Origin of the sequence: Marinomonas pollencensis (assembly GCF_003387375.1) — a bacterium.
Classification (GTDB): domain Bacteria; phylum Pseudomonadota; class Gammaproteobacteria; order Pseudomonadales; family Marinomonadaceae; genus Marinomonas; species Marinomonas pollencensis.
Genome location: NZ_QUNG01000002.1, coordinates 115,343 through 292,005, shown reverse-complemented (window position 1 = coordinate 292,005; position 176,663 = coordinate 115,343). Strand labels below are relative to the sequence as shown.

At 43.9% G+C, this 176,663-nt stretch carries 163 protein-coding genes, 3 tRNA genes and 1 pseudogene (1 of these 167 cut by a window edge); 75 read left to right on the top strand and 92 right to left on the bottom strand.

Annotated elements, in window-relative coordinates; translation table 11 throughout:
* The first annotated feature begins 15 nt into the window (after positions 1–15).
* From DFP81_RS04290 to DFP81_RS04250, 9 genes are all read left to right on the top strand, one after another.
* A tRNA-Glu gene (locus DFP81_RS04290) sits at positions 16–91 on the top strand.
* Between the two features lie 71 nt (positions 92–162).
* Positions 163–238: transfer RNA gene (locus DFP81_RS04285), tRNA-Glu, on the top strand.
* A 71-nt stretch (positions 239–309) separates the two neighbouring features.
* Positions 310–385: transfer RNA gene (locus tag DFP81_RS04280), tRNA-Glu, on the top strand.
* A gap of 207 nt (positions 386–592) precedes the next feature.
* Positions 593–1,483, top strand: a complete 891-nt coding sequence (gene pabC, locus DFP81_RS04275; protein ID WP_245959078.1) for an aminodeoxychorismate lyase — start codon at positions 593–595, stop codon at positions 1,481–1,483.
* On the top strand, positions 1,470–2,519 hold the full coding sequence (gene mltG / locus DFP81_RS04270) for an endolytic transglycosylase MltG (protein ID WP_115896525.1): 1,050 nt from the start codon (positions 1,470–1,472) through the stop codon (positions 2,517–2,519). The genes pabC and mltG overlap by 14 nt, the downstream gene beginning before the upstream one ends.
* Complete coding sequence (gene tmk / locus DFP81_RS04265) at positions 2,516–3,142, top strand: dTMP kinase (RefSeq protein ID WP_115896524.1); 627 nt, start codon at positions 2,516–2,518, stop codon at positions 3,140–3,142. The genes mltG and tmk overlap by 4 nt, the downstream gene beginning before the upstream one ends.
* A gap of 12 nt (positions 3,143–3,154) precedes the next feature.
* Complete coding sequence (holB, locus tag DFP81_RS04260; RefSeq protein WP_115896523.1) at positions 3,155–4,096, top strand: DNA polymerase III subunit delta'; 942 nt, start codon at positions 3,155–3,157, stop codon at positions 4,094–4,096.
* Positions 4,097–4,103: 7 nt separating this feature from the next.
* Positions 4,104–4,913, top strand: coding sequence for a TatD family hydrolase (locus DFP81_RS04255; protein WP_115896522.1), 810 nt, complete (start codon positions 4,104–4,106; stop codon positions 4,911–4,913).
* A 195-nt stretch (positions 4,914–5,108) separates the two neighbouring features.
* Positions 5,109–7,550, top strand: coding sequence for a Lon protease family protein (locus DFP81_RS04250; protein WP_115896521.1), 2,442 nt, complete (start codon positions 5,109–5,111; stop codon positions 7,548–7,550).
* 115 nt (positions 7,551–7,665) lie between these two features.
* Here the strand turns inward: DFP81_RS04250 and DFP81_RS04245 are convergent, their stop codons facing one another.
* Positions 7,666–7,959: a hypothetical protein gene (locus DFP81_RS04245; protein ID WP_115896520.1), complete on the bottom strand. Its 294-nt coding sequence runs from the start codon at positions 7,957–7,959 to the stop codon at positions 7,666–7,668.
* 117 nt (positions 7,960–8,076) lie between these two features.
* Here DFP81_RS04245 and DFP81_RS04240 point away from each other — a divergent pair, with 117 nt between their 5' ends.
* The 13 genes from DFP81_RS04240 (at position 8,077) to DFP81_RS04180 (ending at position 25,354) form a co-directional block, all read left to right on the top strand.
* Positions 8,077–9,945, top strand: a complete 1,869-nt coding sequence (locus tag DFP81_RS04240) for a methyl-accepting chemotaxis protein (protein ID WP_115896519.1) — start codon at positions 8,077–8,079, stop codon at positions 9,943–9,945.
* Positions 9,946–10,072: 127 nt separating this feature from the next.
* The gene (locus DFP81_RS04235) at positions 10,073–10,504 is read left to right on the top strand and encodes a cytochrome b562 (RefSeq protein ID WP_115896518.1); all 432 of its coding nucleotides are present in this window, start codon (positions 10,073–10,075) and stop codon (positions 10,502–10,504) included.
* 65 nt (positions 10,505–10,569) lie between these two features.
* Positions 10,570–10,923 carry a hypothetical protein gene (locus DFP81_RS04230; protein WP_115896517.1) on the top strand — a complete coding sequence of 118 codons (354 nt, stop codon included), beginning with the start codon at positions 10,570–10,572 and terminating at the stop codon, positions 10,921–10,923.
* A gap of 102 nt (positions 10,924–11,025) precedes the next feature.
* The gene (locus DFP81_RS04225) at positions 11,026–12,093 is read left to right on the top strand and encodes an AraC family transcriptional regulator (RefSeq protein WP_115896516.1); all 1,068 of its coding nucleotides are present in this window, start codon (positions 11,026–11,028) and stop codon (positions 12,091–12,093) included.
* Between the two features lie 140 nt (positions 12,094–12,233).
* Positions 12,234–14,006 (top strand): acyl-CoA dehydrogenase family protein, encoded by a 1,773-nt coding sequence (locus tag DFP81_RS04220; RefSeq protein WP_115896515.1) that lies wholly within the window; start codon positions 12,234–12,236, stop codon positions 14,004–14,006.
* Positions 14,007–14,105: 99 nt separating this feature from the next.
* On the top strand, positions 14,106–15,755 hold the full coding sequence (locus DFP81_RS04215) for an electron transfer flavoprotein-ubiquinone oxidoreductase (protein WP_115896514.1): 1,650 nt from the start codon (positions 14,106–14,108) through the stop codon (positions 15,753–15,755).
* A 157-nt stretch (positions 15,756–15,912) separates the two neighbouring features.
* On the top strand, positions 15,913–16,362 hold the full coding sequence (locus DFP81_RS04210) for a YaiI/YqxD family protein (RefSeq protein WP_115896513.1): 450 nt from the start codon (positions 15,913–15,915) through the stop codon (positions 16,360–16,362).
* Between the two features lie 86 nt (positions 16,363–16,448).
* Complete coding sequence (locus DFP81_RS04205) at positions 16,449–17,741, top strand: NAD(P)/FAD-dependent oxidoreductase (protein WP_115896512.1); 1,293 nt, start codon at positions 16,449–16,451, stop codon at positions 17,739–17,741.
* A 256-nt stretch (positions 17,742–17,997) separates the two neighbouring features.
* Positions 17,998–18,426, top strand: a complete 429-nt coding sequence (locus DFP81_RS04200; protein ID WP_115896511.1) for a MerR family DNA-binding protein — start codon at positions 17,998–18,000, stop codon at positions 18,424–18,426.
* 9 nt (positions 18,427–18,435) lie between these two features.
* The gene (locus DFP81_RS04195; RefSeq protein ID WP_115896510.1) at positions 18,436–21,276 is read left to right on the top strand and encodes a heavy metal translocating P-type ATPase; all 2,841 of its coding nucleotides are present in this window, start codon (positions 18,436–18,438) and stop codon (positions 21,274–21,276) included.
* A gap of 105 nt (positions 21,277–21,381) precedes the next feature.
* Positions 21,382–21,732: a hypothetical protein gene (locus tag DFP81_RS04190; RefSeq protein ID WP_115896509.1), complete on the top strand. Its 351-nt coding sequence runs from the start codon at positions 21,382–21,384 to the stop codon at positions 21,730–21,732.
* A gap of 147 nt (positions 21,733–21,879) precedes the next feature.
* Positions 21,880–23,052, top strand: coding sequence for an MFS transporter (locus DFP81_RS04185; protein ID WP_115896508.1), 1,173 nt, complete (start codon positions 21,880–21,882; stop codon positions 23,050–23,052).
* A 409-nt stretch (positions 23,053–23,461) separates the two neighbouring features.
* Positions 23,462–25,354 (top strand): methyl-accepting chemotaxis protein, encoded by a 1,893-nt coding sequence (locus tag DFP81_RS04180; RefSeq protein ID WP_115896507.1) that lies wholly within the window; start codon positions 23,462–23,464, stop codon positions 25,352–25,354.
* A 78-nt stretch (positions 25,355–25,432) separates the two neighbouring features.
* Here DFP81_RS04180 and DFP81_RS04175 read toward each other — a convergent pair whose 3' ends face one another.
* Positions 25,433–26,929 (bottom strand): methyl-accepting chemotaxis protein, encoded by a 1,497-nt coding sequence (locus DFP81_RS04175; RefSeq protein WP_115896506.1) that lies wholly within the window; start codon positions 26,927–26,929, stop codon positions 25,433–25,435.
* A gap of 420 nt (positions 26,930–27,349) precedes the next feature.
* Between DFP81_RS04175 and DFP81_RS04170 the strand changes: the two genes are divergently transcribed.
* The gene (locus DFP81_RS04170) at positions 27,350–28,042 is read left to right on the top strand and encodes a cupin domain-containing protein (protein ID WP_115896505.1); all 693 of its coding nucleotides are present in this window, start codon (positions 27,350–27,352) and stop codon (positions 28,040–28,042) included.
* A 933-nt stretch (positions 28,043–28,975) separates the two neighbouring features.
* Positions 28,976–29,191, top strand: coding sequence for a hypothetical protein (locus tag DFP81_RS04155; protein WP_115896502.1), 216 nt, complete (start codon positions 28,976–28,978; stop codon positions 29,189–29,191).
* A gap of 275 nt (positions 29,192–29,466) precedes the next feature.
* Here the strand turns inward: DFP81_RS04155 and yjjG are convergent, their stop codons facing one another.
* The 7 genes from yjjG to DFP81_RS04120 all read right to left on the bottom strand — a co-directional run bounded on the left by yjjG (position 29,467) and on the right by DFP81_RS04120 (position 35,422).
* The gene (gene yjjG, locus DFP81_RS04150; protein ID WP_115896501.1) at positions 29,467–30,156 is read right to left on the bottom strand and encodes a pyrimidine 5'-nucleotidase; all 690 of its coding nucleotides are present in this window, start codon (positions 30,154–30,156) and stop codon (positions 29,467–29,469) included.
* A 15-nt stretch (positions 30,157–30,171) separates the two neighbouring features.
* Positions 30,172–30,723 (bottom strand): inosine/xanthosine triphosphatase, encoded by a 552-nt coding sequence (yjjX, locus tag DFP81_RS04145; RefSeq protein WP_115896500.1) that lies wholly within the window; start codon positions 30,721–30,723, stop codon positions 30,172–30,174.
* 70 nt (positions 30,724–30,793) lie between these two features.
* The gene (gene aroC, locus DFP81_RS04140; RefSeq protein WP_115896499.1) at positions 30,794–31,891 is read right to left on the bottom strand and encodes a chorismate synthase; all 1,098 of its coding nucleotides are present in this window, start codon (positions 31,889–31,891) and stop codon (positions 30,794–30,796) included.
* A gap of 4 nt (positions 31,892–31,895) precedes the next feature.
* Positions 31,896–32,810: a 50S ribosomal protein L3 N(5)-glutamine methyltransferase gene (prmB, locus tag DFP81_RS04135; RefSeq protein ID WP_115896498.1), complete on the bottom strand. Its 915-nt coding sequence runs from the start codon at positions 32,808–32,810 to the stop codon at positions 31,896–31,898.
* A gap of 52 nt (positions 32,811–32,862) precedes the next feature.
* On the bottom strand, positions 32,863–33,621 hold the full coding sequence (locus DFP81_RS04130; protein ID WP_115896497.1) for a hypothetical protein: 759 nt from the start codon (positions 33,619–33,621) through the stop codon (positions 32,863–32,865).
* 137 nt (positions 33,622–33,758) lie between these two features.
* Entirely contained in the window at positions 33,759–34,772 is a 1,014-nt protein-coding gene (locus tag DFP81_RS04125; protein ID WP_115896496.1) for a S49 family peptidase, read from the bottom strand.
* Complete coding sequence (locus tag DFP81_RS04120) at positions 34,769–35,422, bottom strand: HAD family hydrolase (RefSeq protein ID WP_115896495.1); 654 nt, start codon at positions 35,420–35,422, stop codon at positions 34,769–34,771. The genes DFP81_RS04125 and DFP81_RS04120 overlap by 4 nt, the downstream gene beginning before the upstream one ends.
* A gap of 68 nt (positions 35,423–35,490) precedes the next feature.
* On the opposite strand from DFP81_RS04120, the gene DFP81_RS04115 reads away from it, so the two are divergent.
* The 3 genes from DFP81_RS04115 (at position 35,491) to DFP81_RS04105 (ending at position 37,126) form a co-directional block, all read left to right on the top strand.
* Positions 35,491–35,913 (top strand): MaoC family dehydratase, encoded by a 423-nt coding sequence (locus DFP81_RS04115; RefSeq protein WP_115896494.1) that lies wholly within the window; start codon positions 35,491–35,493, stop codon positions 35,911–35,913.
* A 271-nt stretch (positions 35,914–36,184) separates the two neighbouring features.
* Positions 36,185–36,490 carry a hypothetical protein gene (locus DFP81_RS04110; protein WP_115896493.1) on the top strand — a complete coding sequence of 102 codons (306 nt, stop codon included), beginning with the start codon at positions 36,185–36,187 and terminating at the stop codon, positions 36,488–36,490.
* A 42-nt stretch (positions 36,491–36,532) separates the two neighbouring features.
* Positions 36,533–37,126 carry a CBS domain-containing protein gene (locus tag DFP81_RS04105; protein WP_115896492.1) on the top strand — a complete coding sequence of 198 codons (594 nt, stop codon included), beginning with the start codon at positions 36,533–36,535 and terminating at the stop codon, positions 37,124–37,126.
* 62 nt (positions 37,127–37,188) lie between these two features.
* On the opposite strand, the gene tusA is transcribed toward DFP81_RS04105, so the two are convergent.
* Together tusA and DFP81_RS04095 are read right to left on the bottom strand one after the other, a co-directional pair.
* A complete protein-coding gene (gene tusA, locus DFP81_RS04100; protein WP_115896491.1) occupies positions 37,189–37,422 on the bottom strand; it encodes a sulfurtransferase TusA in 234 nt (77 codons plus the stop codon).
* Positions 37,423–37,475: 53 nt separating this feature from the next.
* Positions 37,476–38,072 (bottom strand): alpha/beta family hydrolase, encoded by a 597-nt coding sequence (locus DFP81_RS04095; protein ID WP_115896490.1) that lies wholly within the window; start codon positions 38,070–38,072, stop codon positions 37,476–37,478.
* A gap of 170 nt (positions 38,073–38,242) precedes the next feature.
* Between DFP81_RS04095 and hemN the strand changes: the two genes are divergently transcribed.
* From hemN to DFP81_RS04080, 3 genes are read left to right on the top strand one after another with little or no spacing between them, the layout of a single operon-like run.
* A complete protein-coding gene (gene hemN, locus DFP81_RS04090; RefSeq protein WP_115896489.1) occupies positions 38,243–39,613 on the top strand; it encodes an oxygen-independent coproporphyrinogen III oxidase in 1,371 nt (456 codons plus the stop codon).
* A gap of 22 nt (positions 39,614–39,635) precedes the next feature.
* Positions 39,636–40,397, top strand: a complete 762-nt coding sequence (gene fnr / locus DFP81_RS04085) for a fumarate/nitrate reduction transcriptional regulator Fnr (RefSeq protein ID WP_115896488.1) — start codon at positions 39,636–39,638, stop codon at positions 40,395–40,397.
* A gap of 27 nt (positions 40,398–40,424) precedes the next feature.
* Positions 40,425–40,967, top strand: a complete 543-nt coding sequence (locus tag DFP81_RS04080) for an adenine phosphoribosyltransferase (RefSeq protein ID WP_115896487.1) — start codon at positions 40,425–40,427, stop codon at positions 40,965–40,967.
* 99 nt (positions 40,968–41,066) lie between these two features.
* Here the strand turns inward: DFP81_RS04080 and DFP81_RS04075 are convergent, their stop codons facing one another.
* The 4 genes from DFP81_RS04075 to DFP81_RS04060 all read right to left on the bottom strand — a co-directional run bounded on the left by DFP81_RS04075 (position 41,067) and on the right by DFP81_RS04060 (position 44,875).
* A complete protein-coding gene (locus DFP81_RS04075; RefSeq protein WP_115896486.1) occupies positions 41,067–41,633 on the bottom strand; it encodes a YfaZ family outer membrane protein in 567 nt (188 codons plus the stop codon).
* 11 nt (positions 41,634–41,644) lie between these two features.
* Positions 41,645–42,481: a tRNA 2-thiocytidine(32) synthetase TtcA gene (ttcA, locus tag DFP81_RS04070; protein ID WP_115896485.1), complete on the bottom strand. Its 837-nt coding sequence runs from the start codon at positions 42,479–42,481 to the stop codon at positions 41,645–41,647.
* Positions 42,482–42,585: 104 nt separating this feature from the next.
* The gene (locus DFP81_RS04065; protein ID WP_115896484.1) at positions 42,586–43,119 is read right to left on the bottom strand and encodes a SprT family zinc-dependent metalloprotease; all 534 of its coding nucleotides are present in this window, start codon (positions 43,117–43,119) and stop codon (positions 42,586–42,588) included.
* Positions 43,109–44,875 (bottom strand): RecQ family ATP-dependent DNA helicase, encoded by a 1,767-nt coding sequence (locus tag DFP81_RS04060; RefSeq protein ID WP_115896483.1) that lies wholly within the window; start codon positions 44,873–44,875, stop codon positions 43,109–43,111. Before DFP81_RS04060 ends, DFP81_RS04065 begins: the two co-directional genes overlap by 11 nt.
* 94 nt (positions 44,876–44,969) lie before the next feature.
* Here DFP81_RS04060 and DFP81_RS04055 point away from each other — a divergent pair, with 94 nt between their 5' ends.
* A complete protein-coding gene (locus DFP81_RS04055) occupies positions 44,970–45,614 on the top strand; it encodes a YecA/YgfB family protein (protein ID WP_115896482.1) in 645 nt (214 codons plus the stop codon).
* A 119-nt stretch (positions 45,615–45,733) separates the two neighbouring features.
* On the opposite strand, the gene DFP81_RS04050 is transcribed toward DFP81_RS04055, so the two are convergent.
* The 7 genes from DFP81_RS04050 to DFP81_RS04020 are packed head-to-tail and all read right to left on the bottom strand — an operon-like array spanning position 45,734 to position 53,405.
* Positions 45,734–46,876: a SpoIIE family protein phosphatase gene (locus DFP81_RS04050; RefSeq protein WP_115896481.1), complete on the bottom strand. Its 1,143-nt coding sequence runs from the start codon at positions 46,874–46,876 to the stop codon at positions 45,734–45,736.
* A gap of 12 nt (positions 46,877–46,888) precedes the next feature.
* Entirely contained in the window at positions 46,889–47,191 is a 303-nt protein-coding gene (locus DFP81_RS04045; protein ID WP_115896480.1) for an STAS domain-containing protein, read from the bottom strand.
* Positions 47,192–47,215: 24 nt separating this feature from the next.
* Complete coding sequence (locus DFP81_RS04040) at positions 47,216–47,521, bottom strand: BolA/IbaG family iron-sulfur metabolism protein (RefSeq protein WP_115896479.1); 306 nt, start codon at positions 47,519–47,521, stop codon at positions 47,216–47,218.
* Positions 47,522–47,531: 10 nt separating this feature from the next.
* Positions 47,532–50,948, bottom strand: a complete 3,417-nt coding sequence (locus DFP81_RS04035; protein WP_115896478.1) for an SbcC/MukB-like Walker B domain-containing protein — start codon at positions 50,946–50,948, stop codon at positions 47,532–47,534.
* An 11-nt stretch (positions 50,949–50,959) separates the two neighbouring features.
* Positions 50,960–51,598 (bottom strand): DUF4194 domain-containing protein, encoded by a 639-nt coding sequence (locus DFP81_RS04030; protein ID WP_115896477.1) that lies wholly within the window; start codon positions 51,596–51,598, stop codon positions 50,960–50,962.
* On the bottom strand, positions 51,598–52,989 hold the full coding sequence (locus tag DFP81_RS04025) for a Wadjet anti-phage system protein JetA family protein (RefSeq protein ID WP_115896476.1): 1,392 nt from the start codon (positions 52,987–52,989) through the stop codon (positions 51,598–51,600). The genes DFP81_RS04030 and DFP81_RS04025 overlap by 1 nt, the downstream gene beginning before the upstream one ends.
* A 35-nt stretch (positions 52,990–53,024) precedes the next feature.
* Positions 53,025–53,405 (bottom strand): sirohydrochlorin chelatase, encoded by a 381-nt coding sequence (locus tag DFP81_RS04020; protein ID WP_115896475.1) that lies wholly within the window; start codon positions 53,403–53,405, stop codon positions 53,025–53,027.
* A 196-nt stretch (positions 53,406–53,601) separates the two neighbouring features.
* Here DFP81_RS04020 and DFP81_RS04015 point away from each other — a divergent pair, with 196 nt between their 5' ends.
* Positions 53,602–54,486: a TIGR01777 family oxidoreductase gene (locus DFP81_RS04015; RefSeq protein ID WP_115896474.1), complete on the top strand. Its 885-nt coding sequence runs from the start codon at positions 53,602–53,604 to the stop codon at positions 54,484–54,486.
* 5 nt (positions 54,487–54,491) lie between these two features.
* On the opposite strand, the gene DFP81_RS04010 is transcribed toward DFP81_RS04015, so the two are convergent.
* From DFP81_RS04010 to DFP81_RS03985, 6 genes are all read right to left on the bottom strand, one after another.
* Positions 54,492–55,001 carry a DNA topoisomerase family protein gene (locus tag DFP81_RS04010; RefSeq protein WP_115896473.1) on the bottom strand — a complete coding sequence of 170 codons (510 nt, stop codon included), beginning with the start codon at positions 54,999–55,001 and terminating at the stop codon, positions 54,492–54,494.
* Between the two features lie 87 nt (positions 55,002–55,088).
* Positions 55,089–55,436 (bottom strand): hypothetical protein, encoded by a 348-nt coding sequence (locus tag DFP81_RS04005; protein WP_115896472.1) that lies wholly within the window; start codon positions 55,434–55,436, stop codon positions 55,089–55,091.
* Positions 55,437–55,448: 12 nt separating this feature from the next.
* Positions 55,449–56,165, bottom strand: a complete 717-nt coding sequence (locus DFP81_RS04000; RefSeq protein ID WP_115896471.1) for an HAD family hydrolase — start codon at positions 56,163–56,165, stop codon at positions 55,449–55,451.
* A 7-nt stretch (positions 56,166–56,172) separates the two neighbouring features.
* Entirely contained in the window at positions 56,173–57,165 is a 993-nt protein-coding gene (gene hemH, locus DFP81_RS03995; protein WP_115896470.1) for a ferrochelatase, read from the bottom strand.
* Positions 57,166–57,307: 142 nt separating this feature from the next.
* Entirely contained in the window at positions 57,308–58,132 is an 825-nt protein-coding gene (locus DFP81_RS03990; RefSeq protein WP_115896469.1) for a TSUP family transporter, read from the bottom strand.
* A gap of 82 nt (positions 58,133–58,214) precedes the next feature.
* Entirely contained in the window at positions 58,215–59,150 is a 936-nt protein-coding gene (locus DFP81_RS03985; RefSeq protein WP_115896468.1) for a chemotaxis protein CheV, read from the bottom strand.
* A 114-nt stretch (positions 59,151–59,264) separates the two neighbouring features.
* Between DFP81_RS03985 and DFP81_RS03980 the strand changes: the two genes are divergently transcribed.
* Together DFP81_RS03980 and DFP81_RS03975 are read left to right on the top strand one after the other, a co-directional pair.
* Entirely contained in the window at positions 59,265–60,455 is a 1,191-nt protein-coding gene (locus tag DFP81_RS03980) for an EAL and HDOD domain-containing protein (RefSeq protein WP_115896467.1), read from the top strand.
* Positions 60,455–61,225, top strand: a complete 771-nt coding sequence (locus DFP81_RS03975) for a TatD family hydrolase (RefSeq protein WP_115896466.1) — start codon at positions 60,455–60,457, stop codon at positions 61,223–61,225. The genes DFP81_RS03980 and DFP81_RS03975 overlap by 1 nt, the downstream gene beginning before the upstream one ends.
* A gap of 109 nt (positions 61,226–61,334) precedes the next feature.
* On the opposite strand, the gene DFP81_RS03970 is transcribed toward DFP81_RS03975, so the two are convergent.
* From DFP81_RS03970 to DFP81_RS03960, 3 genes are read right to left on the bottom strand one after another with little or no spacing between them, the layout of a single operon-like run.
* Positions 61,335–63,701, bottom strand: coding sequence for a DNA polymerase II (locus DFP81_RS03970; protein WP_115896465.1), 2,367 nt, complete (start codon positions 63,699–63,701; stop codon positions 61,335–61,337).
* A gap of 30 nt (positions 63,702–63,731) precedes the next feature.
* On the bottom strand, positions 63,732–66,191 hold the full coding sequence (locus tag DFP81_RS03965) for an ABC transporter permease (protein ID WP_115896464.1): 2,460 nt from the start codon (positions 66,189–66,191) through the stop codon (positions 63,732–63,734).
* Positions 66,188–66,871, bottom strand: a complete 684-nt coding sequence (locus DFP81_RS03960; RefSeq protein ID WP_115896463.1) for an ABC transporter ATP-binding protein — start codon at positions 66,869–66,871, stop codon at positions 66,188–66,190. Before DFP81_RS03960 ends, DFP81_RS03965 begins: the two co-directional genes overlap by 4 nt.
* 28 nt (positions 66,872–66,899) lie before the next feature.
* Between DFP81_RS03960 and DFP81_RS03955 the strand changes: the two genes are divergently transcribed.
* The 3 genes from DFP81_RS03955 (at position 66,900) to DFP81_RS03945 (ending at position 69,269) form a co-directional block, all read left to right on the top strand.
* Positions 66,900–67,529, top strand: coding sequence for an arylesterase (locus DFP81_RS03955; RefSeq protein ID WP_245959077.1), 630 nt, complete (start codon positions 66,900–66,902; stop codon positions 67,527–67,529).
* A complete protein-coding gene (locus DFP81_RS03950) occupies positions 67,526–68,464 on the top strand; it encodes a D-2-hydroxyacid dehydrogenase (protein ID WP_115896462.1) in 939 nt (312 codons plus the stop codon). Before DFP81_RS03955 ends, DFP81_RS03950 begins: the two co-directional genes overlap by 4 nt.
* A gap of 76 nt (positions 68,465–68,540) precedes the next feature.
* The gene (locus tag DFP81_RS03945; RefSeq protein ID WP_115896461.1) at positions 68,541–69,269 is read left to right on the top strand and encodes a pseudouridine synthase; all 729 of its coding nucleotides are present in this window, start codon (positions 68,541–68,543) and stop codon (positions 69,267–69,269) included.
* On the opposite strand, the gene DFP81_RS03940 is transcribed toward DFP81_RS03945, so the two are convergent.
* Positions 69,266–69,790, bottom strand: a complete 525-nt coding sequence (locus DFP81_RS03940; RefSeq protein WP_181903037.1) for a GNAT family N-acetyltransferase — start codon at positions 69,788–69,790, stop codon at positions 69,266–69,268. The genes DFP81_RS03945 and DFP81_RS03940 overlap by 4 nt on opposite strands.
* Before the next feature lie 132 nt (positions 69,791–69,922).
* Here DFP81_RS03940 and yciH point away from each other — a divergent pair, with 132 nt between their 5' ends.
* The 3 genes from yciH to DFP81_RS03925 all read left to right on the top strand — a co-directional run bounded on the left by yciH (position 69,923) and on the right by DFP81_RS03925 (position 71,899).
* Positions 69,923–70,279: a stress response translation initiation inhibitor YciH gene (gene yciH / locus DFP81_RS03935; protein ID WP_115896459.1), complete on the top strand. Its 357-nt coding sequence runs from the start codon at positions 69,923–69,925 to the stop codon at positions 70,277–70,279.
* 190 nt (positions 70,280–70,469) lie between these two features.
* Positions 70,470–71,477: a GGDEF domain-containing protein gene (locus DFP81_RS03930; RefSeq protein ID WP_115896458.1), complete on the top strand. Its 1,008-nt coding sequence runs from the start codon at positions 70,470–70,472 to the stop codon at positions 71,475–71,477.
* Between the two features lie 17 nt (positions 71,478–71,494).
* A complete protein-coding gene (locus DFP81_RS03925; RefSeq protein WP_115896457.1) occupies positions 71,495–71,899 on the top strand; it encodes an acyl-CoA thioesterase in 405 nt (134 codons plus the stop codon).
* 40 nt (positions 71,900–71,939) lie between these two features.
* Here DFP81_RS03925 and DFP81_RS03920 read toward each other — a convergent pair whose 3' ends face one another.
* Complete coding sequence (locus DFP81_RS03920; RefSeq protein WP_115896456.1) at positions 71,940–72,836, bottom strand: AraC family transcriptional regulator; 897 nt, start codon at positions 72,834–72,836, stop codon at positions 71,940–71,942.
* A 227-nt stretch (positions 72,837–73,063) separates the two neighbouring features.
* On the opposite strand from DFP81_RS03920, the gene DFP81_RS03915 reads away from it, so the two are divergent.
* From DFP81_RS03915 to DFP81_RS03900, 4 genes are all read left to right on the top strand, one after another.
* Positions 73,064–74,224, top strand: a complete 1,161-nt coding sequence (locus DFP81_RS03915; RefSeq protein ID WP_115896455.1) for an iron-containing alcohol dehydrogenase — start codon at positions 73,064–73,066, stop codon at positions 74,222–74,224.
* Positions 74,225–74,528: 304 nt separating this feature from the next.
* Positions 74,529–75,329 (top strand): SDR family NAD(P)-dependent oxidoreductase, encoded by an 801-nt coding sequence (locus tag DFP81_RS03910; protein ID WP_115896454.1) that lies wholly within the window; start codon positions 74,529–74,531, stop codon positions 75,327–75,329.
* Positions 75,330–75,451: 122 nt separating this feature from the next.
* On the top strand, positions 75,452–75,688 hold the full coding sequence (locus DFP81_RS03905) for an HP1242/YdcH family protein (protein ID WP_115896453.1): 237 nt from the start codon (positions 75,452–75,454) through the stop codon (positions 75,686–75,688).
* A gap of 587 nt (positions 75,689–76,275) precedes the next feature.
* A complete protein-coding gene (locus tag DFP81_RS03900; RefSeq protein ID WP_115896452.1) occupies positions 76,276–77,265 on the top strand; it encodes a zinc-dependent alcohol dehydrogenase family protein in 990 nt (329 codons plus the stop codon).
* A 131-nt stretch (positions 77,266–77,396) separates the two neighbouring features.
* Here DFP81_RS03900 and DFP81_RS03895 read toward each other — a convergent pair whose 3' ends face one another.
* A complete protein-coding gene (locus DFP81_RS03895) occupies positions 77,397–77,843 on the bottom strand; it encodes an RbsD/FucU family protein (protein ID WP_115896451.1) in 447 nt (148 codons plus the stop codon).
* A 291-nt stretch (positions 77,844–78,134) separates the two neighbouring features.
* Between DFP81_RS03895 and DFP81_RS03890 the strand changes: the two genes are divergently transcribed.
* The 9 genes from DFP81_RS03890 to DFP81_RS03850 all read left to right on the top strand — a co-directional run bounded on the left by DFP81_RS03890 (position 78,135) and on the right by DFP81_RS03850 (position 86,900).
* Positions 78,135–79,145 (top strand): YeiH family protein, encoded by a 1,011-nt coding sequence (locus DFP81_RS03890; RefSeq protein WP_115896450.1) that lies wholly within the window; start codon positions 78,135–78,137, stop codon positions 79,143–79,145.
* A gap of 10 nt (positions 79,146–79,155) precedes the next feature.
* Complete coding sequence (locus tag DFP81_RS03885; RefSeq protein WP_115896449.1) at positions 79,156–79,578, top strand: universal stress protein; 423 nt, start codon at positions 79,156–79,158, stop codon at positions 79,576–79,578.
* 377 nt (positions 79,579–79,955) lie between these two features.
* Positions 79,956–80,621 carry a GntR family transcriptional regulator gene (locus DFP81_RS03880; protein ID WP_115896448.1) on the top strand — a complete coding sequence of 222 codons (666 nt, stop codon included), beginning with the start codon at positions 79,956–79,958 and terminating at the stop codon, positions 80,619–80,621.
* Between the two features lie 72 nt (positions 80,622–80,693).
* Entirely contained in the window at positions 80,694–82,133 is a 1,440-nt protein-coding gene (locus DFP81_RS03875) for an MmgE/PrpD family protein (RefSeq protein WP_115896447.1), read from the top strand.
* 69 nt (positions 82,134–82,202) lie between these two features.
* Positions 82,203–83,123, top strand: coding sequence for a tripartite tricarboxylate transporter substrate binding protein (locus DFP81_RS03870; protein WP_115896446.1), 921 nt, complete (start codon positions 82,203–82,205; stop codon positions 83,121–83,123).
* A 60-nt stretch (positions 83,124–83,183) separates the two neighbouring features.
* On the top strand, positions 83,184–83,639 hold the full coding sequence (locus DFP81_RS03865; RefSeq protein WP_115896445.1) for a tripartite tricarboxylate transporter TctB family protein: 456 nt from the start codon (positions 83,184–83,186) through the stop codon (positions 83,637–83,639).
* A 4-nt stretch (positions 83,640–83,643) separates the two neighbouring features.
* A complete protein-coding gene (locus DFP81_RS03860) occupies positions 83,644–85,122 on the top strand; it encodes a tripartite tricarboxylate transporter permease (RefSeq protein ID WP_115896444.1) in 1,479 nt (492 codons plus the stop codon).
* A 201-nt stretch (positions 85,123–85,323) separates the two neighbouring features.
* Positions 85,324–86,319: an ABC transporter substrate-binding protein gene (locus tag DFP81_RS03855; RefSeq protein WP_220342810.1), complete on the top strand. Its 996-nt coding sequence runs from the start codon at positions 85,324–85,326 to the stop codon at positions 86,317–86,319.
* Between the two features lie 164 nt (positions 86,320–86,483).
* Complete coding sequence (locus tag DFP81_RS03850; protein ID WP_115896443.1) at positions 86,484–86,900, top strand: thermonuclease family protein; 417 nt, start codon at positions 86,484–86,486, stop codon at positions 86,898–86,900.
* 83 nt (positions 86,901–86,983) lie between these two features.
* Here DFP81_RS03850 and DFP81_RS03845 read toward each other — a convergent pair whose 3' ends face one another.
* Together DFP81_RS03845 and DFP81_RS03840 are read right to left on the bottom strand one after the other, a co-directional pair.
* Positions 86,984–87,838, bottom strand: coding sequence for an SDR family oxidoreductase (locus DFP81_RS03845; RefSeq protein ID WP_115896442.1), 855 nt, complete (start codon positions 87,836–87,838; stop codon positions 86,984–86,986).
* 129 nt (positions 87,839–87,967) lie between these two features.
* Entirely contained in the window at positions 87,968–88,459 is a 492-nt protein-coding gene (locus DFP81_RS03840; protein WP_220342808.1) for a DUF2798 domain-containing protein, read from the bottom strand.
* Positions 88,460–88,559: 100 nt separating this feature from the next.
* Between DFP81_RS03840 and DFP81_RS03835 the strand changes: the two genes are divergently transcribed.
* Positions 88,560–88,985, top strand: coding sequence for a MarR family winged helix-turn-helix transcriptional regulator (locus tag DFP81_RS03835; protein WP_115896440.1), 426 nt, complete (start codon positions 88,560–88,562; stop codon positions 88,983–88,985).
* 204 nt (positions 88,986–89,189) lie between these two features.
* Here the strand turns inward: DFP81_RS03835 and DFP81_RS03830 are convergent, their stop codons facing one another.
* Complete coding sequence (locus tag DFP81_RS03830) at positions 89,190–92,114, bottom strand: HD domain-containing phosphohydrolase (RefSeq protein WP_115896439.1); 2,925 nt, start codon at positions 92,112–92,114, stop codon at positions 89,190–89,192.
* A 163-nt stretch (positions 92,115–92,277) separates the two neighbouring features.
* On the opposite strand from DFP81_RS03830, the gene DFP81_RS03825 reads away from it, so the two are divergent.
* The gene (locus DFP81_RS03825; protein ID WP_181903036.1) at positions 92,278–93,087 is read left to right on the top strand and encodes a substrate-binding periplasmic protein; all 810 of its coding nucleotides are present in this window, start codon (positions 92,278–92,280) and stop codon (positions 93,085–93,087) included.
* A gap of 379 nt (positions 93,088–93,466) precedes the next feature.
* On the opposite strand, the gene DFP81_RS03820 is transcribed toward DFP81_RS03825, so the two are convergent.
* Entirely contained in the window at positions 93,467–94,297 is an 831-nt protein-coding gene (locus DFP81_RS03820; RefSeq protein ID WP_115896437.1) for a DUF4437 domain-containing protein, read from the bottom strand.
* Between the two features lie 159 nt (positions 94,298–94,456).
* A complete protein-coding gene (locus DFP81_RS03815) occupies positions 94,457–95,068 on the bottom strand; it encodes a TetR/AcrR family transcriptional regulator (protein ID WP_115896436.1) in 612 nt (203 codons plus the stop codon).
* A gap of 178 nt (positions 95,069–95,246) precedes the next feature.
* Between DFP81_RS03815 and DFP81_RS03810 the strand changes: the two genes are divergently transcribed.
* Positions 95,247–96,488 carry a hypothetical protein gene (locus DFP81_RS03810; protein ID WP_115896435.1) on the top strand — a complete coding sequence of 414 codons (1,242 nt, stop codon included), beginning with the start codon at positions 95,247–95,249 and terminating at the stop codon, positions 96,486–96,488.
* A 1-nt stretch (position 96,489) separates the two neighbouring features.
* Positions 96,490–97,635: a hypothetical protein gene (locus DFP81_RS03805; RefSeq protein ID WP_115896434.1), complete on the top strand. Its 1,146-nt coding sequence runs from the start codon at positions 96,490–96,492 to the stop codon at positions 97,633–97,635.
* 145 nt (positions 97,636–97,780) lie between these two features.
* On the opposite strand, the gene DFP81_RS03800 is transcribed toward DFP81_RS03805, so the two are convergent.
* The 3 genes from DFP81_RS03800 to DFP81_RS03790 form a co-directional block, all read right to left on the bottom strand.
* The gene (locus DFP81_RS03800) at positions 97,781–99,568 is read right to left on the bottom strand and encodes a SulP family inorganic anion transporter (protein WP_115896433.1); all 1,788 of its coding nucleotides are present in this window, start codon (positions 99,566–99,568) and stop codon (positions 97,781–97,783) included.
* Positions 99,569–99,968: 400 nt separating this feature from the next.
* On the bottom strand, positions 99,969–100,691 hold the full coding sequence (locus tag DFP81_RS03795; RefSeq protein ID WP_220342806.1) for an SDR family oxidoreductase: 723 nt from the start codon (positions 100,689–100,691) through the stop codon (positions 99,969–99,971).
* A 123-nt stretch (positions 100,692–100,814) separates the two neighbouring features.
* Positions 100,815–101,717, bottom strand: coding sequence for a LysR family transcriptional regulator (locus DFP81_RS03790; protein ID WP_115896682.1), 903 nt, complete (start codon positions 101,715–101,717; stop codon positions 100,815–100,817).
* Positions 101,718–101,920: 203 nt separating this feature from the next.
* Here DFP81_RS03790 and DFP81_RS03785 point away from each other — a divergent pair, with 203 nt between their 5' ends.
* Positions 101,921–102,832, top strand: coding sequence for a 2OG-Fe(II) oxygenase (locus DFP81_RS03785; protein ID WP_115896431.1), 912 nt, complete (start codon positions 101,921–101,923; stop codon positions 102,830–102,832).
* A 617-nt stretch (positions 102,833–103,449) separates the two neighbouring features.
* On the opposite strand, the gene DFP81_RS03780 is transcribed toward DFP81_RS03785, so the two are convergent.
* Complete coding sequence (locus DFP81_RS03780; protein WP_115896430.1) at positions 103,450–104,796, bottom strand: MATE family efflux transporter; 1,347 nt, start codon at positions 104,794–104,796, stop codon at positions 103,450–103,452.
* 235 nt (positions 104,797–105,031) lie between these two features.
* On the opposite strand from DFP81_RS03780, the gene DFP81_RS03775 reads away from it, so the two are divergent.
* Positions 105,032–105,928, top strand: a complete 897-nt coding sequence (locus tag DFP81_RS03775) for a LysR family transcriptional regulator (RefSeq protein ID WP_115896429.1) — start codon at positions 105,032–105,034, stop codon at positions 105,926–105,928.
* Positions 105,929–105,997: 69 nt separating this feature from the next.
* Here DFP81_RS03775 and DFP81_RS03770 read toward each other — a convergent pair whose 3' ends face one another.
* The 3 genes from DFP81_RS03770 to DFP81_RS03760 form a co-directional block, all read right to left on the bottom strand.
* Positions 105,998–107,848: a monovalent cation:proton antiporter-2 (CPA2) family protein gene (locus DFP81_RS03770; RefSeq protein ID WP_115896428.1), complete on the bottom strand. Its 1,851-nt coding sequence runs from the start codon at positions 107,846–107,848 to the stop codon at positions 105,998–106,000.
* Position 107,849: 1 nt separating this feature from the next.
* Positions 107,850–108,458, bottom strand: coding sequence for an NAD(P)H-dependent oxidoreductase (locus DFP81_RS03765; RefSeq protein ID WP_115896427.1), 609 nt, complete (start codon positions 108,456–108,458; stop codon positions 107,850–107,852).
* A gap of 161 nt (positions 108,459–108,619) precedes the next feature.
* Positions 108,620–109,504, bottom strand: coding sequence for an enoyl-CoA hydratase/isomerase family protein (locus tag DFP81_RS03760; protein WP_245959076.1), 885 nt, complete (start codon positions 109,502–109,504; stop codon positions 108,620–108,622).
* Positions 109,505–109,775: 271 nt separating this feature from the next.
* Here DFP81_RS03760 and DFP81_RS03755 point away from each other — a divergent pair, with 271 nt between their 5' ends.
* The 4 genes from DFP81_RS03755 (at position 109,776) to DFP81_RS03740 (ending at position 114,471) form a co-directional block, all read left to right on the top strand.
* Positions 109,776–110,726: a LysR family transcriptional regulator gene (locus tag DFP81_RS03755; RefSeq protein ID WP_115896426.1), complete on the top strand. Its 951-nt coding sequence runs from the start codon at positions 109,776–109,778 to the stop codon at positions 110,724–110,726.
* Positions 110,727–111,594: 868 nt separating this feature from the next.
* Complete coding sequence (locus DFP81_RS03750) at positions 111,595–112,593, top strand: TRAP transporter substrate-binding protein (RefSeq protein WP_115896425.1); 999 nt, start codon at positions 111,595–111,597, stop codon at positions 112,591–112,593.
* Positions 112,594–112,658: 65 nt separating this feature from the next.
* Positions 112,659–113,183, top strand: coding sequence for a TRAP transporter small permease (locus DFP81_RS03745; protein ID WP_181903034.1), 525 nt, complete (start codon positions 112,659–112,661; stop codon positions 113,181–113,183).
* A gap of 10 nt (positions 113,184–113,193) precedes the next feature.
* Positions 113,194–114,471, top strand: coding sequence for a TRAP transporter large permease (locus DFP81_RS03740; protein ID WP_115896423.1), 1,278 nt, complete (start codon positions 113,194–113,196; stop codon positions 114,469–114,471).
* Between the two features lie 95 nt (positions 114,472–114,566).
* On the opposite strand, the gene DFP81_RS03735 is transcribed toward DFP81_RS03740, so the two are convergent.
* The 3 genes from DFP81_RS03735 to DFP81_RS03725 all read right to left on the bottom strand — a co-directional run bounded on the left by DFP81_RS03735 (position 114,567) and on the right by DFP81_RS03725 (position 117,391).
* Entirely contained in the window at positions 114,567–115,514 is a 948-nt protein-coding gene (locus DFP81_RS03735) for an alcohol dehydrogenase catalytic domain-containing protein (protein ID WP_115896422.1), read from the bottom strand.
* A 110-nt stretch (positions 115,515–115,624) separates the two neighbouring features.
* Positions 115,625–116,452 (bottom strand): 2,5-didehydrogluconate reductase DkgB, encoded by an 828-nt coding sequence (gene dkgB / locus DFP81_RS03730; protein WP_115896421.1) that lies wholly within the window; start codon positions 116,450–116,452, stop codon positions 115,625–115,627.
* A 9-nt stretch (positions 116,453–116,461) separates the two neighbouring features.
* A complete protein-coding gene (locus tag DFP81_RS03725; protein ID WP_115896420.1) occupies positions 116,462–117,391 on the bottom strand; it encodes a TIGR03571 family LLM class oxidoreductase in 930 nt (309 codons plus the stop codon).
* Positions 117,392–118,196: 805 nt separating this feature from the next.
* Here DFP81_RS03725 and DFP81_RS03715 point away from each other — a divergent pair.
* Complete coding sequence (locus DFP81_RS03715; RefSeq protein ID WP_220342804.1) at positions 118,197–118,493, top strand: hypothetical protein; 297 nt, start codon at positions 118,197–118,199, stop codon at positions 118,491–118,493.
* Positions 118,494–118,594: 101 nt separating this feature from the next.
* Here the strand turns inward: DFP81_RS03715 and DFP81_RS18185 are convergent, their stop codons facing one another.
* The 10 genes from DFP81_RS18185 to DFP81_RS03665 form a co-directional block, all read right to left on the bottom strand.
* Positions 118,595–118,756, bottom strand: a complete 162-nt coding sequence (locus DFP81_RS18185; RefSeq protein ID WP_181903033.1) for a hypothetical protein — start codon at positions 118,754–118,756, stop codon at positions 118,595–118,597.
* Between the two features lie 89 nt (positions 118,757–118,845).
* Entirely contained in the window at positions 118,846–119,958 is a 1,113-nt protein-coding gene (locus DFP81_RS03710) for a Fic family protein (RefSeq protein ID WP_115896419.1), read from the bottom strand.
* Between the two features lie 450 nt (positions 119,959–120,408).
* Complete coding sequence (locus tag DFP81_RS03705; RefSeq protein ID WP_115896418.1) at positions 120,409–121,374, bottom strand: ornithine cyclodeaminase family protein; 966 nt, start codon at positions 121,372–121,374, stop codon at positions 120,409–120,411.
* A 6-nt stretch (positions 121,375–121,380) separates the two neighbouring features.
* Entirely contained in the window at positions 121,381–122,556 is a 1,176-nt protein-coding gene (locus DFP81_RS03700) for an aminotransferase class I/II-fold pyridoxal phosphate-dependent enzyme (protein WP_245959075.1), read from the bottom strand.
* A 1,079-nt stretch (positions 122,557–123,635) separates the two neighbouring features.
* Positions 123,636–126,044 (bottom strand): DNA/RNA helicase domain-containing protein, encoded by a 2,409-nt coding sequence (locus tag DFP81_RS03690; RefSeq protein ID WP_115896416.1) that lies wholly within the window; start codon positions 126,042–126,044, stop codon positions 123,636–123,638.
* Positions 126,041–126,436: a nucleotide pyrophosphohydrolase gene (locus DFP81_RS03685; protein ID WP_115896415.1), complete on the bottom strand. Its 396-nt coding sequence runs from the start codon at positions 126,434–126,436 to the stop codon at positions 126,041–126,043. The genes DFP81_RS03690 and DFP81_RS03685 overlap by 4 nt, the downstream gene beginning before the upstream one ends.
* A gap of 268 nt (positions 126,437–126,704) precedes the next feature.
* Positions 126,705–127,988, bottom strand: coding sequence for a translesion error-prone DNA polymerase V subunit UmuC (gene umuC, locus DFP81_RS03680; RefSeq protein ID WP_115896414.1), 1,284 nt, complete (start codon positions 127,986–127,988; stop codon positions 126,705–126,707).
* On the bottom strand, positions 127,975–128,421 hold the full coding sequence (gene umuD / locus DFP81_RS03675) for a translesion error-prone DNA polymerase V autoproteolytic subunit (protein ID WP_115896413.1): 447 nt from the start codon (positions 128,419–128,421) through the stop codon (positions 127,975–127,977). Before umuD ends, umuC begins: the two co-directional genes overlap by 14 nt.
* 257 nt (positions 128,422–128,678) lie before the next feature.
* The gene (locus DFP81_RS03670) at positions 128,679–130,052 is read right to left on the bottom strand and encodes an aminotransferase family protein (protein WP_115896412.1); all 1,374 of its coding nucleotides are present in this window, start codon (positions 130,050–130,052) and stop codon (positions 128,679–128,681) included.
* Positions 130,053–130,622: 570 nt separating this feature from the next.
* Positions 130,623–131,267, bottom strand: coding sequence for a LexA family protein (locus DFP81_RS03665; RefSeq protein WP_115896411.1), 645 nt, complete (start codon positions 131,265–131,267; stop codon positions 130,623–130,625).
* 121 nt (positions 131,268–131,388) lie between these two features.
* On the opposite strand from DFP81_RS03665, the gene DFP81_RS03660 reads away from it, so the two are divergent.
* From DFP81_RS03660 to eexS, 7 genes and pseudogenes are all read left to right on the top strand, one after another.
* A complete protein-coding gene (locus DFP81_RS03660) occupies positions 131,389–131,631 on the top strand; it encodes a transcriptional regulator (protein WP_115896410.1) in 243 nt (80 codons plus the stop codon).
* A gap of 55 nt (positions 131,632–131,686) precedes the next feature.
* A complete protein-coding gene (locus DFP81_RS03655; protein WP_115896409.1) occupies positions 131,687–132,556 on the top strand; it encodes a hypothetical protein in 870 nt (289 codons plus the stop codon).
* Entirely contained in the window at positions 132,543–133,205 is a 663-nt protein-coding gene (locus tag DFP81_RS03650; protein WP_115896408.1) for a DUF6475 domain-containing protein, read from the top strand. Before DFP81_RS03655 ends, DFP81_RS03650 begins: the two co-directional genes overlap by 14 nt.
* On the top strand, positions 133,192–133,740 hold the full coding sequence (locus tag DFP81_RS03645) for a lytic transglycosylase domain-containing protein (protein WP_115896407.1): 549 nt from the start codon (positions 133,192–133,194) through the stop codon (positions 133,738–133,740). Before DFP81_RS03650 ends, DFP81_RS03645 begins: the two co-directional genes overlap by 14 nt.
* Entirely contained in the window at positions 133,737–134,036 is a 300-nt protein-coding gene (locus tag DFP81_RS03640; RefSeq protein ID WP_115896406.1) for a flagellar transcriptional regulator FlhD, read from the top strand. The genes DFP81_RS03645 and DFP81_RS03640 overlap by 4 nt, the downstream gene beginning before the upstream one ends.
* A complete protein-coding gene (locus DFP81_RS03635) occupies positions 134,033–134,566 on the top strand; it encodes a FlhC family transcriptional regulator (protein WP_115896405.1) in 534 nt (177 codons plus the stop codon). Before DFP81_RS03640 ends, DFP81_RS03635 begins: the two co-directional genes overlap by 4 nt.
* 54 nt (positions 134,567–134,620) lie before the next feature.
* Positions 134,621–135,046, top strand: a pseudogene (eexS, locus tag DFP81_RS03630) (entry exclusion protein EexS); the annotation flags it as partial.
* Between the two features lie 37 nt (positions 135,047–135,083).
* On the opposite strand, the gene DFP81_RS03625 reads toward eexS, so the two are convergent.
* The 19 genes from DFP81_RS03625 to DFP81_RS03540 all read right to left on the bottom strand — a co-directional run bounded on the left by DFP81_RS03625 (position 135,084) and on the right by DFP81_RS03540 (position 158,249).
* Positions 135,084–138,653: a conjugal transfer protein TraG N-terminal domain-containing protein gene (locus DFP81_RS03625; RefSeq protein ID WP_115896404.1), complete on the bottom strand. Its 3,570-nt coding sequence runs from the start codon at positions 138,651–138,653 to the stop codon at positions 135,084–135,086.
* A gap of 3 nt (positions 138,654–138,656) precedes the next feature.
* Positions 138,657–140,045: a conjugal transfer protein TraH gene (locus DFP81_RS03620; protein ID WP_115896403.1), complete on the bottom strand. Its 1,389-nt coding sequence runs from the start codon at positions 140,043–140,045 to the stop codon at positions 138,657–138,659.
* Positions 140,042–140,992, bottom strand: coding sequence for a thioredoxin family protein (locus DFP81_RS03615; protein WP_115896402.1), 951 nt, complete (start codon positions 140,990–140,992; stop codon positions 140,042–140,044). The genes DFP81_RS03620 and DFP81_RS03615 overlap by 4 nt, the downstream gene beginning before the upstream one ends.
* A 362-nt stretch (positions 140,993–141,354) precedes the next feature.
* On the bottom strand, positions 141,355–142,932 hold the full coding sequence (locus tag DFP81_RS03610) for a Cdc6/Cdc18 family protein (RefSeq protein WP_115896679.1): 1,578 nt from the start codon (positions 142,930–142,932) through the stop codon (positions 141,355–141,357).
* Positions 142,922–146,836 (bottom strand): N-6 DNA methylase, encoded by a 3,915-nt coding sequence (locus tag DFP81_RS03605; RefSeq protein WP_115896401.1) that lies wholly within the window; start codon positions 146,834–146,836, stop codon positions 142,922–142,924. The genes DFP81_RS03610 and DFP81_RS03605 overlap by 11 nt, the downstream gene beginning before the upstream one ends.
* A gap of 359 nt (positions 146,837–147,195) precedes the next feature.
* Positions 147,196–147,903: a hypothetical protein gene (locus DFP81_RS03600; RefSeq protein ID WP_115896400.1), complete on the bottom strand. Its 708-nt coding sequence runs from the start codon at positions 147,901–147,903 to the stop codon at positions 147,196–147,198.
* Positions 147,904–147,992: 89 nt separating this feature from the next.
* Complete coding sequence (locus DFP81_RS03595; RefSeq protein ID WP_115896399.1) at positions 147,993–149,060, bottom strand: DUF7146 domain-containing protein; 1,068 nt, start codon at positions 149,058–149,060, stop codon at positions 147,993–147,995.
* 90 nt (positions 149,061–149,150) lie between these two features.
* On the bottom strand, positions 149,151–149,492 hold the full coding sequence (locus DFP81_RS03590; protein WP_115896398.1) for a plasmid-related protein: 342 nt from the start codon (positions 149,490–149,492) through the stop codon (positions 149,151–149,153).
* Positions 149,492–149,989, bottom strand: a complete 498-nt coding sequence (gene radC, locus DFP81_RS03585; RefSeq protein ID WP_115896397.1) for a RadC family protein — start codon at positions 149,987–149,989, stop codon at positions 149,492–149,494. The genes DFP81_RS03590 and radC overlap by 1 nt, the downstream gene beginning before the upstream one ends.
* Positions 149,990–150,071: 82 nt before the next feature.
* The gene (locus DFP81_RS03580) at positions 150,072–151,727 is read right to left on the bottom strand and encodes a VWA domain-containing protein (protein ID WP_115896396.1); all 1,656 of its coding nucleotides are present in this window, start codon (positions 151,725–151,727) and stop codon (positions 150,072–150,074) included.
* 69 nt (positions 151,728–151,796) lie between these two features.
* Positions 151,797–152,237 (bottom strand): hypothetical protein, encoded by a 441-nt coding sequence (locus DFP81_RS03575; RefSeq protein WP_115896395.1) that lies wholly within the window; start codon positions 152,235–152,237, stop codon positions 151,797–151,799.
* A gap of 61 nt (positions 152,238–152,298) precedes the next feature.
* Entirely contained in the window at positions 152,299–153,252 is a 954-nt protein-coding gene (locus DFP81_RS03570; RefSeq protein ID WP_115896394.1) for a DUF3150 domain-containing protein, read from the bottom strand.
* Positions 153,253–153,351: 99 nt separating this feature from the next.
* Entirely contained in the window at positions 153,352–154,119 is a 768-nt protein-coding gene (locus DFP81_RS03565; RefSeq protein WP_115896393.1) for a hypothetical protein, read from the bottom strand.
* On the bottom strand, positions 154,119–155,078 hold the full coding sequence (locus DFP81_RS03560; protein ID WP_115896392.1) for an AAA family ATPase: 960 nt from the start codon (positions 155,076–155,078) through the stop codon (positions 154,119–154,121). Before DFP81_RS03560 ends, DFP81_RS03565 begins: the two co-directional genes overlap by 1 nt.
* Before the next feature lie 209 nt (positions 155,079–155,287).
* Positions 155,288–156,304 carry a YqaJ viral recombinase family nuclease gene (locus DFP81_RS03555; RefSeq protein ID WP_115896391.1) on the bottom strand — a complete coding sequence of 339 codons (1,017 nt, stop codon included), beginning with the start codon at positions 156,302–156,304 and terminating at the stop codon, positions 155,288–155,290.
* A 60-nt stretch (positions 156,305–156,364) separates the two neighbouring features.
* A complete protein-coding gene (locus DFP81_RS18180; protein ID WP_000167275.1) occupies positions 156,365–156,508 on the bottom strand; it encodes a hypothetical protein in 144 nt (47 codons plus the stop codon).
* 81 nt (positions 156,509–156,589) lie between these two features.
* Positions 156,590–157,408, bottom strand: a complete 819-nt coding sequence (bet, locus tag DFP81_RS03550; protein WP_014703121.1) for a phage recombination protein Bet — start codon at positions 157,406–157,408, stop codon at positions 156,590–156,592.
* A 79-nt stretch (positions 157,409–157,487) separates the two neighbouring features.
* Positions 157,488–157,907 (bottom strand): single-stranded DNA-binding protein, encoded by a 420-nt coding sequence (locus tag DFP81_RS03545; protein WP_115896390.1) that lies wholly within the window; start codon positions 157,905–157,907, stop codon positions 157,488–157,490.
* 15 nt (positions 157,908–157,922) lie between these two features.
* Positions 157,923–158,249, bottom strand: a complete 327-nt coding sequence (locus DFP81_RS03540; protein WP_115896389.1) for a plasmid-related protein — start codon at positions 158,247–158,249, stop codon at positions 157,923–157,925.
* Between the two features lie 367 nt (positions 158,250–158,616).
* Between DFP81_RS03540 and DFP81_RS03535 the strand changes: the two genes are divergently transcribed.
* Complete coding sequence (locus tag DFP81_RS03535) at positions 158,617–159,219, top strand: hypothetical protein (protein ID WP_004249374.1); 603 nt, start codon at positions 158,617–158,619, stop codon at positions 159,217–159,219.
* A 275-nt stretch (positions 159,220–159,494) separates the two neighbouring features.
* On the opposite strand, the gene DFP81_RS03530 is transcribed toward DFP81_RS03535, so the two are convergent.
* Both DFP81_RS03530 and DFP81_RS03525 read right to left on the bottom strand, forming a co-directional pair.
* Positions 159,495–159,998 carry a hypothetical protein gene (locus DFP81_RS03530; protein WP_059021375.1) on the bottom strand — a complete coding sequence of 168 codons (504 nt, stop codon included), beginning with the start codon at positions 159,996–159,998 and terminating at the stop codon, positions 159,495–159,497.
* Positions 159,999–160,037: 39 nt separating this feature from the next.
* Complete coding sequence (locus DFP81_RS03525) at positions 160,038–160,280, bottom strand: DUF2798 domain-containing protein (RefSeq protein WP_115896388.1); 243 nt, start codon at positions 160,278–160,280, stop codon at positions 160,038–160,040.
* A gap of 138 nt (positions 160,281–160,418) precedes the next feature.
* On the opposite strand from DFP81_RS03525, the gene DFP81_RS03520 reads away from it, so the two are divergent.
* Positions 160,419–161,336, top strand: a complete 918-nt coding sequence (locus tag DFP81_RS03520) for a LysR family transcriptional regulator (protein ID WP_115896387.1) — start codon at positions 160,419–160,421, stop codon at positions 161,334–161,336.
* Here the strand turns inward: DFP81_RS03520 and DFP81_RS03515 are convergent.
* Genes DFP81_RS03515 through DFP81_RS03500 form a run of 4 tightly spaced genes read right to left on the bottom strand, consistent with a single transcriptional unit; the run spans position 161,333 to position 164,270 of the window.
* A complete protein-coding gene (locus DFP81_RS03515; protein WP_181903032.1) occupies positions 161,333–162,142 on the bottom strand; it encodes a peroxiredoxin family protein in 810 nt (269 codons plus the stop codon). The two genes, DFP81_RS03520 and DFP81_RS03515, sit on opposite strands and share 4 nt — an antisense overlap.
* Positions 162,135–162,800 (bottom strand): DsbA family oxidoreductase, encoded by a 666-nt coding sequence (locus DFP81_RS03510; protein ID WP_220342802.1) that lies wholly within the window; start codon positions 162,798–162,800, stop codon positions 162,135–162,137. Before DFP81_RS03510 ends, DFP81_RS03515 begins: the two co-directional genes overlap by 8 nt.
* Before the next feature lie 60 nt (positions 162,801–162,860).
* Positions 162,861–163,661 (bottom strand): SDR family NAD(P)-dependent oxidoreductase, encoded by an 801-nt coding sequence (locus tag DFP81_RS03505; protein ID WP_059021367.1) that lies wholly within the window; start codon positions 163,659–163,661, stop codon positions 162,861–162,863.
* Between the two features lie 54 nt (positions 163,662–163,715).
* A complete protein-coding gene (locus DFP81_RS03500; RefSeq protein WP_059021365.1) occupies positions 163,716–164,270 on the bottom strand; it encodes a carboxymuconolactone decarboxylase family protein in 555 nt (184 codons plus the stop codon).
* 293 nt (positions 164,271–164,563) lie between these two features.
* Here DFP81_RS03500 and DFP81_RS03495 point away from each other — a divergent pair, with 293 nt between their 5' ends.
* The gene (locus DFP81_RS03495) at positions 164,564–165,151 is read left to right on the top strand and encodes a TetR/AcrR family transcriptional regulator (protein WP_115896384.1); all 588 of its coding nucleotides are present in this window, start codon (positions 164,564–164,566) and stop codon (positions 165,149–165,151) included.
* A gap of 61 nt (positions 165,152–165,212) precedes the next feature.
* A complete protein-coding gene (locus tag DFP81_RS03490; protein WP_059021362.1) occupies positions 165,213–165,896 on the top strand; it encodes a haloacid dehalogenase type II in 684 nt (227 codons plus the stop codon).
* 258 nt (positions 165,897–166,154) lie between these two features.
* On the opposite strand, the gene traN is transcribed toward DFP81_RS03490, so the two are convergent.
* The 8 genes from traN to DFP81_RS03450 form a co-directional block, all read right to left on the bottom strand.
* Positions 166,155–169,847: a conjugal transfer protein TraN gene (gene traN / locus DFP81_RS03485; RefSeq protein WP_115896383.1), complete on the bottom strand. Its 3,693-nt coding sequence runs from the start codon at positions 169,845–169,847 to the stop codon at positions 166,155–166,157.
* A gap of 2 nt (positions 169,848–169,849) precedes the next feature.
* Entirely contained in the window at positions 169,850–170,878 is a 1,029-nt protein-coding gene (locus tag DFP81_RS03480; protein WP_024008827.1) for a TraU family protein, read from the bottom strand.
* Entirely contained in the window at positions 170,862–171,989 is a 1,128-nt protein-coding gene (locus tag DFP81_RS03475; RefSeq protein ID WP_245959074.1) for a TrbC family F-type conjugative pilus assembly protein, read from the bottom strand. Before DFP81_RS03475 ends, DFP81_RS03480 begins: the two co-directional genes overlap by 17 nt.
* 7 nt (positions 171,990–171,996) lie before the next feature.
* The gene (locus DFP81_RS03470; RefSeq protein WP_181903031.1) at positions 171,997–172,509 is read right to left on the bottom strand and encodes a S26 family signal peptidase; all 513 of its coding nucleotides are present in this window, start codon (positions 172,507–172,509) and stop codon (positions 171,997–171,999) included.
* A complete protein-coding gene (locus DFP81_RS03465) occupies positions 172,493–172,840 on the bottom strand; it encodes a plasmid-related protein (protein ID WP_115896381.1) in 348 nt (115 codons plus the stop codon). The genes DFP81_RS03470 and DFP81_RS03465 overlap by 17 nt, the downstream gene beginning before the upstream one ends.
* Positions 172,833–175,232, bottom strand: coding sequence for a type IV secretion system protein TraC (gene traC / locus DFP81_RS03460; protein ID WP_115896380.1), 2,400 nt, complete (start codon positions 175,230–175,232; stop codon positions 172,833–172,835). The genes DFP81_RS03465 and traC overlap by 8 nt, the downstream gene beginning before the upstream one ends.
* Positions 175,232–175,924: a DsbC family protein gene (locus tag DFP81_RS03455; RefSeq protein WP_115896379.1), complete on the bottom strand. Its 693-nt coding sequence runs from the start codon at positions 175,922–175,924 to the stop codon at positions 175,232–175,234. The genes traC and DFP81_RS03455 overlap by 1 nt, the downstream gene beginning before the upstream one ends.
* Positions 175,925–176,068: 144 nt before the next feature.
* Positions 176,069–176,663 carry the final stretch of a sigma-54-dependent transcriptional regulator gene (locus DFP81_RS03450; protein ID WP_115896378.1) on the bottom strand. The gene runs 851 nt beyond the window's last position, so only the last 595 of its 1,446 coding nucleotides appear in the window; its start codon lies beyond the right edge, outside the window — the gene reads right to left on this strand; its stop codon occupies positions 176,069–176,071.

The following is a 176,663-nucleotide window of genomic DNA, read 5'->3' as shown; positions in this document are numbered from 1 at the left end:
CTAAAAGCTTATTGTGTCCCGTTCGTCTAGAGGCCTAGGACACCGCCCTTTCACGGCGGTAACAGGGGTTCGAACCCCCTACGGGACGCCACTTTATTCTTTAATAGGGTAAGGTGAAAAGAAAATATCGTGAAGTTATAAAGCTATAAAAAAGCTTATTGTGTCCCGTTCGTCTAGAGGCCTAGGACACCGCCCTTTCACGGCGGTAACAGGGGTTCGAACCCCCTACGGGACGCCACTTTATTCTTTAATAGGGTAAGGTGAAAAGAAAATATCGTGAAGTTATAAAGCTATAAAAAAGCTTGTTGTGTCCCGTTCGTCTAGAGGCCTAGGACACCGCCCTTTCACGGCGGTAACAGGGGTTCGAACCCCCTACGGGACGCCATTTAACTATTTCAGTTCTATTCGTATACGGCCAGATTTTTGCCAATCTATGATATGCGTTTACCTCCCTTTATTGCCGTTCAGGCCAGTATTTCCCTTATTTTATTTTTGATCTAAGCATTATTTCTGTGTCTTGTCCTTCGCGTTTTTGATACTTGCAGGCTTTCATTTTACTGCTTGATAATCTTTGCTTTCAGGCGAAAGCTCTATGGGAGCCTTGTTACTTTTGCGCTATCATAGCGCCCTTCATTTAATTCTGAGTTTATCTGCTTTCATGCAATGGTTTATTAATTATCAACAAGACCGTATTTCTCCCTCTGATCGGGGATTGGCTTATGGTGATGGGCTTTTTGAGACGATTAAAGCATCGCCGAAAGGCTTTGAATATCTAAATGATCACTTACTTCGACTGGAGCGTGGCTTGGCTAAATTGTCGATGCCTTTTCCCACTGAAAAAATCACTGAATTACGACTCTTTTTATTCAATACGATCTTGCCGTTGATCAAACATGAGATGGTAGTGAAAATTATTGTTACTAGAGGTGAGGGTGGTCGTGGTTATTTACCAGCCGAAAACGCCCAACATACTGTGTTAGTAGGTATCGGCGAAGCACCAGATTACCAGAGAGAGCAGCAATCCGGCGTGCACTTAGGGGTTTCGGATGTTCCTGTAAACAGCAACCCGTACTTGTCTGGCATAAAACACCTAAATCGGCTTGAGAATGTACTCGCTAAGCAAAAACTCAATCTAGCGCACTTCGAAGATGTGATGCTCAACCATCAAGGTCACGTGATTGAATGCATTCAAAGTAATATTTTTTGGTTTAAAGATGGCACGCTACATACGCCATCCCTAAGCCAGTCAGGTGTTCAAGGGGTTTTTCGCCACCATGTATTGGCGACCCAAGCAGACCGTCTGATCAATATAGGGCATTTTTCGCTCAATGCTTTAAAGCAAGCGGATGAAATATTTATTACTAATAGTTTGATGGGAATTGTACCTGTTATTTCTTTATTGGGAGACTCAATGCCGATTGGTCTTCATACCCAAGGTTTACAACGCCTGATGAAAAATAAGGATGTGCATGACACTTTTTAAATGGTTGATAAGCGCTTTTGTTTTGGCTGCCAGTTTGGTAGCAGTGCTGGCCGCAACGCTTTATTACTTATTAACAAGCCCGATGAGTCTTGAAAACACCTCGCGTTTTTATATTCACTCCGGTGACACTTCATATCAAATCGCTCATCAACTGAGTGACAATGGTTGGATAGCAGACCCTATATTGATGCGCGCAGTGACTAGGTTGCACCCAGAATGGGTGCCCAAAGTAGGCGAATACGAAGTTAAGCCTGGTATGACATTGTTAGATCTGATGGCGCTGTTTGATTCAGGTCGCTCTGTTGCCTACTCAGTAACCCTGCTAGAAGGTAAAACCTTACAATATTATTTATCCACCATGGCTGCGAAAGGGAATATTAAAATGACCTTACAAGGCTTAAGCAATGAGCAAATAGCAAAACGTTTCTCATTGGATATTAGCAACCCTGAAGGGCAATTCTTCGCGAACACGTATCAGTACCACGAAGGGGATACAGACCTTAGTATTTTGCAGCAATCTCACCGCTTATTAGAAGAAAAACTAGCCAGCTTGTGGGACGAAAGGCAAAAAAACTTACCTTACAAAAATGCCTACGAAGCTTTAGTCATGGCCTCAATTATTGAAAAAGAAACCGGCGCGGCGTTTGAGCGGCCATTGATTGCCCGCGTTTTTGTAAGTCGTTTAGAAAAAGGAATGCGTTTACAAACAGACCCGACGGTTATTTATGGATTAGGAACAGACTTTAATGGCAATTTAACCAGAAAAGATCTGCGCTCGAACTCGCCTTACAATACCTATAAACATTTTGGGCTGCCGCCTACACCGATTGCCAACGTAGGATCAGAAGCAATAGAAGCTGCGTTGAATCCAGGAAAAACAAAGGCATTGTATTTTGTCGCAAAAGGAGATGGCACCCATGCTTTTTCAGAAACCTTGAAAGCTCATAATAATGCGGTCGCCAAATATCAAAAATACCATAGACGTTCGGACTACAAGTCTGCGCCTGAATCTGCGGTTAAGGAAAGCATAAAATGACCGGTAAATTTATTTCTTTAGAAGGCGGTGAAGGCAGTGGTAAATCCACCGCTATTGCGACGATCAAAGCTTGGTTAGAATCGCAAAAAATTGATTACATCATGACCCGTGAACCAGGTGGGACTGAATTAGCAGAACAAATTCGACAGCTGATTTTAGCCGCTCGGGATGAGCCTGTGGATGATATGACGGAGTTGTTGCTAATGTTTGCTGCTCGTGCTCAGCACATGACACAAACAATCCGACCCGCTTTAGCCCAAGGTATTTGGGTAATCAGTGATCGCTTTATCGATTCCTCTTTTGTCTATCAAGGCAAGGCTCGAGGAGGCGACACTGAGAAACTAAAGGTGTTGACTGAATGGGTAGTGGGCAATGATAAGCCTGATGCGACTTTATTATTGGATGTGCCTGTTGAAATCGGTTTACAGCGAGTCGCTCAACGAAAAGACGCAGATCGCTTGGATCAAGAGTCCTCTTGTTTCCATGAAAAAGTCCGTCAGGGTTTTTTGGCTCAGGCCGCATTAGAGCCAGATCGGATTAAAGTAATCGATGCGAGTCAATCACTGGATCAGGTAAACGAACAAATCATCAATCAGTTAAATGGCTTAAAGTCCGCGTGGTAAAGGGGAATGCAAATGTCTAATATTGCGCCTTGGTTAGAAGCCTCCTTGAGCCAAGTACAAGCATTAAAAAAGCAAAACAAACTTTCCCACGCTTTGCTTGTTACAGGGGCGGATGGTGTTGGCCAAGAAGAGCTTGCTCGAGCAATAGGCAAAAACTTGATGTGCGAACAGTTTGAACAAGCCAAAGCTTGTGGTTACTGTCATTCATGTCAACTTATGGTCGCTAATACACACCCTGATTATCGAGTATTAGAAGGTGAGGAGGGGGCAATAAAAGTCGACCAAATTCGCCAACTAACACAGAAAATCAGTCAGAAACCGCAAGTTGGTAGAAATAAGGTGGTATTAATAACCCACGCTCAAGCGATGAACGTAAATGCTGCTAATGCTGTATTAAAAGCATTGGAAGAGCCCGCTGAGCGTACTTATTTCGTATTAACCAGCTCTCAATCGAGTCATTTACTGGCCACTATCCGCAGCCGTTGTTTGTTAGTGAATGTGCCAACGCCCAATCTAAATCAAGTGACCGAGTGGTTGCAGCAGCAACCAGAAGGCGATGAGCTTAGCTCATTGTTTTGGCTAACTAGCCAACCGTATCGTTTATTGGCGATTGAAAAACAGCAGAAAACGGCACTTTATACCGCCTTGCCAAGCGCGCTGAGCGCCATGTTACTTGGTGAGCAAACAGTTGATCAGATTTTAAAAGGGGTTAATAACACGACCCTAGAAGATTATTGCAATGGCCTTGCTGCGATTTTACATCAGTGCATTAATCATTCTGCGGGGGCGAATTTGCCGCCTGCTTTAACCGATATTTATCCTTTGCTGATGCGCCGTATGTCGATTCAGCAAATGATGTTGCGTTATCAGAGCTTACAGAAGTTGAAGTCGGACCTACTAAAAACCAACCTTAATCCGCTAATGCAACTTACCTATGAATTGAACCAATGGTGAAAACTTTATGTTAATTGACTCTCACTGTCATTTAGACAAACTGGATTTGACGCCCTACGATGGCAATATTAACGGTGCGATTGATGCTGCTGCTCTAAAAGGGGTGAAGCAGATGCTTAGTATTGCAGTGAACTTAGAAGATATGGACACCATACTTGGCTTTACTGAGCGCCAAGGTGTGTTTGCGAGCTGTGGTGTGCACCCATTGCATAAAGAAGGGCTGATTCGTTCACCAGATGCTCTTATTGAGCTTGCTCAGCATGACAAGGTGATCGCGATCGGTGAAACCGGTTTGGATTATTTTTATGAGAAAGATCAAGCCGTTCATGAGCAGCAGAAGATCAGTTTTGCTCATCATTTGAAGGCTGCCGGTCAGCTCGGCTTGCCCGTTATTATTCATACTCGCGATGCCAAAGAAGATACCCTGTCTCTGATACGCCAGCATGGCAACCCAGACAGCGCGGGAGTGTTGCACTGTTTTACCGAAGAGTATGCCATGGCAAAGGCGGCGATCGATGAAAATTACCTGATTTCTATTTCAGGTATTGTCACCTTTAAAACGGCGCAAGAATTGAAAGACACAGTAAAAAAACTGCCATTATCTTCTCTGATTGTTGAAACAGACGCGCCATATTTGGCTCCTGTTCCCCATCGTGGTAAGAAAAACGAACCACAATATGTGGCTGATGTTGCGCAATTTGTAGCGGACATTAAGGGTATTCGTTATGAAGCGCTATTAGAAGCCACTGCAGAAAACTTCCATCGGGTGTTTTCCAAAGCCACAGCGGCTCAGCAAATTCTTCTGCCTGGCCAATAAAGTCGCTCATTTTTTGCACTAAGCAATTTGATTTCTTTAGAAAAATTCCTTGTTTTGCTGTTAATGAGGTAGGCGTTTGGCAAACAAGGATGTTAATCTGAGATGATATATTTAAACATAACTGAAAGAAGAGGTTCTTCTTTCCCAAGCCTGATGAAATGATAGATGGCTTGTTTTATTTAAGGATGCCCATTGATGTCCAATATGGTTTCACCACTTCCATATCAAGCTTTGTCGGCGAAAGTTCCAGCTGACCACCTTCCATTCAAAACCTTAAAAGATATTGATGCGCTAAGCGGTATTTTGGGTCAAGAACGCGCTGTAGAGGCGATTCAATTTGGCGTGGCTATGCAGCGTCCAGGTTATAATATTTTTGCTATGGGCGATTCAGGTACAGGTCGCTCATCTTATGTTTTGAATTACCTTAGAAGTGAAGCAAAACGCCGCACCCCACCAAATGAGTGGGCATACATTAATAATTTCACCGAAAGCCATCGTCCAAAAGCGCTTGAATTTGCGCCAGGAGAAGCGGCTCAATTCGCGAAACAAATCAGAGTCCTGATTGATGGCTTAATGGCCACCTTTCCAGTGGCGTTTGAAAACCCTACTTATCAGCAACAAAAAGGTGCTATTGATCGTGCTTTCAATGAACAATATGAAGCAGCGATAAATAAAGTAGAGCGAGTGGCCGTGAAAATTGGTGTTGCCATGTTTCGTGATGCGTCATCGGTCAGCTTTGCCCCAATGAAAGACGGTAAGGCGATTGAAGAAAATGACTTCGCAGGTCTAAGCGATGAAGACAGAGATGCTTTTCAAGACTCTGTCTCTCAACTGGAGAGCTTACTTAATGAAGAGTTATTGAGTTTGCCTCTTTGGAAACGCGCCTCCTATGAGCAATTACGCCAGCTGAATCTAGACACAGTAAACGAAGCGCTAGACCCTCTTATGGCGCCATTGTTTACGCAATACGCTGATCATGAGGCGGTGATTGCCTATTTAAAAGCGTTAAGAGAAGACCTGGATAAAACCATCATCGATCAAATGGCAGACGATAAAGTAGCCGAGAATCGAGATGAAATTGGTCGTCGTCAATTATACGAAGAGTTGTACTTACCTAATATTGCGGTAACGCATGAGCCTGATGGTGGTATGCCTGTTGTTTATGAGCCGCATCCTACTTACCGTAACTTATTTGGTCAGGTTGAATACAGCAGCGACCAAGGGATGTTGATCCCAAGTTACCGCTTAATACGCTCTGGTAGTTTGCATGCCGCCAACGGCGGTTATCTGATTCTTGACGCAGAAAAGCTGTTAACGGATCACTACTTATGGGAAGCACTAAAGCGCGCATTAAAAAGCAAGTCTCTAAAAATAGAGCATCCTTATGCGGATATGGGGTTGATGAATACCACTACTTTGGCGCCTCAAGACTTACCCTTACAAGTTAAAGTAGTCTTAATTGGTTCAAGAGACATATATTATTTATTGCAAGATGCGGACCCAGACTTCCAAGAGATGTTCCGTGTACTTGTGGATTTTGATGACACGTTAAAGCGAACTAAAGAGTCTGAGTATGCATTTGCCCGTTTGATGAAAGATCGCATCGATAAAGAAGAATACGCCAATGTAACTCGCAATGGCGTAGCGGCATTAATCGAATACAGCAGCCGTTTAGCAGAGCACCAAAAAGAAATGGCGGCAAAAATTGGTGACGTTTTTGAGTTGCTTGGTGAAGCCGATTTCGTACGTGAGATGGCGCGGGATGAAAATATAACCGAAGACCATATTGCGCGTGCGTTAAAAGCAAAAAAACACCGTACTGGCAGAGTCAGTGAGAAAATCATTGAAGAAATCATTGAAGGTACCGTATTACTAGAAAGTGACGGTCATGCGGTGGGTAAAATTAATGGTCTGACTGTGATGCAGATAGGTGACAGCAGCTTTGGTGCACCTGCGCGCATATCAACCACGGTGCATCCGGGTGGTAAAGGCATTATTGATATCGAGCGAGAGTCTAACCTAGGACAAAATATTCACTCTAAAGGTGTGCTTATTCTTTCTGGGTATCTGGGTAACAAATACGCACAACGTTTCCCATTGGATATTTCGGCGTCGATTGCGATGGAGCAAAGCTATGGTTATGTGGATGGTGACAGCGCTTCAACTGCAGAGCTGTGTTGTTTATTATCAGCCTTGATACAAATTCCATTACGCCAAGATTTAGCGATAACTGGCTCACTAAATCAATACGGTGAAATCCAAGCAATTGGTGGCGTTAATGAAAAAATCGAAGGTTTCTTCAATGTGTGTCATGCCCGTGGGCTTACCGGCACCCAGGGCGTTATTATTCCTAAATCCAATGCCAATAACCTTATGTTAAACGACGATATTATAGACGCAGTAAAAGCAGGGAAATTCCATGTTTATGCAGTGTCTAGTGCCGATGAGGCTCTGCATTTGTTAACCGGTATGGAAGCGGGCGTAGCAAATGAAGAAGGTGAGTACCCAGAAGGCAGCATTTCCGCTCGTGTCATTGAGCGCTTAGAAGAAATCTCTAAGCTTGGTGAAGAGGAGGATGAAGAAGAACAGAACGACGACGCGCAAGAAGGCAAAGAGAACGCTAAGAAGACCGATTGATCAAAGTATATGAAACGGTCGCATTGTCAGTTGCTGAGTGTTTTTGCAGCTTAAAGCGTATTTAAGATGCGTTAGGCGAAGGTTTGAATAGGTTCTTGCTTATTCACCTTCTGTCCTAATGTTTGCCTTGGGTTCGCTTGATGATTTGCACTTTGCATTGACTGTTCACAAGACTGAAAATCGTATAATAAAGTGCGTCTGATTTAACATAACTGGCAATTTCTTTTCGTTTACTTGGACTATGTACCTTTAATACTTCTGCGCGCTGGAATATTTTGCCTTTAAGGTATTTTTCAGCCACTTTATCAGCCGCCTTAGTGGCCTCAAAATCGCTGCATTCAGCCCATGAGGCAGAGCTCATAAATAAGATAAAAAAGAGCGCTAATATCTGCTGTACGATGTTACTCATAAGTGTTTATGACCTATTCTAAATTGAACGAACACAGAATTGCGCCTGCTATGAATATAGTAATGCAGCGCCAATCCTATTGTAGTAAATGATATAAAATATTTCGGAGATCCTATTATGACGTTGCAGCGTAAATTTTCGCTTGTAGTGTTCACATCCGCCATTGTTGTCGCCATTATTGTTGGTTCATTTGGCTACTTTAAGCTGAAAGATAGCTTGGTTAACAGTTTAAACGCTCAAGTATCGTCTATTGCTGAAGGCCAGTCACGCACTATATCTGAATGGGTTCATGCAAAAACAGCCTCTATCCATAGTCTGAGTCATCATTTTATCGAGCATGACGTGACGGTGGGGGCGCTTTTACAAGCTGAAAAATCCGGTGATTTTGATTTGGCTTACATTGGCACAAAAGAAGGCGAGATGATTTTAAGTCATCAGGCTTCTTTGCCTGCTGACTATGATCCACGGATACGCCCATGGTACAAAAAAGCGCTTAGTTCTAATCAGGTGGAATACACTGAACCCTATATTGATGCGAGCACCAATCAATTAATAATTTCTGCTGCAGAAAAAGTGGTCAGCGGCTCTGGGGTGACTGGGGTTGTTGGTGCAGATATGAACTTGAGTGGTTTGGTTAAGGGGATTTTGCATGTCAATATGATGGCTAAGAGTCGCGTTTTTCTAACCAATAAGGAAGGAGTAATCATTGCGCACCCTGATCAGCAATTTTTATTGAAGAAAATGAATGCCTCTTTGGGATACGACATGGATCTTGTTGCTAACGCACAAGGGAAACTGGTTGAAACTCACTCTAAAGAAGGGGTTGTACTTGTAGCAGGGATTGCTGTTCCTGATACGGACTGGGTTATTTTCTTTCAATTAGACAAAGCGACCGCCATGTCGCCATTAACCAGTTTATTAATTTCGCTCTTGATCGCCATGGTGATTGCCGCGCTTTTGGTGAGCTTTGTGATGGGGCTTGTTAGCCGTAAATTGCTGGCTGGCATAGGCCAAGTAAATACGATGTTGGCTGAAATGAATAATGGTCAAGGTGACCTAACCACGCGTATTCCCGAGACCAGCCAGGATGAAATAGGCGATTTAGCGCGCCATTTTAATGGTTTCTTGCAAACCTTAGCTGGCATTATTACTGAGATTAAAGTGCTGTCGTCTAGCCTTAACAATTTGGCTCAAGACTCCCATCGTTTAACTTCTCAGTCATCGTTGGAGCTCAGTACACAATTGGATGAGATTACCGCGGTAGCAACGGCGGTAGGGCAAATGTCGGCGGCGACTCATGAGATTGCGTCAAATGCAGAAAACACGGCGAATGCCTCGCGCGAAGCGTATCAAAATAGCCAGCAAGGCAGTGACCAAGTGGTGAAAAGCAAGGATTCGATTAGTGATTTGGCTTCTCAAGTTACCGATGCGTCGAACATTATCGGTAACCTCGATCATCAAGTGCAAAGCATTAGTAGTATTTTGACGACGATCCAAAACATCGCAGAACAAACTAATTTGTTGGCGTTAAACGCGGCGATTGAAGCAGCTCGTGCTGGGGAACATGGTCGTGGTTTTGCCGTTGTCGCTGATGAGGTTCGTGTGTTGTCGCAACGTACACACAATTCAACAGAAGAAATCAAAGAAATGATCGACGGCCTGAACAGCACCACACAAAAAGCGGTGGATATTATGCATTCTGGTCAAGCTGTCGCCAATAACTCTGTTGAAGATGCGATAGCGGCGGCAGAAAGTCTGGTCGCCATTCAAAATTCAGTACAGAGAATTAGTGATATGTCATTGCAAATTGCTAGTGCTGCAGAAGAGCAAAATATCGTGACCAGTGATATTTCCAATAACAGCTTGTCAATTAAAGATATTGCTAATAAATTGGCGGTTGAGTCCCATGAAAGTGCTAAAGGGGCTGAATCATTAGCGGAATTAGCACAAAGGCTCGAACAACAAATTGCAAGATTTCGCGTTTAAAGGGTCATAAAATCACATTTTAATCACTCTTTTCAGTTTGTGTTGATGGATTGAAAAGGGTAGATTTTTTATTCCTTCACAGCAATTAATAATCGTTTAAATCAACCTTGGGCAGAGGAAACACACAATGTACAAACGTCTTTTTATTGGCGCATTAGCCACTTTCGCTATATCAACTAATGTTATGGCACATGGTGCATGCGAAGCTCGTCCCTTGCACGATGACATGGTAGGCATTCAAAAGAAACTAAAAGCCATGTCTGGCAGTCTTAAATCAGGAGACAATGAGCAAGCGGCAATAAATGTCGAACAAGTGATTACTTTGTTCAAAAATGCGCGTGAACAAACACCTTACTTATTTGTTGAGAAAAAGCTCTCAGGGGATGAGTTAGCGAAAGAGATGGCGGAATATCAAAGCGTGATAGATGACACTATTGTGGTCTTTACTTCCTTAGAAACTGCCTTAGAAAACAACGACTCAGCTAAGATAAAATCACTAATGGGGCAAATTGGTAAGCAAAAACACATCGGCCATAGTAATTTTAAAGCAGATTGTTAATCGTCTAAATGATGACCTTGCTCGAATTGGCTGTTACAATGCGCGCGCGATAAAGAGAGGAAATTATGGCTCGTATTAAAAAATCGCGCAGCATGCGTGGCAAACTTGGAAAAACTGGTTCAAAGGAAATGATGAAAGAGCAAAATAAAGCTCGTAAATCATCGTCTACTCGCCGTTTTAAGATAAAGAAATCCAAGGAGCGCAAAGAGCAAGCGCACAAAAAGCTTGATAGACTGGGGTTACTTCCTGAAAAAGAAGTGGCACAGCCAGCAGCACGTCCACGTCGTTTTGTGTTCGTGAAGCCTAAAGAAGAGAAAGAAGCAGAATCTACTAAGCCGACATTGGTCGCTGGGATAAATCAAGAAACTGAAGATTTATCTGTTGACGAACTTTTGTCTGCTTTCTCTGAAGAGAATTAAGCAAAGATCTGTAAAACATAAAAAAAGGCTGCTTTTGCAGTCTTTTTTTATGTCTGAACAATCCATTATAATAAAAATCATCTACACGGAATGAGTTGTAAAATGAATGTAAAAGCCTCTGTGCCTATGTCGAGTGTTCGTTATTTGTTGAAAGCCGTTGAAGATCAAGGCTTAGACAGTGATGCATTATTAGAGAGCTTGGACATTGTGCGTTCCGATATAGAACAAAACAGTCATTTTCCCGCCTATCAATATGGCATGTTGTATCAAAAAATAATGTGGCTGGTTCAGGATGAATCATTTGGTATGTTAAGCGGTGGTAAAGTGCCCAATGGTACTTTTCGGATGATGTGCCTATGCATTATTCACGCTCGTAGCTTAGCCCATGCCATGTACCGCTGCAGTGATTTTTACGATATCTGCCGCGGCCCTAAAATCAAACCTGTGTTGATCAAAAAAGGCCGTTTTGCAATGGTGACTTTTGCTCCTATCGAAGCCGAAGATTCTAACGTACGAGATTTTGTTACGCCAGAATCTAAAGAGCAACTACGTACCACCTTGTCTATGTGGCATCATTTTATATGCTGGTTAATAGGCCGTCGATTAAACCTCAAGGCTGCGTATTTTACGAGTGAGCGCCCGGACGATGTTGAATATTATAAAACCCTGTTTCAATCTGAAGTGCGCTTTAATCAACATGCAAACGCGTTGGTTTTCCCTGCGAGCTATCTGGACATGCCTATCGTTCAAACAGAAGACAGTTTGCGAGGCTTTTTGAAAACCGCGCCTTATCAGCTATTAGTAATGGTAGAAAACGACAATAGCTTGAAATCTCAAGTCATGGCAATGCTTGGTAAAGACTTCTCAAGGGAAATGCCCAGCGCCGACGAAGTGGCAAGCGGTTTGAACATGAGTGTATCAACCTTAAGACGTCGGCTTAACGAAGAAAACACCTCTTATCAGCATATTAAAGATGAATGCCGTAAAGAAGCTGCCATTACTTATATGAACGCGCCACAATTGAGCATTAATGATATCGCGGCCTTAATGGGCTTTGATGAACCCAGTGCTTTTTTCAGGTCTTTTAAAAAATGGACGGGGATGACGCCTGGTGAGTATCGAAAAAGTGATGAATTTTTGAAGTTTGGTCGCTCTATGAAAAGCTTATAAATCCGTACCTTGTGATCTTTTGCACCTTATTTTGATTGTATTTGTCAGAAATAACGGCCTGATATGTTATTGTGAGAATCGCTCATATTTATCATCCTATAGTTATACATCCGCTCGGATAAATAACCGGAGAATAAAAAATGAGCGATTTTCTGTACCCTCTAAACGATATTCTTTTTAGCCTCCAGCAGGTAGCCCAATTTAATCGCCTTGAACCTTACCTTGAAGAAGGGGTAGACGAAGATTTATTAGCTGCCATTCTAGCCGAAGCTGGCAAATTAACAGAACAGGTTATTGCCCCATTAAACTGGTCTGGTGACCAGCAGGGCTCCCGTGTGGAAGACGGTGAAGTCATTGAAGCAAAAGGGTTTAAAGAGATTTATCAAAGCTATTGCGAAGGTGGCTGGGGCAGTTTGTCCGGTGCGCCTGAATACGGCGGACAAGGCTTACCTGCGAGTATTGCCACCGCCGTCAACGAAGGCGTCCAGTCGGCAAATTTAGCCTTTTCCTTGTGTCCCTTGTTAAGCCAAGGTGCCATTGAGGCGATCAGCTCTCATGCAAGTGAAGCACTTAAAAACACCTACCTACCTAAAATGATAAGCGGTGAGTGGACAGGGACCATGAACCTAACTGAACCATCCGCAGGTTCGGACCTGGCCGCTATCGCCTGTAAAGCCACCCCTGATGGGGATCAATACCGTATAAAAGGGCAGAAAATATTTATTACTTGGGGAGACCATCAAATGAGTGACAATATCATTCATCTGGTGCTTGCCAGACTGCCTGATGCTCCACCAGGGGTAAAAGGTATTTCTCTGTTTATTGTGCCTAAATTCATCCTTGATCAAGAATCCAATCCAGGTCAACGAAATGATGTGCAAGTGGTGTCTGTTGAGCACAAAATGGGGATTCACGCTTCACCAACTTGTGTCATGAGCTTTGGGGAAAATGACGGTGCCATCGGTTACTTAGTGGGGGCCCCGAACGAAGGCATTAAAGCCATGTTTACCATGATGAACAACGCGCGTCAGGGCGTCGGTTTGCAAGGCTTGGCGATTGCTGAGAGAGCGTATCAACAGGCACTTGAATACGCTAAAGAGCGTAAGCAAGGTATGAAGGCTGATCGCTCAGGTAAAGCGGCGATTATTGAGCACCCAGATGTACTGCGGATGCTGATGATGATGAAGTCGCAGATTGATGCAATGCGCTCACTTGTTTATGTGGCGGCGGTGGAAAACGATGTTTCGCATTTGGCCGCGGGTGAAACACAGAAAAAAGCCATGTCGCGTACTGCGTTATTGACACCGATCGTCAAAGGCTGGATCACTGAGCAAGCTCAAGAAATTACATCCCTTGCTATTCAAGTCCATGGTGGCGTCGGTTTTATTGAAGAAACAGGCGTTGCTCAGCATGCCAGAGATGCCCGTATTCTGCCGATTTATGAGGGCACAAATGGTATCCAAGCGATTGATCTGATTGGTCGTAAATTGCATTCCGATCACGGCGCGGCAATGGCCGAATTATTAGCGGAAATGAAAGCTGAGATAGATCAATTAGCCAGCCAGCAAGAGACTCAGAGAAATGCAGAAAAAGTACAACAAGCTATTTTACTCGCTGAGCATGCAACATCTGCCTGTTTAGCCAGCATGAAGCAAGACCCGTTACTAGCAACAGGTTCCGCTTATGGCTACATGATGCTAATGGGCAATGTGATTGGCGGTTGGTTAGAAGTGCGTGCACAACACTTAAGTGTTAATCATGACAGCTTCACGGAGCAGCAAAAAGACTCCTGGAAGCAGTCTGCAGACTTCTATTGTGACCATGTCCTAGCCCGTTGTCGTTATTATGCTGAAACTGTGATCACAGGCCAATCGTCGATTAGTGGTTTGAGCGATGCAAGTTTTGTTCGGTAGCTATGAACAGGCCGTTTGGTCATTGGCAGCAAAATTAATAATAAATCCAGTCAATAGGCATGGTGAAGAAGCCATGTCCTGCCTGCTGTAGGAGGCATTATGACAGACAGAGAAGTAATGGAATTTGATGTGGTTATAGTAGGTGGAGGCCCGGCAGGGCTTTCTACTGCATGTCGTTTGATGCAAAAAGCACAAGAAAATAATCAAGAATTAAGTGTGTGTTTGGTTGAAAAAGGCTCCGAAATTGGAGCCCATATTTTGTCAGGAGCGGTAGTCGACCCTAAAGCGTTAACTGAGCTTTTTCCTGACTGGCAAGCCATGGGGGCGCCTTTGCTGTCTGAAGTGAAAGTGGATGAATTACACTGGCTACATTCAGCAACGAAGAGCCGTAAATTGAGCCATTGGATGATCCCTAAAACCATGCATAATGAAGGCAATTATGTGATTAGTTTGGGCAACCTGTCACGATGGTTAGCGGAGCAAGCAGAAAACTTAGGTGTTGAAGTATTTCCAGGTTTTGCTGCCGCTCAAGTTGCGTATGATGATGACGGCAGTGTTGCTGGGATTATCACGGGTGATATGGGGGTCGCAGAAGATGGTTCAGAAAAAGATGGTTACATGCCTGGAATGATTTTAAAGGCTAAATACACCATTTTTTCAGAAGGCTGTCGTGGTCATTTAGGCAAAGAGCTGATTGAACGCTTTGCCTTGGATCAAGGAAAAGCACCTCAGCATTTTGGTCTGGGCATTAAAGAGCTTTGGGATGTCCCTGCCGAGCAAAGTAAGCCTGGTACGGTTATCCATACGGCAGGTTGGCCTTTGGGCCAAGAGGCTGGCGGTGGTGGTTTCCTTTACCACTTAGAGAATAACCAAGTGGTGGTTGGTTTAATCACGGATTTAAATTATAAGAACCCACATTTAAGCCCTTACGATGAGTTTCAACGATATAAGCATCACCCACTTATCGCCGCCCATCTTGAAGGCGCTAAACGCGTGTCTTATGGCGCACGAGCCATTGCCAAAGGAGGCTGGGACTCTCTGCCTAAAATGAGCTTTCCTGGCGGCTTGCTATTGGGCTGTGACGCAGGCACTTTGAACCCAGCTAAAATAAAGGGAACTCATACGGCGATGAAAAGTGGCATGTTGGCTGCGGAGCTGATTTGTGAAGCATTGCAAACACAAAACCCAGTCAGTGAGCTAGCTCACTATGATCAACAAATGCGCAGCTCCTGGTTAGGCAAGGAATTAGAGCAGGCGCGAAATTTCGTCCCTGTGATGCATACATTAGGCACATTTTGGGGTGGTGCTTATAACTGGTTAGATCAAAATCTGTTTGCAGGTCGCTTGCCATTCAATTTTAAAGATACGACGCCCGATTACGCTTGCTTAGAGCTAGCGTCCAAACATCAACAACCAGATTACCCTAAACCAGACGGTAAGCTTAGCTTTGATAAACTTTCTTCTGTATTTTTATCTAACACCAATCATGAAGAAGACCAACCTTGTCACTTGCGACTAAAAGACCCTTCAATACCTGTGGCGGAAAATCTACCTAAATTTAATGAGCCTGCTCAGCGCTATTGCCCCGCTGGGGTTTACGAAATTGTCGATGATGGACAAGAGACGCGCTTCCAAATCAATTCACAAAACTGCGTACATTGTAAAACATGTGATATAAAAGACCCGGCACAAAACATTCGTTGGGTTACTCCAGAAGGGGCTGGCGGCCCTAATTATCCCAATATGTAATGATTAAGTAAGCCCCAGTTGAATAGATTTGCATTTCTTCCTTTCTAGCGAAAAAAAGGCATACAGATCAGTATTTTCTGACCTGTATGTCCTCATTCAACACTGGATTTCATGACCTCTGTAGTCGATAATAGGTGCTTCTAACGAGGGGACAATTATGCGAATCTGGGTTGATGCGGATGCCTGTCCGAATGTCATTAAAACCATTCTATTTCGTGCTGCTGAGCGCGTTAAAATACCTTGTATTCTTGTTGCTAACCAAGCGATTTCTATTCCACCTTCTAAGTGGGTTGAAAGAAAAGTGGTTAGCTCTGGTTTTGATGTGGCCGATAATTATATTGTAGAGCACGCAACCTCGGCGGACCTGGTGGTTACTGCCGATATTCCGTTAGCTTCTGAGGTGATTGATAAAGGCGCATTAGCGATTAACCCTCGTGGTGAACTTTATACTCGAGAAAACATCAAGCAACGCCTTGCAATGCGTGATTTTATGGAGCAGATGCGTTCCACTGGCGAGCATACAGGTGGCCCTGCTACATTTAACCAGCAAGATAGAATGGCGTTTGCTAATACCCTGGACAAATTATTAGCCCAGCGAGCTCCTTAGTACTGTCCATTAACTGCCCGTTAATAGAGAAATCAGGAAAGCGTTTATTGAATGTTTTCCTGATTATTCAATTATAGGTGAAGCACATGAAAAGAATTGTTGTTGTTGGCGGCGGAGCAGGCGGCTTAGAACTGGTTACTCGACTAGGCCACGCGCTCGGTAAGGGTAAAAACAAGACAGAAATTGTCTTAGTCGACCGAAGCCGAACACATATCTGGAAACCTCTTCTTCATGAAGTTGCCACAGGCTCAATCGACATTAATAATGACGGTGTCAATTATCGTGCCCATGCAGCAAAACATCATTACCAATTTCAGCTTGGCAATGTAACCAAGGTAAATCCACACGCAAAGACTATCACACTCGATTCATTGAGTGATGACAAAGGGCATTCAATTTTGCCTGAGCGTGACCTTTCTTACGATACCCTTATCATGGCAGTAGGTAGCATCAGTAATGATTTTGGTACGCCAGGAGTGGCTGATCATTGTTATTTCTTGGACTCCCATAAACAGGCGGAGCGCTTTCAGCAAGCTTTGCTGAACCATTTCTTACGAGTTCATCAAGAAGGCCCCGATGCCAAGCTAAAAATCGCCATTGTCGGTGGTGGAGCGACCGGTGTTGAACTGTCTGCAGAACTGTTTCACGTGGCGGAGTTGATGAAAGCATATGGTATGCCTGAGATGTCCGGCAAACGTATCCACGTTGAGTTGGTGGAAGCGAGTGGTCGTATTCTAAGTGCTTTACCTGAACGTATTGCCAATTCGGCTGCCAAAGAGCTTACTCGTTTAGGGGTTAAAATCAGTGAGAATACCCGTGTTGTACGCGCCGATTCAAATGGTTTTCAAACCGCAGATGATAAGCTAATTGAAGCGGATTTGATGATTTGGGCAGCGGGCGTAAAAGCACCTGATTTTATTAAAGACATTGAAGGTTTTGAAACCAATCGCAACAATCAGATCGTGGTTCGAGGAACGCTTCAAACAGAAGCTTTTGACGATGTGTATGTGATAGGTGATTGCTGTGCTTGTGTGCAGCCAGATGGTTCTTTTGTACCGCCACGGGCTCAGTCAGCACACCAAATGGCGTCTTTGGTGTATGACAATATCAAAGGGTCTTTGAAAGGAAAGCCTCTTAAAGAATACATCTATAAAGATTATGGCTCGCTGGTAAATTTAAGTAACTACAGCACGGTGGGTAACTTGATGGGTAACCTAATGGGTGGATCTATGTTTATTGAGGGGCGTATTGCTCGCTTCGTTTACATCTCACTCTATCGTTTACACCTCATTGCGATACACGGCTGGTTTAAAGCCACCATCGTTATGGCGGCACAAAAAATTGGTAAAGTCGTGAAGCCAAAACTTAAGCTTCATTAATAATTAGTGCGCTAGCAAGCCATTCACTTTTAAAAAGTTAATCATGGTGTAAAAGCCGCCGTAGCAAAGACCTCAGTATAGGGAGGTTTTCTACGGCGGCTTTTTTTTGCCTGAGGTGGCGGATTGCCGCGTCAATGTTTCAGTAAATGTGAAGCAACTAATGAGATCTATTTGATTAAACCTCAATCCTTGACCTATGTGTTACCAGTAGGTTTTACAATAATGGTTATTAGATCAAATGTATGAAGGAGTGCTTATGCGTGTTATCGACCTAGCTAAGAAAGCCAATGTAACCAGTGAAACCGTGCGCCACTATACGCGCTTAGGGTTAATTCATGCAGAACGCGATCCCAATAACGGCTATCAAATTTATGATAATACCGCCTTCACTCGAATGCAGTTTATTCAGCAATCCCGTACCTTAGGGTTTAGCTTAAAGCAGATCGAAGCCATTCTACAGCAAGCCGATAGCGGTGACTCACCGTGCCCTATGGTACGTGAATTACTGGAAAAGAAAGTCCCTGAAACCAAGGCGAAAATTGCCCAGTTGCAAGCCCATTTAAAAACCATGGAAGCGGCGCTGATGAGCTGGGAAAGCATGCCAAATGGCACTCCCAATGGTCATTCTATTTGTTGTTTGATAGAAGAGTGGGAAGACAACAAAGATGATCATAGCGAGCAATAGGGGGGCCATATGTTAGATAATAATGAAACAATAGCGAGCCCTGACACAATCACCTTGGATTTGGCCGTAGGCGGCATGTCTTGCCAAGGTTGTGTCTCGAAAGTTAGACAGAAAGTTCAACACCAAGATGCCAATGCTCAAGTGCTTGGCACACCTGCTGACAATCGTCTTGAAGTGAAAACAAGGCTTTCTAAAGAGCAGGTGGAGTCATGTGTTCGTGACGCAGGTTACCAGACATTAGGGGATTTCGAGACCCAAGTGAGTGTGGTAAATACGGAACAAGAAACCTTACAGCAAGCCCATTATCAACTGGCCGTGGAAGGCATGTCGTGCCAGAAATGTGTCACTAAAATACGCCAAAGCATTAAGTCATTAGACGCAGAGGCCCAAGTAGACGGGCAGCCTAAAGCGAATCGCCTTGAGGTGACTACGGCGCTTTCTCAGCAACGCATTGGTGATGCCATTATCGATGCAGGCTATGAGTATTTTGGGGATTATATCGAGGTGGCTCAATCATTAGAATCCGCAGTGGAGCCAGACAGCACCCCAATACCGCCCGCAGTGGAAAAAGAACGCTCTACAAAAGATCAAAAAGCAGGCAATGAGCACGCTCATCAATATCAGTTTTCTTTGACTGGTATTACCTGTGCAGGCTGTGTGAATACCATTCAAAAAGCATTGGATCGTGTTTCCGGTGTTGAAAAAGCCGAAGTGAATTTTGCCAGTCGTACCGCGCAAGTATCGTCTTTGACAGATGCAGAGACCTTGATCAAAGCGGTGGAATCTTCAGGCTATGGCGCGTCTTTGATTGAAGATGCGGATAAAGCGGATGAAGATCGCCAGCAAAATGAACGAAAAGAATTTCATGACAAACGAAATTATGCAGTGCTAGGGCTCCTCGTGGGGGTGCCCTTGATGCTTTACGGTTTGCTGGGTGGCAACATGATGGTTGAAACCGGAGGGCAACGATTAGCCTGGGGCCTCGTTGGCGCGTTAACCTTATTGGTTATGTCGGTATCAGGTAAGCATTACTACCGTAGCGCATGGCGGGCTTTTAAATCTCGTCAATCGAATATGGATACCCTGATCACGATAGGTACCATTAGCGCGTGGTTATATTCTATGGCGATCATTATTTCCCCCTATGTGTTTCCTGAAAACGCGCGTCATTTGTATTTTGAAGCCAGTGTGATGATTCTTGGCTTAATCAATTTAGGCCAAGCGCTTGAAGTGCGAGCGCGTGGTAAAACCAGTGCTGCGTTACGCCGTTTATTGGACCTTCGCCCAAAATTTGCCATGGTGGTACGCGAAGGCTCAGAAATATCCTTAGCCGTTGAACAGATTCAGATTGACGATGTGGTTCGCGTTCGCTCTGGCGAAAAATTTCCTGTGGATGGGCTAGTGAGTGACGGTCAATCAAGTGTGGATGAATCCATGTTAACTGGCGAACCTGTGCCTATCGAGAAACACCCAGGAGACAAGGTATCGGCAGGAACAATCAATGGTAAAGGCTCGTTAACCTATCGTGCCACAGGCATAGGGTCTGACACCTTGCTGGCGCAAATTATTGACATGGTTGGAACGGCACAAAATTCAAAACCGCCCATTAGCCGTCTGGCCGACCAAGTGTCATCGGTGTTTGTTCCCAGCGTTATGATATTGGCGACGCTTGCTGCATTGGCTTGGTTCAACTTTGGGCCAGCTCCTGTGATGGTTCATATGATGGTTGCTGCTGTGTCGGTATTGATCATAGCCTGTCCTTGTGCATTAGGCTTAGCCACGCCCATTTCAACCATGATAGGCGTAGGGAAAGCGGCAGAGTACGGGGGGTTAATTCGCAATGGTGAGTCGTTGCAACGAGCGAGTGAATTAACCACGATAGTGTTGGATAAAACTGGCACCATTACAGAAGGCAAACCTAAGGTAGTACATCAAGTGCTTGCTTCAGGCGAGGATGAAACCCATCTCGCGACCTTGGTGTCTTCGCTGGAAAAAGGGGCCAATCATCCATTGGCCAACGCCTTGATAGATCACGCTGAAGTAACCAGTCAAGACACCTATGAAACGTCTCATTTTGAGTCCATCGTGGGTCGTGGTTTACAAGCTGAGATTCAGGGAGAGACCTTTTTTTTGGGTAACGAGGCCTTAATAAAAGAGCAAAACATTGATCTTTCTAGTTTGGCGTTGGTGAACGAAAAATACGCAGCGAGTACAAAAGTATATCTTGCGAATCGTCGTCAAGCGCTGGCAGTTTTCTGTATTGAAGACCCGATAAAAGCAAGCTCAGAAAGCGGCATTAAAACGCTCCAGAAGGCGGGACTAAAAGTCATCATGCTGACTGGAGACAATAAAAATAGTGCCGCATTGGTGGCCAATAAGCTAAACATTGATGAGTTCCATGCAGAGCTAATGCCCAATGACAAACTCAATTGGGTGCGCACATTGCAAGCCAAAGGTGAAGTGGTTGGCATGATAGGTGATGGCATTAACGATGCGCCTGCCTTGGCGCAAGCGGACGTTGGATTTGCCATGGGCGCGGGCACAGATGTCGCGATGGAAAGTGCCGACATTACGTTAATTCGAAGTGATCTGACAAGCGTGGCGCAAGTTATCGAGGTGAGTCAGGCAACGTTAGGCAACATTAAACAAAATCTCTGGGGTGCATTTGCTTATAACAGCTTAGGTATTCCTTTGGCCGCCGGGGTGTTATTCCCATTTACTGGATGGTTGCTGAGTCCAATCATCGCAGGAGCTGCTATGTCTTTGTCCTCTATTACTGTGGTGGCGAACGCCAATCGTCTACGCCGCTTTGTGTCTCGTCTTACTGACAACAGCAATCAAGATAGATAGGAGAGGCTATGAGTGTATTAGTAAATATTTTAGGTGTGTTATTAATCGTTTTGATTGCGTGGTGGTTTTGGGCACCCAGTAAAGAGGATTAAACAGGAGGTTGGTATGGCAAATTCGAACACAGCGGCACTGGCAAAAGTCTCATTGCGTGTTGTTGATTGCTCGAAGCAAAAAGCCAATGAATTTTTTCAGTGTTGGCAACAGCAACAAGGCATTAAATTTCTTCAAGTAGAGTGGAAGAAACAACGTATCTTGGTGCATTATGATGCATTGCTAGTTTCTCTGTCAGACATTATAGCTGGGCTTGAAGCCGTCAAAATGCAGCTTAAAGGTGGCATGTTTTGCCGCTGGCGTTTGCATTTGGCTCGCCAAGTTGAACAGAATATTCGTGATAACTTAAATCATGTGCCCCATTGTTGTGGCAAAGCACCACGCCCAATACAAGGGAATAAATAATGATATGGCTATTTCGCTAGTAAAGAAGCTGAAAGCTTATCGACTTTATTGATAAGATATCGTCATACATCGATTTAACGAAAAGGAAACCATCATCTGGTTTCCTTTTTTTATTGTCCGTCTCACAACAGGGAAATTTAACAGTTTATGCAAGCTTACCAATGGGGAATTTTTGCCATCGCTCTTGGAGCTTTTGGTATTGGTACAACTGAATTTATGCCAATGGGGTTGTTACCCGTCATTGCTGAAGGGGTTGATGTTTCTATACCAACTGCTGGGTTACTTATTAGTGCTTATGCCGTAGGTGTTATGATTGGCGCGCCAATTATCACCTTGTATCTCACTCGCTTTAGCCGCAAAAATGCATTGATCGCGCTGATGGGGGTTTTTGTGCTTGGTAACACTTTAGCGGCACTCGCGACTAACTATGAAATCTTAATGTTAGCGCGAGTGGTTACGAGCCTTTCCCATGGTGCCTTTTTTGGTATTGGTGCACTGGTAGCCATGAGCTTAGCACCAAAGGGCAAACAAGGTTCTGCGGTTGCCTCCATGTTATTAGGCTTAACCATTGCCAATATCATTGGCGTTCCAATCACCACTTGGCTTGGCCAAAATATTGAGTGGCGAGTGGCGTTTGCTGTAACCGCTGTGTTGGGGCTAATTGCCATTATTGGCTTAGTGCGTAGTTTGCCTGCAATGCCGGTGAGCGAAAAACCCGATGTGCGCAAAGAACTTAAGTCGATCGCTCAGCCTGCGGCGTTACGTGCGTTTGCGTTAACCATCCTATTGGCTGGGTCCATGTTTACCTTATACACTTATATAGCGCCTATCTTGCATATGCTTGCGGGAGCATCTGAAAATACCATTGCGATTATGTTGTCATTAGCGGGAGTGGGCTTTACTTGCGGTAATTACATAGGTGGCAAACTTGCGGATAAATCGCCTGATTATGCTTTGTTTATTACCTTTATTGCGCAAATTATTATGGCGTTTTTATTTAGCGTCGTGGCAAGCGGCACTATCAGCGCGGCAATCATGGTGTTCTTATGGAGTGTGGTGATATTTGGTAGCGGTTCTGCAGTGCAAATGAAAGTGATGCAAATTGCTGATGAAGCACCAGGCTTGGCTTCTTCCATTAATATTGGTGCATTTAACTTAGGCAATGCTCTCGGGGCTGTGTTAGGTGGCGCAGTTATTACGCTTGGCTTTAGTTACGCTTGGATCCCTAGTGCGGCGGCCTTATTATCAGTGGCGGCGTTATTATTGCTTTTGCTCAATAGAAAGCTGGAAAAAACGCAATTGCAAGCGGCATCAGCCTAGTTCGTCTTGTTGCCAACGGTTGACGGGCTTGGATGTGGTCATCCGTTGGTTGCGTAGACGCTAACTTTATCGGGCAACTGACGTTGCGTTATCCTTCATATTGAATTCACGCATCATAGTTAACTGCTTGGAGGCAACTTCCTTGCACCTATGATCACTTTTTAGCGCCTCTTATATTGGCTCTACTCGTCTTCTTTTTTTTCGTGCTTGCTTCTCTCTTTTAGTCTGTCTTTAGCCTCCATCATAGCTCGTATATTGGAAGGTGCTATGCCAAATATCAGCAGGATTCTATTAAAAATCCTAGGATATGGTGCATCATTTTAAGCCATATTTTATTAAAATACTCGATGCTGACTTTTTGGTCAGAATCGAGTATTGCTCGCATATTTTTTGTAAAAGGATTCACATAGTGTCATTAAAATTACGTCTCATTTATGCATTCGTCATCGTGGTATTGATCACCACTATTTCCATGGGGATTCTCAGCTTTTATCAAGCAAGAGACGCCATGTTAAAGCGTACTACACAGACCGAACTTCCGGCACAAATCGCGCAGATTAAAAATGAAGTAGAAAATCAGATAGAGCGCTTAGCAACAAATGCTAAATTATTAGCGAATAACCCAATGATCCTAGCTTGGGCAAAACAGGGCCACCCAAAATCGAGCGAATCAGAGGTGGTGGAATTATTAAACAATACTAAACAGCAACTCGGGTTAGATACCGCTTCTTGGGCTGATCGATCTAGCGCACAGTATTGGAACCAAGACGGTTTTCTGCGTACCTTGACACCCGCACAAGACAGTTGGTTTTTTGACTTTACAGATTCATCTAAAACAGAAGACGTCAGTGTTTATCGCAATGCGAATACCGGTGAAATAAAGCTCTTTGTTAATTATCAAAACCCTAATGGGCTAGGTTTGGCTGCCTTTGGTCTGAATCTCAACAAAATGTCCGATTACTTAAATAACTTCACCTTTAATGGGGGCGGTTTTGTCTATTTGGTGTCTGCTGATGGCACCTTAAAAGTACATCGTAATGAAGACTTATTGGAAAACACCAAGGTCACTGACTTATACGGTCAAAAAGTAGGTCAAGCTTTACTTAAACAAGGCGGACTGAACATTGTCATGGGTAAAAATTCGGTACTGGCAAGCCAATATATTCCTGCCATGGACTGGATTCTAGTCGCTGAGATTCCTAACAAAATTGTTTTTGGTGGTGTCACCTCGATGGGTAATTCTTTACTTCTAATGGGGATTTTACTCAGCATAGTAAGCGTCTTAGTAGCCTTTTTTATTGGCTCTAAGTTGGTGAAACAGCTTCAAGTAGTGGCCAATAATTTACAAGACATAGGCGAAGGAGAGGGCGACCTTAGTCATCGCTTAGACAGCCATGGCCCGGTCGAGCTTGCCAGTATCGGTAATGGTTTTAACCGCTTTGTCAGTGTGATACAAAACATGGTGAAACAAGTTATGCAGACCAGCAAGGCACTTAATGACGCGTCTCACAGTGTACTGTCTTCTTCCGATTTATTGCTAAAAGATGCTAAATCGCAAAGTGATAGAACCGCTATGGTGGCATCAGCCATTCATGAAGTAGAGGCTTCTGTTCGCGACGTTTCTAGCAATGCGGCGATGGCTGCCCAAACTGCAAAGCAAGTGGATACCGAGTTAGAAAAAGGCTTAAGCCTTGTTACCGCGGCGAAACAAACAGTCGAAAACTTAGCACTAGAGAGTGAAAAAACAGCACTTATTGTTACTGAATTGGCCAATAACTCAGAACAAATTGGCGGTATTTTAGAGGTCATCCGCAATATTTCCGAACAAACGAATTTATTGGCATTAAATGCTGCGATTGAATCGGCGCGGGCCGGAGAACAAGGGCGAGGCTTTGCTGTCGTCGCTGATGAAGTTCGTAATCTTGCAAAAAGAACATCTCAATCAACGGACGAAATTCAGTTGATGATTGACCAATTGCAGTCAGAGTCAAGAAAAGCATTAGCAGCAACCAATGCGGGTCAACAGGGAGCCCATAATGCCGTGACTTCCATGCAAACAGCGGCTTCATCATTAACTGTGGTAGACCAACAAGTTAATAATATGAATGCGTTAAATCAACAAGTGGCTTTCGCCACGGAGCAGCAACTTACAGCCATCGAAGACGTGGCCCAAAATGTCACAGGTATTCAAAATGCCGTCGTCACCAGCGTGGCTGGCGCCAATGCATTGGCAGAGAAAAGTAAAGAGCTAAGCCATTTGTCTAGCGGCTTAGATAATCTAGTCGCGCGTTTTAAAATCTAACTATCTCAGGACAATCTAGTAACAAGGCGCTGACTTAAGTGCGATTTTATCTCGCCTCAAGGCTCAGCGTTTTTGTTATTAGCGGGTTTTAAATAGATTCGCTTTAGCTTCGTACTCTGTTGTGATGGTATTAATGTCTGAGCTGCTTTGTTGTAGCTTAGACATTAACTTGGTTAATGATTGCATAGATTGAGCGTTTGCCAGTACTTCCTCATTGACGCGAGAAGCGGTTTGCTCTTGTTGTACGGAGTGTTCCGCAATCGATTGGCTGGATAAGACCGCGTTATGCACGACTTGGGCTCGTTCTAATAAAGCATTGGATATTTTATCAACGTGCTCAACGCTGATTGCGGTTTGTTCTCTACCTGATGCCATTGAAGTAAGCGCTGTATTAACGCTGCTATTTAGATTAGCCAGCACCTTTTCAATATCATCTGTAGAGTGACTAGAGCGAATCGCTAAGGATCTTACTTCATCCGCAACAACCGCAAAACCACGGCCTGTTTCGCCTGCTCTTGCTGCTTCAATCGCAGCATTTAATGCAAGTAAGTTGGTTTGTTCTGAAATACTACGAATAGAATCTAATAGGGTATTTATCGCTTCCACATCAGAATGTAATGAGGTTAGGGCAGCAGAGATTGATGCGCTATTTTGCGACAAAAGTTGCATGTCTTCCCGGATTTCTCGTGTTTTTTGGCTGTCGCCCAAAATCCCTTTTTCTAGCTCATTGATTAATTGAGCCGATTGAGTACTACTTTCGGCGATGGATGTCATGGCTTGTGCTGTGTCATTAGAGGAACTGGAGATAAATTCCGAACGCTTATTGCCGATCACAACATGCTCTTTGACGCCTTCACTAATCTGCTGGATTTGCTTGCTATTATGTACCAATTCATGAGCAATACGCTGATAGTCATTAAACAAACTGACCATTTTATCAAGCAGCTGGTTTAAAGTTATTTCAGCATGGGAAACCGGGTTGGTTAGGCGGACGGACAAATCATTATTATCGGAAATAGTCTCTATGGCATTGGCAATATTAATGTTAGATAAAGACTCTTTTTTCATCAGGTGAGCCATATAAATCAATATAAAGGCTTCAGAGCTAGCAAACACGCAGTGCACTATCATTACCCAGGTATTGTGAGAGCCAGCAAACACCATAATCGGCATGTCATACACACTGGCCCCGCTCATTTGTATAAACATGAAACTAACATGATAAATCGCAGTAGTAGCCAGTGCTGCAATAATTGGCTTCCAGCTTTGATAAATTAAAAAAACAGCCATAGCAGCAAAAATATGAAAGTGCATTTCAACCATGCCTAGCTGGCTTTGAATTAAAGCAGAGGAAGTCAGCATCGCCAAAATACCAGAACCAATGGAAAAAGCGGTTTTGCCTTTATAGAAACTGTATAGACATTGAGTCAGTACAAACAACAGCAGTGCACTGATGAAAGTAAAGAGTAAAAGCTGACTACCAACTAAGCCACTCACTAACAAAATTGGGATTTGAACGAGTAAAAACCGATAAACAAATAAATCATTCTTTGCTGACTTTTCTGATGCAACCATATTTGCTAGCCCTTTTTATGCGTAGTTATCAGTATTTTTAGAGGAATTGAAGGCAGTTAAAGTCCCTGTCATTAGATTGTTTTTATATTAAAGAGAAAAAGGACAATCAATTGTAATTACAATGAGTGAAATACTAAACAGGCTTTACAATTATTGACCAATCGGTATAAATGTGCAGAAAAATAGCATTCTCAACGAGATAGAAACTACGACTAAGGTGCACGCAATAGCTCATTTTTCAGCAGAATTCTTGTTTCGTTATTATTAAAGTTATAGGGTTTGTCAGTTAGGGTGAAGCCGTTGATAATTCCCTATGTTGTTAGTTAGACGCTAACTCGTAAGCAAGGTTAATTTTGCCACTTATTCATGTGGCACTTATAGTCAAAGCACCTTAGTTTGGCGTTTGTTGGAGTAACATATATGCGCATTAATGCTAATTTTTCTCAATTTTGTGCTGTTAAAGCTGAAAAATACCAATGGGTTAAGTCCCCTCAAAATGGAGTAGAAAGGGTCATGTTGGACCGAGTTGGGGCAGAAAAAGCGCGAGCAACGAGTATTGTTCGGTACGCTGCAAACTCTTATTTTCCCAGTCATACTCACCCTGGAGGTGAAGAAATTCTTGTATTGTCGGGGACTTTTTCTGAGCAGACTAGCGACGGCATAAAACACGATTATCCAGCGGGTTACTACCTTCGCAGTCCATCAGGCTCTGAGCACACGCCTTACAGCAAAGAAGGCGCTGTTATCTTTGTAAAACTTTGGCAAATGTCACCCAGTGATGATCAGTTGATTCGATTAAATACAGCTGATCCTTCATTATGGCGTCAGGAGAAAGATCGAGAAAATTGCCTTTTGTTCAAAAACGACCATGAGCAAGTGAGCCTTGAACGTTTAAAACCAGGTGCAAGCTTGTTTAATAGTAAGTTTTCTGGTGCTGAAATATTGTTGCTCTCGGGAGCGTTAACTTCAGAAAAAACGCGTTACAAAGCAGACTCTTGGTTACGATTACCTAGCGGTTACCCTGAGAATTTTTATGCCGGCGAAGAAGGTGCTCTGTGCTATTTAAAATTAGGCGCTTTAGGGAATACGACGCTCAGTAGTATTGATGAATAACACATCATTAAGACTGGTTATTGACAGCCAGAAACAAGCTCGCTGCTAATAACGAATGTGTGATATGAAATAAGCGATTAACCGCTAAATAGAAAAGCATTAGCACTTTTAGTGTATTAGTTAGTGGGGCGAATAGCTCACCATATAAAGAAAGATTGTAGTATTTTCATCTCTTTTAATGAATTTTAGCATCACTTTAGCCTAAAAATAAGAGCAGACAAAATGAAAAAGGGGGCCTGTTTGCATTTTTTATAATGGTCTTAAGAAAAAAACACCAACAGTAAACATGCATTAAAGGAAGAAATTGCTGGAGTATTAATACTTTTTATCAATGATTTCGCGCTGATGAGTTTGATCAAAGGAAGGTGTTTAGTCATGGATAAAATGTAAACTTTGTCATTCTTTTCAATCAGTTTAATAGGGTGGCGAGGCGTAAACATGGATACAAAGCTTGAATATTTTACTGTGAATATTCAAGCTTTGTATGATGAAAACATTCAGCAGAACAAAAAAACTGAATGGAGGGCGCTTACATTATTATGCCAGACATCATATGTAGGAGCTTATAAGCACAGCAATGATGTTCATTCATTGCTAGCCGGCATAAACATCACACTGATATTGATTAAGTAAGTGCTACATGTCTGAGTTTCGGGTATCAATTTATCCGTTTTAGTAAGGTTAAATTGATGTGCACTAAATTGGGAAAGCGTATCCAACAAAGTGAACTGGCTTTTTAGAAATTAGGTGAAATAGATCTGGTTCAGAATAGATGCGCAATGAACTGTGGGATATTTACCTTATTTAATTAGAAAGTGAACTTAACACGGATGATTAACACAAGCCGTACTAGCTGATTTTAGGCCATCGGCGGTTAGTGACAAAATGCGTTAATCTCGTTGAAGCCTTTAAAGAGTTTGAGTATTTGAATAAATGACGAAGCACAAAGCCGCATCAGGATTAAAATGCACAGATTGGTTTCGCCATACCATCAGCCAAACAGCCAAACAGCCAAACAGCCAAACAGCCAAACAGCCAATGATTTTTCTCTTCCACGCATCCGTTGCTATCCCTCAGGAATTGTTCACCAGGATATTGTGGTGGGTTTTCTTGCCAACGAAGTCACTCGTTGTTGATGAGGGTGTTTAGATAAAACCTAGAAACCATCAAAGGAATGGAAGAGTCAGATAGTCCAGAGAGACACAGTCAGGGAAATAAATTAAAGCATCTAATATAAGCGATTTGAACTGAACAAGGTTAATTTAGCCATAATTACCAGCAGAAGTACTAATATACACTATTTCCGATAATAACATTTATCGGAAATAACAGAGATAAAAACACCTGTTCAATTGTTGTATTTCATCTTTATTGATTAAGTTATGTTATGGCGTTACCAGCTAATGGATAACGCCACCGTTTTCTCAATTCACACGACTCTGTTTAAGTTTTGCCAACAACTCATGCAGTGAATTCACTTGGTATGTGGGTTTGATATGTTCTGGATGCGTTTTATTGTGATGATTTAACCAACATGTATCTAGCTTGGCATTTATACCGCCTAAGATATCCGACTCAAGCGTGTCACCAACCATCAATACTTTTTTACGGTCTGGATTGCCTATTTTATTAAGTGCATGATCAAAAATAGCCAAATGTGGCTTGGCCACACCAACTTCTTCAGAAATAATCACATGGGGAAAATATTGATCAAACCTTGTCCGTTCCAAGCGCACTTTTTGTAACTGGGTAAATCCGTTGGTGATAATGATGCTTTTAATAGATTCTTCACTTAAATGCGTCATTAATGCCTTTGCACCAGGTAAAGGTTCACAGATCTCGCCCATGGATTCCAGAAATTGATGGTTAAGCTGTTCTGACGATGTGTTTAAGCGCTTAGACCATGATTCAAAACGGCGTGTTTGGAGCTGTTTCGCTGAAATAGCGCCATTCTGATACTCTACCCACAAGGGTTTATTAATGGCTTGGTATTCTTCAAAGTCATTTTCATTAAAGTCTACGCCGTATTTTGCCAGCATGTGCTTTAAGCCAGAGAAATTGTCAAAGCGAAATAGCGTTTCATCCGCATCAAAGATAATCCAATCGTAATTCATTTATCAATTTTATCCTTAAACATACAAATCAGGGTGAAGTATGGGGGCCATTGCTAGTATGAGTGCTTGGGTGTATGTGCTTTCTCGGGTTGCTAGGTTGTTGGTTAACACCCCTATTGCTCCCCCTTTCTGTTTGATGTTTTCCATTTTAAAGACATCATCCATTACCTGCCCGAGTTCATCACCACAAACCAAACGCTGATAAACTGAGTTAGGCAGTGGAAGATTAGCAGAGCGGCCAGTATGAATTGTTTTATCGCGACCAGAAATACAAACATACGCGAAAGTGGCGGCACCCTCCTCAAACTGATCAACACCTCCTTCCATAGCGACAAAATAATCTTCTTTTGTATCCGTGTCCATATCGATGCAGTTGCGTACCCGTGTTTGTGCCCCTAAGCGAGTTTCAGATTCTGTCATTGGCTGATCGGCAACACCGGAGTCAACATTAACGCCTTCACAATGAATGGTGTGATTTGGAAAAACTTGACTAAAGGCCTGGTGCGCAGCGGTTACTTTTACAGGATTTTTTGAAGCTACTAAAATTCGTATTACTGTGTGAGACATAGAATGAGGCACTCCTTTAAAAAACAAAAGCCGCAGTCAATGGCTGCGGCTTTGGTAAGTCTGACTAAATTTAGGCTTGCGAGTTAATGATTGGCGTTGGGCAACTGACACCGGCGTTTTGGGCTCTGTGTCTTAATAGATGATCCATAATAGTTAATGCAATCATTGCCTCTGCGATAGGTGTTGCACGGATTCCAACACAAGGGTCATGGCGACCTTTGGTAATCACATCAATAGCTTCGCCAGCGCGGTTGATGCTTTTTCCTGGAATCGTAATGCTAGAAGTAGGCTTTAATGCCATATGAACAATAATATCTTGTCCAGAAGAAATACCACCTAAAACACCACCTGCGTGATTACTTAGAAATCCCTCAGGGGTCATTTCATCACGATGTTGACTGCCTTTTTGTTCAATAACATCAAAACCATCACCGATCTCAACGCCTTTTACAGCATTTATACTCATGATGGCTTTGGCAATATCAGCGTCCAATCGATCAAATACTGGTGCGCCAAGCCCTGGCATGACGTTTTTTGCGATAACAGATATTTTCGCGCCAACAGAATCGCCTTCGCGGCGCAACGCGGTCATGTACTGTTCAAGTTCAGGAATGGCATCAGGGTCAGGGCTGAAAAAACTGTTTTCGTATACTTGGCTTAAATCTTTCACTTCCAACTTGATTGGACCAAGTTGCGACAAGAAGCCCTGAATTTCGATACCAAATTCTTGTTTTAGGTATTTTTTAGCGATCGCACCTGCAGCAACACGCATTGCGGTTTCGCGTGCAGACGAACGTCCACCACCGCGATAATCACGAAAGCCATATTTTTGATCGTAAGTGTAATCGGCGTGGGCTGGGCGGAAGGTATCTTGAATATTACCGTAATCTCGAGAGCGCTGATCCGTGTTCTCAATGATTAAACCTATCGGTGTGCCGGTGGTTTTGCCTTCGAAAACGCCAGACATAATTTTGACTTCATCTGCTTCGCGGCGTTGTGTGGTGTGTTTTGACGTGCCAGGCTTGCGTAAATCTAAATCGCGCTGTAAATCTGCTTCAGATATTTCAATGCCTGGAGGGCAGCCATCTACGATAGCGCCCAATGCAAGGCCGTGACTTTCACCAAAGGTGGTGACTTTAAAAAGTGTTCCAAATGTATTACCAGACATAATGCTACTGTTGCTCGTGTAATAGTTGGTTAAGTTGTTCTTTCGTAAGGATAAAAACCCCGTTTCCGCCCTGCTCTAATTCAACCCACATAAAAGGAGTATCTGGGTAGGCAGCTTGTAATGCAACCTCAGTATTACCTACTTCGTACACCAATATAGCGTCATCGTTCATATAGTCTGCAACTTGTGCGAGAAACTGATGAGTAAAGTGTAGACCGTCTTCGCCTGAGGTGAGGGCCAGCTGGGGTTCATTATGAAACTCGGCAGGCGCTTGTTGAAAGTCTTGTTGATCCACATAGGGAGGATTGCAAATAATAAGGTCGTATTTTTTGCCTGTTAATGCTGCAAACATATCAGAGTGAATCGTTTGGACACGCTCTTCAACCTGGTGAAGCGCAATGTTTTCATTGGCCACTTTTAGCGCTGCGTCACTAATGTCAGTGAGATCAACCATGGCGTCATCAAACACCAATGCAGCAGCAATACCTAAACAGCCACTGCCAGTACACATATCTAGGATGCTAGCAGGATATTGATTTAGCCATGGGGAAAATTCACTTTCAAGCAACGAGATAATGGGTGATCTTGGGATCAAGGTGTCTTTTGTTACTTTAAATGGAAGTCCCATAAACCAGGCTTCGCCCAACAAATAAGGCAATGGCTCACGTTTTTTGATGCGTGTATCGATAAGCTTGAGCAGGCGTTTTTTTTCGTTGTAGGTGATCGCGCAATCTAACATGTCACGGTCGAAATCAAGCGGTAAACTTAAGCCACCCATAACCAAATGAACGGCCTCGTCCCAAGGGTTATCCGTGCCATGACCATAAAAAAGATCCGCTTGTTGGAAGCGGCTGTAGCTGTAGCGAATAAAGTCTTTAATGGTGTTTAAGTCGCGAACTGCGGATTGTCTACTGCTCATTAGGATTTGGCCATGTCTAGGGTAAAACGAAGCGGCATTATAGCCTTTATTGCTATTGGTCTCTATCCTTGAGCTGGATCTGAGCAATGGATAAAGCGAATTCTTCCATTTGTCGGGTTAATTTTTCCAGCTGGTTTCGATCTTGTCTTTCAGATTCAGCGCTCTGCTTTTTAAGCTGCTCTTTAAGTTGTGTATTCTCTTCAACTAAACTGGTAATTTTATTGTCAAGCTTGGCTAGGTCTACGGATTTTTGCGATAAATTTAGAGTAAGCTCATCTCTTTCTTTTTGCGCTTGCTTGCTCTGCGCTTCAATCACTTTATTTTGCGCAACCAAGTCTTCGTTGCGTTGCTCAAGGGCTTGCTGTTTGGTAATAAGACTTTGCAGCTTCATTTCCAGCTGCTGCTTTTCTTCAGTTACCGATTCTAAGGCATTTTGAGTTTCACAAAGTTCATTGCTTAATGAGAGATAACCTTGGTGAGTGGCATTTTCTTTGAGCGCTTGCTGTTGCTCTAAATCGACCTGTTTTTCGTCCAGTAGTGTTCCCAAAGTTTGTGTGATTTCACGGGAAAAATGATTAAAAGCAGGTTGAAGAGCGTCGCTTAACTCTTTTAATTGATGCTGCTGGTACTCTTTGTAGGTCTCTTCCCATTCACTAATGGCATTCAATAGCGTGGTGTTTGATGCATGACGGCCATCTTTGTTAAGAAAATACTCAGCAATACGTGGAATATTAGGAAAATGATTCTGCTCCAATAAATCCCAGCATGCTTGATGAATCTCTTCTCTTGCGATGTTTGCTTTACGAGCCATGATGAATCACCTACTTGTTTAATAATCAATTAAGTCATTATATTATCTTTTTTATCATTTAAATAGTTTTCTCTGTTAAAAAGCCCCCAAGCTGCACGTCCATGGTTGAGGGCTTTATATACTTGCTATCGATTAGACTAGTGCAAGGAAAAACTCGTTAAAATCTTAGTTGCAAATTGCACACCAAATTCTTTAGCCACTTTTTCCCATGGATCATGTTCAGGGGCGAAAACAATTGGAGTGGCATTTGCAAAGCGTGTTTTTAGTAGATTGTGCGCACTGCTCAAACCATCAATTAACCCGATCTGTTCTGCTTGCGCGCCAGTGAATACCATTCCAGAGAAAACATCATCTGTGATGGTTAAGCGCTCGCCTCGGCCGACTTTCACCGCATGAATAAATTGCTGATGGGTTTCATCCAATACAGCCTGCCATTTTTCTTTACCCTCTTTGCTCATAGGCACAAAAGGATCCAGAAAATCCTTATTACGACCTGCGGTAAAGGTGCGTCGCTCTACGCCAATTTTATCCAGTAACTCACTGGCATCCCAGCCAGCTGAGATCACTCCGATGGATCCTACTAAACTGGCTTTATCTGCGTATATTTCATTTGCCGCGGAGGCGATGTAATACCCCCCAGACGCGGCTAAGTCTTCAACCACAACAATCACAGGAATATTAGGATATAAGCTTTCTTTTTGACGAATGGCATCATAAATAATACCGGCATGCACAGGGCTGCCACCTGGGCTATTCATTTCGATGACAACACCGGTTAAATTATGACGTCGATACGCTTCATCTAACAGCTGGAGATAATCTGACGCTTCAATATCTGCCCCACTGCCAATAACACCGCGCATGGGAATAATAGCGACCGTGTCTTTGTCTAACCCCGCTGTGCTTGGCGTCATTTGAACTGTCGCAACGCCAATAACCGCGGCAATGAAAAATAATGTGGTAAAGCGAAAGAAAATTTTCCAACGTCTCGCACGACGTTTTTCAACCACAGTATCACTAAGCGTTTTTTCCAATAACTGCCAAAGTTTAGCGTCCGTATTGTCTACCGGCTTGTGTTCTTCTGCTTGCAGGGAGGATGATGACACCGCCTGCGATTCTTTCTTATCTTGCTCTTCTTCGGTCCAGCTCATGGGGTTGTTAATCCTAAAATTGACGTTAGTTGTCTAATATCACTGATGATAGCGTGTGGGTTACACGCTTTAAGGCGATCTTGGTGATGGGCTCCGTATGTCACCCCAACACTGCGCATGCCTGCATTGGCTGCCATTTTCAAATCGTATTCTGTATCGCCGATCATAATGGCTTCATCTGGGCTGAGGTTTAATTCTGCTAAAATTTGCTCTAGCATTAATGGATGCGGCTTCGAGACCGCCTCATCAGCACAACGGGAAGTAACAAAAAAGCCCTCTGTGTTGGTTAAGCCCATAACACGATTAAGTCCACGGCGACTTTTTCCCGTTGCTACGGCCAATTGAATGCCGGACGCTTGCAAACTTGTCAGCAGCTCCAAAACCCCTTCATATGCATTAGGTGGTGTTTGATCCTGACTGACATAAATGTGTTTATAGTGTTCGGTTAGCTCGGCCCGATGTGCATCGTCCAGCTCAGGCCAAACCGTTTCGATGGCCGTATCAAGTGATAAGCCGATGATATTTTTAATGTCGTCATACTCTCTTTTCGGGGCGCCAGCGCGAACACCTGCTTCAAGCATACTATTACAAATACCTGCAATAGAATCATAAAGGGTGCCGTCCCAATCAAAAATCACTAACTTAACCATGCATTACCTCTTAAGAATGGAGCGCCAAGAGTGTAACATAGCGAAAAACTGTAAGATAAGGATTAGCAATGACTTCTGGTTTCACTTTAGAGCAATTATCGATCGACCAAAGTGTTGAGTACAACAAGATAGTGACTGAGGATGATGTACACACCTTTGCCGCTGTCACTGGGGATTCCAACCCAGTTCACCTCGATGCTGAATACGCTGCAACCACCTCGTTTGGCAAACAAATTGCTCATGGCATGCTTTCTGCCGGCTTTATTTCTGCAGCCATTGGCACCCGCCTCCCTGGGCCTGGCTGCATTTACCTAGAGCAAAATCTAAAATTCCGCGCTCCAGTGTTCATTGGGCAAGAAGTAATAACGCGAATCACGGTAACCGACATTAATGAACGCCGCCGTCGAGTGACACTGAAGACGGTTTGTGAATGTGAAGGCAAAGCAGTAGTGACTGGTGAAGCGACCGTGATGATACCAGCAGCGGAATAATCTGTTGCGTTAACAGACTCAACCGGTTATTTAGCATCAGCGCCGTTCTTATTTAGCTCGAATAAGAACGGCGTTTTTGTATTAGTAATAAATCTTTTATCTATCATTACCCTTTTATAGTAAACAAACATGATCCTTTTGTCCTTATAGTGAACGACATCCTAAGAAAAGATATTGGATAGTGTAAATACGTGACATGTATCAAAAAAGGCTGGATTTATTTTCGCAGAAGAATATATTTAACCATATAAATCATGAGTTAAGGCTTTATATGAACTTCCATCTACTGATCATTCTTGTCGTTATTGCGTCGTCTTTATTGACGTTATCGCAACGCGCAAACGCACAAGAGGAAAGTAAGCAGCGCTGGGTACCAGTAGCTAGCCAGATGGTCTGTGAAGCTGCCATCCCCGATTTAGACGTTGACCCTGTTGATGATAGCTATATTGCTTTATACCTTTCTTTAAACACCTTAACTAAAAAACAGCAAAAGCTATTATCTTTTTACCGTCATCCCATTACAAGCTCCCCAGCCGACCGGATTAAACCAAGGGCTCCTCCTGTTTTCTTGATATAACTCACCAATTTACTTTTTTAAATTATTTTTTGGAGAACTATCATGAAAACACTTACTTACGTATCTACTAAAAGCATTGAAGCATTAACTTGGCCTGTTACTATTGAGAATACCAACCTGTATTCTCCCGCTTTAAGCGTGTTCACAGACTTTAAAACCGCGGCCCCTCGTGTTATCGAAGCCAGCACTCGCGCTGATGAGTTGGTTCGTCTAATGAGAAAAGAACACGTTCGCCTAAAAATCGTCGTGGATGCTAACAATGGCTTTGTTGGTGTCATTTCCCTAGAAGATCTATCTGAAGAAGCGTTTATTAAACAAGTTGCTAAAGGCTACACGCGTTCTGAACTTTTGGTGACAGATTTGATGCGCAATAAAGAAGACATATTGGCTTTGTCTTATGCCTCTTTAAAAAACGCAGACATTGAATCTTTACTTTATAGCCAAAAAAATAATGAATTAAAACACCTTCTTGTTATCGACCAAGACAGCATGAAAGTGCGCGGTGTGATTTCTGCAAGTGATATTGCGCGTCAGTTAAAATTAGACATCGACGTTACTTTCTCAAGCTTCCACAACATTTATAAACTTGCTTTACTTGGCGAAGCACATGGCGACAGCAAACTGCAAGTAGCTTAATTGTCTCCTGTATAATGAAAAAAAGCTCATTTCCTAATGTTGGGAAATGAGCTTTTTTATGACTAACTGTCTTTCTTTTCAATCCAATAATAGTAACACTCGCCTTCTTGTAGTTGCTCCAGCAAAGTGTGACCTAAAAAGTTACAAAATTTTGGAATATCTCTTGTGGTTGACGGGTCTGTTGCCGTTACCTTTAAAATCTCTTTCGCGCCTAACTTGCGCATTTCTACATGCAGCATCATCACAGGTTCAGGACACAAGAGTCCGCTTGCATCGAGTTCAGCTTGGTGTTCCATTAGTTTTGTTACTCACTTTATTAATTCATTGCCCCTATTATAGGGAGTGCTAACTAGCAGTCCAATCCATGGGATGCTAGCCAAGTTTCAATCAAATGTGAAAGATCATCAATAACCTGTTGTTGGGTTAAATTTTGCTTTTTTAAGGTTTTAAAATCATGGTCAGCCCCTTGGTACCAGCGAATCTCAATATGGTCATTAAAAACCTGTTCATTTACCCAGTCAGGTTTTCCAAGTGCATCTCTCGTACCTTGAATAATAAGGCAAGGTACGCTGACCTCGGCTAAGAAAGACAGACGATTTTTTTCCTGCTTACCGGGTGGATAAAAGGGAAACCCTAAGCAGACAATCGCCTTCACATTGCTTTGTTGGCTCAGTTGGGAAGCCACTCGCCCCCCCATAGATTTACCGGCCACAATCACCTTCTCTTCTGAGGAAATCTGCTCAATAAACTCAGGCACAAGACTGGCGAATTTTGAAGGTGGTCGTTTTTTTCCTGTTTGCTCTTGCTGTTTCATGTAATCAAATGTGACAGGAATAACTGGTCGTGCATGCTGCTTTATTAAGGTAGACGCAAACAACTGAAGAAAATCACTGGATTGGTGACCTGCGCCAGCACCATGGGCGAAATAAATAGGAAGTCTCGACATAAAATAGAACACCAGTGGAAAAAGCCAATTAAAACAGATTCATATCGAGCTTTGAAGCGCTCATCTAAAGTGTTGCTAAACACCACATAGGAAAAACCTTGATCTATATCAGGAAGCTGAATGCCAGCAAGGAGTAAACTTCTTATTAGAAAATTTAATAGGAAGACATCATGCTTTGGGACCAATCTCTCATCACCAAATACAATCTGTCTGGGCCACGTTACACCTCTTACCCAACGGCGCCCCAATTTGATAACCAGATTAGTAAAATAGCGCTCATCGACAAAATGCTATTACCTAGCCAAGACCCTATTAGTTTGTATTTTCACATCCCTTTTTGTGCACATCTTTGCTACTACTGCGCTTGCAATAAGGTGGTTACCAAGCAATACGACAAAGGCACAGAATACGTCGAGCTACTCGAAGAAGAAATGCGCCTTAGAAGCTTAATGATCGACAATAGCCGAGCCGTTACTCAATTGCATTTTGGTGGTGGCACCCCTACTTTTCTTTCTGAACAACAATTAGAGCGGCTTTTTGTCGCCATTAAGCAGCACTTCAACCTAGTACAAGACGGCACTCAAGATTACAGTATTGAAATTGACCCACGAGAAATCAGTCTCGCTAAAATGGCTCTATTGGTAAAGCATGGCATTAACCGGATCAGTATAGGTGTGCAAGACTTTGATCAGCAAGTACAACAAGCTATTCACCGAGTCCAACCTTTAGAGATGGTGCAGAATCTGGTACAAGACGCCAGGAAGTTGGGCATTAATTCCATTAATTTCGATTTAATATACGGCCTACCAAAACAAACCCTAAGTGGGTTTAAAGATACCCTCAATAAGGTAATAGAGCTTAATCCAGAACGTATATCTGTGTTTAATTACGCGCATTTACCAGATCGGTTTCGCTCGCAACGGCGCATACAAGAGCAAGACTTACCTTCACCAGACACCAAGCTAAAACTGTTAAAGCTGAGCATAGAAGCATTGACCCAAGCAGGCTATGAATACATTGGCATGGATCATTTTGCAAAGCCAAACGATCATTTAAAAATCGCGCAATTAAATGGCCAATTACAACGTAATTTTCAAGGTTATACCACGCACGCAGATACCGACCTGATTGCTTTTGGCGTATCCGCGATTAGCCAATTAAAAGGGGTTTATATTCAGAATCATACCGATCTCTCTCTGTACCAAAACAGTATAGAAAATGGTCAACTAGCCATCATGAAAGGTTATATAAGTGACCCTGATGACTGTATCCGTCATCAGGTTATTATGACCTTAATCAGTCAATTTGAATTAGATAGCCAGGCTATTGAGAGCAAATATAAGGTCTTGTTTGCTGATTATTTTCAGCAAGAGTTAGAGCAATTAGCTCATTTAGAGAAAGATGGCATTGTTGAACTTTCATATCGAGAAGAACATACTTGTATTAGAGTAACAGAGCGAGGACGCCTCTTGATTCGTTGTGTTTGTATGGTATTCGATAAATATCTGACCAACGCCATCAAGTATTCTAAAGTTATATAATAATTTACATCAGGGAAAAATCATGTCTATAAGCAGCGCACCTTCGAGATTCAGTAGTAAATTGACGTCACAATGCCAAAACTGCAGTCTGAGCGCTTTGTGTCTTCCTATTGCCCTTGCGGATGAGGATATAAACAAGCTTGATCAAATTATTGAGAGAAAGCGACCGCTTAAAAAAGGCGATATTCTGTTTCACCAAGGACAAACATTTGACTCTGTTTTTGCGGTTCGAAGCGGCACGCTTAAAACCTTCAATATTACCGCTTCTGGTGAAGAGCAAATTACCGGATTCTATTGCCCAAGTGAGCTCGTTGGCCTCAGTGGGATTGATAACAATGCATATCCTATAACCGCAAAAGCATTGGAAACAACCACAGTATGCGAGATACCTTTTAGTCACCTTGAAAACCTCAGCTCTCAAATCCCATCTCTGAAGCATCAGTTATTTCGCGTTATGAGTCGCAAAATCAGTGATGATCAGCAAATGATGGTATTGCTTGGCAAGAAAAACGCGGATGAAAAAGTCGCTTCTTTTTTATTAAATCTGTCGACTCGTTTCAAAAAACGTGGCTACTCCGCTACTTCATTTCGTTTGGCGATGTCTCGAGGCGAAGTGGGGAATTATTTAGGGCTTGCGGTGGAAACCGTCAGTCGTGTGATGACGCGTTTTCAAAAAAACGCGCTGATAGAAGTCGATGGTAAAGAGATTACCATTATCAACCTAGCGCAAATGCAAAAGTTGGTTGGGATAGCAGACGATTGTGGTAGAATAGCCGACATTTGATCCAATAATTTAAGGCAATCTTTCCTTATGCTGTACGACGACTTTTATGTTAAATCACTGATTCAAACGGTTGAAGACTGGCCAAAAGAAGGCATTAGCTTTCGTGATATAACGCCAATTTTTAGTGACCCGAAAGGTATGCGAATGGTAGTGGATGCGTATGTTCATCGCTATATTGCCACTGATATCACGCACATTGCTTGTATTGATGCCCGTGGCTTTTTGATCGCCGCGGTGTTGGCCTACGAGCTGCAGAAGCCGCTTATTTTGATTCGCAAAAAAGGCAAGTTGCCAGGCAAAACCATTTCTCAAAGTTACGACCTAGAATACGGTTCTGCCGAGCTAGAAATTCAACAAGGTGCGGTTAAAGAAGGCGATCACGTACTGCTTTTTGATGATTTAATTGCTACCGGCGGCACCCTATTTGCTGCCATTGAGCTGCTAACGGGTCAAGGTGCTGAGATAAAAGAAGTATCGGCGATTATCGATTTGCCTGATCTTGGTGGTAGCCAGAAGCTACAAGAAAACAATGTACCAGTATTCAGTCTTTGTGCCTTTGCAGGCGAATAATCTTTGATCGTTATTCGCTTCTACTGGCGATGCTTTCATTGAAAATAAAAAAGGTGGCCAATTTGGCCACCCTTTTTATTTACGTATAATGATTAGTGCTTAAAAAGCAACAGAAGCACCAATGCTCAAACCATCACTCGTCTCACGACGCTCGTCATTTGTGTAGACAGACACAGTGCTACCATAACCAATGTAAGCACGGGTGTTTTGTGTGGTCATGTATTCACCACGAATGTCGTAAGTGTACATGTGATCTAGACGAGAGACCGACAAGACTTCAGGAGAGTAATAGCCTGATGCATAAATACTTAAGCGGTTTGCCATTGGGAAGGTATAACGGTACCAACCACCTAACGCCGCCGCTACGGCCACATCATCATTTTTACCATTTAGATTATTGTCTAAAGCATAAAGACGAACACCTAGACCAATTTGCAATGGGCCACTTGTGTCTGTGTCTTGTATGTTCAAGCCAACATATCCTGAAGAAGTATCATCGTCAGAATCGTGCGTACCGCCTGCAGTAAGGGCAAAAGGTCCCATATCCATGCTGACATCCGCTTTTGCCATGTCGTTGGTTAAACTCACGCCTGCACTTGAAGCGAAAACCATGGATGAACTTAAAATACCCGCTGTTAGCAGTAAAGCCTTATTCGTTAGATTCATTTCCATTAATCCTATATTGAGATGATGTTTAACTTGTTAAAAGCATCTTCTGATTGCTTTAATTCTTTAAAGTCGAATAATTCAGTATCAGCAAGGTGGGAAGGCACGACATTTTGCATCGCGGTAAACATAATATCCGTACGCCCCGGATAGTCCTTATCCCACTGCTGAAGCATATCTTTGACCACTTGCCGTTGAAGATTTTGCTGGGAGCCACACAGATTACAAGGAATAATAGGGTAAGACTTCGCTGTTGCAAACGCTTCAATGTCCTTCTCTTTGCAATATGCCAAAGGACGGATAACCACATGCTTGCCATCATCGCTAAGCAATTTTGGCGGCATAGATTTTAACTTACCACCAAAAAACATATTTAAAAAGAGGGTTTCTAATATGTCGTCCCTGTGGTGACCCAATGCGATTTTCGTCGCACCAATTTCTTCAGCAAATCCGTATAGAGACCCCCTTCTTAAACGTGAACATAAGCCACAGGTGGTTTTACCTTCCGGTACAATTTCTTTTACTATGCTGTAGGTATCACGTTCAAGAATGTGGAAATCCACCCCAACTTCTTCTAAATAAGCCGGTAATATATGCTCAGGGAAGCCTGGTTGTTTCTGATCTAAATTGACCGCAACAATATCAAAATGTATCGGTGCACTGGCTTGTAAATTTCTTAAAATCTCAAGCATGGTGTATGAGTCTTTGCCGCCAGATAAACACACCATCACCTTATCACCCTCTTCAATCATATTGAAATCGGCAATGGCTTGACCTGTTTGTCTGCGTAGGCGTTTTTGGAGCTTGTTTAGCTCGGCTTTTTCTTTAGGCTTGTTAGTAAAATCCATGATCCACACGTGTATAAAACGAAATGCGACTATCTTACTATACTGACTCTGTGCTCGCATTAAAAAACATCCCGTCAGCTAAGATGAAAGCGCGAAAGCTTAATTCAGTCCGCTAAATACAGCAGCGGTGCACGGCAGAGTTTACACATGTATTCGGTGCCCTTGAGTGCTCGATTATGGCGACGAGCAGTAAAAGTGTGTACTTGACACTGGCATTGGTAGCGAAACGCTTTCTTGGGAAGGGGGATATCAAAACTGTGAGTGCGGCTGGGTTCAAGTTGATAGACTTTTCTCATAACCGCCTGCCACTCTTTTCCGTGGGGGCGCACACTGTTGCCATAAATTTGATAAACAATGATATGTGCCACTTCATGGGGAACAACCGTTTCTAAAAACAGTGTTGGATCTTGTTGCAACATAAAAAGATTAAAGCGCACTTCATTTTTATGCAAATGAGCCGTGCCAGCCGCCCTTCCCCTTTGTTTTAAATTACAGCTAGGAAGCTGAAACTGATTGCCAAAAAAAGCATTGGCTTGTTGAATACAAAAGGCCACTTTTTGCTGCACTTGCAACGCGAGAGAAGCATCACTTCTTATCTCCAATTCAAGGCAATCTTGTGGTTGGCGATTAGCAGACATAATTCGACTCCTCTTGCACTTCGTTGTCTTCTAATAAAGACAGCAATGACGCTGCGAATGTCGCCACTGTCTCTTTTGACAAACCCGTAAGGCGGCTGAGTGAGGCAATGGAATTAGGCTTATACTGATAAACCTTACGCAGTTGGTTGTCACTTAAAGTGTGATTAACTTGCGATAATTTCCAGCTCATAAGCTTATGCCAAGTGGCGGTTTCATTTAGATCTTCTTCACTGCCTAAAAGTGGGTAATAGCGTTCTTGTGGCAGCAAAATTTGTGCCTGAGACCTCAAAATACCACGGGCTTTTTCTTTTAAATGGACGCAAAATACAGGCATTTGATGAACCTCAATGTAATCAAAGGCAATAAGATGACGCACCACGGCCTTCCACTGGGCTTCATTAAGCTCTTTTCCTTTGCCAAACAAGGACAAGCGCTCTCCTTGAATGGCACTAACGCCTTTTGTTCTTTTCCCAAGTAATAGCTGAATTAACACAGAAAAGGGCTGAATCCCTCTAGTATGATAGATCAAGGAAAGTAATTTTTGGCTTGCGATGGTGCTGTTTTGCTCCGCAGAAGGGGCTAAGCAACGGTCACAATTGCCACAATCTTGTGCGCTTTCATCAAAATGCTTAAGTAGGTTCTTGCGCCGACAGCCGCGCCCTTCGAGTACTTGCAAAAAAGCGCTTAGCCGCTCTTTTCTATCATCATCGAGTTGATCTTGCAGCCCATTGAAGCGCTGCGCGTTCAGCATGTCTTGTAAACCGTAAAGCAACAGTGCTTTAGAAGGTTTACCGTCTCGCCCAGCCCGCCCTATTTCTTGAAAATATGCTTCAGGGCTATCGGGCAAGTCCACATGGATGACAAATCGAATATGCGCGATGTCTATGCCCATGCCGTACGCGGTTGTTGCCACCATAATCAACCCAGGCTGAGTAGAAAAACGTTGGTGATTTTCTTGTCTGGCTCTGTCATTCATCGCCGCATGATAAGGCAAACTTGGAAGACCAAGCTGGGTTAACCATGAGGCCAATTGTTCGGTTTTTTTACGTGAACGGCAATAGATAATGCCACTTTCCCCCGCCATCTCATGGTGCAAAAAGTACAATATCTGTCGTTTCGATTTACGTTTTTGAGCAATTTGAATTTCAATGTTTTTTCTATCAAAGCTGCTTTTAAGTACCAAGGCATGCTGCATTTTTAAGGAAGCTTGGATTGCTTTTACCGTCGAGCCATCCACGGTACCGGTAAGCGCAATGATAGGGACATCGGGGAAATTTTGTCGCAATTGTCCAAGCTGACTGTATTCTGGGCGAAAAGAGCTACCCCACTGGGTGATACAATGGGCTTCATCAACAGCAAACAGGGAAATAGACAAGCTATTGAGAAAACTCATCACCGATGGTTGCATCAACTTTTCTGGCGATAAAAACAGCAGATCAATGTGATTATTACGCAGCGCCCAAACCAGGTCATCATGCTCGTCTGGTTGCAAATTTGAATTCAGAAAATGGGCGTTCACCCCTTTGTCTTTTAGGCTCTCGACTTGTTGTGCCATGAGCGCAATGAGTGGACTAATAATAACGCCAACGCCATCTCTAATAAGGCCGGCGGATTGGTACACTAAAGACTTTCCTCCACCGGTAGGCGCAGCAAGCAAGACATCTGTGCCAGCGCACAAAGCATCGATGGCTTCTTCCTGTAATGGGCGGTACTGAAGGTAGCCTAATTTTGACAGAATGGTGTTCTTTTGAATCATTCGTGAATTATCTCTTAACCATAGAGATTGTGCATCGATTTTTGATGCTCTTTTCGCTAAAATCCCACACTTATTTAGTATTAGGAATTGTAAAATGGCACACCAACCTCTTGATGATCTTGAGTTAGACACACTGGAAACGTTTTTGGAGTCAGATCGGGTTCATGAAGAATGTCAGAATTTCGTTATGGCACATGGCTTTTTAACTGCGCTGGCAATTTGCCCTGTTACTATTTCTGAAGCACAGTGGCTGCCAGTTATTTTTGAAGACACGCCTGAATTTGAAAGCGAAAAACAGCAGAAACAAATCTTACAATTGCTAAGCCGTTTGTCGTTAGACATCCAAAAAGAGCTGGAGTCTGAAGATGAATTCATCATTCCTTGTGAAATAGAAATGGGAACCTCTGCCGAAGAGCTAAGTGAGCTTCAGGAGTGGGCAACCGGCTTTATGGAAGGCGTCTTCATGACTGAGCAACACTGGTTCGAGTCTGAGAAAGAAGAAGTCATTGCCGAACTTTTGCTTCCGATTATGGTGGCTTCAGACCTATTCGACGACGAAGAAGTCGTGCAAATCCGCCAAAGTGATAAGCTGACACAATCTTGTATCGAGCAAATTCCAGAAGTAGTTACGGATCTATTCCTTGTGCTAAGAACAGAGCCTGAAAAGCGCGGCCCAGCACCAGCAAGATCTAAGCATGCCGGTAACAAACAAGGTAAAAATAAAAAGAAGAAGCGCTAACAGAACAATTGACTAACAGGTCAATAAAACGGCCAGTTGAATGAAGCCCTTTTCAAATAGGAAACTTCACGACACTGGCCGTTTTTGTCGGTGTTAGAAGATTTTGTTTGGCCAGCGCCTTAAGTGTTTCGGATGGCCACTAAGGTAATATCATCGAGTTGCTCAGATTTACCTTGAAACCTGGTTAGGTGCGCCTCCATAGCGCTCTGCGCCTGATTGAGGTCTTGCTCAATGTAAGACGACATAACCAGCGCTTCCATTGCCTTTTCTCCCAACATTTGATGGTCTGAATTTTTCAACTCCACAATACCATCTGATGCCACAACCAGAGTGTCCTTAGCGCCAAGAAACGCCTTTTCACAATCCGCTTCAAACTCTTTCACGCTAAGAATGCCCAATGGCATATGATGAGAGCAAATATAATCTACGCTATCATCACCTCGTCGAATATAGCCACGGGGCATGCCTCCCCCCCAATATTCTATCTCGCCAGAAGGCTGAATCTGTATCATGTAGGCGGCACAAAACATGTAATCGGGTAAAATATTAAGCAGTATTTTATTTAATTGGGTTGCCAGTTCCGACAGTCCGATCTGATTATCCATACCATCAAAAAAAGCTTGCGCTACTGGTAAGGCGCCAATCGATGCGGATAAGCCATGGCCAGTAAAATCGCCTACAAACACAACTCTGGTTCCATCAGGCTGGGTGTAGGCCAATGCCAAATCACCATTAAAGTTGGTCGCTGAAAGGCGTGTGATAGCAAGGTGTTGGCTGGAACGTTCGCTGCGCGTTAAAATATGATCCAGCACTTGATGGGCCATTTTATGTTCGCGCTCAATCATAGATTGATAAAACGTCAGCTCACGGTTCTTGCGATACATCTCTTGGATCAGGTGGATTTGTCGTTTATGTGTGCTCACCCGAGTGCTAAACAGCATTTCATTAAATGGTTTAGGGATAAAGTCATCTGCGCCGGCTTTAAAGCAGGAGTTCATTACCGAATCAGAAATGTGAGAGGTGAGAAAAATAATCGGTACAAAGCGACCTGGGTCCATTCTTTTAAGAGCGCTCGCCAGCTGAACCCCGCTGCCACCTTGTATCACGACTTCTAGGGTAACCAAATCGGGTTTATGCACTTCATAGCATTGGATCGCTTCTTCATAGGAGGAAGCCGTAACGACTTCCATCCCCTCTTTTTGAGCGCACAAAGAAATAATTTCTTGATAAACCGGTTCGCCGTCAACGCATAATAGTTTCATAGAATCCGTTGTTTACCGTATTTCAAAGCGTTTATCGAAGCGTGAAATCATCAAAATATTTTTAATAAAATCATTCGCACCTTTGAGCTCTATGGTCACCCCTTCACCGAGGGCGTTTTTCATGCTCAACAACATGCCTAACGCCGCACTGTCTAGGTATTCTACTTGGCTTAAGTCGACACAGAAGCGATGCTGCTCACCAATAAAGTCGGCATAAGCTTCACGAAAATCATGGAAAAGTGAAAAATCAAAGCTGCCTAGCACTGATATTTCAATGGTGTTAGTTGCACTGTCGGCCGTAACTGAAATACTCATATTATTATCGAGCTGCTATCGCTCTCACTCGCCTCCATGGCATTTAGGTGAAAAAGGCGCATTTTGTTCACGCTCTTGCCACTCATCAAATGTATATAAATGCAGAGCCAAAGCGTGAATTTTTTGCATTTGAGCCTGTAAAACACCATATACCAGCTGGTGACGTTGCACCAGCCTTTTACCCAAAAAGGCATCGCTGACCAGCACCAGCTTGAAGTGAGATTCACTTCCCGCTGGCACATTGTGCATATGGCTTTCATTCTCAAGCACTAAATGCTTAACCTCGAATGCACCACGAATGGTTTCTTCTATTTCGTTCTGAATTTTCATTTTTGTCTCGTTATACTGGAGTCAGCTCAGCGTCGGCAGTGCCGTTTAATAAGGTTTTACCCTTTTCTTTAGGGTAAGCAACGTCGATGGAAACAGCCCCACCTTCACGCCAGACACTAATAATGGTGTCCATATTAGCAGCCATAACCGCACGTTTATCATCCGGAGCCGCCGCAATAACCTGCAAGCCAATGTCTTTCATAAAGCCCATACAAGTCGAGGTTTTAACCATATCAATTTTGTTGAAGGCTTCGTCGAACATGGCCAATGAGAAACCACCCACAATTTCACCTTCTGGGGTTTCATGAAGGCGATAGGTGGTGGACAACGCAGCAGCAATGGCCAGATAGAAAGGAATCTGGTGTTCACCACCGGAACCGGTTTGAATACGCTGGCTTAATGTTGTTTTCTTATTGCCTTCTTCATCAAGAATGTCGACTTCAAAATTATAGAACTTGCGGTAATCGGCCAGATCTTGCTGTTTTTCATCGTCTGTAATCAATTCCTGAATGGCCGTAATCGCACGTATGTGCTCAGGATCACCTGTGGCTTCAGGGTCAAACAAACCGCCTACATTGGCTTGGTCTTGAGCGCTAAAACGTTCCACTAGGTCTAAGATATCCTTCATATCACCATTAGGGTAATAACGGAATTGATAGGTTTCTTGGTTGAATGGACGGCGTTTTAGACTGTGATTTAATTCACGAATAATATGCGCAACTTGATCAAGAGAATCTTTCAACTTAGACACATAATCAGAGCGGAACGTCTCTTCTGCTTCGCGACGCGCCAATTCGGCTCGTTTCGCGTACTTCGCCAGCTCAGTTTCGCTCAATACATCAATTTGATATGACACATAATGCTGGAACTCTTCAAACTTAGACTCTAGGTAATCCAGCTGGATGTCATTATCAAGGTTAGCTTGATGGTATTTTGCATAATGGTCAGCGACTTCTTTTCGTACCTTCTGATCAAAGCTACGAACCTTGTCTTCGGCTTTTTCTGCACGACTAATGGCTTCTTTGTAAATCGCGGCACCATTGACCATGCTGTTTTCCAATAAGGAATAGCGCTCACTGGCAAACTCGGCATTATAAAGCGGGTTTGAGGTAAGGCGATTACGTTCTTCATCAAGTGCTGCAAGTGCTGAACTAAGTTGATTTTTCTGGGTGTTCAAGGCGCCATATTGCTCAGCAATTTGCTGACGCTCACGATCAAGCTTTTTCTGGTCTAGCTCAACGTTGGCAATGCGCGTTTTTAACGCCTCAATTTTTTCTTGCAGGTCTTTATCATCGTGCTGTTGTAATTGCGCAATTTCCGCTTCTACATGACTCAACTCTTGAGCGATACGGGTGACCGCATGACTTGAATTATTGAGCGATTCCACATCAAACTGATTGCTGGCCATGACTCGACCCAGCAAATTGTCTGCTTGCTCTAAACGTTGATCGACTTTCAAGTGATTCATCAGCTCACCGCTTAGGGCTGCCAATTGTTGCTCACGAGATTCACGCATGCCTTCTGTGTTGATGCCAACCATCATATGGGAGGTAAAGCGAATCGTCGAAATAGTCCCCGACAATTTCAACATACCATCTGCCGTCATAGCACTGTCTTCGCGCAATAGTTCGCGCTCAGTTTCAACCGGTAAAATCCCCCCCAAACGGCGGTTCAAATAGGCTTGTGCATGATCATTGTTACAGCGAATGAACTTCAGAGCGGATTTGTGATTACCACGATTCAACCACAACCGAGTTTGTGTTGTATCAATGACTCGACAACCCATTAATTGACGACGGTGCGCGCGAAAAATACGAATCGCTTCCTCAGCATCATCAGGGTCGACAATTAACGCTTCCCGTTGCGCACCTAAGTAGCCCTCGATCGCATCTTGCCACTTGCGGTCAGTCACTTCGGCCAAATGGCTTAATGGTGTTGCGGTAATATTGGCATCGCTTAACAAGCTTATTAAACGACGGGTATTCTGAGAAAGTGGGCTCACCCCTCCTTTCAAAGAAGACACATCCGATTCAAGCTGTTTACATTCATCTTTCAAATTTAAAATCGTGCGATTCAGTTCAGATCGCTGTCTAAAAACGAGAGATTTTTCTGTATCCAGGGTTTGATTAAGCGTCGCTAGAATGTGTGTTAGCGGTTTTAAATTACCTTCGATCTTACCGTCAGCGCTGATTAAACCACTGTGCTTTTCTACCTCAGCGATCACCGCATTGGTTTCGGCCGACAGAAAATCTGCAAAGCCCTTAAGAGAAGACAATAGCAGGGTTAACTGGTGCGCCTGCATGATGTTCTTTTGATCTTGTTGACCTTGCAGGGTAAGAAACTTCTTATTTTGCTCTAATTGCTGAAGCTTCAATCCGACATCGGAATGCTCGTATTGTTGCTCAAGGCGAATCAGTTGACCTTGAAGCTGCTTTAACAAGCTGCTTTGGGTGGTTAACTGCTCATCAATCTCGTCTTCACGCTCTTTATGCAACTCATACTGATCTTGGATATCATCTTGCTTGGTGCCAAGCTCATCAAAGCGCGCTTCGGTGGCAATCCAGTGATAATTGACAGCCGATTGCTCCTGTTGCAGTTTTTTCTCACAGTCCTGCTGAATTAACTTCAGATCGTCAATTCGCTTTGCCACTTCGAGGGTTTTACTTTCTAATTGGCGATACTCATGGAGCGATTTTTGGTAAGCACCAACTTGCAGTGGCGCTTCAGCCAAAACAAAGTCTTGTACAAATCGGGTTGGCGAAGCAATAGGCACAAATTTAAGTGCATTTTTAAAGTTCTTTAGAAAACCATCCAAGGTAATCAGATGATCGGCACTGGGGCTTAATTCTTCTAAATAACGGTTGATATACTGGGTTGCAGAAGCGCTGCCTGATTTGATATAAGGGTCAAAACAGATTTTCTTCATGGCTTCACGAACTTCAATCCAAGGCTTGGCTTTGTAGCTTTTGCCTTCCATTGCTTCGATAAAATCTTCTCTTCGGACACCATAATTAGGCAGCACGAAACGCCCTAATATGTCTTCTTCAGGCGATGCCAATGAAGCACTTAAACACAGGCCAACCGTAGACTCGTTGCCCGTGTTGCTGTCTTCAAAAACCAAGCCCAAGTAACTGATCGCATCTTGCCGTGGTTGTGTGCCACCCACTTTTTGATTGGCTTGTCCCGCATCAATCATACCGAGAATATAAGAGCGGATGCTACGTCCACTGGCCTTACCATCGTTGGCACTGGCATTGTAGTTAAGATGACGTTTACTGGCACCGGTTAATACCGTTTGAATCGCATCCAACAAAGAGGATTTACCGGAGCCGGTGGGCCCGATAATAGCGGTGTTACCGCGGATATTGATTTCTTCTGCCCCTAATAGGTACCAGTTAACCAATACAATTCGATTTAACTTTTTCATGTCTTGGTCCTTTATTCCTGGTTTTCTAGCGCTGAAGTTTGTTCGTCATCATCAAGGTCATCTTCGTCCGGATCGGCTCCATTAAAAGACTCTAACTGTCTTAAATAAGCCTCTGTGACAATTAACCTAACCACTGGCGTGATGTTGATAATGACGTTTTTGCTGTCTTCTTCATAAGCTTTGCCGCGAATAATGACACCATGTCGACTCAATAAAGACAGAATATCTTTGAACCGCGTTTCAGTGGGTATTTCGCGCTTTACTAACTGCACATAGCGCTCGAGAATGGTGTGAGTATTTGTGGCAACAAAGCCATTATCTACTTCAAAGTTTTCGATTTTTTCTTCATAAATCTGGCGCAACACCAACAAAAATAAGGTTTCATCGGTTTTTAGGCGAACAAAGGCTTCCCGTTGAACGGGTAATACCCCCGCTAAACGCTCATTCTCATTAAGATAGAGTTTCATGCCTAACGCATCAAAAATTTTACCAAAATAGTCTTGGTAAGCTTCTAATAATAAGTAATGTTTACGCTGGCCATGCTTGTACGCGCTGGCAAATTGGTTCGCAAGAACGAAGTTGGCCGTTTGCTGAAACTCTTGAGCGTCTTTCCCTGACTCTTCGACGACTTTCTTTAATTCTCTAAGCATTACGCTTCGCTCCTACGGACCACATTAAATTCTCTGCATTCAACAAAATCATGTACATCTAAAAATTGCTCAGTAAATCGGACTTCAAACGCTTTTTCAATTTTCTTCGCCGTCACCCCTAATGAGCCCACATAACGCAGATGATCAAAGCACACAAAATCTTCAACAGACTCGATAGTGAAATCCAAAATATGCTTGTTTGGCTGGTTCTGCATTTGGCGCTCTAGATAGGACTGTAACTTGACCACAGTGACTTGGCGTGCCTCATGGAAACGGCGTTGTTGTTCACGCAACTGAATGGCATTAACCGACACTTCCGCTGGGGTCATCACCCTAGGTGGTGGTGGTTCACGACGGCGCATTGGTTGAGCAGCAGATTCCATTCCGACAAATTTAGAGCTAACCACATTCTTCAGCACAGGAAGCTCGTCAAACTTGGCCGCGTCGGTGATTAAGCCGGCAATCTTATTGGCCATACCAGGACGCGAACTGTCCATGTATCTGGCTGTATCCGCTGCGCGTTTTTCCAGTCGGTAGCGATATTCATCAATACGGTCAAGACGCTGGTCGATGTTGCTGAAAGTCTGAATAATGTCACGACAATCTTTTTCGACCATAGCAAGGGCAGCGTCATAGCTGATTAGCTGTTGGTCGACATAACATTGTGTCACACTTTTCAGCAAATCAGGGTTAGCTAAAAACTCTTGGGCGTGCTCTAAAATCTGGCGACGAAACCGAAACGGGTTATTACTGGTTTTAATGGTTTTGTAATCAGCAATCAAAATGCCTTCAACAAACAAATCAAAAAAACCGGCCACAATAGCCTTAGGGTCCCGACTAGAGAACAACTCTCGCTGTAAACTGCGGATACCCAACAAAATTTGGTTGAGATGTGCCGAAAACTCACGACTCGCCTCGGCGGATTGGCTAAGTGTTACACCACGTTCTTTTGGGTATTTAGCGACCGACTCAAGGTTGCTTAAAATACTCAGCACGGTTGCACCATAATTACGTTTACCGTGACGGCTTATTTCTACCAAGGAGCGTAATAGCATGGAAATTTGTGGCGTCATTAGTACACTAATTCGATACAACTCCTGCTCTTCTACCAACCAGCCGGTGTTTACCAAGCGATGGTAAATGCGTAACGCAAAGTCGTGGATGGTTTTCGGCGATTCAAACGATTCTTTTTGATCGTCATGCCACGCTAAGGTTTCCAGCTTATGTAGGGTATCTTCGATGGATTCTATAATCGCCGACTTTTCTTTAATCGGGTCTTCTGCGTGATCATAAAAAACATCTGCAAGGTCGTATAATACGGCCTCAATTAAGGCACGATTTGAGCCGGATAGCGCCTGGAATATTTCGTCCGGTAAATGTTTAAACAGCATTCATCGTGCTCCAGTGCTCAGCAATAAAGATGGCATCATTGTTCTCTTCCTAAGTGGCGTGCAATGGCTGTATACATAGCTTTTTTGACCAGTTCGTCGTCACCAATCGGAGGCAACAGATCAATCTGTAAATGCTCATTTTGCAGGGCGTCAATTTGCGCAGGAACATCCTGTCTTAGGTGGCGACCAACAGCAAAAAACAAAGGCAAAACAGCGACTTTTGTTATCTTTTCGTCAAGCTGTCCCACCACATCTTCTAATGTCGGCGTGGTTAATTCCATATAAGCCAAACTGGAATGGTCGGAACCATAAAATTCTACCGCTTGCTCATATAAGGCTTCAAATGGCTTTTTCCATAATGGGTCTGGACTGCCATGAGCAAGAAGGATGATGTGATCGTATTCTTTGTGTTGCATTTTGATACCTAATGTTTCAGCTTCCCCATTTTAGCCATCCTACCTGAGAAAAAGAAGGCGTTATAAGAAAAAGCTTAGCTGGCTTTTAAATATTGCAGTGAAAACTTAATATTTGATAAAAAAATCCGAAGTGATTGATCCCTCTTCTGATTTTTTGCGTAACTATTTGATTAACGATTAAACAAAAGGCGCAAAAATGAAAATACTAATTTCCGGAGCAACAGGATTTATTGGCAGCGCCTTGGTTGCTTTGCTGCAAAAGTCTGAACACCAACTGTACGCACTGGTACGACAAGTAGACACGCGACTGCCTCCGAATATCAGCCAATACACCCTAGCCACTTTAGCGGAATTAGATCAACCGCTCGATGCTTTCATAAATCTGGCAGGCGAAGGAATTGCGGACCGACCTTGGAGCAAAAAGCGTAAAGCCAAACTATACGAAAGTCGTGTCACTCTGACCAAGCAAGTAAAAGAACAACTAAAAACACCTCCTAAGATGGTCTTGTCCATGTCAGCAATAGGCTATTACGGCAGTTTTTCGGATGCCGAAGTTGATGAAAACAGTCCCGCCGGAGAGGGCTTTGCCCATGAACTTTGCCAAGCGTGGGAAGCCAGCGCCCTAGCCTTTAATGAACAAGGTACAAGAACCGTCATTTATCGCCTTGGCGTCGTGCTATCAGAACAAGGAGGCGCGCTAACAAAAATGCGGCCTTCCTATCTATGTGGTTTAGGGGGAAAAATCGGCAGTGGTAGGCAGGGCTTTTCTTGGGTGCATTTAGACGATGTGCTGAAGGCCATTGAAGCCGCGTTAGACAACCCAACTTTTACCGGCATATACAACCTTACCTCGCCCCATATGGTTGAACAAAAAGACTTTGCCAAGGTGTATGCAAAAGTACTTAAACGGCCGACTTTTATTACTGTTCCTAAGTCAATATTACGCTTAACCCTAGGTGAAATGAGTTCATTACTTACCCATGGCGTTAAAGCGTATCCTAAGCGACTGATCGAACAAAAATTTTCTTTTGATTACGCCAATTTAGCAGAAGCCTTGTTGCAATTAGAAACAAAAACTTAATGCTGTCAACGTTTGCGACGCAACACTGGCAAGCCCTTATCATCATTAAGAGTGTGGTTACATTTTGGGTATTCTATACAACCCCAAAAATAGCCATTTTTGCTTTTTTTACGAACTAAATAGTGACCACATTCGCGACACGGGTACTTTTTAGTGGTGGTAGGCACGCCATTGTCGTCTTCCACTGTCACTTTGCACTCTGGATAACGACTGCAGCCCCAAAAAGCATTATCTTGAAAGCTTTTACGGCGTAATGGGGATTGGCAGGCAGGACACAGATAGCGCTTGGCTCGTACTGGCTTACCCTGCTCGTCGCTCGCCGTATAATCGCAGTTAGGGTAAGACTCACAGCCCCAAAAGACACCATTCTTGCCTTCTTTTTGCAGCAACAGACTTTCGCATTTAGGACATCGATAACGAACCTTAGGGGCGACTAAGTGAGCATCGTCTTGCGCAATAAACTCTTGCTCCCAATAACGGGAAGGTAACGGATTATGCTCGTCCTTTTGTTTCATTGTCACACATGCTCATTCGCGGTTGTTTTCGCTTTATCAAATTAGATGAATAGACTGCCAGTCGTTGTACAATGCCCAGGAGGAATATTATGGATCGGAGGGGGCACGTAATTTTTCAACCCCTTCACGACTTTTATCCGCCACATCAGAACCCAACTGTTTCATTTTATCCCAAACTTCGGAGCCGGTTTCTTTGCTTTTATCCGCAGCGATTGCGCCATACTCCTTGCTTTTATCCAGTGCAATGCTGCCGTATTCCTTACCTTTCTCAACGGCAATACCACCGTATTCGGTGGCCTTTTGTTTGGTTGTTTGCCACATTTGCGATGCTTTTTCCTTCGCCTTATCTAGGTTGTCCTCATCTGTCTGCTCTTGGGCAAAAGCCACAGAAGAGGTGAAGATCAAAGCGGATAATAACCATGGTAAAAAACGCATATGTAATACCTTCTATTTGTGTTGTGACAACCATTCAGGCAGCAATGAAATCGACTCTAAAGTCACCAATTGAGGGTATTTCTCTAATGTCATAGCAGACACTTCTTCATGGGCCCAGGTCGTATGATAAGGCACATGAATCGCCTGCGCACCAATATCAAATACCGGCAACACATCGGATTTCAAGGAGTTACCAACCATTAAAAACTGGTCATGAGAAATCTTATGTTTACTGAGTATGCTGTTATACGCGGCGGGGTTCTTGTCGCTGGTTACTTCAATAATATCGAAATATTTAGCCAATCCAGAACGTGCAACCTTGCTTTCTTGGTCTAACAAATCGCCCTTGGTAATAATCATCAAGGTATGTTCTTTTTGCAATGTTTTCAACACGGATTTGATATTTGGCAGTAACTCAATTGGGGCTGCTAACATACGCCGAGCCAGCTCAATAATACTATGGATTTGCTGCCCAGTAACCCGCCCTTCTGTCAGCTCTATTGCGGTTTCTATCATTGAAAGCGTAAAGCCTTTAATGCCGTAACCAAAGTGCTTTAGGTTTCTAATTTGCACATCGCCTAGATGAGAGCGAATGAATTCCTGATCATGATATTGTGCTAACAATGCCATAAATTCACCCTGCGCAGACATGAAGATGTCTTCATTTCGCCATAATGTATCGTCTGCATCAAAGGCAATCACCGGGAATCGGGGTTGAGATTCTTGCATCACTTAGTTATTTCCACTGTTGGGTATTTTGTTCGATTAACGCGAGATACAAAGCCAGCTGGTCATCACTGTCATTTAGCGCTGGAATGTAATCAAAGGCTAGACCGCCATGCTGTTTAAACTCATCACCTAATTCTAAAGTCACTTCCTCTAGCGTTTCGATGCAATCGATAGAAAAGGCTGGGCTTATCACATTGATGCGCTTAATGCCTTTTTCAGGCATCGCCTTCAAGGTTGCATCCGCATAAGGCGTTAACCACTCTTCTCGACCAAAGCGTGATTGATAAACATGCGTCCATTCATCATCACTTAGACCTAAGGCTTGCGCAACCAGTCGGCTGGTAAGTTCACAGCGCCGAGCGTAAGGGTCTCCATTATTTACATAACGTTTAGGGATGCCATGATAGGACAGCACCAAATGCCGTTGTTCGCCTTGTTTCTCCCACTGAGCCTGCACGGAGTTTGCGAGCGCTTTGATATACAAAGGATGGTCTGCATAATCTTGTATCAAGTGCAAAGCGGGCCAATGAGGGCACTTTTTGAGCGAGCTCATTAAACGGTCATAGCCTGCCGCCGTTGTGGTAGAAGAAAATTGCGGGTACATAGGCACCACAATGATTTTCTCAGCGCCAGCCGAGCGCAGTTTATTGGCCGCGGTTTCCATACTTGGATTACCGTATGTCATCGCCATTTCAACCGGAATGGGTTGCTCTGAGTTTTGCACTAGCGCGTGCTTAACACGCTCTTTCAAGCGCTCCCCTAAAACCAACAAAGGTGAGCCCTCATCCATCCATACCTGCTGATAAACTTTGGCCACCTTGGCTGGACGTATGGTCAAAATAATTAGGTTTAAAATGGGTTTCCAGAGCAATGGGTTCAAGTCCACCACCCGCTTATCGGATAGAAATTCCCGCAAAAATTTACGCACTTGCGGCGTTTCTGGGGCATCTGGTGTACCCAAATTAATCATTAGTACGCCGTATTTTGGTGAGCTATTCATGATAAACCTTTTCTTCATGTTTAGGCGGTTATTATATCGTGAAAACACGCAATAAAAATTGTTATCGCCAGTCAATTTGTAATCGCTGTTATAGATTTTTGCTATCTTGCAGCATGCGAATAAGAACTTGCTCGCCCCTTATTTATAGAGGCATTAGCCATATTCTTGACAGCGCAATCGCGATAAATACTAATAAGGCAATCCTGATTACAGAATGATCTAGAGAATTGCCTTTACCCTGGCAAAGCAAATAAAAAAGCATTTGGCTGATCGCAAGGGTTAGGCAACATAGCCATTGAATTCCGCCAATAAAGCCATCTGCTTGAGGGTAGCTTAATGGCAGCGCAGGGAACGAAAAACCCACCATAGCAGCAATCGACACAAATAAGGCGACCCCCGCTGCCGTAGCATGGCGGTGGGCTTGAATAACAGAGGTTTTAGTTAACACTGTTTCAGCTAACACTTTCCCCACGCCACCAGCCATAATACTGACTACGCCGATCAGCAAGCCAACAGGAATACGTAGAGAGCGGACATTCAGATTCATTAACTGCGCTTTTTTTGAGGTGAGACTGACAGAGCGTCGCTGCATGATAACTTGGTACAGCAGCAAAGCAGCCACTAAACTTAGTGCCAGTTTAAAAAACAGCGGCGACATAAATGAAACCACTTGAGCACCAATCACACCGCCCATGGCGGCACCTGGTGACAAGGCAATAAGCACCGAAGAATCTAAAGTTGCTGCTTTCATATCTTTGATCCATTGCAGCAACAAAATAGGAATAAAAGAGACCACAGACGTCGCGATCAAAGGCAATAAAACCCCTGAATATTCATACCCTAGCGCTGGCAAAAACAACAACACGACACAAACGACAAATAAAGGCGCAACGATTTGAGTGAAGGTATACAAGGCCCCCGCCACGCCACCAGCAACAAACAATAAAATTAACAGCTGCAGTTCCACAAATACGACCTAATCAAACAAACCAACCAGAGCAATAAAAAAACAGGCACTCGGCCTGTCTTTTAACTGCGTATTTAAGACGCTACTCCCGCCCCATCACATCACGAATACGTTCTTGGATCACTTCTGCCAGCCGATCTGGTTGAAACTTAGACAAGAAATCATCGCAGCCTACTTTTTGCACCATGGCTTTGTTAAAGCTGCCACTTAAAGAGGTGTGAAGCACGATATGCAGATCTTTTAGCCTTGGGTCTTCACGGATTTCACGAGTCAGGCGATAGCCGTCCATTTCTGGCATTTCTGCATCAGTAATCAACATCAGCAGTTTTTGCGGCACTATCTCGCCGTTATCTGCCCAGGCTTTCAGTTTTTCTAAGCCTTTCTTACCGTCGGTCGCGGTATGTACCTTGATCCCCATAAAGTCGAGGGTAGATTGACATTGGGCTAAACCAACGGAAGAGTCATCAACCACCAGCACTTCCAAATCGTTTGCTTGGCTTAAGAGTTGCTCATCAATCACGTCCGCACTGACACTGGTATCATAAGGCGAAATCACCGCCAGTACTTTTTCTACATCAATAATTTCTACTAAGCGCTCATTAATACGGGTAATCGCTGTCAGGAAATGCTGTCTGCCGGCACCTTCTGGCGGTGGCAAGATCTCATTCCAATTCATGTTAATAATGCGATCAACGTCACCCACCATGAAGCCTTGCACCGTGTTGTTGTATTCAGTAACAATCAGATTGCAAGGTTGAGTCCGATCAATGGGTCTCATGCCGATCGATTGTGATAAATCAATCACCGGAATGGTACGATTTCTAAAATGAGTCACACCAGATACTGACGGGTGTCTATGGGGCATCAAATTTAGTCTAGGAAGCTGGACAACTTCCTGCACTTTAAACACATTGATGGCAAAGGTTTGCATACCACCTAAACGGAACATGAGCAGTTCTAAACGATTTTCACCGACCAATTTTGTTCTTTGATCTACGGCGTCCAACATGCCGGCCATACGCTACTCCAATAGTTTTCTTATATGGGATCTATTTAATGGCATCCATGATATTGTATTCGGCTATTCGTTACAGTAAATTTTTCTACAAACTGCACTAACAGAGACAATTTAATGATCAGTAACAATTATCTATTTAGCCGCCAAGCTGTCGTTGACAGTAAAATGACGGCCAAAGCGAATAATTTGTTTCATCTCAATAACATGGAGCAAGAAAAAAAGGATTCTTTCTTAAGTTTATTATTTACTGACTTGAGTATTGTTGATGCCATCAAACATCAACCCATTTTTATTGCTGTCTCCATCCATGAGGTAGAACATCTTCCCACGCCCCCCTCTTCAATGCGTTTCGTGTTGTTTTTTGATGCGGCTGAACTAAGACCAGAGCGCGACAATGACCGCCTCTCAGAGCTGCGCCTTGATGGTTATCAGTTAGGGTTAACCAACTTCTCATTGAAGTTTTTCGGAACGCCTTTTTTTGATTACTTCTCTTTTGTAGAACTCAGCTTAAATAAGTTCGACATGAGCCAAGTATTGAATGTAGACCGTCATCAAGGACTTGCCCATAAAGAAGTGTGGGTTAGTCATATTCAGTCACAAGAGCAACATCAAGAAATCGATGCCAAAACGCATGCAAGCTGGTTTAGTGGTGATTTTTTATCGGCAAGCGTCCCTGTTAAAGGCAATAACGTTCCTGGTTATCGCTTAATATTAATCGATCTTCTTAAGCGACTCCAAGATGGGCGTTCTTCTATTCGTGATATTTCAGCGACCATAGAGAAAGACGTCACCTTAGCCTATCGCGTTTTAAAACTGACGAAAAGTGTCATGTATCACCGTCAGTTTAATGTCCACAATGTTCAACGAGCGATTGAAATTATTGGCATTAAAGATCTGATCAAATGGGTAACACTGGCTATGTTCAGTAGCATTGACGGTAAGCCGGACTGTTTGTTTTCCATGGCGGTAAATCGAGCGGCTTTCTGCAACGGCATTGCTAAGGCCATGTACCCTAAGTTAGAAGGGGCATTTCTAGTTGGCTTATTTTCTTATTTGCCGAGCTTTTTTGACGCTTCAATGGATGAGATCCTGCACGATTTACCTTTGGATGAAAGCTTGGTTAGCGCATTAAAGTATCACCAAGGCCACTTAGGCAGCGTTTTGTCAGTGGCTAAACATTACGAAGCAGGACATTGGGAAAAAATCCCGTTTGATGAATTAGCCGAACAGGACTTATCCAGTAACCAACTTCGACAAATTTACATAGACAGCCTTAAAGCGGCGAAAGAGATTTACCAAATATAATGATTGATATTGGCGTTAATATTCAACACGAGACGTTTCTGAAAGATCTCACCGACACCATAGCACAAAGCCAAGCCGCGGGCGTTGAAGCAATGATATGCATTGCTTCTGATTTAGAAGAAAGTGCTTTTTTACAAAACTTGTGTAAAACGCAGCCCAGCTTGTGGCCCACTCTAGGCTGTCATCCCCATCAAGCTAGTAGCTGGAACACAAACAGCCTAGATGAAATAGAGCAGATGATAAGCACCCGTCGCCCCGTCGCGATAGGAGAAACTGGGCTGGATTTTAATCGCAACTATTCTACGCCAGATGAACAACGCTATGCCTTTAGGGAACAGATAGAACTGTCTTTGCGCCATAATTTGCCGCTTTATTTACATGAACGCGATGCTCATGAGGAAATGATAGACACACTAAAATCCATTGCGGGCCAACAAATAAAGGGAGTGATTCATTGCTTTACAGGGGACCAACAGCAGCTAGAAAACTATTTAGCGCTAGGCTTACATATTGGTGTGACCGGTTGGGTATGTGACGAACGCAGAGGCCAAGCATTACAACAAGCCGTGCCAGACATTCCTCTTGATCGTTTGCTATTGGAAACCGATGCGCCTTATTTGCTGCCCAGAACCATTCGACCTAGGCCGAAAAAAAACCACCCGAAATATTTACCCTGGGTGGCTGAAGAAGTTGCAAAACTAAAAGGTATTTCAACTCAAGCGCTTATCAAACAGACAGACATCAACACCCATAACTTGTTTACTCGCTAACCTAAGCGGGCGCTGAGGACGTATTTACAGCAAAAGCCCAATACTGTACAAATATACAGCAGTGAGCTTTTGCTAAAAATAGGTTTTTTGCGACATTCACCTTGCTACATTAAATCAATGATATCTGCTTGCTTAAAATGGCTTCCATACTCGACTTATAGTGACCAAGAATACTGTCAGCTATAGGCTCTATCTGCTTGCTAATATAGTGTTCGTAATCTAAATCCACCAAGTCAGCAGCACTTTCATAAGGCACCACACCACGTCGTTGATAGAGATAACTAACGCGCTTTCTACCTTTGTCGTATTCTAATGGTTGGCCCAGCTCAGCCCGCTTAGCATCGATCATGGCCGCCGCTCGAACATGTGGTGGGATATTTTTCTTATAGGAAGACAGCGGACGACTTAGCTGTTTGCTGTAAACCAGCATGTCATCAAATTCACCGGCCTGTAGTCGATTTACTGTGTCTTGGATGTATTCTATTGGATCTTCATCGTTAAAGATTTTTTTGAACAGCTCACGTTGAAATTCCCGCGCCAGTTTTGTCCAGTCAGTACGCGCTGCTTCAAGCCCTTTAAAGACCAGCTCACCATTAGACAATCCCGCATAACGCTTTTTACTGCCCTCTTCTTGGCCACGAATAGTTGGCATAAAAAAACGCTGGTAAACACGTTCAAATTCAAGCTCTAAATAAGAATCCAGATGAGCGTATTCTTGACACCATTGAGTAAGAAAAGCATTCATATCATCGCAAAGACGTTGCCCCAAAACTTTCGGGTCTGTTTCTTTGTCATCAAGGGTGATGAAAATCGAATCTGTGTCACCATAAATTACCTTAGCACCACGTTCTTCCATCCATTGTTGGGTACGCCCTAAAAGCTCATGACCACGCATGGTAATCGAACTGGCCAGCTCTGCATGGTAAAAGCGACAAACATTAGACCCTAGTACGCCGTAAAAGGAGTTCATAATAATTTTAATCGCATAGCTTAAAATGTCGTTGCCTTCTTGCTTGGCCTTTTCTCTGGCTTGAGCAAGCTCAGTCACTAACTCAGGGAGTATCGCTTCTTTACGGTCAAAGTGTGCGCCAAGGTAACCTGGTACTAACGAGGTCGTGTTTTCAGCTGTTTCTGGCAACTCTTGATTGGCTTGCGTTTGCTTCTGCTGTCCCGCGGTAATACGAGCCAAGGGATCAATGTAAAAGGTACGAATGATACTGGGGTACAGACTCTTAAAATCAAACACCAAGACATTCTTATACAAACCAGGAATGGACGACATAACAAAGCCCCCAGGGCTGGGAACAAAAACGTCATCGCGCCATGCTGGCGCTACCCAGCCTGCTTTGTGAAGCCGAGGCAGGTATAAGTTTTCAAACGCTGCCACCGAACCACCGGTTTGCTCAAAGGGAATCCCTGTTAGGTCAACGCGGGTTTGCTGTAATTCAATTAATTTTAATTTCTCGAAAATCTTTAAAACCAAATCACAGTCTTGCAAGTTGTAATCGACGAAAGCTTGCAGGTCTTCCCTGTGCAAACGCTCAATTTCCTGCCAGCGGTCGCCCCCATGCAGTAATTTCTGATCTTGCAAGATCTCTTTACTGACATTGTTTAAGCTGTAAGACTCAAAATGATAGCCGCCAACTTTAAGTAAAGTAATGCCATCTAGCGCGATACGACCTGGAATGCTAGCAAAGTACTTTCCCTGGTTATCCGATGATTGGATGCGCCACGTTTCGCCATTGACCCCAAAGGCGGGACGTATTCCTAAGCGCTCACATCGCTGGTTAATAAAATTAAGATCAAAACCAATCAAATTCCAACCAATAAAAATATCTGGCGAATATTTTTTAACGTAACGAATGAAATCCAACAGCAGATCTTTTTCACTCTGGTAACTTTTAATGATATCAGTGTTAACCGCTTGATCCGTCACCACGAATGCAATGCGCTGCTGGTTGGAGGTAATGCCAATGGAGAGTAAGCAGTTATTGCTCACTGAGGTCTCAATATCCAATGACCACACATTCCAATCAGGACGCCAATTGCCGGGGATTACTTTGGCCTTGGTGTAGCGCAAACCACTACTATCAGGGATACCAATAAAGCGCACGCTGCCACGTATGTTGCGCTCCATGAGGTAGCGGTTATGGGCTTTAATGTCCTCTTCATAAACAGAAAAGCCGCTTTTTTTCGCCAATGCGACCATTTGCTGGTGCAAAACCAGACTTTTACTTTGTATTAAGGTGACATATTGATCGTTAAAAGCCCGAAAATTCGGCTCACTTACACGAACACCAGCTAGGCTGTCAGGAAAACAGTGACGTGGCGCATCACTGAAAAAGGTACTAAATTGGCGGTCAGGTAACACCTGTACCGTACCTTCTGGTGTTTTGACGAACAGGCTCATTTCAAGCTGTCCATTCACTTCTTTGGTATGGCGACTAATGATATAGCCATTTTTTTCTACAAACATCGATAAACCAAATTGTCTTATTAAAACTCGTTAAAATTCACGCAACAGATGCATAGGCGGCACTTTTAACACAGTTCGACTTGCGAAGACACCAATGCTGGTAATCAATACCACACCAATAACCGGCCCAAGCCCCCAAAGTAGAGGGTGCCAACTGGCGGCGGACTTAAACACAAAGGTTTGCACCGCATACAATGACGCCTCTGCCCCGAGCGCAGCAATGAGACCAGAAAACAATCCCAGAAAGCCAAATTCAACGATTAGGGCCTGTCTTACCAAACTGGCTTTGGCTCCCAATACTCGCAATAAAGCACCTTCTTCGCGGCGCTCTTCTAGTGTCGATCCAATGCTGGCGACCAGCACTAACGCACCAGCGGCCAAAATGCACAGTAAGACCAACTGTATGGCTTGCGACAGTTGCGCAATAATGTTTTGAATCTGCTTAAGCAAATCGCCGACATTTAAAATAGACACGGTTGGATAGCGTGACATGGCGTGGTAAAAATCTTGCGCTTGATCCGCTTTTACAAAAAAGCTGCTGACAAAATTGGCAGGATAATCCGCTAGGGTTTGTTTTGGCACAATGACATAGAAATTAGGCCGCATACTGCTCCAATCCACACTGCGGATCGAAGTCACAGGTAAGGTGTAATGGATACCACCAATACTGATCGTCAGTTTATCCCCTAAAGTAATGCCAGCTTCCTCTGCGGTTTTTTGCTCTAAAGAAATGCCTTCGGCGTGAAAGTCCCCTGCTACCACTTGATTGCCATCGCCGACTTCATTAGCCCAGGTTAAGTTCATTTCACGCTCGAACAGTTCTGGCTCTGGTGTACCCTCTGGGTACAAGTCTTCCACCAGATCCTCATTCACTTGTGTAATGCGACCACGCACCATAGGAAACCAGCTTGAAGAAGTAAGGTCCAGCTGCTGGCTAATGCTGTTGATGCCCTCAACTTGATTGGCTTGCACATTAAATAAATAGTGATTGGGTGCATCCTCAGGAAGCTGAGCTTGCCAATCAGAAACTAAGCTGGTTTTAATGCCCACTAAGATAAGGCCCAACATAATAATGAGAGTAAACACCAATAATTGAAATAAGTTTGGGGTTAGGCGTCGATACAAAGAAGCCAAGCCAATTTGCCAGCCGCTAGTCGCACCTGATGTTGCTAATCGCCCTAACTTAAACATTACCCAGCCAAGCACAGAAACCACCAAACCGACTCCAGCAATCGCCAGAGTCATAATAGTGGGGAGAATAAAGCCTTGTGTATAAAGACACATCAAACCGTATAAACCCACAAAACCGATGGCATAAATAGCTAAGGCGTTTTTCTCAATTCTTGCAGACGGCTGTAGCACAGACAAAGGTGAGATCTGAATCAGACGAATAATCAAGGGTAAGCAAAAAGCAAGCAGTGAAATAAAACCAGTCGCTATTCCAAGCCACAGTTTACCTATTGAAGGCTCTGGTAACGCTGTGGTCATTAAACTGGAGAGCAAAGAGGCAATCCCGGCTTGAATAAACCAACCACTGATTAAACCACCACCAGCACCGATCAAAAACAGCATAAAGAGCTGCAATGAAAAAAGTTTGCTCAGAATACGTGGCGTAGCACCGAGGGTTTTCAGAACAGCTACCTGCATAAGGTGGCGTTTAACAAAGCGTGCCGACGCCAATGCCATAGCAACACCAGACAGCACCACCGCTAAGGTGCCTGATAAGAGAAGAAACGACTCCGCTTTATTAATGGTTTGGCCTATGCTTTGGCCCTTTTGTTTCGGTGTTTGCCAGCGTTGGCCGTCTTTCAACTGTGGTTTAATCCAAGACTCGTATTGGCCTAATGTGTTTCGTTCACCCGCCAGCAACAAGGAATAACGTACACGGCTACCGGGAATAATTACATGGGTCGCGGCCAAATCCGCGGCATTCATCACCGCTCTTGGTGACACCGCAAAGGCAGAGGTACTTGAACCTGGGTCGATTACCAGATACCGGGCAATCTGTAAGACTTTATCGCCGACTTCAACGCTCTGGCCTATTTTCACATCAAGCAAACTGGCTAACCGTGAAGACAGCCATATTTCGCCTTCCGCTGGCCCTTGTTTGGCTGGCCCACCTTGCGCAAATAACTGATCATCCACTAAGAATTCGCCTCTAAGTGGATAAGCTTCAGTAACCGCACTGATCTGTGACAACTGCAATTTATCATTGGCAAAAATCATAGTCGCAAAGGAAGTGCGCTGAGCGTGCTCAAGACCTAATGTCTGTGCATGTTGCTGCCAGTTTTCCGGAAACGGCTCATCGGAGCGAACGACACGATCGGCGGCCAGCAAGTTAGCTGATTCTTGTTCAAAAGAAAGCTGTAAGCGGTCAACAAACAAACTAATCGAAGTCACTGTGCCCACTGAAATGATCAGCGCAATGATTAACGTAATGACTTCACTACTTCGCATTTCCTTAAGAATAAAGCGCAGAGCAAAACTCATAGATTGCCTTCCTTTAACTGGCCTGCTGACATGATTAACTGACGATCACACATGCTTGCCAAGGCGTTATCATGGGTAACCATGATCAGCGTTGTTCCTTGGGAGCGGTTTAAATCAAACAATAACTGAATCACGGTTTTGCCATTTTCTTCGTCAAGATTTCCGGTTGGCTCATCAGCAAATAATATTTTGGGCTCAGAGGCAAACGCTCGAGCAATGGCGACCCTTTGCTGCTCTCCGCCCGATAACTGGCGTGGATAATGGGTTAAACGATGAGAAAGACCAACTTGTTCAAGTAAATGCTCGGCTTTCTGACGGGCTTGTTTATCCCCTTTTAGCTCAGAAGGCAGCATCACATTTTCAATGGCTTCTAAGCTGGGTAATAAATGAAAAGACTGGAAAATAAAACCAACGTATTGACCCCGTAACAAGGCGCGTTTTTCTTCACTTAACGAGGTTAATGAATGGTTATATAGGGTGATTTCGCCAGATGTGTTGCGGTCTAATCCCGCAAGCAATCCTAATAAGGTGGATTTACCAGACCCTGATGCACCGACAATAGCAACCGACTCTCCCTCCTTGATTTCTATATCGATTCCTTTCAATATGGTTAAATCTCCGGTTTTAGACGTTACCGTATGTGTTAAATTATGTGTTTGCAGTGCGGTAATTTTATCCATAAAACAGTATTCTCACTTAAGGTTTTTTATGCCATTTAAAATACGGCTTTTGATCAATTCAATCGTCTTAATGTTATCACTGGGTATCGCCCACGCCTCTTCATTACTGGTCATGGGCGACAGCCTAAGTGCCGCTCACAATTTACGACAACAAGATGGCTGGGTTAGTTTATTAAAAACGTCACTTGCACATTCTTACCCTAATTTGATCATCAATAATGCCAGCGTGAGTGGCGAAACAAGCCAAGGAGGTTTGGCTCGTTTTCCAGCCTTGCTAAAAGAGTATTCACCGAACTGGGTGATTCTAGAGCTGGGCGCAAATGACGCTTTGCGTGGCTACCCTCTAGACCAAACTCAAGCAAACCTAGGGGCTATGATTGAGCAAGCTCATAATGCCAACGCAGAAGTGCTATTGCTGGGTAACCGTATTCCTCAAAACTATGGCAAACGTTATACCGAGATGTTTTTTGGTCTATATAAAACGCTGGCCGATCAATACAACCTTGCGTACCTTCCATTCATGCTCAAAGATGTCGCCACCGATAAAGCCTTAATGCAACAAGACGGACTTCACCCTACGGCAGAAGGCCAAAAACAAGTATTAAAGAATATTCAACCCTACATTATTCCCTTATTAGATAAAGAGAAAAAACAATGAAAGCCGTATTTCTAGACCGTGGCTCTTTTCCTAAAAGCGTCATTATTGATTACCCCGATTGCGTTACTCAAATCGTGGAGTTTGACAACACTCAGCCGCAAGATGTGATACCTAGAATCCACGACGCGGACATAGTACTAAGCAACAAGGTGGTATTGGACAGAGCAGCCATTGAGTCCGCTAAACAACTAAAGTTGGTGCAAGTCATGGCAACGGGCACCAACAACCTAGATAAGCTGGCCTGCGAAGAAAACTCCGTGCGCGTACAGAATGTTGACGGCTATTCAGCCATTAGCGTTCCGGAGCATACTTTTTCATTGCTACTCGCACTGCGCCGTAACCTAACGTCATACCTTGAAGATGTTAAGCAAGGACGTTGGGCTGAGGCTGAGTTTTTTTGCTTTCTCGATTACCCTATACAAGATTTAGCGAACAGCACTATGGCCATTATCGGCCAGGGTAACTTAGGGGCAAAAGTGGCGCAGATTGCCAAGGCTTTTTCTATGGAAGTGATTTTTGTTGAACACAAAAACGCCAGCCAAATACGCCCAGGTTATACACCATTTGAACAAGCGCTAGAGATGGCAGACGTGGTCAGCTTACATTGCCCACTAACAGAAAATACCGCCAATTTACTGTCTTATGATGAATTTGAACGAATGAAACCGAGCGCGGTATTACTAAATACCAGCCGTGGAGGCTTGGTGGACGAAGACGCCTTGGTTGATGCATTAACTTCCCATAAAATTGCCGCCGCCGGTTTTGATGTTGCCAGCCAAGAACCAATGCCTGCTGATCACCCATTACAAGCGCTAACCCAATTGCCTAATTTTTTATTAACGCCTCATATCGCTTGGGCAAGCAATGAAGCGATGCAATCTTTGGTCAATATTGGCATGGCCAAAATCCAACAATTTTCAGAACAGCAACAATGAGCCGGTTAATTTTGTTCTGCCCATGGCTGACCCCTGCGCCGATGTCCATCACTCACCCTTTGTCCGATGTATTTTAATGAACCTAGAAATTTTGTATCAAGACCAATACTTGGTAGCGGTAAATAAGCCTTCAGGCTTACTGGTTCACCGTACTGAGTTAGATAAAACCGAAGAAGACGCTGTGGTGCAACGCTTAAGAGATCAAACTGGGCAATGGGTTTTTCCTGTGCATCGGCTTGATCGTGGCACCTCTGGGGTCCTGCTAATGGCTTTTTCACCGCAAACTGCTCGCGCCTTGGCGGAACAATTTGCCAATGCCAGCACTGCGAAAACCTACCATTGCTTAGTTCGTGGTTTTTGCCAAGATAATGGGGTAATTGATTACCCTTTAGCCAAGCTTAATGAACAGAAAGGCATGTCACGCTTTAAAATCGAAGGCACAGAAAAAGAAGCACAAACTGAATTTGCTTGTTTGCAACACTACCAGCTACCTGAGCCAGTCAGTCGTTATGACTCGATGCGGTTAAGCTGGGTAGAAGTCACACCAAAGCAAGGTCGTAAGCACCAAATTAGACGCCACTTTAAACACCTATTTCACCCTTTAGTAGGAGACACTTGTTATGGCTGCCGGCATATTAATAAAGTGGTTCGCCGCCTTTGGCCCAACCAACAAAGACTGATGCTTCACGCCTCTTCACTGACTTTTGTTCACCCTGAGAAACAAACAGAAATGACCCTAAAAGCGCCTTTTGATGACGCCTTGAAAGCAGTATTGGAACAACTGGAACAATACAAGCTAAATTAGTCTAGCAATACGGGATTGACCCACTTAAAGCTTAGCCTGTCCTGAATGCCTGTCGATAAATTTATCGAATGGGCATCTGTGTCAATATGGGCAAAACCACAAGACACCAACAAGCGGATCGAGGCTTTATTGCCCTCACCAACATAAGCGTATACCGAGTTTACGCCATAGCATGAAATAATAGCTAATAAGCGCCGTAGTACGTAACGCCCAACGCCTTTTTGGGTGTATTTTTTCTCTATTCGATAACTGATTTCCACGGATTTTTCTGCATCGTTTAAACGCTGCACACAAAACCGCCCGATGATTTTCTCTGACCGATAGTAGACAAGATATTGCAGTGATTGATGGGTATCAGACAACTGCTTCTGGAAGTAGTTTTTATCTTGTTTAAGCAGTGTTTTACGCGGTAAGAATTCAGCAAACCACTGTTGATTTTGAGCTTCAAACTGAAGAATATCATTGATATGCGCAAGGGTTGCTCGCTGCATGATCAAACAATTACCTATATCGCTTTTCATAATGGCACGCATGCTGACACTTGATTAATTTAGTTTAGGCTATTTGCTTCAAATATGTTGATTTCTAGTATGATCTATATTTTTATAAATGGTAAAATAATCTCAGATTAAGACGGATTAAGTGAAGCCTGAATGAAAAAACACAACCTAGTATATTCCACCGATCAAGGTCGTTTATGTCCGCAGTGCGAAGCGCCAGTAGACAATTGCTGTTGCCAGGATAATGCCATTGTTGGCGATGGTAATGTCAAAATCTCCCTCGATACAAAAGGTCGAAAAGGCAAAGGGGTCAGTCTCATTTCAGGGCTTGCCATGACACCAGATGAATTAAAAAAACTCGGTAAAAAACTGAAAGCTCAATGTGGTACTGGTGGTGCGGTCAAAGATGGTCAAATCGAGATTCAAGGTGATCATCGTCTAAAACTCAAAACACTGTTAGAGAAAGACGGCATTAAAAGTAAGTTTGCTGGTGGACAGCCGCCACAATGATAAAAGCTTGTAAAGAAATGCTACAAGCTGCCGATACACTAGCGTGTCAATCATACGGTTATTGCTTTCCCCTGAGCAAATAACACATACGCTTTTCAATAGCAGCGTGAACAATTGCTTGTATCACGCCCATATTCTTACCATTTGAGAATGGATTTTGAGGTAAGTTGTTCTCTGTATAGAGGTAGTAATGCAGAACGAAAGCCCTACAAAAGCCACTGAGCTAATGCAAAAAGCAGTCCCCATGATGCTAAAGCTTGATGTTGCCCCAACACCTTATAACTATGGAATATGGTATGAGTATGTTTCTAATAGAAACCAAAAACTCAATCAAATTATGGATGGAACGTTACGTAAGCTAGGCCACTTACCCGGCTTTCTTGCACGTGAGCTGTTCCATGAATTTCTGTTGCCTGAAGAGTTTCAACAAGGCAATGGGCAAAAAGAAAAATTAGCCAACATTGTCGATCAAGCGGCCACCTCGTCGAAAGCAATGGGCAAAGGCTTAGACGAGCTTAATCTTGTCCTCACCAAAAGCCGTAAAATCCTCAATCGCGCCGATAAAGCAGAACACATAGACAATGTGATCAATTATCTGGAAAAAGGCGCATTGGCTGCCACCCACAAAGCCAACCAGTTTAATCAATCCCTTGACCAGGTTCATTCAGAGCTCGCTAAATTAAAAGCTGAGCTGGATGATATGAAAAAACAAAATGATGTGGATGAGTTGACTCAACTGGTCAATCAAAAAGGCTTTGAACGACGTCTGTACGAATGGTTACCACAGGCAGAAGATGACATTAGCATTATTTTACTCGACATAGACAACCTTGCCACCATCAACAAACAATTTGGTAAGCGCGCCGGTACTGCGTTGATCCGCTATATAGCCGAAATCATAAAGTCACTGGCTGTTGAGAAAAGCGTACTCGCCCGATTTGAAGGCGGTACCTACGGGATATTGCTCAATGAAGCCACTCTCGATTTCACACATCGTTTGGCGGAGCTATTAAGGCTGCAAATTTCTGAGCAAAAAATTCGTTACAAACAAAGTAAAGTACACATGCCGCAAGTCACTGTCTCTATCGGCATCGCCACCCTTTTAGGTCAAGAAGGACCTGAAGACTTCTTAAAAAGAGCACGAAAAAACCTACTGCGAGCTAAGCAGTCAGGCAAAAACTGCACATCCGACCGATAAAATATTTAGGATAATTTATGTCTACCAGCCTCACCGCCCCCCATTCTATTGCTTTTAGCGTGAGAGATTATGAGTGTGATTTACAAGGCATCGTTAATAACTCTGTGTATCAGAATTATTTGGAGCATGCTCGTCATACATTTATTAAGTCCAAGGGATTAGACTTTGCTGAAATCACCAAAAAAGGCATTCATCTGGTCTTAATGAAGGCCGAACTAGATTATAAGCGATCACTAAAAAGTGGTGACGACTTCTACGTGGAAACATTGGTAGAAAGAACCTCTCGCTTTAAGTTTGTCTTCAATCAAACCATTATCGATGCGCAAGGCTATAAGTATTTATCAGCAAAAATGACCATTGCGTCCATCACAGAAGATGGCAAACCCATTGTCTTTGAAGAAGCAACGGTACTGCTTTCCTAAAAATTAGCGCAATAAGGCTAAGCTAAATAAAAGCTTAGCCTTAACTTGCTTCTGTCTGAGAAGGCGGGAAGCCAAAAAAGCGCTTATATTCTCGGCTGAATTGAGAAAAGCTGTTATAACCCACTTGATAACTGGCTTCATTCGCCTGTATACCCTGAATTAACAGTGCTTGTGCTTTTTGCAGCTTAATGGATTTAATATACTGCATTGGCGATACGTGCATCAGCTTTTTAAAGGCATTAAAAAAAGACGTTTTACTCATGTTGGCAATCGAAGCCAACTCATCGACTTTAATCACCTTGTTTATATTACTGTGAATATGATTCACCGCTTTTGAGACTGGCTGTATATTACCATATTGATGCAGCAGCTTACGCAAAGCATAGCCATGCTCTCCAGTGAGCAAGCGATAGTAAATTTCGTCAATTACCGCCTCCCCTAATATAGCGGATTCTAAAGGATCAGAGGCGATACGCAGTAAACGTGAAAACAACTCAATCAAATTATCATTGGCTTGACCAACCACGATACAAGAAGAAGGCTCTGGCAAACTTTTTAGCGCGTCTTTTTCCTGTTGCTCGATGCGCATTACCATATCTGCCAATTTAATCAGGTTAATGCTCATCACAGCAGACTGAAACGGCTCATCGAGGGACGCGGCAATAACTTCGGCATATACTGGTATCGGCAAGAAATTAATGAAAAAATCCCCTCCCTGATAAGTAAAAGATGCCTCACCTACTCGACATATTTTAGCGCCTTGCCCCATCATACAAATAATAGGGTCGTACAAAAACGGCGTCATCACTTGCGCCTTGTGCCATTGCACAACACCAACACCTTCTATCAAGAGTGGTGTGAAACCTTCTTGCTTAACATTTTGCTTAATCAACCGATTAAACGCGTTCATTTCTTCTGAACGTACTGCTTTTGTCATAATTTACGTGTTACCAATGCCGGCTAAAAGGCGAAAACGAACGCCTATTCTGCAAATAATAGGCACCTTTTATGGAGCAAAAAAGAAAGGCTGTTCATTCTCAGGACTGAAAGAAATTTTGTACGATTATGCATGTTTTTAACCAATTTGTGGATATGAAAATCAATGATTAAACACTATAGTGCATGACATAAATTACTTAACAACATTCCATACAAGGAAACTCAATGTTAGATTTTGATTATTACAACCCAACTCGTATTGTCTTCGGACAGAACCGTATGGCTGAACTGGACAACTTAATCCCTGCAAACGCTAAAGTCATGATTACCTTTGGCGGCCAAAGCGCTAAAAAATACGGCACTATTGATGCTGTTCGTAGCGCGCTAGCATCACGCGAAATCATTGAATTTGGTGGCATCGAAGCAAACCCTGAATTTGAAACCTTGATTAAAGCGGCCAATATTGCCAAACAAGAAAATGTCGATTTTCTTTTGGCTGTTGGTGGTGGCTCAGTAATGGATGGCACTAAATTCATTGGCTTGGCCGCTAAAGCAGAACCTGAAGACTACGCTAGCTTGCTTTCACACGGTTTCACACCAGTGCCTGTTAATGAAATCTTGCCGCTTGGTTGTGTTGCCACATTGCCAGCGACTGGGTCTGAGATGAACATGGGTGGCGTGATTACGCTTGAAGGTCAAAAACGTCCTTTCATGTCTCCTTTGGCATTCCCAACCTTTTCGCTACTTGACCCTGAGCTAACGAAAACACTACCAAAAGAACAAATTGCGAATGGTGTGGCGGATGCTTTCATTCACGTACTTGAGCAATACTTGACAGTACCAGTAGACGCGCGCATTCAAGATCGTACCAGTGAAGGCATTTTGAAAACCTTGATCGAAGTAGGCCCTGTGACTTACCGCGACAACGATGACCTAGAAGCGCGTAAAAACTTTATCTGGTCTGCGACCAATGCACTGAACGGCGCAATTGGTGTTGGCGTACCACAAGACTGGTCAACTCACATGATTGGTCACGAACTGACTGCCCTATTTGGCATTGCTCACGGCCGTACACTCACTATCGTTCTGCCATCACTACTGCGTGAGCGTAAAGAGAAGAAACACGCGAAATTAGTACAATTCGCAGAGCGTGTTTGGGACATTACTGAAGGCACTGATGATGAGAAAATCGAAGCGGCGATCAGCAAAACAGAAGCTTTCTTTAACTCATTAGACATTGTGACTAACTTGACCCATTACGGTATTGATGACGACGGTATCGACAAAGTAATTGCAAACCTTGAAAACGTCGGCATGACAGCATTGTCTGAAAGTGGCGATTTGACTCTGGATATTGTGCGCAAAATCTTAGTCGCCGCTAAGTAATTTGCCAGAAAAGAAAACCGTCAGATTAAAATCAAAGGCCAGCGTACGCTGGCCTTTTTTTGGTTTGAAGGGGCCATAGGTGCGCTAGACTATTAATTCTTCCATAAATCTGAGCCACTAAATCAAGCATTATAAAGAAAAGCTTAAAACACCTTTCGATTTAACGACTATTATCAAAACCACTCCATGCTATTACTATACTAATTATTGAGACACTGTTTGAAGGCAAACTGGACAGTCGCATTTGTTGTCCACGGCCTTCTAAAATCAGAGTCATCGCTGGATCACTTTTAGGGGCATTACCATGAAAAAAACCATATTGATTACCGGCTCTACCGATGGCATCGGCTTTGCGACCGCTAAATCCTTACTAGCACAAGGCCACAAGGTACTACTTCACGGCCGCAGTGCCGGTAAGCTGGATTCCGCCAAGGCGCATTTATCGGACCCCAATGTTGAGACTTATCAAGCGGATTTATCACGCTTAGAAGATGTTTATTCCTTGGCTGCTCAGATAGCTCAGAACCATACAACATTGGATGTTATTATTAACAATGCTGGTGTTTATATGGTGCCCGTCGCAATCTCTGAAGATAATTTAGATGTTCGCTATATGGTGAACACGATTGCCCCTTACTTATTAACTCAGCAATTATTGCCATTGCTAACCTCACAAAGCCGTGTGGTAAATTTATCATCGGCGGCACAAGCGCCTGTGATGGCGACTGAACTATCCATGCCAAGCAAGCTAGCAGACGGCATGGTATACGCGAAAAGCAAACTGGCTTTAACCATGTGGTCGCGTCATATGGCTGATACCTTAGGCGCAGAAGGACCTGTTATTGTTGCAGTAAACCCTAAATCTTTCTTGGGCAGCAAAATGGTAAAAGAGGCTTATGGAGTTAGTGGCGGGAACCTACAAGACGGCGCTGACATCCTTATAAGAGCCGCATTGTCAGACGAGTTTAGTAACGCTTCTGGGCTTTACTTTGATAATGATATTGGCCAGTTCAGTGACCCTCACCCAGATGCATTAAATGCTCAAAAGAATGCAGAAATCAGTCAGGCAATTGAACGTATTCTTGCTGAAAAACGCGTTGCATAAAAAGCCAATCAAACAGGGCTTTATACATCGCCCTGCTTGAGGATAATTCGCAATTTTTCACGTCACGAGCTATGGTAAAAGTGATTTGAATTGCTACCTATAGAGCATAAAAGGAGAAGAGCATGTTAGGTGAAGATCACGCTATTGTCATCGAGTTTCCAGAACACAAAGAGAAAATATCCGAGCTCAATAAAACAGATTCTGCATTTGCCGAAAGTGCTCGTCGCTACCACGCTTTAGACCAAGAAATACGCACTCTTGAGTTAGATAATGCACCTATCGACGATGATGCTATGCATCAACTAAAGCATGATAGAGCGGTGCTTAAAGATGCGATTTATCAGCGCTTACAAGGCTAATTAAAGCGTGTAAAAAACGACAAGAGCAAACTAAAAGAGTAAAGATGAGATGATCATGTTTGCTCTTTTTTATTTCTGATTGGTTCAGATGTCGCTAGTTCACCCTCTTTTGCCAATAGGGTGCGCCACCAAACCGCTGGGTAAAATAATCTATTAACACACCAAATTTAACGACAAGTAAGTGTGCATTAAGTTAGAGGCAAGCTAAATATTGGTGGCGAGTAGTCTTGTACTATTTGCACCACTGGCCCTTCTAAACGCCAACCCCGATGACATTGACTGCATCACTAAACTGCAAACATCTTTAGTATGCGGAAAAACCCTACCCTCTTCCGTTGAAGATATTTTGTGCTTGTGCAATGGCTGAACGTTACTCCTAAACCTGTTCCCGCTTAATGATATAAGTGTCAGAAACCACAGCAGCGAAACTTTAATCTTCACCGCCAGACTGATATACGCACAAATAATTTCAAATGATCTATATTCATTATCAACAGAATCTTAAAAGTGATTGCATGGAATGCCATATTATCAAGAATGTTTTTTATAAATATACTTTAACGACAAATTAACGAGAGGTATTTACGATGAAAGCAATGACAATCAAGGAATTTGGCGATAGCAGCGTTTTTCAGACAGCAGACCTAGCAAAACCAGAAGTGACGGACGGGCACCTTGTGGTTAAAGTTGTCGCTACCAGCGTAAATACTGTCGACATGATGATTCGCCAAATGGGAACAGATCTTGGCCCATTAGCACCACAATTACCTGGTGTATTAGGAATGGATTTTGCTGGCACAGTTGAGTCGGTAGGCAAAGATGTAACTGGCTTTGCCGTTGGAGACCAAGTATTTGGTTGCGCCGGCGGCCTTGGTGAACTACAAGGCGCACTAGCAGAATATATTCTAGCCGATGCGAAACTCGTAGCACACAAGCCAAAAAGTATTTCAATGCGCGAAGCAGCGGCTCTACCTTTGGTTGGCATCACCGCCTATGAAGGATTAATCCGAGCTGGCATCCAGCCAGGTCAAAAAGTATTGGTACACGGCGGTGTTGGTGGTGTTGGCCACATAGCAGTTCAACTTGCACATTATTTTGGCGCGGAAGTATTCGCCACCATCAGCGATGATGCACAAGCAGAAATTATTGAAAAACTGGGTGGTACAGCCATTAATTACAAGCAAGAAAGCGTATCTGATTATGTTGAAAAACACACAGATGGCGCAGGCTTTGAATTAGTATACGACTCCGTTGGCGGTGAAAACCTTAACGCTTCTTTTGAAGCCGCGGCTCTTAACGCCAATATTGCCACTACCGTTTCCCTGCTTAACCTTGACCTCACGGTTGCGCACTTTAAAGGCTTGTCGTTACACGTAGTCTTTATGTTGATACCTATGCTGCACAACCATAAACGTGAACAGCATCATCAAATTCTGACACAATTGGCTAAAATTGTAGACGAAGGCAAACTAACCCCAATTCTTGATACTGAAACTTTTTCATTAGAAGAAGTGGGTAAAGCCCATGATCGTCTTGCTAGCCGCAGTGTGATTGGCAAAGTCGTGATCGACATTTGATAGCTCAAAGAAAGTACTAAGGTGCTTTATTGTTAATAAGCAAAAAGCCAAAATCCATTTCAAGGGTTTTGGCTTTTTGAATTTTGAATTTCTCGCTCAACTGTAGAATCCAGAGCAATACCAAGAATAAGCTAAGAAAAAATCACCCCTTTCTTCAGCAAAAAGCACCCATACCCCCTTGCCTCACCTGTCACCACGACAGCAAATGCCTGCTTTGCTGCTTGGTAAAACGCAAAACGCTCTAATGATTCCATTTTTGCACTGTCGTTATCGCCTTCTAGGGTTTTCAGTAAGTCGGCCATCTCTTGTTGTACTTCCGGCATGAAGGAGGAATCTTCCCCAACGACTTCCATGCGCTTTATTGGGTGCGCTACAAATGAGTCTAAAGGAAGCACAGATAGAATCGCGGCGGACGCGTCATTAACACTGCTGCCATCCAAGCGAATAACCGGTTTACCATTCGCTATGGAGGTTGCTGGAAAATTACGATCCACCAAGGCAATGTCATCCCCATGCCCCATGGTTCGTAATACATTGAGCAATTGGCCATTTAACAACGGCTTAATATTCTTCAACATAACTTCCTTCTAGTCACTGTTTGGCAGCCAGTCTGTCGCAACAAAACATGCCTATTGAGTCGATAAAACACTCTAGAGCAAGGAAAGGTACACATGAGCCCTAGATTTGTATCTGGCTCAAACTTTGCGATCCACTGCGAGCATCAATGGTAAATAGTAGACCTTTTGAGTGCCTGCTGCGTCCTAGGTATCAAACGTTTAATTAAACCAAACACCTGTTAATAATTATAAGATATTTGCATATAGCGATTCGCTTTAACATTCATGCATAACCTATTAAAAGGAGTTGTTATGAAGTATTTAAGCGGTTTAGTCATTGTGCTCATAATGAGTTTAGCGTCTTTCCAAATTGCCAGTCTAGACATGGTTAAGCACTACCAAATCAGCTCATTGGTGATCTGTATTTTGATGGGCATGGTGTTGGGCAATCTCTTCCAAAAACGCATCCCTAAAAGCGCGCTTCCTGGTATCAAATTTAGTCAGCAAAAGCTGCTTAGATTGGGCATTATTTTTTATGGTTTTTTTATCAGTTTCCAACAAATTGTTGCCGTGGGCTTACCAGGCTTAGTCACCGATATCATTATTATTGCCACGACCTTTGTCGGTGGCACTTTCATTGGTGTGAAGGTGCTCGGATTAGACAGGGAAATCAGCATGCTAACGGCAACGGGCTCTTCCATTTGTGGCGCCGCAGCCATTTTAGCGGCGGAGCCGGTTGTTAAGGCGAAACCTCATCAGACTGCGGTGGCAGTGGCGACTGTAGTGATTTTCGGTACCTTAGCCATGTTCGTTTACCCCGCCATTTATCATGTTTTCAACATAGACCCAAAACTGATGGGAATATACACAGGCGCAACCATCCATGAAGTCGCTCAAGTAGTGGCTGCAGGTAATGCGATGAACAGCGATATTGCAGTGACCTCTGTGATTGTAAAATTAACCCGTGTCATGATGCTGGCGCCATTTTTGATCTTACTCAGTGTCTATTTAACCAAAAAATCGACAAGCGTCGAGGGCTTGAATAGCAAAGCAAAAATTAGCATCCCTTGGTTTGCAGTTTTTTTTGTAGTGGCTGCAGGCATTAACTCATGCAATATCATCCCACCACACCTTGTCCATTGGATAACTCAAAGCTCTGTTTTTTTACTCACTATGGCCATGGGAGCACTAGGCATTGATACCAATATTTCTAAGATTCGTGGTGTCGGCATAAAGCCCATTATCTTGGCAGTTATTCTGTTTACTTGGTTGATATTCGGTGGCTACGGAATTAGCTCTGCCATCACCAACCTGTTCCAATAAGGAGATTATTATGTATCAGAAAATACTGGTCGCAATCGACCTTACACAAGCATCTCAACAGCTGCTTAAAAAAGCGTATCAATTAGCAAAGATTCACCAAGCAGAATTGCAAGTCATCCATGTAGATCAAAGTTTTCTGGGTACTTATGATGGCATTCTTGATATTAATGAAACGGATTTTGAAGAACGCTTACAACACGAATCGATACGCAAAATGCGCACACTGTTTGATAATAGCCAGTTTGTTGTCGATAAATACTATGTGACCGCAGGGAACATTGATGATGAAATCCTGCAGATCATTAAGCGGGAAAACATTGACCTTGTGGTACTTGGTCATCATAAGTCATCGCTTTTACGGCAAACATTTATGTCAATTTCAGAGCCCATCATTCGCCACATGCCTTGTGATGTAAACTTACTGAGAACCTGAACTCCATGAGTAGCTCCTAGCAGATATGAGATCAGTCCTCGTTTTCACAGATTAGGGCTGATTCTAGCTAAGCCTCTTTCTCGCACGCCAATAACAGATCATCTCGCTTTGATCCACACCACTATAAATAACACCAAACAAATGACGACCTAAAAGATAATAAATAAAATATATTTATCTTTTTTATTTAATTTGTGACATCTACTCGAGACAAAGGCTAAAAATAACAAACAGGCACAAGACTTTTATCTAAATTCCAGCCCGACCCAAATCGTTTTTGAAAATTAAAAAGCCGACAATAAGGAAAAAATAGGGTTTACAAATAAAATTAACAGATATAACCTGTCGACAGACGACTAACGGTAGATACAAAACATATGAACGATAATTCATTTACAGACGAGCTAAACAACCTTAAGAAACAATCATTGAGTAAGACGGTTGAAGAGCAACTTGAAAAAATGATTCTTTCAGGTCAAATTGCTCCTGGAGAGAGAATAAACGAAAGCGCTTTATCTGCGTCACTTAACATCAGTAGAGCGCCTATCCGTGAAGCCTGCCGCCATATGGCCCAATATGGCATGGTTGAAAACCGTGTCGGTAAAGGGACTTTTGTTTGTCAGGTTGATTATGGTGAAGCTGTGGACCTTTACGAAGTACGAGGCATGTTAGACGCCCTCGCCGCGGAAAAAGCCGCTGTGTTAGCAAGCGACGATGAAATAGAACAACTTCAACAACTAGTGACGAGAATGGAAACGCTCTCGCACAATGGCGATGCGCCAGAATACTTTGCAGCGAACTTAGATTTTCATCAAACCATCATTGCAGCTTCACAAAACAAATCTCTGTTTAACATGTACCAAGTGATTTATAAAAAGTTGTCTTTGTTTCGTAGAAAAAACTTAGCGGAGCCTGAACGTTTACAAGCATCATTTGCAGAACACGAGAAAATATTCCAAGCAATCAAAGCAAAAGACCCTCAACAAGCTGCGCTTCTGTCACGCCAGCATGTAGAAGAAGCCAAGAAAAACCTACAGCACTAATGAGCGATAAAATAAAAAAATTTTTGATTTATTAGCCTGTCGACAGGCGACAGGCGACTAAAGGAGAAGAAAATGACTATTCAGCAAAACCCATTTGTTGACGTACCAAGTGACTCAACTATCACCAAGGCCGCGGCTAATTTCATTGAACAAGTAACTTATGATCAGATACCAGAAGAAGCGATCCGCATTGGTACTCGCTGTGTTCTAGATGGTTTAGGTTTGTATGTAGCAGGAAGTGATCATGAAACCGCGACTATCCAAGCCGCGTTAGCGGATGAAACCGGTGGCATTTCGGATGCTCTACTACTCGGTTATGGCAATAAAGCAGTGCCAGCACCTCTTGCTGCTCGCGTATTAGGAACCGCAGGCCACGCACACGATTGGGATGATTCTCAAGTCAGTCTTGACCCAGACCATGTCTATGGTTTGCTCACTCACCCGACTATTCCACCACTTACGTCAGCAATGGTCATGTCTCAAAAGCTTGGCAATATTTCAGGCAAAGAGTTTATCTTGGCATTCCTTACAGGCTTTGAGGTTGAATCAAAACTGTCAGAATGGATGTTCTCACAACATTACAAACGCGGCTTTCATTCAAGCGGTACAGTGGGCACTTTTGGGGCTTTTGCTACCGCCGCAAAACTGTTGAATTTAAGCGATGATAAGTTACTGCATGGTTTAGGTTTGGCTGCTAGTTTTGCCGCCGGCATCCGTTGTAATTTCGGCACCATGACCAAACCCTTACATGTGGGTCGAGCGGCTGAAAACGGTATTACTGCCGCATTAATGGCAGAAAAAGGTTTCACCGCAGACAAGTCTGCACTAGATGGTCCATGGGGATTTTTTGCTGTGCTTGGCGGCGGCGTAAGCATGGATAAAGTCGCGAATGAAACCTTTGGCAAACCCTGGTCTATTGCTGAGCCAGGCATTAGCATCAAACCCTACCCATGCGGCGTTTTAACCCATCCGACCATTGATTTAATGGTGAAGCTTGTCAAAGAAAACCAGCTAAGCGCAGAAAAAATTGAAAAAGTTACTGTTTACGCTGGCTCGAATATCCTCAACCCAATCCGTTACCCGATTGCTAGTAATCACCTTGAAGCAAAATTCTCATTACCAGCGGTACTCGCTATGGTCGCGATTAACGGCAAAGCAGGCAAAATCGAATTTGAAGATGATTTTGTACAAAGTGATGCAATGCAGGCTATGCAACGGGCTATCGAAACACGTTTTGACGCAGAAATAGAGGCGAAAGGCTTCGATAAGATGCGCTCTAGAATCGAAATCCAGCTTAAAGATGGCACTACAATCAGCGAAATAGCGGACGAGCGCTACCGTGGCGGACCTGAAAACCCACTTACTGATGCAGAATTAGAAGATAAAGTCCGCAGCTGTTGTGAAGGTGTTTTGGATAGCAGCGCAACGAGCAAGATAATTTCAAGCGCATGGAATCTACTGGAGTTAGAAGATGTATCAACACTCGCTAAGTCCATTCAGACTGGATACTAATGACTTAGATTAAATAATTAAAATTTATAAAACATCTAAAACTAAAATAAATATAAGAGGTATAAAACGATGTTACTTAAAAAAATGATAGCCGTCTGTACTTTTGCTGTTTCAGCTTTAACCATAACGCCAGCAATGGCTGCTTACCCAGAAAAACCAATTACATTAGTCTGTTGGTCTAGCCCGGGGTCTGGCCATGATTTAATGGCCCGCTATATTGCAAAACTGGGTGAAAAACATATTGGCCAGCCTATTGTAGTGGTTAATAAAAAGGGCGGTAAAGGTAAGGTTGCAATGAGTTATGTACTTAATCAAAAATCCGATGGTTATGTCATCATGACAAACACTCGAAGCATGACTAAGCGCTTAAAACCAACAGGCGGATCAATCGCGATTGATAGCTTTAAGTATATTAGCCGTGTGGTACAAGACCCCTTTGTTATTGTTGTAAAAGAAGACAGTCCTTTTAATACAATGTCAGACTTAGTCACCTACGCTAAAAACAACCCAAACAAAATTAAAGTTGGAGGATATAGTACTCAGTCAGTAGATGAAGGATTAGTTCATGACATAGAAAAGATTTCTAAAATCAATCTTAACTATATTCCTTATAAAGGCGGAAAAGAGCCTGTAGTGGCGGTATTAGGCGGGCACATTGATGTGGCCATCGCGAACCCAAGCGAAATGATGACCAGTTTTCAGGCGGGAAAACTTAAAGCATTAGCAGTCACAACAGAAGATAGATTCAGCCCATTTGATGATACCCCTACGTTGAAAGAGCAAGATATCAACAACGTGACGGTTCATTGGCGTGGTGTCATGGCTTCTAAAGATGTACCCGATGAAGCAATTCAAAAGCTTGATAATATGATCCAAAAAGTATTAGAAGAACCAGAATTTAAGAAGTTTCTTAATAGTTCAAACATGCTTTCCGGTTATATTAGCAATGATAAATTCGGTGAATACGTAACAAAACAAACAAAAAAATAACTTTTGTTCTGTAAGGAAGAGGTCTTCCTCTTCCTTTGTTATTCTACCGAGGAGAACACCATGAATAATAAAATAAAAATATTGCATCATGATCGTATTTTTACATTACTACTTGTCGCTATCGCAGTCATATTTTTCTATATGATCGGAAAAATATCCGACACCCCAGGAATAGGTGAGTTAGCAACGGCGACTTACCCAAGAGTTATATTGGGCGCCTTTATTTTTATTGCCATACTGCAATTTTTCTTTCCTAAAAAAGGCGATGAAAAGCCAGTTTCCTTTCCAGTTAAAGGGTTACTTTCCATCTTATTAATTGCCGTATACATTTACCTTCTTGATAAGGTCGGTTATTTTTTACTCACGCCATTAGTGCTTTTTATCCTCCCACTTCTTGCTGGTTATCGTCAGTATCTAGCCATTGCCATCAGCGTTATTTTTGTTACCGCAGTATTGTATGGGATTTTCAAATTGGTACTTAACATCCCATTACCCGCTGGCTTTTTAGGAGCATAAGACAATGATTGATAATTTACTGTTAGGCTTTTCAACCATTGCCACCTTCCCTGCCCTTTTCGCCATCGTCGCTGGTGTCTTAATCGGTATTATTTGCGGTGTGTTACCCGGTTTAAGTGCATCAACCGCGGTAGCATTAATGGTACCGTTTACCTTTGGCATGGACCCTGTGGTTAGTATTGTGCTGCTCGTTTCTGTTTATTTAGCAGGTGAATACGGTGGATCTATTACCGCCATTGCGATTGGTGTACCTGGCACGCCTGCGGCCGCGGCGACCATGCTCGATGGTTACGAGCTAACCAAACAAGGCAAGCCTGGCCTTGCCCTGACCACATCTGTGGTCGCTTCCAGTATTGGAGGCATGATAGGCGCTATTATTCTGTTTTGTTTTTCCGAACCATTGGCCAATGTCGCCTTATCGTTTGGCGCGCCAGAATACTTCGCATTAGCCGTTTTTGGCCTCGCTATTATTTCAAGTCTTGCCAGTGACAACCTGAAAAAAGGCTTTATTGTCATGTTTATTGGCCTCTTTTTAAAGACCATTGGCTTAGACCCTTTTAGCGGCGAAGAGCGCTTCACTTTTGGTGTGCCTAAGCTAATGGATGGGCTTGGTTTTATTCCAGCACTGATTGGTTTATTCGCAATGGCTTCGGTATTTACTGATATTGATAAAGCCACGGCCAAAAGCAGAACCATTGCATTATCTTTTGCGATGCCAAAAATCCGTCAACTATTAAGCATGTGGAAAGTTTATTTACACTCCTCTATTCTAGGCTCCATCATTGGAGTATTGCCAGGTGCGGGAGCCACCATTGCGTCTTTTATTTGCTACAACGAAGTAAAACGTTTTTCCAAGAAAAAAGATCAATTTGGTAAAGGCTGCTTAGAAGGCGTCGCCGCTCCAGAATCCGGTAATAACGCCGTGGTCGGCGGCTCTTTAGTACCCCTTCTTACCTTGGGTATTCCGGGTTCAGGAACGGCCGCAGTGCTTATTGGGGCACTCATGTTACATGACATTCAGCCTGGCCCTTTATTGTTCCAGACCAATGGCAACATAGTGTACGGAATTTTCGCAGGGTTATTTGTTGCCTGTTTAGCACAGTTGTTTTTCGGATTAATTGGGGTACCAGTTTGGATAAAAGTGATTTCAGCGCCAAAAGCATTATTGCTGCCAGTCATCGCTTCTATCTCAGTTGTTGGTTCTTACAGCTATAACAATAGCATTGTTGACGTTTGGGTAATGCTAGGCTTTGGCTTATTAGGTTATTTGCTGAAGAAGTTTAACTACCCTGTTTCGCCAATCATATTGGCTTTGGTTCTGGGTGGTATATTAGAAGAAAACTTCCGTCGCTCATTGATGATTTCAGAAGGTGATTTCTCCATCTTTGTGACTCATCCTATTAGCGCAGTCTTGCTTTTATTTGCTGTACTCTCTTTGCTGAGCCCAATTTTATTCAATCGCCTTGCCAAGGTAAAAAGCTAATGTTGGACATGACATGCTACCAACGAATCGTCTGGCCTAGGTAAACACCTTCCTCCTGAAAGTATCCTTGCTCTTTCTTCTGTCACCCATAAACAGAAGAAAGAGCAAGGATAGCCGCAACTAAATTGCACAGATTGTATTCCTTCTTATTCTTGCTTTTGTATATACTTAACTTTTTTAACCATTAAGGAATCCAGCCTTATGAAGATTCTGACTCCTCTCGTGCCAGCTATGCTGGTATCCGCTTTTTCCGCTCAAGCAAGTGCTGCGGCTTGTGGCTCATTCACTATCGCGGATATGAACTGGAATTCCGCCAGCTTGATTGCTCATGTCGATCAATTTATTTTAAATAATGGTTATCAATGTGATGCCGAGCTCATTCCTGGCGACAGCGTACCTACCGGCATTTCAATGATTGAAAAAGGTCAACCTGATGTGGCGCCTGAGCTTTGGACTAACAGTGTCAAAGAAGCGTTAGACAAAGGGGTAGCCGACAAACGCTTACGCTATGCTGGAAATGCATTGGTTAATGGCGGTGAAGAGGGCTTTTGGGTTCCTGCTTATTTGGTAAAAGAATACCCAGAGATGGCCACTATCGAAGGGGTGATTAAGCACGCAGATCTGTTCAAGCATCCGGAGAGCAATACTAAGCACGCATTCTATAGCTGCCCAGCAGGCTGGACGTGCCAAATCACAGCCGAGCATTTATTTAATGCTTTAAAGCTGGCTGATGACGGTTTCGAAATAATCGACCCAGGTTCTGGTGCAGGTCTCGCCGGTAGTATTTCCAGAGCGTATGAACGCAAACAACCTTGGTTTGGCTATTACTGGTCGCCAACGCCGGTACTGGGAAAATACGAGATGGTAAAAGTGGACTTTGGCAGCGGTACCGATGTGGATGAGTACCGAAACTGTACCACACAACCCAATTGCCAATCACCAAAAGTGACTATGTACCCCCCTTCTCCAGTGCACACTATCACCACAGAATCCTTCGCTCAAAATGAGCCAGAGGCTTATGGGTATTTTGAGAAACGTGGCTTTACCAACCCTCAAATGAGCAAGTTATTAGCTTGGATGGAAGACAATCAAGCAGATGAAGAAACCGCCATGTACTACTTTTTAGAAACCTACCCAGACATCTGGCAATCATGGGTATCTACTGATGTAGCGAAAAAAGTAGAAAGCGCGCTATAACCCGTAACAAAACAAATTAATAAAGCCTGAGTCGCCGACAAAGCCACTCAGGCTTTTTATTATCACAACCCCATCAAATACGTTAAAATACCCGAGATATTAAGGTGTTAACCCGAAAATAAGCTCAGCACAGGACGTGCTAATACTCTTTGAGGTAACAAGAGATGACCCGCGTTTTGATCTTATTTGGGCTGCTTTGTACACCATTCGTGTATGCCCAATCGATCGTAGTAGATCGCATTATATCTGTGTATGACGCAGACACATTTCGAGTCGATATAGACAGCTGGCCACAAATTATCGGTAAAAATATGTCGATACGAGTAAATGGCGTGGATGCCGCTGAAATCCGAGGAAAATGCGCCAGTGAAAAACAACAAGCTAAAGCCGCTAGAGATTTTACTAGAGCATTTTTAAAAAAAGGTCATTTGATAGAGCTGAGAGGCATGAAGCGAGGCAAATATTTTCGTGTAATCGCTGATGTTTATGTAGATGGCAAGTCTTTATCCGAAGAGCTTATTCGATCTGGCTATGCTCGCCCCTATGACGGCGGCCATAGAGATGGATGGTGTTCTTTATAAGCTAGATTCACGCTTATGGCCAGCACTGTAACCCTTGTGGAGTGTCAGTGCTGGCCTAATAAGGCTAATTAGATTCTGTTTAATTAGCTATTTTGTGCCTTTAGTTGTGCAAAATAGTCATCCCAACTAATGTGTTCACGACCCGCCGCAGCGGCATAGTCACTTGGGTTATCCGATTTTCCTTCAAGAATACCCTGATAAATCCCTGCGATCACAGTACCAATAAAGTCACCAAGCTCTGCAACTCTATTTTGCTTGTACTCTTCAACCGACATGGTTTGATAAACCAAATTCGCATCAAACGCCTGGTTCATGTACTCAGTTAATTGCGCTTGAGTAATTGACTCACCATTAAGGTTGTAAGTGTGTCCGTTGTGCTTATCTTCTACCAACATTTTCGCGTAGGCATACGCTAGTTCTTCACGAGTTGTGTAGCCACACTTTCCATCGCCAGCGCAGTTAAAGATGCTTCCTGCTTTTTTATAGCTTTCAATGTATTCAATATCCGGTTCGATATAAATACCATTGCGACCAATAACCCAATCTAGGCCACTATCTCGTACATCTTGCTCTGTTTGACGATTGCTCTGAATAACCGGAGAAAATGCCGTATTTTCTTCCGCCCCTTGTACGCTGGTGTAGACAATTTTTTTAACGCCCGCCAGCTTCGCCGCATTAATCACATTTCTATGTTGATCAACTCGTTTCTCAGGAGCATCCATACCCGATACTAACAGCAGCACATCAACGTTTTGCAAAGATGCCTCAAGTTGTATTGGGTCATTATAATCACCTGGTCTCACCTCAACACCTAAATGCTCTGCTTTTTTAGGTGTTCTAGCCAAGGCAATGACATCGTCTTTTGATGTCAGAGATGCTATCGCACCAGTGATGGCACTGCCTAACTGTCCACTCGCTGCTGTAATTGCAATTTTCATTATCTTTCCTCTGTCATTAAGTTTTTATAAAGTGATTTAACCAAGCATAAATAATTTTCTACATGCTAGCCTAAAAGCTCGACACCACAGTCTATTCCTATTATGTAGCAAATTTCTTACAAGCCATTATTAACTGCGTAAAAAACGCTCCATTTTAGGTTTAACCGTCATTGACATAATGGTTGATATTAGCAATGAAACGGGTAAAGCGGCAATCAGAGCATGCAACCAAGCACTGTAAAACACATCAAAATTACTCAGCCCGATATTGTTCATAGCAGTACTAAATGCCATGAAAGACTCCATAACAGACGCCATACCAATACCAACAATAAGATTTCGTTTTTGTTCTCCCATTGTTGGAAATAATTTCTCAACCAACTTAGTAACGAGTGCCATCAAAATAAAGCCTGCTGGCATTACTGTAACAAGCGCGGTCAAAAATGAGCTCATCCAACTGTAAAAAAATCCATCCGTGTAACCTAAATTCATATAGGTCATTATTCCCGTTAAGGAGCCACCGATGACAAACATAATGCCTAACACCACAGTGATCTTATGCCATAAAGGCGTTTTCTTTTTGTCTGCTTCAGTCGCTAAAGAGGCGGTTTGTGTATTCACTTTTTGATCCAACTTGATTGTAATTGATATTTGATTGATAATATCAACCATAATATATATTGATTGATAAAGTCAACTAAAATCACAAAGGAATATCAAGTTGTCAAACCACAACTCACTAGAAACTCTGTTTCACCTAGTACATGCCCTGAAGCAACAAATGCATAAACAGATAGAAGCTTTAAATCTCACAGTGACACCAATGCACGTTCGAGCCATCACTATAATTGCCGAACAAACACCCTGCACCGCCAGTGATGTGGCAAAATTTTTAAATCGAGATAAAGCCCAAATTACTCGCTTACTGAGCGCGCTCATTAGTGAAAATTTAATTCTAAAAGCCGCCAATGAAAAGGACAAACGTAGCCAATGTCTACTTCTTACGGAGCAAGGGGAATGCCTACTAAAACAAGTAAAAGAGGTGGAGAAAAATATCTTTAACAAGATGTCGAAAGATATTTCAGAGGAAAAATTAGCAGAATTTCAACAAATGACCCGACTGCTTACCGGCAATCTAATGGAATAATAACGCCTCCGTCAGCGTTTATCTAACTGATAGAGTGAAAACACATCACACCAAAGGTCATGCCTCATGCTCTATCAACACAGCAAAAGAAACTGAATATTTATAAAGAACTCATCCTATAGTCAAGACAGTCATACCTATTAGCGGATGCAAACCGCCAACTTAGGCTTATCAATGCCTCAGCGATTATGCCGTTTGAGATTGTCATGATAGATACTCAGAAATCTGTACCTCGTCAATTTGATCAGGGTTCATGTACTCATGAGCATATTCAAGGTAAACCTTAGACTCTAAAAACAAGCGGAAGATGTCTGGGTCAATATGTTGATTAGCGACCATGAACGACATGATTTTAATCGCTTCCGAGAGCTTCTTTCCTTTTTTATAAGGTCTGTCTACCGCTGTCAGCGCTTCAAATATGTCGGCTACGGCCATCATTCGAGAAACAGGTGACATCTCATCACGGCGCAACCTTTTTGGATACCCTGTTCCATCCATTTTCTCATGATGACCACCAGCCAACTCAGGAACCTGCTTTAGATGATTTGGAAATGGTAGTTTATCAAGCATTTTTATCGTTTGAACAATGTGTTCATTTATTTTGTAGCGATCTTCAGGGGTAAGTGTTCCGCGCTGTATCGACAAGTTATGCAGTTCACCTCGATTATACAGCAGCTCTGGCACTTCCATTTTAAATCCCCAAGGATTACCTTCGGGCAATTTCTCTGACTCCGGACGCTCAAAAAGGTGTTCAGGTCGATCAGCAAGCAATGGCTCTTTGATCGGCAATTTAGGGGCTGCTGTTCTATTTTTCCTTTCTAGTTCTTCATGGGAAATGCCAATACGATCGTCGATGGTTCGCGTCCAGGTTTTTTGCGCTATGCAATCCATCCGTTCTTGCTTACTGTCATCCAAATACTCCCCACCTTGATTGAGTTTGGCGACAAATGCAAAGTCATCATCCAATTGTGTCAATGCTTCAGACAATGCAGCTTCATCAATACTAGCCCCTTGCTCTTCAAGGGCGTTACGTAACAAGCGGATTTCAGTTTCACGCTTAATCACTTCTACACGCATACGAATTTCATGTATGCGATCATAAATGGTTTCCAGTTTCGTTGCTTTATCGATCACAAATTCAGGAGTGGTTATCTTGCCGCAGTCATGCAGCCATGCGGCCACATGAATCGCTTCCCAGTTATCTTGCGATAAACAAAAATCTGCAAAGGGTTCCTTGTTGCTGTCATTGGCCGCTTTTGCCAATAATTTGGTTAATTCAGGAACCCGTGCACAATGCCCTCCCGTATAGGGACTTTTCGCATCAATAGCACCAGCTATTAGCTGTATAAAGCTTTCAAAAAGCTCTCGTTGAGCCGCAATAAGCCGCCGCGCCTCGACAGAAATGGCTGCCGAACCTGACAATGCTTCAGTAAAGCGCATTAACGCAGGGTCAATCGCTTCTTGTTCAAACAGCAGAATGACACCAACAAGCTCATTTGTTCTGTTAAACAGAGGCGTTACTAATAAGTACGAAGGCACTACATCCAAAACAGCCACTAGTTTTCCTAGGCCGATACGCTCAAGCGCTTCGCTTGAGACCTTCATGTTTTCCGTTGTTTTCTCTGTGACTGCGCGGCGAATTAAAGGGTCGGCTACAGACAATGTCACAGGAGGTTCATTTACCTCAGGGCCTTGTTGATTTTCAGTTCGAGCTGCAAATGACAGCAAGCTCTCACCTTCGCTGTCGGATAAATACAGCACACCAGCTTGGGTTTCTGTGGCGGCGATGATTTCATCCAACAACTTAACGAGCAGCGTATTGAAATCTTTTTCTCCTGCAATGGTCTTATTTATCTCTAAAAAACGCGCAACGGTGAGCCTTAATCGGTCGACTGTATCAGCCAGTTCCGATGCCTCTTTTACTCGTGACGTCACAGCAATAGGATGAGCAAAATCAAAAGAAGCCAGCTTTTGTACATCTTTTGATAGTTGACTTAGCGGTTTAGTAATTTGTCGAATAATCAGAATGCCGAAAGGTATAAACAAACAGACAATAATCAAAATCACTATCCCCTGATCTTGAATAATCTTACGGGTCGTAGCAAATAAATTGTCTGCTGGCACCGCGAGCAATAGGCGCACTTCTTTATCGCCGCCAAAATCTAACGATCTACTGGATACTACCCAGTCTCTCCCTGACGATTCCACCATGCCATGGCGATACGGCCCAGATAAGCCAATTTCTTGTGCCGCAACACTTAAAATCGGCGACGACAAACTTGAAATATTGTTGCGCACAATATTGCCAGACGAGTCTTGCCGGATTAATTGAGATAAATCAGAGTAGGCAATGAGAGTGCCATCTCTTTCTGTGATGGCTATTTCAGAATCAGGAGTTAGTCGTAGGCTCTGCACCTCCGATGCCAACTGGTCTACGGTTGCATCAAAACCGATAACCGATGAAGCACTTACAGAACGCTGGGATATCGTAACACCGATTTCCCCTGTGGTGAAAAAACTGTATGGCGCACTCGTTACTGAGTTTGCATTACCTTCACTAGACTGAAACCAAGGTCGTTCGCGCGGGTCATAAATATACTCTGGCTTTAATTGCACGGCTTGCAGGCGAAGGTTCGCATCATACAATCGATATTCACCTACCTTATTACCCTTCACATCCAATGTAATCGTTTGAACAAGATACGCAGTGCTGCGATCTAAGTTAAATAAGGAGCGAACCTTCTCATTGTCTATTTTCCTGACAAGAAAGAATTCTCCATTTGCATAGCCTACATAGATATTTCGAATGGTCGCATTGCTTTTAAGGGCTTCCGATAAAACAGGCAATCTAGACAATCGAGTACTTAAATCTGTCGCTGTGGTTATTTGATCGTGGGTTAATATGCTGAGTTGAGATTGAACTGGCTCGGTTAAGCGACGAATACGCTCACGAACCATTACCCCAATGGTGCCAAATTGTTCTTCTAGCGCTGCGGTCAGGGCGTGATTCATCCCGTTATAACCCAGCACCGAAACCGTACTGGCAATCGCAACCCCCAGAGTAATACTCGCAGCAATTAATAATGTTTGCACCGATACGAGAAACTTCTTTGGTTTACGGTATGGCATGAGAAAGCAATTCCTTTGATTTTCGAGCTCGAGAAACGTACGATCATAAACCTTATGTATTAAGTCATCTTTTTGCTTTAAATGCACAAATTAATCAAATGTTTCTGACATTTTGTTAAAAATATGCAAAACCATAATGTGTGATATGGATTTTGGAGGCGCCATGAAGTCAAAGATTCTGACTTTTATGTTTTTGTGGGGATTTTTTTCGATTGCGTCTGCAGTGAACGCAACCCCATTCGGATGTGAGGGCAAAAGCATTCGTGTGGGCATCACCAATGCCGGTGTTATGTACCACAATGGGGTGGGAATAGACCCAGATTTACTGCACCTACTTAGCGCTATTACCCACTGCCAATTTCAGCTGATCCCTATTGCTCGCGCGGACGCTTTTGAACTCGTAAAACAAGGAAAAATTGATCTTGTGCCGAGTGTCACTCGAGAGCCGTCGCGTGAAGCTTATGCTTGGTTTATCCCCTATTTTGAAGTCAGGTTCGTACTATTAACTAATGCCACCAAGCTTCCCGCCATCACCCATATAGAGCAATTAAAAAGTTTTCAAAACATCCGCATCGGACGTGCGGCTGGCAGTGGCTATGGTTCCTATTTTAATTATCATTTATCTGAAATGTCTTCCCTAGGTATGGTGAAAAGCTATTCAGATTATGGGGAGTCAGTTAAAGGTCTACTAAACAAAGAAGTCGATGCCGTGCTTAGTATGCCGCAACTTTATCGCGCTTTCTTAGCTGAAGGCGAGGCCCCATTACCATTAAGGATTGCCGATATTTCACCAGCGCCAGCCATTCAGGTTTCATTGATGCTTGGAAAACACCAGTTTTCAAGCCCGCAAGCGGCAAACTGGTTGCGTGTTATTGAAATGCTTCGCTTAGACGGCAGACTAAAAGCCATCATGGAACAATACGTATCTTCTGATGAAGCTCATGTAATGCTAGGAAATGCTGCGCCACTATAAGCCATCGGCTTGTTTCACCTTAAGTATTAAGGCAATTGGCGCTCATCGGCTTGTTATCTATCACAGAAATATAAGACGGTTTTTGTAGGAATAAAAGAATAGTTAAGCCGCTCTAAATGAGCAAAAAATGCGGGAGAGAAAGCGTTATTGTCGAGCATCAAGCTAGCAGTTCGCTAGTGGAAGTATACAGGCTATGGAAGTTTTGCTGATAATCAAGAAAGTGTGATGGCTATTTCTCTGTATTTGCCACAAACAAGCAGTAACGAAAATAAAGCCTAGGGCGCACGAAGAACAGACTAGATCGAGACTTGCTGGATCTAGTCTGACTCACTACAAATGGCGCCCTATGCCGAAAAGTCAATAATCCACTTAACGAAGATTATTTAGAATTCACTTCAAATTTACCATTGGTGCGAATGTAAATAGTCGCGCCCTCTTTTGATACCGAAATACCGTGCTTAAATTCACCCGTTGAACCGAAGTAGCTTCCTGGTGCCAACGCTTTATCTTGCTTGGTTTCAACAGAATGGTAGCTAACATTACCTTTGATCACGACGCCACGAAATTCCTTAGCATTAACATCAATTGAGCCTTTGTAGCCAGCAGGCAATTTCACCATAGAGCCGCCCATTTTACCGATCTGATTGCTGCCCCATAATGAGCTGATTTGCGCGTTTTCACCATGAATGGATTTAACGTCAGATTTATCCAACCAAACAATGTTTGATTCCGCTAGGTTCAATGGCTTTTCACCATTATCGAAATGCTCATCAGCAGGTTGCACTAGGTAAGGACCACTGTCGATCTCTAAATAGATCATGTTATCTTGGCCGTCTGCTGCGGTTACGTGTGTTTCACCGGCTGGCTGCGTCCAAAAAGACCCTGCTGGCATCCACATCTCTTCTGCATTTGGATCATCGTTATGCATCAAGCCTTTAATGACTATCCCACGGTAAGTAATGTTATGAATGTGCGGTGGTGAAGTGAAACCTTTATTGAATTTCACCAACATGCCAGTTTCCATATCTTTGGTACGATCTCCCCAAAGGTCAGTCGCGCCTGGGCTTTGATCACCACGTAGAGGGTTCAAGTATCCCCAATTCAAATTATTTGCCTCAACAACTTGAGATTGTGACCCAGTGTCTGCAGCATAGACGTTTGAAAAAATACCCATCAAAGCGACGGCAAGTGTAGCTTTAGCTAGTTTCATGAAGTGTGACCCTCTATCGATTAAGAACTGTAAGATGGGCCCATATTAATCTGTTTAGAAAATGGAAAAAGGGCCAAACACTAAAGAGATTGTTAAGCGTTTTTTGACAATAACAGGGGAACTTTTTGAAACACTAGCGGCACTTCGCTCAAAGCCCTTTCACAGGCCCTCTTTACGAAACACAGCTAAACCTAATTCAATCACCTGCTGTAGCGATTCAGCACTGTGATGATTTTTTGCCATCACCGCTAGACCAAATTGCAAGCTTTGCACATAGTTCGCGTATGATTCAGCAGACCTTGTATTATCTAGGTTGCCATTGTGTATTTCAGTATTAAAAAAGTTCGTAAGCATCTTAATGCTGGTTTGATTCAATACCTCTACAGCGACAACAGCCTCTTTCGGCAAGCTTCTGTCATTCACTTCACAGGTACTGTTGGCGATAAAACAGCCACCTGGATAGCGACTATTTGTAATTCGGTCGACAATATTTAATAAATATGGCTGTAGCTTGCCTGCAGTATTACTGGCCTTCGCGTTTAATAAGCTTTCCCTATTTGGCTGTCCATAAATAAAGGCATAGTGATTCACCGCTTCTATAAATAACGATTCTTTGCTTTTAAATGAGCCATAGAGGCTAGATTTGTTGATCCCCATTGACTTAGTCAAATCACTAAGCGAGGTCCCATGAAAACCTTGGCGCCAAAATGTAAACATTGCAGCTTCGACTGCGCGACTTAGGTCAAAGCCTCGATTTCTTCCTACGCTCATTGTTTCCTCGAATACAACTTTTCTAACATTGACATTTTGAAACTCACAATACAGAATGTCAATTCTGAACTGATCGGTCCAGAATAGTTTAACATGTTTAACGAGCAAAAAAACGGCCTAAAAATATAGCCCACCCCCTCGTTGACTTACTCCCTCATTCGTTGAAAAAGGTCTCATTATGAATTTTCGAAAAACACTCCCACTGACACTTGCATTGTTAGGCGCTGTGGGTAGCTCGGCGAGCATAGGCAAAGCCATGGACTTAAAATTTGCTGGGGCTCTTGAGTTTTCAGATCAGGGTACTCTCTTTGTCGGCGACAATATCAACGGCGCGATTTATGCCTTTGACCTTGAGAATAAAACTGCAGTAAAAGACGTCCACCCTATCAAAATAGATGATATCGACGTACGCATTGCTAACTTGTTAGGTGTTGGAAAGAACGCCATTGAAATAAACGACATGGCTGTTCATCCTGTGACACATGATGTGTATATTTCTGTGTCTCGAATTGGCAACCAGATTTCTAAACCTGCCATTATCAAGGTAGCGCAAGACGATAGCATTCAATTAGTTGACCTTAACCAGCTGAAATTTTCAGAGCAAAAGCTTGCCAACTATCCTGATCAAACAACCACTTTTAAAGTACGCGGCCTAATGGGAATGCCCCCAACTGCTAAAGACATTGCCAAGGGTGATGTAAAACTAAGTTCGCTGGCTATTATGGACATCTTGTATCACGACCATCAGCTGTATGTTTCTGGTGTGGCTTATGACAACTTCTTGTCAACACTGCGCAAAATGCCTTATCCATTCACTGGCTCACAAAATACAACCAGCGTCGAAATGTATCATATCGCCCACGATCAATATGAAACTCGCGCACCGATTCGCTCTATGTCTATTCAAAAAGTAGATGGTGTTGACCAAATGGTCGCAGCCTATACCTGTAGTCCGATCGTGTTAATTCCTTTGACAGACATTAAAGATGGAGCAAAAATCGCGGCGCACACGATTGGTGACATGGGCAACGGTCAGCCTATTGATATGATTCCATACACTTTACAAGGGAAAAAAATGTTGTTTGTCACAAACAACAGCCGCTCCCCTCAAGTAATCCCTGTCGATGGCTTAAACAATGCTCGCACCGTCACAGACAAAGACTTTACTCGCGGTCCTAAACTGGACTTAGGCCCTGTTTTACCTTACGGACCAGTTGGTGAAATGGTCATGTTTGAAGGCGTATCCATGCACATGGATCTGTTAAGTGATAAGTACTTTGTTTCCATTACACGTGACACTCAAACTGGTGGCTTAAACTTGGATTCGAATTTAACTTTCTTCCCCAATCGCGTACATAACTTGGTAGCCGAGTACGATTTCCCTCAGTATCAACAAGAGCATAAAGAACAGGCTAAATAAAATGATCTACGCTAGACCATCTAGCATAGTGGGCATGGCAAACGCCATGTCAACTATGCTTTTCATCGTAATATTATATGTCTATTCCTCTTTTGCTCACGCGCAAGCAGGCACGGTGTCCCTACCTTCAGCGGAAGGTCAGCCTATTTCTATTGCCCTAAATGCGCTACCAGATGATGCAATAACAGGTAATCTTGCGGATTATTTGAGCGTATTTGTTGGTATAAAAAACCAATGTTGCGAGCAATTAACCCCAATTGCAGGGCACTATTACCATGATGAGACGCGCGCTTACTTCAAGCCTTACTTTGAATTTGTTAAAGGCCAATCTTACGTCGTAAAGACAAAAGAAATAACGCCTGCACAAAAGCTAAAAACCCATTTAAATGAATTTATGCTGACAGCGGCGACACCCAAAGCCGTAAAAGTCATGAAGATACAGCCCAATTCAGCTCTTATTCCTGAAAACACCTTACGCTTTTATCTATACTTCACCCAGCCGATGAAACCAAATGTCGCTTTTAACTACATTAAACTGGTGAATGCTGAAGGCGTCGAAGACAACGCCGCTTTTATGAAGTTTAAACAAGAACTTTGGAGTGCAGATAGAAAGCGATTAACCCTATTAATGGACCCAGGTAGGATCAAGCGTGGCGTCGAAACCAACCTAGAATTGGGTCCTGCTTTAGAGGCAGGGAAAGCGTATAAAATCATCGTAAAAGCGGGATGGCCGACGGCGAATGGCAACCAGACATTGGCTGGTTTTTCCCATTCATATCAGATAAACAATGCGTTAAGGACACTACCAGACGTCAATAAGTGGAAAATTACGCCTCCCAAAATAGGCTCATTACAGCCACTTCGTATTCAGTTTGATCGTCTGTTTGATTATCAATTGTTGCAATCTGAAATTTCTTTATTTAGCTCTGATGGCAATGAGATTTCAGGCAAAATCAGCAACGATGAAGAGCACCAAATATGGCAGTTTACGCCTAAAAAACAGTGGCGAAACAAACACATCGTTTTGTCCGTCAATGCGAAGCTTGAAGATGTGGCTGGCAATAATTTCAAAGATGTTATGGACCACCCAGTGGGTGATAAAATGCATAAAATTGATTCCGTTGAACGCCACATTGCCCTTGATTAAATTGTCAGGCCACATAGAGCTTAATGAAATAAGCCCTCACCCATCTATTAAAACCAGACGGGTGAGGACTTTAGCGCTTAGCTACTTTGACAGTATTGACGTTTTGCTCTAGTTCACGCTATTTGTGAAGCGCGGTATTTGCCCATTAGGCAGAATGTGCCACTGGGGCATACTGACCTTCAACAATATTTACTTCCACTAAATCACCGGCTTTTTGCAACAATTTAGCCGATTCTGGGCTCAAATGGCGCAAATACAAGGTTTTATTCAGGGCCTTGTAACGCTCACCCAAAGCATGAACAGCCTCAATACCCGACTGATCACAAATACGCGCGTGACTGAAATCAATATAGGTCTTAACTGGGTCTTGATGAGGTGCAAAACCTTCTTTGAATGACGTAATAGAGCCAAAGAACAGATTGCCTTTAAGGTGATAGATCTTAGCATCTGCCTCTTCTTCACTGGTAACACGAATTTCTTTGGCGGAATTCCATGCGTATACCAAAGCGGAGATCACCATACCTATGCCGACAGCAACCGCAAGATCCAACAATACGGTCACAGCAGATACAACCACTATAATAAAGATTTCAGACTTAGGAACTCGGCCAAATAAACGCAAAGACGACCATTCAAATGTCGCAATCACGACCATAAACATCACCCCGATTAATGAAGCGACAGGAATCATTTCGATCAACCCAGGGAAGAACAAAATAAACATTAGCATGAAAATAGCCGTCGCCACGCCGGATGCTCGACCGCGCCCGCCAGAGTTCAAACACACCATACTTTGGCCTATCATGGCGCAACCACACATGCCGCCAAATAACCCACTTAAGATATTACCCGACCCTTGCGCGATGGATTCACGATTACCTTGTCCACGGGTTTGCGTGATTTCATCAATCAATGACAAGGTCATTAGGGTTTCTATTAAACCAACAGAAGACAAAATAAGAGCAAGCAAAAATACCGTTACAAGCGCATCTAAAGCCTTTGAGTTGGTTAGATCCCAGCTAATCTCTGGAAAATGCAGGCTGGGCAAGGTGCCTTTCAAGCTGCCATCTAGCGGCTCAACTTTTTCTTTTTCGCCATTGGCTACCATGCGCTCTTGATCTGCGGCCCATTTTGCCTTGATTTCAGCCAATGTAGGGCGATCTGCCGCGGTTGCTTGCGCTTGCTGAGCATAGTCACCGTATGGAATCTGGTCTTTAATCGCGTCGAAACGCTCATTAATGATCTCTTTCTCCACCATAGATACTCGCTGATCGAGCACCACTTGGCTAACCAACTTAGAGTCCAAAGGAGTGAAGGTGACCAATAAGGTACATACCACGATAGCCGCTAAAGGGGCTGGAATCGCTTTGGTAAAACGCGGCAAAAAGTAAACAATCGACATGGTTAACGCGATTAATCCCATCATGGTTAACATAGCTGGACTGGTAAGTTGCATCCAATCCCCTGCGTAGGTAAACATGTCATGTGTTTGATCGTAGATGACATGGGTATTTTCTTTAAACTGCCTGAACTGAGCCATACCGATCACAATCGCCAAACCGTTAACAAAGCCAAGCATCACAGGGTGTGGCAACAAACGGATAAACTTACCCATTTTGAAAGCACCAAACAGCACTTGCAGGATACCGGTTAACACCACGGCGGCTAACAAATATTCTAGACCGAACATAATGATAAAGGCCGTGGTCACGACCGCCATCGAGCCTGCCGCGCCAGAAATCATACCTGGTCGACCACCAAAAACAGCCGTGATAAAGCCAATAAAAAACGAACCATATAACCCCATCATAGGGTCAATGCCTGCCACAAAGGTAAAGGCTACCGCTTCTGGAATCAGCGTTAGTACTGCGGTTAAGCCAGCGAGCACATCATTTTTCAAATTGGCACGCCGCCTAGTAATTAAATCAAACATAGATTTCCTCAATGAACTAATCCACACCAATAGGCACAAGATGCGTGTCTAGGTGTACGGATTTAAAAATAAAGAATAAATGACCTGTGAATGACAGGTGTTAAAAGATAAGTCGGCGGATAGCATTGCTTTAGGTTACTTAAGCCATTGCAGCAAAAGAAAAACAATACAAGGTAGAACCGCTTAAAATGAGAGACAGTGCTTTTACGCGGCGTATTCTAAGGGGGTTTTGCGAAGGAAATTAGCCAATGGATAGGTAAAACACTTTATATTTTTTATTAATAATAAAGCCTTTACAGCCATATTTATCAGAATTTAATAATAACTATATAGTCGCCCGAGTGAACGCAAAATGTTTAGCGCTTCTCATGAAGCGCTAAACATTATTAGGATATTGCTATTATGCTGGCTGGCGCGTTGCACAGATCACGATTTCGCGGATACAAACGCCTTGTGGCTGCTGGTAAGCGTATTCCACTGAACGGGCCACATCATCCGCTGCTAATGCACCACCCATGCTTTCTTTCCAGTCTTCGTAACCGTTAATAATCTCATCTGAACTGGTATGGGAAAGTAATTCTGTTTCTACTGCGCCTGGGGCAATTGTCGTTACTCGAACATTAGCGCTCGCCACTTCTTCTCGAACGTTTTCTGAAATCGCATGCACTGCAAATTTCGTCCCGCAATAAGCCGCATGGCTAGGAAAGGTTTTACGGCCCGCAATAGAGCTGATGTTAATAATAGTCCCTGTGTTACGGGCTTTCATTGGTGCTAAGACGGCTTGCATGCCATTCATCAAACCAATGACATTTACATCGAACATGGTTTTCCATTCTGCTGGATCTTGCACGTCCAACTCACTTAATAGCATCACACCTGCATTGTTGACGATGCAGTCAGTAGGACCAAACTGGTCTTCTGCTTTCGCAATGGCGGCCTCAAATGAGACTTGGTCAGTGACATCAACTTTTTCACATAGGGTATTGGGTAAATTAAGCGCCACCAGACGCTCAAGGCGACGTGCTAACAATAACAGCGGGTGCCCTGCGTCACTCAAGCGCTTCGCAATAGCTTCGCCAATACCAGAACTTGCACCTGTGATTACCACTAATTTTTTCATCATGACCTCTATCATTAAAGTGAATACAGCAACCTAATGTGTTGCGATAGAGGTATGGTAAAAGACGTGAGACTGTTGATATATATCCATTAAGTTGAAACACTGTTTCTATACTGCAACAATCTATTAAAAGAATTCCGCGCGAAAGCGCTCCTTAACAAACTTAATAAACACTCTTAAGCGTTTAGGTTGATATTTGTCTTTATGGTAAATGGCTGAAAACAAGACGCTTGGCACCTTCCATTTAGGCAATATCTCGATGAGCTTTCCGGCTTTTATCTCTTCATCGCAATAAAGTCGCGGAACTCGAATAATGCCATTGCCCAATAATGCGTTAGTCATTAAAGCTCGACCGTTCTTACTTATCAGTTGCCCTTCTATGTCGATATCAAGGTGCTCGTGGGGAGACTCAATCGACTCAAAGGACCAGCGTTTAACACTGCCGATCAAGCAACGATGTTGTTTAAGTTCTGTAGGATGCAAAGGCGTACCTTGACGCTTTAAATAGCACGGACTGGCTAAGGTAACTATCTCTATGTCCATAAGGGATTTGGCAACAAAGCCTGCGTCATCTAACTTCCCCATCCGAAATGCAATATCGAAATCGTCTTGAATTAAATCGATTCGATGACTACTGAAATCTAAATCCACCTTTATATCAGGATACGCCAACATAAATTCAGCCACATAATCACTGACTATATTTTCACCTAGGTAGCCTCCGACACAGTTAACTCGAATGAAACCACGCACTTCATCCGTATCATCAACGGCTGCAATCAAGGCTTGATCAATTTCATTGATGGCTTTCTCGCATTGTAAGAAAAAACGCTCGCCAGCCTGGGTTAGCCTTAAACTCCGCGTGGTTCTGGTAAACAAAGTCACCTTCATTTGCTGCTCGAGAGCACTAATTTGTCGTGATACATGGGAGCGAGACACGGATAAAGCGTCTGCGGCTTTCGTGAAAGTACCGAGTTTTGCTATCAGTACAAAGGATCGAATATCCGCTAGATTGATGTCATTGATCATGCATGGCTCCAAAATATAACGGCCTGTTAAGACCATTCATAACGCTCTCTTATTATTACTAAAAAGAATTCATAAACACACTGCGATTATATTACAAAAATTAAAACTGTTTTGCTAACAGCCTCGTTTATTAAGAATAAGAAAAGGAATAAATTAACCCTATTAAGACGGTAACCCATATTTAATTAGAGGAGCGTTACACCATGTCTATGAATTCATTACAACTTGCTCGAAGCTTGGAACTTCCTTCTCGTGAAGCCATGCTACAAAGGGCACCATCCGTACAAATGTTTTGGAATAACAACAAAACATTACTAGAAGCAGCCTGGGCGCAATGGGAAACGAGCGAACAAGAACGCCTTACCAAGATCGATGATTCCCTTTTGGATAGCGCGTTGCGTGATGCAGTGACTGAGTCTTGGAATGACCCATTGCAAGAAACAAAAGTAGCTAACTTAATGCATGAGATTGCACCCGATGTTTTCCAGTTTCAATTGTTTGACCCTGAACGTCTAGCAGACTTGCGCCATTACCTTGATGCCGTTGCAGACGCAGAGATCCCATTGCGTCCACCGTATGGCATTGCTTTAAATCGTGGCGGCGCAATGCTGGATGCACGCTCTGAAGGCTATCTCGCTGCGCCAAGTTTTCAGAATTTGTATCAAGAGTTATTGGACAAATACATGCGACCAATTGCCCGTTTATTGTTCCCTGAAACCATGGGATACGATGGACAAACATTTGGCTTCTCGATCCAGTATCAAGCCAATACAGATACCTCATTGCGCCTTCATACGGATGCATCAAGCGTCACATTAAATGTAAACCTTAACCTACCAGGGGAAACGTTTACTGGCTCTGAAGTGGACTTTTATGACTCCATGTCAGGTAAAATGAATCGTTATGTATTTGAACCAGGCGTTGCCGTCATCCACCGTGGTAATGTGGCGCATGCAGCCCACCCTATCACCTCAGGCAAACGCACCAATTTTGTACTCTGGCTGTATGGCAAACATGGTCAAACACCCTCTTTCCATGTTCCACAAACATTAGCAGACGCACACCAGCGCTGGACAACACCCGACCAAACCCCAGACAGCATGGCGCCTTTTTAAGGCGCCATCGCACTACCAACTCTTAACAAGACACCCACACTTAAAAGCCCGCCGTTACTAACTCTTAATAGTAACCCTTAACAGGACACCCACTCTTAAAAGCCCGTGGTTACTGGCCCACCTGCAAAATAGTTAACAAGACACCCACTTTTAAAAGCCCGCAGTTAACAACAGTTTAACAACAGTTTAACAAGACACCCATGTTAAGAAGCCCGTTGTTACCCTGCTTTCTAAGTCTGCTTAACAAGACACCCACCCTAAAAGCAACTCTTAACAGGACACCCACACTTAAAAGCCCGCCGTTACTGGCCCACCTGCCAAAATTAGTTAACAAGACACCCATGATAATAGTTAACACGACACCCATGTTTAGACACGACTTAAACGACTGTTAGTTTCTTTGGCTGGTTATTCATGTGGAAGTAATAGCTGAATGTAGCTAGCTGGCGAAGTGAAATGAGTAAAAGGAGAAACACGACAACAGTGGAGGCCATGAATTTGATAGGCAAACTTACTACGACGTCACGATTAGACTGTTTTCGATACCTCTACCGTGTTTTTTTACGGATATAAGAGTGGCGTTCGATAATGATATACAGTGGCTAGAATGAGCCTCACTAGTTGGTTTGATTTGAAGTAAAGCAAGCAACATCGGGGGCGGTCAATTTATTGTATTGGCCGATGAACATTTTCCAGCCCACCACACCTGAGAAGATATTCCCCAATGATGCGCCAATAAATAACCCCATTAGCCCATACATTTCTGAGCCCAGCCATACCAGTGGTAAGTAGCAAACAAATAACCGCAATAAAGAGGCATGCAATGCCGCACTAGGTACCCCAATAGCATTACAAGCAGACACGCTAATCATACAAACACCAAGGCCCGCATAACTGATTGGAATCAGAAAAAAGTATTGCATTAGCAAACTTTTAACTTCTTCCTCGCCACTTAGCAGGCTTGTGATCGGACTGACAAATATCATCATTAAAATGGCCAAAGCCAATTGAAAGGCAACAATGCTAAAAATGGCAGTTTTGATCAGTTTTAGAATCTCTGTGTAGCTCTGCTCGCCTTTAAGCTTTCCTATCATAGGAGGCAATGCCATGGTGACGGCCAAAACCAAGACGATCAAAACATATTCTATTCGACTCACCATGCCCCATACACCAACGGCCAAAATGCCATATGAAGCAACAATAATGGTCACAAAGAAGGCTGAAATCGGCGGGATAAATTGGCTTAATAACGCGGGCGCGGTAAATTTTGCAATGGCGCTGGTTCCAGCTCTTATTACCCTAGAATTTTTCGGTAAGGCCATATAGCCTTGCTTAAAAATGGATTTGAAAATGACCACCAAGCCAATAAAAAACGCAATACAGGTCGCCCAAGCGGCCCCAGCAAGCCCCATCTTAAAAGTAAAAATAAACACCGGATCGAGTACCACGTTAATGACACTCGTCAGTATCATGACCTTTCCAGGAATGAGAGTTTGTCCAAAAGCCCGACAAATACTGTAGCCAAAATACAAAAAAGCACCTAGCCAACAGCTTAATAACCAAGGTGCCCAAAAGCTGGGCAATAAACTAATAACATTCTGCTTGGCCCCTAATGCAGAAAAAATCCCTTGTTGATAAAACCAAAGTAAAAAAATCAGCAGACTAACCACAAGACCGCCAAGCCCTAGCACGATCGCACTCAAGTACTTGGCATAGCTATCTCTTCTTTCGCCAATAGCAATCGATATACAGGCAGTAGCGGCGATGCCGACTCCTACTTGAATACCGACAATGAGTTGATAGATGGGCACAGAAAAACCAAGCGCAGCAAGGGGCTGAGGACCTAATTGGGCAATAAAAACACTGTCTATAAACTGACTTCCCATGATCGCAAATAAGCCGACCAACATAGGCAAGGTTTGGCGATAGAGCGATTTAAATGGTGAGGAAGTTACGTATGCCATTATTTAGGCCTTTATGAAGTCAATAATTTATAAAACTGGATAAGAACTCAACTCTCTCGCTATACAGCACAATGAGTAAGGCATACGAGAGACGAGTAAAATGAAGGAAGAATTAACAATCCGTGTTAGTCGTAGCTCTTTAATACCCATGATTCCTGATATAGGGAGTATATTTACAAAGCTTTTTTTTGATAATACAATAATCAGTACATTCAGTTTTAAGAATTTCTAAACAATGAATAATGACCATCTACAACTTTTTGTACGCGTTGCCTCAACCCAGAATATCAGTCTGGCAGGCAGTGAATTGGGGTTATCACCACCGGTTGCCAGCATGCACCTAAATAAGTTGGAAGAATCACTCGGGGTCAAGCTTATTCATCGAACGACACGAAAAGTGTCATTGACAGAAGAAGGTCGTGAGTTTTTGCCTCATGCAGAGGAAGTACTCAGTGCTGTCGATAGGGCCAAAGCATCGGTTGGTGCTGGCAGCTTTACTCCCCGTGGTACCATTCGCGTCACGGCGCCCTCTTCTTTTGGACGAATGCACATAGTGCCTGCGTTAAAGGGGTTTGTTAGCGAGTACCCTCACTTAAAAGTGGACCTTAGACAAAGCGACAATATCGTTGACATGGTTGAAGGTGGCTTTGATATCGCGATTCGAAATGCAGCACTCAATGATTCCAGCCTAGTGGCTAGAAAGCTCGCTTCCGATACACGTATTATTTGCGCATCTCCTGACTACATTAAGCAATTTGGCGAGCCTAAGACCCCTCAAGAGCTTCAGCAACATAGCTGTATTAACTTGATTGGTATCGAGCACTGGGAATTTGAAAGTGATGACGGCATTCAACGAATTAAGCCAAATAGTACAATCCGAATAGACAATGGCGAATCCACACGCGATGCCTGTGTGGATGGCGCAGGTATTACCATCTCCTCTATTTGGTGTTGCGATAAAGAACTACGAGAAGGCAAGCTGGTACAGGTATTAAAAGACTACAAGCTGGTTAACAATTCGGCGATCTGGGCGGTTTATCCTAGCTCGCGGCTGATCGCGCCAAAAGTACGGGCTTTTATTGATTACTTTGTTAAACGCTTTGGTGACACTCCTTACTGGGAACGCTCATAACTTTATAAGAGGGTTAACCAAAGCATTGGTTAACCCTCTTTGCGTTCATTTTCGCTTTTTGCCAAATAATCAATGATCCGGGTTCTTTACTGCCCAGGCTTTGCTGGCCGCCGCGAGTCCCTCATTACTCCCCAGTTTCATTAACGCTTCCAACTGGGCATGGTGTTGCTTATATAAAGAAATATAACTTTCTTCTTCACAGCGTTGTTTATAGAGCTCAGGCATCATCTGCATGTCTTTCTTTCTAAAAATTTGCTTCAACCTATGGGCTTCATAAGGGTCAACGCCCAACTGCATCATTGCTGACTGACCAATACTCAGTGCACTGTCAAAAGTCTCACGATAAATATTATCAGCTCCGATATCCATCAGTTCAAAAGCCGCTTCCCTGTCTTTCGCATTCACCACTATTTTCAGCTGAGGATAATGTTTAGCTGCCAACTCAATCAAATGTTTAGCAGATTCCGTATTACTAAAAGTGACGACTAACAACTCGGCGTCAGCCGCTCCGGCAGACTCCAGCAGGTCGAGGCGCGTAGCATCGCCATAGTATACTTCTATACCGAGTTTGCGCAGCACAGCGACATTATTCGAATCATAATCCAGTATCACGGGTTTAATGCCCGCCGACAAAAGAAAACGGCCAATATCCACACCCAGCTGACCAAACCCTGCCACGATCACTTTATGGTCTCCTTTTTGAATCACATCCTCATCCTGTGACGCTTCCTCCTCAAAAGTAGATCGCGTTAGTTTATCGTGTAATACAAACATCAAAGGCGCGAGAAACATCGAAATAGCCACCGCAGAAATCAGGGGTTCGATAATACTAACGGGCAATACACCCGTGTTTTTGGTCAGTTGAAACAAGACAAATGCGAACTCTCCACCTTGTGCTAAAGCAACGGCAAACAAGGAACGCTCTTTACTGCTAATACTGAAAACCTTGCCGATGAGTATCAGCACTAAACCTTTTATGGCAATCAAACCGACCGTCATTCCAATAATGAGCGTCACGTTCTCGCCAATCAGAGGAAAATTCAAACTGGCACCAATGGAAATAAAAAAGATGCCTAGTAATAAGCCTTTAAATGGCTCTATATCGCTTTCCAGTTCATGCCTGAATTCACTGTCCGCCAACACGACTCCGGCTAAAAAAGCGCCTAGCGCAGGCGATAAACCGACCGCCAACATCAACAATGAGCTGCCTATCACTAAGGCTAAGGCGGCAGCAACAAAAATCTCTCTTACCCCGGTACGTGCAATAATACGAAACATCGGCTGACCCGCGTATTTACCAATTGCCAATACCAGAACAACCGCTCCTACTGTGCACATAAACTGTAGATATTCAGGCAGCGCATGCAGGTCGAAAACACCACTATCATGATGATCAAGGGACACGCTCGGTAACGTGGCTAACAATGGAATAATCGCCAACATCGGAATAACCGCCAGATCTTGAAACAGCAAGACAGCAAACACGGACTGACCAGCTTCCGTTTTCATCTGACCTTTTTCCTGTAAGGTTTGCAGTACAATGGCAGTCGAAGATAAAGACAGAATTAGCCCTATTGCTAAGGCTTGTTGCCATGGTAAATAAGCGGCCGCAATGGCGGTTATGATCAAGCTGGTGACAATCACCTGGGAGCCACCAAAACCAATAATGGACGTTTTCAATTGCCATAGCAGCGATGGCTTTAGCTCTAAACCGACCAGAAACAACATCATTACCACGCCAAACTCGGTGAAATGCATGATGGCTTCGACATCGTGTATCAAGGACGCACCAAATGGCCCAATCACAATCCCCGCCATTAAATAACCCAGCACTGAACCCAGCCCCAGTTTTTTTGCGAATGGCACAGCCACCGCTGCGGCCACTAGAAAAATAAAAAACTGCAATAAAAAAGCGTCCATATTATTCGCTCCCAATTAACTGATTAAGATCTATATTGAGCAACTCAAGTCGTTTGGCTTGCTCTATGTCTACTCGTTCATCGCGAAGAGCAATAATGGTTCTTTGATAATTTTCTCCATGTCGCAGAATTTCCGCGCTAGGAAGTCCTCCATGCACACCGGTTATGGCAAAGGGTGGCAACCAAACCAGTTTGCATAACTTTGCGGTTGCTCGAAACGGTGCACTTAACTCGGTTAAGGTAAACTCATTAAACCCCTCTTTTTGATAGCTATCTCCATCCGCTCCAGTGCTGATCACTTGAAAAAAAAGTTTACCCTCTAATGCTGTTCCCTTAGAGCCATAAGCCCAATCGTGCTCCAGCACCAAATCAAACCATTCTTTAACGATAGAAGGTGTCGAATACCAATAAAGCGGGTGCTGAAAAATAATGACATCGTGTTCTTCGCATAGCTTTTTCTCTCGCTCTACATCGATCATAAAATCAGGATAGGTTTGATAAAGGTCATTCACGGTAACGCCTTCTAGCCCTACCACCGCGTTACGCAGCGCTTTATTGACACTAGAACGGGACTTCGCGGGATGAGCGAAATTAATCAGGATTTTTTTCATTGCTATGATTACCTAGTTAGCCCTGTCGGTTAAGCTGCAGATTAAAGGTCAGATATAGAAAATCGTCTTCTATATCTTTGGCCTTATTAAAATGTTGCATTTAAAAACAAACCGCTTAGCGGATTAACAAGCGTAAGCGGTTCACACAGCGAGCAGACAGATTAATTAATCTCTTGCACCTTCATAACCAAGTCATTCCAGTTACGTTGATTCTCAATGTCATCTTCAAGACGCTGCTCATCGGCGATAGCAAAACGTTTAATGGCTGGCGTTTTGCTGGTGGCTTGGTAGAGCCAATACGCCTCAGCTTTTAATGCCTCTTCGATCGGCTTATCAATTGATTCATACACGGCACGCTTACAAGCATTAATAGATTCAGCAGGAAATTGAGCAATTCGTTTTGCCAAGGTATCAACGTATTCCCCTATTTGATCTGGCTCTAACGCCTTATTGATGGTGCCAAACGCTTCTGCTTCATCCGCATCAAAATCACGAGCACTCAAAATGATTTCAAGTGCACGCCCCAAGCCAGTCTGACGAGCCATGCGTGAGGCCCCACCACCACATGGCAAAATGCCCATGCCTACTTCCATTTGCATGAATTTGTATTTGCCACGCGCGGCAAAACGCATGTCCATCGCCAAGGCCAATTCATGGCCGCCACCACGAGCAAAACCTTCCAGCTTCGCAATCGTTGCTTGGGGAACCTTACTGATACGCTCACAAACTTCTTGTAAATCGAGTAATTGAGCGTCTTCTCTAGATACCGCAACAGTCGACATATCTTTTAGTAATTCGGTGTCATAATGACAAACCCAAATTTCTGGATTTGCAGATTGGAAAACCACCACCTTAGTGCTTCGGTCACGCTCTAGTCGCATCGCTAAACTATTAAGGTCCGCCAACATTTCTTGGCCTTGAACATTGACGCTACCAAAATCGAAAGTCACCGTTAGGATGCCGCTGTCCTGTTCTGTCGTGAAAGTCTGAAAGCCTTCGTATTTCATGATAAATTCTCCACCATTGTCATTAAGTGACAAAAACATGCTGCTTTTGCCTTAAAAAGATCACCAAATGTGTAAGGCAAATACTATATAGTTTTGATTTGTTTTATTATTCCCCAATTTAAACATTAAGTTTTAAGTTATAATTAATAATAGTCTGGTCATGATGAGTCTATGCTTAACAAATCCCTCTGCTTGAGATTGACCCTAGACAACAAACAGCCACAAACAAGTTGGCCACTGTTACCCATTTATTCATGCAGAATTAAATTAGAGCCTCTTTGGTTTTCTATCACTGCTTTTTGAGGACGTTATGAAAATTGCTGATTTACAAGTACTGATTAAGATTGCAGAAATGCAATCCATTACCGCTGCAGCAAACCAATTGGATATGAGCACCGCCAGTGCCAGCATGGCACTAAAACGTATAGAACAATGCCTAGGAACCCAACTCTTTGTGCGCACCACACGCAGTATTCGTTTGACCCTAGAAGGAGAGCGCTATTTGCCAATCTGTCAGCAAGCAGTAGACCTACTGCAGCATGGGCAAGTGGTGATAAATGAAGAACAAAAAAGCATTAATGGCGAAGTGAAGATCGCGGTATCGTCAGAAATGGGCCGCAACCTAATGCGTATTTTATTAAATCAGCTAATGGATGAGCATAAAGACGTTACTTTGCGCCTGCATGTGAGTGATAGTCGGGTGGATTTCTACCGAGATGGGGTGGACGTTGCATTGCGAGCAATGACCAAAAACGCAGTACAAGATTTAAATTTATACGGCTTTCAAATCTGTAATATTCCTCATTTTTTATGTGCTTCCCCTGACTATATTGCTCGACATGGCTCGCCTGAATCCCCAGAACAACTGTCAAAACACAACACGCTTTTGTATAAATTGTATGAAGTGATGCACGATAATTGGGAGCTTTATCAAGGCGATACTAGGCACAAAGTCAAAGTCATGAGCAATCGCGCTGTTAACGATGGTGATATTGTCCGCCGCTGGTGTGTAGACGGTGTCGGCATTGCCAAGAAGTCTGTGATTGATGTTGCTGAAGATTTATTAGCTGGACGGTTGCAAAGAGTGATGAGCGACTACCAGATTCCGGTCACAGAAATGTGGTTAGTATTGCCTAGCCGCCAGATGATCTCCCCTGCCATTCGACTCATTCGGGATGAGCTGAAAGCTAAGATCCAATCTCTTAGAGAAAGGCTTATAGCGGCAAAACTGGTGACCAAAGAGGAATGGCCGGAGCTGTAGTGACTGCGCTCACTGAAAGCCGACTAAGCATCTCACAACAACCAGGCACCACCTCACTCAAAAAAATCACATGGCTGACTAACGGTTTCTAAACAAGGAACAAGTTGGCTAGCCCCCCTTTCTGCCCTTTGCCCTACTTCTGCTAGGGCATCAAAAGGACACGCGTTTTTTGCTCAACATCCACAGTAGAAAAAAAACAGTAGGACAGGCCTCAAGAAACGCTTAAATACTGATCAAGCCTGACACAACATCCTCCCCATTCGCTGCTTATCTCAGAACCCTGAGAGGGGCAAGTTCTGGCAAAACTCGTTGCTGGTCAAATTCCACATCACTTGATGCGCAAGACAAAGCAAATATTGCCCAGCCTGTGAAAACAGCGAGTATCCCCGTATCGACCTCGAACCTTAATAGCCAAACGCTGCGCAAACTTTGCCATCGTGTGGCTGACGACACCTTGTCTCACGCTGAACCTAGGTGAGAAGCAAATATTAAACGAGTGCTGACTCCGTACACTGTTACGAACTCTTTGTCTTTTATTCCACCAGCAGAGAACTTCAATAATAACTGAGTAACGCCATCCCGCGAGCCCCTAAAGCAGGCTTTGTAGCGCCAGACCCAACATACCCAATAATTTTCTTCGATTAGATGCAGAATATAATGCGGACAAATAAATCATGCAGGATCAACAAGAAAGCCCTGATTTTGTGAAATATCTTGACGCTTTATTTATTTTGTCTGGACATATAAAAAACCAACTGATAATTTGTGTGGACAATAACATAAAATAACAAACCGACATTACGCGCAAAGCAAACAGTGTCGCTCTGTTGTGACCAGTGAACCCTATCCATTTAGGAGAATAATAAAAATGAACAAAAAGATAGCGAAATTCACCCAAAAAGCCGCCATTGCGGTAGCAACCAGCTGCGCAATACCATCCATTGCCCTTGCCTCTGACTACTCCATCAAAATTGGCCTTATTGCTCCAGTTGGTCATCCTGTTGAAGTGGCTACAAAGAGCTTTGCTGAACAGGTTAAGCAGCGTAGCGATGGCAAAGTGACCGTAAAAGTATTTCCCAGCGGCCAGTTAGGCGGCGAAATCGAGCTTCAAGACCAAGTTGCCTTAGGCACTATTCAGGCAGCCAATATTGGCACTCCCGTGATGAGTGGCAAACTTAAAAAGCTCGATATTCTTAATATGTATTATCTCTGGAAAGACAGAGATCATATGAATAAGGTACTGACAGGCCCAGTTGGACAGACACTGTGGGATGCTTATCAAAACAATACTGGTGTTCGAGTTATTGCATCAAATTGGCAACAAGGTACCCGCCACACATTAACCAAGAAATCCGCGACCACACCGCAGCAAATGAGCGGCATCAAAATCCGCGTTCCAGCGGGTGTCCCTCTTTATAACGATCTATGGAAAAGCATGGGGGCAAGCCCAGTACCGCTGGCTTTTCCTGAAGCCAACGCCGCTATGAAAACAGGGGTTGTAGATGCCGTAGAGCTTCCTTTTAACTGGATGACAAAAGGTGGCTTCGTGGAACTTGGCAGCCATGTTTTGTTAACTCAACATTATATGTACACCAATGTAGTGATTATTAATAATCGCTGGTTGAGTCGCCTACCTGATGATTTACAAAAGATTGTCGTAGAGGCAGCCCAAGACGCTGGGAAACTGAATACCCAACTGATTCTTGATGGTGAAAAAGCCTTACGTGATGAAATTCAAAGTAAAGGCATTGAGTTTGTCGATGTTGACGTTGCCGCCTTTGAAGAATCTGTTCAGCCTGTTTATAAAGCCAAGATGGGCATCTGGGGACAAGCGCTTTTCGACCAGATCCAAGCCGCTGCAAATTAAACCTCTCTTTGCTCAGAAGGCCCAGCTAACACTTGCTGGGCCGACACCTAATGGAGTGCATCACTATGCGCCAAACCTCTAAGATATTCACACTATTGTATAAACATGGGGTCGAAACCTTAGCAGGTTCTATGTTTATCGTTATATTGAGTCTGTCATGGCTGCAAGTATTTCGACGCTACGCCCTTGATAACTCATCCACCTGGACAGAAGAAGTGGCAAGATTGCTGCTCGTCTGGTTGACCTTTCTAGCGGCGGCCGCGGCGACCCGAGATGAAAGTCACCTCGCGGTCGACATACTCATTAATCGACTGCCAAATACATTAAAACATGCATTTCGCTGCGTGGTTAACCTATTAATCGCCTCTGTCGGCGTGGTGCTTTGTTGGAAAGGCGTCATTATTGTTGAGCTCGCCATGCCTGATCACTCTACCAGTTTAGGTTTTTCACGGGCTCTGTTTTATTTACCCGCCGTTGCTGGTGGGGCATTAATCATTTTCTATTCGCTGGTCAACGCCTTTCAGCATTGTCGTGCATTACAACACGCGCTAACCAACACGCCGCCAGCGGCTAACGACGATTCAAGATAAGGAATCCAATATGCTTTTTTTAATGATTATTGCCGTGATTGTGCTCATGTTGATCGACGTACCCGTCGCCTTTGCGCTCGCCATCACTTCTGCGATTTTCTTTATCGTAGAAGAAGTGCCCCTCGCAAGTTACGTACAAATGGCAACCAAAGGAGTCGACTCCTACACTCTGCTCGCCCTACCTTTCTTCATTCTTACTGGCAAACTGATGAATGCCAGTGGCGCAACTGACCGAATTATGGAACTAGGCAAAGCTATTGTTGGTTGGATGTACGGCGGTTTAGGCCACGCCAATATCATGGCGTCTTTTTTGTTTGCAGGAATTTCTGGCTCTGCCGTTGCAGACGCTGGTGGACTTGGTGCCGTTGAAGTTAAAGCGATGGAAAAAGCAGGTTACAGCAAACGCTTTGCCATCGGTGTGACGGCGGCCTCTGCTACCGTTGGCCCTATTATTCCACCCAGCATTATCATGATCGTTTATGGCATTGCATCCGGCACCTCTATTGGGGCACTGTTTTTAGGCGGGATTGTGCCAGGGATTTTAATGGCTGTTGCCATGATGGGGTTGGTTTCCTTTCTTGCTAGAAGAGAACATAAAGTAGAACGCATTCCCTTTCGTCTAGCAAATGTTAGAACTGCTTTATGGCATGCTTTGCCGGCTTTGATCACCCCATTTTTGATAGTCATGGGCATACTCACTGGGGTGTTTACGGCAACAGAATCTGGTGCTGTGGCGGCCTTTTATGCTTTGATTGTCGCTCTTGTATCAAAGCAAGGGTTAAGCTTGGTTAGCAGCTGGAAATTGATTGTTGAAACCGTGGTTGAATCTGCTGGTATTCTATTGATCATGGCCATGGCGTCGGTTTTTTCATGGACGCTAGCCTATCAACAAGCCCCACAGACAGCCGTAAGTGTTCTCACTGAGTTAACCTCAAATCCAATGGCTTTGCTGCTATTACTGGGCATACTTTATTTGATCTTAGGTTGCTTTATTGAAGCCATTGCCATTGTCACTATGACGATCCCTGTTGTTATCCCGATACTCCAAAACTTTGGCATTGACCCTGTGCACTTTGGCGTGGTTCTCGCACTGATAATGTCAATTGGTACTATCACGCCCCCTCTTGGCATTGTCATGTTTACCCTTTGTCGGGTCACCAAGGTGTCCGTGCCTATGTTTGCCTCGCTGATTATGCCATGGCTTGCATTATTAATTGGTGTCGTCGCACTGGTGATGAGCTTCCCTGAGCTGGTTCTTTTTATCCCTAAGTTAGCGGGCGCCTATTAGCGTCAGCGAACCCTAAATCATGAACACAATAGGCCCACTAAAGGCAGCGGCAATAGCACTGCTTTTAGTGGGCCGTCCCGACAAACTCACAGACCTTATTCAGCCCCATCAGTTAAATCAACAATCGCCTTGCGCTTTTCTGTTTTTGAGAAGTCCAGTGCCTCGTTTACATCATTAAAAGCAAAGCTGTGCGGCGCTTCTACCACCACGTCCTGGTGACTAATTTGAGCCAAAAACCGTTCACCATCTTGAATCAGTCGCTGCCACTGAGCATAGTCACCAAAATCATGCAGCGCCCCTAACGCCACTTCATGGTATGAAATGGTTCGAGTAAAAGGTGCGTCTATGGGGGTATCGATACGACCTAAAATACACACCATATGTCCATTTGCTTCAATTAACGGCACCAGTCTCTTAGCGGCATCTGAGCCATTGGCATCGAATACTGCGTAAAAGCGGCCTTCGCTGGGCTCAGTACGATAAATACGTTCGACTTTTATGGCTTTTGCTTGCTGTTGCGTCAAGCTACTTGAAACCACATGCACGATAAAACCTGCTTGCGCTAGCATTTGAACAAGCAGTTTATTGACCGCCCCCATACCGTTCACTAATACTTTGGCGCCGCTTCTTACGGGCACCTTGCTGAAGGCTTGCCAGGCTGTCAGCATAGGACAAGGTAACGCCGCGGCTAAAGCAAAATCGAAACCTTCAGGCAAGGTCATCACACGATTGGCATAGACTTGAGTATGGTCGGCAAAGCTCCCTTGCTGCATTAAACTATGATGATACGCCACTCGCTTTCCCAACCAACGCTCTTCAACCCCTTCGCCAACGGCAACCACAACACCGGCACCATCTACCCCAGGAATATGGCCTTGCTGCCAGTTAAGGGGGTTGCTTTCAATAAACTTCCAATCAACAGGGTTTATGCCGATGGCTTCATTACGCACGGTTATCTTGCCGGCGCCCGGCGCCGCTAAGCGCGCTGATGAACGCACCAAAGGCGCGCCGGCTTTATCGAACTGCCATACATTTACTTGCATCTTCGCTTCCAATATTTTGTAAAATCCAACCAAAAAGCCCGCACTTATTAGCACAATAAGGCGGGCACAGTATTAGCACAATAAGGCGGGCACAGTATTAGATAAAAGAATTAGGCATCCCAAGCTGGGGCAAAATCAGGATCGGCTTGACGATCACCGCAATCTAATCCATCAATTTTTGCCATGTCCTCAGCATCCAGCGTTAAATCAAGCGCTTTCAAATTGGTCTCAAGATTTTTACGCTTAGTAGAAGACGGAATGGTAACCAAACCATGGGCTAATTCCCAAGCGATGACCACTTCTGCCGCACTCACCTTATGCTTCTCTGCGATCGCCAAAATAGTGTCATCATTCAGCACTTTACCAACAGCAAAAGGCATGTAACCTGTCACCTTAATATTATGCTTTGCACAGGCTTGGCGCACTTTTATATTGTTAAGATAAGGGTGTACCTCAACCTGATTTGTGGCGATGACCCCCTCTCCTAAAATACTCACTGCCTGCTCTGTTTGAGCAACCGTAAAGTTTGAAATGCCAATCGCTTTCGTCAGCCCCATTTCTTTTACTCGTAACAGCTCAGCCAAATACTCAGCCATGGTTTCGCCGTTTTCAGGGCATGGCCAGTGGATCAATAGCAGATCGACATAATCCAGCTGAAGCTTTGTTAAGCTTTCCTTCACGCTAGTCACGAACTTCTCTTGATTGAGGTTTTCGTTCCATACCTTGGTTGTTACAAAAAGCGCATCACGGGCCACGCCACTGTCTTTTATGGCACGCCCCACCGCCGCTTCATTATCGTAAATTTGTGCCGTGTCTATGTGACGAAACCCCACCTCTAACGCCATGGATACGCTCTTGTATGCATCGTCGTCCTTTAAACGAAATGTGCCAGCACCCAGTAGTGGAATGGTATTAATTACTTGCTTTCGCTCTGCCATATGGCCTCCTTATTGATGAAAATGTGGTAATACTTTGTCGGCAATTCGCTGCATGGTCTCTTCAACAGACAAGCTGTTGCGGCGAAAATGCAAGCCAATGTGATCAACACCGGCCTCACGCATCGCGTTAAGCTCACTGATCAGACCTTTCACGCCGGTTTCAACACCAAAGCGATGGCGTGTTATCGGAGCATCATCGTTTGCTAATAAATTAAGGTGGATAAAACTAACATAAGGTTTATCGCCAGCAATATTGCGCCACAGCTGAACACGCTGAACATGGTCTCTTGGTGTGCCTGGATACGCCAACCAACCGTCCATATGCTCACCTACCCACTCGGGGCTTTGCTGAGCCAGACCCGCCACATAAAGGGGTGGCTGAGGAGACGCAGGCAATAAATCCATACCATGAGATAAACTGGCTTCCCCCTCTTGCAAAATGCTTAGGGATTGGCGAAATTTCTCGCCTCGGGTTTCATAGTCCACATCAAACAAAGGATATTCAACCGGTCTATCGCCACTGGCCACCCCAAGAATAAGACGATTGTTGCTCAACTTTTGCACCGTGGCCGCGGCCTTTTTAACCAACCAGGGTTGACGCAATGGCAGCACCACGGCGGCAGTACCTAGCAAAATATTTTTCGTTATTGCCGCTAAGTAGCCTAAATAACTAAAGGTCTCAAAAACTTGCGCCGCGTCACCGAAATTAGGGTCATAAATAGGAACATCTCTTACCCATGCGGCTTTAAAGCCAAGCTGATCTGCCAGCTGTATTCTCTCGTGGTGTTTGCTCATATCTGGCACCCCAAATGGTGCCCCCTGTGCGCTATCATAGCGTGCCCAATCGTTATCAAGTGGTAACTCTACACCGATTGAAAATGCCCCCTGGGCCAATTTATCAAACACATTGGCTGCCTTTTCAGAAATTCGCGTTGTCATACAAAAATACCTTATACCTTCTCTGTTGTGGTGAGCGATCGGTTATCTAAATGACCGCTCTAGCGTGTGACGATAAGTGCAATTAAAGTAATCAAAGCCCCTATCCACGCGGTATCTGACAGCTCATACCATCAACAATGGTGCCGCCAATAATGGAACCTAACGCAATCCCTATGTTAAATGCCGCAATATTCAACCCTGGACCACATCAACCGCATTTGGCGTAAATTTCTCTGCCATTCAAAGTTAATGCTAATAACGCAATAGTCATTAGATTATCCTCTCAACTGAATACGTTAATGCGCTCTATCACTGCTTCAGTGCGCTAACCTAGAGTTGGTTCATTCGATGATCAGAGTATTGCGTTATTTTTAATTGCAAAAAATAGCCTTAATCACAAAATACCTTTGCTAAAAATGATAAAATAGAAAGCGGTTACAAAATGCCATTGCGACACTCTGATGCTGATAAAGCGTCAACTGGCTATCACTCATAGAGTTCTCGGACACGAAAAGCTTTTGACCCCTAATGACCTCACCACAGGGCGATAAATGTGACTTTGCCCGAGAGACACCTCGAGTCTCGATCAGGCCTTTGGAAGGTCTATTGCTCTGAACTTGTTGAATTAGCAACAATAAATGCCTTTAAAATCTGGCTTTGTGGTGGGCTAAGCCAAGACAGTTCGCGAGAAACGCTTGCTCTCCTCGCGGCCACGAACTTCTCGCTTGTTGGTATCGCCTACTCTGATTAGACTGGTTACATCAAACCATGGCCTACGGGCTTTATCACATACAAGGAAGTAAGCGTGAACACTAACCATCTTACCTCTGAGCAAGCGCCCGAAACCTTTGATCAGCACCTTAAGACATCGAATTTATGGCGTTTGGTGTTAGCGCAAGCGCTTTCTGGGGCGAACAATGTGGTGCTTTATGCCACTGGCGCTATTGTTGGCAGCATGCTTTCTCCATCTCCTTTACTGGCGACATTACCAATTACCATTTTTGTTCTAGGAATGGCCGTGTGTATTTTGCCAGTCGGCGAGCTAGCGCGCAGACGTGGCCGTCAAGCCGCCTTTATGGTTGGCACAGGTGCGGGGGGGTAATAACCGGGCTGCTCTTCGTGCTTGCTTTACTAATTCGTCGATAAGTGTATGAAAACGCGAAAAAATAAGTGTATGAAAACGCGAAAAAGCATCGCTCTTAACTAGTACAACCGAGAAACTAAACGAGCTATCAAGAATTTCAGTTGGCAACCTAACCTTTCTAGATCCACAAGATAAGCAAAGTCCAAAATAAACGGAATAAAACTACTCGTCATGAATGCTAACCAAAGCGCAAAGTTGACTTGGCGAAAATCCACTTTCATAGTACAGCTCCTTTGTCGTCTACTTTCTGCGCAACACTAACTAATGAGGTAGAAGGGTTAAACAAATAATTCAGTGAGTAACTCAACACCTATTGTAACTTGAAGTGTGCCAGTTTATACCTCGTACTCCGCCCTCCAGCGTCACTTTTTACCAAGCAACCTAGCGCCACTAAAGTCGCTAAATGGCGAGAAGCTGTTGGCTTACTCACTTTCGCCACTTTATGATATTGCGAAGTATTAATACCTTGGTCAAAATCCCCATCAAGCATTCGATTGAGCACTTTTACTTGTTCTAAAGACAATTGAGTTTGATCGATATTTAGCCAAAAGTTGTTTTTTAAAATCGTTTGGCCAATCTCTTCCAGCACGCTTGTAAAGGTTTCACCTAAGGTATTTAAAAACCACATAAGCCAGGCGGTAATATCAAGATCACCTTTCTGTGATTGCTCTAATATTTCGTAATAGCGGTTACGATTCGCAAGTATCGCCACTGACATCGCATAAAAACGGACAGATTGACGCTCGGCCTGTGCCAGCGCTAAATCAGTGACTAACCGAGTGATCCTACCATTGCCATCATCCAAAGGATGGAGAGTCACAAACCAAAGGTGTGTTATTGCAGCTCTAAGTAAAGGGTCTAAAGCTGGGTCTTCACGAGAATCATTGAACCAGCGGATAAACACCTCTAGTTCAGTCTCAAGTACATCCCTGCTCGGCGCTTCAAAATGTACCCTTGGTTTGTCAATCCTACCTGACACGACCTGCATAGGCTCATCCCCGCGCAACTGTCCTCCCATCACAGGATTGAACAAGGTATAACCTTCAGGAAACAGTCGTTTATGCCAATTCAATATTCTTTCAAGTGTGAGTGGCGCGTCTAAATTCTCCACTGCGTCTAGCATCATTTCTGCTAGGCCATCTGTGCGTTCACTGGTTGGAGATGGCTTTTCTTCAGAAACACCAAGCTTATTAGCCAACGACGAACGAACTGAAAAAGCATTCAGTTTTTCACCTTCAATGGCACTCGAATGAATAATGTTCGCCAATAGCGTGTCTAACATACTTTGCTTTTGGTCTTTAGGCTGGCCCGACATCTTGCCCAACAAGATTCCTTGACGAAAACGAATGTCTCTTAACTTAGGTTCAATGACGTTTTTATCCCAAACAAAGTTAGGCCAATTCTCTTGCTCCCAGATCCACATATAGTCGCCTTTGATTTAAATAACTGCATATTCAAATCGTATCATGATGTGAATACAACACCTAATCGCATCAACTAGCGATTCGAATAAGACAGACTTTCGCATCACTCAAAATCGAAGCTGCCATGCCTGCCCTAGCTCATTACTAGTAACGCGCTCACATCTTCTTCTGTAAGTGACTTAGCGCAGCCCCATCAACAATGCCAAACCTATGCTCTTCGCGCTTCGCACTGTCCAAGGAACATGTCATCTCAAAAACACGTTTGGACGAGCGAAATGAAGGCAACGTGGATAGGAAAAGATTGGATTGTTTGGTAGCGCTGAAAAACAAAAAAGCCGCAAGCTCCCCGCAGCCATCATCTTAATACTTGCGAAACGTAAGGCTTAAAGGAAAGAGCGCTTTTGCGTTAATCCGCTAAAGCGCCGCCCCGTTAATCTTGATAATCGAGGTTACAAAGTAAGGTTATCGACCACTAAACTGGCGATGGCTAAGTCCTGAGCCCCCATGCCGGTCAAATCGACAAGCGTCCATTTCGCAGTGCTAAAATCCATCTCTGAATGTTTGCCTGCTAATACGTCAGGCAAGCTAATGTCTGCGTCTTTTGCCACCATACCAGCACGAACCGCCACGCCAAAATCACCATGGGCAAGGCACTGTTCGTGATTGTCTGTGACCATAATATCGGCATTTTTGAAGATTTCTGAGGCTATTTCATTCTTACCAGGGCTGTCTGCTCCGACCGCCACGATATGTATCTCATCGGGTAGATCTTCTGGTTTTATCAAAGGCTCGGACGAAGGGGTTACTGTTACTAAAATGTTACTCGCTTGGCAAACCTCATAAGCGGATGACATGGGCGTCGCAGTTAAGCCAAACTCCTGATGTAAAGTGTCACATAATGCCACACTTGCTGAGTGGTCACGGCCAAACACCGCAACCTTAGTCAGCCCAAGATGTTGGGTTATCAGTGCCGCTTGCCAATATGCCTGACTCCCCGTACCAATGATGCCCAAACAAGCATCAGGCGCGACAGGTTTCAGAGCCGCTGCCAGCGCTCCTGCGGCTGCAGTACGTATTTGAGTTAACCAACCTTCGTCTTTTAATAGAGCAACGGGGTGCCCTGTTTCACTCGACATAACCAATAACAAGCCATTGTTTGCAGGCAAACCTATTGCTGTGTTTCGGTAAAAACCAGCCGCTACCTTAATAACAAAATAAGGGTGGTCCTTCTGTTGCGCAGCTTTCACATGGCAGTCGCCAAAGAGCTGACCATCGTCTTCCTTAAACAGCATCTGCATTGGCTCTGGTTGATCAATTAAGCCCTCAGAAAAAGCCATAAATGCGTCTTTAACCACGCTAATTGCCATTGGTATTGAGACTAATGGAACTATCTCTTCTCGTGTAATAATCTGCATTTATTACTACCTTGAAAATTCAGCAAAGTGGGTTTCAAAATACTCACGCATAGCCGCTAGACCTTGCTTGAAAATGACATCGCGACCAAAGCCAATGCGAAAACGATCTAACGGCACATCGGTGAGATCAGAACCATAGATAGAAGAAGGTAACAGCAGAACCCCATTTTCATCGAGCAGCGATCGGCAAAATGACTCAACATCACCAGGCCCTGTGTACTTAGGAAAAGCCACACAACCACCTAGCGGTCGTTGCCATTGAATTATCCCTGGGAAATCATCAAACAAAGCTTCAAGCATCACCACGTTTTCCGTCATCAGGTTACGGTTTCTTTGTAGAATGGCTTCGCGATTTTTGAGCGCAATGATTGATAAGATTTCTGAAGGTCCAGAATTACTAATGGACAAAAAGTGCTTATAGCGCTCAACTTTATGTAATATCTCTGCATCTTTTGTCGCGATCCAACCAATTCTTAGTCCAGGTAGGCCATATGCCTTAGACATAACATTCAGTGAAATGCCTTTTTCATACACATCGGCTATTTGTGGGGATTGATCTTCAAGGTTCAGCTCGACACCTCGGTATACCTCATCGGACAAAATATAAATGCCTTTTTCGCGGCATACTGCTACCAGATCCATCATCTCTTGATCGGTAATTAAATGCCCCGTTGGATTATGAGGGAAGTTCAGTGAAACCAGCTTGGTATTGGGTCTAATCGCGGCTTTAATCGCCTCAATATCGAGATACCAACCGCCCGGCTTGCTCGCATCTTCCACCATTGGAACGCCAGCAACATCACACACACTTAATGGTACCGTCTCGGCACTTTGGTAATTAGGCGTCGGGACAATAGCGTGGTCGCCTGGGCTTAAAATACACTTAGAGACCGCATAAATTCCCTCCCCAGCGCCTGCCAAACAAAGCACATCGGTTGGCTCAATGTTATTATAGGTTTTCGCTATCTCGGCTCTCAGCTCATCTGCACCCCATGTTTGAGTGTAGCCTAGCCATAGGTTATCAAAAGCATCACGATCTTCTTCAGTTGCCATCGCTAACAGTGTATTTAGCGTCATACTTTCTAGGTCTGAAGCCGTCATATGGTGCTTTGCAGAGAATTCCCATTTAGAAAAGTACACTTCCAATTCAAAGTTTCTCATGGGCTTTGAGGTTGTTATCATCTGGTGATCCTTGCTAAGTCTTGTCAATCAATCAGCGTAAGCTGGGGGCCTGAAAACAAGATATGGGAATATCTAACATTAGTATAATTAACACTACTTATGTCACATAAGATTAATTAATGAATAACCTGACTCCAGCAGCCTAGTGATCTTAGCCAGCTGATTAGAAATAATCATCACCATCTCTGGTAACGCCATTCAACTCGAACTGGCTTACCTCATGGCCAACAGAAAAAACAGGCATGATTGCAGCGAACAAAAACAAACTTAATTCTTAGCGTTACATAACAGGCTATTTGACGTATTGGTGTGAGCCCTAAAGCACCAGCTGATAAGGTCAATGAAACGCGCCGAATGATCATCCTTTGATAGGCATTAAAGTCATCTGGCCCTTAATGAGACTATTACCAATGTTATGATCGCGATAGCAACTTATTAGCGTGGTGATTTATTGCAGAAAAGAAGGTTGTTAATGGAAATTTGGTGTCTGGCAATTCTATAAATATGGCCTAATAGTAAAATTTCAGTATTAGACTACAGGAGCTTTTAGCCCCAACCAATTCTGTTGTTTTAGCCTGTCGAATGCTGCAATGATATGAGCGGGGTTCATTTCTGCTTTTCTAGGGTTCCAGCTATGAAGCTGGTCTACTACTTCTTCGTTGGTAATTGCTTCACCGTCTAACTCTTGAGTCGCGACCCAATGAACAAGCCATAAGCAGACAACAATGGTGGGGGAATATTAGATTGCTTGGAGGCGCTGAAAAACAAAAAAGCCGCAATCAAGCGGCTCTTATAGAGGTTATGTTCGTCTGTCTATTATGACATTTTTTCGCTTTTTCGAGCATTTGTTGCTGCTCTTTGATCGCTTCTCTGGCGATCCGGTCAAAAAACTGGCGTTTTTCTGCAGATTTCGCATATCGAAAAAAGTCAGAAAAAGGCGTCGATTTCACGTTTTTGCACTGACACAAGCCACCCTCTTTCTGATGTAATTAAGTAATCTATAACCGTTAATAGTTATCAAGTAAAGTCTGTAGGAGTTCACTGCACAATGCTCATTGATTCACATACAAAAACAGATATTATAAAACCAATAAAAACTCACCGATAACAGCCAACTCCTCACCATCATCTTCAATAATAATCGGCGAATAACCATAAGCATTGCTTTCCGGTTTAAGCACAATACGCTGATTCATCAGCACACCATTCTCTTCTATTTTCTCACTCTGGTAGGTTTTAATTGTGTAAGTGCCACCATGATCTGGGTCTTCAATATTTCGGTGTTGTACCAATACGATCTTTCCATTACGACTACCGCCAGGGTTGGCTTTAAACAAACACCAAGATCCATTTATAATTCGTTTATTCATCGACTCACCAACTACACGAGTAACAAACATACCTTCTGCGGTATTGATGTGTTCTGGTAACTGAACCCATTCATTGTCTTCTAGATTGCCTGTATTTTCTAAATTTTGCTGATTACTAAAGCCACCTGCAGCAACTTCTAAATCGAATATGGGTACATAGCCTTGGTAGGGGGTTGCTTGTTCGAAGCTGACGACAGGCAAGTCTAGGCCTTTATAGACGCGGCTAGAATCTAATTCGTCAGATTCTTCTTGAGCTAACTGTCTGTGAGTTATTTTTTGGAAATACTCTCGGGTTTCTTGATCGATACAGTATATGAAGCAACCTTTTTGACCCCGTGTCATTAACGTACGATAGGTGTTTTTAATCACCTCAGCCGCTGCGCCTAGTGCCGCCTTGGGTTCTTTTTTTAACCAGCCACGAATTCCGCTTAATGCTTTGTCTCTGCCTGGGTGCTCTAACGGCTGTATTACTACTTCACCGTCACGGATGACAAAGTCGTTGCCTATGATTACACCTATATAATCTAGCTCTAAACCTTGGCAGGTGTGTATACAGCCAATTTGTTCTACTGATTTTTCTGCGATTAACCACAAGCTACCATCATCAGTTAAATTCCATTGCACTGCAAAGTTATGCTCTGGAATGATGATATCCATGGCGGTTTTATCTTTTTTACTGACCCACTCCCAACAATACCCAGCCACCATGCGGGATTTGTTATTTATACGGTTTTTTTCGAATATCGCTTTGCGTAGTTCATTTGGGTCGTCGAAAACTTTTACATCGTAGTCTATGTCTTCTAGTGTGGTGTTGGCTGTTTCTCGAATTTGTAGGCTGTTATCAATCCACGCTAGGTAGCCATCACTTCCATTGCAACGAAACTGTGATGATAAATCTAACTCAGTGACGGTTGATTTTAGAGCATAGGCCCATTGATTTATGGCTTCTACACTACCTATGTCTTTTAAGGTGACACGTTGTGCTTCGTCGATAAAAAATATGCTGAAGTGACTGGCTCTGATTAATTCTTTTATTTGGTTTTCGCCTAAGTTGCCATACAGCCCTGATTTTTCGTTTAGACGATGAGCTTCATCCACCAATAAGGCGTCAAAGGTATTTTCAGGCATATCTATGTAGCTACCTGAACCTTTGAACATGTTGTCTATGTGGGTTTTCTTACGACTGCCGGTGAGCATTTTTTTAAACACTTCACGAGGGGCCGCATTTTTAGAAACGTATTGGGTTAATAATTCACGCTTGGTAAGTTCTGAAAGTAGGTTTATTGCAACGACGGATTTTCCCGTGCCAGGACCCCCTTTTACGATGAGAGTTTGTTTGATACCTCGTTGCGCTTTATGAGCAAGATCAAGAGCAGTTTCATAAACTAACTTTTGTTCATCTATCATGATGAATTCTGGATTGCCATCGAGCATGGAGACCAAGGCATCAGCTAGGTTTTTACTTGGTTTTATTTTGCCATGTTCGATGCGATACATAATGTTATCGCTATCACCATATTTCACGGAATGCTTTAAAAACTCTGCGAGCTTAAGGGCATCAGGTGAAATAAATACAGGGGCTTTTTTAAGGTGTTCACCATAGAAATCATTACATATAACATGGGCTGATTTCATGTTATGCAGGTAGGCACAAGGTTGCAATGTGATGGCTTCATCACGCACCGTTTGATTGTAGTCTTGTATCAGTGCGGCATAAGACCACGCTTGATACGATGGGTGATTTGTTTCTTTTTCACCGTGTTGGAAGCGAGTTTTTACGATGCCATCTTTGTTGGTGATTAAGGCTTCTTGCCACTGCTTTAATTCGATGATTACCGCTGTGTCTTGACGATTTGCGTCTTTGCCCGTGAGAATAAAGTCAACTCGGCGATTGGTTAGAGGAATATTGTATTCTATAGATACACCAGCAGATGCTGGAATTTCAGGGTCGTGCAATACATTGAACATATATTGCAAGGAGTTGTGCCACGAGATAAATTCGTTGCGTGCGGAGTTGCGGTTTAGCTTTCTCGCAACTTCGCTTTCTATGATCTCGGCAATGGCATTGGCGCGCACATCCTCAACAAATTGCTGTTTGGTAGCAGAGTAGACGATCATGCTTTTTTATCCGAAACTTGATCGCATTTTTGGTCAGCATTCTGCTTATAATCTGTGTATTTCTTCGCACTACCCCGCACTAAGTCAGCAGGATACTTAGCGGCGTTAATCTGCATTTTTTGCTCTACAGCTTCTAGTAAGTTTACATCTAATTTGGTGGCTAAGCGCAATAGATACACTTGTACATCAGCCATTTCATCAATGACAGCTTGGCGTTGTTGCGGGGTAAGACACTTTGATTGTTCTTCGGTTAGCCATTGAAAGCACTCTACTAACTCGGATACTTCAACACTCAACGCCATAGATAAATTTTTAGGAGAATGAAATTGATCCCAGTCACGTGCATCTGCAAAGCCTTGTAGGCGTTCTTTAAGATCTTCTAGCTTATCCATACACTCTATCCTTGAACGAACTGTGAGCTTATTTAAAATTAATACTTTTTATACTCGTCTCACAGCTATATTTCAATGAATGTAAGTAACTGTCTTAAAGGAATAAATTTATCAAACTCCCTTTTATTTCTAAACTCACTCTTGGGAACTAGAATCCAGAAAGAGCTATTTCACTACCCAGCAGCAAAAGTTAATTCTTCCAGAGATTGCTTACTTAATGTTCGGATAAGACAGAAAATAATGAGGTGTTTTTTACAGCAAGTAATTCCTACCAAACCTTTGGCAGCTCTGCCCATTTGGTTGTGTAGGATGGCGATAGGTGTTCTCGTTTCATGGACCATTGTGGCGATCCCCCTTGCGAGGCGAAGAAAACGTTGCCGAGGCCGCTGTGCTTGATGGTGTCGACAACCGTCATGAGGGCTTTTGAGTTGTGTTTGGTGCGGTCGGTTCGAAATAAGTCGGGTTGCGATACACCGTGTTCGTAGAAATCAGCCAGCATAACGCCGGCTTTCATGTAGCGAAAACCAGCACGCCAAATACGCTGAAAGATCTCGTTGCTGACGTCTAATAAATCCCTTGTGTCATCCGTTGGGTTTGGCAGCTCGACGGATAAGGTTTTTCCGTAAAAAGGTTCGTTTTTAATGTGTGGACTGGTACGAATAAAGACACTCACGACGCCACAAAGACGCCTCTCCCCTCGCAACTTCTCTGCCGCGCGGGTTGTGTACTTGGCGACCGCTTCTCTTAATTCTTGCTTGTCGGTCACCTTGTAGCCAAATGAGCGGCTACAGATAATTTGTTGTTTTGTTGGTTGCAGGCCTTCTAGCTCTAGGCAAGACACACCGTTTAACTCTCGAATGGTACGCTCTAACACCACAGAAAATTCATTGCGGATTGATTTTGCATCTGCATTCGCAAGATCTAACGCCGTTTGTATCCCCCTAGCTTTCAGTTTCGCCGTGGTACGACGACCCACGCCCCACACATCAGCGACGTCCACCAAAGCCAATAGGCGCTTTTGTCGCTCTGGGTTCATCAAGTCCACCACGGAGCCGGTCGCGGGGTATTTTTTCGCTGCGTGGTTCGCCAACTTTGCCAGTGTTTTCGTCGGTGCAATACCGACACCAACGCTAATGCCAGTCCACCGATCTACTTTCGCTTTTACCTTTGTCGCAAAAGACCATAGATCGGTTACGAGACCTAGGCCGGTTAAATCCATAAAGGCTTCATCGATGGAATAGACTTCTACCTGTGGCGCCTCTTCTTCTAGTATCGTCATCACTCGGTTCGACAAATCCGCATACAGGGCGTAATTTGATGAGAAACACACTATGCCATGTCTTTTTATCTCGTCCTGCACTTGAAACATGGGTACCCCCATTTTAATGCCCAGCGCTTTTACCTCTTTGGAGCGTGCCACAATGCAGCCATCATTGTTCGACAGCACCGCCACCGGTGTATGCTTTAAATCGGGGCGAAACAGTTTCTCACAGCTCGCATAGAAGTTGTTGCAATCCACCAAAGCAAACACCGTTTGATTAGCTTCGCTCATAGTTACGAACCACACCGGTGACCACACCAAAGATTTCCAGTTCGGACTCTTCGGTAATCGGGATCGCCTTGTAGGCTTTGTTTTTCGGACGCAGTAACACATTGGGTTTAAGCTCTAAGGTCTTGACTGTCATTTCCCCATGAATGCAGGCAATCACAATGTCTTCATGGCGCGCCGTGAGAGAACGATCAACGACCAGTACATCACCCGAGAAAATGCCTACCTCAGCCATTGAATCCCCTTGCACCCGCACGTAGAAAGTCGCCGCTGGGTGGGAGACACAAAACTCATTAAGATCCAACGATTTTTCGACAAAGTCTTGAGCAGGGGAAGGAAAACCCGCAGACACGGAATCCAAATACAAAGGGATACGCACACAGTTTTGCGCACTAAACGCCGCCGACTCAGACACACCAAGATAAGTTACACGCATCAGAACACCTCAAATATACTGTATATTTGTACAGTATATTTTAATGCCTCACGAATAACCAAGCACTTTATGCAAAAATAGGTTTTGAATAGCACTTCCCTCTCTTTTTCTTGGTAGATAAAGCAGCAGATAAGCGGAGTTTTTCAATGACTTCGCTCAGTTAAAGGTTGCTCTATAGAAAGCCCTCCTTCATCTCACAATCAAAAAAGCCCGCAATAAAATATTGCGGGCTTAAAAACATAAGAGGAAGAGAAGAGTTAGACCGCTGGCAATGCAGAAAGCGCTTGGGCCAGTTTTGTGACAATGGTGTCTGCTTGCTCCTGATTAATAGTCAGAGCAGGGCTTAGGCAAAGCGTATTATTAAAATCCTTAAACGAGCGATTGGTTTTGCCCACTATCAGCCCCTGCTTCATACACAGCCCGACCACAGCAGCAGTAACAGATTCGTCGACTGGCTCTTTCGTGACCCTGTCTTTAACCAACTCAAGCCCTAGAAGTAAGCCTTTACCGCGCACATCACCGATAATCGGGAACTGGTCTTTTAATAGCGCAAGCTGTGCTAATAAGTACTCTCCCATATGGGCGGCATTTTCAACTAGGTTTTCCTCTTCGATAATGCGCATGTTTTCGAGTGCGGCGGCGGGGCCAGAGGTACAGCCTGCGTAGGTACTCACATCTCGATAGTAACTTTCTTTGTCTTCTGGGTTTTCTTTAAACAAATTAAACACGTCTTCCGTGGTGACCGTACAAGAAATGGCGGCATAACTTGAAGCCACACCTTTTGCCATGGTCACAATGTCGGGTTTGATTCCATAGTGTTGGTAACCAAACCAAGCCCCGGTCCGCCCTAAGCCACACACTACTTCATCAACAATAATGAGGATATTGTATTTACGGCATAGTCTTTCCAACTCTTTTAGGTAACCTTCTGGTGGTGTAATAACACCACCTCCAGCTGTAATGGGCTCAATGACAAGGGCACCGACAGTGTCTGGCCCTTCTCGAAGCACTACCTCTTCAAAGGCTTGCGCTGCTTTCAAGCCATAGTTTTCCGTACTATCAAACTGGCTTCGATACTCACAACAGTGAGGAAACTCAACAAAACCCGGTACAAAAGGCCCATAATGCGCCCTTCTCTGCTCTTGCCCAGTTGAGCTTAAGCAACCAAATGTGGTGCCATGATAATCACGTTCACGGTATAGGATTTTACTTTTTTTTCCGCCGTATTTTTGGTTGGCGATTTGACGAACCATTTTATAGGCTTTTTCATTCGCTTCAGAGCCTGAACTAGAGTAATAAACTCGGCCCATGCCTGGCATTTTTTCCAGCAATTTATCCGCATACTCAGCGGCAATTGGGGTGCCTGCTGTACTGGCAAAAAAGTTAAGTTTTAACAGTTGATCATGGACTACTTTTGCCATGCTGGCACGCCCATAGCCCACATTCACACACCAAACGCCGCCTGACGACGCATCGAGATATTGGTTGCCTTTTATATCCCATATGTACAGCCCTTCTCCGCGTTCCATAATCAGCGGATCTTGTGCATCAAAAGCGGCATGCTGTGTCAGCTGATGCCAAACTTTGGTTTTAGAAAGGTTGATTGTCTGCTCAGTTGTCAAATTACTCATTTGGCTCTCCTCATGTTTTGTTAAACATAAGGGGAGCGCACACCATTCAGTAGTACCAGCACAAGGTTTTTATGGGGGCAGCAGCGCCTTCAGCAGTCGAGAAGCCATGTGTTTAACGCAACACCCGCTTTTTTATAAGAAATGGGCTAGGGTTAGGCCAAGCGGGAGAATTGAATGAAGCTGATAACCCAGCTGGATGAAAAGACACCTAGCAAAACCTGGGAAGCTCACATGATCGTAATAAGAACAAAAGAATCAAAACACTAATCAAGGGTGTTTTTGAGGAAGAGAGAAACCAAAAAAACCGAATAGACGCTAATCTATTCGGTTTCTATTGATGTGCCTTTGTCAGCACATCATTCTAAAATCACTCTGTAACCCATGATTCTAGAGGGATAATGGCGGTGAGCAAGAGCTCCGGATTGAGATTGTAACCAATTGATTTTCTTAAAGAAACATCAAGTCGGTTATTGCTGTCCTACACCGAATCCTACACTTTTCCAAAAAACAGAAAAACGCCTTATTTTTCAAAAGCTTATCAATTAATTGTATTTATGCCTAAAAACATTATTAAAACTCAATTATTGCCTGTTTAACAACGCCGACAATAGTGCAATTATCATTTATTGGAATCGCTGGATACTGTGGGTTTAATGGTTTTAGAAATTGATGATTTCCATCACTTACAAATTGCTTCAAGGTTGCTTCAGTTGCATTCTCTAATCGAGCAACAACAAATGAGCCGGAATGATATTCCATGTCAGGATCGACGATTACAAGGGCCCCTTCTGGAATTGACTTTTTCCCATTTGGATTTTCCATGCTGTCTCCTTTAACTCTAAGAGCGAAGCAACCCTCATTTACTTTCCCAGTATATTCTCTCCATTCTTCTGCGTCATCAGAAGTAAACCTCTTACGTATTTGAGCCCAGCATCCAGCCTGCACCCAATTTATAAGAGGAATTTTTCCTTGAATTGCAGGCCCACTTTCTAAATTATTCAAACCCATGCCAATAGCACCCTCACCTGTAGCTAGCCAATGAGAGTTAACATTAATTGCATCAGCAATTTGTGTGGTATAGCGAGACCTAGCTGACTTACCAGAGCAAATCTGGTTTATAGATTGCTGTTTAATCCCTATACGCCTAGCAAGTTCAGATTGAGTAATACCGGCTATTTTTAAAGCATGATTTAGTCTTTCAGATAGATTATTCATAAGTCCACATACTACAAAAACAACTGTAGTTTTTTAAAAAATTTACTATTGACTGACATACAGTCAAAACTGTAACATTTCTATTTATTACAAGTTTAATTGTAACATAAGGCATACTGAAATGTTAGAAGCGACACAAAAACATTTATTAAGGGCCATTAACATATTAGGTGGTCAATCTGCATTGGCTCGCTCTATCAACACAAAGCAGCAAAATGTCTGGTTTTGGTTGAATAAATCTGGGCGAGTTCCTGCTGAGTTCGTTTTATCTATTGAACAAGAAACGAAGGGACAAGTAACCCGTTCTCAGTTGAGACCCGATATATACCCAGAACACACCAGCAAGCTAGACATCAATAGCTAGTAAAAAGATCAAGTAATGAACAGCGTTTAACGTCTATAAAAGTTTGAGCTTTCTTATGCGTGATTATGGCAAAGTTTATACCCGTTTTTGGCTAAAGCAAAATATTACGTCCTGGAGTGACCCTGCGAAATTGCTGGGATTATACCTACTCACCTGCCCTCATTGTAATTTGCTTGGTTGCTTTCGACTCCCTTCTGGTTATGTTGCATCTGATTTAAATTGGGATAACCAGCAAGTTTTAGCTGCATTAAATGAATTAGAAAAAGATCGCTTTCTTATTCGTTGTGAGAGTTCAGGATGGACGTTGATTCGAAGCTTTCTGAAACACAACCCAATCGAAAATCCAAACCAAGGCAAGGCAGCCTTTCGATTGCTTAAAGATGTACCTGCCGACTTCGTTGGTATGGCATCGCTTTTGAAATCTCTTGCCGCTTTTCAAGCTCGGCTTCCAGAAGAATTTTCATCATTGTTTATATCTGATGGCAACCCGGTAAGAGACTCTCAACGGTCGGATGACTCTGAGAGAAGTGATAACTCAACAGTTAAAACTGTTAACTACATACAATTTGAAGACTTCTGGGATGTACAAATACGCAAAGAAAAAAAAGCGAAAGCCAAAGAAGAATGGCTACGCATGGCCCTCAATGAAGACCATGAACTTGCTTTGGAAGTACTAACTCGCTGGAAAGAGCAGCGCGACAACCGATTGCAGTATCAAGATCGGACTAAGACTCCCCTACCACATAATTGGCTTTTCAACCGGCAATGGGAAGACGAGTACGTTCGAATTGATGAAGCGCAGCAAACACCGACTAACTTAATAAGAAGTAATCACCAATTTAATATTGAGGAAAGCAATCGTCGCATTGCTGAAAGCTGGGCTGGACTAAGTATTCGGGAGGCAGATTCGAATGCAGCAGGTTGATAAGCAGGAATTTGCTGAGGTTTGGGGTGCAGCTTGGTCTATGTATGGCAAAAGTGTATCACCGCAATTGCTATCCATCGCATTTGAAGCTCTTCGTGCTTACAGCATTGAAGAAGTACGAATCGGTCTAACTCGACATATTCAATCACCGGATACTGGACAGTTTTTTCCAAAACCAGCTGACGTCATCAAGCATATCGACGGCAACTCGGGATCAAGAGCCATGGTTGCATGGACCAAAGTTGAGAAAGCTGTGCGTCAAGTTGGCGCTTGGACGTCGGTAATGTTTGATGATCCATTAATCCATCGTGTGATTTCAGACATGGGTGGCTGGGTTGAACTTTGTAAAGTTGATGATAGAGAGTCCCCCTTCCAACAAAAAGAGTTTTTAAAACGGTACCAAACATATTTGCTGCGTGAAGAAATTGGGGAATACCCGAAGCTATTACAAGGTATTGCAGACCATCAGAACCAACAAAAAGGATTTGATATGCAAGCACCGGTTGCTGTAGGTAATTCGTCAAAAGCAGCACAAGTTTACACAAGAGGAATAGCTGACTTCAGAGCAATACCCTTAAAAAGAATAAATCCGAAAATAATTCAGATGTTTCCTAGAAATAAATTAGAGGACAAAAATGAAAACGATTAAAACTAAAATCATTGTCCTAATGATAGTTATGTCCACAAACACTTTGGTCTATGCGTTTCCAGGCTACCAATGGGAAAAAGCAGCACAAAATGTTGGTATTGATCCAGTCATACTCTACGCTGTTGCATTGGCTGAATCGGCCTCACATCGGGGGCTTAATATGACCAGCCCATGGCCATATGCAATTCGCAATGGCTCAAATGCAACCTACGCAAAATCGAGAAATGAAGCTGAGCAGGTTTTAAATAAAGCATTGCAAGAAGGTGAAAAATATCAACTCGATATCGGACTTATGCAAATCAATTTACGCTGGCATGAGCATCGGGTGAACTCACCTGACGAGCTGCTAGACCCAATAACTAACCTTGATATCGGCTCCAGAATTTTGGCTGAAGCTATTCAATCTTCACCTAATGATTTAGAGCTTGGTATCGGCCGCTACCATAGTTGGAACGAAGAACGTGCGCGATGGTATGGACAAAGAGTACTTTCTATTTATCGCAATATTTTACATGAATTGGAGGTCCGTCAATGACAACAAATCAACAAGATTTCTATCAATTAAACTTGGCGTATCTGCACGCCGCACGGGAATTAGCAAGAATTGACCCACAACAGGCGGTTTTGCGCTTTGGGCTCACACGCGACGTGGTTGAAGCTTTGATTAATGCTGGTGTTGACGACCTGCATAGAGTGGCAACCTCATCATTCATGCTATTTCAACCAAGAGGCAACCAGAGTCAACTTATTGAGATGGTAAAAAGCAAAGGAACAGGTATCCCAAAAATCGCTTATCTATTATCAACCTTGAACAACAAGGAGGATGCATGATTGATAACCTATCTAAAAGTGAGCTATTAACCCGAGCCTCCCTGCTTATTAAATATGGATTTCGGACAACTATTATCGCGTTAGATACGGGGTTGCCCATCCACACTATTAGAAGGCTTCACAAAGAAATCACAGGTAAATCACCTTGTCCTGGTCAATTGCCTGAATCTGACGCAATTGTAAAAAGCAGAAGAGCGTTAGTAGAAGGCTCCCTACTGATGGCGCTTTATGTCAATATCGGTGGCAATAGTGTCTACAAGCAACTTAATATTGATGCTTTGATGAAGGCTTACGATGCATATTTGGTTGTAAGAGAAGAAGCAGAGCTTCCAGCTGAAAATCCTTGGAAAAGACTGACCATAAATGAAGGTTGGGTTCTAGCTCGTGATTTAAGATCACAACTTGCATCCTTACATCGGTGCAGATGCGGCAGTCCATATTTGACGGTTTCACAACAGCGTATTCAACTTAAATGCCCAGTATGCGAAATTATGGCCGAGAAAAACACTAGAACACTTTTTGAGAACTAACATGCTGATACATGATTTGATTGTGCACCGCCCGTGCACTATGAGAGTACTAAAATGACAAACTTACTTAAATCTTTACCAGCATACAGCTGGTTTATATCACTGGGGCTTTTTCTAGCGACCCTGTCTGCGGCTCATTTTTTTTCATCAGAAATATTAACGGCATCTGCCAAGTTAGCGGCTTTGCCATTTCTGATTTGCACCATCGTTTTTTTCAGTTACTTGGGGTTCAAAGCCTCCTGTAACCCCATCGGACTTATAGCCATAATCACTATGCTTGTAGCAATCGCATATTGGCAAGGGAGTTGGACAATTGTTGGTTTGGGACTCTTTTTCTTAGCTATTTGTACTGGACTTAGATTCTTGAGCAGCCAAGTTAAAGATTCGGGTAGAACTTTGAGCATTGAAGAAAAATGGTATTGGTATAAGCTCCATTCGTTTTTTGATGGCTTTTATCCAAGGTATCCCAAAAAGCCAAAAAATAGCCAGCCAACCACAAGCTGGCTACCTTCTATTTTCAGTTCCTTCCTGATGCCTGGTTATAGGCCCTAATATCGATCAAGTTGTTCTGAGCATAATCTCCCGCAAGCGATGCATTTGAGATCACCGCTATCTGCTTATCCACAAATGCTTTATCTTCTTCGGACACACTGTCAGGAATGTAAGCGCCACTCTCATCCTTTTGACGATACTCATTTAGCATTTGCTCCCTTAGACCTAGCATTTCAGGCGACCAACTCGATGAGTCTTCAGAGTTGAATACGCGCCCCGCCAAACCATCATTGAAAGCTTGAGCGAACACTTGACTTTGAATCGGGGTCAATCCCATTCTCTGCCCTTCGCTGTATGCTTCCTGTTTAAAATCATCGGCGTACTGTTCTAAGAACTCACCGTATCGATTGTTAACTGCCGCACCGAATGCCCCAGCCAACATGGCTTCAGACTTAGTGCCCCAGTTAACTTCGGAGGCATACTGCGAACTCGATCCACTGTATGCATCATTAAACGCCGTCAATGGGTTTTCCAAAGAGGTTCCGGCATCAACGGCGGCTTTTAAGCCATCCCAGGTTGATTTGCTTGCCACCGTTGCATTGTGCAGGAAACCTCGTGAGCCAGGATCTTCAAGCGCCTGTTCTTTGTAACTCTCATAATCTTCGCCAAAATGATTCAAGGTATGCAGTGCTGCATCAGTATGCTTGCCACTGAAATCACCAATAGCACTGGCGCTGTTGAAGAACATTTCAGCACCAGAGACTCCGCTATCATCAGCCATAATCCGAGATCGCCACTGAGAGCCAGCTTCACTGTTTAGTCCAGATTGATAGGTACTTGTGTCAGAAGCTACGGCTTGCTGGGCTTGTTGCTGATGCGCATTTAGCTGTCCATCTACACCAGACAGATTGGCTTGGTAAGCTGATTGAGCTGCGTTGAACTGTGTTTTAACTGTTGCTGCATCCTCGAAGCCGCCTACTACACCTGATTCAACTTGGCTTTGAATACCACCAAAAATAGGTGCAGTTGATGACAAGCCTTCATTAGAGCGTGGCTGAACTGATCGTAAATCGGCTCCAGTAGCCATGGCCATAACAGTCATTGCTGCTTGATAATCATTGTCCCGTTCAGCGGGCGTTGAGGAGTTGCTATAGGTTAAAGACTCCATAGCTGCGGCCACATAGGCCTGATTATCATCAGGTAGCAAGCGCTGATACATTGGAAGGTTTTCACGTAAACGGTTACCTGCTTCAACATGCTGGTTCATATAGCGACCTAAATAATCCATGACTTCAGGATTCTCCGCCGCTAATCGGGTTAACGTCGCACCATCCGTATTCCTTTGTCCTGATAGACTGTAGCTGGCCTGATCAAGCTCACTAAAGCGATTTGATGCTGTGACAACGTCTTGTGCTGAACTCTGAAGTGACTGATAGTCTTGGTTAGACAATGACATCTCAACGCCAGAACGTCTTGAATCTGAAAGGTCCTTAACCATCGCATCGCGATACTCAGCACGTCGTGAATCACTCGAAGCCAAGCTTTGCATCTCTCCTGTGAGCGTATTTGCGGTCGTAGATCGAGAACTGCCTTCTGACGACTCAACTTGGCCACTAAAGTTACCACCTAAATCCAGCCCTGCTCGTACCCTTTTTAGTTTTGGTACACGAGATGAGTCTGGCTTATCGACTCCTGGCAAGTTGCCCTGTGGAGAATCATTGCCGCCCGTACCAAGAAGCCTTCCAAGAAAACCCTTATCAGCAACTTCTTTCTCACCGGGATTAGTAATAGTACCATCGCCACCGACCCTTAGGCCTCCCGATAACACGCCTGATACCAAGCCACGTACAGCGTCTTTTTTATCGTCTCCGAAACCATACCGTGTTTGAAGGTCATCAGTAACCTGATTAACAACGGCGCTAGATGCGGAATTAGAAGAGCCGACCTGACGTCCAACTGAAGACAGGTTGTCGTAACTTAGCTTTTCACCAAAAGTTCGACTCATGGTATTCCCAACCTGACGACTAAAGGCTTGGGTTGCCTGAGTCATGGATTCTTTTGCAGAGCCGACCATTGAACCCACTGCGTTTCCGACTGAGAAACTGCTTAGTAGGTTTGACGCGCCGGTCATAGCAGAACCAGTGAGGGCTGAATTTTGGAACATTGACTGTGATTGCATTACCGGGGCATTTTTCGCGACATCTGGACTTGCCATCTTTTCATCAATGGCATCACCGTTTTGAAGGCGTCCAGCCAAGTGGGTTGCAGTTATTGCTGAGCCATACACGAGCATGAGCGAAATTGCCGGTACACTCGACGCCAACATGCCACCAGTAGCTATCCAGGTTTGCAGCACTGAATCCATCTGCATCATCCCGGCAAAAGATGGCACTTCTGTACCTGCAAAAGCATCAAGAGCCGACATTTTCCCTGCAACGGTTAAATGAATATACAGGTTAATGATGGCCATGACAGGCATCCAAAGTTGAATCCAAAGGAGGATTAACAAGTACTTCCCGGCCATTCGCATCCCGATTTGACCAAGGGCTATCACAAAGGCCATTAAAGGAGTTATCGCGTATGTGAAACCTTCAAAAAAAGTCATCATCGGACGAACGATACTTTGGAATAGGGTCTGCTCCGCTGCCCATTGGGTATTGCGTTGCTCAATCGCCTGATTAACCATAACGGCTGCGGTGAAAGCTTGATCATCCATATACTTGCCCGTCACGCTTTGCTCATAAATAGGTAAAAGCACCGACGCGGTCATGTACTCTTGGGTGTTAACCGAGGCCAAACCAAGGTTATTCAGTGCATTTCGGATCACGTCATCAGTGTCCGTTGCTGACGAAGTCCCCAATGAGGCTGACAGAACCTGTTTAAGCCTTGGAATGAAGGTTGATTCTGTCATGAGTTTCAGTTGGCTATAGGCATCGGTGCAGTCCAGATCGCTACTGCTACCACTGAGCATGATTCGAGTGCCATAAATGCGCGAATCAAACCTAATCGCAGTCATCGGGTTAGGATCACTCAGCACCTGATCGAGGTTCTTTTGGCCAATGTCGATGCCAATCAAAGTGCACTCTTTAATGTAGTTAAACCACGATTGCTCGATATCCGAGCCGCCGACACGATTTGCATCACCCAACCCAGAGCGATCCATCACCTGTTTTCTCACTTTAATCAGTGACTGTAAACTGGATGCAAAGCCATATTCCGTCATGGCGGGAGTTGAGAACGCCGTTTCAAACAATCGCGTGATTTGAAAGCCCACAGTGGAAATTGTACTGCCTGCGGCAGCAACACCGATGGGCACATTATCAACCACTCGAACTTGCCCCGTGTACGCATCCTCAATGCTCACTCGGGTACTGGGTCCAAACATGGTTGCAAAGACTAGCCATGAGACTAAAACGTGCTGAAAGTTAACCCCACGACCACCTTGCATTAAGGCCTGAACAGAGACCATCAATACCCCAATGAGCAAGCCAATGCGAACCATTGAAGTAAAGTCGCCTGTACCAGTGATCATCGCGACAGCGTTCAAGACCTGCTCTAAAAATGCCGAATCCCCGATGGAATAGATCTCCCACATTATCTATTCCCCCAGCGCCGTAGATTTAACGGTGTAATAACGCTGTTTGCGAATGGTCTGAATCACCTGATTAAAATGCGCCAGTAATTCTTGCTCTGAGCCGTATCTTCGCTGCAACGCGGCGTACTCCTCATTGATTTGGCGACGTGCACGTTCAAGGTCTTCCGTTAATAACTTCGCATAGGCATGATCTTCCACACCAGAGGTGCTTCTGGCAGCATTGAGCATGTCTTCAACCAATGCTCGGGCCATCTCAACAGCAATAAATGGCGCAGCTCTTGAAGCAAACGACCTAGCAGCCCCTTCATTTAATGCAGAAAGTGTTCGAATCATGCCGCCAATGCTTGCAGGAGCAGAGGTCATAAAAGCCTTTTCGGTGGTGCTAGCAGCCCCTGTATTTCGAGCAAACTTAAAAATAATGCCGTTACTAGAACCTGTACCAAGAAGTAAATTTTCGACCTGAGTTGATAACCCGGTTAGGGTCACGTTAGTGATTGTCGGATTTAGACAGCCGTCTTGTGTCACTGTGTCACATCGGTACATAGCGACATTACCGCCATGAATTAGATGCTCAATAGTCACTTTATTGCCATTCAGTTTGGTCAGTTTTGGGGCTTTACCTTGACCATCAGCCGCATTCGCTAAATCACCAACGATGATCGAGCCCGTCACCGACATAACCGCTTCAAGAAAACGGTCATCCCCCGATGCAAACCAGCTTGATGCTGAGTGACGTTTCAGTGCTCGCCAAACCAAGTTGCCTTTAATCGTTTTGTTCACATCAGATGTTGCGACACTTGAAGCGTTCTCATAAGGGTTCTTACCGTTGGACTCACTCCAACTGGTAAAAATGTCTCCAGCCCCTTTAAGTGAGCTCAACATGCTGGCTTCTGTTTGCCCCTTCTTCCCAAAGGCGGCCAGAGTATCGTTCACGACTCCCTGAGCCATTTGACAGGAATTGCCAAAATACTCGTTCAACTGCTGGATTTTCTTTTGCAGTGTCTCCATGTGCTGGGAACATTTCTCACACATAGCACTTAACGCCAATTGGAATGCATACCCCTTGGCGTTTGCTGCTACAGAGCGAAGTAATTGAACAAACTGATCCGCGTTAACAAATGACAAACTTCCCGCGAACATATCAATGCCGCCACAACCTGCTTGGAATGACGGAGGCACCATAGAGACGAGGTTCTCGTTCATGATTCTGTTACGGACAACAACACTTCCGCCAGATATAACACCACGTCGTTGACTTTCAAATACACCAGGCGCAGTGGCATTGGTCATTGAACCAAACAACTGGTTCATCTCCTGTTGCAAACTTGCTTGGCTCATAGACGAAAAACCAATTGCACAGGCGATTAGCGATACTTGGAATACTTTTTTCATCGTTCTAACTCTCCTTGTGCACGCAGATAGCGAACAAGGAACTCAGGGTCCTGTAATATTTTCTCGTTAAGCTCTTGAGCTGACATCGCGAGAGATACACCGGGTTGAACAGGTCTGGTGGCATAGTAAGTTTGATCGTCAATCCAACCTGCTTGATGGGCTGCGAGAATGATTCGATTATTGAGTTCATCAAGACTCATTGCACCTTGGCCAATCGGAGTAATTACGTTAGGCGGATCAACTAAAAACACAGCTGGGACAGTCGTAACGGACAAGGATTTAGCTTGTCCTGAATCGACTCTGTAATTAGGAAATTCTCCACCAGGTAAAGGCAAGCCATCGACAGCAATAGCAAACACCTCGAAACCGTAGTTCAAAGCCATTGATTCGATGATAGGTGCTTGAGCGTGGCAATAAGGGCAATCCGAACGATAGAAGAAGAACAAGCCTGCTCGCTTTGCTACTTGACCTAAAGCTACATCACGTTGAGCGCCAGCTTCTCGGTCCATCCGATTGGCAGCATAGGTCGCCAAGGGTCTGCGACTGATTTCATCCAAAACTGGATCGCCCATGACCACCTGCTGACTAACATCAGCAAACTGTGACCCCTTATCCATCATGACGCGCTGAAGGTAAAGATAGGCTCTGACGTTCTCAGTGGTCGGCTCATCAATTGCCTTGTCCATGAACGACTGCATGTGCTCACGAAACCATGCAGCACTGAAGGGCTTTAGCTCGTCCTGACTGGGCTTAACGGAACCAAATTCCTGCTTTATAAGCTCTTCAGCCTCCGCTGGTTCAGGAATGACCTGATACCAAAACCAGCCTTCCTGACCACGCTGATAGAATGGCCCATCACTAGCATGGGCGGGCAAGATGAATAGAAAGAAAATAATGATTGGGATGGTCACCCATAGGATGAACCAAGGTAACAAAGGCGTTCTCATTGTCAGCTCCAGAAATTTCACAGAGCTAACATGCTAAAGATCCCCGTTAGAGCGAATGGCCAGATAGATGAAGAGATAATGAGTGTTTCTGACTAGCAGTTATGACTAGTAATAACTGCTAACGTTATTGAGTCAAATATATGGTTTTCTGGGTTGCGAACCCAAATATTGCAACCACCTTCTTTGGTATATGTTTTACATTAGTAATGTCACACCAGATAAAACTATCAAACGTGGGTGTTCTCTTAACGTTGATAGGCCTATGTAGTTCATTACAAAAGAATTATGAAGATGTTGATGTTAAAGCCGTGCAGCAAGCTCTGTTGAAACAACATCGTCATACCGACCTGATCATCCTAAAACTAAACTCCGTCTTTGCTTTTAGCTAAATCATTTTCCAAAGACGCAACTAGTTCAATAGCAAGTAACATAGATGAATAAACCATGTGAAGGTTCATTTTTTCGCCTTCTTGATGTTGCCCAAAGTCACCAAATGGATACAGAGCGTTAATTGCAACATAAGTTGATTGGGAAACAACTTTTGCAAGAGGATTTGAGCATTCTGGTGTCGTAAGAACTTTTAACAAAAAAAGTCGTTTACCACCTTGCGGGAAACTGGTTTTAAAATCTTGCAGTCGTTCGCTTTCTCTATGATATCTCCATATATCGAAGTGTCCATCTGGAACTGTTTTTCCTCCAAACTCGGCATTCCAGATAATATCAAAACATTTATTGATAAGTCCCCTCATACCTTCCAAACATATACTAGGGTGATTCGGTAAATGTTCTAAGTTTGTTTGTAAATACCTCATCAAGTCAGTGTCTATGTTGGGTATATGTGCGAGTCTCTTAGATATGACATTATTAAAATTCTGAGCAAATACGTCTTCATTTTGGAAAAGCCTGTCTATCGCGCCTTTTTCATTCGCTAAGCCACCTAGAAAAATCTGTAACAAACGACTCGGTTTAGTTAATTTATTGCCACTAACTCTTGCAAACCCTTTTTCCTCAATACTAATTTTATCGGTTTGACTAACTCCATGAATCTCTGACCCTTCGACTAATAACCTAATAGTATCTTGTGTGGCTGGCAAGCAATCGTGCCAAAGGTCATCTATAAAATTTTGATTTGATTCAAATGAACATGACACTGCTTCTTGTACTAATGCGTTAGTAATATTATTTCCATCATGTCCATATAATAGGTAATTCAATACTTCTAGCAATACTACTGGAGTTCCATTTGTTGCGTTATACAATTCAGTTAACGCCCCCTTCTCAAACCCAACCTGACAGTAATTGGTTAATATGTCAGCAATCTCATTTTCATCAAAGCAATCTATACGTATTGGTGTCGATAAGAATATATTCCAAAAATCACTCGTTTGTGCATCAGGGTTTCGAATCAACTCCCTAAGAGACTTTCTGCTAGCCGTGATGAGTGTTAATGATTTATTCTGCGCTAACTCTCGTAATTGGTCCCATAAATTTCTTGTTAACTTGTCACTGGATAAAGCTTTGTCAAAACCATCAAAAATCACAAGAATTTTGGTTTCATCATTTAGTACTTCTAAGACTTCAGCTATATCTTGCTGAAAAGTGTCTTTCGATGATTTTAAATGTTCTGAATAATCAGGAAATTTATCCTTTATAGCTTCAGATAAATTGCTAGCAAACTGACTCAAAAACTCTGAATCGTTTTTCGGTGTACTATGACCAAGATCCCATAGGAGCACACACGAATACTCTGTACCGCCTTCTGATATAACGATTTCCTTTAATTTTTCCAATACCACTGTTTTACCTGAGTATCTAGGACCAACAACTTGAATGTGATCTGGCACAGGTTTAGTAATCGCTGTGAATATTTCATTAAGAATATTTGATCGCCCAATTAGCTTAGATTCATTACCAGTAATTGGAAATTTTCTATTTATCATTTGTAGTTCCCTCTTCATTAAGCGCTTTTTTTAATACTACTTCGCTATCTTGATGATAACTGATCCACTTAGCCATCAACGGCACTTCAATCGCGTAATAACCAGAGCCGTCTTCTCCAAAAAAATTAACTAGTTCTAATTCTCTTAAGTAAGCAATATCAGCTTCTAAATCATCGTCCTTAACATCGACACCATTTTGCACTAAATATTCTTGCAGCATTCCAAAAGTGCACAATGGTTTATTATCAAAATTGCTAGATAATATGCATAACAAAACTTGTCTTCTATAGCCCCCACTAGTAGGCCCAAGGCGTGCGTAATCCCATAAACTAGCAAAGTGTTCGTCAGCTACAATTAATTCACCTGCAATGTGATTTACATCATTAGTTTTGATTGAGTGCTCAGTATTCCTAACAGCATAATCAAAAATACGATTACATATTTTTTGAATAAGATAAGGTTGTCTCGTGGTTAAACTCAGAATCAACTCTATCGCTTCATCAGAGTATGCTATGTATTCTTTGACTGGCTCTATGACAACTTTTTCAGCGCTAGCCTGATCCAGAGAGCTTACCGTTAGGTTCGTACCTAGACCATATAATGCTGACCAATACTCTTCGCGCAGTCTCTTCAATCTTCGTGAACCTGTTAAAATAGCCGAAAACCTTGAGTAATTTTGAATTAGATACCGAATATTTTCAGGAAGTTGAGGAGAAGTAACGCCATTATCGATGCCTTCTTGAAGCTTATCGAACTCATCTAGCATTAAAACTATACCGAGTTGTTTCTCTTCTAACACAGATAGTAAAACTTCCAAATAATCCCTGAAATCAATAAATGGTGCATCATCACTTATACCAGTTTTACATGACCTTGCAATTCCAAGTGCTGGTTTTCCAGCTAATATTATTTTTCCATCAGGTAATGGAATATCAACGCCCGTTTTTGTAATAGCAGAAGCGATCGACCGTGCCATTTCACGAAAAACTTCTACAGTAGGAACACCGACTTTATCTGATGCACCTTCTGCTCCCTGTAGGCTTGAGTATACAACCAGCCAATTTGGTATAGTTTTAGTGCCCTCTAAATGTTTTAAAATTGACGTTTTACCAGCTCTACGGTTGCCCTCTAATAAAATAACGTTTCCGTTACTTTCAATTTGACGAACCACTTGCTGAATAAATGTCTCTCTACCGTAAAAGACCAGTGCGCCATTCTCAGGCTCAAGAGGGCTACCAGTTACATATGGGTTACTAGCAGTTTCAAAAGACTTAAATTCTTCACTAAGTTGCGTCAGTTTTATTGCAAGCTCAGAGCTTCCGCTCACTTGTTTACCTGCAAGGGTTTCAGCTCGCCAAATTACGGTAAAACTAGTCTTATCAGAATCTGTAGTCTTGCATGAGAGTGAAACTTCCATCGATGTGTTATCGGCCAAGTAATAATTAGCACTACCTCCAAAATTGGGCGATGTTTCTACCACTACGTTTTTCAAAGGAAGGTAGCCTTGGTTATTTAGTGAAATAGAAAACTCCACATCGGAATTCTTCTCTAGCTCCTTAACTGATGACGACACTACAATGCTGACATTAGCTAATACCATGTCGATGCATCTAACTATCCATCCTTGAATATAAGCAAAAACCCGGAGCAACCTATCCTCTATATTGTAATTTCCGGCGGTTACCTCACGTAGTTGAACTACTTGGTCACTTGCATCGCGAAATATATTTAATAAAACAGGACCCGGAGGGATTTTGTTAATGTCCTTAAGAACACGTAATATATTCAAGACACCTAAATACCAACTTTTTTGCTGTGAATTTAGTTCATCCACTACTCCGTCAATGTTCAACGCTTTTAAAGAGATCTCACTCAACAAGTTGGCAGACTTTTCAATACTTGTATCATTACCAACTATTTTCTTAACTACCTCCGTTTCCATAACATCAACTAGATGCTCCACAGCCTTTTCGTCAGACTGTTGACTGTTTTCTTTTAAAAACGCAATTACATCTGTTCCATGCTGTTCATACTGTGCTGCGGCTCGCTTCTGCATTTCTATTGACGGCAGCAAGATGGGTAACGTTTTTATTACGTCGGTATTTATGTGTTGCTGAATCGCACCTCTTTTTCTGCTATCTAGCCAATCCTGACAAAATGAAGTAGATAAATAATAAAGTAAGTATTCAGGTAAAATTTTTGCTGAGTTTATTCGTAAAATGTAAAAATTATTACCTGCAAAAGCTCCATCGCCATTATTATCAACTAGCGCAAGCTTTCCTATAGTGCCCGTTTTCGATATTAGAATATTACCTTTATTTAATCGGTTACCGGAGTAGGCGCGAGCTAAATCTTCCTGTAGCCAAGTAGTGAACTTCTGTATTTTAAAATTTTCAATATCTCGAATACGGATATAACCATATGGATTTTCTATATCAGTTTGTTCCGAGCTTCTAACTGACTTTCCTGCATTTATTTGTGCAACTTTAGATAAGTTTTCAACTTTAACTTCATCTCCCATCAATTTTCTAAAGTCGGTTAGCAAGAGAGTTAACGCATCATCTTCCTTACGAACAGGGTTTAAGTCCCAATCATTGGTTGCGATTTCTTCGACAGATACATCCCAAAAGGCGCGAGTTGAAGCCCCTGAACCCGGAGTTTCCTCTTTCACACCCGGAGGTAAAGGAATGGTTTCAGGCAAATCATCACAAAACAACCTTTCCAGTATTTTCTCTACCAAAATTTTAGGAAGAACCTGAGATGATTTATTACTATCGCGTTGAAAAAAAGAAGAAAGATCAGCGAATCTTACTTTTCGAATTCGCTTCTTACTTTTACTTAACAACAGTAAAGCTCCACGGATTCCTGAATCTTCAATTAATGTCTTTGGTGGTATTCTGATCACAGCTTCTATATAACCGTATTCAACCAAATATCGTCTTAACTCTATTTGCGATCTATTTTTACCGAAAAGTACCCCTTCAGGTACTACAATTATTGCTCTGCCACCCGGTTTTAAAGAAAATACAGCCTGCTGTATAAACATTCCAACAATATCATTGGTGATAACCGGGAACTGTTTTTCATAACATAAATGACGGTAATCTTCTCTTTTAATCCCCACAGGAGGCTGAGCCAAAACAACATCGTATTTAGGATAGAGATCTCGTCCAGAGAAATCATATAAACCACTTCTTTTACTTAAATGAAAGTTAAACGTACCAGATAAAAAGAATCGCACCATCGCAATGAGAATGGCGTCTTCTGACAAATCATATCCTGTAAAAGAAGTTTGTGACAAAAAGTCCGTGTCGGCGGCTTCAATTGCGTTATGAGCAGCTATTAGAAAATTACCCTCACCAGCGCAAGGATCTAAGATATTTTCTCCGCTTTTAGGGGCGGCAATAGCCACTATCAGTTGTGAAAGTAACTTACTCGACGAGAATTGTGTTGTTTGAGGAGTTCTAGTTTCCTGTAATAATATCTCAAACAATTGTGAAATATCTTTTCTACGGTCTAAACGAAGCTCTACCCATTGGTTAAACCAATAAAGGGCCTCCATGACGACTCTTTCGTTTTTGAACAATTGGTACTTTGACGAAAAATCGAGCTCACTTAACCCTTCAACTTTTACAGAGTTTATAAGTAAACTTAGGCTTTCACGAACATGTTGATAGACTTCATGGTAGCTGATGTTTAAAGAAAATAATGTGTTCAACCTATCGGCAAGCTTCAAACTTTCGCTTTCACCATTGTATTCAGCAAAACTACTCATCTCATCACGCAACCATCTTAAAAGAAATAGAAGCACTAATAAATTGCGTACATCTTCTCTACTAACACCAAAAGAATGAAGGCGTGCTAAGATTCTTTTAACTGAACTTATTATTTTTTTACTATCCAAAACTTATACTCTTTCTGTTTTCTATTCTAGAATCTTCATATTCAATACCAATTAATAAATGAGTCAAAAAAATTAATTCATTAAGTTAAAAATACCATTTATATTTTGCTAGCAACATCTAATCAATCGATGTAACTTCATTTACTTTCATAATCTTCAAAACTGACAATATTTTTTAGCACTGAGTCGCCATAATTACACTAACCACTCTGTAGCATTACTAAAATTTAGTCAACTAGATTGCCATACGTTTTAAAGAGAGTTCGGCGTCTAGCAAACTTTGGGACAGAAACGAGTTACGCTGAAGGCCAGCTTTTGGCACATAAGTAATATTCATAATGTGCGAATATTACATTAGCTCACTTTACTGCAAAAACCGTAACCAATGTCTTCATTGAGTCACCCGGAACCATAACAAAGTGCATTTTGCTACCAACATGTTGCCAGAACTCGGCCTCTTGAGCATATTTTTTTGCTTTTCGGATAGCGACGCTTTCTGGCAATTGGGCTTTAGTTAGCGCAGAACATAGCAGCTTTGAGCACAAAGCCTTCCAAGGATGCTTAGGTACGCCGTCTGAAAGCCGTTCCACGAATCTTTCAAGCGCGTGACGAGTCACCACGACAGGTCCAATATTTGGCACATTGATGACTTCATCGATGTCTCTCACTGAAACATTATCGACGCTGTATTCTTCGAAGGAATATGAGAGCCAATCTTCCCGTTTCTCTACCGATATCTGTGCTTCTTGGTAACGGGTGAGCAAGAACCTGGTCAGGCTGTAAAGTGAATGCTGAGTTGAGCGTTGTTTCTGTAACTTTTTGATAGCACCTTTACTGACCCGGATTTGAAGCCCATTACCGCTTCGGTTACTCCCCATCACCTCTTTCACTGACAGTAGGTGATGAATAGCATAAAGCTCAGCTGCAATTGGCTTTCGCTGCTCAGGAAACGTGTCGTATTGCTCACCTAAATCGACCTTTAGCTCACCACCTCTTCGAAGGCCGGTCTTCCAGTAAACAGTAAACTCACCATCAATCTGCTTTGTTAACAGGGTTAATACCATCATGTTTGTTTCTCCTATTGGTTATCTATTTTTCATTCTCCATGTTTTTTCAAATATGCAAGGCGCAAAAAAAGGGGCCGAAGCCCCTTGGATCACATATGAACTTTCGGAAAGCCCATGGCACCGTAAACATTCAGCACATCATTCCAATCCCAACTTTTCATGCCGAGTGACGTTGGTATCGGAGGGATCAGGACTTGTGTCAGAATGCCTTTTTGCCAGGCTTTTTTCTTGAGTTCATTCGCTGCATTCAGGCCGGTCTCAGAGAGATCGAGGTCTGCCCAGATGTACAGCATTTTCACATTACTTGGTGGTTCAAACCTAGCCAGTAGCGTTGCATTCACAACCGACCAACATGTTTGCCCCGTTGCACTGGTAACCGCTAAAGCTGTTTCGATGCCTTCAGAAACACCTAATACCTCTTCAGGTTCACCTATCGGAATGGCTCCACCTGTGATTGTTCGGTCACTTGGTATGGGCATCATCTTTTTAGGCTTTTCAACCGGTGCTTTGAATCCATCTTCACTTAGGTAGATCCGATGGAACGTGGCCGAACGCCCTTGCTGAGTAACGATTTTACCTAGCAGCGCTGGGTAGCTATCAATAAACAGGCCATCTTCATCATGGTAAGGCAAGTTTGGATGAAACCTCAGCACCGAATCCCATTCAGGACGGAGCCGGGTAACAATGCCACGACGATGCATGTAGTTCCAAACTGGTTGCGCACGAGTATCTGCAAGCGATAACGTTTCTCCCCAGGTTTGATTTAAGCGATGGATAATCGCTTTGTCCTCGTCCTGCTTTTTAGTCTTCCAGTCAACAGCGTTACTCGGTACTGCCCGAGTTGGTACTTGTCCGGGTTGAATACCTAGAACTTGGCCGATTGCTTCAATAGACTGAGCAAAGTTCCATCCATTAATCCAAGACAACAGTTCAAAGCCATCATGAAAGATACCGCAGGTATTACAAACGCCACCACCGGTATATTCAGCATCTTTGAACAGCCTAAAGCCATCACGACCGCCATGAACAGGGCAAGCCACATGACGGCCTTTTCGAGCAATAGCTGCATCAAGTTCTGGCACCAATGCCGCCAAGACTTGAAGCCATTGGCCATTGAGATATGGCCTTACTGTGTCAATTTGTAAAGGTAACGCCATATAACCTCCTTAAGTAAAATGCCGACTCCTACCACAGGAGGTAAAAGTCAGCTTAGGTCCTGCATTAGCCGTTCGGTTAATGCAGGAGCGTTAGTCAAGCCGGATACCATGTCGTCTTAATAGCCACATGATGGAATCACGAAGCACATCAGGATCGACAACCGCAGCCATTGCGCAAACACGAAAGCAAAATGGCGTTAATTCGTCATTTTGAATCCACGACAACACATCCTTTCGCAATCGAGTACTGACACGACCGTCCAGCAATACACGGATCGCATCCAAAATAATGCCTTCGCGTAACTGCCAGATTTCCGTGTCAGACCAAGTGACTGGGGCATCATCAAACTCAAATAGAAATTCGAGCTGTGATGACGTGTGTTGATAGGACTGCTTTTGTGATGAAGGAGAATGGGCAATGCGCCCATTCATCAAAGATAACCGCGTTCGGCAAGCGAAACGCAGCCCTCGGATGCGACTACGACATGGTCAAGCGTTCGAATATCAACAAGTGACAAGGCGTCACGGAGTCGATGAGTGATGCGTTTATCAGCTTCACTGGGGGCAGGATCACCCGATGGATGGTTATGAACCAGTATCACTGCTGCCGCATTAAGTTCTAGCGCTCGCTTTGTTACTTCCCTTGGATACACGCTCGCTGCATCTAAAGTGCCTTTGAACAGCTCTTCAAATCGAATAACGCGATGCTTTGTATCAAGAAACAGCACACCAAAGACTTCGTGCTCATACTCGTGCATCAGTGTTTGCAGGTATGAGAACGCCGACGATGGCTGTTCAATTTTTCGACCTTTACTCAATCGACCACGGGCAAGCTTGAGCGCCATATCTAAGATATCCGCTTCAGTCACTTGCTCAGGAACGATATAAGTACCGGCTTCTTCGCCAGCTAAGAACTTTTTGTTTTTCATAGGAGTCTCCAAAAAAAAGCGGAGACGAAGCCATACCCTGCGGGGACGGAATCGTCCCCGCAGGGTGGTAAAGTTGATGTGGTTATTGAATTAACAGTTGTTGTGTTACTTCGAATAACTCACATTTAAGATCTTTGACGTCGTTAATCACGATGCTTTGAGGAAAGAATCTCTCAACACTGCGTGTTTGAATCCCTATTCCCAGTAGCTCAAAGCCACTTCGTCTGCACCGGTCAACAATGTCATGCGTGGCAGCCCAATCATCTGGGTCACCATCCGTTAGCACTATCATTAGCTTTCGCTTCTGTTTTTGTGCCAACAAACTGTTTGCCGCAAACCACATAGCTTGTGCCATAGGCGTACAACCTCGTGGTTTTTGGTCAAAACAGGCGGCCCGATGTCGAACCGATTGCTTGGGCAATAACGCGATAGAAACTTCCTGATGAATACCAGGAAAATAACTGACCGCAGGTACAACACCTGGTATACCTTCCAATGCCATGGCCAAAGCCAAAGCAGCTTCATTGGCAACATGAAAGTACTTGCGATTACCTTCGCCAATGGGTTTACCCATTGAGCCCGATATATCGACAAGCAAGTGCACAGCAGCATTAGGCGCAATGCGCGGCTGTCTTTGAATAAACAATCTCGACTCACCTGCTTGGGAAGCGGCAAGACGATGGGTTGCAACTCGAAGACCGTTCCGTTTGGCATGATTCCGATTGTCCTGACTGGACTGAACCATACCTCTAAGTCGGGCTCGAATTTGAGCCGACTCAGACGCCGATAAGGTCAAGATGGCCTCATCACCCAACATAGCTTGCTCTGCTTGGGGCAAACTGAGTGGAGTGACACCCTGATGTCCTTCAGCTTGTTCCGACAACACTTCTGCCACTTGTGCGAAGGTATCGGGTTCAAACTGAGCGGCACTGGCCTCTAAGGCTTGTCGCAAATTGTCAGCTTGATCAGAGTTATCTGAATCACCCGTTTCAGCAAAATCCCCCGTTGCAGACGAGTCTGTTTCTGGGGTTTGACTACCACAACTGTTATTGCTGTCATTACTCGCATCTTGTCCAATGTCATTACCGCAATCAGCATCCGACTCATCCTGTGGTGGGCGAGATTCTTCTTCCAACATGGCAACGATGGCATCGACAAGTTTTAGTACTTCACCTGTAGACGCCAGGCTAGGCACTGCTGTCAGCATGGCGCTTAACCGGCTCATAGCTGCGGCAGGAAAGAGTTGTCTCCCTCTTTCATCAACTGTTTGATACAGAGGCGTCAGCGCTTTCTGGCCCAGAAAATGGCATCTCAAGCGGAACAACAACCATGCTTGCAAGTTAGATGCAGGCTCAAGCTGTTCAGGTACACACATTTGCTGTGTGTCCACCATGTACTCAATCACTTGCGAAATACTGCGCCGTGTTCCTGGATAATCCTTTGCCAATTCGTTTTCAATGCGAACGTCCTCAATGATATTGAGAAGTGCCTTACGGATCGGTTTGGACGACGCCTTCTGCACCATGTCAAAATTAGTATGGCGAATATGCGCCGCTTCATGAGCCAGATAACCCCAAGCTATCTGTTGATAGTGTGGGTCGTCTGGGTTTGCTGTTGGGATCACAATCCGCTCACCATCGGTAAACGCATCTTGTCCTTGAATAAGCACCTTCACACCAAACTTTTCGCCATAAGCGGCGGCAACGATTGGCAGTGCGTTTTTTAATGGATGATTCATGGGAGTCTCCTAATCATTAGGGGGAATACTCCCTCAGCGGGAGCGTTTCCCCGCTGGTAATGTAAGTGTTTAAACCTGTGCTTTTAGCTTATCCAGGTCGTATTTTTGACCTAACCAAGCCACCAATTGAGCTGGACTCTCGTGCTGCTCAAATGACGTTTTAAGCTGGTCTAAACTCAGGATGTCATCCAATGTCAGACCGTACTGGTCTTGTAACTGAGTAGACACCTCGTGTTGATATTGCAGCCAGGCCCGCTCATGAGCGGTTTGTTGCAATGCTATGTTTGGAACAAATACCATGGCCGTTACCCAAGCTCCTTGTTCGTCCGCATCTGCGATCAAAACAGGGTTCTTGGGGATCACGACACTATGTGTTGGGTACGACCGTTGTACTAACGTTCGACAACACGCCACTTCTGGTATCGATTCACTTTCAACCGCATCAGTCACACCACGAAAATGTGCTTCAAACTGGTTCAGTTGGCTGGGGTTATGGATGGTTGATTGCATAATTTCCTCTTACATAGTTCAGAGGACATGCGCCCTTAAGGGCAACATGCCCTCAAGGACGTTAGAAATAAAATGAGTTTGGTACAGTCGAACCAAGGTTTGGTCTGACGGTTGGTTGTGGTATTGCACTTAAGTTATTTGCCTGAGCAGATACCGACTGTGCGGGTTTAGGTTCAGGTTTGGGCATCAGTTGTCTTATATCCAATTGACCTTCACCGTGCATTCTCATCTTGTCTGAATCAGACAAAATTAAAATGGTCGCCATCAGTTCGTGATAGAGATTGTCTGTCACAGGGCCGGTCTTCGGCAGACGAACAAATAAATTGTCCATCGCTTCAACCATCGGCTGAACTCTATGATCTAGGAATGACAAACCATCCAACTTGTCTCTTAATCGCTTGAGAGGATTAAGGGCTCGCTGGCTGATTTGATTCTTACCTGCAACGGAACGCTCAAACAGTTCATTAGCATCACGAGCAACCTCCCTAAAGAGGGTGTGTCCCATGCCATTGACCTTGTCATCTAAGCCACCAGCTTGTTCAGCCGGTTGCATTCGATAGATGGCATAATCGAACTGAAGCCGTTGTTCCACGTCTTCGATGGGTGACAGCGCACGCCGGATTGCATCTGCAAATTCCGGGTGTTTTGCAACCCAGTCAAAAGTCACCTGATCATAGTTGTCCAAGAACAACTGCTTGCACTGCGCAAACTCTTGACCGATCCGATCAAGCTCTGGAACAATCTGATCAATTCGGTCTTCAGGGACGGCATAGCCACCTAAAAACCGCACACCGACTTGCTCACACAAGCGCTGCGCTTCTTTCTTAAGCCTTTCAAAGTTCGCCAATGCCTCTGGGTCGCAAATTTTTTTACTCCCTAAGCTGGCAACATCCTTCGGTGGAAGTTGGCTGCCATTGGCTAATCTGAAATCTTCAGGCCTTAGTTTTTTTCTTCCGCTCCAGATGGAACAGTCGATGTGACAAATCAAAAGTTTGTCGAGGGTTTGAATACTCATAGTGCATCCTCATGTAAGATGGGGACGCACCACTCCCAACAGGAGCAATGGTCCCCCGTTTGGGTGGTAGTAGTTGACGCGCTAATGGCAATACCACTATCAAAAATAGTAATTTTGCGAATCAGGCGACGATTGGTTGAGATCGATTTTCACAGGCATTAAGTCCAGTGCTTCAGCTATCGGGCGAACCCGCTCTAAATCACTTCCTAGCAACCGCAATACATCTTTTTCCAACTTCAGTTGGTCGGATACTTCTATCCCTTCAGGACTCGCTACTGTGAGCGAACACAGTGGTGGTAATTGACGCTTAAAGGCCATTAACAGCAATAATGGCCACGGGCCATCATCATTGTTAACAATGCCAGCGCCCTCACCTGACACCATGCTAATTTGATTGGTACTAGGTAATCCGCTTTTGCAAAACCCTAATGACCATTCTCCAATCCTGACTTGGTTATCATCAATAACAGCCAAGCCATAGGCTTCAAGCAGCTTTGCCATATCGAACAACGCTTTTTGCGCCAGCGAGATTTGGCCATTGACGTCCTTGCGAGTACGAAACTCCCAACTGACGTTATTGGCGCACGCGACGCTATCAAGCGCATTTGATAGTTCAAATGGCCGCCCTTGATGATCAATGCCGACTTGTCCAACAAATCGATAACCCTTGTTGATTTTCTCATTGATTCTTCGGTCTGCTTCTGCGTTAGGATCAGTCGAGTCAATCAATCGCTGCTGCGACAATTGACCTGCTTTTCCAAACCGAACTTCAACCTCCTGGTTATCTGCTCCAACGTAAATAGCCCATTCTTTGGCTGTCCCATCAGAATGACTGTAACGGTAAAGAGCAAAGCACTTTTCCATCATCAATCCTCCCAGTGGTCACCGAAGACATCAGCGGCAATACGGTGAATGGCTTCTCGTTGCTCCAACTCAGCACGAGCCGTCAAAGACCGAACCAGAGCATACTCCACTGCGTTAGGAGCTCCTTTGAAAGCAAGTGTTAACTTTGCCCAGCGCACCAAGGTCCTTGTGGACATGGTGATACTAAGCTCAGCACCGCCATCCGCGCCGCCAATAAAAAGACGACGAATGTCACCAGCCACTTTCACCATTTTTTGGCGAAAGACTTCTGGCAAGCCCGGCGCAACGTTCTCCAGAATGGCTTCCTCTACAGATGGCTCTGCATAGGTCGCTTCGATGATTCTAAAGCGATCAAGAAAAGCCAAATTCTGTTGAAGCACGCCTTGATACAAGCCCGTTTGGTCACCGCTGCCCGCACTGTTGCCGGTAGCGATAAAACGAAACTTGGCATGTGGCATGATGATCTCACCGCCATTTTGTGCGATGACCAACGGGGCACCTTCCAAAATGTCATTGAGCCCAGCCAGTTCAGCAGGCTCAGCAAGATCCATTTCATTAATGATCAGCAAATGGCCATGCTTGACAGCCAGTGCCAGTGGTCCATACACAAAGGTCATGTTGCCATTAACCAGCGTGTGGTGACCGATAAGATCGGACAACTCCAATCGACCGTGCGCCGTAATTTGCTGAACAGGCCAATTCAATCGAGAAGCAACTTGGCAAATTAGCGAGGTCTTTCCGCATCCCGTGGGGCCTGTAATATACAAACCGTCACTGTCTGGGTTAGACAAGAACGCCAAGACGTCACGTAAGTCTTCTTTTCTAAAAACATACTCGTCCTTGCGAACGGGAATGTTTGGATGGGTAGTGTCGGCACTAAATCCTTCCAGAACGAAAGCATCAGGAGCCGGGACATTAAACGCTTGATTCACTTGAACCAAAAATGGGGATTGTTCAGTCATGGTAAACCTCATCAGTTTTAACGAGGCCCCATGCCCCAACAGGGAATGAAGTCCCCGTCGGGTGGTGTGTAGATTGTGGTATGGCTGTGTATGTAAGAGTTCAGCTCGCTCTATCATTCGTACCCAGCATTGGCTACGAGTGAAACTGCTTTCTGATGCACTCGATGTAAGCGCATGAGAAAGGAGCCGACATCGGCTCCAAGTGAACGTTAAAAGTAAAATGAGCTCGGTGAGTCACCTGGCAGAACCAAGTTCTCTTGCTCAAGGCTGATTTTGATTGGTGTTTCAACGGGCTGTTCTGGCTTATTGGTGCTGATACGCAACCGCTCTTGTGGCGCTTTTCGGTAAGCGGCTAAAACCTGTTCATCCAGCTCGCCTAATTTATCGGTGGCCAATTGCTTATAGTCCACCGTGCCCGCCATCATGTAGCGGCTGAGTTTGACCCCAGCATAGTCGGCATGAGCGTAGTTACCCATCATGGCGACCAATTTTGACTGAGCGTCTCGCATTTCCTCTTTCAAAGATTTAATGTGATTTTCCAGTCGGACCACTTCGGCATGTGCTGAGCAATACTGTCGAGACAGCGATGTCCAACGGTATTGGGCTTCACCCTTGGGAACAAAACAATCTTGCTCAGGGCATTTTGACGGTTCTTTTTTGGTCTGTACTAACTCCCAAAACTGAAGCGCTGTTTCTTGCAACTCAGTTAAGAACGCCGCGTCTCGTTGTATTTCAAACTCAATCAGTTGATCCTCAAAATAGAAAACCAACCAACCTCGCGTGCTATTGGCGACCAGTATTTGATGCTGTACTTGCACCCAATACAACTGGTACGCCTCGCTTTGTTCTCGGTGAGCTTGCACATCCTCAAAAACTGACTGGCAAGGACATTTCAGTTCAACGGGTTCGCCCGCATCGTTGATGCCATCAAAGCTGGCTCGAAAGATTGCGTTATGATCGGCTTCTGCACATAACGGCAGAAGAAAGTCATTATGCGCATTCTCAAATGCTCGCCTTGCTTGAGGCTCCAACCTTATACCGCGAAGCACATTTGGATTATTCGACAGGTCTTCCGGTAATACGAATCCGGTTTTTTCTGCCCATAATCGCCAAGGTGTTTTGTAGGGTGAACGCCCCATAATAATTGGGGCTTCAGATGCCGTAACCCCTGCACTGCGCCACTGGTGCCATGCAGGAGTACGCTGTGATAGGTCGATAACCTTCATATTGCCTCCTTTGAGGGGAGACTCCCCCGAAGGAGAGAACTCCCCTTCAGGGTTAAGTGGTTACTTTGCAGCTTGTGCTAACGCTGTTTGGTGCTGAACAACACTTGCTTGAACCGAATCAATTGCCGCTTTACCGGCTTGAATCGAACCTACGACAAGGGCAACAACCAATACCAAGCGAAAAAGTGAGGCTGATTTAGTCATGGAAGATCTCCAAAAAAAGACGAGACCTTCCCCCTGACGGGAGAATAATCCCGCCAGGGTTCGTAAAATGAATGCGTGGCGCTAAGAAGCTAAAGGCTGTGTGAGCGCTTTGGCTGCTTGTTGCTGTGCATTAAATATTTCTTGTTTCGCAAACGTCAGTTCAACACCTTGAAAATGTTCATTGGCATATTCCAATGCACTATTCCAAGCGTTTGAAGCTTCCGCCCGCTCGATAAGCTTGTAAACAAGCCCTCGGGTTCGATCATCAACTTGCTCGGGTGGAATCACAGATGGCTCAACAACGTGTGTTGCTTGGCCTTCGATAATTCGCTCCGCTTCGTCTTGATCGAAAATTCCCACAAAGCCAAACGCAATGCGGGAACACTGGATCATGGATTTATGCCTTAGCATTCGCTTAGTGTGCGTCTGCCATGGACCATCCACACGGTAAGGGCCATTTTTGCCGTTACCTTCAAAAGGCGGTCGATAGACTTCATCCAGGTACTCAGTGATTTTGACTGGGTGTGAACGGTCGCGCCGATAGATAATGCATTCCATCCATTCCGGGCATTCTTTCGCGCCATCCAGTGAGACTTTGGTTTCTGAAGTCTTGAACTCCATGCCATCAAACTGGTCGTGTTGATTGATGATGCGAGACCATCCATCGACACCTACCACTGGAATAATTCCAGCTTGTTTATCAGGGAACGCAAAAATCTCTTTGGTGAAAGGGTTCAAGCCGTACTGATCTGCAACCACCAAGAGCGCCATCATCTGCTCATTGGTCGGTGCACTACCGTCACGTTGCTTGAATGCTGTTGCTTTTAGGGTATCGAACAGTTTGTTTGGATCGACACTAAAGCGCTCAGCAAAGCGTTGGATTAGCTTTGGTTTTTCCATTTTGGACTCCGACAATCAAAGTGGGAGTCTGCCCCTGACGGGAAAGTACTCCCGGCTGGGTTAAAGGGTTTTTGCTCAGTTAAAAATCTGGTTCAGGATATGTTTGTGCCCAATTAGTTTGGGGGCCCGCATCATCCGCCGCTGATGGATCAGATGCTTTGTTCACACTATCAAGAAGCAGAAACTCGTCCGCGTCCACTTCGGTCAATCGATGCTTAATACCATCTTTCTCCCATGAGCGCGTGCGCTGAGGACCTTGAACAAAAAGCTTCGCTCCTTTTTGGATCAAATCTTTTGCTCTTAGCCCTAACTTAAATCCACCACGATCTCGAAAAACAACCCGATGCCATTCCGTATGCTCTTTGAGCTCATTGGATTGACGGTCGCGCCATTTCTCAGAAGTGGCCAGTGAAATGCTGGTCACCAAATCACCTGATGGATAGGCTCGCGTCTCTGGCTCAGAGCCAACGTAGCCTATGAGTGTTACTTGGTTTTTCATGATGTTCTCCTCGTCTTAGTTGAACTCTGTGCACACAGTCGTTTCTACCCGGCTGGGCAAAGAAGACTGACGGCGCAGATAGGTTGGTATTTCGAGTAAAGCCATGTCGTACTGATGTGGCTCTTTGTAAAACGCAGATGTCAAACGGGGCATACCAGGAGCTTTAGGCACTGCCATTGGACGACGTTTTGGTGTTTGTGTGAGCAATCGCTTGATTTGAGTAAGTACAAATCGAAACGGGCGCACGCTTTGACGAGCAACCAATCGCAAAAGCGACCAGCTCAGTTTTGCAAGCAACATAATGCCTGCGACTTGGATAATAAATCCGAAGATATATTCCATTGGTGACTCCTTAATTAGGTTGTGAAGGAGTCACCCCCTACTGGGGAAAACTCCCCCAGTTGGGTGGTGAAAAGGCGAACCGCAAGGAACGCATGGTTGAGCATGTAAAAACATGCAGGCTATTTGTTTAAGGAGGCTAGCTACCTCTTAGTACCACTGAGAATACTCAGCGGCGGGCTTCCTTTGAGCTCATGCTCTCAGGCGCAGATATCACTGAAGCAGATCAGCAATATTTGATAGTCAGTGTAACCGTCTTATCCAGACAGGATAGTCAGAAAGATGCTCAATTCTTCCACCTAGCTGAAAGGCCATTACCTCACAGAGGATTAGGCTAGGGACTGATTATTGTCATATCAGGAGCAAACTTATGGCCCAAGCAAAACCCAATTACTCAAAACCCATCTTTGAACAATCATTCACAATTAACAGCTTACAAGCGCAACGTGTCGTTGACCGTGTTTTTAGACGGACGGTCAGTGCGCTTTACGGAATCGATGTCATCCTGCGCATCATTGGCGATGAGAACGAAATTGATGAAGTGGAACAAATCATTAGCCAGTTGATCGAGGATTGCGCTAAGGCGGTAGACAGCGAACAAGCTCGTTTGGACAAATTGATGGAGTCCAACGGCATCGATGAAGTACCTGACTACACCGACCCGATTACCTTCAACGCTAAAATTAGCTCGCCTCAGGTTGGCCAGTTTGTCGGCTTAGTTCGCAAGCTCGATGCGTTGATGATCTCAATGGACACACTCTGGTTATCTAGCGTGCTTAGTAACAAGCAACGTGTTGATGGCAACTACGCATGGCAACAGCGCATTATCAAACTTGCACGACGCATTATTGATATCGAAATTCGAGCACGAAAATCAGCCCAAGCTAAGGGTAAAGAAGCAGAAGTTGAGCAAGCGGTGCCTTCAACCGATGACGATATCACTGAAGAGGAAACAGATACTCCCTCCAACTAGCCAGCTAGGCTCCCACCATCACACAGCCCCTCTGGAAGGGGCTCTTCAAAATTTGGTGTTGTGGACTTTGTAACACAGTTTTGGACAGGAGTGAGTTATAGGTTTTGCTAATTTAGCAGTTGTCGGATTAACTGAGGTATTGTTCAATACCTTAATCACAGGCAAATTTACCAATTTATGACATACCCGTCCCAAACTAAGTAGCGGCTCTTATACTGACTAGTGTTCTCTGTATCAGACAATGAAAAGAGCCCTACAATTACTATCAATCAAATTTACGCTTTCTTTTTTCTCCACCACAACCCCAAAGCGACAAGCATCACAATTAAAGTCAGCACCGGTGGTTTAGATTGCAACGGTAATACTTCAGCTGGCACATTTGGCGACAGGTGTACATAAACTGCTACGCTCATAATAACCACCGTAAGTAGCGTTGCTAGGTTAATGATTACATCTGCAACTTTAGATGAGATGAGTTTACCTTCCGTCAGAACAAGTAAGAACAGGGCTCCAGCAAAAATCTCACCCATTTGCCCTGCAAACTTTGACAAAACAGGGAACGGCAAACCACTTAGCTCAATTTGCGCAGCAAAGATATCAGCGAAGGGTAAGAAAAATTTGGCAGTTCCTGCCATCACCATAAAGCCACCAAGTAGTGCTGTAACGAAGTTTATTGCTTTTTTACTCGCACTTTCTTTAGATCGGATAAAATAGCCAGCAGTAATGAGAAACATTGTACCAATCATTGTCGCTTCTAATAATATTTGTTGGTTCATCATGTACTCCAAAGTAACGTTAATTTAAAGAAAGCAATTGGGTTAAGCTTGTTCTGGCTTAAGAAGTACCTTGGTGACAAACAAGCGCACAATCGGTGCAACAACTGCAAGCAGCAATAACGCTGGAGGCACAACTTGAGCAATTGCTCCTCCCCATGCAGAGAAAAAGTCAGCGCCTACAGGAAGATTGCGGAACGCCATAATGCCTGACATACCAAGAAGCATTGTTGGCAGTACCATAGACATCATGAGTGGGTATTGATATTTGCGGTCGAATTTTTTCATTGTCATTTTCATCCAGTATTTTTTAGGCCGTTAGGCCGTTCGATAAGGGAAGTATACGCAGATACAATGAATTCAAAAATAGACAATAGTGTTTTTTAAAAGTACATTTATGTACTCTTGGTTAAGAGAGTAATCGCGATGATCAGTACAAAAAACATGACAAACCTCTATTGGTTCTGCCTCTCTGTTGAATGTGGAGGCTTTGCAGCAGCGAGTGTAAAAGCCAACACCTCAGCCCCTACCGTGTCGCGTTCGGTGTCGAATTTGGAAGGGCAGCTCAATGAGAAACTGCTTCACCGGGATTCCAAAAAATTCCAGCTGACCAATGCTGGTGAAGAGATATATAACAAGTTCTCAAGCTTGTTTCATGGACTTGACCAACAATGGCTAAGCCTTTCAAATGCTCAAGGAGTACTCACTGGAGATATTCATATATCGTGCCCAGAACCCTTTGCTGATTTTTTCTTACAAAAGCTTGCTTTGGAGTTTATGACCCTGCACCCTAAAGTGAATATTCATGTCCATTTTGCATCCGATGCTGAAGCGTTCATTTCTGAACAAATCGATTTAGCAATTGTCACTATGTCAGCGACAGACTCTCACTTGGTACAACGTAAACTATTTGAAACTGAATTGGCATTAGCTGCTTCAAAAAGCTATTTAGCCCAAAGAGGTAAGCCAGAAAGGGCGAGAGATTTACTCGAACACAATGTATTGGCCGGTAACAATTTCCCTTACTGGTTACTAAAAGAGAACCTTGAGACAATCAAAATACCAATAAAACCCAAATACTCGATTAATAGCTTAAGGTTGAATATTCAAGCAGCGATAGGCGGTGCGGGGATTTGTTTGATGCCAAAAGTGGCACTAGAGCACCTAGCTTCACAGGATAAACTGGAGCCGGTATTACCCGGCGTTGAGTGCCCAAAAGGCACAGCGTATTTGGTATGGACAGATAGAAAGATGATCGCCTCACGCGTGGTCGCATTTAGAGATCTCATCTTTGATAGCATGAGCCACAATGCGGAGTCATTGTGGCAAGATATGTTCAGTTAATTAGCAAAAGAGGCGTTAAGGGCAGCCAGTAACTTCTCTTCACTCGCCCGCAACCGAACATCTTCCGCTTGGTCAATCCACTGTATGACACCATACTCATCGATTAAGATAGATGTGGGTATCGCCATGGGTTTGTACTTCATTTTGGTCGGAAAGGGTAACCCAAATAAAGTCATACTTGATACGCCATCACCACCGAGTGCTTTATGATGTTCTACACCATACTTTTTTATCACCTTCAAGTCGGGATCAGACAGAATTTCGTGGGTTAAGTGGTCACGTTGTTGATGTTTCTGAGCAGCAGCGACTTCATCGTTAGATAAAGCCACAATTTTGACATTAAAACGGTCAAAGATAGGCTTCATTTCCTCAAACATTTTAAGCTCCATACTGCAATATGGGCACCAAGAGCCTCTAAAAAACTTCAACAATATACGCTGGCCTTTTAGTTCCTCATGGGTAAATTCACTACCATTTTCCCTTGTTGCAGCAAAAGGTAACACCTTATCTCCGACCTGAACTTGAATATCTCCAAGGGGTGATTTTGACTCTTTAAAGGTTTTATAGAACACCGCACTCATCATGACAGGCATAGTTGCGAGCAATATGACCACAATCGTGCTCCAAGACGGGGATTGAGCCGTTACATATAAAGCTGCTACACCGAATACTGACCCAACAATAAGGCTCATAATAAAAAGCAGGGGCATCTTCGGTGTTTGACGATTTTTCACTTTGGAGAAGTAACTGAACGCTCCTGCTATAGTGCTCAATGCCGCCACTAACGAAATATAGATATCAATCATCTGCTCTACCATTCTCAGCCACTAGCTGTTGCAAAGCTTGTTTGAAAGACTCTTGAGGGTGAGCACCGGTAAGTGCACTCTCTCGGTTAAATACTACTGTTGGTACACCACTGATGCCCATTTGGTGCCACTGAGATTCAATTTCTTGGATCTCACGTTTGAGCTGTGGATTATCCAAAGCAAGCTCAGCGGGCTTTCTCTCAATACCTACCGCTTCTGCCTCATTAAGCAAGACTTCACGGTTAGATACATCTTTGTGCTCAGTAAAAAATGCTGAAAATAGGCGCATTTTTAGCTGATGTTGCAAACCCAATGGTTTGGCATGATCTAATAACACGTGGGCATTAAGCGTGTTGACCATTTTCATATCTTCAAAGTAATCAAACTTAAAACCGTATTGCGCCCCCTGTTTCGTTATGTTTTCACGTGCTCTGTCGCTATCTTCACGTGATGACCCATACTTGCGGGCTACGTGATCACGAAGGTTTTCACCTTTTTCAGTCATATCAGGATTCAATTCAAAGGGCTGCCATTCAATATCTATTCGATCTTTGATGCCTAATTCTTCGATGGCAGTTTCAAGGTGCTTATAACCTACAATACACCAAGGGCAAACTACATCAGAAATAATGTCGAGTTTTATTCTATTGTTCATCATTCAATTCCAATAAAAAAAGCTTGCAACACGCAAGCCTTTAAAACTTAAGATTTAACAGGTTTATAGGCGCTTAGCATCCAGTGCACCGTTCAAGATTTTTTGCATTGAAAGTGCCATTATCTTACGGGGCGTTAAATCCGCCATAAATGCCATGATGTTGTTACGCAGGCCCGGTACGGTCAGTACACGTTTACCAACACCTTGCAAACCAACTTTTGCCACTTTCTCTGGCGCTCTTGCTGCCATAGGGACTTTTTTCCAGTTTACGCCAGTGCTCACCGCCATCGGTGTTTTGGTTAACCCCGGTGACAAGACACTCACATCAACCCCCTTAGATTTAAGTTCTGCATAAAGCGATTGACCAAAATTAATCACAAACGATTTAGAGCCAGCATAGGTTGAAAAATAAGGGGATGCCATTTGGCCAAACATACTCGCAACCAACAAAATACCGCCTTTTCCTCGAGCGATCATGGTGTTACTAAAGTGGTGGCTTAACTCCATCACCGAATTCACATTCACATGCAACAAGCGACGCTCGGCATCTAAATCCAACTTTTCAAAAGCACCATTGGTTTCAAGACCAGCAGACAAAGCAATTAATCCAATGTCATGTTCAGTAGCTTTGATCTTATCAACACCATCTTGCGTCGACAGATCCGCCACAATCACGTCTGTCTCAACCGAATACTGACTTGCTAGTGTTTGAGCATATTCCTTTAACTCTTGTTCGCGACGAGCCACCAAAACAATATTCATGCCGTCTTCGGCTAACTGTTGCGCCATTTGTTCGCCGATCCCAGAGGTAGCACCTGTGACCAATGCCCAACCGCCATATTTTTGTTTAAAGTTAAAAGACATATAAATACTCCACTGGCTAAGCCAGATTTAAATTAAGCTGAGATACCGAATTGATTATGCTTTTTTAGACCAAGCAAATTTTTCAAACATTGGGCCAGCAGGTGTTTTGGCTACGTGGTTGGTGTAGTTGCTGATCACCTTTTGCGATAGACCTAGGATAATCTCAAGCACTTGCTGCTGGCCGTAACCTGCGGCAAAAAAGGTGTCCATTTGTTGGTCAGACACGTTACCGCGCTCACGCACCATTGCTAAGGTAAAGTCATGCAATGCCTGAAGTTTTGCTGTTGGCATGGCTTCTTCGTTACGCAGTGCTTCGGTTAATGCAGGATCGACTTTCATAGAGTGTGCAATTGCCGTATGTGCAGGTACGCAGAAAGTACATTCGTGCTCAACATTGATGGTTTGCCACACTACCGTTAACTCTTCGGCATCAAATGAAGTGCTCATGAATAACTGGTGAAGCTGTTGGTACGCTTTCAAGGTTTCAGGAGACTCAGCCATGACAGCATATAAACCCGGTACAGCGCCCATTTGCTTAACCGCGCCTTCTAACATTGGTTTACTTTTTTCTGGTGCTGTTTCTACTGTGTGAAAGGTAAATTTGCTCATTTTGTATACTCCAATCTTTTTAAGATAAAGGGACATCTATTGTTATCCCCATTGTGGGAAGCTGTATTCCCTGTCGATGAGGAGAACTATACTTAAACCTGAACGATCGTTCAAGCATTTATTTGAGCGATCGTTCAAAATTGCTAATTGGCGATTATGCTTATGATTTTATTAAGTTTAATTTTTTCTTCTTTAACCGTACTGTCATTGAACTGAACATACTCTCTTTACCTACGTAACCTCCATAGTTATAATTGAACGACTGTTCATATAATTGATTACTAAGTAAAGCTATGGCAAAGACAGCAAAATTTGATCGGCGAGAAGTGGTGAACAAAGCCACTAACCTTTATTGGAAGAAAGGCTTTCATGCCACCTCAATGCGCAATCTACAAGACGAGATCGATATGCGGCCGGGGAGTATTTATTCAGCCTTTGGCAGTAAAGAGGGCTTGTTTAAAGAGACACTTCGCAACTATACCGATATGGGGCTTGCGCAATTAGAAGCTTTAAAAGAAGAATGCGACACGCCAGTTAACGCCATAAAGGCATTTGTTAAAGCACAGGTTATCGATACTCAAACCGATGCTCCAAACGGGGTGTGCATGCTAGCAAAAACGATGGGGGAATTAACCTCGGAGAATCAAGATTTAATTGAGGTGACTAAAGATCATCTTGCTGAAATTTCTCGTGAATTCGTGGTGTTGATTAAAGAAGCTCAAGCACTAGGCCTAATTGATCAAACAAAAGACGCTGAAGACTTAGCGAGTCACGTGCAAATTCAAATAACAGGCTTGCGTACCTTCGCTAAATTGAACAATGATAAAGCGCTACTCAACGCCAAGATAGACGATACTTTCACCCATTACCCATTTACCTAAATTCATTGAGCGACTGAGGTCAGGTAACTAAGAGCTACTCCATAATTGCTAGGAAAATGTTATGCCAGTACAAACTATTTTATTCGATATCAATGAGACCGTACTCGACTTAAATCGGCTTAAGCCAAAGTTTAATCATTACTTTGGCAGCGAAGACTATATGACCACTTGGTTTTCTATGCTATTACATTCATCAACAGTATGCCTAGTTACCACGGTCCATAGTGATTTCAAAAGCCTTGCATTGACGGCATTAAAGGCTCTTGCTGGTCGCCTAGATAAATCCATTTCAGATGAAGGCTACCAAGATATTTTGAGCACGCTTGCGGCATTACCTGCTCATGAAGATGTTAAACCGGCGATGGATATGCTAAAACTGTCTGGCTTTAGGTTAGTGGCGCTATCAAACTCTTCGACTAAACTTCTCAACTCGCAGTTGTCTTTCGCAGGATTAAAGGATTATTTTGACGACACCATTTCGGTTGAGCAGGCCAACACGTTTAAACCATCCAAATCTGCTTATCTATTTGCACTGCAACAACTACAAATTGCCCCCTCTCAAGCACGACTTGTTGCAACCCATGATTGGGATACCCACGGTGCACTTAGTGCCGGTTTAAAAGCGGCTTATATTAATCGTTCTGGTGCACCCTATAACTCATATTATTTGATGCCTGATATCGTAAGTAACAGCATGATTGAGATTGCCCAACAAATAATGGAAAAGGAAAATCGACAGCCCTAGCGAACGTAGCAGAGCCAGTGGATTTATTAACATTCAGATAATTTTTGTTACTTAGCATTAGATTTAGTTATGGGCCTTGCTGTACCTGAAACTCATAATGGGGCAAAACCGAGTTAGCTGAAGTATGTTCGATCTGCAATCACAAAGTACAAAAATGGTTACTTTATAGCGGAAAACCGCATTAAAGCAACCAATTTGGAATATTAAAGAAAAGCCGTTTGAGCCAAAGTTTAGCCCTAACTACCTCTGGTACAACGCTCATTTATTTCCCGAAATTTCTTCCGTAGCCTCCTGACGCAGTTTCTGAGCATCCATTCCGTTTAGCCTTTCAATAGCTCTGTCTGCGGCACTTTGACGGTTTCCATCAACGTTTAGCGTACTTCCTGAGCCAGTGAGTCTTTCGAGATCCAGTGACGGTATTTCAGGTAGGTTGCCAGTTATCGATAAAATACCTATCCATTCATCCAGATTGACTTGGCTCCAATCCACCTGGTTTAACTGACTCGCGGTCAATCCTTCACAGTTTGGAGATTTCGCACTGCCCCAGCCAAGGCCCAATTGCGGACGCACTTGCTCTTGAATGATCCGTGAAAGCGGCGAAGTAAAGCAGCAATATGATTGCCGTTTCTCAACACATGCACCTAAGAACTTAGACTTGCAGTAAGAGCCCACATAGTGGCAACTCTTCAATACCCGCTTAGCGTTCATCTCAAACTCACTCTGCTCACATTTCCAGATAAGCTGAATGAGGATCATGGTGACTGAATAAATCATGTAGGCCGTCATAACCGTACTCAGAACCGCGCCCGCAGCGCCACCCAGCGCAAAGTTACCACCCGAAACGACACCATCGGCTCCAACCGCGCCACCAACGTTGCTAAACAGTGCCGATTGCGCCCCCGAACCAAAGGTAGAGCCTACCCACTCAGCCGTTTTGTTGGTCAACACCTGCATGAAGCCAGTCGCAGCTTGCTCCGCTCCCGCGCCAGCAGCCGTTGATGGCCCAGCCCCCATAAGAGAGTCCCATGCAGACACAAAGGGCTCTTTGACCGCACTCCAGGTACTAGTGATCGGTTCCCTGAGCGTATTCCACGAACCATAGATTGCCGACGACGGATTCATGGCCATGACTGCCGTATCAAGCTTGTTGACCGCCACTATCATCGTGATGTAATCCGATAACGACACGCCACTTGGCTTTTCACAGCAATCTACTATGCCGCCAACGGCTTTTTTGCACTGGCCAGCATTCCCTTTAAAGACCGTACACTCGACGTTATCTTGGCCATCAGCGCCTGTGCATGACATATCATTGGTCATAAACTGCGCCGCATTAAGCATCGCAGCGGCCTCTGCAAAGTTAGCCTGCTTGATTGACTCTGGCTCTAAACAATCTGTGCCCATACAGCGAACTGGCCCCTCACAGTTGTATTGAGTTTCCATTCGTGCATTTTGCACTTCAACGCTTTGTCCGCAGTCATACACCAGACTTTGGATATAGCAGAAGCCTTCATGACCAGCCCCGCCTTCAGTGCATTCGGTTCTGACATACTGGCAGGCCGGGTTTTGCTCTAGCGCGGCACACGTATTGGTGGTCGTGTTTTGTCCGTTATTAACGATGGTTTGTGTATTACCATTGGCATCTACCCAGCTATCTGAGCTGCCCATGTTGAACTCTGGATGAGCAGTCGAAGCATTGTAGGTTGCTCTTGCCCTCCAGCATGAGAGTCCCAGTCCATCAGAGCTGCCGCGACTGGTTAAATGAGCAGGAGACGAAACAACCGCTGGATAAAGGCTCCCAAGATTGGCCAACTCGCCACTACCAACCGTTAACCCGTCGATTCGTTTTGTGCCCGTATCCAAACACTGCCACTGCACCGCAGTAAACTGATCCGTTTGCATCAAGCATTGGTCTATGCTCGGATCACTTGATTGATGAACAATGTCTTGCTCTAAGAACTTGCCGGAGAAGGTCAAGGAAGCGCTCAGTTTCGCAGGAGCCAAACACTTCTGAACTTCTCGGCTGCAAGTATCGAAATCGACTTTGTTCCAGCCAGACTCACATCTGGAACGAGTGACTTCCTGAGGTTCATGCCACGAAATAATCGACCCATTAACGACCTTACACAATGAACCAACCAAAGTTCCTTTTGGACACGTCATTTCAGGGTATTTAATGGATGACTTCGTCTCAGTCACCGTCTCCTTGTTGCCCGTCAATGAGAGTGTCGTTTTCCAACCATTTGCCTTAGTTGGCGACTCGGTGATTTTTATCTCAGTATTTTGATTATCAAAAACTCTCAGCGTCGCGTTTCCAGTTTGCATAGTACTGCTGTGCTGTGGAACAAAACTGATGGTTTCAGAGCTAAAGCAACCACGCTCAATGGACCAGCTTTGTTGATGGGTTTCAGCAGATACACGTCGCTCTAACTGACACTGAGTAAGCGTGCTGATCTTCTCGCACACCTGGTAATCCGGTACATGCTTGGTTTCAGTAAATGGCGTAATCGTCTGAGTAGGCTCACAGGCCTCAAAACTACTTGGCATAAGGTTGGATACCACACACTTTGGATCGCTGGTTTGCAATCCACAGTCATAGGTATCGATAAAACGAATGCATCCACCTTTATCATTGGTCTCGGCACATTCTGACGATATGAATCCACAGGAAGGATTCGCTTCAAGCACTTGGCAGGCCTGATTTTCAATCCCCTTATAGCTTTCATCATCCACACTGACTTGTACACGCCGACACAAAGGCGATATGCCAGCCACTGGGCTTGGGGCAAAGTAGGATTCACAAACTGAAACACCATTGACCACCGTACATCCGTTGGTTGAAGACGGCTGATCCGTGCATTGAATGCTGTAGTCTGAAAACTTCGTCGGGATATCCGCTGCTTGTTCGATACAGGACTGTGGTGACCAACTATCATTCATCACCACCTTGGTTGGATCAAAGCGCACCTTGATGCGTGCATAGCCCTCACCACTACCCGTTACCGATACGCGAATTTTGACTGGCACTTCTAAACCGGGCTCTACCGCTTTTAGCTTGGCGGTGAGGTCAGTATTAGGATTGCGTTCCCAACTGGTACTAAGCTCGCAGCGACCTGCCGTTTCTGGTGGAAAGTTATTGTTCGGCCCAGACCAGACTTTCTGATCGCCAAGCCACACTTGCATGTAGTCATCCCATTTTGCGTACTCAAGAACGGCTGAGGTAATCGCATCGGGGTTGACGACTTTGAGTGTGATGGCCTGTTCGAACACTTTACAACGACCACTCCAGTAGTTGTCGCCAATTCGTCCTATCCAAACTTCAAGACACCCCTCACCACAAGAGCGAAGGTTCATCGGTCCTGAAACATGCTCAATAATGCCTGCCGTGTAATCGTGAGTGATAGTGCAGCTGTTAACCGCTGTATTGAGCCTGTCACATTGCTGGTAGTTTGGGCTGCCTTCACCTTGAGACTCACAGCCTGGGAAGCTTTGCGTTAATAGATTTGGGTCAGTTTGAACCGCATCGGTTAATGCCCAAAGCGGATCATTGACCATATCTGGCCGAGACCTGTCTTTGATTTGCTGGAGCGAGCGAAACGCCTCACCCGTAGCGCCATTTTCGGATGCCATGCTCTCTTGGCGCTGCGTCCCCAATTGATTCATACTGGCATCAGAGCCATAAACGCCCGTTAAGACATCCAATGAGCCCTGATCCATACCAGGGAAAAGCTCTTGCAAGTTAATCGTCTCATTACCACTGCCATTCGGCACCGACAACGTATTGCCATTGAGTGCGGGCATCGCCCAGTTTTGCAGCAATTGCTTACCTTCTTGTTGTCCGCTTAAGCCGGATTGGCGCTGCACATCAGCGGCCACACCATGTAAGGGCAAGCACGCCATAGTGATTGATAAAACACCCGCTAAAACTCGGGTAAAAAGTGTTGGTTTCATGGTTAACCTCCCGAGTTACAGCAGTCTTGCCAGCGCCACAAAATGTAGAGCGCATCTTCACCGGCACCGGGGATCGTTCGCCACTCTCCCCATTTCATGGTGCTTTCACCGATGACATGCGCACTTTCAGTTTCTGGTACAGGGAAGAACATACTCATCTTGTATTGGGATTTCGGTAGCATGGGTTCGATAACAGGTCGGCATAGCGCACTGTTCCCCATTGTTCGCCTTGCAAGACCACGCCTGTGTTGAGCCGCGATTGCACGCGCCGCTAAATGGCTGGTGTTTTCTGCTAATGAGCCAAAGGCTAAGGTGTGGCCAGATAACGGGTAGAGATGCCCCCAACTGCCAGCACACCAAAACAACTGGTCGATGGGTTTACCAAGCGTTGATGAAGCAGCGTCAGCGGTACAAGCCGAAATAGCCAATGGATTGGCAACGGCAGCAGCTTCAGGCTGAGTAAAAAAGGCCAGTTCATCGTTCAGCCATGTTGGGTCCAATTCGGACAAATACATCAAGTCAAAGTCCATGTAACCATCGGCATTGCAATTGCCATCCATGAACAAATCGAGCATGACCAAAAGCGGAAAGGCGTAATAATGGTAATGGTAGAAAGCGAGATCACCGGTGTCGTATTCACCCTCGCCATGACCACCTTGCAGTCGTCTATCACCTAACGGTAAACGAATCCCTCCCAGGGAAGGCGAACAACCCGGCGTTCTGACCAGTTCAATCAGACGCGCTGGCTCCCACATGCTGGTAACAATACCTGGCCTTGGCACACCTAAGTTGTCTTCACATAAGCAAAACGACTTGTTTGATGCGCCGCTTGGGACACTGCCAGAGCCAAGTGGAAGACCGGCAACCCGGATAGGAAAAATGCATGACCAGCAAACATCCGTCAGCAACTTACCGGACAATAAACCCGCGTCTGGGCAGGTCAGTTCGGCTTTAGCAGAAATAGATGCGCCCAGGACAAACATGACAACGAGAGTCCGCAACAGACGATACGTATTATTGAGCTTTTTCATGAACAAGCTCCTTTGCTGGAATTTCTTCTATTTCAAACGCGAGCCCCTTTGCTTGAACAAACGATGGGGTGACTTGCAAATCAAAGCGCTGCTTTAGCGAGGCATTGAGAAGATAAACCGGACTGTCCAATGTCTTTTCTATCGCATTGAGGCTATTCCAACCTTGAGTACGGTCAAGTTCCGTGGTGATAAGCGTAATGCGGCGCAGTGTCCTATCTTGCTTCTCAAGCCAATGCGCAACTGCGTTCACTTCTTCAGCGTTCGACGCATTAAACACTACAAGTTGTTGAGTAAATGGTAAGACTTTTAGCGGGTTAATATGCGTTCCTGTTGGGATCAATGTTCGACCATTGGCATCCAATAGTGGCCGCTGCATGACGATGGTTGGATCAACCATTCTTGTCCGATACTGCGTGGCTTTGGGTAAGTCAGTAAATGTTTGGCGAGACCAGAAACGCTCAATGGCTTTTTTCTTTAACGCGCCCAAGTCAATCGACTGTAAACGCTGCATCGCAACTTGCATCAAATCCGGTTCTAAAATGGAGTGAATCGGACCGCGTTGACCCAATGAACCTGTATTGCCAGTTTCAATTTGGCGCTGCAACCAGTCCTTGCTGTAGATCCCTAGTGCACTTCCAGTCACCTTGTCATCTTCTATGTGGAAAATGGCAGGCACGCTAGCCACCCGCCAGTGCACAAAAGCTTTCGGATCGATTCGAACCTGAGGAACGGGATCAAGCCCTTTCATCAGCGCATGCCAATCACGGATAGCCGCCCCCAAGGTCTTGCCTTCAGGAATGCCCCGAAATAACACAATAGCGCCGGAAGCACTGGCCTCTTTAAAGAGCTGTTGCAGTGACGAATCCCCCAATGAGGACGACGCAAATATCAACCATTCATCGCTGTGTTTGAACGACGCAGGTTGTTCAACCGGTGCAAAAGGCTCGATAAATTCAGATGAACCATCCGCAGCACTTTGTAAAATGTTGCGGCTCATTTCGACGATCTTTTTGTCCTCGTCAGACAACGGATAAGGCTCTTGTGTCCAGGACACTTGAACCCAAGCCAATGGCGCAACCAACAAAAATAAGAGGCATAGTCTTCTCATCATCCATCTCCTACCAAAGCGGCAAAGCGCGACCGACAATCTGCTCGCGCTTAACGGCATTCCAATAACGGGAATCGAAACTCGTTGCTGCCTCACCGGAAAACCAATACTCGTTTTCTTGTAGCGTCAATGAGCGGCTAAATTGTAATTCCGCCACACCAAGACGCTGGGCTAATGCCATGCCGGTTGAGACTTCAGTACCGTTCACCAGCACATACTCAGGAGTCACATTGACTTCATCCCCAGGCATCCCTGTTAGACGCTTCAGCATACGAGTACCATCGTTATATAACGGAGCGAGTCCTTTTGAGTGGAAGGCATACAAACCATCCTTAACGGGTTCTTTATTCCATAAGTCAATCAGATACACCGTGGTATCAGGCAGGCAACGCTCTTGCTGGGTATCAATACCTATTCGGTAGCGCATCATGGTGTAGGTGCCTACCAAGGCCATGATTAACGCAAGAATGGTCAACCGTATGAGATATGGCCGCCAAGGCATTCTTTTACGGAGTATCTGCATGAGACACCTCCTTTGAGCCTACTGGTACAAATACGGAATCATCAGCACCAACTACCGCTTGGGCATCCAGCACGATATAACCGGCTGCTTTTAGCTTTTCAATTTGCTGATTGGTCTGAAGCAACCTGGATTCGATGTCTTGTTCGCTGGCATTGGGGCCCAGTGACAACACCGCCTCCCCAAAATCCACGACCGCAATAGGCGTACTTAACGCCAACTGGTTGTGGATGGGGTCGAGTGTTTTCATTAAGAGCCAGCTTGTCATTAAACCGCTACCAGCAATAGACAAAGTAATAGAGGCCATAAATGGCCAAAGCGTGGACTTATTCATAGCCTCGCTCCTTCAACAACTGAGAGATGGCATCAGCAACAGAAAGGCCTTTGCGCGTTAACTGCTTAATCGCGTTTACATCTTCTGCACGGGACGAGTACAACAGTTTATGAAAAGGATCGACGATGAGGCGACCAATCCCGGTACCCATTTCGGTAATAAAGAAAATTTCGGAATAGACACCAGTGACGGTATGAACCGTTTTCATGTACTCATAACCGCCTTCTCCTAATGGCAAGCGGCCTTCTTTTTTGAGCGCGTTAATGGTTTCGGCTTTTTGCCCAAGCAGGTACATATTGGCTGAGTTTTCAGCGATGGCTTTACCCGTTGGGCTGTCGTACAAATCGTTGACTGACTGAGTCACTGTTACAGCGCTACCGCCATACTTTCGGAATCGACGGTAACCAGTTTCTATAAACTTACCCACATCACCTTGAGTGAGCAGATCCCAGGCTTCATCAATAAACACTATTTTTCGCCGATCACGCTCACCTAAATACATTTCTTGTTGAATTTGGTAGATAAGTTGAAGTAACACTACTTGTTGCAGGTGTTTACGTCCCTTTAATTCTTCTAACTCCAGAACAGTGAAACGATTTTTGAAGCGAATATTATTGTGACCATTAAAAAAGCGTCCATATTCGCCCTGTGTCGTAAATGGATAGAGCTGCTCGCCCACGTCTTGCACCCGCCGGTCTTCGTGATTTTTCAAGGCCTCTGCCACATCATCAACCAACATCTCACGACCTTTTATCTCCCACAATTCACGTGTCTGACGTTTTAGATTCGCCATCTGAAAATCAGTTAATGATTGTGTAGGTGCGGCCATTGCAGCCAATAACCCAACCACTACATCCGCTTCTTCGTCATAATCCTCAACGATTTCAAACGGATTTAAGCAAATGCCACTGTCCCGCCCAAACTGTAAGAACTCACCGTCATAAACTTCACACAGCTTTTCATAAGAACGGCCAACGTCAATAACCCAGCATTGCCCGCCTTCTGATAGGTAGGAGGAGATGATTTCGTTCACTAGAAATGACTTACCTGAACCCGATTGTGCCGCAATGCAACAGTTGTAATTACTGCCCGAGTCATAAAGCGATACACTCATGATTTGTCCGTTACGAGAAATGAAGTTAATCACTGGGGTACCAGTGCCTTTCCAGTCAGCAAACAAAGGCAACAGAGGGATCACATGCCGTGTCGCCATGGTCTTGAATCGAAACAAGTCGTTCATCGCCTGGCGGTCAGCACCAAATGGCAAAGCATTAAGAAAAATGGGCAAGCAGAAGTACCTGTCTTCCATCAACTCAAATCCGAGTTCTTTGAAATAGGTTCGAGCATTTGAAACAGAACTGATAGACGCTTCTTCAGTTGGTGAAAACAGCGTCAAAGTCATATTTGCCCGAACAGGACGATCACCTTCTTGCAAGGCCTCAAAAAGAACATCAAACCCCTTTTTCTTGGCTGCAAGTACCGGCACAAACTTGAGCATAGGGCCATAGGCCTGATTGACTGCCCATTGTCGTTTTGTTTCTAACCGTGAACGAATTGTCTCGGCTTGGGGAAAGTGAATGGTAATATTAAATAAAAAGCTCCCACGTAAACCGCGACTACCCGTCATCATGTCGCCAGCATAACTTGCAGCATGACCAAACCAGATACGCTCAGGCAGGCGCTTAAACGATAGGGTTTTGACTCGGTAAGCGCCCAGCATCAGACCTTGGCTATCCACTTTGATAGCCCGGTCATAATCCAACACTTGCTCCCGAAGTGGTTTATCTGCCTCACTTCGAATCGGTGATGGATTGCGCCAAGAAGCATCTTTTCCCCAGTTAAGCTGCGCACTTAATGCCGCGAGCCAATTTCGGTCAGTCATCTCAGTGACGCGAAAACCAACTGTCGCTAGCGCTTGCGAGAAAGAAGCCCGAAGCGCGGATGCTCGACTCAACTCTCGCTCCGTTGGTATAGGACTTTCCAAAGGCAATTTGCAGGTGACGATCAGTTGAAAGTTGCGTACCTGAGTCTGGGTCGATTCTTCTATCGGTTGAACCGTGCCCCCATCGAGAAAATCCGCACGTTTGCGTATCGACGCCCTGAGCAATGGATCGGATTGACGATGCCTTAAGCCCATCATGCGCTGAAGGTCGGTTTGAATATCAGGCGAGGCGTACAGGCCAAATTGCAGCAACGTGTCTTTTGGCCAGTCGTTGTTGAGTAGAACATTAACCCTGTCTGCAACAGACTCATCACCACCGGGCAAGGGGTCGCATAGAAAACCAAAGCCAACACTTTGGTCTTCCATGAAAAACAGTTGCTCATCGTCGGAATAGGCCAACACAGGCAATAGCTCAGAAGCTCGTTGCCCTGAATACAAAGAGGCTTTCATTAACGCCCCTCCAACCAAGCAGAAAGGTCATAAGGACGACCTCGGCTGATGCGACCATCATTGGCGACAATGAAAGGCACACCTTGAATGCCCAGGATTTGAGCCGTCACCAAAGTACGCTGCATTGGTTCTAAGTTGCAGGCATCATCCTGTTCTAGGTTACCAATCCGGCCATTCAGCAATGCATCGGTGGCCGCTTTCTTGTCACGCGCACAGCCAAGCTGGCGAACCTGACGCTCTGAATCAGGACCAAGCACTGGCACAGGGAGTATTTGGAAGGTGTATTCTTTGGTTAGCGGTAAAGCTTGTTTCAAAAGCTCATGGCAGTGCGGGCATCGTGGGTCAACAAAGACCACCACCTTCTTTTTACCTTCGCCCAGCGTCAGTGGGTTCAAATCATCCATTTTTAAGCCAAGACGACTTAAATCCAGCGTGTTCCCCGCTTCACGAATTTCTTCAAGACTGTTAAGCGGTTTTTTAGACCAGGCATCATAGAGCGTGCCATCAATGACGAACCGGCCACTGTCTGACATGAAAACAATACGGCCATTGCTTTCAACCGCTTTCATACCCGTGACAGGTAAAGAAACCATGCCGTCAATTTTGCCAACGGGCGACACTTCAGAGACAGATTCAGCTTGAACCAAAGGAGACAGTGCAAGGGCCAGAATGATCGGAGATAGTTTTCGCATGAGAGGTCCTCGTTAATGTAAATCGAGGCTCCAGTCTATGCAGTTGTCCTATGTGGACTAGGTTAGATAGATTGAAGAATTTGTCGTCTTGCTAAGCAGCCCCAACACCAAACCTTAATGAAAACAATCACACACTAAAATAACTTAATTGTCTCTCATATACTTTTGCAAAGTTTTTTGATCCACCTTCAATGCTTCTGCGGCTTTAACCCATGTACCGAATTGCTTTTTGGCAGCTGTTGCAAATTCCTTATGAAACACTTTCGTTAACTCATCCTTAGTTGTCTTGGATAAATCACCAAATGCAAACTTTGTGTCAGGGCTATCCTCCTTGATAACAGGCTCGCCTAGCGAAGCTAATGAGCTAGAGATTGCCGACTCTGTAGTTTGGGAACTTAAAAACGCACAAGACATGTATGCCAGCTTTTTTAGGTCACGTAAGTTACCAGATAAATATCCCGAGTTAAAAAACTGGATTAATTCATGTGATACAGGAGCTTCCGCAGGCAGATTGGGGTTAACATTAACTTCATCCCAGATTCTTTGCCAATCAGACAAAATATCTTCTCTGCATGAACGAAGTGGAGGTATTGTTATTGTGAGCATGGTTACACGATCAAAGAAATCAGCATCGAGTATCGTTGCCAATTGCTCAAGTGATTTATTACTCGCGCAAACCAGCTCGAAGTCAGATGCTTCCTCAGTGTCACTTCCAACAGGGCGAAAGCGGTGATGGTTA

Coding starts and splice junctions, on each gene's coding strand:
- DFP81_RS04225 (WP_115896516.1), top strand. CDS start 11,026: ATGAATGTAAAAGCCTCTGTGCCTATGTCGAGTGTTCGTTATTTGTTG.
- DFP81_RS04095 (WP_115896490.1), bottom strand. CDS start 38,072: ATGTCGAGACTTCCTATTTATTTCGCCCATGGTGCTGGCGCAGGTCAC.
- DFP81_RS04195 (WP_115896510.1), top strand. CDS start 18,436: ATGTTAGATAATAATGAAACAATAGCGAGCCCTGACACAATCACCTTG.
- fnr (WP_115896488.1), top strand. CDS start 39,636: ATGTCTATAAGCAGCGCACCTTCGAGATTCAGTAGTAAATTGACGTCA.
- DFP81_RS04130 (WP_115896497.1), bottom strand. CDS start 33,621: ATGGCTCGTAAAGCAAACATCGCAAGAGAAGAGATTCATCAAGCATGC.
- DFP81_RS04040 (WP_115896479.1), bottom strand. CDS start 47,521: ATGAAAATTCAGAACGAAATAGAAGAAACCATTCGTGGTGCATTCGAG.
- DFP81_RS03580 (WP_115896396.1), bottom strand. CDS start 151,727: ATGAATCATCCATTAAAAAACGCACTGCCAATCGTTGCCGCCGCTTAT.
- DFP81_RS03770 (WP_115896428.1), bottom strand. CDS start 107,848: ATGGACGCTTTTTTATTGCAGTTTTTTATTTTTCTAGTGGCCGCAGCG.
- DFP81_RS03755 (WP_115896426.1), top strand. CDS start 109,776: ATGAAAATTGCTGATTTACAAGTACTGATTAAGATTGCAGAAATGCAA.
- DFP81_RS04185 (WP_115896508.1), top strand. CDS start 21,880: ATGCAAGCTTACCAATGGGGAATTTTTGCCATCGCTCTTGGAGCTTTT.
- DFP81_RS03700 (WP_245959075.1), bottom strand. CDS start 122,556: ATGATAACAACCTCAAAGCCCATGAGAAACTTTGAATTGGAAGTGTAC.
- DFP81_RS03490 (WP_059021362.1), top strand. CDS start 165,213: ATGCCAGTACAAACTATTTTATTCGATATCAATGAGACCGTACTCGAC.
- DFP81_RS03500 (WP_059021365.1), bottom strand. CDS start 164,270: ATGAGCAAATTTACCTTTCACACAGTAGAAACAGCACCAGAAAAAAGT.
- umuC (WP_115896414.1), bottom strand. CDS start 127,988: ATGAGCGAAGCTAATCAAACGGTGTTTGCTTTGGTGGATTGCAACAAC.
- DFP81_RS03510 (WP_220342802.1), bottom strand. CDS start 162,800: ATGATGAACAATAGAATAAAACTCGACATTATTTCTGATGTAGTTTGC.
- DFP81_RS03565 (WP_115896393.1), bottom strand. CDS start 154,119: ATGATGGAAAAGTGCTTTGCTCTTTACCGTTACAGTCATTCTGATGGG.
- DFP81_RS03810 (WP_115896435.1), top strand. CDS start 95,247: ATGAATTTTCGAAAAACACTCCCACTGACACTTGCATTGTTAGGCGCT.
- DFP81_RS04240 (WP_115896519.1), top strand. CDS start 8,077: ATGACGTTGCAGCGTAAATTTTCGCTTGTAGTGTTCACATCCGCCATT.
- DFP81_RS03860 (WP_115896444.1), top strand. CDS start 83,644: ATGATTGATAATTTACTGTTAGGCTTTTCAACCATTGCCACCTTCCCT.
- DFP81_RS04215 (WP_115896514.1), top strand. CDS start 14,106: ATGACAGACAGAGAAGTAATGGAATTTGATGTGGTTATAGTAGGTGGA.
- DFP81_RS03645 (WP_115896407.1), top strand. CDS start 133,192: ATGAAAACGATTAAAACTAAAATCATTGTCCTAATGATAGTTATGTCC.
- DFP81_RS03480 (WP_024008827.1), bottom strand. CDS start 170,878: ATGAAAAAGCTCAATAATACGTATCGTCTGTTGCGGACTCTCGTTGTC.
- DFP81_RS03650 (WP_115896408.1), top strand. CDS start 132,543: ATGCAGCAGGTTGATAAGCAGGAATTTGCTGAGGTTTGGGGTGCAGCT.
- DFP81_RS03870 (WP_115896446.1), top strand. CDS start 82,203: ATGTTACTTAAAAAAATGATAGCCGTCTGTACTTTTGCTGTTTCAGCT.
- DFP81_RS03880 (WP_115896448.1), top strand. CDS start 79,956: ATGAACGATAATTCATTTACAGACGAGCTAAACAACCTTAAGAAACAA.
- DFP81_RS04060 (WP_115896483.1), bottom strand. CDS start 44,875: ATGATTCAAAAGAACACCATTCTGTCAAAATTAGGCTACCTTCAGTAC.
- DFP81_RS03575 (WP_115896395.1), bottom strand. CDS start 152,237: ATGCAATCAACCATCCATAACCCCAGCCAACTGAACCAGTTTGAAGCA.
- DFP81_RS03980 (WP_115896467.1), top strand. CDS start 59,265: ATGATCAGTAACAATTATCTATTTAGCCGCCAAGCTGTCGTTGACAGT.
- DFP81_RS04200 (WP_115896511.1), top strand. CDS start 17,998: ATGCGTGTTATCGACCTAGCTAAGAAAGCCAATGTAACCAGTGAAACC.
- ttcA (WP_115896485.1), bottom strand. CDS start 42,481: ATGGATTTTACTAACAAGCCTAAAGAAAAAGCCGAGCTAAACAAGCTC.
- DFP81_RS03600 (WP_115896400.1), bottom strand. CDS start 147,903: ATGATGGTATTAACCCTGTTAACAAAGCAGATTGATGGTGAGTTTACT.
- DFP81_RS03775 (WP_115896429.1), top strand. CDS start 105,032: ATGAATAATGACCATCTACAACTTTTTGTACGCGTTGCCTCAACCCAG.
- hemN (WP_115896489.1), top strand. CDS start 38,243: ATGCTTTGGGACCAATCTCTCATCACCAAATACAATCTGTCTGGGCCA.
- DFP81_RS03890 (WP_115896450.1), top strand. CDS start 78,135: ATGAAGTATTTAAGCGGTTTAGTCATTGTGCTCATAATGAGTTTAGCG.
- DFP81_RS03620 (WP_115896403.1), bottom strand. CDS start 140,045: ATGAAAAAAGTATTCCAAGTATCGCTAATCGCCTGTGCAATTGGTTTT.
- DFP81_RS03640 (WP_115896406.1), top strand. CDS start 133,737: ATGACAACAAATCAACAAGATTTCTATCAATTAAACTTGGCGTATCTG.
- DFP81_RS03815 (WP_115896436.1), bottom strand. CDS start 95,068: ATGAGCGTAGGAAGAAATCGAGGCTTTGACCTAAGTCGCGCAGTCGAA.
- DFP81_RS04055 (WP_115896482.1), top strand. CDS start 44,970: ATGGCACACCAACCTCTTGATGATCTTGAGTTAGACACACTGGAAACG.
- DFP81_RS03760 (WP_245959076.1), bottom strand. CDS start 109,504: ATGTTTTTGTCACTTAATGACAATGGTGGAGAATTTATCATGAAATAC.
- bet (WP_014703121.1), bottom strand. CDS start 157,408: ATGGAAAAACCAAAGCTAATCCAACGCTTTGCTGAGCGCTTTAGTGTC.
- DFP81_RS03765 (WP_115896427.1), bottom strand. CDS start 108,458: ATGAAAAAAATCCTGATTAATTTCGCTCATCCCGCGAAGTCCCGTTCT.
- DFP81_RS04245 (WP_115896520.1), bottom strand. CDS start 7,959: ATGAGTAACATCGTACAGCAGATATTAGCGCTCTTTTTTATCTTATTT.
- DFP81_RS04120 (WP_115896495.1), bottom strand. CDS start 35,422: ATGGTTAAGTTAGTGATTTTTGATTGGGACGGCACCCTTTATGATTCT.
- DFP81_RS03975 (WP_115896466.1), top strand. CDS start 60,455: ATGATTGATATTGGCGTTAATATTCAACACGAGACGTTTCTGAAAGAT.
- hemH (WP_115896470.1), bottom strand. CDS start 57,165: ATGAATAGCTCACCAAAATACGGCGTACTAATGATTAATTTGGGTACA.
- DFP81_RS03750 (WP_115896425.1), top strand. CDS start 111,595: ATGAACAAAAAGATAGCGAAATTCACCCAAAAAGCCGCCATTGCGGTA.
- DFP81_RS03950 (WP_115896462.1), top strand. CDS start 67,526: ATGAAAGCCGTATTTCTAGACCGTGGCTCTTTTCCTAAAAGCGTCATT.
- DFP81_RS04000 (WP_115896471.1), bottom strand. CDS start 56,165: ATGCAAGAATCTCAACCCCGATTCCCGGTGATTGCCTTTGATGCAGAC.
- DFP81_RS03845 (WP_115896442.1), bottom strand. CDS start 87,838: ATGAAAATTGCAATTACAGCAGCGAGTGGACAGTTAGGCAGTGCCATC.
- radC (WP_115896397.1), bottom strand. CDS start 149,989: ATGAAAAACAAAAAGTTCTTAGCTGGCGAAGAAGCCGGTACTTATATC.
- DFP81_RS04205 (WP_115896512.1), top strand. CDS start 16,449: ATGAAAAGAATTGTTGTTGTTGGCGGCGGAGCAGGCGGCTTAGAACTG.
- DFP81_RS03665 (WP_115896411.1), bottom strand. CDS start 131,267: ATGAATAATCTATCTGAAAGACTAAATCATGCTTTAAAAATAGCCGGT.
- DFP81_RS03590 (WP_115896398.1), bottom strand. CDS start 149,492: ATGAATGGGCGCATTGCCCATTCTCCTTCATCACAAAAGCAGTCCTAT.
- DFP81_RS04220 (WP_115896515.1), top strand. CDS start 12,234: ATGAGCGATTTTCTGTACCCTCTAAACGATATTCTTTTTAGCCTCCAG.
- DFP81_RS04005 (WP_115896472.1), bottom strand. CDS start 55,436: ATGCGTTTTTTACCATGGTTATTATCCGCTTTGATCTTCACCTCTTCT.
- DFP81_RS03705 (WP_115896418.1), bottom strand. CDS start 121,374: ATGCAGATTATTACACGAGAAGAGATAGTTCCATTAGTCTCAATACCA.
- yjjX (WP_115896500.1), bottom strand. CDS start 30,723: ATGTCTCACACAGTAATACGAATTTTAGTAGCTTCAAAAAATCCTGTA.
- DFP81_RS04015 (WP_115896474.1), top strand. CDS start 53,602: ATGAAAATACTAATTTCCGGAGCAACAGGATTTATTGGCAGCGCCTTG.
- DFP81_RS03875 (WP_115896447.1), top strand. CDS start 80,694: ATGACTATTCAGCAAAACCCATTTGTTGACGTACCAAGTGACTCAACT.
- DFP81_RS04035 (WP_115896478.1), bottom strand. CDS start 50,948: ATGAAAAAGTTAAATCGAATTGTATTGGTTAACTGGTACCTATTAGGG.
- DFP81_RS03820 (WP_115896437.1), bottom strand. CDS start 94,297: ATGAAACTAGCTAAAGCTACACTTGCCGTCGCTTTGATGGGTATTTTT.
- pabC (WP_245959078.1), top strand. CDS start 593: ATGGGAGCCTTGTTACTTTTGCGCTATCATAGCGCCCTTCATTTAATT.
- DFP81_RS03595 (WP_115896399.1), bottom strand. CDS start 149,060: ATGGCGTTACCTTTACAAATTGACACAGTAAGGCCATATCTCAATGGC.
- DFP81_RS03625 (WP_115896404.1), bottom strand. CDS start 138,653: ATGTGGGAGATCTATTCCATCGGGGATTCGGCATTTTTAGAGCAGGTC.
- DFP81_RS03895 (WP_115896451.1), bottom strand. CDS start 77,843: ATGTTGAAGAATATTAAGCCGTTGTTAAATGGCCAATTGCTCAATGTA.
- DFP81_RS03915 (WP_115896455.1), top strand. CDS start 73,064: ATGTTAGATTTTGATTATTACAACCCAACTCGTATTGTCTTCGGACAG.
- mltG (WP_115896525.1), top strand. CDS start 1,470: ATGACACTTTTTAAATGGTTGATAAGCGCTTTTGTTTTGGCTGCCAGT.
- DFP81_RS03955 (WP_245959077.1), top strand. CDS start 66,900: ATGCCATTTAAAATACGGCTTTTGATCAATTCAATCGTCTTAATGTTA.
- DFP81_RS04155 (WP_115896502.1), top strand. CDS start 28,976: ATGACGAAGCACAAAGCCGCATCAGGATTAAAATGCACAGATTGGTTT.
- DFP81_RS03885 (WP_115896449.1), top strand. CDS start 79,156: ATGTATCAGAAAATACTGGTCGCAATCGACCTTACACAAGCATCTCAA.
- DFP81_RS03525 (WP_115896388.1), bottom strand. CDS start 160,280: ATGAAAAAATTCGACCGCAAATATCAATACCCACTCATGATGTCTATG.
- DFP81_RS03800 (WP_115896433.1), bottom strand. CDS start 99,568: ATGTTTGATTTAATTACTAGGCGGCGTGCCAATTTGAAAAATGATGTG.
- traC (WP_115896380.1), bottom strand. CDS start 175,232: ATGAAAGCCTCTTTGTATTCAGGGCAACGAGCTTCTGAGCTATTGCCT.
- DFP81_RS04230 (WP_115896517.1), top strand. CDS start 10,570: ATGGCTCGTATTAAAAAATCGCGCAGCATGCGTGGCAAACTTGGAAAA.
- DFP81_RS04065 (WP_115896484.1), bottom strand. CDS start 43,119: ATGTCTGCTAATCGCCAACCACAAGATTGCCTTGAATTGGAGATAAGA.
- DFP81_RS04190 (WP_115896509.1), top strand. CDS start 21,382: ATGGCAAATTCGAACACAGCGGCACTGGCAAAAGTCTCATTGCGTGTT.
- DFP81_RS03910 (WP_115896454.1), top strand. CDS start 74,529: ATGAAAAAAACCATATTGATTACCGGCTCTACCGATGGCATCGGCTTT.
- DFP81_RS03985 (WP_115896468.1), bottom strand. CDS start 59,150: ATGGCCGGCATGTTGGACGCCGTAGATCAAAGAACAAAATTGGTCGGT.
- DFP81_RS03465 (WP_115896381.1), bottom strand. CDS start 172,840: ATGAATAAGTCCACGCTTTGGCCATTTATGGCCTCTATTACTTTGTCT.
- DFP81_RS03470 (WP_181903031.1), bottom strand. CDS start 172,509: ATGCAGATACTCCGTAAAAGAATGCCTTGGCGGCCATATCTCATACGG.
- DFP81_RS03670 (WP_115896412.1), bottom strand. CDS start 130,052: ATGAGTAATTTGACAACTGAGCAGACAATCAACCTTTCTAAAACCAAA.
- DFP81_RS03905 (WP_115896453.1), top strand. CDS start 75,452: ATGTTAGGTGAAGATCACGCTATTGTCATCGAGTTTCCAGAACACAAA.
- DFP81_RS03635 (WP_115896405.1), top strand. CDS start 134,033: ATGATTGATAACCTATCTAAAAGTGAGCTATTAACCCGAGCCTCCCTG.
- DFP81_RS03790 (WP_115896682.1), bottom strand. CDS start 101,717: ATGATCAATGACATCAATCTAGCGGATATTCGATCCTTTGTACTGATA.
- DFP81_RS03740 (WP_115896423.1), top strand. CDS start 113,194: ATGCTTTTTTTAATGATTATTGCCGTGATTGTGCTCATGTTGATCGAC.
- DFP81_RS04250 (WP_115896521.1), top strand. CDS start 5,109: ATGTCCAATATGGTTTCACCACTTCCATATCAAGCTTTGTCGGCGAAA.
- DFP81_RS04210 (WP_115896513.1), top strand. CDS start 15,913: ATGCGAATCTGGGTTGATGCGGATGCCTGTCCGAATGTCATTAAAACC.
- DFP81_RS03610 (WP_115896679.1), bottom strand. CDS start 142,932: ATGATAAATAGAAAATTTCCAATTACTGGTAATGAATCTAAGCTAATT.
- DFP81_RS03745 (WP_181903034.1), top strand. CDS start 112,659: ATGCGCCAAACCTCTAAGATATTCACACTATTGTATAAACATGGGGTC.
- DFP81_RS04110 (WP_115896493.1), top strand. CDS start 36,185: ATGAACTTCCATCTACTGATCATTCTTGTCGTTATTGCGTCGTCTTTA.
- DFP81_RS04115 (WP_115896494.1), top strand. CDS start 35,491: ATGACTTCTGGTTTCACTTTAGAGCAATTATCGATCGACCAAAGTGTT.
- DFP81_RS04010 (WP_115896473.1), bottom strand. CDS start 55,001: ATGAAACAAAAGGACGAGCATAATCCGTTACCTTCCCGTTATTGGGAG.
- DFP81_RS03900 (WP_115896452.1), top strand. CDS start 76,276: ATGAAAGCAATGACAATCAAGGAATTTGGCGATAGCAGCGTTTTTCAG.
- DFP81_RS03795 (WP_220342806.1), bottom strand. CDS start 100,691: ATGATGAAAAAATTAGTGGTAATCACAGGTGCAAGTTCTGGTATTGGC.
- DFP81_RS04125 (WP_115896496.1), bottom strand. CDS start 34,772: ATGAGCTGGACCGAAGAAGAGCAAGATAAGAAAGAATCGCAGGCGGTG.
- DFP81_RS03920 (WP_115896456.1), bottom strand. CDS start 72,836: ATGACAAAAGCAGTACGTTCAGAAGAAATGAACGCGTTTAATCGGTTG.
- DFP81_RS03690 (WP_115896416.1), bottom strand. CDS start 126,044: ATGATCGTCTACTCTGCTACCAAACAGCAATTTGTTGAGGATGTGCGC.
- DFP81_RS03725 (WP_115896420.1), bottom strand. CDS start 117,391: ATGACAACGCGAATTTCTGAAAAGGCAGCCAATGTGTTTGATAAATTG.
- DFP81_RS04045 (WP_115896480.1), bottom strand. CDS start 47,191: ATGAGTATTTCAGTTACGGCCGACAGTGCAACTAACACCATTGAAATA.
- DFP81_RS03570 (WP_115896394.1), bottom strand. CDS start 153,252: ATGAGTATTCAAACCCTCGACAAACTTTTGATTTGTCACATCGACTGT.
- DFP81_RS03535 (WP_004249374.1), top strand. CDS start 158,617: ATGGCCCAAGCAAAACCCAATTACTCAAAACCCATCTTTGAACAATCA.
- DFP81_RS04030 (WP_115896477.1), bottom strand. CDS start 51,598: ATGCTTAGAGAATTAAAGAAAGTCGTCGAAGAGTCAGGGAAAGACGCT.
- DFP81_RS03540 (WP_115896389.1), bottom strand. CDS start 158,249: ATGGAATATATCTTCGGATTTATTATCCAAGTCGCAGGCATTATGTTG.
- DFP81_RS03555 (WP_115896391.1), bottom strand. CDS start 156,304: ATGAAGGTTATCGACCTATCACAGCGTACTCCTGCATGGCACCAGTGG.
- traN (WP_115896383.1), bottom strand. CDS start 169,847: ATGAAACCAACACTTTTTACCCGAGTTTTAGCGGGTGTTTTATCAATC.
- DFP81_RS03520 (WP_115896387.1), top strand. CDS start 160,419: ATGATCAGTACAAAAAACATGACAAACCTCTATTGGTTCTGCCTCTCT.
- DFP81_RS04020 (WP_115896475.1), bottom strand. CDS start 53,405: ATGCAACACAAAGAATACGATCACATCATCCTTCTTGCTCATGGCAGT.
- prmB (WP_115896498.1), bottom strand. CDS start 32,810: ATGAGCAGTAGACAATCCGCAGTTCGCGACTTAAACACCATTAAAGAC.
- DFP81_RS04105 (WP_115896492.1), top strand. CDS start 36,533: ATGAAAACACTTACTTACGTATCTACTAAAAGCATTGAAGCATTAACT.
- DFP81_RS03830 (WP_115896439.1), bottom strand. CDS start 92,114: ATGCCATACCGTAAACCAAAGAAGTTTCTCGTATCGGTGCAAACATTA.
- DFP81_RS03545 (WP_115896390.1), bottom strand. CDS start 157,907: ATGAAAAACCAAGTAACACTCATAGGCTACGTTGGCTCTGAGCCAGAG.
- DFP81_RS03560 (WP_115896392.1), bottom strand. CDS start 155,078: ATGACTGAACAATCCCCATTTTTGGTTCAAGTGAATCAAGCGTTTAAT.
- DFP81_RS03495 (WP_115896384.1), top strand. CDS start 164,564: ATGGCAAAGACAGCAAAATTTGATCGGCGAGAAGTGGTGAACAAAGCC.
- DFP81_RS03530 (WP_059021375.1), bottom strand. CDS start 159,998: ATGATGAACCAACAAATATTATTAGAAGCGACAATGATTGGTACAATG.
- DFP81_RS03970 (WP_115896465.1), bottom strand. CDS start 63,701: ATGTTTGTAGAAAAAAATGGCTATATCATTAGTCGCCATACCAAAGAA.
- DFP81_RS03930 (WP_115896458.1), top strand. CDS start 70,470: ATGCAGAACGAAAGCCCTACAAAAGCCACTGAGCTAATGCAAAAAGCA.
- DFP81_RS03505 (WP_059021367.1), bottom strand. CDS start 163,661: ATGTCTTTTAACTTTAAACAAAAATATGGCGGTTGGGCATTGGTCACA.
- DFP81_RS04080 (WP_115896487.1), top strand. CDS start 40,425: ATGCTGTACGACGACTTTTATGTTAAATCACTGATTCAAACGGTTGAA.
- DFP81_RS03780 (WP_115896430.1), bottom strand. CDS start 104,796: ATGGCATACGTAACTTCCTCACCATTTAAATCGCTCTATCGCCAAACC.
- tusA (WP_115896491.1), bottom strand. CDS start 37,422: ATGGAACACCAAGCTGAACTCGATGCAAGCGGACTCTTGTGTCCTGAA.
- yciH (WP_115896459.1), top strand. CDS start 69,923: ATGAAAAAACACAACCTAGTATATTCCACCGATCAAGGTCGTTTATGT.
- DFP81_RS03965 (WP_115896464.1), bottom strand. CDS start 66,191: ATGAGTTTTGCTCTGCGCTTTATTCTTAAGGAAATGCGAAGTAGTGAA.
- DFP81_RS04235 (WP_115896518.1), top strand. CDS start 10,073: ATGTACAAACGTCTTTTTATTGGCGCATTAGCCACTTTCGCTATATCA.
- DFP81_RS03710 (WP_115896419.1), bottom strand. CDS start 119,958: ATGTGGATCTGGGAGCAAGAGAATTGGCCTAACTTTGTTTGGGATAAA.
- DFP81_RS04075 (WP_115896486.1), bottom strand. CDS start 41,633: ATGAATCTAACGAATAAGGCTTTACTGCTAACAGCGGGTATTTTAAGT.
- DFP81_RS04025 (WP_115896476.1), bottom strand. CDS start 52,989: ATGCTGTTTAAACATTTACCGGACGAAATATTCCAGGCGCTATCCGGC.
- DFP81_RS03475 (WP_245959074.1), bottom strand. CDS start 171,989: ATGATGAGAAGACTATGCCTCTTATTTTTGTTGGTTGCGCCATTGGCT.
- dkgB (WP_115896421.1), bottom strand. CDS start 116,452: ATGGCAGAGCGAAAGCAAGTAATTAATACCATTCCACTACTGGGTGCT.
- tmk (WP_115896524.1), top strand. CDS start 2,516: ATGACCGGTAAATTTATTTCTTTAGAAGGCGGTGAAGGCAGTGGTAAA.
- DFP81_RS03685 (WP_115896415.1), bottom strand. CDS start 126,436: ATGGATAAGCTAGAAGATCTTAAAGAACGCCTACAAGGCTTTGCAGAT.
- DFP81_RS03660 (WP_115896410.1), top strand. CDS start 131,389: ATGTTAGAAGCGACACAAAAACATTTATTAAGGGCCATTAACATATTA.
- DFP81_RS03655 (WP_115896409.1), top strand. CDS start 131,687: ATGCGTGATTATGGCAAAGTTTATACCCGTTTTTGGCTAAAGCAAAAT.
- DFP81_RS03615 (WP_115896402.1), bottom strand. CDS start 140,992: ATGAGAACGCCTTTGTTACCTTGGTTCATCCTATGGGTGACCATCCCA.
- DFP81_RS03855 (WP_220342810.1), top strand. CDS start 85,324: ATGAAGATTCTGACTCCTCTCGTGCCAGCTATGCTGGTATCCGCTTTT.
- DFP81_RS03735 (WP_115896422.1), bottom strand. CDS start 115,514: ATGCAAGTAAATGTATGGCAGTTCGATAAAGCCGGCGCGCCTTTGGTG.
- DFP81_RS03940 (WP_181903037.1), bottom strand. CDS start 69,790: ATGAAAAGCGATATAGGTAATTGTTTGATCATGCAGCGAGCAACCCTT.
- DFP81_RS03805 (WP_115896434.1), top strand. CDS start 96,490: ATGATCTACGCTAGACCATCTAGCATAGTGGGCATGGCAAACGCCATG.
- DFP81_RS03945 (WP_115896461.1), top strand. CDS start 68,541: ATGAACCTAGAAATTTTGTATCAAGACCAATACTTGGTAGCGGTAAAT.
- DFP81_RS04175 (WP_115896506.1), bottom strand. CDS start 26,929: ATGGTTGCATCAGAAAAGTCAGCAAAGAATGATTTATTTGTTTATCGG.
- holB (WP_115896523.1), top strand. CDS start 3,155: ATGTCTAATATTGCGCCTTGGTTAGAAGCCTCCTTGAGCCAAGTACAA.
- DFP81_RS04255 (WP_115896522.1), top strand. CDS start 4,104: ATGTTAATTGACTCTCACTGTCATTTAGACAAACTGGATTTGACGCCC.
- DFP81_RS03850 (WP_115896443.1), top strand. CDS start 86,484: ATGACCCGCGTTTTGATCTTATTTGGGCTGCTTTGTACACCATTCGTG.
- umuD (WP_115896413.1), bottom strand. CDS start 128,421: ATGCGTGTAACTTATCTTGGTGTGTCTGAGTCGGCGGCGTTTAGTGCG.
- DFP81_RS18180 (WP_000167275.1), bottom strand. CDS start 156,508: ATGACTAAATCAGCCTCACTTTTTCGCTTGGTATTGGTTGTTGCCCTT.
- DFP81_RS04170 (WP_115896505.1), top strand. CDS start 27,350: ATGCGCATTAATGCTAATTTTTCTCAATTTTGTGCTGTTAAAGCTGAA.
- yjjG (WP_115896501.1), bottom strand. CDS start 30,156: ATGAATTACGATTGGATTATCTTTGATGCGGATGAAACGCTATTTCGC.
- DFP81_RS03865 (WP_115896445.1), top strand. CDS start 83,184: ATGAATAATAAAATAAAAATATTGCATCATGATCGTATTTTTACATTA.
- DFP81_RS04050 (WP_115896481.1), bottom strand. CDS start 46,876: ATGAAACTATTATGCGTTGACGGCGAACCGGTTTATCAAGAAATTATT.
- DFP81_RS03455 (WP_115896379.1), bottom strand. CDS start 175,924: ATGCGAAAACTATCTCCGATCATTCTGGCCCTTGCACTGTCTCCTTTG.
- DFP81_RS03515 (WP_181903032.1), bottom strand. CDS start 162,142: ATGATTGATATCTATATTTCGTTAGTGGCGGCATTGAGCACTATAGCA.
- aroC (WP_115896499.1), bottom strand. CDS start 31,891: ATGTCTGGTAATACATTTGGAACACTTTTTAAAGTCACCACCTTTGGT.
- DFP81_RS03960 (WP_115896463.1), bottom strand. CDS start 66,871: ATGGATAAAATTACCGCACTGCAAACACATAATTTAACACATACGGTA.
- DFP81_RS03925 (WP_115896457.1), top strand. CDS start 71,495: ATGTCTACCAGCCTCACCGCCCCCCATTCTATTGCTTTTAGCGTGAGA.
- DFP81_RS18185 (WP_181903033.1), bottom strand. CDS start 118,756: ATGAAAGTGGATTTTCGCCAAGTCAACTTTGCGCTTTGGTTAGCATTC.
- DFP81_RS03785 (WP_115896431.1), top strand. CDS start 101,921: ATGTCTATGAATTCATTACAACTTGCTCGAAGCTTGGAACTTCCTTCT.
- DFP81_RS03825 (WP_181903036.1), top strand. CDS start 92,278: ATGAAGTCAAAGATTCTGACTTTTATGTTTTTGTGGGGATTTTTTTCG.